Consider the following 222,592-nt stretch of genomic DNA (forward strand, 5'->3'; position numbering starts at 1 on the left):
GCGATATCGAGCTCTTCGCTGCCGCGCGCGCGAGCCTGCCGCCGCACAAGGTGGTCGGCATCACCGGCACCAACGGCAAGTCGACCACCACCGCGCTGGTCCACCATATCCTGCAAACGGCGGGCGTGCCGAGCGTGATGGGCGGCAACATCGGCGACCCGATCCTCGGGCAGGCGCCGCTGCCCGAAGGCGGGGTCTATGTGCTCGAGCTGTCGAGCTTCCAGATCGACCTCACCTTCACGCTCGATTGCGATGTCGCGGCGCTGACCAACATCACCCCCGATCACCTCGATCGCTACGCCGGGTTCGACGCCTATGCCGCCTCCAAGGAACGCCTGTTCCAGATGCAGGCGAGCGGCACCGCGATCATCTGCGACGAGGACGCGCCCACCACCGCCATCGCCGACCGGCTGGCGGCAGCGGGCCGCGCGCCGGTGCGGGTCAAGACCGCCGATCTCGACGCGGCGGGGCTGGCCGAGGGGCGCTCGCCTTCGCTCGCCGGGCCGCACAATGCCCAGAACGCTGCCGTGGCGGTGGCGATCTGCCGCCAGCTGGGGCTGAGCGATGCGCAGATTGCGCAAGGCCTCGCCTCCTATCGCGGCCTCCCGCACCGGATGGAGCGCGTCTGCGAGGTCGAGGGGGTCGTCTACATCAACGACAGCAAGGCGACCAACGCCGCCTCGGCCGCTCCCGCGCTCGCCGCCTTCCCGCCCGATCCGGCGACCAATGGCGCCCCCCGCATCCACTGGATCGTCGGCGGGTTGCCCAAGGAGGACGGCCTCGGCGCCTGCGCCGACCATCTCGCCAACATCGCCGCCGCCTATACCGTGGGCGAGGCAGGGCCGATGTTTGCCGACCTACTCGAAGGGCAGGTCAGGGTCGAACGCTGCGAGCTCATCAGCGAGGCCGTGCGCCGCGCCGCCGAAGCCGCGCAGCCCGGCGAGGTGGTGCTGCTGAGCCCGGCCTGCGCCTCCTACGACCAGTTCCGCGACTACGAGAAGCGGGGGCTTCACTTCCGCCAGATGGTCGGCGCGATCACCGGCTGCGACACCTGCATCGAAACCGCTGACCGGAGCATCCTGCCATGAGCGCGCCGGTCTTCTCCGCCACCTCCGCACGCGGGCCAGGTGCCTATCTGCCCCCCGTGCCCGTGCAGCGCCGCTGGCGCGATTCCGTGCGCATCTGGTGGCGCGAGATCGACAAGCTGATGCTGCTGCTGATCGGCCTGCTGATGGCCATCGGCCTCGTCGCGGTCGCCGCAGCCTCGCCCGCGAGCGCCGACATGCTCTCGACTGCCAGCACCCGGCTCGACCCGCTGATGTTCTTCAAGCGGCACATCGTCTTCCAGCTGATCGGCCTGGCCGTGCTGATCGGCCTCAGCTTCCTCGACCGCGATCAGGCGCGGCGGCTGGGCATTCTGGTCGGCGCGGTGATGCTGGCGCTGCTGTTCGTGGTGCCCTTCATCGGCGAGGAGAAGAACGGCGCGCGGCGCTGGATCAATGTCGGCATGAGCTTGCAGCCCTCGGAGTTCCTCAAGCCGGGTTTCGCGATCATCTGCGCGTGGATCCTTAGCTGGCGGCTGCGCGATCCGGGCCTGCCGGTGATCGCCTTCGTCACCGGCTTCTTTGCACTGATCGCGGGGCTGCTGATGCTCCAGCCCAACCTTGGTGACGCAATCCTGTTCGGCGGGATCTGGCTGGTGATGGTGCTTCTGGCGGGCCTGCCGTGGCAGCGGATCGCCGGGGTGGGTGCTGCGGGCATCACCGCGCTGACGCTCGCCTACCTGTTCTACGACAACGCCCGCCACCGCATCGACGGCTTCCTCGGCGGCGGCACCGCCTTCGATCAGGTCGACCTCGCCCAGCGCACCATTACCGCGGGCGGGTGGACGGGGGCAGGCCTGTGGCTCGGCACCCGCAAGATGAACCTGCCCGAGGCGCACACCGACTACATCTTCTCGGTCATCGGCGAGGAGTTCGGGCTGATCGTCTGCGGCGTTATCGTGGTGCTCTATTGCGGGCTGGTGATGCGCGCGCTGCTGCGGCTGACGGGCGAGGACAACCTCTTCGCGCTGCTCGCCGCGGCGGGCCTCGTCACCCAGTTCGGGGGGCAGGCCTTCATCAACATCCTCGTCAACCTCAAGCTGTTCCCCTCCAAGGGCATGACCCTGCCGCTGATTTCCTACGGCGGTTCATCGACACTGGCGGTGTGCTTCACGCTTGGGCTATTGCTGGCGATCACCCGGCGCAATCCCTTCCTCGCGCGCGAGGGAGGGAGCTTGCGCGAGCTGATCGAACGCAAGGAAGAACGCCCATGACGAGCGAAACCCGCACCGGTGCCTCGCGCCACTATGTGCTCGCCGCAGGCGGCACCGGCGGGCACCTGATCCCCGCCTTCGCGCTCGCCACCGAGCTGCACCAGCGCGGCCACCACGTCGCACTGATCACCGACGAGCGCGGGGCGAATATCCCGGGCAAGCCCGATTTTCTCACCGCCCACGTGCTGCCCGCAGGCCGCTTCGGCAAGAACCCGCTGGGCTGGCCCGCGGGAGTGCGCGCGGTGCTCGAGGGGCGGGCGATGGCGCTCCGCCTGTTCGACCACTTCCAGCCCTCGGCGATCGTCGGCTTCGGCGGCTATCCCGCGCTGCCCGCGCTGCTCGCCTCGACCGCTGCCAAGCTGCCGAGCATCGTCCACGAACAGAACGCCGTGCTCGGCCGGGTCAACCGCCTGCTGGCGGGGCGGGTGGACGCGATCGCGACCTCCTACGAGAAGGTCGACCGCCTCAGCCCCAAGCACGCGCACAAGGTGCATCTGGTGGGCAACCCGGTGCGCGCCGAAGTGCTGGCTTTGCGCGAGCAGGATTTCCCCGCCTTCACCGAGGAGAGCCTGCTGCGCATCCTCGTTACCGGCGGCTCGCAGGGCGCGAGCATTCTGTCGCAGGTCGTGCCCGATGGCCTCGCCATGCTCCCGCCCGCCTTGCGCCAGCGCTTGCAGGTCACCCAGCAATGCCGCGCGGAAGACCTCGAGGCGGTGCGCAAGCGCTATGCCGAGCATGACATCCCCGCCGAACTCGGCACCTATTTCGAGGATATGCACACGCGGCTGGCCGACGCGCATCTGTTCATCGGCCGCGCGGGCGCCTCGACCATCGCGGAGCTTACCGCGGTGGGCCGCCCGGCGATCCTCGTGCCGCTCCCCATCGCGACCGACGATCATCAGGCGGCGAACACCCGCGAGATGGTGAAGGCGGGCGGCGCGCGCATGATCCGGCAGGACGCCTTCCAGCCCAAGGAGCTCGCCAAGCAGATCCAGGCGATGGCGATGCACCCGCAGAGCCTCGCCAACGCGGCGCATTGCGCTTTCAACTGCGGGCGGCCCGATGCGGCGAAGGACCTCGCGGACCTCGTCGAGACCATGAGCGGGATCGATCTGATGGACGTGATCCGCGTGGGCGAGAGCGCGCCTGCGGCAGCGGCCGCAGTGCGGCCCGCCGCCGGCACGGCGCGCAAGGCTGCCAAGGACAAGGTTGATCAATGAAGGGCGTCGGCACCGATATCGGCATCATCCACTTCGTCGGGATCGGCGGGATCGGCATGTCGGGCATCGCCGAGGTGATGCACAATCTGGGCTATCAGGTACAGGGCAGCGACATCGCCGAAAGCGCGAGCGTCGAGCGGCTGCGCGCGCGCGGGATCACCGTGCATGTCGGCCACCGGGCCGAGAATGTCGAAGGCGTCGCGGTGGTCGTCACCTCCACCGCCGTGCGCCGCACCAACCCCGAAGTCGCCGCTGCATTGGAAGCCCGCGTCCCCGTGGTGCGCCGCGCCGAGATGCTGGCCGAACTGATGCGGCTCAAATCCACCGTCGCGGTGGCGGGCACCCACGGCAAGACCACCACCACGAGCATGATCGCGACCCTGCTCGATGCGGGCGGGATCGACCCCACGGTCATCAACGGCGGGATCATCGAGCAATATGGCTCCAACGCCCGCCTCGGCGATTCCGACTGGATGGTGGTGGAGGCCGACGAGAGCGACGGCAGCTTCCTGCGCCTCGACGGGACCATCGCGGTCGTCACCAATATCGACCCTGAGCACTTGGACCACTACGGCGACTTCGACGGGGTCAAGAAGGCCTTCGTCGAGTTCATCCACAACGTCCCCTTCTACGGCGCGGCGGTGCTGTGCGTCGATCATCCCGTCGTGCAGGCAGTGATCGGCGCGGTGCGAGACCGCAAGGTCGTGACCTACGGCTTCTCGCTTCAGGCCGACATCTGCGGGGTCAACATCGCTTCCGAAGACGGGGGCAACCGCTTCGATGTGATCGTGCGCCAGCGCGGTCTGGAGGATCGCCGGATCGAGGGCGTGCACCTGCCCATGCCGGGCCGCCACAACGTCCAGAACGCCCTCGCCGCCATCGCCGTCGCCATCGAGATGGGCTGTTCGGACGAGGTGATCCGCACCGGCTTTGCCCGCTTCGGCGGGGTGCGGCGGCGGTTCACCAAGGTTGGAACGGTCGCGCTTGGCGATGGTTCGGTCACGGTGATCGACGATTATGCCCACCACCCGGTCGAAATCCGCGCCGTGCTCTCCGCCGCGCGCGAGGCTGTGGCCGCCGGGGGCCGCGTGATCGCGGTCGCCCAGCCGCACCGCTACACCCGCCTCAAAGACCTGATGGACGACTTCCAGTCGTGCTTCGACGACGCCGACATCGCCTATGTTGCCCCGGTGTACCCCGCGGGCGAGGAGCCGATCGAGGGGGTCGATCACGCCGCGCTGGTCGCGGGGATGAAGGCGCGCGGGCACCGCGCCGCGCGCGAGATCGCGGGCGCCGACGCTCTGGCCGAGACGCTCGCGGGCGAAGTCCAGCCGGGCGACCTCGTCGTGTGCCTCGGCGCGGGCGACATCACCAAGTGGGCCGCAGGGCTGGCTCCGGCGATCACGGCGAAGCGGGGTGTTCCTGCATGAACCAGCCGGGCGACACCTATCATTCCGACGATGGCTCCGCGCCCACCTGCGCGGTCGAGGGCGCCGTCGCCGCGCCCGTGCCGCTGGACGGCATCCGCGGCAAGCTCACCTGCAAGGCCCCGCTCGCGCCCTACACATGGTTCAAGACCGGCGGCCCGGCCGACTGGCTGTTCGAGCCCGCCGACATGGACGACCTCAAGGCTTTCCTCGAGCGATTGGACGGCGAGATCCCGGTGATGGCGCTGGGCCTCGGCTCGAACATGATCGTGCGTGACGGCGGCGTGCCCGGCGTGGTGGTGCGGCTCGGCAAGGCCTTCGCGGGCGTCCAGCACACCGGCGAGATGGAACTCACCTGCGGCGGCGGGGCGAGCGGCATTCTGGTCGCCTCGACCGCGCGCGACCTCGGCATTGCGGGGCTCGAATTCCTGCGCGGCATCCCCGGCACGGTCGGCGGCTTCGTGCGGATGAACGGCGGCGCCTACGGGCGCGAGGTCGCCGACGTGCTGCTCGACTGCGCGGTGATCCTGCATGACGGCAGCTTCATCACGCTGAACGCCGAAGAGCTCGACTACTCCTACCGCCACTCGGCCCTGCCCGAGGGCGCGATCGTGGTCTCGGCCCGCTTCCGCGGCCACCCGGGCGAGCCTGGCGCGATCGGCGCGGAAATGGACCGCATCGCCGCCGCGCGCGAGGCTTCGCAGCCGCTGCGCACCAAGACCGGCGGATCGACCTTCAAGAACCCCGAGGGCCACAAGGCCTGGGAACTGGTCGACCGCGCCGGCTGCCGCGGCCTCACCTTGGGCGGTGCACAGGTTTCCGAAAAACACACCAACTTCCTCATCAACACCGGTACCGCCACCAGCGCAGACATCGAAGGGCTGGGGGAACTGGTGCGCGACAGGGTCTATGCGCAGACGGGCGTGAGCCTCGAGTGGGAAATTCAGAGAGTGGGACGCCCGTGACTTTCGCCAAGCCTCTTCATGTCGCGGTCCTGATGGGCGGCTGGGCGAACGAGCGGCAGGTCTCGCTCACCAGCGGCGCGGGCGTGGCCGATGCGCTCGAGAGCAAGGGCCACCGCGTCACCCGCATCGACATGGGGCGCGATGTCGCGCTCAAGCTGCATGAGGCGAAGCCCGATGTTGTCTTCAATGCGCTCCACGGCGTGCCGGGGGAGGACGGGACAGTGCAGGGGATGCTCGACCTTATGGGCCTTCCATATACGCACTCCGGCCTCGCCACCTCTGTGATCGCGATCGACAAGCAGCTGACCAAGCAGGCGCTGGTGCCGCATGGCATCCCCATGCCGGGCGGGCGGATCGTGACGCGCGAGGAGCTGCATCAGCGCGACCCGCTGCCGCGCCCCTATGTGCTGAAGCCGGTCAACGAGGGTTCCTCGGTCGGCGTCGCCATCGTCACCGAAAACAGCAATGTCGGCAACCCGATCAGCCCCGACGCGACCGGCCCGTGGCAGGAATTCGCTGAACTTCTCGCCGAACCCTTCATCAAGGGCCGCGAACTGACCGCCGCCGTGCTCGACGGCCCCGACGGACCGCGTCCGCTGGGCGTCACCGAATTGATCGTGGCGAACGGCTTCTACGATTACGAGAACAAGTACACCGCCGGGCGCACCGAGCACATCTTCCCGGCGAAACTCCCGCCCGAGATCACCGCCCTGTGCGAGGCCTATGCCGTCAAGGCGCATCAGGTATTGGGCTGCCACGGCACCAGCCGCACCGATTTCCGCTGGGACGAGGAGGCGGGCGAGGACGGGCTCTTCGTGCTCGAGACCAACACCCAGCCGGGCATGACGCCCTTGAGCCTCGTCCCCGAACAGGCAGCGGGCTGCGGGATCAGCTATGCCGACCTCGTCGAGATGCTCTGCGCCGAGGCGCTTCGGGTTCACGCTCTCAAACAGGGAGGCACGCATGGCGCAGCAGATCAGGCGTAACGGCACCTCGGGCGTCCGCCGCGCCGCCAAGGCGCAGAGCCGCGCGGTCGCGGCGCGCAAGGCGCGCGGGTCGGCGAGCGGCGTCCTTGACCGGATCATGGGCTTCCTTCCCTTCACCGAGGAGCAGTGGAGCCGCATCTGGCTCGCGATGATCATCGGCGCGGGCGTCGGGATCGCTGCGGTGATCGCCAGCCTTGCGGGCGTCCCCGCGCTGGCGCAGGCCCAGGTCGCCGCAATCGCCGCCGATGCCGGGTTCGAGGTGCGCCACGTGCGCGTTACCGGCACCAACCGGATGGACGAGCAGCAGGTCTATGCCCGCGTCCTTAAGCAGCGCAACCGCGCCATGCCCGACGTCGATGTCGCCGCGCTGCGCGCCGAGCTGCTCGCGCTGCCTTGGGTCAAGGACGCGCGGGTCTCGATCCAGTTGCCGCACACCCTCGCCATCGACATCGTCGAGCGCACGCCGCACGCCGTGCTCGAGCGGCCCGACCGGCTGATGCTGATCGATGCGGGCGGGGTCGAGCTCGAGCCGGTCGCGGCGGAGAAGACCAAGGGGATGCTGCGGCTTGCCGGGCCGGGAGCGGGCAAGCAGGCGCAGGCGCTCGAGATGCTGCTCGCCGCCGCGCCGGCATTGGCGCCCAAGGTGGAAGCCGCCGAATGGGTCGGCAACCGGCGCTGGAACCTGACCTTCACCACCGGCCAGCTGCTGGCGCTCCCCGAGGGCGAGGTCGAGGCGGCGACGGCGCTCGTCAAGTTCGCGCGGCTCGACGGCAAGAACCGGCTGCTGGGCGGCAAGGTGCTGGCCTTCGACATGCGCACGCCGCCGCGGCTCTACATGCGCCTGCCGCAAGCGGTCGGCCAGCCCAAGGTCGTCGCCGCGCCCGAGGAAGAGGGGGAGACCACCTGATGGCCTCCAAAGCCGCCCCCAAGCCAACCGCGGCCCAGCGCCGCTTGGCGCGCACCTATGCCGCGGTCAATATCGGCTCGTTCCGCATCAGCGCGATGATCATGGGCGAGACCGAGAGCGGCGACCTCCAAGTGCTCGGCAGCGGCCACCGCGCCAGCGCCGGCGTCAAGCGCGGCTATGTCACCGACATGGCCGCCGCCGCCCACGCGATCCGCGACGCGGTCGAGCGCGCGGAGAAAGCCGCCAACACCCCCGTCCGGAGCGTCTGGATCGCCTGCGCCGGGGCGGGGCTTGCGAGCCACGTGGTCGCGGTCGATATCGAGATCGGCGGGCGGCGGATCGAGGACGAGGATGTCGAGGCGCTGCTGGTCGAAGCGCAGGACATGATCCAGCCCGACGGGCGCAAGGTGCTCCACGCGCAGCCTGCGCACTACACCCTCGACGGCGCGCACGGCGTCGCCAACCCGCGCGGGCTTCATGCCGAGCGGCTCGGGGTCGATATCCACGTGATGCTGGCCGACGGCGCGCCGGTCAGGAACCTCACCGAGGCGGTGCAGAACGCGCATCTCGAGGTCGAGGGCGTGGTCGCCGCCCCGCTCGCCGCCGGGCACGCCTGCCTGACGCCGGAAGAGCGCGAGCTGGGCGTCGCGCTGGTCGAGATCGGGGCGGACATCACCAATGTCGCGGTCTTCGCAGGCGGGATGCTGCTCGGGCTCCACGCGGTGCCGATGGGTTCGGGCTCGATCACCGATGCGATCGCATCGAGCTTTGGCATCCGCCGCTCGCAGGCCGAGCGCCTCAAATGCGTTGCGGGCTCGGCTATCGCGAGCCCTGCCGATCACCGCGAGCTGATCCCCGTTAATGGCCCGGGCGAGGGCGGGGAGGGCGGCGCGCCGGTCGGCCCGCTCGCGCGCGGGGCAGACGACAAGAACCGCATCGTGCGCGCCGAGCTGATCGCAGTCGTCACCCAGCAGTTGGGCGTGCTCACCGGCGAGATCGGCAAGGCGCTCAAGACCATGGGCTTTGCCGGCGCGCGTGCGGGTCAGGTGGTGCTCACCGGCGGGGGAGCCGAGCTTGCCGGGATGGCCGATTTCATGCAGGGTGCACTGGGTCAGCCTGTGCGGCTCGGCCGCCCGCCGCAGCTCACCGGCATGCCCGAAGCGCATCACGCGCCGGGCTTCGCGACGCTGGCAGGCCTGTGCCTCTACGCCGCCGACGACCCGGTCGATATCCGCGCGGTGGGCGCGGGGCGCGCCGGGGTCTACCGCGCCTTCTCGCGCGAGAGCGGCTTGTGGGCGCTGGTGATGCGCCTGTTCCGGGCGCTGAAGGAGTATTTCTGAGCCGCCCGGCGCCCGCTTTACGCCGCGGCATCGTGCGGTTTCCGAGGCCCGATGCTGTGGATAAGGGTTTTGCCGCTATAAAATGTGCACGACGATTATGTCACAGACGATAAATGCGCGGGGGAAGGTGGGAAAAATCCGTCCCTGCGCCTGGAGGACCAGCTCATGAGCATCAATATCGGACCCGCAGCGAGCGACGACCTGCGTCCCCGCATCACCGTCATCGGCATCGGCGGGGCCGGGGGCAACGCGATCGCCAACATGATCGCGGCCGAGATCGAGGGCGTCGAGTTCATCGTCGCCAATACCGACGCGCAGGCCCTGAGCACCTCGCCGGCCGAAAAGCGCATCCAGCTCGGGCCTGACATCACCGGCGGCCTTGGCGCGGGCGCGCGGCCCGAAGTGGGCAAGGCCGCGGCGGAAGAGACCGTCGCCGAGATCGAGAAGGCGCTCGAGGGCGTCAACATGTGCTTCATCGCGGCCGGCATGGGCGGGGGCACCGGCACCGGCGCTGCGCCCGTCATCGCGGAAGCCGCGCGCCGCATGGGCGTGCTGACCGTCGGCGTCGTCACCAAGCCGTTCCTGTTCGAAGGCACCCGCCGGATGCGCGCCGCCGAAGCGGGCATCGAGGAGTTGCAGAACCACGTCGACACGCTGATCGTCATTCCCAACCAGAACCTGTTCCTGGTCGCCAAGGCGGAGACCACCTTCAAGGAAGCCTTCCAACTCGCCGACGAAGTGCTCCAGCAGGGCGTGCGCTCGATCACCGACCTGATGGTCATGCCCGGCCTCATCAACCTCGACTTTGCCGACGTGCGTTCGGTGATGAGCGAGATGGGCAAGGCGATGATGGGCACCGGCGAGGGCGAGGGCGAGAACCGCGCGCTCGACGCGGCCGAGCAGGCGATCGCCAACCCGCTGCTCGACGGTGTCAGCATGGCGGGCGCCAAGGGCGTCATCATCTCGATCATCGGCGGTGAGGACATGCGCCTGCTCGAAGTCGACGAAGCCGCGAACCACATCCGCGAACTGGTCGACGAAGACGCGAACATCATCTGGGGTTCGGCATTCAACCCCGATCTCAAGGGCAAGATCCGCGTCTCGGTGGTCGCCACCGGGATCGAGCAGAGCGCCATCGGCCAGTCCGAGCGCAGCCAGTCGATCTCGCTCGGCGCCGCGCGTGCGCCCAAGCGGCCGGTGCTCGAACTGTCGGACGATGACGGCTTCGGCGCCGCAGCCCCCATCGCGGCGCCCGAACCGGCCCCCGCGCCGACCTTCGATCTGGGCGGTGCCTCGGGCGGCTATGACGAGGACGACACGCTCGATCTGGGCGAGGCCGAAGTCGAGGAAGCCGAGAGTGAATCTGCCGCGCCGTTCGAACTCACCGGCATGCAGGCCGGTGACGGCTATGGCGACGAATACGAGGACGACGTCGACGATATCGTCGATCCGCTGGCAGGCCTGCGCGGCGCGGAAGAGGCCGGGGGCTACGGCGCTGGCACTCCAGCTGCGGCCGAAGACGACGGCGAGGCGCTCGAACTCGATGACGGCTACGCCGCTTACGAAGACGCCGAGGACGAAGGCCCGGCGCAGGACGATCTTCTCGCCAGCGCCGACCGGCTCGCCGCCGAAGACCGCCCGGTCGAGGCGCGCCTCGGCGGCGGACGGCGTCGTGGGCTGCTTGGCGGTGACGGCGGCGATGGTTCCGGCAACGCCGGCAGCACGCTGTTCGAGCGCATGGCCAACCTCTCGCGCTCCACGGCTCGCGAGGATGACGAGGACGAGGAGGGCGAGGACAGCCCGGCGCTCAGCATCCCGCGTTTCCTCGGCCGCCAGAACAACCAGTAACCGCGCGCCCGCCGCGCTGCGTCGCAACCCCGCTGGCAGGCGGCGGAGCGTCTGATAGAGCACGCATGATGGTGTCGCGCATTCCTGTTCTTGCTGCTCTGGCGCTCGGCGTCGTGTGGCTGCCTGTGGGCGGCGCGGCGGCGCAGGAGGTGGTCTCGCAGCCGGTGGTGCAGGCGCTCCCCTCGCCCGAGGTCCAGCGATTGAACCGCGCCCTCGTCGCGCTCGCCAAGGCCCCGCGCGATCGCGCCGCGCTGGTAGAGGCGGGGCAGGCCGCGCTCGGGGTCGACGATCTCGAGGCGGCGATCGGCTTTTTCGGACGCGCTGCCGATGTCGATCCGGGCCATCCCGAAGTCGCGCTCGGGCTCGGGTCGGTCTACCTGCGCGCAGGCCGCGCGGGCGAGGCGCTGCTGCAGTTCGACCGTGCGCTCGCCGCCGGGGCGGACGAGCGCGCCGTGCTGACCGACCGTGCGCTGAGCCTCGACCTCGTCGGCGAACAGCCCGCCGCGCAGGCCGCTTACACCCGCGCGCTCGAACTCGATCCCGCCAATGACGAGGCGCGGCGGCGGTTGGCGGTGAGCTATGCCATCAGTGGCAACAATGCGCGCTTCGAGGATACGCTGCGCCCGCTGCTCGACCGCCGCGATCTCGCCGCGCAGCGCGCCCGCGCCTTTGGCCTTGCGATCATGGGCCAGAACGATCGTGCCTCCGCGATCGTCGAGCAGGTCATGCCGCGCGATATCGCGACCCGACTGGTGCCCTATCTCGGCTACATGCCGCGCCTGACGAAGCAGCAGCAGGCGGCGGCGGCCAATCTCGGGATCTTCCCGCGCTCGGCGGATATCGGCCGCGACGATCCGCGCCTTGCGCGCTTTGCCGCCGAAGAGCGTGCCGACAGCCGGCTCGCGCCCGCCGGCCCGCCGCTCGGCGCGCGGCCCGCGCAGGTCGCCACCGCGCCCACCCCGCCGCCTTCGACCACGGTCTATACCACGCCGGTTCCGGCCTCCGCGATCGGCAGCGCGCCCGCGCCTGCCGCAGACCCCGCGCGGGTGGCGACCGTCACCCCCGTCGCCGTCAGCACCGCGCCGCCGCCGCCTGCTCCGGCACCCGCGCCGCGTCCGGTGGAGCGGGTGGCCGATGTCTTCGCCGATCTCGGCGCGCCCACCGCCGATGCGCGCGTCTCGGGCGATGCGGTCGACCTGTCGCGAATCGAGGTCCGGCGCGAGGCCCCGCCTGCGCCCAAGCCGGAAGCCAAGCCCGCCGAGAAGCCCAAGCCCAAGCCCAAGGAGCCGCCCAAGCCCGTCCATCCCAGCCGCGTCTGGGTGCAGGTCGCTACCGGCAAGAAGATCGACGCGCTCGCCTTCGACTGGAAGCGCATCAGCAAGGAAGGTGGCAAATCGCTCGCCCCCTACAAGCCCCACACCGCCCGCTGGGGCGCGACCAACCGCCTCGTCATCGGCCCTGTCGCCAACCGCGACAAGGCCGAGGCCCTGGTGCGCGAATTGAAGAAGAAGGGCATGGACGTGTTCCTGTGGCTGAGTGAAGAAGGCGAGGCGGTTCAACCGCTTAAGTAGCTTCCACGGGTTTCTTTGCACAGGCTTTGCACAAGCTTGTCCGGTTCTCCCCAACCGCCGGGATTCGCGCGATTGCCAATCGCCCCCACAAGCGTCCATCCCTCGCAGCGATGGTGACCCGACCCCTTCCGCTTGCGCCCCTGAACCTCCAAGGCGCCCGCCCGTGAGAGCCGCTGACATGGACTATTCCGCCGAGGACGATGCCGCCCCCGTCGACATGCTTGCCAGCCTCTTCGCCGCGCGCGGGTGGCCGTTCGAGATGGTCTCGGAAGACGAGATGACCGGCGAGGTGCAGGGCAGCTGGGCCACCTACCAGCTGCGCGCGATCTGGCGGGCCGAGGACAGTGTGCTGCAGTTCCTGTGCCTCCCCGACATCCGCGTCACCGACGACAAGCGCGCCGCCGCCTATGAATTGCTCTGCCTCGTCAACGAGCAGATGTGGCTCGGGCATTTCGACATCTGGTCGAACGGCGACGTGCTGCTTTACCGCCACGGTGCGCTGCTGGGCGATCACGGGCGCCTCAGCCTCGACATGGCGCAGGCGCTGGTCGAGAGCGCGATCGACGAGTGCGACCGCTTCTACCCTGCCTTCCAGTTCGTGCTGTGGGGCGGCAAATCCCCGCGCGCCGCACTCGAAGCGGCGATGGTCGACGCGGCGGGCGAGGCCTGATACGCCGCCCGGCATGAACTACCACCTGATCATCGGCTGCGGCAACATGGGCGGAGCGATGCTCGCCGGCTGGCTGGCGGCGGGCGAGGCCCCGGCGCGTTTCAGCGTGCTCGACCCGGCGCTGGCCGATGTGCCCGAGGGCGTTGCGCTCTACCGCGATGCGGCCGAGGTGCCGGGGGCGCATGATGCGGTGCTGCTCGGGTTCAAGCCGCAGCAGTTGGCGGCGCTAGGGCCGGGGCTGCAATGCGTGACGGAGGGCCGGACGGTCTGTTCGCTCCTTGCCGGAATCACGCTGGACCAGCTTGCGGCGGCTTTTCCGGCTGGGAGCGCGCACATCCGCGTGATGCCGAACCTTGCCGCGCGCATCAACAAGTCGCCGGTCATCCTCGCCGAGCGCGGCCTCGACGCCGAACGCCGCGCCGCCACCTTAGACCTGTTCGGCCGCCTTGGCAGTGCCGTCTGGCTGGAGGACGAGGCGCAGTTCGATCTCGTCACCGCGCTCGCCGGATCGGGGCCGGGCTTCGTCTACCGTTTCATCGACGCGCTCGCGGGCGCGGCCGTCGATCTCGGGCTCGACGAACCCACCGCCGCCGCGCTGGCGCTGGCCACGGTCGAGGGCGCATCGGCGCTCGCCGCGGCTTCCGACGCCTCCCCCGCGACCCTCGCTGACCGCGTCGCCAGCCCGGGCGGCATGACCCGTGAGGGCCTCAACGTGCTCGACGCGGACGCTGCGCTGCGCCGCCTGCTGGCGCAGACACTGGCCGCCACGCGCGACAAGGGTGCGGCGCTCTCGCGCGGCGGTTAAGATTAACAAGCGTTCAGCTGAACAAATTGCACGCTTTGCAAGCCGGTTTCGCTTGAAAAGCCGGAAAGAACCCACGATATTCGCCTGACTGGAGAGCGCGGGCTTTTCCGCGCTCCATGATGAAAGGCTAAGGGTTTCACAATGGCTGACTGGAATGACCCCTCGCGCAACGCGCAGCGCTTCGGCTCCGTGCCGCGCGCCGGAGGCGATGTCGCCGGCCGCGTAACCTTCGACGAGGGCCTGCGCAAGCACATGCTCTCGATCTACAACTACATGACCTCGGGCATCCTCCTGACCGGGATCGTCGCGCTGCTGGCCTTCACCAGCGGCATGGCGGAAACGATCCACTTCAGCGCCCTGCGTTGGGTGGTCGGCCTGTCGCCGCTCGTCATCGTCTTCGCGATGAGCTTCGGCGCCAACCGCTTCAGCACCGGCACGCTCCAGCTGATGTTCTGGGGCTTCAGCATCCTGATGGGCCTGTCGCTGTCCTCGGTGTTCCTGGTCTATACCGGCGGCTCGATCGCCACGACCTTCTTCGCCACCGCGGCGGCCTTCGCCGGCCTTTCGCTTTTCGGCTACACCACCAAGAAGAACCTGTCGGGCATCGGCAGCTTCCTGATCATGGGTCTGGTCGGCCTGATCGTGGCGATGGTCATCAACCTGTTCCTGCAGAGCCCCGCGTTCCACTACGCGATCAGCATCATCGGCGTGCTGATCTTTGCAGGCCTCACCGCCTATGACACGCAGCGCCTGAAGGACGAATACCAGTACCTGCGCGGCACCGAATTCGCCGGCAAGGCGGTGGTGCTGGGTGCGCTGACGCTCTACCTGGACTTCATCAACATGTTCCAGTTCCTGCTCAGCTTCCTTGGGAACCGCGAATAACCGCGTTGCCCGGTCGGGCTGCAGCCCGCCGCAAGAGTGTTGAAATGTCGAATGCCCGGGGGCCTAAGCAGCCTTCCGGGCATTTGCTTTGTTAGCCGCTGCGGTTATCGCGGACGCCTTCAGGCTGGAGCAAGCCGCGCCGCGCCATTCCGGTGACTGCGCGGCACCTTCAGACCGCATTACGAGAGAGACACCTGATGAGCGCCGCTCCGCACTCGCCTTCCGACAAGCCGCGAACGGTCACGACACGCACCTCCTTCGGCCTTGCGATCACCACGCTGGCGGTCGGCGCCGCGATCCTCGGCGCCTGCGCCACCCCGCCGCCGCCGCCTCCGCCGCCGCCGCCACCCCCGCCGCCCCCGCCGCCGCAGGTGGTCGAGGCCGTGCCCTATCGCCCGCTCCCCCCGGGCGGTGCGCATTACGTCATGAACATGCCCGCCAAGGGCCCCGACGGGCGGCGCATTACGGTCAACTCCAACCTCTCGAACGACCAGCTGGTCTGGAACCTGCGCTCGGCCTGGAACGTCGCGGCGCTGAACTGCCTCGCGCCCGAGTATCAGCCGATCCTCGACGGCTACCGCGCCTTCCTCACCAAGAACGTGCGCGCGCTGAAGGCGGTCAACGACCGGATCGAGAAGACCTACACCAGCCGCTTCAAGGTCAAGCGCGACGCGATCATCGCGCGCGACGGCTACACCACGCAGGTCTACAACTTCTTCGCCGAGCCCGCCGCGCGCGCCGGCTTCTGCCGCGCCGCGCTCGACATGGCGAACCGCGCGGCTGTTACCCCGCCGACCGATCCGCTCGCCTTTGCGCAGGCCAATTTCGACGGGCTGCTGGTGCCCTTCGAGCAGTTCTTCGACGATTACGAGGCCTACCAGCGCGCCTCGGCGGAATGGGACGCGAAGTGGGGCGAGATGTTTGGCGCCTCGCAGCCCGGCTGGGTGGCGGTGCAGCAGCACCGCGCCGGCCTCGCGCCGCCGCCCGGCCCGGGCGCGGGGCAGACCGTGATCGATCCCGAAACCGGCCTGCCGGTGCCGGTCATCCCGGTCACTGAAGGCGTCACCTCGCAGCCCGTGGTCCAGCCGATCGCGCCGGGCACCGGAGGCGCGGGCGGCAAGTAGGCTTGCGCGGGGCGTGGCGGCTGAAAATGCCGTTGCAAGCCTTGACGCTTCTCGCTAATGCGCGCGCTCGCCCGCTCCCCTGACGGGGGCAGCGGGGCTCGCGAAAACTGGAACGGGGCCGTAGCTCAGCTGGGAGAGCGCGTCGTTCGCAATGACGAGGTCAGGGGTTCGATCCCCCTCGGCTCCACCAGTTAAACGCAAAGGGCCCTCCCCATGCGGGAGGGCCCTTTGCGTTTAACTGGTGGGTTTTTTGTTTTCGCCCTCAGACGCCGGGCGGCGGACGTCCGTCCGCCTTGGCTTTCCTCGCAAAGGCTCGGGCGCGCGTTCGCGCTTGCGGCCCTTCGGGCCGTTACAGCCCCCCAATCTTGCTACCCCTTACACCGCTTGCCGTCAGCCTTGCCTGACGCTATCCCGCTCCCGCGTTTCGGTAACGGGAATGCGGTTCGAATCCGCAGCTGTCCCTGCAACTGTAAGCGGTGAGTGTGGGGTGCGTTCCCTCCTTCGGGAGGGCAGCCACTGGGGGTCTTCGGACCATCCGGGAAGGCGAGCATCCCATGCGGCGATCCGTGAGCCAGGAGACCGACCGGGGCGTGTCGCTCTATGCCGGGTTCAGGGGTTGGCCAGGCGCGGAAAACACTTTCGTTGTGAGCGACATCGCTGGGCTGTGGGGGGGGTGGGATCAAACCCCTCGCAGCCACCATGTTGCTGATGACGGGAGGAATCCGTGAAGAATTTTGCATATTTGGGAAGCGTCGCTGCGGCGGCGCTGGTTTGGGCTGTGCCGGTTCTGGCGCAAGAGGCCGACCGCGATTCCGGCGAGGGCGATCCGGATCACGAGTATGAAGACTACAAACGGATCGAGGACGATTTCGGGCCGAACCGAACCGTGATCCTCGTTTCTGCCGCGCGTGACGCGGCCATCCCGCGCGAGGACTACACCGGTTCCGCTACGGCACTGACCGCCGACGATCTCGACAGGCGCCAGACCCGCGACATCGCCGACGTCCTGCGCGATGTTCCCGGCGTCGCGGTCGCGGGCGTTGCCGGCCAGACCCAGATCCGCCTGCGCGGCTCGGAAGCCAACCACGTCCTCGTGCTCGTCGACGGCATCGAGGTCTCCGATCCCTTCGCGGGCGAGTTCGACATTGGCACCTTGCAGGCCGAACCCGGCGCGCGCCTCGAAGTGCTGCGGGGTGCGCAATCGGCGCTCTACGGCCCGGACGCGATCGGCGGCGTGGTGGCCTATCAGAGCGCTTCGGGCGACTCCCTCCCCGGCTTTGCCGCAAGGCTCGAGGGGGGCACGCAAGGGACCGTCAACGGTGCGGCACGCTACGGCGCCAGCGGCATCGGCTGGGACGCGGCGCTCTCCGCCGTGGTCGTCAGCACCGACGGCCAGCCCAATGCGCGCGGCGGCACCCGCGACATCGGCCGCGACAGCTACACGCTGGCGGGCAAGGGCAGCGTCGAACTGACCGACACGCTCACCCTGCGCGCCGCCGCCCGCTTCATCCGAACCGAGGGCCAGACCAACGACAGCGACTTCGACCGCACCAGCCCCACCTTCGGCTTCATCATCGACAGCCCCGGCACCGGCTTCACCAACGAGGCGATCTACGCCCTCGTCGGGGCAAGGCTCGATACGCTGGAGGGCCGCTGGACACATGACCTTTCGGCCCAGATCGCCGATGTCGAGCGCGAGACTTTCGGCCCCTTCGGCCAGTCGAGCGGCAGCGAGGGCGACCGCGTCAAGGCCTCCTATGTCAGCGCTTTCGAGATCACGCCCGCGCACCGCGTGACCTTCGCCGCCGATTACGAGGTCGAGGGCTTCCGCAACGCCTTCGCCGGCAGCGGCGGGTTCACCACCCGGCGCGAGATCGAGCAGGTCGGCCTTGTCGGCGAATATCGCTACAGCGGCGAGGCCTTCGACCTTACCGCAGCGCTGCGCCACGACATCAACGACCTGTTCCAGGACGCGACCACCTTCCGCGTCGGCGCGGGCTACAGCCTGACCGGGACCACCCGCCTGCGCGCCGCGGCGGGCTCGGGCGTCAAGAACCCCGGCTTCTTCGAGCTCTACGGCTTTGTCGACGGGCGCTTCATCGGCAACGCGGCGCTGCGCCCCGAGAAGTCCACGGGGTGGGAAGTCGGGATCGATCAGGGCCTCGGCGACAATGCCACCCTCGCGGTGACCTACTTCGACAGCGAGCTGGAGGGCGAGATCTTCACCACCTTCCCGCCGCCGAACTTCATCGCCACCCCGGCCAACCGCACCACGGTGAGCAAGCAGCGCGGGATCGAAGTGTCGCTGAACGCGCGCCTCGGCGAGCAATTCAGCCTCGATGCGGCCTATTCCTACCTCGATGCCGAGGAAAATGGGGTCGAGGAAGTGCGCCGCCCCAACCACATCGCCAGCGCCGCGCTGACCTGGGAAGCGCCGGCCGAAGCCGCCTCGGCGACTCTGGTGGTGCGCTACAACGGCGAGACCCCCGATGTCGCCTTCACCGATCCGAGCTTCGTGCCGGTGCGCGTCACGCTGGACGACTACACCCTCGTGAACTTCAACGCCCGCGTGAAGCTGACCGACAGCCTCGCCGCCTTCGCCCGCGTCGAGAACCTGCTCGGCGAGGAATACGAGCAGGTCTTCAGCTTCGTCTCGCCGGGGCGCAGCGCGGTCGTCGGGGTCGAGGCGAGGTTCTGACCTCGATCCCCCCTCCTCTTCAGAGGAGGGGCTGGGGGTGGTGGCGAGCCGAAGGCTCGCGCATGACAATCCCACCCCCAACCCCTCCCGCAGGCGGGAGGGGAGATAGTAGCCCTCGCATTCGCAGCAAAAAATGCGTAGGGGGCCGCCATGCATTTCCTCGACCAGGCCAAGATCTATGTGAAGTCCGGCGGAGGCGGCCCCGGGGCCGTCTCGTTCCGGCGCGAGAAATACGTCGAGTACGGCGGCCCCGATGGCGGCAACGGCGGGCGCGGGGGCGACATCGTGTTCGAGGCCGTCGCAGGGCTGAACACGCTGATCGACTTCCGCTATTCGCAGCACTTCAAGGCCCCGCGCGGCGGCCACGGGATGGGCAAGGACCGCACCGGCGCTTCTGCCGAGCCGCTGGTGATCAAGGTGCCGGTGGGCACGCAGATCCTGTCCGAGGACAAGGAGGATATCCTTGTCGACTTCACCGAGGTCGGCCAGCGCGTCGTCTTCCTCGAAGGCGGGATGGGCGGGCGCGGGAACGCGTCTTACAAGACCTCGACCAACCGCGCGCCGCGCCAGCACCAGCCGGGCATTCCGGGCGAGGAGGCCTGGGTGTGGCTGCGGCTGAAGCTGCTCGCCGACGTGGGCCTTGTCGGCCTGCCCAACGCGGGCAAATCGACCTTCATCAACGCGGTTTCCAACGCGCAGGCCAAGGTCGGCGATTATGCCTTCACCACGCTGGTGCCCAAGCTCGGCGTCGTGCGCCACAAGGGCCGCGAATTCGTGCTCGCCGACATTCCGGGACTGATCGAGGGCGCGGCGGATGGCGTGGGGATCGGCGACCGTTTCTTGGGGCACATCGAGCGCTGCCGGGTGCTGATCCACCTCATCGACATCACCGGCACCGAGGACGCCGACCCCGCCGAAGCCATGCGCATCGTCGAGGAGGAGCTGGCGGCTTACGGCGACAAGGAGCACACGCGGCTTGACGAAAAGCCCCGACTGGTGGTGCTGAACAAGCTCGACCTCGCCGACGCCGAACTGGTCGAGGGCTTCCGCAAGGAGCTGCTGGAGGCGGGCGCGGAGCAGGTCTTCGCGGTCTCGGGCGCGACCGGCGCGGGGATCCCCGAATTGCTCGACGCGGTGCTCGGCTACCTGCCTGCCTCCACCTCGACTGAGACCAAGGCCGAGGAAATCGAGGACGACGGCGACGCGCCCGAGTGGTCGCCGCTGTAATTCGCCTATGCTGACGCGCCTCGCCGACATCACCGCCGCGCGGCGGATCGTGGTCAAGATCGGCTCTGCACTGCTGGTCGGCGGCGGGCATGCGCGCGAGGCGTGGCTGACGCGGATGGCGGGCGATCTGGCGATGCTGCGGCAGGCAGGTGCGCAGGTGATCGTGGTGAGCTCGGGCGCGATTGCGCTGGGCGCGGCGCGGCTGGGGCTGGCGAAGGGCGGGCGCGGGAGCCTCGCCGATGCACAGGCCGCCGCTGCCGTGGGCCAGATCGCGCTCGCCGATCTGTGGAGCCGTGCGCTGTGCGCCGAGGGCATCACCGCCGCGCAGATGCTGCTGACACTAGGCGACCTCGAGGACCGCCGCCGCTACCTCAACGCCTCGGCGACTTTGGATCGGCTGCTCGAAGCGGGCGTCATCCCCGTGATCAACGAGAACGACTCTGTCGCGACCGAGGAAATCCGCTTCGGCGACAATGATCGCCTTGCCGCCCGCGTGGCGCAGGCGGCCAATGCCGATGTGGTGCTGCTGCTCTCGGACGTCGACGGGCTCTACGACCGCGACCCGCGCGAGGACGGCGCGGCGCTGATCCCGGTGGTTGACGCCGTGACGCCGGAAGTGATGGCGATGGCGAGCGGGGCCTCGTCCTCGGGCCTCGGCTCGGGCGGCATGATCTCCAAGCTGCAAGCTGCGCAGATCGCGACGCGGGCGGGGATCGCGCTCGGCATCCTCAACGGGACGCATGATGCTCCGATCACCCATGCGCTGAGCGCGGGCACGGGGACGCTTTTCCTGCCTGTCAGCGCGGCGTCGGCGCGGAAGGCTTGGCTCGGCGGGCGGCTTGCGCCGGCTGGCGAATTGCGGGTCGACAAGGGCTGCGCCGAGGCGCTGAAGGGCGGGGCGAGCCTACTCGCGGCGGGGGTCGTGGGCGTCTCGGGTCAGTTCCGGCGCGGCGATCTGGTCAGCGTGCTCTCGCTGAAAGGCGAGCGGCTGGCGCAGGGCCTGGCCGAATATGACGCCGCCGAGATGCAGCTGATCGCCGGCAAGCGCGCCGAGGATCAGGCCGAGCGGCTGGGCTATGCCCCGCGCTCCTGCGTGATCCACCGCGACCATATGGTGCTGCTGTGAGCGTGCTGGCGATCACCGGCGCGACCGGCTTTGTCGGCTCGGCGGTGCTGGACGAGGCGCTGCGGCAGGGCCACACGGTGCGCGCGCTCGCCCGCCGCGAGCAGGCCCCGCGCGCCGGGGTCGAATGGGTGCGCGGCGATCTGAACGACACCGAGGCGCTCGCCGTGCTGGTGCAGGGCGCGGACGCGGTGGTGCATGTCGCGGGGCTCACCAACACGCCCGACCCGCGTGAGTTCGAGACCGCCAATGTCACCGGCACCGCCAATGTGCTGGCCGCCATGACCGGGGCGGGGGTGAAGCGGCTGGTGTTCGTCTCCTCTCTTTCGGCGAGGAAGCCCGAGCTGTCGGCCTATGGCGCGTCAAAGGCCAAGGCCGAGGCGGTGGTGGAGGCAAGCAAGCTCGACTGGACCACGGTGCGCCCCCCCGGCGTCTATGGCCCGCGCGATGTCGACTATCTCGAGATGTTCCGCACGGCGAAGCTGGGCTTCGTCCCCCTGCCGCCCGGCGGGGCGAGCTCGATCATCCATGCCGACGACCTCGCGCGGCTGCTGGTGGTGCTGGCCACCGGCAATGCCGCCGCCACAAAGAAGCAGATCTACGAGCCCGACGACGGGCGCGAGGGCGGGTGGAGCCACAAGGAACTCGCGGCCGCGATCGGCCGGGCGATGGGGCGGCGGGTGGTCTTCGCCCCGCATCTGCCGAGGAAGGTGCTCGACGCCGCCGCCGCTGCCGACCGGCGCATCCGGGGCGACAAGGCCAAGCTCACCGCCGACCGCGTCGGCTACATGGCGCATCCCAACTGGGTCGCCCGCTTCGACCGCAAGCCCCCGCCGGGCCTGTGGCAACCGCAGATCGCGGGCGAGGAGGGGCTGAAGGCCACCGCCGAGTGGTATCGGCGCGAGGGTTGGCTGTAGCCTAGAGGAACGGTTCCTCGCCCGGCTTGTGGATGCCGCATTCGGTCTTGTCCCAGCCCTTCCACCGGCCCGAACGCGGGTCTTCGCCCTCGGCCACCTGCGAGGTGCAGGGCGAGCAGCCGATCGAGGGGTAGCCTTGCGCGATCAGCGGGTGGCGGGGGAGGTCGTGCGCCTCGAAATAGGCCGCGATGTCCTCGGCCGACCAGTCGATCAGCGGGTTGATCTTGAGCCGCCCCTGCCCGTCCGAGGTGTCGAGCTCGAAGCGCGGCAGGTTGGCGCGGGTCTTGGCCTGGAAGGCCTTGCGCCCGGTGAAGCTCGCATCATAGCCCGCGAGCGCCTTCTCCAGCGGCTTCACCTTGCGGATCTCGCAGCAGCCATCGGGGTCGTAGGACCACCTGAGGCCGGTCTCGTCCTTCTTGGCGAGGTCCTCGGGATCGGGGCTCAGCACCACCAGATTGAGGCCGAGGCGCTCCACCAAGAGGTCGCGATAGGCGAGCGTTTCGGGGAAATGCTTGCCGGTATCGAGGAACAGCACCGGCACCTTCGGGTCTACGCTGGCGACCAGATGCAGCAGCACCGCGCTCTCCGCGCCGAAGCTGGAAACCACGGCAAGATCGCCCGCGAGGTTGTCGCGGATCACCGCTTCCAGCATTTCCTGCGTCGAGCTGCCGCGGAACATGCGGTTGAGGCGCACCGCATCGTGCTCGGTGAAGCGCGGGGCGAGGTCGAGGATGTCGGGCGTGCGCGCAATCATGCCGATCTTCCCGATGGATACGTCAGGCTTCATGGCGCTTGTCCGCGATGGTGGCGCGGCCATCGGCCGCGCGCTGGTAGACATTCTCCCACGTGGCGAAGGCGCGCGCGGCGTCCTCCTCGTCGAGGCGCTTGTCGGGGGCGAAGCTGTCGAAACCGCAGCGGCGCATGTGCGAAAGCTGGTCGATCAACACCTGCCCGACCGCGCGAAGCTCGCCGGTGTATCCCGCCTCGCGCAGGATGCGGGCAGAGGAATAGCCGCGCCCGTCGCCGAAGCTGGGGAAGTTGACCTCGACCAGCGCGAGGCGATCAAGGAAGGGCAGCAGCACCCGCGCATCGTCACCCGGCTCGATGCGGACCGCGGTGGCGTTGGTCTGGTCGCAGCAGGAATCGACCGTGACGGTGGCATGATCGACCGGCTCGTCGTCGCGGAAGCGGAACTGCACCTCGTCGGGCGAGGTGCCGATATCCTTAGCCATAAAGCGCCTCCTTGAACGGCTCCATGCCGATGCGGCGGTAGGTATCGAGGAAGCGTTCCCCGTCCGAACGCTGGGCGAGATAGACGTCGGTGACCTTCTCGACCGCCGCGACCACGCCGTCCTCGTCGAAGCCGGGGCCGGTGATCTTGGCGAGGCTGACGTCCTCGGCCTCCGAGCCGCCGAGCGAGAGCTGGAAGTTCTCCTTGCCCTTCTTGTCGACGCCGAGGATGCCGATGTGGCCCGCGTGGTGATGCCCGCAGGCATTGATGCAGCCGGAGATTTTCAGCTTCAGCTCGCCTACCACTTCGGTGCGCCCGGTCTCGGCAAACCGCTCCGAAATGCGCTGGGCGAGCGGGATCGATCGCGCGTTGGCGAGCGAGCAATAATCGAGGCCCGGGCAGGCGATGATGTCCTCGATCGTGTCCATGTTGGGGCTGCCGAGCCCCGCTTCATCGAGCGCCTGCCATACCGCCGGAAGGTCGCGGATAGCGACATGGGGCAGCAGCAGGTTCTGGGTGTGCATCACCCGCAGCTCGTCGAAGGAATATTCGCGCGCGAGCCGGGCGACGACACGCATCTGCTCCGAGGTCGCATCGCCCGGAATGCCGCCTGCGGGCTTCAGGCTGATGACTGCCGAGACATAGGCGTCATGCTTGTGGCGGTGCGTGTTGCGGTCGACCCACAAGGCGAAATCGGGGTCCGAGCGGTCCACCGCCTTGGGCCCGTCGACGAAGGCGGGCGGGGCGAAGTATTCGGTGATCCGCGCCAGCTCCTCGCGCGGCGGCTCGACTCCGACGCTGAGCAGGTGGGCGAATTCCTCCTCGACCTGCCGGATATATTCCGCCGCGCCCAGTTCATGGACGAGGATCTTGATCCGTGCCTTGTACTTGTTGTCGCGCCGGCCGTAGCGGTTGTAGACCCGAAGGCACGCCTCGGCATAGGTGATGAACTGGTCGATCGGCACGAAGTCGCGGATCAGCGGCGCGATCATCGGGGTGCGGCCCATGCCGCCGCCTGCGTAGAATTCCGCGCCGATCTCGCCATCCCGCTTGACGATGCGCACGCCGATATCGTGGAGCCGCATCGCCGCGCGGTCCTTCTCGGAGGCGATCACCGCGATCTTGAACTTGCGCGGCAGGTAGGTGAACTCCGGGTGGAAGCTCGACCACTGGCGCATCAGCTCGGCATAGGGGCGGGGGTCGACCACCTCGTCGGCGGCAGCGCCCGCGAAGTGGTCGGACGAGATGTTGCGGATGCAATTGCCGCTGGTCTGGATCGCATGCATCTCGACCGTCGCAAGGTCTGCAAGCGCATCGGCGCAGTCTTCCAGCTTGATCCAGTTGTACTGGATGTTCTGCCGCGTGGTGAAGTGCCCGTATCCGCGATCATACTTGTCGGCGATGTCGGCCAGCATCTCCATCTGGCGGGCATCGAGCGTGCCATAGGGGATGGCGACGCGCAGCATGTAGGCGTGGAGCTGGAGGTAGAGCCCGTTCATCAGCCGCAGCGGCTTGAACTGGTCCTCGGTCAGCTTGCCTTCGAGACGGCGGCGGGCCTGATCGCGGAATTCCTCCACGCGGGCATCGACCATCGCCTGGTCGTATTGGTCATAGCGATACATCAGCGGGTTCCAGAGAGAACGACGACACGCTCGGTGCCGACGATGGTGCCGAGCTCGGCAAGGGTCTTGCCCTTGATCGGCACGGTGGTGTGCGCGGCGCGGATCGCTTCGAAAGCTTCGCGCGTGGCGGGGTGATCAAAGCCGGCGAGCGTCGGATAGCCCACCTCGACCATCAGGTCCCATGTGCCGCCGGGATCGGTGTTGGCGAGCAGGCGGTATGAGGTGAACAGGCCCTGTTCCGTCGCCTTCCTGTCCATCGCGAACCAGTTGGCAATAATGAAGTTGGCGAGATTGGCGCGCTCGCCGGGCCTCGCTTTGAGGCGGGTCAACTCGACTGAAGCTGTGGTCCGGTCGACGGCTGGGGCGGGCGCAGGCGCAGGCGGAGCTTCGGCGGCGAGGGGCGCGCCGGCAAAGGAAACGGCAAGTGCGGCGAGGGCGGCGGCGCGCATCAGATCACCCAGTCCCAGCCGGTCTTCTGCGCGGTCGGCACGGCGAGGTCGCGCCGCACCGTGGGGCCCAATGCGCGCACGCGGTCCTTGATGTGGGCGGGGCGGACGTGGCCGGCGGCGTCGATGCTCGCCTCGATGGCGTAAGGCACATTGACCCGGCGCGCGGCTTCCTCGCGCGCGAGGATTTCCTCGGCGTCCTCGCCGACGTCGACCGCATCGTCGACGAACAGCGACCAGCCGCTGCCGTTCCACCAGGTGACAGCGCCGCTGCGCAGGTCGTTGCCGGTGAGGATTTTCATTGGGCGGCGTGCTCCTTGGCGATGGCGGCGAGCGCGGCGTTATCGCGCGCGGTGACGTCGCCGATGACGATGAGGGCGGGGCTCTTGACCGCGTTGGCTTCCACCAGTTCCGGCAGCCCGGCGAGCAGCCCGCGCAGCACCCGCATCTCGGGGCGCGCGGCGTTCTCGATCACGGCGACGGGGACGTCGGGGGTCAGGCCATCGGACATGAGCTTGTCGGCGATCTGGGGGGCGGTGGAGACGCCCATGTAGATCACCAACGTGCGACCCTTGCCCGCAAGGCCCGACCAGTTCTGCTCGGCGAGGCCCTTGCACTGGCCCGCGACGAAAGAGACGATGCTCGAGGCGTCGCGGTGGGTGAGCGCGATTTGCGCCGCCGCCCCCGCGCCCTGCGCCGCGCTGATGCCGGGGACGACCTCGACGGGGACGCCGGCCGCGCTCGCGGCCTCGGCCTCCTCGCCGCCGCGCCCGAAGATGAAGGGATCGCCGCCCTTGAGGCGCACGACGTCGCGCCCCGCCAATGCCTCGCGGATGAGGAGTGCGTTGATCTCCTCCTGCGGCATGGTGTGGCGCGCGCGCTGTTTCGCCACGGAAATCAGCCGTGCGTCACGGCGGGCAAGGCTCAGGATGTCCGGCCCGATCAGCCCGTCATGGACGATCACCTGCGCGCCCTCGATCAAGCGCGCGGCGCGCAGCGTCAGGAGGTTCACCGGACCCGGCCCCGCGCCGACGAGATAAATGGTGCCAATCTGCATGAAGGGCAAATGGGCGAAGCGGCCCAGACGTTCCAGCGAGAATGGGTTGGCCTGTGCCAAGCGCAGCTATTGCGGGGGCGGGACGGCCCTCTCGCCCAGCGCCGCTATCACGCGGTCCAGCGCCTCGCTCTGCTTCAGATTGAGGTCGCGCTGGGGGAAGGGCAGCTCCACCTTGTGCTCCCTGAACAGCGCCCACAGGTGCTTCAATACGTCGCTCTTGACGTTGCCGACGCCGTCCTCGGGGTCGTTGATCCAGCAGTGGATGGTGAAGTTCACCGCATTGTCGCCGAAGCCGTTCCACCACACGCTGGGCGCAGGCGTGGCGAGCACCCGCCGCGCCTTGCCCGCTGCCTCGAGCATCAGCCTTTCGGCGAGCGCCATGTCGGCGTTGTAGCTCACCCCCACCGGCACCTGGACCCTCACGTTCTTCGAGGAATAGGACCAGTTCTCGACCTGATTGACCATCAGGTTCTCGTTCGGGATCAGATATTCGCGCTCGTCACGCGTCGTCACCGAGACCGCGCGGATACCGATGCGGCGGATCTGGCCGAAGGTCTGCTGCCCGCTCTGGTCGGCGACCGCGATGACGTCGCCGGGCTTGATCGACTTGTCGAGCAGCAGGATAATCCCGGCGATGAGGTTGCCGAAGGTCTTCTGGAGGCCGAACCCGATCGCAAGCCCGAAGGCGCCCGAGAACACGGTCAGCGCGGTAAGGTCGATGCCGATGAGGTCGACCCCGATCAGGAAGGTGACGACCCAGATGACGATGGTGGCGAGCTTCTCGGCGAGCACCGCCTGCGTACCGTCGAGTGCCTTGACGCGCCTGAGGCCGCTGCGGGTGAGTCGGGTGGCGATCATCGCGGCGGCCAGCACCAGCAGGATCGCGCTGACGGAAAACAGCACGTCGAAGGCCGACACCCGCCAGTCGCCGAGCTCGACCGCGAAGGTATCGAGCCGGTCGACGATCCCGCCGGCGGTCTGCGAGCGCTCGGCAATATCCTCGCGCAGGCCGTCGGCGCCGCTGACGGTTTCAGGGGGCGCGGCCATCAAACCAGCGCCAAGGCGGCGGCGAGGTCGGCGATCAGGTCGTCGGGGTCCTCGAGCCCGATAGAGAGCCGCAGCGCCGGCGCGCCGCCGGTGGGGCAAGGCATGACCGAGCGGTAGGAGCGCGGGGTGATCGGCAGGGCAAGGCTCTCGTAGCCACCCCAGGAATAGCCGATCCCGAACAATTGCAGCGCGTCCGCCACCCGCGCCGAGGCCGCCGGGTCGTCGCTCGCCAGCACGAAGGCGAAGAGCCCGCAGCCGCCGGTGAAGTCGCGGCTCCACAGGGCATGGCCGGGGTCGGAGGGGAGCAGCGGGCACAGCACGCGCGCGACCTGCGGCTGGGCCGCCAGCCATTCGGCCACCTTGAGCGCGGCGCGGGTCTGGGCTTCGAGCCTCACCCCCATCGTCCGCAGCCCCCGCGCCGCCAGCGCGGCATCGTCGGGGGAAACCACCTGCCCGAGTTCATGGCTGACCCGCCGCAGCGCCGCATACCAGCGCTTGCCCGCGCTCGCCGAGCCCATCATCAGGTCGGAATGGCCCCCGACATGCTTGGAAAGGCTCATCATCACGATGTCGCAGCCATGCTCCAGCGCCGCGAAGCCGAGCGGGCTCGCCCAGGTGTTGTCGATCATGGTGACAGCGCCAGCCTCGCGGGCAATGGCGGCGAGGGCGGGGACGTCGCACATCTCGAAGGTAAGGCTGCCGGGGGCCTCGAGCCACACGCCCTTCGCGCCTGCCACGGCTGCGCGGAACCCTTCGACATCGCGCGGGTCGAAAAAGGTCGTCTTTACCCCCAGCCGCGCGAGCAGCCCGGTCGCCATCGAGCGCGTCGGGTCATAGGCATTGTCGGTCATCAGCAGCCGGTCGCCGGGCTTGAGCACCGCCAGCATCACCCCGGCAATCGCCGCCACGCCGCTGGGGTAGAGCACCGTGCCATGCGCTTGCGGTTCGATCTGCGTCAGCGCCTCGGCCAGCGCCCACTGGGTCGGCGCGCCGCGCCTGCCGTAGAAGAACTGCCCGTCGGCATTGTTGCCGCCTGCCGCCTGCCGCTCGGCGTCGGTGGCGTAGAGATGGGTCGAGCCGCGCCAGACGGGCGGATTGACCACCGGCCCGGTCCACTCCTTGCGCCGCCCGCCGCGCACCAGCCGGGTCGCGGGCTTGCGATGGCTGTCGTCCCCGCCGCCGCTCATGCCACAGGCTCCCCGGTCTCCGGCCCCTGCGCTTTGGGGGTCTCGGGATCGGCGCTCCATTCGCTCCAGCTGCCGTCATAGAGCGCGGTGTCGTCCTTGCCGACGAGGTGCATGGCGAAGAGCAACACGCTCGCGGTGACGCCACTGCCGCAGGAGGTGGTGACGGGGGCGGCAAGGTCTATTCCGGCGCCGATCAGGGCCTCGCGCAGGGCCTTGGGCGATTTCCATGTGCCATCGGGGTTGAAGGCCTGGGTGAAGGGCAGGTTCAACGCGCCCGGAATGCGCCCATTGGGCCCGCCGTGGACGGGATCGATCCCAGAGCCATAGACCCGGTCGGCGCTGCGGGCGTCGAGCACCTGTTCGCCGCCGCTGCCGAGATTGGCGAGCATGTCGGCCTTGCTCCGCACGCGGGCGGGGGTCTTGAGGGTGCTGAAGGAGGCGCGCGCGCTGGTGACCGTTCCGGTCGCCAGCGCGCGCGCCTCCTCGCGCCATTTGCCGAGGCCCCCGTCGAGGATCGCGACATTGCCGCGTCCGCTCGCCGTGAGCACGAACCACGCCCGCGCCGCGGTGCGGATCGCGCTGTCGTCATAGATGACGATGGCGTCCTCCGGCCCGACGCCGAGGCTGGCGAGGCGTTCGGCGAGCTGTTCGGGGGTGGGGAAGGCATAGGGCACGCTTGAGGCCGCATCGAACAGGCTCGCCAGCCCGAGGAACCGCGCGCCCGGGATATGCGCGGCGGCAAACTCGGCGGCCGCATCGCGCGCGGCGGCGGGCAGGTGGTAGGAGGCGTCGAGCACGGCGAGGCCGGGAGCGGCGATGTTCTCGGCAAGCCATTGGGTGGAGACGAGCGAGGCGGGCAGCGTGGTCATGATCGCGACCCTAGCGCGCGGGGGGCGGCGGTGCAAAGGCCGCGCGGCCTGCGGGGCGAGCGGGGCGGTGTGCAGGACGGGACGAGCAAGTCCCTCCCCGTTCGCCCCGCGAATGGGGAGGTGGCACCGCGCAGCGGTGACGGAGGGGTAAGGCGGCACGCAAAAACCCCTCCGTCAGCCGCCTGCGGCGTCTGCCACCTCCCCATCCTTGAAAGGACGGGGAGGGACGGGAGGCGTCATTTCCGCGCCAGCTTGCATCCCGGGCGCGAAGCCGTCGCCCGGGGCCGTCTTGGCTCCGGGCCGTGCCTTCCGGCAGTCACCAATCCACCCCTGAGGGACGGGGAGGACTGTTGGATAATCAACGCTTTCCTACACGCGGGCGCGCTGACATCATCCCCGCCATGACCGCTCGCGCGCGCCTTTCCCGTCCTTGCGAAAGCGCTGCGATGGAGGCGGACTTTTCCGGCCCTGGACAGTGTCTCATGTGTCTCCAACAGCCGCGAGCTCGCGCTGCGCTGCGCCTCAGGCCGCAGCCGAGGCGGGCGGGATCGCGACCGCCTGCGCCACCAGCCCGGCGATGCCGCCCGGCGGCAAGTCGAGCGCGATCGGGTGGACGCGGCCGCTGGCGCTCGGGGTGCCGATGACGAAGCTGCGCACCTGCGCGGGCAGGCCCTCGCCTTCGAGCGTCACGTGGACCAGCGGCACGAAGAGCGGGGTCTGCCCCTGCCGCAGCGGCGCGATGGCCGAGAGCGGGAGCTGGAGCGTGCCGGTGAGGCTCCTCGCCTGATGCGGGCCGATGCGGTCGATGCTCGCAAGCCCCTGCGCCGCGCCGCTCGAGGGCGCCGCACCCGCCCGCGCGCAGGCGAGCTGCATGGCGGTGTTGAGATCGCCCACCGCCCGCGCCGAGCGGTTCGCGATGGTGAGGCGGTACTCGAGGGTGAACATCATGAGGCTGCGGGACGCCGCAGTGATCTCGAGCGCGAGGTCGAGCCGTGGCGGCTCCTGCACTGCCGGGGCTCCGGCTGCGGTCGCTCCGGCAGCGGGCGCGGCGAGCCGCAGCGGGCGTGCCTTGCGGCGGCGTACGACGAGGGCGATTCCGCCCAGCAGCACCAGCGCGCCGAGGCCACCAGCGGCGAAGGGCCACCATGCGGGGAGGGACCAGCCGGACAGCGATGCAGCCGCGCCCGTCTCGCCCGCCTCAGCGGGCGCGCTCGCCAGCGGCGGCGCTGCGCCCGAAGCCGTAGGCGAGGGCGCCTCTGCACTCTCGGCGCCTCCCGCCGGTGCGGGGGTGAGCGCCGGATCGGCAGAGGCGGTCGCGGTGGCTGAGGGGGCGCTCGCGCGCGCCGGGGGCGCGCCCTCGCGCGGAGCGGGGGTGCGTTGCGGGGTGGTGGTCGCGCTCGGGATCGCGAGCGGCTCGACCTGCGGGCTCGGTGCAGGCGTCGGGGTGCCCGTGGCAACAGGTCGCGGCGGGATGGCGACGCCGGCGCGCTCGTCGGCGGGGCCGGCCGGTGCTGGCGTCGGCGAGGGGCTTGCGGGCGGCAGGTTGAAGGTCTGCTGCGCGGCCACCGGCACGGCGGCAAGCACCAGCGCCAGTGCAAGCGCGCGCGTCACCGGAAAGCGGCGGGCAGGGAAGCGGACGGGTCGGCGGGCAGGCGGGCGGAGCATGGCGCGTGTGGCTTTGGCGGAGCGGTTGAACGGGTGGGGCGGGGCAGGCTGCGAGCCTTGCGCGAGGCTCTATGGCCCCGAGCGTGAACCCTCGCTGTCTCTCCTTAGGCAAGACGCCCCCCTCGCGTCCAGTTCCGGCCTTGCATGGCCGGACGGATCGGGGCAACAGCGCGGCATGGAAAGCACACCCCCCTCCGCTCCGAAGCCCCAGCCCCAGTTCCTCGGCCGCGACACCCCGCTGCCCGCCTCGCCCGAGGAAGCGGTGCTCGACTACGTGCCCAACCCGCGTGCCGGCCTTACCTATCTGGTGCGCTTCGTCTCGCCGGAGTTCACCTCGCTGTGCCCGGTGACCAACCAGCCCGACTTCGCGCATCTGGTGATCGACTACGTGCCGGGCGAGACCATCGTCGAGAGCAAGAGCCTCAAGCTGTTCCTCGGGTCCTTCCGCAACCACAACGGCTTCCACGAGGACGTGACCGTGGGGATCGGGGTGCGCCTGTTCGAGGAGATGCGCCCGCAATGGCTGCGCATCGGGGGCTACTGGTATCCGCGCGGGGGGATCCCGATCGACGTGTTCTGGCAGTCGGGCGCGCCGCCCGCAGACCTGTGGCTGCCCGACCAGGGCGTGCCCTCCTATCGCGGGCGGGGATAGGGCCTCAGCTGCCCGGCGCGCTCAGTTCGAGCTGGACGAACTTGGGCACCGACTTGTTGGCCTCGCGCCACTTGGCGAGCGGGAAGGCGCCCGGGCCCAGCGCCGCGAGCGGGATGCCCGCCTCGGCGAGCGAGTAGGGCGAGATGCGGTGACGGGTCATGAACCCGCCGCTGCCGTCGGCGATCAGCGGGGTCTCGAACTTGAGGCCCTGGCTGTTCTCGGTGGCGTTGGCGACCCTGCTCACGACCAGCTGGCCGTGGCCGAGATCGAGCACCACGTCGGTCCCCACCGGCACCCCGGCGAGGCCAGTGATGCGCGCCCCGGTCTTGGAGAGGTTCCTGAGGATCACATCGTAGTAGTGGTCCTCGTGGATCAGGCCGACCTTGCGGAAGATGGTGATGCGCTCGGCGCGGTGGCGCGGCGGGCCGCTCGGGCGGAACAGTCCCGCGCCCTCGGCGAACTGGGCGAGCACCTGCTCCTGGGTGATGGGCTTGGAGAAGATGTAGCCCTGCACGAGGTCGGCGCCGCGCTCCTTGACCAGCGCGAGCTCGTCCATCGCCTCGACGCCCTCGGCGACGGTCTCCATGCCGAGCGCCTTGGCGAGCGCGACGATGGCGGCGATGATCGCGGGGTTGATGTCGCCGTTCTCGGTGCAGCCGCGCACGAAGCTCTGGTCGATCTTGATCTTGTTGAAGTGGCCGTGCTTGAGATAGCCCAATGAGGAATAGCCGGTGCCGAAGTCGTCGAGCGCCAGGCGCACGCCCAGCTTCTTCAAGTCGCGGAAGATCGCGTCGACCGTTTCCAGATCGCCGACGAACACGCTCTCGGTGATCTCGAGCTCGAGCCGCTGCGGCGGCAGGCCCGAGGCCTGGAGCGCGGCCGCCACCGCCTTGCGGTAGCCCGGGCGGACGAACTGCTTGGCCGAAACATTGACCGCAACCCGGATCGTCTCGGGCCAGGCGAGCGCATCGATGCAGGCCTGCCGCAGGGCGGCCTCGCCGATGCGGATGATGAGGTCGTCGTTCTCGGCGACGGGAATGAACTGGGCCGGGCTGATGTCGCCCTCTTCCTCGTCGTGCCAGCGCAGCAGCGCCTCGAAGCACTTGACCTCGTTAGTGACCGGATCGACCAGCGGCTGGTAGGCGAGCTTCAGCTCTCCCTTGTCGACCGCATCGCGCAGCCGCTCGCCCAGCAGCGCCGTCTTGGAGGCCGCGTCGCGCAGCTCGCTGGTGAAGAAGCAGAAGGTGCCGCCGCGGGTCTCCTTGGCGGAATAGAGCGCCATGTCGGCCGCGCGGGTCAGCTCGTCGGCCTCGAGCCCGTCATAGGGGGCGATCGCGATGCCGACCGAGGTGCCGATGATCGCGCGCCGGCCGTTGATCTGGTAGGGCTGGGAGATCGACTGGACGATGCGGTTGGCAAGCTCGCCCAATGTGCCGCGGTCGTCCATGTCGGGCAGCAGCACCTGGAACTCGTCGCCGCCGAGCCGTCCGACCTCGCCCGCATCCTTGACGATCGATTGCAGGCGGGTGGCGACCTGCTTGAGCAGCTCGTCGCCCGCAGGGTGGCCCATGGTGTCGTTGACCTGCTTGAAGCGGTCGAGATCGAGCATCATCAGCGCGCAGGAGCGCTGGCTGACCCGGAACGCCGCCAGCATCGCCGATAGGCGCTCGTTGAGCTTGCGGCGGTTGGCGAGCCCGGTCAGCTCGTCGACCTGCGATTGCCGCGCGACCTGGGTCTCGTAGGCATATTGCGCCGAGATATCGACCGCGCTGCCGCGATAGCCGCGGAAATTGCCTTCCGCATCGAGCAGCGGGCGGCCGTTGAGGCGCCACCAGCGGGTGCTGCCGCGCGCGTCGGTCAGGGCGACGATCTGCTCGTCGAGCTTGGAGCGCGCCTTGAGCTTGAAGGCGAGGCTGCGCTGGGTCGGGCCGCCGGCCTCCGCATCGATGTCGTTGAACACGCGGATCAGCGGCTTGCCGATCAGGTCCTCGGCCCCGGCCCCGAGATCGGCGAGCGCGCGGCTCGATAGGAAGCTGAGATTGCCTTCCGCATCGGTCGCCCAGAACATGCCGATGCCGAGTTCCTCGACCTCGCCGAGCACCACCGACCGATCGGGCGCGCCGCCGGTCTCCGCAGCCCGGCGGTCGGACGCGGCGCTTCTGGAATCGCGCAGGTTCTTGCGAAAGCCTAGCGGCATACCTCGTCCTTGCTCAGTCACGCATGATGATATGGCGACCCTCATGCGGCTTACACCGAACGTGATTGATAAAGCGTTACCCGTGCCCTGCCGCCCCTCCGGCGAGGCAGGCGGAGGCTGATGCGCGGCGAAGGGCTCGGAACTCTTTGCGGGCAAGGCCGTTGTCGGCTTGTGGGGCCCGTGTGGCATATTCTTTCCCGCGCGCCCCGCGTCGTGTAATTTTGCTGCAACACCGCCAGCGTTCGGGATCACGCTCCAGCGAGTTTTGCATCTGACCCGGATGGACCGGGCTTTGCGAACGGGGGATGGCGTCATTTCTGTCGATACTTTGCTGGCGAGCCCGCCCGAGGCGCTGACCAACCCCGTGCGCACCCGCGCCGACTGGGAGGCGATGCGCGCCGCCGCGCTGGCCGATCCGGGTGCCTTTCATGGCGAGATAGCGGCTCGCAACATGCACTGGTTCGTGGCCGAGGCGGGCCCCTCGGGCGCGTGGCTCGCGCGCGGGAGCGATGGCGGCTGGCACGGCTGGGACGCCGCGACCGGCGCGCCGGTCAGCCCTGTGCTGCCCGCAGGCTTCACCCCGTGGCACACCGGTTTCGACGGCAGCAATCCGCCCCACTGGCGCTGGTTCGTGGGCGGGCGCACCAATGCCGCCTTCTCGGAACTCGATCGCCACGTCCTGGCCGGACACGGCGGCGAGGCCGCGCTGATCTTCGAGGGTGACCGCTGGGACATGAGCGCGAACGGCGGCAAGGGCGCGCCGATCGACTGCTTCACCGTCAGCCGCAAGCAGTTGCTGCTGGAGGTCGCCAAGTGCGCGGTGGCTTTGGAAACGCTGGGCCTGAAGCCCGGCGACCGCATGGCATTGAACATGCCGAGCATCGTGCCACAGATCTACTGGACCGAGGCCGCCAAGCGGATGGGCGTGGTCTATACGGCGGTGTTCGGCGGGTTCTCCGACAAGACCCTGTCCGACCGCATCGCCGATACCGGCGCGCGGGTGATCGTCACCTCGGACGGCTCCTATCGCAACGCGCAGGTCGCGGCTTTCAAGAACGCCTACACCGACCCGGCGCTCGACAATTTCGTGCCGGTGTCGACGGCGCTGTCGATCCTCGGCGGGCTCGATCTGGAACTGCCCGAGGGCGGGCATGAGACGATCCTCGACACCGTGCGCGAGGCGCTGGCAGGCGAGATCACGGTCGACCGTTCGGACGTGATGCGCGGCGTGGGCCGGGCGCTGATCAACCTCGGCAGCGAGGGTCGCATCACCAGCGCCGATGCCGCGCGGGTGCGGATCGCGATCGCCTCGAGCCTCGTCACCCTTCCCCCGCGGGTCGAGGCGGTGATCGTGTGCCGCCACACGCACCAGCCCGACATGATCTGGCGCGAGGAACGCGACCGCTGGAGCCACGAACTGACCGATGCCGCGCTGGTGCGCGTGCTCGAGGGGGCTCGCGGTGCCGGCTTCGCCGTCACCAGCGAGGCCGATCTGCTGGCGCTTTCCGACACGGATTTCGTCCGCGCGATCTGGGCATCCTCGAAGCCGCTGCCGGTCGATGCCGACTATCCGATGTTCTTCATCTACACCTCGGGTTCGACGGGCAAGCCCAAGGGGATCGTCCATTCGCACGGCTATGCGGCGGGCGTCGCCGAGACGATGGCGGCAAGCTTCGATGCGCGGCCCGGCGATACCTTGTTCGTGGTCGCCGATCCGGGCTGGATCACCGGGCAGAGCTACTTGATCTGCGCGCCGCTGATGACGCGGGTGACCTCGCTGGTCAGCGAAGGCTCGCCGGTCTTCCCCCACGCGGGCCGCTTCGCCTCGATGATCGAAAGGCACAAGGTTCGCATCTTCAAGGCGGGGGTGACGTTCCTCAAGTCGATCATGTCCGACCCTGCGAACCTCGCCGAGGTCGAACGCTACGACATGAGCGGCTTGCGGGTGGCGACCTTCTGTGCCGAGCCCGTTTCGCCGTCGGTGCAGGCCTTCGGGATGGAGCACGTCACGCCGCGCTACATCAATAGCTACTGGGCGACCGAGCACGGCGGGATCGCGTGGACGCACATGTTCGCGAACGACGATTTCCCGCTTCGGGCGGACGCCCACGCCTATCCGCTGCCGTGGATCGTGGGCGATGTGTGGGTCGAGGATGAAGCCGGTGCGGGCGCGCGCTCGGGGGCTGTCGCCCCCTTCGCGCGCGCTGACGATGGCGGCGTGCCCTGGCGCAAGGCTGATATCGGCGAGAAGGGCGAGATCGTCATCGCCGCGCCCTACCCCTACCTCGCCCGAACCATCTGGGGCGATATCGAAGGCTTCAAGGTCGCCGATGGCAGCGTTGCGCCGGAATGGCGCGGTGATGCCAAGCGCTGGGAAGAGGGCTACTGGCGGCGCTGGAAGGGCGCATGGGCCTATACCCAGGGCGATTTCGCGATCCAGCACGCCGACGGATCGTTCTCTCTGCATGGCCGGAGCGACGACGTCATCAACGTCTCGGGCCACCGCATGGGCACGGAGGAGATCGAGGGCGCGGTGCTGCGCGACAAGGCGCTCGCGCCGGACTCGCCGGTCGGCAATGTGCTGGTCGTCGGCGCGCCGCACCGCGAGAAGGGGCTGACCCCGCTCGCCTTCGTGGTGCCCGTCGCCGGGCGCAAGCTGACCCATGAGGACAAGCGCCGCCTGTTCGATCTGGTGCGCACCGAGAAGGGCGCGGTCGCGGTGCCGGCGGACTTTATCGAGGTCTCGCAGTTCCCCGAGACCCGCTCGGGCAAATACATGCGCCGCATGGTCCGCGCGCTGGTGGTGGGCGAGGATGTCGGCGACGTCACGACGCTGCGCAACCCCGAGGCATTGGACGAGCTCCAGCGCGTCATCGCCGACTGGCAGCGCAAGCAGCGCATGAGCGACGAACAGGCGCTGTTCGACCGGCACCGCTACTTCCTGGTGCAATACAACACCGTCGCGCCGGGCAAGCAGGTCGCGACCGTCACGGTCACCAACCCGCCGGTCAACGCGCTCAACGAACGCGCGATCGACGAGCTGGTGCTGGTGACCTCCACCCTCGCGCGCGATGACTCTGTGGTCGCTGTTGTGTTCACCGGCGAGGGCACCAGCTCATTCGTCGCCGGAGCGGACATCCGGCAGATGCTCGAGGAGATTCACACGGTCGACGAGGCCATGGTGCTCCCCAACAACGCCCACCTCGCTTTCCGCACCATCGAGAGCATGAACAAGCCCTGCGTCGCGGCGGTGCAGGGCGTGGCGCTCGGCGGGGGCATGGAGTTCGCGCTCGCGTGCCATTACCGCATTGCCGAGCCGGTGGCGCGTTTCGGCCAGCCCGAGATCCGGCTGCGGTTGCTCCCCGGCTATGGCGGCACCCAGCGCCTGCCGCGCCTGCTCGCCGACCGGCGCGGGGCGGAGGGGGTGCGCGATGCGCTCGATCTGATCCTTGGCGGGCGGAGCATTACGGCGGAACAAGCGCACGCGATCGGCGTGGTCGACAGCCTCGTCGAAGGCGCAGAGGATGCGCTCTCCGCCGCCCATGCCGCGGTGCGCGATTTCGTGAAGCACGGGCCGGGCAGCGCGCTCGGCTGCGCCTTCGCGGAGCGGCAGGCGGCCACCGTGCGCTGGGAAACGGCATCCGATGTCAGCCTCGACGCGGTTCTGGAAGACGACTTCCTCCAGCGCATCCTCAGGCAGCTCGAGTGGGCGGGCCGCGATGTCGCGGGGGCACGGGCATTGGACGCCGTGCGCACCGGGCTCGAGCATGGCATAACGCAAGGCACGGCGCGCGAGGCGCGGCTGTTCTCGGAAGCCATCGTCGATCCCGAGGGCGGCAAGACCGGCATCAGGCAGTTCATGGACAAGGTTGCGCCCCCGCTCCCGGTGCGGCGCGATGGCGTGTGGATCGACGCCGAGCACGAGATGCGTGCGCAGGCGTTGGAAGCGGCAGGCGAGCTGCTTCCCGTAGGAGCGCCGTTCTATCCCGGCGTGACCCCGATCCCGCGTCACCAATACGCCTTCGGCATCGCCCGCGATCCCGACACCGGCCAGCCCCGCTTCGGCCCGCCCGCGAGCCACGAGAAGGAGCTGATCGTCACCGTGCCCGAGCCCGCGCCCAACGAGGCGCTGCTCTACATGCTGACGAGCGAGGTCAACTTCAACGACATCTGGGCGCTGACCGGCATACCGGTCTCCCCCTTCGACAGCCACGAAGAAGACGTCCAGATCACCGGATCGGGGGGGATCGCGCTGGTCGCGGCGCTTGGCTCCGAAACGCGCGCGCAGGGGCGGATCAAGGTCGGCGATCTTGTCACCGTGTATTCCGGCACCAATGACCTGCTCTCGCCGCTGGTCGGCAATGACCCGATGTATGCGGACTTCTCGATCCAGGGCTACGAGACCGAGACCGGCAGCCATGCGCAGTTCCTGACAGTCCAAGCGCCCCAGATGCACAAGGTGCCGCCCGACCTCACGCTGGAGCAGGCGGGAAGCTATGTGCTGAACCTCGGCACCATCGCGCGCTGCCTGTTCACGACCTTGCAGATCGCGCCGGGGCGGACGCTGTTCATCGAGGGCGCGGCGACGGGGACTGGGCTCGATGCCCTGCGCTCGTCGGTGCGCACCGGCTTGCAGGTGACGGGGCTGGTGTCCTCCGAGGAACGCGCCGCCTTCATCACGCAGGTGCAGGGCGCGGTCGGGGCGATCAACCGCAAGGATGCGGCGCTCGCCGACCTCTACACCGTGGTGCCCGAGGACAAGGCCGAAGCTCAGAAGTGGGAGGCTGCCGGCGCGCCGCTGGTCGAGGAATACAAGGCGCTGAACGGCGGCAAGCTCGCCGATTATGTGGTGAGCCATGCGGGCGAGACGGCCTTCCCGCGCTCGTTCCAGTTGCTGGCTGAGGGCGGCACGCTCGCCTTCTACGGCGCCTCGTCAGGTTACCACTTCAGCTTCATGGGCAAGCCGGGGACGGCCAGCCCCGAAGAAATGCTCCGCCGCGCGGCCCTGCGTGGGGGCGAGGCGGTGCTGATCTTCTACGGGCCGGGATCGAGCGAATTGCTCGACGAGACCGGCCTCGAAATGATCGAAGCCGCTCGCCGCTTCAACGCGAAGAGCGTGATCGCCACCACCACCGACGGCCAGCGCGAATTCCTGCAATCGCTGGGGCTCGAGGACGCGATCGAGGGGATCGTCTCGCTCGAGAGCATCCGCCGCCGCGAGGGCGCGAACTTCCACTGGCCCGACACCATGCCGCGCCTGCCCGACGCCAAGGCCGATATCGAGGTCTTCAAGGCGGCGGTGCGCGACTATCAGGACCGGGTGATGAAGCCCTTCGGCTCGGCGGTCGGCAAGATCCTGCGCTCGCCCGACAACCCGCGCGGCAGCCCCGATCTGGTGTTCGAGCGGGCCGGGCAGGACACGCTCGGCATCTCGACCTCGCTGGTGAAGCCCTTCACAGGCCGCGTCATCTTCGCCGAGGATCTGACCGGGTGCCGCTTCACCTTCTACGCGCCGCAGGTCTGGACCCGCCAGCGCCGCATCTACATGCCGACCGCGCAGATCTTCGGCACGCACCTGTGCAACGCCTACGAGGTCGCGCGGATGAACGACATGATCGCGGCAGGGCTGCTCGAAGTGACCGAGCCCGAGGTGGTGCCGTGGGAGGGCCTTCCGGAAGCGCACCAGGCGATGTGGGACAACCGGCACACGGGATCGACCTATGTGGTCAACCACGCGCTGCCTGAACTCGGCCTCAGAAGCCGCGACGCGCTGCTCGAAGCATGGGCTGCCGCGCAATCGGCCGGGGAACCGGACGGCTAGCTCATGCATTGCACTTTTTGAAACGTTCTTCCCTCTCCTCCCCAGAGAATGAACGAAACGCAAAGCGAAGCCCGCCTTCGCGGTAATTCTGTGAGGAGAGAGTCATGGCCAAACCGAAAGCCGTTGCCGCTGCGCCTGCTCTGCAAGGCGATATTCCGGGCCGCCTCGCCGGCAAGATCGCCGTCGTCACGGGGGCCGCGGGCAATCTCGGCGGGCATATCGTCACGCATTACCTTGCAGAAGGCGCAACCGTGGTGATGACGGGCCGCACGCCCGATCGCACCAAGGCGGCGGCCGAGGCTCTGCTGAAGGCCACGGGCGCGGATCCCGCGCGGCTCGCCACCGTGGCGCTCGACGGGGGCGACATCGCCTCGGTGCGCGCGGCGATTGCCGAGGTGGTGAAGCAGTTCGGGCGGATCGACATTCTGGTGAACAACGCCGGAAGCGCGGGGCCCAAGCAGCCGATCGAGAACCTGCCGCTCTCGGCAGAAGAGCTCGCCGCGCTCCAGAAGACCGGCTCGACCGACAGCGAGACCGTCGGCCAGGCGCTGCGCAACATCTTCGGCGTCGCGTGGAACGTCGCGCGGGTCGCGGCCGAGCACATCCCCGAGGGCGGGTCGATCATCAACGTCTCGACCATCTTCAGCCGCACGCCCTATTACGCGCGCGCGGCCTATGTCGTCCCCAAGGCGGCGATGAACGCGTGGAGCCGCGAATTGAGCCTCGAGCTCGGGCCCAAGGGCATCCGCGTCAACCTCGTCTACCCCGGCCCGATCGAGAGCGAGCGCATCCGCAACGTCTTCGCCGCGATGGACGCCGCGCGCGGGGACGCGGCGGGGACCACCGCGACGCAGTTCTTCGACATGATGAGCCTCGAGCGCGCGACCGGCGGCAACGAGAAGGCCAAGACCTTCCCGACGCCGACCGACATCGCGACGACCTGCGTCTTCCTCGGCTCGGACGAGAGCGCGGCTTATAATGGCCACGATTTCGAAGTCACCCACGGGATGAGCGTGCGCAAGGAGCAGCGCTCGACCTATCTCGCGCGGCCCACGATGCGCTCGATGGACGGCACGGGTCTGGCGGTGCTGATCGCGGCGGGGGACGACTGGGAGGAGGCGCTCGAAATCGCGCAGGTGCAGCTCGCCTGCGGGGCCGAGGTCGTGCTCGGCCTGCCGCGCGCTGCCGACGTCGCGATTGCCGAGAAGCGTTGCGCGGCGCTCGGGCTGGGGGACAAGCTCAGCATCATCCGCTTCAGCCGCAAGGACCCGGCGGCGATGGAAGCCGCGCTCGAGGATTATACCAAGGGCGGCACCCCGGTCAGCGGTGCGCTGTTCCTTCCGGCGCTCGGCGCGGGCGAACTCAGCGGCGCGATCACGGCGGCGGATGACGGCGTGGTCGAAGCGCTGATGGACGCCGAACTCGCGGGCAACATGGCGCTCGCGCGGACCATGAGCCGCTACTGGAAGCGGCACGACAACCTGCTCCAGCCGCCCCGCTTCGTCTTCGTCAGCCATGCGAGCGACGGGAAGGGCGACATCTACGGCCACATCCTGCGCGCCGCCACGGAACAGCTGATCCGCATCTGGCGCGACGAGAGCGAGATCGACACCGCCCATGGCCGCCGCCGTCAGGCGGAGTGGGGCAACCAGATCGTGCGCTTCACCAACACCGAGGCCGAGAACATCCGCTTCACCGCGGGCCACGCCGCGCGCATCCTCTTGAAGGAGAGCAAGCTCGGCGAGATCACGCTCTATGTCCCCGCCAATATCGGCGAGGCGACGGGCGCTCGGAAGGCCATGCCGGGCTTCAGCGAGAACATCACCGGGCTGCATCTGGGCAAGGTGGCGCTGATCACGGGCGGTTCGGCCGGGATCGGCGGACAGGTCGCGCGCCTGCTCGCGCTGGCAGGCGGCAAGGTGATGATGGTCGCGCGGCGCGAGAGCGAGCTGGCGGTGGCGCGGGCGAAGATCGTCTCCGAGCTGGAAGACATCGGCTTCGCGGGCGTCGAGCGGCGGGTGCAGACCCTCGCCAATGTCGATGTCAGCAACTTTGAAAGCCTCAAGGGCGCAGTTGACGCGACCCTGAAAGCCTTCGGGCGGATCGACTACCTGATCAACAACGCAGGCGTCGCGGGCGCTGAGGACATGGTCGTCGACATGACGGTCGATGCCTGGAACTACACGCTCGATGCGAACCTCGTGTCGAACTATTTCCTGATGCACCACGTCGCGCCGCTGATGAAGGCGCAAGGCTCGGGCTATATCCTCAATGTTTCGAGCTACTTCGGGGGCGAAAAATATCTTGCGGTCGCCTACCCTAACCGCGCCGACTACGCCGTGTCCAAGGCGGGTCAGCGCGCGATGGTCGAGAGCATGGCGCGCTATCTCGGCCCCGAGGTGCAGTTCAACGCGATCGCGCCGGGCCCCGTGGATGGTGACCGCCTGTCGGGCACCGGCGGCAAGCCCGGCCTGTTCGAGCGGCGCGGCAAGCTGATCCTCGAGAACAAGCGACTGAACGCCGTCCACGCCGCCGCGATCAAGGCGATCCGGCGCGGGGTGCGAGTCGAGGCGGTGCTGGCGCGGCTCGCGCGCAACGACACCACCAAGATGAGCCACGACACCAACAACCCGCGCGAACTGCGCGAGCTGGCGCTAGCCTGCGCGCGCGAGGGGGATGGCACCTGCACCTGGGACCAGTATCTCCTCACCCCGCAAATCGCCGCCGCGCTGATCGGGCGCCTCAGGCAGGCGGGTCTGTTCCTCGACGCGCCCGAGTGGAACGACCGCCCGGCGTCGGAAGACGGCGACTGGCTGATGCGCGTGCCGCCAGAGGATGCGCCCTACCTCCCCGCCGACAAGATCGCGGTCGAGGCCAAGAAGGTCGGCAGCGGAGTCCTGTCAAAGCTCTACCTCGGCAAGATGCCGACCGAGCATGACGTGGCCCAGGCGACGGTGTTCTTCCTCGCCGACCGCGCGGTCTCGGGCGAGACATTCATGCCCTCGGGCGGCCTCTCGGTGGAACGCTCCACCACCGAGCGCGAACTGTTCGGCTCGCCCAAGCAGGAGCGCCTCGACCAGATGCGCGGCAAGACCGTGTGGATCATCGGCGAACACCTCGCCGATTACCTCGCCGAGACCGCGCGCGCCTTCATCGAGGATTGCCATGCGGCCAACGTGGTCGTCATCACCCGCACCGCCGAAGCCTTCGAGGCGATCAAGGCGCAGCTCGAGCCCGAGACTGCCGAGGCGCTGACCTCGCTGGTCAAGACCACCGACATCGAAGCCGCGATGGACGAGGCGCTGCTCGCCTGGGGCAAGCCGACCACCATCCTCTCGACGCCGATGTCGGCGCTGCCCGGCAAGCTGTTCGCGACCGACGATCCGCTCACGCCGGAGGAGTTCCGCGCCGTGGTGGCCGACAACCTCACCCACCACTTCCGCGTCTCGCGCCGCGCCTCGCTCTACGACGATTGCCAGCTGGTGCTGACCAGCCCCGACGTGCCGATGGGCGACAAGTCCCCGGCCTTTGCGCTGGCGAACTTCATCAAGACCACGCTCCATGCCTTTACGGCCACCCTTGCAGTCGAGAACGAGCGGCTGGTCCACGATGTGCCCGTCAACCAGATCAACCTCACCCGCCGCGTGCAGTCGGAGGAACCGCGTGATCTCGACGAGCATCTCGAAGAGGTGCGGCGTTTCGCCCGCGCGGTGCTGCTGGTCGGCGCGCCGCTGCCCGATGCCGAGGATTCGCGGTATCGTGCGCGGATTTATCGCGGCATGTCGATGACCGTCTGAGGCCGGGGGAGGGGGCCTCGTGATCCAGTACCTGCCCTTCGAAAAGCCGATCGAGGCGCTCGACAGGCATGTGGCGGAGCTCTCCGCCCATGCCGAGGGCACCGAGGAGGCGCGGATGCTGCGCGAGCGGGCGGACAAGCTGCTCGCCGACACCTATGCGCGCCTCTCCCCGTGGGAGCGCACGCTGGTCGCGCGGCACCCGCAGCGCCCCCGCTTCGAGAAGCTGGTCGCGGGGCTGTTCAGCGAATTCTTCCCCATCGCGGGCGACCGCACCTTCGGCGACGATCAGGCGATCATCGGCGGCTTTGCGCGCTTCGAGGGGCGCAAGGTGGTGGTGATCGGCCATGTGAAGGGCGAGGACACGCCGGGGCGCCTCCGCCACAATTTCGGCATGGCGCGGCCCGAGGGCTATCGCAAGGCGATCCGCCTGATGGAGCTCGCCGACCGTTTCGGCCTCCCCGTGGTGACGCTCGTCGACACCCCCGGCGCCTTCCCCGGCGTCGATGCCGAGGCGCGCGGGCAGGCCGAGGCCATCGCCCGCTCGACCGAGGCCTGCCTCGCGCTCGGGGTGCCGCTTGTGGCGGTGATCATCGGTGAGGGCGGATCGGGCGGGGCGGTGGCGCTGGCGGCGGCGAACCGGGTCCTGATGATGGAGCACGCGGTCTATTCGGTGATCTCGCCCGAAGGTTGCGCGTCGATCCTGTGGCGCAGCGCCGCGCAGGCGGCGACCGCGGCCGAGGCAATGCGGGTGACGGCGGGCGACCTGCTCAAACTGGGCGTGATCCACCGCATCGTCTACGAACCGCGCGGCGGCGCGCACCGCGACCATGGCGAGACAGTGAAGCGTCTGGCGCTGGCCCTGCGTGCGGAACTCGATGTGCTTGCCGCGCTGACACCTGCCGAACTGTGCCGCGAGCGCGAGGAGTTCTTCCTCAGGCTGGGCTAGAAGAGGACGTTCTCGTATTCGGTCGCGGTCCCGCCCGCGGGCAGGCTGATCCGGTCGCCATCGCGGCTGATGCGGATCGGGCCGTCGTAGGCCGCGTCGGTGCCATCGAGGAACAGCCGCTCGACCATCGCGAAGGGCATCGGCGGGATAGTGTGGTAGAACACCAGCATCCGCGCGCCCGCCATCTGCGCGACCTTCGCCGCCTCGATCGGGGAGGCGTGATAGCCCGGAATATCGGCCATCACCTTGGCGATCGCGGCCGAGCCGTTGCGCTGCGCCGCCGCGCGCATCTTGCCGACTAGTTCGCGGTCGAGCGCCTCGTGGAACAGCACGTCCACGCCCTTGGCCGCGCGGGCGAAACGCGGGTCATAGGCGGTGTCGCCGCTGATCGCGATCGAGCGGCCCTTGTAGTCCACCCGGTAGCCATAGGCGTCCTTGACCGGCTCGTGGCTGACGCGGATCGCGGTGACGGTGAGATCGCCCTGCTTCAGCACCACCACGCTCTCGGCGCCGGGAGGGATGACGATCTCTTCAGGCGCCAGCCCCGCGCCCGCCGGATTGGCGATGGCCGCGCCGTGATGCGCGGTGCGATAGGTCGCGTCGAGCGCGTAGGCGGCGTTGAAGCCCTCCGCGACCGCGATCGTGCCCGGCGGGCCCGAGACAGGGAGGGGCGTCGCCCGCGCTCCCTGCACCCAGCTCTGCACCATAAGCTCGCCGAGGCCGTCGAAGTGGTCGGAGTGGAGGTGGGTGAGGAACAGCCGCTCGGTCTTGCCCACCGGAAAGCCCATCCGCCCCAGCACCCGCATGCTGCCCGAACCGACATCGAAGATCATCCGCGTGTCGCCCGCGATCACCGCGATGCAGGCGCCTGCCCGCTCGGTGTCGGCCATCGGCGAGCCTGTGCCGCAGACATAGGCGTGGAGGCCATCGGGCAGCGCGGCGCTGGGATCGGTGCCGACATTGGCGTCGATCACCCGCCCGACGAGATACTCCGCCAGCGGCCGCTCGAAGAGTTTGAACGCGCCTGCGCCGATCACGGCAAGGCCGAGAATGGCGAGCACGATGCGGCCTTTGCGGCTCATGACGGCATTTCCCCCCGGTTGCCCTGCCGCGGCGGCGCGGGCGATCCCATGCTCCGGGGTTAGATCAGCGCGGCCCTTCCATCAAGGCAATGGCGCGCCGCACCAGCGGGCGCCCCGCCAGCAAGGCGATGACCGCGAGCGCGTAGAGTCCCGCCATCATGGCAAAGCCCGCCGCCAGCCCGGTGTGGACCGCGATGGCCGGCAACGCGACGGTCGAGATCCCTGCGCCGAGGAACCCCATCATCGTCATCAGCCCTGCTGCGGTGGCGCGGGCGGAATCTGGCATGACATCGTGCATGGCGGCATAGATGCAGCCGTCGAACAGCCCCTTACCGAAGCTGGTCGCGAACAGCAGCGCGCCGACCGTGAGCACCGACCGCGCCCAGGGAAAGGGCAGCAGGGACAGTCCGGCGATCCCGAGCCCCAGCGCGAGCACGGTCATCCGGCCCGTCACGCTCTTGGCGGCGAGCTTGTCGGACAGCCATCCCCCCACCAGCACCGAGACGAACCCGGCGCTGGTGATCATCACCGGGCCGACCAGCGCGCTGTCGGCAAGGTTGAGGCCGAGGACGTCATGGGCATAGGTGTTGCACCAGTTGAGCACCGCCGAGGACGCCGCCGTGGCAAGGCAGAAGGCCGCGCACAGCGTCAGGGCGGCGGGATTGGCGAGGATGATCCTGAGCGGTTCCTCCTTCGGAGCGTCGCTCGCCTGCGCCGCCGCAGCCGCAGGGGCATCGTCGCGCAAGGTGAATATCAGCAGGCCGAACACCACGCCCCCGAGCAGGGCAAAGACGATGAAGGGCATCGACCAGCCATAGGCATCGGCGAGGCCGCCCGCCGCCCAGGCGCCGATCCCGCCGCCTGCGAAGACCGCCGTCTGGTGGATCGCCAGCGCGCGGCTGCGCATCGCGGGGCGGTGCCAGGACGAGATCAGCGCGGTCGCGGTGGGGTAGTAGGTGCTCTCTCCGATGGCCACCAGCGTGCGCATCCCGAGCAGCATCGCAAAGCCCGTCGCCACCGGCATGAAGCCCGTCGCCATGCTCCAGAACAGCAGGCCGAACAGCACCATGTTGCGGCGGCGCACCGAATCCCCGATCCGCCCGAACAGGAAGGCGCACACGGCATAGGTCCAGAAGAACACCGTATCGACGACGCCGAGCTGGATGTCGGTAATCGCGAAGGCATCGCGCAGCAGCGGCTTGACCGCATTGAGGATCGCGCGGTCGGCCGAGTTGAGGAAGGAGACCATCCACAAGAGGCCGATCAGGATCCACGGATAGTGGGCCGGAGCGGGCTTGCGCAGCCAGCGGGTCATCGCCCGCACCACGCCAGCCACATCGCCGCGGTCCACGAGAAGTCAGGCCCGCCCGATCCCTCGCCGGTTTCGGGGCTGAAGCTCTCGTAGAAACCCGCGGTCTCGATCAGCCGGGCGGAGTCTTCGCGGATGCGCTCGGCCCAGTCGGCGTGGCCCTGCTGCGCGAGGCCCTCGGCGACCATGTAGCTCACCACCAGCCACACCGGCCCGCGCCAGTAGCGGCGGTGGTCATAGGCGCGGCTGCCGGCTTCGAGGCTGGGGAGGAGATAGCGCGCGCTGCCCGCGATGCGCTCCAGCGCCGCGATCAGCCGCGCGCGCTGCGCCTCGCTGCCGACCCCGGCGTAGAAGGCAAGGAAGCTCGCATTGGTGACCAAGCCCGAGCTTTCCCCTGTGATCACGTCGCGCGAGCAATAGGCCCCCGCCTCCTCGTTCCACAGCCAGTCCATGCCGCGTTCCGACAGGGCTATGCGGGCGCGCAGCTCGCCGGCCGCTTCGTAGTCCCCCTGCGCCTCGGCCAGCGCGAGCAGATCGCGGTTGGCGCGCAGCAGCATCATCGACATGCCGACGTCGATCATCCGGAACGGGCCGCGATCGGCGATGGCGGCGTGGTCCCAGCCGCACTCGCGCCCGAACTGGAGGATCGCGACATAGCGGTCATATTCCTCCTGCCTCGGGCGCATCGCGGCATCGACATGGCCGGTGTCGCGCCGCTGGTAGGGGCCGACGGCGGCGGTATCGACGCGGGCGAGGGCATCGTCCCACTCGGAGGAATTGTCGCGCCCCGTCTCCCAGTTGTGGGTGACCATGACGAGGCCGTTGCCGAGCGGATCGCGGAAGGTGTGGAACCAGCGGTGGCTGGCAAGGCAGGCGCGGTAGAGCGCGCGCATCCGCGGGCAGGCGGGATCGGCGCCCTCGGCCTCCCACAGCTGGCGCAGGATCGTCGCCAGCACCGGCGGCTGGGTGATGCCCGAGGTCGGCGGGGTGCGGCCCGTGGCCCATACCTCGGGGCCGGGGAAATAGCCCTCGTCCTGTTGGTGGAAGATGATGTGGGGGATCATGCCGTCTGCCCACTGGGCGCTGACGAGGGTCTCGATCTCGCGCCACGCGCGGTCGCGGTCGAAGGTGGCAAAGCCCAAGGCGACGAAGGCCGAATCCCAGTTCCACTGGAAGGGGTAGAGCCCGTGGGTGGGCACGGTGTAGCCGCCGCGGTCGTTGCGGATCAGGATCTCGCGCGCTTGGCGCTCGAGGTCGGGATTGCGGCTCATCAAGGGGCTCCTGCGGCAATCAGCCGGATATCGTTGACATTGGTGCGGGTCGGGCCGGTCTTCACGAGGCCCCCGATCCGCTCGAACAGGTCGTAGGTGCAATTGGCCGCGAGCGCGGCGTTGCAGTCGAGCGCGGGCGCGCGGGTGGCGGCGTCGAACCAGCCGCCGGCATTGTCCTCGCTGCCGTCGATCCCGTCGCTGTCGCAGGCGAGCGCGGCGACGGGGGCGCGTTCGGGGAGCGCAGCCATCAGGGCGGCGAGATATTCGAGGTTGGGCCCGCCCCGCCCGCCGGGGGTGCGGACCTCGACCGTCAGCTCCCCGCCCGAAACCAGCAGGCAGCGCGCGCCCGCCGCGGCATGGTGCAGCGCGAGCGCGGCGTGGGCGCGGCCGGTGGCGGAAGCATCGCCCTCGAGATCATCGCCGATGCGGATGACGGTCCACCCCCGCGCGACGGCCTCTGCGCTCGCGGCGTCCAGTGCGGTGCGCGCGTCGGCGATCACGTGGACGGGATGCGGTGGCACCGGGGGCGGTGCGGCGGCGCGGATCATCGCGGCGAGGCCTGCCTCGACCTTCCAGCCGCTCGCGGCAAGGATGGCGATGGCGCGTTCGGGCTCGAAGGGGCTGGCGATGGTGGGGCCCGAGGCGACCACCGCCGGATCATCGCCCACCACGTCAGAGATGATGAAGCTGTGCATGTCCCCCGCCGCCGAAGCCGCGGCAGCGGCGAGGCGCCCGCCCTTCACCCGGCTGAGGTGACGGCGCACGCAGTTGATGTCGGCAATGGCCACGCCCGACCTGACCAGATGGCGGTTGATCGCGGCCTTCTGATCCAGCGACAGGCCCGGAATCGGGTCGACCAGCAGCGCCGAGCCTCCGCCCGAGATCAGGAACACCACCCGGTCGCCCTTGCGCGCGGTGGCGGCGAGGTCGCGGATGCGGCGGCCTGCGGCAAGGCTCGCCGCGTCGGGAACGGGGTGGCTCGCCTCGATCACCTCGATCCCGCCTGTGGGCAGCCGCGCCCCGTGGCCGTGGCGGGTGACGAGGCACCCTGTCACCTCGCCCTTGAGGTGCGCCGCGGCCACCTCGGCCATCGCGCCCGCCGCCTTGCCGCAGCCGAGCACCAGCGTGCGCCCCTGCGGCTCCCCGTCCGGCAAGAGCTGCGGGAGCCTCGCATGGGCGCTCGCGGCACCGACCCCGGCGCGGAAGATCGCAATCAGTTCGTCGCGCAGCATCCCGTCCTCTTGCCCCACTTGCGCCCGCAAGTCGCGCGCTTGCGCCGGGGCTGCGGCCTTATGCCACAGCCCCGGCGCTCACGTCAGAAGGTGAAGGTCGCGCGCGCGGTGAGGCGGCGCGGCAGCACCGGGCGGCCGACGAAGAACGCCCCGTTCGCCACCTGGTTCGCGTCCTGCCGCGGCGAGCCCTCGGTCACCGCATCGGTATCGAACAGGTTGAACACATTGAGGCTCAACCGCAGCGAATTGCTGCCGATATCCATCGTGTAACCGGCATCGAGGTTGGCGATGTTCCAGCCTTCGAGCTCGATCGCGTTGGTGGCGGCGGTGAAGTTCGGGCCGGTGTAGTTGGTGAACACCGACAGGTCGAACATCCCGTCATCGTAGTAGAGCCCGGCGTTGTAGAGCCACTCCGGCTGGCGCTCGACCGCATTGCCGATGTTGAGCACGCGGGTGTCGAACGCGGTGTATTCGGCCTTCTGCCAGGTCACGTTGCCGGCAAAGCTGAGGTCGCCGATGATGCGCACGTCGACCGTCGCCTCCGCGCCGTAGCTTTCGGTGCCGACGAGGTTGACCTGTTCGGTGAGGCCGCCCTGGCCGTCGTTGACGAACAGCACCTGGCGGCGGTTGTCGAGGCTGGTGTAGAAGCCCGAGAGCGTCAGCGACAGGCCCGGCTGGCTGATCTTGATGCCGGCCTCGGCCTGCTTGATGATCTCGGCGGTGAAGCTCTGCATTCCCGGCGAGGCGCTGGCATTGGCGGCGGTGCCCGCAGGCAGCGGGCGGAACGCGGCCGAGCGCAGTTCGGGGAAGAAGAACCCGCGCGAGGCGTTGGCGTAGAGGCTGATATTGTCCGACACCTTGTAGAGCGCGCCTGCCGCCAGCGCCCATTCGGTGGTCGACACCTCGCCCGTCAGGAAGCCGCCATTGCCCCAGACCACGTCGCGCAGTGCGGTGGAGAGGTTTGCCGTGGTGGCATCGGTGACGGTGGTCGAGGTGCGCTCGCGGCGGATGTCGCCGTTCAGTTTCTCGATGCGGAAGCCGATGTCGAGGTTGAAGCGGTCGCCGATCTTCATCTGGTCGGCGATGTAGCCCGCGAAACGCTCGGCCGAATGCTCGTTGTTGACGTAGCCGGCACCGGCATTGAGCAGGCCCCCGCGCGAGATCACGGTTTGCGCCCCGCCGACCGGGTTGGTGATGGTCAGGCTCACCAGACGCGGGCGGTTGTTGAGTTCGGCGAGATAGGTGGTGGTGACGTTGAAGTCGCCCGCAGTCGCATTGCCGTAGAAGCCGCCGAGGGTGAAGGCATGGTCGATGCTGCCGGTCTGGAGCGTCTTGGTGATGTTCAGCTCGGCGGTGAAGTCGTCGACCGGGCGGTCGCGGTCGGTGAAGCGGTTGGCGAACAGCAGCGCATTGGCCGGAACCGCGCCGCCACCTGCGAAGGTGAACTGGGCGTTGGCGGGAAGGCCAAGATTGCGGTTGGCGAGGAAGCTGGTGAGCGTCTCGGGCACGTTGATCACGCCGTCCCCGTCCGACCACAGGCCGAACTTGTGGCTGTAGTCGGAGTACTTGAAGCGCCCGTTGATCCCCCAGCCGCTGTCGCCGAAGTCTTTCTCGAAGCTGAGGCCGATCATCCCGCCGCGGGTGGCGACGCCGTCGGCGATCTCGGAGGTGAATCGCCCGCCGCCCGGGATATTGAAGCCGAGGCTGGCGAAATCGAACTGGTTCTGGACCGAATTGACCAGCTCCCCGTCATTGCCGCGCAGGCGGTTGCGGCTCGGCCCGTCGAGCGGGATCGGCAGGTAGAAGGTGGTCTGGTCGTCGATATACTGGCCGATCAGCTTGATATTGCCGCTGCCGTCGTCGAAGCGATACTCGATATTGCCGCGGATCTGGCCGCCTTCGGTGTCGAGCCCGGTGCGGATCGGGCCGTCATCGATGCGGTAGAAGCCCGAAAGCGCGAAGTAGAAATTGCCGCCCAGGGGGCCGTTCAGCGCCAGATCGCCGCGATAGCGCCCGCGCTCGGCCACTTCGAGCTGGGCCGTGCCGGACAGCTCGTCGCCGCCGTCCTTGCTGATGTAGTTGATGAGGCCCGCCACCGAGCCCGGGCCGAACAGGTTCGACACCCCGCCGCGCACGAATTCCAGCCGGTCGATGCCGAGGTCGTTGCGGGCATAGACGTCATAGGCCGAGGAATTGAGGCCGAAGGACGAAAGCACCGTGATCCCGTCATACATCAGCGGGGTGAACTGGAACTGCCCGCCCGAGGGAAGGCCGCGGATGAAGACGTTGGACGCGACTTCCCCGCCGCCGCCGTCGGCCTTGATCGAGGGGATGGTGTTCAGAATGTCGGCCTGGCTGGTCACGCCTGCGCGGGCCAGCGCGGTATCGTCGAGCTGCGAGATGGCGAGCGGCGTGTCGAGCGCGGCGCGCGAGCGGCTGGTGCCGGTGACGATGATCTCTTGTCCCGCGATCGGCTCTTCATCCTCGGCAGGGGCGGGTGCATCGGCCTGCTGGGCCAGCGCGGCGGCCGGCATCAGCGCCGCGAGCGAGACGCCGGCCGCAGCCAGCGCGAGAAACTGCTTCATCGATCATCTCCCCATGTGTGCCCGTTCTCCGGGCTTCTGCGCAGGAGCGTAACAGGCGGCCTGGCTTATTACAACCCATGATAAGTTGTATTCGGGTGCTATTGTTGCCCGTTTGCATCGACTCTGGCATCAGGCCGCCATGAACACCGCGATGCCCCACGATTTTCTGCCCCGGCCTTCCGAGAGCGAGGCGGCTATCCTCGGCCATGTCCTGCGCAATCCGGGCACGGTCCAGCCGGCGATCGCGCGCGATTGCGGATTGTCGCAGCAGACCGTCTCGCGGCTGGTGGGCGAGCTGGTCGATCGCGGCGCGCTGGTGCTCGGGACCCGCAAGGCCAGCGGGCGGCGCGGCCAGCCGAGCGTCTCGATCATGGTCGAGGCCGATTACGCCTATTCGCTGGGGATCGCGCTGATGACCGACGCGCTGTCGGTGGCGCTGATGGACTTTGCCGGCAATGTCGTCGGCCACGAGCAGATCACCATGCCGGTGATGAGCCGCAAGGCGGTGTTCGCGCGGCTCGAGGAGATCCGCGCCCGCCTGCTCGCGCGCGCCCCGGCCGCGCGGGAGCGGCTGGTGGGGGCGGGGATCGGCATTCTCGGGCCCTGCCTCGACGGCAAGTCGCGCTTCAACCCGCCGCGCGCGCTCGACGAATTCGCGATGGTGCCGATCGACGAGCTGTTCGCCGAGCGTCTCGGCCTGCCGTGCTGGGCCGAGAGCGACGGCAATGCCGCCGCGGTGGGCGAGAGCTTCCTCGGGGTCGGCCGCCAATATGCCAATTTCGTCTACATCTATGTCGCGGCCGGCCTCGGGGGCGGGGTGATCCTGGGCAACCGCCTTTTGCGCGGATCGCACGGCAACAGCGGCGAGATCGGGCGGATGCTGCCCTGGCGCAATTTCCAGATCCCGACGCTCGAGACGCTGCTCCATTCGCTGCGCTCTTCGGGGGTCGAGCTCGACGGGCTGTCGACCATGCTCGCGCGGTTCGATCCCGACTGGCCGGGGGTCGACGAATGGATCACCCGCAGCCGCGACCAGTTCTCGCTGATCGCCTCGGCCATCGCGGCGCTGCTCGACCCCGAGGCGATCGTGCTGGGCGGTCGGATCCCGCGGGTGCTGGCCGAAAAACTGATCCCCGCGATCGAGCTGTTCGACGACGCCCGCCGCCAGGAACGCCGCCCCCTGCCGCGGGTGATGCTCTCGCAGACCCAGTTCGAAGCCTGCGCGGTCGGCGCGGCGATGCTGCCGCTGGAGCAGCGGTTCTATTCGAGCATGCTCTAGCGGCGGGACGAGCGAACCGGGGCAGCCTCAATTATGTGACAATAATGACACGTTTCGGGCGTTGAGCGGCTTTTTCCCGCCTTCTGCGTATCTCTAAGGCTTGGCAGACACGCCATCATTTTACATCAATGGACCCATCAGCCCGAGGGACGGGCAAACTGCAACAGGTGGGCACAATGAATATTTCGCTTTTTTCGCGCGGAAAGCGCGCCACTTTGATGCTGGGCGTCGCGCTCGGTGCGGTGGTCTCGTCGCAGCCGGTGTTCGCGCAGGATGCAGCCGAGGACGAGCAGGCTGTCGAAGAAGAAGCCGCGCCTGCGTCCGACGCAATCGTCGTCACGGGCTCGCGCATCCGCTCGGTCACCCCGTTCAACAGCCCGGACCCGATCGCGGTTCTCGACCCGGAAGTCGCCAAGAAGGAAGGCCGCACCGATCTTGCGAGCACGCTGCAGGGCTCCTCGATTGCCGCCGGCTCGACCCAGGTGACCGCGGCGCTTTCGTCCAACTTCGTCACCAACGGCGGCCCCGGCGCGCAGACGATCGATCTTCGCGGTCTCGGTGCCAACCGCACCCTGGTGCTGCTCAACGGCCGCCGCGCTGGCCCTGCAGGGACCCGCGGGGGCGTGTCGTCTTTCGACCTCAACGTGCTGCCGCTGTCGATCGTCAGCGACATCCAGATCCTCAAGACCGGCGCCTCGTCGGTCTATGGTTCGGACGCGGTTGCGGGCGTGGTGAACATCTTCACCAAGAACAAGCTCGACGGCTTCACGCTCGATCTCAACGCCTCGGTGCCGTTCGATAGCGGGGGCGAGAACTTCCGCGTCAGCGGCGCGTGGGGCACGACCTTCGACCGCGGCCACATCATGATCGCAGGGGACTACACCAAGACCCGCGAGCTCGCCCGTGGCGACCGCTCCTATCTCGCCTGTCCGGAAGCCAACATCTTCGATACGAACGGCAATCGTTCCGACCTGATCGACCCGCGCACCGGCCAGCCGCATTGCGAAGACCTGCGCTGGGGCCACATCTGGACCTATAACCTGATCGACAACCTGCGGCTCGACGGCCCGGGCGGCCCTGACACCGGGATCCAGACCACGCCCGGCGCGGTCAACCTGCTGCAGTACCAGTATGCCAGCGGCCCGGGTGCGGGCACGCTCGGCATCCCCGCCTTTGGCGCACCCGCATACCCGGGCGACTTCGGCGCTCCGGCGGGCTGGTTCCCGACCGGCTACAACGCCGCTTCGATGGCGGTGCAGAACGCCTACCACCCCTTCGTCGAGCAATCGACCATCATCCCCGAAACCGACCTCTACACGGCCTATGCCGAAGGCGCATTCGAGATTTCGAGCGCGGTCGAGGTGTTCGGCGAGTTCCTGTTCAATCGCCGCGAAACCTACCAGAACGGCTGGCGCCAGTTCTGGAACTTCGGCTACACCGGTGACCTCTACGGCACGGGCACGCCCGCCACGCTGTGGGCCCCGGGCTTCACCGGCGTCAACCTGCTGAGCCCGACCGGCATCACCGACCTGTCCGACAACAGCCAGCGCGTCGACTACTATCGCGGTGTCGCCGGTGTGCGCGGCGAAATCAGCAGCAAGGGCAACTGGACCTACGACGTCCACGCCCAGTACAGCCGCAGCATCGGCCGCTATCGCAGCCAGCAGATCCTGCAAGACGTCTACGACACCGGCTACTTCCAGACCTCGTCCTGCGTCGGCACCGTGACCCCGATTTCGGGCAAGCAGTGCATCGACCTGCCCTGGACCAACCCGTTCTTCCTGCGCGGGGAACTCACGCCGCAGCAGGCCGACTTCCTCACCGACTGGGAAGAGGGCCGGACGCTCTACACCCAGAAGACCGCCGAAGCGATCTTATCGGGCGAGCTCGTGACCCTGCCCGGCGGCCCGCTGGCCGTCGCGCTCGGGGCCTCGATCCGCGAGGACAAGATCAACGACACGCCCGGCGAAATCACGCTGGCGGCCAACGCCTGGGGCGCCTCGGCGAGCGGCATCACGGCGGGCAAGAGCCTGACCACGGAAGCCTTTGCCGAAGTCAACCTGCCGATCCTGTCGGACATGAAGTTCATCGAGGAGCTGACCCTGTCGGGCGCGGGCCGCGTCACCAACGTCAAGGCCACGCGCGCGTCCGACGGACGCGAGGACGAGGACAACGGCAACTGGACCTACAAGATCGGCCTCAACTGGACGGTGACCGACTGGCTGCGCTTCCGCGGCAGCTTCGGCACCTCCTACCGTGCGCCGGCACTGTTCGAGCAGTTCCTTGCCGACGAGACCAGCTTCGTTCCGCAGAACCGCATCGATCCCTGCGTCGCCTGGGGCGCAAACCTGGCGGCGGGCGCGATCTCGCAGCGCCGTGCGGATAACTGCGCGGCTGACGGCATCCCGGCCACCTATGCCGGCGGTGGCATCAGCGCGACGATCATCTCGTCGGGCGGTCTGGGCATCCTCGAGTCCGAAACCTCCGAGGCGCTCGTGGTCGGCACGATCCTGACGCCGAGCTTCGGCTTCCTGCCCGATACCGACATCAGCATCGCGGTCGACTATTTCGAAATCGACGTCGAAGGCGAGATTTCGCAGCTGGGTGCGGGCACGATCCTGGCGGGTTGCTACGACTCGCTCACCTTCGCGACCGAGCCCCTGTGCAACCTCTTCACGCGCGGTCAGAACGTGTCTGCCCCGTTCCAGATCGCCACGGTACGCGACTCGTTCATCAACGTATCGAGCCAGAAGAACACCGGCATCGACCTGTCGGTCCGCATCGGGCACGATCTGGGTTCGCTCGGCAAGTTCTCGCTCACGGCGGACATGACCTGGCAGATCACGGACGAGTCCCAGCTGCTGCCGACCTCGCCCGTGCTGAACGAAAACGCGCTGGTGGGTTCGCCCCGGTGGGTTGGCGATTTCCGCGCCAACTGGGAGCACCCCTCGGGCTTCAGCCTGTTCTACGGGGTGAACGTGGTCGGTTCGGCCAGCTCGCGCGAGCTGTTCGACCGCGGCCGGCCGACGGCCAATGGCTGCCTGCGCTCGTTCAACAACCAGGGGACGGCCGACCCGGCGGACGATCTGCCGATCTACGGGACCTACTGCCCCGATCTCGACGTCCCGGCGACCTTCTACCACAACATCTCGATCACGCAGGAGATCGCCGATGGTCGCTTCACGATCACCGCGGGCGTGTCGAACCTGTTCGACACCCGTCCGCCGCGGGTCTCGGTGTTGAACGGCAACACGATCGGCATGCTGGGCCCGGTGGTCGCGGCATCGCAATACGACTTCGTGGGGCGCCGCGGCTTCATCAACGTCTCGACGAAGTTCTGATCGCTTCCACCCACGGCACAACGGAGAGGCGGCATGGCAACATGCCGCCTCTTCTGTCATAGACGGGCCGAGGAGACCGCTTTCCCAATGCCCGAGATTTTCGTCAAGGCCGACACGCTCGACGCCGAGAACGCCCGCTTCGCTCAAGGACGCCTGCAGCAGCCGGTGTTCCTCAATTCGGTGCCCAAGAGCGGCAGCCACCTCTTGCGCAACATCCTGCGCATGTTCGTGCCGGTGGACCAGCAATATGCCGCCGACTTTATCCAGTGGCCCACGCTCCAGCAGCACCGCCGCGCCTTCGATCCCGCCCGCCCGGCGCTGAGCTGGGGGCACCTGTTCTTCGCCGATGCCTCGGTCGTCGAGACAGCCGCTTGCCGCCGGATCGTGCTGTTCCGCGACCCCTATGACTGGGTGATCGCGCGGGCACGGTTCCTGCTGTCGGACCAGTTCTCGGGCAACACCGACCATCTCAAGAACGGCGAGATGAGCACCGACGAGCTGTTGACGATGATGATCTTCGGCCTGCCGGGCAAGCTGCCCTCGCTCAATGCGATCTACGAGCTCAATGCGGTCGCATGGCTGGGTGCGCGGGCGCATATGCTGAAGCTGGAAGACCTGACCGAGGCGCTCCGCAGCATTGACACGCCCGCGGCGGAGAGCTTCTTCGCCGGACTGCTCGAAGCCTGCGGCATCGCCATGCCGGAAGACTGGCGCGAGCGGGTCAGGATCGGCGCCGACCCGGCGCAAAGCGGCACGGCGCGCGACAACCTCACCGGCATTGCGATCACCTTGCCGGGCCATCTGGAGGAGCGCCACAAGGCGCTGGTCGATTACCACGCGCCCCGGCTTCGCGCCGTGCTCGGATATGCCTGAAGCGGGCGCGCGAATGACTGCCAGCACCGTCTCCACCGCGATCTACCCGCGCCTGTCCGAGGCGATCCGGCTGCGCGAGCAGGGGGACACCCACCGGGCCGCGCAACTGGTAATGGCGCACCTCAGGGAACGGCCCGACGAGCCGCGCGGGCTTGCCCAGCTGGGCCTCATTGCAGCCCAGACCGGCGCGCTCGGCCAGGCTGAGCACTTCCTGCGCCGGGCGCTGACGCTGGGAGAAAAGACCCCCGAACTGCTGCGCACCCTCGCTTCGGTTTACAGCCAGCAGGAACGGCTGCAGGTGGCGGAAAGCTTCACCCGGCGGCTGATCGAGGAAGAGGGCGATCTCCAGCTCCGCTCGCTCCGCGCGAATGTGCTCGACCGCATGGGGCGGCACGACGAAGCGATGGCGATCCAGAAGCAGCTGGTCGAGGAAGACCCCCGCAGCATCCCGCACCTGCTCGCCTACGGATACAGCCTGCGCGCCGCCGGCGATGTCGAGGGTGCAATTGCCGCCTATCGCAAGGCCGTCGCCATCGACGACGAATATGGCGAGGCGTGGTGGGGCCTCGCCGGCATCAAGCGCAAGGTGCTGACCGACGCCGATATCGCCGCGATGCAGCAGGCGCTGACGATCGCCATCGACGAGCGCAACATCGCCCCGCTCAATTTCGCGCTGGGGCGGGCGTTCCATGACCGCGGCGACTTTGCGAGGGCCTTCCATCACTACAGCGAGGGCAACCGCATCCGCGCCGAGGCGATCGGTTACGATGCGCGCGCGCTGACCGACGAGGTCGCCGAGGTCGAGCGCATGGCCGATGCCGATTTCCTGCGGCGCATGCCATCGGCGCCGCTCGGCACCGACCAGCCCGTCTTCATCATCTGCCTGCCGCGCTCGGGCTCGACCTTGCTCGAGCAGATGCTCGGCAGCCACCCCGCGATCGAGCCGGTGGGCGAATTGCCCTATATCCCCGCGATCCTGCGCTCGTTCATGGAGATCAGCACCCGCCGCCAGAAGGTATCGGTGCCGCAGGCGATTGCGGCCATGACCGACCAGCAGGCCGCGCTGCTGGGGCAGGACTACCTTGCCCGCGCGCGGCTGCACCGCAAGACCGACCGTCCCTATTTCATCGACAAGCTCCCGCAGAACTGGAGCAACATCCTTTTCATCCGCCGAATTCTGCCCCAGGCCCGCTTTATCGACATCCGCCGGCCAGCGATGGACTGCTGCTTTTCGAACTTCTCGCAGTCCTTCACCGCCGCGCACGCCTCCTCCTTCGCGCTCGAGGACATCGGGCAGTGCTATGCCGACTATGTGCGGCTGATGCGGCACTTCGACACCGTGGCCCCCGGCATGATCCACCATGTCAGCTACACCGGGCTGGTCGACGATCCGCAGGCGACCTTGCGCCCTGCGCTCGATTACCTCGGGCTCGGCTGGGACGATGCCATCGCGGCGTTCCACAAGCTCGACCGGGTGGTGCGCACGCCGAGCAGCGAACAGGTGCGCCGCCCCCTCAACCGCGACGGCATGGAGGTCTGGCGCCCCTATGCCGAGTGGCTGGGCCCGCTGGAACGAGTGCTCGGCGAACTTGCAGCCGGCTGATAGCGATTTCGGCGGAATGGCGCGGCGACAACGGCTCAAGGTCTATTTCGACGGCGGCTGCCGGCCCAATCCGGGCAGGATCGAGGTGGCGGTGGTCGCGCGCGGGGTGACCCGTTTCTTCGACGACCTCGGTTGCGGCACGAGCAGCGATGCGGAATGGCTGGCCCTGCGTCTGGCGCTGGAGGTTGCGCAATCGCTGGACGAGCCCGACTTCGATCTGATCGGCGATTCTCTGGAGGTCATCCGCCAGGCCAGCGGCGCGTCCCGTCCCGGCTCGGATGCCGCCACGGGGCACCTCGCCCGATATGAGGAATGTGCGGCAAACGGGCGGCCCCGACGCGTGAAGTGGACGGCGCGCGGGCAAAACCTCGCCGGCATCGCCCTCGCACGGCGTAATGCCTCACACTGACAAAAGGGTGGTGCCGGCTGCAGGGATCGAACCCGCGGCCCCCTGATTACAAATCAGGTGCTCTACCATCTGAGCTAAGCCGGCTTACCGTTCCCGGCCCATAATCCTAGACCGCGCCGAAAGTCCACCCTTCGGTGCGGGCGACCTCGGGGGTGAGGGCGGGGGGGTGCCACAGCTCGCGCGTCGTGTGCACGCGACGCAGCCACGCGGCGGTCAGGAGGGCGTCGGCGGAATGGTCGTCGATCACGCCCGTGCCGCTCACCGGGGGCGAGCCCAATACGTCCAGCGTATCGTTCAGCGCCTCGATGCTGCGCAGCTTGGTCGCCGTGCCCGTCATCCCGCCGAGGCGGGCGGCCATCGAGGTGTAGATCTCGGTCACGACCGAGCCCTCGCCCGGCAACGGGTCGATCGGCCATACCGGCAGGCGGCCCTCGAGGCGGTGGAGCATCCGCATCCCCGTGAGGCTCGACTTGCCGACCTGCGCCGCGCCGACGAGGTTGAAGTTGCTCACCGGTCGCACACCCTGTGCACGCTGCGCCGCCTCGGCGAGGCGGAAGCGGCCCTCGCGGGTGGCGGCACCGGGGAGGAGGAAGCGGTCGCCGGTCGCACCTGCGCCGTGGCGGAAATAGCGCGCGGCCTCGGGGTGGGCGAGGAAGCCGCCCGCCTCGAGATGCGGGTCGGCGGCGCACAGGCTGTCGATCAGCGCCCACAGCGCCCGCGCATCGGGCGGCGAGGCGTCCCAGCCGGGGAAGAACGCGCCCGCGTCCGCGTGGGGCAGCGAGATGCCGAGATCGAGCCCGACCAGCGTCGGCCGCTCCAGCCCCGCGAGCAGCGCCAGCACCTCGGCTCTCGCCCACCCGCGCGGATCGGGCGGGGCGAGCAGCGCCGGGGGGCCTCCCTCGGCCTTGGCGAGCGCGACGGCGATGCCCTTCTGGCGAGGCCCTTTCGCCCCCGACCAGTCGACCGCGAGGAATTGCGTGAAGCGGGATGTCACGGGCAGGGGCCAGTCGCGATTCTCCAGCCTGCGCTTTCGGCGGCGTGGAAGGTGGTGCGGTTACCGTCCTGATCGCGCATCGCGATGCCGACGCAGGTTTCGCCCTTCCAGCCGGAGATCGACCACTCGCCGTAGGTGCCTGCGAAAATCTCCGGCTCAGTGAACCGTGCCGTCTCCCCCTCGTCTTCGAAGGCCGACGCATCCCCGCCCAGCAGTGCTAGGCCATCTGGGTGCACTTCCCATACGCCGTAACCATTGAGCGCGCCGAAGCCGCTTTCGGAATACTCTACGCTGGCTAACCGCGTCCCGCCGGGCGAGAAGACCGGGCGCGCGCCGGTCTCGATCACGACGCCATTGCCGGCGCGGTCGAAGACCCGGTAGCCATAGGCTTCGAAGCCCTGCCACTCCCAACCGAGCAGTCGATCTTCGCGCAGCCATGCCATGTCGGCGATGGCGCTGACCCAGACATTGTTGTCGCAGATGGTTTTGCCCCACTGCGTAAGCAGTGCCAGTTCGGTCGGGCTGGACTTGGCGACGCGGTCGAAAGCCTTGGGTATCGAGACGGGATCGCCGGGGAGCGGATCGTCCTCGCTCGCAACATGCTGCGCATTGCAGAAGGCGATGTCGGGCAAGGCGGCAGGCGGAGCTGCGTCCTGTGCGTTCCCTGCCGATGCCAGAGCCGCAACGGCCAGCCAGAGAGCGAGCCGCGCCATCACCGCTTCCGTTTCACGACTGGCTTCATCGCTGCAGCCTGCTCGTGCGCGAGGCGGATCGTGTCGCGCACCCGCTCGGGATCGGGAGTGTCATAGCGCACAAGCACGGCGGCGTAGCCCTCGTAATGCGGGGTCTGCCAGAAGGTCTCGGGGCCGGTCGCCATCAGCATTTCGGCGGTGGCGATGTCGATGTGGAGCACGAAGGAGGTATCGCCCTCGCGCCCCGTGCCGAGGAAGGCGCGGCCGTTCGCCGCCACCTTCACCGCGGGCTTGCCGTAGTGTTTCGACAGCTCGGTGCCCGGCAGGGTGAGCGCGAAGTCGCGCGCGGCCTCCCAGCTGTCCAGCGCGCCGCTCATCCGCGTTCCCTCCGCAGCTTGTCCCAATAGTCGAGGCGCTTTCTCACCTCGCGCTCGAACCCGCGTTCGACGGGGGTGTAGAACTCTTCGGGCGTCATCCCCTCGGGCCAGTAATTGTCGCCCGAAAAGCCGTCCGCCGCGTCGTGATCATAGGTGTAGCCCGCGCCGTAGCCGATGTCCTTCATCAGCTTGGTCGGCGCGTTGAGGATGTTGGCGGGCGGGGCGAGGCTGCCGGTCGCCTTCGCCGCCTTCCACGCCGCCTTCTGCGCCATGTAGGCCGCGTTCGATTTGGGCGCGGTCGCAAGGTAGATGCAGGCCTGCACCAGCGCCAGCTCGCCCTCGGGGCTGCCGAGGAAGCGGTAGGCCTCCATCGCCGCCATGCATTGCGGGAGCGCCTGCGGGTCGGCCATGCCGATGTCCTCCACCGCCATGCGCACCAGCCGCCGCGCGAGGAAAAGCGGCTCCTCCCCCGCCGTCAGCATCCGCGCCAGCCAGTAGAGCGCGGCCTGCGGATCGCTCCCGCGCACCGATTTGTGGAGCGCCGAGATAAGGTTGTAATGCCCGTCGCGGTCCTTGTCGTAGACCGCGACCCGGCGCTGCAGGAAGTTCCCGAGACCCGCAGGGTCGAGGGCCTCCTTCAGCTCTGCGGCATAAAGCGTCTCCGCCTGCCCGAGCAGAAAGCGCCCGTCGCCGTCGGCCTGCGCGATCAGCGCGGCGCGCGCTTCGGGGGTGAGGGGTAGGGGGCCTTCCAAACCTTCCGCCTTCGCCAGCAGCGCTGCCAGCGCCGCCTCGTCCAGGCGGTTCAGCACCAGCACCTGCGCGCGGCTCAGCAGTGCGGCGTTCAATGCAAAGCTCGGGTTCTCGGTGGTCGCGCCCACCAGCGTCACCACCCCGCGCTCGACAAAGGGCAGGAAGCCGTCCTGCTGCGCGCGGTTGAAGCGGTGGATCTCGTCGACGAAGAGCAGCGTCTTGCGGCCCGCCTTGGCCATTGTCTCGGCCTCGGCGAAGGCCTGCTTGAGGTCGGAGACGCCCGAGAACACCGCGCTGATCGCGGCGTAGCGCATCCCTACGGCATCGGCGAGCAGGCGGGCGATGCTGGTCTTGCCGGTGCCGGGCGGGCCCCACAGGATCATGCTGGAGAGCCGCCCGGCCGCGACCATCCGCCCGATCGCGCCCTCGGGGCCGGTCAGGTGCTCCTGCCCCACCACTTCGGCGAGGAGCCGCGGGCGCAGCCGGTCGGCCAGCGGTGCGTCGGCGGAGGGCGCGGAATCGTCGCGGGCAGCCTCGGGGGCGTCTTGTCCGAACAGATCAGTCATTCGTCGGTCGAGATAGGCCATCGGTCAGAAAAGGAAACTCCCGCCCGGCACTCCACTTGAAACGATAGCTCTAAGATATATCTTGGGTGTATCGCTGATATAGGCGAGGAGGAACGAATATGACCTGGAACCGGTATGGCCGCGGTGGCGGCTGGGAAAAGCTCGCCGAGGCAATGGCGACGATGGCTATGAACGGGAACGTCAACTTCGGCGGCCCCGGCTTCAAGATGCGCGCGCGCTTCGACGAAGAATTTCCGCGCGGCCGCGAGGCCGATGGCGAAGAAGGCGGGCCCGAGGGCTATCGCGGCCGCCGTGGCCGCCGCGGGCGGATGTTCGGCCAGGGCGAGCTGCGCCTCGCGCTGCTGGCGCTAATCGCCGAGAACCCCTCGCATGGCTACGAACTCATCAAGGCGATCGAGGAAATGACCGGCGGCGACTATGCTCCGAGCCCGGGCGCGGTCTACCCGACGCTCCAGCTGCTCGAGGACGAAGGCGCGATCGAGGAAGCCGAGGCCGAGGGCGCGAAGAAGCCCTTCGCCGCCACCGCCCAGGGGCTCGAGGAGCTCGAGGATCGCCAGGACGAGGTCAAGGCTCTGCTGCGCCGCCTCGGCCGGCACGGCGAGCGCACCACCACCGTCCGCTCGCACGACGTGTTCCGGGCGATGGGCAACCTCGGCTCGGTGCTCAAGAACCGCGCCAAGGCGGGCAAGCTCGACGAGGAGACGATCAACCAGATCGTCGACATGATCGACGAGATGGCCAAGCGCATCGAGCGGCTCTGACGTTACGGCAAGCGCTGTTGCAGCGCGTGCAATAAAGGCATATCCTCTCCCCCGTCCGGGTCGCAGCGGATGGGGGAGGGGAAGCCCATGACCGAAGTCAGTGCACATCGCAGCCCGACGCCGTGGCACCTGTGGGTGGTCGGCATTGTCACCCTGCTGTTCAACAGCATGGGGATCATCAGCTACACCATGACCAAGCTCGGCATGCTCGACCAGACCGGCATGACCCCGGAGCAGATCGCCTTCATGGACACCTATCCGGCGAGCGCGAGCGCGCTGTGGGCGCTGGGGGTGTGGGGTGCCTTTGCCGGGTCCGTGCTGCTGCTGCTGCGCTCGAAATGGGCGGTTGCGGCGATGGTGGTCGCGCTGGCCGGGCTGGCCGGGCTGACGGTGGTGGAGACGCAGGTGATGGACATCGCTGCCGGGCTAGAGACGCCGCTGCCGCTCAAGATCACCATCTGGGTGGTGACGCTGTTCCTGCTGTTCTACGCCCGGGCGATGGCGGCGAAGGGCGTGCTGAAGTAACGCCCTCAAGTAGCGAAGCGGTAGGGCGACAAACTACGCCTTCCCGCGCCGCTCCTCGACCAGCTGGACATAGGTGTCCGCGACCACGGCGTTGATCGCCTCCCACGAATATTCGCAGGCGCGCGTCTCGCCCGCCGAGCCGTGTGCCGCCCGCAGCGCCGGGTCGGTGCAATAGGGCGCGAGCGCGGCGGCGAAGCCTTCCGCGTCGGTCTTCATGCTGCCCGAGGGCGCGACCAGCCGCCCGGTGACCCCGTCCGCGACAAGGCTCGCGCTGCCCGTCGCCCCCGCGGCGACCACCGGAAGCCCGCTCGCCATTGCTTCCAATGTGACGTTGCCGAAGGTCTCGGTGACTGACGGGTTGAAGAACACGTCCCCGCTTGCGAGCGCCTGACCCAGTGCCTCGCCGGTCTTGAACCCGGCGAAAATCCCGCCCGGCAGGTTCGACTCGAACCAGCCGCGCGCGGGGCCGTCGCCGATCACCAGCACCTTGTGGAGGGCACCCATCGCGCGCAGCCGCGCGGCAGTTTCGGCGAAGACGTCGAGGCCCTTCTCCATCACCAGCCGCCCGAGGAAGACGATCGCGACGTCCTCGTCCGCAAGGCCGAGCGAGCGCCGCCATTCCGGATCGCGCCGCGCGCTGGAGAAGATCGTGCGGTCCACCCCCCGGCTCCACAGCCCGATGCGGGTGTGCATCCCCATCGCCAGCAGCTCGTCGATCATCGACTGCGAAGGCGCCACCAGCGCGTCACAGCGGTTGTAGAAGCGCTTCAGGCCCTTGACGATCAGCGGCTCGAGGAAGGCCATGTTGTAGTAGCGCGGATAGGTCTCGAAGCGGGTGTGGACGCTGGCGAGCACCGGCAGCCCGCGCGCGCGCGCCCAGCGCAGCGCGGCGTGGGCGGACAGGTCGGGCGAGGAGAGGTGGACGATGTCCGGCGCGAAGGCCTCGAGATCGCGCTTCACCGCGCGGCTGAGGTGCGTGGGAAAACGGTATTCCCCGCGCCCCTTCACCGGCATCGGCACATTGGGCACGCCGACGAGGTCGCCGGTCGGAGCGAAATCGGGATTGGCGACCTTGGGCGAATAGACGCGCACCTTCGCGCCCTTCGCAAGCAGCGAACCGACGAGGCGATTGAGGGCCTGGTTGGCCCCGTCGCGGGTGTAGTTGTAGTTGCCGCTGAACAGGGCAATGCGGAGATCGGATACGTCCATGGAGCCGCCCCCTTAAGCGAGCGGGCCGGATTTTGCGAGAGGCAGGTTCAGTCCCGACCCTTTCTTCATTGACTTGTCACCAGCCCCCACTAAAGCCGCCCACGGGCCACGCGGTCCCAACGCCGCGCGTGCTCTCTGCAAGGAGAGAATACATGACTGAGTACACTCGCGGGCTCGCGCACGAGCCTACGCTGAAGCCTGAGCGCCCCTTCTTTTCCTCGGGCCCCACGGCGAAATTCCCCGGCTGGTCGCTGGACAAGCTCAAGACCGAATCGCTTGGCCGCTCGCACCGTTCGAGCCTTGGCAAGGCGCGGCTGAAATATGCGCTCGACCTGTCGCGCGAACTGCTCGGCATTCCTGACGATTACCTGATCGGCATCATGCCCGCGTCCGACACCGGCGCGATCGAAGCCGCCATGTGGTCGATGCTCGATCCCGCGCGCCCCGTCACGGTCGCGGCGTGGGAAAGCTTCGGCAATGTCTGGATTCAGGATGCGGTCAAGCAATTGAAGCTGCCCAACCTTCAAGTGCTGACCGCCGATTATGGCCAGATCCCCGATCTCACCACCATCCCCCAGCGCAATGACGTGGTGTTCACCTGGAACGGCACCACCTCGGGCGCGAAGATCCCCAACACCGACTGGCTCGAAGCCGGGCGCGAGGGTGTGACCATCAACGATGCCACCAGCGCGATCTTCGCGATGGAGATGGATTGGGCCAAGCTCGATGCCACCACCTATTCGTGGCAGAAGGTGCTGGGTTCGGAAGCCCAGCACGGCATGCTGATCCTTAGCCCCAAGGCGATCGAGCGGATCGAAAGCTACGATCCGGCATGGCCGCTGCCCAAGCTGTTCCGCATGAAGAAGGGTGCCAAGCTCAACCGCGGCATCTTCGAAGGTGAGACGATCAACACCCCCTCGATGCTGGCGACCGAGGATTACATCGCCTCGCTCGAATGGGCCAAGTCCATCGGCGGCCGCAAGGCGCTGATCGCGCGCGCCGATGCCAATGCGCAGATCGTCAAGGACTGGATCGAGGCCACCCCGTGGCTGCGCAACATGGCGACCGACCCCGCGCTCCAGACCAACACCGGCGTGTGCATGGTCTTCCAGGGCGACTGGTACGAGAGCCTCTCGGCCGACGAACAGGCTGCGGTGCCCAAGAAGATCGTCAAGCTGCTCGAAGAGCGCAATGTCGGCTTCGACTTCAACGGCTACCGCGACGCGCCGCCGTCCTTGCGCATCTGGTGCGGCTCGACTGTCGAGCAGGAGGACATCAAGCGCCTGCTGCCGTGGATCGAGTGGGCCTACGAGAAGGTCAAGAACGGCTGAGGCCGTCCTTATTCGCGTCTCCCCGGACCTGATCCGGGGCCGCTTTCCCCAATGCACCAGCGCGTGATGCGCGCGATCCCGGGTCAGGCCCGGGATGACGATGGAAGGTATTTCCCATGACCAAGCCCAAAGTTCTCATTTCCGACAAGATGGACCCCAACGCCGCGCGCATTTTCGAAGAGCGCGGCTGCGATGTCGATGTCATCACCGGCGAAACGCCCGAACAGCTGATCGCGCGCATCGGCGAATATGATGGCCTCGCGATCCGCTCCTCGACCAAGGTGACCAAGGCGATCCTCGATGCGGCGACCAACCTCAAGGTCATCGGCCGCGCCGGGATCGGCGTCGACAATGTCGACATCCCCTATGCCAGCGGCAAGGGCGTCGTGGTGATGAACACCCCCTTCGGCAATTCGATCACCACCGCCGAACACGCCATCGCGCTGATGTTCGCGCTCGCGCGCCAGCTGCCCGAAGCCAATGCCCAAACCCAGGCCGGCAAGTGGCCCAAGAGCGGGTTCATGGGCGTCGAAGTCACCGGCAAGACCCTCGGCCTGATCGGTGCCGGGAACATCGGATCGATCGTCGCGAGCCGCGCGCTCGGCCTGCGGATGAAGGTGATCGCCTATGATCCCTTCCTGACCGAGGACCGCGCCATCGAACTCGGGATCGAGAAGGTCGATCTCGACACGCTCCTCTCGCGCGCCGACTTCGTCACGCTGCACACCCCGCTCACGGACGAGACCCGCAACATCCTCAGCCGCGAGCGGCTCGAGAATGCCAAGAAGGGCATCCGCATCATCAACTGCGCCCGCGGCGGGCTGATCGACGAGGCGGCGCTGAAGGAGTGCCTCGAGAGCGGGCAGGTGGCAGGCGCCGCGCTCGACGTGTTCGAGACCGAACCTCCCGCCGCCGACCACCCGCTGTTCGGCACCCCCAACTTCATCTGCACCCCGCACTTGGGCGCATCGACCACCGAAGCGCAGGTCAACGTCGCGCTCCAGGTCGCCGAGCAGATGGCCGACTATCTCGTCAACGGCGGCGTCACCAACGCGCTCAACGTCCCCTCGCTGAGCGCCGAGGAAGCCCCCAAGCTCAAGCCCTACATGGCGCTCGCCGAGAAGCTGGGCTCGCTGGTGGGCCAGCTCGCCCACGGCAACCTCACCCAGATCGGCATCGAGCGCGAGGGTGCGGCGGCGCAGCTCAACGGCAAGCCGATCACCGCGGCGGTTCTGGCGGGCTTCATGCGCCGCTATTCGGACACGGTGAACATGGTCAACGCGCCGTTCCTCGCCAAGGAGCGCGGGTTGGCGGTGAGCGAAGTGCGCCACGACCGCGACGGCGCGTTCAACACGCTGGTGCGCGTCACCGTGGAGACGGCGCAAGGCCCGCGCTCGGTCGCCGGCACGCTGTTCGGCACCGAAGCCCCGCGTTTGGTCGAGATCTTCGGCATCGGGATCGAGGCCGAGCTGTCGGGCCACATGCTCTACATCGTCAACGACGACAAGCCGGGCTTCATCGGCCGCATCGGGACACTGCTGGGCAGCCACGGCATCAACATCGGCACCTTCAACCTCGGCCGCCGCGAAGCGGGCGGGGAAGCGGTGCTGCTGCTGAGCCTCGACGAGGCCCTCACCCCCGCCGTCATCGCCGAGGCCGAGAAGGTCGAGGGCGTGAAGATGGTCAAGGCGCTGGCGTTCTGATCTCTCGCCCATCATCGTCATCCCGGACTTGATCCGGGATCGCTCGACGCTCGGCTCCCAGCCCATCGTCAGCGATCCCGGCTTTCGCCGGGATGACGATTTGGGTAGGGGCATTGCAACATGACCAAGCCCAACGACCTCCTTCCCGAAGGCCTCGAGGACCGCCTGCCTTTGGAAGCCGCGCGGATCACCGCGATGATGCGCGCCTGCCTCGATGTGCTGGACGCCCACGGCTATGACCGGGTGCGCCCGCCGCTGCTCGAGTTCGAGGCCTCGCTCGCGGGCCGCATGGCGGGCGTCACCGTCGGCGAGACGAGCGCGATGTTCCGCTTCGTCGACCCCGCTTCCTTACGCACCCTCGCTCTGCGCTCGGACATCACCCCGCAGGTCGGCCGCATCGCCGCGACCAGCCTCGCCGCCGCCCCGCGCCCGCTGCGGCTCGCCTATTGCGGCGACACCGTGCTGATCAAGGCCAGCCAGCTCGATCCCGCTCGTGAACGTCTCCAGCTCGGGGCCGAGCTGATCGGCGCGGACAGCGTGTCGGCCGCGGCCGAGGTGGTGATGCTCGCGGTCGAGGCGCTGAAGGCCGCGGGGCTCACCGGCATCGCGGTCGACTTCACCCTGCCCGACCTCGTCGACACCCTTGCGGCCAACACCTTCCCCCTCACCCCCGACCAGATCGAGGCCGTCCGCCGCGAGCTCGACACGAAGGACGCGGGCGGGCTCAAGGCCGCAGGCGGCGCGGCCTACCTGCCGCTGCTCTACGCCACCGGCCCGCTCGAGAGCGCGCTCGCTGCGCTTCGCGCGGTCGATGCGGGCGGCGCCCTCAAGTCGCGGCTCGACGGGCTCGAGGCCATCGCGGCCGCCGTCGGCGACGCCGCCACCATCACCCTCGACCCGACTGAGCGCCACGGCTTCGAGTACCAGTCGTGGTTCGGCTTCACCCTCTATGCGGAAGGCCTGCGCCGCGCGGCGGGGCGGGGCGGCACCTACCGTATCGCCGGGAGTGAGGAGCCCGCGACCGGCTTCACCCTCTACCTCGACCGCCTCGCCGACATCGCCCCGCAGCCCGAGGCGGTGCGCTGCTGCTACCTCCCCGCCGGCCACGACCGCGCGGCGGCGGCGGCGCTGCGGTTCGAGGGTTGGCGCACCATCGCGCAGCTGAGTGCGGACGAGGACCCGGAGGCCTTGGGCTGCGACTACATCCTGCAAGGCACCTCGCCCGTGGCGCTGGAGAACGTCCGGTGACCAGCAAGCCCACCCCGATCACCCTCGCCAACGACCCGCTCGCGCCGTACCTGATCGCGCCGGGCTGGCGCGTCGGCGACCTGCTGTTCCTCTCCGGCCAGGCGAGCATCGGGCGGGACGGCAGCATCGTCGGTGTCGGCGACTTCGACGCGCAGCTCGCCCAGACCTTCGCCAATATCGAGACCGTGCTGGCGGCGGGCGGGAGCGACCTTTCCAAGGTGGTGAAAGTCACCATCTACCTCACCGACATGGCGAACTTCCCCGCCATCCTCGAGGCCCGCAAGCGCTGGTTCACCCCGCCATACCCCGCCGACACGACGGTCGAGGTCAAGGGCCTCGCGCTCCCCGAACTGATGGTCGAGATCGACGTCATCGCCAGCGTGTGAGGGCCGCTCGCCCTCACCCCAGCACTTTCCGCAGCCATGCGTCCATCACCGGGGTCGCGGGGTAGTCGGGCTCGCCGAGCTTGCGGTTGATCTCCATGTGGCCGCGCAGGCCCTCGCCCGGGAAGCCTGCGACCTCGGCCTGCGATCCGCCAGCCTTGAGCGCCGCGGCGAGCCGCTTCGACTGGTCGACCGCATCGGGGCGCTGGACGTGGAGCAGCAGGAAGGCCGGGGCATTGGGCGCAGCCGCTTGCCAGATCGGCGAAAGCGCCTTCTGCCGCGCGGGGTCCGTCCCGAAAGCCTGCTGGTAGGTGTCGAGCATCATCGGCCCGGCCATCGTGAACTGGGTGGCGACATCATAGGCCGCGCCGTCATTGGGTATCACCCCGTCGATGTCGGCGAAGCTGAGGCCGACCGCCTTCAGATAGCGCTCGTCGGTCCCCACCAGCGCCACCAGATGCGCGCCCGCCGAGTGGCCGGTCAGCACCACGCGGGCCCGGTCGATCCCGTATTCGTCGGCGCGCGCCAGCAGGTGGGCGAGCGCGGCGGCCACGTCTGCCGCCTGCTGCTCGACCGTGGCGGCGGGCACCAGCCGGTAGTCGATCGAGGCGAAGGCATAGCCCTGTTCGAGCATGTGGCCGGGCAGGGCGCGGCTCATGGCGTTGTCCTTGCTTCCGCGCTTCCACCCGCCGCCGTGGACGAACAGGACGAGCGGCGCGGGGCCCGTGCCCTCGGGCAACCAGAGGTCGAGCGCCTGCAAGCTGTCGGAGCCGTAGGCGAGCGTGCGGGTGGGCGGGGTCTTCGCCCCTTGGTCTGCCCCGCCGCCGCCGCCGCGGCGCTGCTCCATCCGCTCGCGCAAGGCGGTGCGGCACCCTTCGGAGAGCTGGCTCGCCTTCTCCGCAAGGCAGGTGCGCATCTGCGCGCGGTCGGTGCCGCACAGCTTGACGATCTCGGCGCGGCACTCGCGCGGCAGGCGTTCGCCGCCGCCCATTCCCCCCCCGGGGCGTTGCTGGGCGAGGATCGGGCTGGCGAGTGCGGCGAGCGCTCCGGCGGCGAGGAGGAGTTTGGCGGAGGTGTTCATCGGAAGGTGTCCTCGAGTGTGGCGATTCTCACCTCCCAACGCGCCACCTGCCCAAACCCTTCGCGTAAGAGCCCCGCGGTTCAGGCTGCGCCGTGCAAGGCTGAACCATGAGACACATGAGACACTGTCCAGAGGCAGAAATCTCTCCCCCGCGCGGGCCCACCACCAGAGCGCCGCCGGACGCGCGGGAGACAGGGGCAGGGGGGCAATCGGCGGGCATGTCAGGCAGCCTGCCGCGCAGGGAGCGTGTAGGAAAGCGAAATAGGAAAGCGCCCCGCTTGCCTCTCCCGCCTCAACCGCCTAGGCCGCGCGCGCAAGTCTCCCGCCACTCGCCAGAAGGATAGCAATGGCCAACGTCACCGTGATCGGCGCCCAGTGGGGCGATGAGGGCAAGGGCAAGATCGTCGACTGGCTCGCCAGCCGGGCTGACGCCGTGGTGCGCTTTCAGGGCGGGCACAATGCCGGCCACACGCTGGTGATCGACGGCAAGACCTACAAGCTCTCGCTGCTCCCTTCGGGGATCGTCTCGGGCACGCTGTCGGTGATCGGCAATGGCGTGGTGCTCGACCCATGGGCGCTGCGGGACGAGGTGGCGAAGGTCGAGGGGCAGGGGGTCTCGATCACCGACGACAACCTTGCCATCGCCGACAATTGCCCGCTGATCCTGCCGCTCCACCGCGATCTCGACGGCTTGCGCGAAACGGCGGCGGGCAAGGGCAAGATCGGCACCACCGGGCGCGGGATCGGCCCGGCCTACGAGGACAAGGTCGGCCGCCGCGCGATCCGGGTGTGCGACCTCGCGCATCTCGACACATTGGAGCCACAGCTCGATCGCCTCTGCGCGCATCACGACGCGCTGCGCGCCGGCTTCGGCCAGCCGCCGGTGGACCGCGCCGCGCTGCTGGAAGAGCTGCGCGAGATCGCGCCCTTCGTGCTGCGCTTCGCCCAGCCGGTGTGGAAGCGCCTCAAGAAGGTGCGCCGCGCGGGCGCCAAGATCCTGTTCGAGGGCGCGCAGGGCGTGCTGCTTGACGTCGATCACGGCACCTATCCCTTCGTCACCAGCTCGAACACGGTGAGCGGCACGGCGGCGAGCGGCAGCGGCCTCGGCCCCAATTCGACCGGCTTCGTGCTCGGGATCGTCAAGGCCTACACCACCCGCGTCGGCTCGGGGCCGTTCCCCACGGAACTGGAGGACGACATCGGCCAGCGCCTCGGCGAGCGCGGCCATGAATTCGGCACGGTGACGGGCCGCAAGCGCCGCGTCGGCTGGTTCGACGCGGTGCTGGTGCGCCAGTCCTGCGCGATCAGCGGCGTCACCGGCATCGCGCTCACCAAGATCGATGTGCTCGACGGGCTCGAGAAGGTCGCGATCTGCACCGGCTACCGGCTGCGCGGCAAGGTCTACGACTATCTCCCCAGCCACGCCGCCGATCAGGCCGAATGCGAGCCGATCTACGAGGAAATGCCCGGCTGGAGCGAGAGCACCGCGGGCGCGCGGTCCTATGCCGACCTCCCGGCCAACGCGATCAAGTATATCCAGCGCATCCAGGAGCTGATCGAATGCCCCGTCGCGCTGGTCTCGACCAGCCCCGAGCGTGACGACACGATCCTGATGCGCGATCCCTTCGTCGACTAGGAGGTCCGTCCTCATGCAGATCGCCTTCCTCCCTTTCCCCGGCATGACCCAGCTCGACATGACCGGCCCCGCGCAGTTCCTCGCGCGCCTGCCGGGGGCGAGCGTGCACTATGTCTCGGGCAATCTCGATCCGGTGCCGACCGATGCGGGCTTTTCGATCGTGCCGACTGCGACCTATGCCGACATCCCCGCGCCCGACATCGTCTGCGTGCCCGGCGGGATCGGGGTTGCGAGCGTGATGAACGACGAAGCGGCGATGGCCTGGCTGCGGCAGGCCGGCAGCACCGCCACCTGGGTCACGAGCGTTTGCACCGGGGCGCTGATCCTCGGCGCGGCGGGGCTCCTGAAGGGCTACAGGGCGACCACCCACTGGGCCTGGCACCACCACCTCGCGCTGTTCGGGGCCGAGCCCGTCCACGCCCGCACCGTGATCGACCGCAACCGGGTAACCGGCGGCGGAGTGACCGCAGGGATCGACTTCGCGCTGACGCTGATCGCCGAGATCGCCGGGGAGGAGGTCGCCAAGGCGCTCCAGCTCGGCTTCGAATACGACCCCGCGCCGCCCTTCGATGCGGGCTCGCCCGAGAAGGCCGGGCCCGAGTTCGTCGCGCGCTATACCGAGGCGGCTGCTGCCCGCTCGCGTGGCCGCGAGGAGGAACTGGTCAAGGCCGCCGAACGGCTGGGCTTTGGCGTCTGACGCCGTTCCTATGGCGAGGGGCGATGCGGATTGATTGCGGGGGCCCTGCCGGAGTAGTCTCGCCCGCGTGACCCGCTTCGCGCTCCTCCTTCCCCTGCTCGCCCTTGCCGCCTGCTCCGCGCCGCCCGCGGACGCGCCCTCTTCGCAGACGCCTCTGGGTCGCGACGCCGCACGGGTCGTGCCGCAGCGGGCCGTCACTGAGGTCGATTACCTCATCGTCGACAAGTCCGAGCGGCTGATGGTCGCCTATGCCGGCGGTCAGCCGGTCAAGGCCTGGCGCGGGCTCCAGTTCGGCGATCAACCCGCGGGCCACAAGCGCTTCGAGGGCGACGAGCGCACGCCCGAGGGGCGCTACACCATCGAAGGGCGCAATCCGGGGAGCAAATATCACCTCAGCCTCAAGGTCTCCTACCCCAACGCCGAGGACCGCGCCTATGCCGCAGCGCGAGGGCGATCGCCGGGGGGTGACATCTTCCTCCACGGCCAGCCCAACAGCCTGCCGTTCGGCCGCGTGCCGGGCGACTGGACCGACGGCTGCATCGCCTTCTCCAACGAGGAGATCGCGGAGCTGTGGCGCATCGTCCCCGACGGCACCACGATCGAGATCAGGCCATAATCCTCCCCGAGCTTGCTCGGGGAGGGGGGCCACCCGCAGGGTGGTGGAGGGGCGGGCGAGGCTTGACCAAATGCTCCGAAATGGAGCCAATCTAGGCACATTTACTTGACCTGATCGCGTTTTGTTCCATAATCGTTCCAACATTGTTGGAGTCGAGTCGATGCTGACCAACGCCACTACCCAAGAAGATTTCACCTACGATCTCGCCGATGACGGCGCCGGCCTGCCCGCACGCGTCGCGATCTTCGGGGCGGAGGAGGGCTTGCGCCGCCAGATCGCCGCCGACCTCGGCGGTGCGGGGTTCCGCACGATCGACGGCGGCTCGCTGCGAGCGCTGCTCGAAGGGCCGATCGCGCTCCTGGGCGATGTGGTGGTGGTCGATTGCGCGGTCACCGGCTCGCGCGGGATCGACGCGATGATGCTCGCAGGCCTTGCGCGGCTCGACATGCGGGTGGCGCGTTCCGGAGCCAAGCTGATCGTCGCGACCAATCTCGAAGGGCTCGACGATGTCTTCGCGGTGCTCGACCAGTCCAATCCGCAGATCCTCGTCAGCCCCAGCCGCGCCGAACGCGTGATCGCGGTCGGACGGGTGATGGGCGAGGCGGGGGCGGCGCGCCTTCGCGAAATGGGCGAGGAAGACCGCGTCGCGCTGCTGCGCCTCTCGCAGCAGGTCGAGGCGATTGCCCATTCGCTCGACCGGCTGGGCCACGCGCCTGCCGCTCCCGGGCCGAGCGTGCTGGGCGAGTTCAAGCGGGACTATGCCGCGGCCGAACCCTCGGCTTTCGGCAGCTTCGGCGCCGCACCTGCCGTCGCCGCAGCGCCGCCGCTGCCCGAGCCGGGCGTGGTGCGGCAGATCATCGCCAACCGGCAGGCACGCGCACGCTTCTTCGATCCTGAGCTGTTCGGCGATCCGGCGTGGGACATGCTGCTCGACCTCACCGCCGCGCATGGCGAAGGCGCGCGGGTCTCGGTCACCTCGCTGTGCATCGCGGCGGGCGTCCCGGCGACCACCGCGCTGCGCTGGCTGACCCAGATGGTCGAGAGCGGGATCTTCGAGCGCGTGCCTGACCCCGCCGACAAGCGCCGCGCCTTCATCGCGCTGAGCGACAAGGCGCTCGCCGCGATGTCGGGCTATTTCGCGAGCCTCAGGACGCCGCTGCTGCAGGCAGCCTAGGCGGCGCCGGAGTCTTCGGGCTGCCAGTGCAGCACCACGGTCAGGCCTGAGCGCGCGGTTCCGCTTTCGGGTGATCCGGTCTCGGGCGGGGCGGGGAGTTGCGGTTCGAACCCGTCCCCTGTGATGCGGAACACGCGCCGCTCGGCATCGGCGCGGGCGCGGGCGAGGATCGCCGGGGGCACATCGCCCGCAATCAGCAGCACATCGGCCTCGCCCAGCAGGCGGGCCTGCCTGATGGTCAAATCCTCGGGATCGGGGCTGGTGATGGTGATCAGCTGCGTGATCGCGGCAGGACTGCCAGCCGAGCCCTGCGCCCACGCCGCCACCCGCTCATGCGAACCCGGATCGAGCGGGTCGAGCGGGCCGCCTTCGCGCAGGGCCGCATCCACCGCCCGCCGCCGGTCCGCCCCGTCCGGGAACCGCGCCCGCAGCACCGGCCGCGCCGCCTCGAGCGCGCGGGCCAGTGCGCCCAGCGTCGCTGGCAGCACCCGCTCGAGCCGCAGCCGCACGTGTTTGGCGAGCCCCGCCGAGGCCCCGCCGGTGCCGATCGCCACTAGCAGCGGATCGCGGTCGAGGATGCTCGGCGTGGTGAAGTCGCAGAGCTCGGGCCGGTCGACCACATTGACCAGCATCCCCGCACACCGCGCATTGATCGCCGCGACCTCGCAGGCGCGCGCGTCCTCGTAGGCGATGAAGGCGAGCCGCACGCCCTCGTCGATCGCGCGGGGCAGGTCCTCGACGATGACGCCGCCCGCGCGCTCGACCAGCCGCCGCTTGGGCTCGGCCGCAGGGCCATCGCCCAGCACCAGCACCTGTTGCCCGGCTATCTGGTGGAACAGCGGCAGGCTGGCGATGCGGCTCATGGGAGCTTCAGAGCAGCCATTCCGGCACGCGCTCGGCATCCATGATCGCGCCCGCCTCGATCCGGTCGGCGACCACGGCGAACTTGTCGCCATCGACCAGCACCTCGGCGACAAAGCCGCGCGAATTGTAGGACGAAGCCATGGTCGCGCCGTAGGCCCCCGCGGTGCGGAACACGGCGAGGTCGCCCGCTTCCAGCGCATCGCATTCGCGGCCCATCGCGAAGGTGTCCCCCGTCTCGCAGATCGGGCCGACGATATTGGCGGTCATCTGTGCGCCCTTCGGCTGCACCGCCTCGAAGTGGTGATAGGCCCCGTAAAGCGCGGGCCGCGCCAGATCGTTCATCGCCGCATCGACGATCACGAAGGGATCCTTGATCCCGCGCTTCACCCGCACCACGCGGGTCAGCAGCACGCCCGCATTGCCCGCGATCACGCGGCCGGGCTCGAAGATCAGCTTGACGCCCCAGTCCTTCGTGACGCGCGCGACCATCGCGCCATATTCGGCAGGCGCAGGCAGCACCTCGCCGACGCGATAGGGCACGCCCAATCCGCCGCCGAGGTCGACATGCGTCACCTCATGCCCCGCACCGCGCAGCGCCTGCACCAGCGCGCCGAGCTTGAGGAACGCCGCCTCCAGGGGCGCAAGATCGGCAAGCTGGCTGCCGATATGCACCGCCACCCCGCGCAGGTTCACCCCCGGCAGCCCGGCGAGCTTGCCGAAAATCTGCCCCGCCTCGCTGATCGGCACGCCGAACTTGTTGTCGGCCTTGCCGGTCGAGATCTTGTCGTGCGTGCCCGCGTCGACATCGGGGTTGATGCGCAAGGTGCACTGCGCGGTCATCCCCCGCGCGGCGGCGATTTCGGCGAGCTCGACCCCCTCCTCCTCGCTTTCGATGTTGAACTGGCCGATGCCTGCGTCGAGCGCGGCGACCATCTCGGCGGCGGTCTTGCCCACGCCCGAGAAGACGATCATCTCGGGCGCGATCCCCGCCGCCAGCGCGCGGCGCATCTCGCCGACCGAGACGACATCCGCGCCCATGCCCTGCGCCCCCAGCACCTTCAGAACCGCAAGATTGGGGTTCGACTTGACGGCGAAGGCGATCAGCTTGTCGGGCACGCCGTCCAGCGCCTCGCGGAACACCCGCGCGTGGCGTTCGAGGGTCGCGCGCGAATAGACATAGACGGGGGTGCCGACCGCATCGGCGATCAGGGGCAGCGGCACGTCCTCGGCGTGCATGACGCCGTCCTTCAGGGCAAAATGGTCCATCGTGTCTCTATTCGGGGGGCAGGTCGAAGGGGTCGTCCTGGCGCTCTTCCGAGCGGCGGCGCAGTTCGACCGAGCGTTCGGGCGCGGCCAGCGCCTCGCGGCGCAGCAGTTCCTCGGCGGACGGCGTGGCGGCGGCGCCATAGGGCGCCTCGGGCATGGCGGAGCCCTCGGGCGGGGTCAGCGGGGAGACCGTGCCGCATCCGGCAAGCGCCAGCGCGAGGGCCGAGATGGCGACAATCCGCATCATTCCTCCATTCCCAGCGCCTTGCGCGCGGCGGCGACCTGTAGACGCACTTGCTCCGGCGCGGTTCCCCCGTAGGACGCGCGCGCCGCGACCGAGGCGTCGACCGAGAGCGCAGCATAGACGCTTTCGTCGATCCGCGCATCGATTGCCTTGAGGTCATCGAGCGGCAGCTGGTCGAGCGCGATCCCGCGCGATTCCGCGAGCTTCACCGCAGCGCCGGTGATGTGATGCGCCTCACGGAACGGGATGCCCGCCTGGCGGACGAGCCAGTCGGCAAGGTCGGTGGCGGTGGCATAGCCGAGCTCGGCCGCAGCGCGCATCCGGGCGGTGTTGAACGTCGCGCCCGCGATCATCCCGGTCATCGCGGCGATGCTGAGCGCCATCAGGCTGGCGGCCTCGAACACCGGCGGCTTGTCGTCCTGCATGTCCTTGGAATAGGCGAGCGGCAGGCCTTTCATGGTGATCATCAGGCTGGTCAGGCTGCCGATCACCCGGCCCGAATGCCCGCGCACCAGTTCGGCGGCATCGGGGTTCTTCTTCTGCGGCATGATCGAGCTGCCGGTCGAAAGGCTGTCGGGCAGGCGGATGAAGCCGAAGGGCTGGCTTGCCCAGAGGATCAGCTCTTCCGCGAGCCGCGACAAGTGCAGCGCGGTGGCCGAGCAGGACCACAGGAAATCGAGCGCGAAGTCGCGGTCGGAGACGGCGTCGAGGGAGTTGGCAGTGGGGCGGTCGAAGCCGAGCGCGCTCGCTGTCGCTTCGCGGTCGATAGGGAAGCCCGTGCCTGCCAGCGCAGCGCTGCCGAGCGGGCACTCGTTCATCCGCGTGGCCGCGTCGCTGATGCGGACGCGGTCACGCCGGAACATCTCGTAATAGGCCATCAGGTGATGGCCGAGCGTGACGGGCTGCGCGGTCTGCAAGTGGGTGAAGCCGGGCATGATGCTCGCGGCGTGCTCTCCCGCGCAGGTCACCAGCGCGCGCTGGAGCGCGGCCAGCCCTTCGTCCATTTGCGCAAAGGCATCGCGCACCCACAGGCGGAAATCGGTCGCGACCTGATCGTTGCGGCTCCTCGCGGTGTGGAGCCTTCCGGCGACCGGCCCGATCAGCTCGGCAAGCCGGGCCTCGGTGGTCATGTGGATGTCTTCGCGGTCCCAGTCCTCGGGGACGCCGTTCGCCTCATATTCGGCGGCGACGGCATCGAGGCCCGCAGCGATGGCGGCGGCATCCTCGGTCGCGACGATCCCGGCCGCGCCGAGCATCGCCACGTGCGCCTTGCTCGCGGCGATGTCCTGTCGCCACAGCGCCTTGTCGAAGGGGATCGAGGCGTTGATTTCGCGCATGATCGCGCTAGGGCCGTCAGCGAAGCGGCCGCCCCACATGGCGTTGGTCGCGCTGTTGCCGGAGCCTGTCATGTCCCGCTGGTCGCTCATTCTCGGATTGCCGCTCCTGCTGCTGGCGGGATGCGATAGGGCGGCAGACGCGCCAGCGCAACCGGTTGAAGCGGGCGCCGCGTCGGGGACGACGATCGGCCTGATGACCCGCCAGTTTGCCGGGACGCCGCTCCCCGATCTGCAATTCAGGGACCCGGCGGGCAAGGTGCTCGACCTGGGCGCGACGGACGGCCCGGTGCTGCTCAACCTGTGGGCGACCTGGTGCGGGCCCTGCGTCAGGGAAATGCCGCAACTTGATGCGCTGGCCGGAGAGCTCGAGGGCGAGGTCAGGGTCATCACCGTCAGCCAGGACATTCGCGGGGCAGAGCTCGTGACGCCGTTCTTCGCGCGAGGAGGCTATCAGCGGCTGGAGCCGTGGCTCGATCCCGACACCGCGCTCTCGGCCCAGCTCACGCCCGAGGGCGCGCTGCCGCTCACCATCCTGTTCGACGCCAGCGGCAAGGAGGTGCTGCGGGTGATGGGCGTCTATGACTGGGGCTCACCGGACGCGGCCAAGCTGGTGAAGGACGCGCTCAAGCCCGCGTAATCTGGGAGGGCAAGCCCGAGCGGGGCGAGCGGAAAGCCGAACAGCCCGCTCATCAGCTGCGCCTGGATGCCCTTGGCGGGCCAGCGCCGCGAGAGCGGGGCGAGCACGCGGTCGCGCATCCCCGGCAGCACGCGCGAATCCGACTGGTAGAGCGGGGTGAAGAGCTTGGTCACCCACTGATAGAGCCACACATGATCGCTGCGCCACCCGGCGGCGAGGCGCAGCTTTTCGGCGAGCGTGCGCCCTTCTGCGAGGCCGCGCGCAAGGCTCCACGCATCGAGCAGCGCCATGTTCGCGCCTTGCCCCAGCTGGGGGCTCGCCGAGTGCCATGCGTCGCCGATGGCGATCATGCGCTCGCCCACGGGGGCGGGGTGGGTGCGGTGGGCGTAGCGGGCGAAGGTGAGCTGTTCGCGGGTCTCGATGCGGGCGAGCAGGCCTTCGAGGGCGGGCCAGAGGCGCAGCACCTCGGCCTTCCAGTCGCCAAGCGGGGTGGCGAGCCATGCCGGGTGATCCTCGGCCTTGAGCGACCAGAAGAACGCTACCTCCGGCCCCGCGCCGCCGCTGCGCGTCCCGATGGGCAGCACCCCCGCCATCTGCCCCGCGCGGCGGTAGCGTTGTTCGAGGAGGTTGCCCGCGAAGGGATCGCCCGCGCGCAGGGGAAGGCTCGCCCACAAGGCGCCGAAGGGGAGGATGTTCTTGGGCGCGGGGTCGAAGCCGGTGCGCCAGCCGCTCGCGTCGACTACGAGGTCGAAGGGGGCGGAAGGGTCGCGGCCCTCGAACAAGAGGCGGCGGCCTGCCGCATCGCACGCGCTCCCCGTGACCGCGTGGCCCGCATGGATCGTCACCCCCGGCTGGCGCTCCGCCGCTTCGAACAGCACATCGAACAGGCTCGCGCGGTGGATGCCGAGGCCGAAGGCGTGCGGCACGCCCAAGGCGGCATAGGGCGCGTCGAGCACGCAGCGGCCATGCTCCTCGATGCCCTGCAATGCATCGACCCGCGCCCCGCGCCGGACCACCTCCTCGGCCAAGCCCAGCGCCGCCAGCACCGCCATCCCGCTCGGCTGGATCATCAGCCCCGATCCGACCGGGCCGGGCGAGACGAAGCGGTCGAAGACCTGCGCCTCATGCCCCTGCCGCGCCAGCAGCCGTGCAGCGGCGAGCCCCGCAGGCCCGCAGCCGATGATGGCGATCGTAAGCGGCTCCATAAAGTGCCCCATACCGCGCGTGATGCGCGCAAATCCCTGATATCGGCGGGTTAGCGCGCGACCAGTGAATTTAGTGCAAAGGGTGTGCGCTCAGTCGGAGAGGCGCGCGGCGATGGCCTCGCCCATGCGCAGCGGGTCGCCCGGGTTAAGATCCGACCGCCATTCCACGCGGCCCGGCTCGAACAGCAGCACCACCGTGGAGCCGAGGTAGAACCGCCCCATTTCGTCCCCGGCGGCAAAGCTGCGGCCCTGCAGCACGAAGTCCTCGTGGACGGGCGCGCTTGCATGGGTGCGGAACTGGTTGGGCCACACCGTGTCGATCCCCGCGACGATCATCGCGCCGACCATGATGCTGGCGAAGTGGCCGTCCGGGCCATCGAAGCGGCAGGACAGCCGCTCGTTGCGCGCGAACAGCCGGTCGACCCCCGCGGCGGTGGCGGTGTTGACCGAGTAGAGGTCGCCCGGGATGTAGGTCGTCTGCGCCAGCGTGCCGGCGGCGGGCATGTGGACGCGGTGGTAGTCCTTGGGGCTGAGGTAGATGGTGATGAAGCGCCCGCCCTCGAACCGCGCGGCTTCCTCGGGCCCGCAGCCGAGGATTTCGGCCACGGAATAGTCGCGCCCCTTGGCCTGGATGATCCGCCCGCCGCTCACCGGGCCGAGCTGGCTCACCGCGCCATCGGCGGGAGATAGGATGAACTTCGTCGCATCCGCCAGCGGCCTTGCGCCGGGCTTCAACTCGCGAGTGAAGAAGTCGTTGAAGCTCGCGAACTCCCCGATCCCGCGCGCGGCCTCGGCAAGGTTGACGCCGTAAGCCGCGACGAAGCGCCGGATCAGCGTGTCCCGCAGCCACGGCGTCTCGCTCGCCGCGATGCTCCCGGCAAAGCGCGAGAGGGCGTGCTGCGGGACGAGGTGCTGGAGGGCGATGAAGAGGTCGGACATTGGGCCGCGCTAAAGGGACGCAGGCCGCGGCGCAAGCAACTCGGGTTAGAGCGTGGGTGTCTGGCCGCCGTCGACCTTGATCGCGCTGCCCGTGATGAAGCCCGCTCTCGGCGAGGCGAGGAAGGCGGCGATGTCGCCGAACTCCTCCGGCCGCCCGAGCCGCCCTGCGGGAATCGCCGCGACCGAGCGGGCGGTGACCTGCTCGGCCTCGAGCCCTTGCGCCGCCGCCATTCCGGCGTGGAGGCTGGAGAGCCGGTCGGTCGCGATCTGTCCGGGGAGCAGCAGGTTGACCGTCACCCCGTCCGCCGCGACCTCGTTCGCCAGCGTCTTGCACCACGAGGCGAGCATCGCGCGCACCGCGTTCGACAGCACCAGCCCTGCGATAGGCGTGACGAGGCTGGTCGAGGCGACCGCGAGAATCCGCCCGAAGCCGCGCGACCGCATACCGGGCAGGAACTCCTGCGCCAGCGCCAGTTGCGCGTTGAACATCCGCGGCAGCACGGCGGCGAAATCCGCGGGGCTGGTCGATGCCGCACCCCCCATCGGTGGCCCGCCCGCATTGAGCACCAGAATATCGGGCGAGGCACCCCCGGCGCGCACCCGGTCGATGATCGCTTGCGGCGCGGCCGGATCGTCGAGGTCGGCGTGGATGTGGAGTCGCCCCGGCAGCCCCGCGCCCGAACGCGCCACGGTCATCACCCCCGCACCCTCGGCCGCCAGCGCCTCGGCGATCGCGCGCCCCAGCCCCTTGCTCGCGCCCAATACCAGCGCGGTCTTGCCTTCGAGCCCAAGATCCATCGCATCGTCTCCCGCAAAGGCCAGAACTGGTGGGCGGTGACGGGCTCGAACCGCCGACCCTCTCGGTGTAAACGAGATGCTCTACCAACTGAGCTAACCGCCCCACGGCGTCGTGGGCCGGGGGCGGTTTAGCTGTGTCGGCGGCGCGGTCAAGCTGGTAGAGTGGCGGGGCCATGACCATTCACACGGCCCTCAATGACGGCACCCCGGTGTGCATCCGCCGCGTGCGTCCCGAGGACGAGGCGCGGCTGAAGGAGGGCATCGCGCAACTCTCGCCGCAATCGCGCTACCTCAGGTTCTTCTCGGGAATGCGCGAGGCCCCGCCGCAGGTGCTGCGCGCGCTGGCGAGTGCGGGCGGGCACGATCACCTCGCCTGGGGCGCGCTCAGGAGCGACCTGCCGGAAACGCCCGCCCTAGGCGTGGTCCACGCCTTCCGTGACCCTGACGATCCGGATGCCGCCGAATTCTCGGTCGCGGTGGTCGACGCCTATCACGGGCGCGGCCTCGCGCGGCTCTTGACCGCGGTGCTGCTGCTCGATTGCGCGCGCGAGGGGTATGAGCATTTCACCGTCCATGTGCTCCCCGAAAACCGCCCGGCGCTGGCGCTGGCGCGCTCGCTGGGAGCGAAGGGGGTGGGGCACGAGGGCGGGGTGACCGAGATGGCGATCGACATCGAGGACGCGCTCGCCTCGCTGCGCGCCGAGGCCGACGTGCCGGGGCTGGCCGCGGTGTTCGAGCAGTTCGGCAACGAGCCGCAGGAGTGATTTCGAGTGAAATGGAACATTTCACGGCTCGGAAATCACGGCTCAACTAAGCGAGGGCGCATGTCGCGGCTAGGGGCGGCGGCATGAGCACCCGCACGCCCCGCATCCTCGTCCTCGGCACCGGCGGCACGATTGCAGGCGCGGGGAGCGGCGGGACGGGGGCGGGGTATCGTCCGGGCGGGTTGTCGCTCGAGGTGCTGGTGGGGCACCTTGCAGCGCTGGGGCTCAGCGCGGACCTGGTGCCGCAGGAGATCGCGCGGATCGGCTCGCAGGACATCGGTTTTGCCGAGTGGCAGGCGCTCCATGTGGCCTCCATGGGGGCGATGGACGATCCTTCGGTGGATGCCGTCATCATCACCCACGGCACCGACACGGCCGAGGAGACCGGCTTCCTGCTCGACCTGACGCTGCCCACGACCAAGCCCGTGATCCTTGTCGGCGCGATGCGCCCGGCGGACGCCGTGGGCGCGGACGGGATGCGCAACTTCGCCAATGCGGTGAAGGTGGCGGGCGACCCTGCGGCGGCAGGGCGCGGCGTGATGCTGGTGATGGGCGACGCAGTGCTCGCCGTGCGCGACGCCCGCAAATCCGCGACCAGCGCTATCGACGCCTTCCGCACCTTCCCGAGGGGGCCTTTGGCGCGCGTCACCCCCTCGAGCCTCGACTGGTTCGGCCCTGCGCACCGCGTGGGAGAGGCCGCGCGCTATCCCTTTCCGGCTGAGCTGCCCCGCGTGGCGATCCTCACCGCGGGGGCGGGGATGGACGCAAAGCCGGTCGAAGCGCTGCTCGGCATCGGCGCGCGCGGGATCGTGCTCGCGGGCATGGGGCAGGGCAATGCGCCCCGCGTGGTTCTGGAGGCCCTCGCCGCTTGCGCGGCTTCTGGGGTGCCGGTGGTGCGTGCCTCGCGGGTCGACGAAGGGCTGGTCGACCGCAATGTCGAGGTGGAGGACGATGCCCTCGGGCTGGTCGCGGCAAGAGCGCTCGGCCCGGCCAAGGCGCGGGTGCTGCTGATAGTGCTGGTGGCGAACGGGGTGACCGACGCGGGGAGGGTGCAGGCGGCGTTTGATGGGTGAGGGCTCTCAGCGCGCCTCAGCCCCACCCGCCTTCAACTCCGATAGCACTGCGTTCAGTTTCTCCAGCACCGCCTGCGCCTGTTCCCGTTCGTCGGCGCTGATCGCTTCGGCGACACGCGCGGCGATGGTGGCCTCGCGCGCCACGATGCCCGCGACCGCCGCGCGTCCCTGCGGTGTCAGAACAAGCTTGGGTGACCGGCGGCTCGTCGTCTTGGGATCGGTTGCGATGAATCCAGCCGTGATCAGCGGGGCCGCCAGGCGCTGGATCAGTTGTCGTGAGACCGCCCGGTCGCGCGCGATCTCGGACAGGGTCAGCGCTCCATGCCGGTCGAGCAGCAGCAGGATCGAGCGCGCCCCAGCTGACAGACCGTGCCCGGCGTGCAGCTTGTCCGAGATGCGGTCGAGCAGATGGTAGGCGCGGGTCAGCGCCATCAGGAAGCGGATGTTGTCGGGGTCGGTCACCCGTGCAGGATGACAACCAAATTGACAATCCTCAAGCGCGGATTATGTCAACATTGTTGTCAATTTGAGCGAGGCTGACGATGGCGATGTTTGACGGCGTTGCGGGCCGGATCGCGGTGCGGGTTATGGAGCGCACCAACGCCGAGGCGGAGCGCGAGGCGGTGCGCAGGCTCGCTGCGGGCCCGGGTGCGAAGGTGCTCGTGATGGGATTTGGTCCAGGCATCGGCTTGCAACACCTGCTCGAAGGCCCGGTCGCAGAGGTCGTCGGCGTCGACCCCTCGCAGGTGATGCATGATGCGGCCGCCCGCCGTAACGCGCTGGCGCTCGCGGAGGGGCGGCTGCGGCTGGTCAAGGCGCAGGCTGCCGATCTGCCCCGTGACGCCGGCCCTTTCGACGGGGCGATCGCGGTGCACACGCTCCAGATCTGCCGTCCTTTCGCCCCGACCGCCGCGATGCTCGCCGACGTCCTGCGTCCGGGAGCGCAGCTGATCGGGATCACCCACGGCTGGGCCGCGCGCAAGGACTATGGCGAGGAGAGCCTGTTCACCGACGCCGTCGCGCAAGGGCTGGCGGGCGCAGGCTTCGCGCAGGCCCGCCATGGCCGCGCCGATGCCGAGGGCGGCACGGCGGTGCTGCTCGAAGCGGTCCGCTGACCTGCCTGATCCTAACCCGGTGCGGCCAACGCCGGGGCCGGGTGCCCCCTCACCCCCAGGGGGTGACCAGATACTTCTCGCCGGTCTTCATCTGGCGGTAGTCGAGGATCGCGTCCTTCTCCAGCATCCCCTCCAGCGTCACCTTGGCCTTGTAATGCGAAGCGAAGGTGGTGGTGAGGCCGGCCTGAACCCGCTGGCGCATCCGCACCACGGTTTCCATCCCCGCCCGCGCAAGGAAGGGCGTCAGCAGCCAGCCGGCGATGCTCCACTGGAGGCCGTAGGACGGCGTCAGGATCGTCGGCGACAGGTCGAGGCGGCCGTAGATGTACATCTTCTTCTGCTGGTTCGAGCCGTAGCGCGAGAACTCGCTCATCTGGCTGACCGCGACCTGCTCCATCGCCTTGAGCACGCCATCACTGGCCTGCCCGCCGCCGATCGGGTCGAAGCCGAGGAAGGCGCCGGTCTCGGCAATCGCGGCGCGCAGGTCGGCCATGTAGGTGGGGGCGGAGCTATCGACGACATATTGCGCGCCCTGTTCCTTGAGCATGGCGACATGCTCGGGCTTGCGGACGATGTTGACCAGCTTCATCCCGTCCTCGATGCAGATGCGGTTGAGCATCTGGCCGAGGTTCGAGGCGGCGGCGAGGTGGACGATGGCCGAGTGGCCCTCCATCTTTGCGGTCTCGACGAAGCCCAGCGCGGTCATCGGGTTAACGAAGCTGGAGGCACCGACCTCGGAGGAATGCTCGCCCAAGGGCAGGCACATCATCGCATCGGCGATGGCGTATTGCGAGAAGGCGTTGCCCGGGACGCAGGCGACGCGCTGGCCCATGAGGGCCCTGGCCATGTCGCTGTCACCGGTGGCGATCACCGTGCCCGCGCCCTCGTTGCCCGCCGGAAGCCGCTGGCCGTGGCGCGCCTTGTTGCCGGTGAGGAAGGGCTCGGGCATGGTCGCGACTACCTTGCCGGGGGCATATTCGGCGGTCTCGAAATCGGCGGCAGAGGTGAGGATCGCGAGATCGCTCGGGTTGATCGGCGCGGCCTCCATCTTCACCAGCACCTGATTGCCCTTGGGCTCGGGGAACTGACTCTCGGCGACTTCCAGCGTCAGCTTGCCGTCGGCGGTGAGGGTGGTGAAGAGCTGCTTTCCGGTAGTCATGGCGATCGTCTCCCTTTGTTGCTGGCGGGCCTAGGGTTTCTGGTTGCGCTTCGCAACCGTTGGCGAAGGCCCACCCGTGATCGGAGTCACGCGCCTCCGATCACCCCCTCCCGCAGGCGGGAGGGGCGCTCAATGCCAGCAAGTCCCCCTCCCGCATGCGGGGAGCCGCAGGCGTGGCGAAGCCACAGCGGTTAGGGGTGGGCACGAATCAGGGATAGGTCGCTTCGACGAAATAGAGCCCGTGGGGCGGAGCGTTGAGGCCCAGTGCATTGCGGTCGCGCGCCGCCAGCGCCTCGGCGATGCGGCTTTCCGGCCAGGTGCCAGCGCCCACCAGCTTGAGGCAGCCGACCATGCTCCTCACCTGATGGTGGAGGAAAGAGCGCGCGGCGGCGTGGATGTGGATTTCCTCGCCGACCTTCTCGACCCGCAGCTCGTCGAGCGACTTCACCGGATCGGCGGCCTGACAGTGCACGCTGCGGAAGGTGGTGAAGTCATGCCGCCCCACCAGCGCCTGCGCGGCGCGGTGCATCGCCTCGGCGTCGAGCGGCTGGGGCACGTGCCACGCCTTGTCGCGCAGCAGGGTGAGCGGCGCGCGGCGGTTGGCGATCCTGTAGAGATAGCGCCGCCCGGTGCAGGAAAAGCGCGCGTGCCAATCGTCGGGCACCACCTCGCAATGGGTCACCGCGACGGGATCGGGCCGCAGCTGGGCGTTCACCGCCGCCATCAGCCGGAACGGATCGAAGGGCTTTGCGATGTCGACGTGGCTACGCATTGCCAGCGCATGCACCCCCGCATCGGTGCGCCCGGCCGAGTGCATGACCACCTGCTCGCCCGTGATCCGTGCGAGTGCATCCTCGACCGCTTGCTGCACGCTCGGGCCGTGGCTCTGGCGTTGCAGGCCGAAGAAGGGCGTGCCGTCAAATTCCAAGGTGAGGGCGAAGCGGGTCACCCCAGTACCGTCCCGGCCGCGACCGCCCGCCCGCGCAGGAACTCCGCGCGTTCGAGCACCGGCTTGCCCGCGCGCTGGAGCTTCAGGGGCCGGATCGCGCCCGAGCCGCAGGCGATGGTGAAGTCATCGTCCAGCACCGTTCCGGGATTGCCCGCGCCCTCGACCACCTCGGCGAGCAGCAGTTTCACCCGCTCTTCGCCGAGTTCGAACCAAGCGCCGGGGAAGGGGGCGAGGCCGCGCACCAGCCGCTCGATTGCCTCGGCGTCCTGCGACCAATCGATCTTCGCTTCGGCCTTGTCGATCTTGGGGGCATAGATTGCCGCGGCATCGTCCTGTGGCTCGGGCGGGAAGGCGGCGAGATCGGCCAGCACCTCGACCATCGCCGCCGCGCCCACGGCGCCCAGCTCCACGAACAGCTCGCCGGTCGTCTTGCGCTCCACTGGAACGGCAATCTTGTGCAGCATCGGCCCGGTATCGAGCCCCGCTTCCATCTGCATGATCGTGACGCCCGTCTCGGCATCCCCCGCCATCACCGCACGGTGGATCGGCGCCGCGCCGCGCCACCGGGGCAGCAGCGAGGCGTGGATGTTGAGGCAGCCATGCTTCGGCGCGTCGAGCACCGGCTGCGGCAGGATCAGGCCATAGGCTGCGACCACCGCCACATCGGCCCCGAGCGCGGCAAATTCCGCCTGCGCCTCGGCCCCCCGCAGCGACACAGGCGAGCGGACCGGCACCCCCAAACGCTCGGCCTCCACCTGCACCGGAGAGGGCATCAGCTTCTTCCCCCGCCCCGCCGGACGCGGCGGCTGGGTGTAGGCGCACACCACCTCATGCCCCGCCTCATGCAGCGCGCGCAGGGCCGGAACCGCGAATTCCGGCGTTCCCATGAAGATGATGCGCATAAGGATGCTCGGCGGCCTTTGTGAAGCGAAGCGCAGCCCCTATCTCTCCCCCCATGGCATCGCAAGAGATCGAGGCATTGAGCGCCGCGCTCGCCCGCCTGCCGGGCCTCGGCCCCCGCAGCGCGCGGCGGGCGGTGCTGTGGCTGGTCAAGCACCGCGAATCTGCGCTCCCCGCATTGCTCGAAGCGCTGGCAGGCGTCGCCGAGACCTTGGTCGAGTGCCACATCTGCGGCAATGTCGACACCCGCGCCCCCTGCGGCATCTGCGCCGACCCGCGCCGCGATGCGCGGTCCTTGTGCGTGGTGGAGGAGGTCTCCGACGTCTGGGCGCTGGACCGCGCACGCCTCTTCCCCGGACGCTACCATGTGCTGGGCGGCAGGCTCTCGGCCCTTGACGGCATCGGTCCCGAAGACCTCGGCATCGCCAGCCTGCTCGCCCGGGTCGAGGCGGGAGGGATCGACGAGGTGGTGCTCGCCATGAACGCCACATTGGAAGGCCAGACCACCGCGCACTATCTCGCCGAGCGGCTGGAGGCCTTCCCCCTGCGCGTCACCCAGCTCGCCCACGGCCTGCCGGTCGGCGGCGAGCTCGACTATCTCGACGAGGGCACGCTGGCGCAGGCCTTGCGGGCGAGAAGGCCGGTGGGATGAACGTGCTCCAGCGCATCTTCACATGGCTGCTTGGCCCCGGCGTCGAACGCGAATCGCGCGAGTGGAAATACGAATGCAGCCAGTGCGGCCACCGCGAGAGCGTGTGGGAGCGGGGCGGCATCCGCTACAAGGCGAGCGGCGAGAAGTCCTATCGCGGCCGCTGCCCCGCCTGCGGCCATGTCGGCAAGCGCTGGCTGCGTCGATCACCCTGATCGGAGCATCCTGCTTGCCGGAAAGCGGCGTGGCCCCTATCTTGCGCGCATTATGGCTATCCGCGAAATCCTCGAAGTGCCGGACCCCCGGCTCAAGACCGTCTCGACCCCGGTCGAACCCCACGAGTTCGGTCCCGAGCTGAACACCCTCGTCGAAGACATGTTCGAGACGATGTATGACGCCCCCGGTATCGGTCTGGCCGCGATCCAGGTCGGCGTGCCCAAGCGGGTGCTGGTGATCGACTTGCAGCCCGACGATCCCGATGCCGAGCCGGTCGAATGCACCAGCCATGGCGGGCACAAGCACACGCACCCCGCCACCAAGAAGGAACCGCGGGTGTTCATCAACCCCGTGATCCTCGATCCGGCGGCCGAGCTTTCGACCTATCAGGAAGGCTGCCTCTCGGTCCCCGAGATCTACGCCGACGTCGATCGCCCCGCGACCTGCACGGTGCGCTATCAGGATCTGGACGGCAACACCCACGAGGAACACCTCGAAGGCCTGCTCGCGACCTGCCTGCAGCACGAGATGGACCACCTAGAGGGCATTCTCTTCATCGACCACCTCTCGCGCCTGAAGCGCGCGATGGTGCTGAAGAAGCTCGAGAAGATCAGGCGCGCGGCGTAATTTTTGCGTGCCCGCCTCCGCGGGCACGTCCTCGGGGCTGTTCTTTCGCTCCGCTGCGCTACGCTACAGGCCCCTGCGGGCGGCCGTTCGGCCTTGCGGCGCGTGCCGCGCCGATACTTGTGCCAACCGATCCCTTATCGTCACCCCGGACTTGATCCGGGGCTTGGCTTTCTTTCTTGTTGGAAAGCGCGACGCAGGCCTAGCGTTCCCCATTCGTTCCGTGTAGGCATGCCGCATGGACCCCGCGATTCTCTCGATCATTGCCCTGCTTGCCGGCGCCGCGCTCGGCTGGTTTCTCGCCTCGCGCCCGCTGGCGGATCTGCGCGCGCGGCTGGACGAGGCCGAGCGCGCGGGCAGCGAGCGCGAAGGCGAATTCAAGCGCGCCATTGCCGAACTGGGCGCAGCGCGGGTCGAGGTTGCGGCGCTGGGTGAACGCGCCGCCCGCGCCGACGCGCTGGCGCAGCAACTCGACGCCGCGCGCGAGGAGAACGCCCGCTTCCGTGCCGAGCGCGCAGCTTTCGAGGAACAGAAGCGCCTGCTCGAAGAATCGCGCACAAATCTGCTCAAGGAGTTCGAGAATACCGGCGCGGCGGTGCTGAACCGCGCGCAGGAAGCCTTCCTGAAACGCGCCGAGGAACGCCTCGGCCACTCCGAAAAGGCGAGCGAGGAGAAGCTGAAGGCCCTGCTCTCGCCGGTGGGCGAGAAGCTGGCGAATTACGAGCGGCAGGTCGCCGATCTCGAGGCCAAGCGGACCGATGCCTTCGGGCAGCTGGCGGGCCTGATCCAGTCGATGAAGGAAGGCCAGGAACAGGTGCGGCGCGAGGCGCAGCGGCTCGGCAATTCGCTCACCAACGCCCCCAAGGCGCGCGGGCGCTGGGGGGAGCGGGCCTTGCAGAACCTGCTCGAACAATGCGGCCTCGCCCAGCACACCGATTTCGTGATGGAGCACTCGATCGACACCGAGGACGGCCGCCTGCGCCCCGATGCGATCGTGCGCATTCCGGGCGGCAAGGTGCTGGTGATCGATTCGAAGGTGTCGCTCAACGCCTATCAGGAAGCCTTCGAGGCCACCGATGACGAGGCCCGCGCGCGGGCGCTGGCCGATCACGTCCGCTCGATGCGCAACCACGTGCAGACGCTCGGCGCGAAGAGCTACCAGTCGCAGTTCGAGGACGCGCCCGATTACGTGGTGATGTTCGTGCCGGGCGAGCATTTCGTCGCCGCCGCGCTCGAGGCCGATCCGGACCTCTGGAACTTCGCCTTCGACAAGCGCGTGCTGCTGGCCACACCGACCAACCTCGTCGCCATTGCGCGCACCGTTGCGCAGGTCTGGCGGCAGGATGGGCTGGCGAAAGAGGCGCAGGAAATCGGCCGGATGGGTGCCGAGTTGTATGACCGCCTCGCCACTGCTGCCGAGCATCTGAAGCGCGTCGGCGGCGGGCTGGAGAGCGCGGTCAACAATTACAACAAGTTCGTCGGCTCTTTCGAGCGCAACGTCCTGTCCTCGGGGCGGCGGCTGGCAGAAAAGGGCGTCGAGATCGGCAAGCGCGAGATCGACGAGGTGCCGCTGGTCGCGAGCGCGCCGCGCTACAATGCCGAGGATGTTGCAGCGCTCCAAGCGCCTGATATGGATGGCGAAAGCGAGAAGCGCGACGCAGCGGAGTAGGGCGAATGGATAGCGGGGCACAGGGCTGGCAGCTGGCGCAGATCAACATCGGCAAGCTGCTCGCACCCGAGGGTGATCCCCGCGTTCAGCCCTTCTTCGACGCGCTCGAGAAGATCAACGCCATCGCCGATGCCTCGCCCGGCTTCGTCTGGCGGCTGCAAACCGAAAGCGGCAATGCCACCGATCTCGAGGTTGCCCCGGACCCGTTGCTGATCGTCAACATGTCGGTGTGGCAAGACGCCGAGAGCCTGTTCGATTTCGTCTACCGCTCGGGCCACACGCCGGAAATGGCGCGGCGGCGCGAATATTTCCACCGCTTCGAGGGGGCCTATCAGGCCCTGTGGTGGGTTCCCGAAGGCCACCGGCCGAGCATCGACGAGGGCCTCTCGCGCCTGTGGATGCTCGACCGCTACGGCCCGACCCCGCAGAGCTTCACCTTCAAGGCACGCTTCCCGCGCCCGGGCGAGGAGACGCCGCCGGTCGACATGAAGCCCGATCCCTGGTGCATCGGCAACGCGTGAAGCCTGCGTCGCCGCAGCCGGTCCCAACACGGGTTAGGGGAATTGGCGCGAAGTTCCTCTCTGGTCGGCGCGACACGGGCGAAACGGTGAGGCAGACAATGAAGCGGGAACTCGCGATAGCGGCGCTGATGGCGACGGGCTTTCTGGCAGGCTGTGAGCCGCCGTCGGCGCCGGACGCGGCGTCCTCCGCCACGCCGGGCTCGAGCGAAACGGTTGCCCCTGCCACACCGGCCAACGGCGCGCCGATGCTCGACGCGGCAAGCTATCCCCCGCGCGACGATTGCGGCGCCCTGCCGGGCTGGCCCGCGTTCCGGACGCAGCTCGACAAGGCCGTCGCCGCGCGCGACGCCGATGCGCTTGCGGCGATCACCGATCCTGACGTCCGGCTCGATTTCGGCGGCGGGGCGGGCACCAAGGAATTGCGCCAGCGGCTGGTCGACCCTGACTACCGGCTGTGGGACGAACTCGCCGCCATCCTGCCGCTCGGCTGCGGCCCGCAGGACGGCGGCGGCGCGGCGATGCCGTGGATCTTCGCGAACAGCCCGGCGGACGCCGACCCGTTCAACGCCATGCTGGTCCTCGGCCCGGCGGTTGCGGTCCGGGCCGAGCCCGACGCCGCGGCACCCGCCACGGCGCGGCTGAACTGGGCCATCGTCGATCTGGCGCAAGGTTACGAGGGGCCGGACAAGCCGTTCGCGGCGGTCATCCTGCCCGGCGGCGGCAAGGGCTATGTCGAGACCGCCAGGCTGCGCAGCCTCGTCGATTACCGCCTGCTCGCCACGCGCACGCCACAGGGCTGGCGGATCACTGCGCTGATCGCGGGTGACTAGTCGCCGAGCGCCGCGAGCACCTCATAGGCCAGAACCGCTCCGGCGACGGCGGCGTTCAGGGAATCCGCGCGGCCCTTCATCGGCATGGTGACGCGCAGGTCGCAGGCCAGCTCGTAATCCTCGGGCAGGCCCTGCGATTCGTTGCCGACGAGGATGAAGCATGGCGCCGCATAGGCCGCGCCGCGATACGGCACGGCGTCGCGCAGCGAGGCGGCGACCAGCTGGCCGTCTCCCGCCCGCAGCCATCCCAGAAAATCCTCCCACCGCGCCTGCGCCAGGCCGACGGTGAACACCGCGCCCATGCTCGCGCGGACGGCTTCGGCGCTGAAGGGGTCGGCGCAGTCGTCGATCAGGATCAGCCCGCCCGCGCCAACCGCGTCGCAGGTGCGCAGCATAGTGCCGAGGTTGCCGGGATCGCGCAAAGCCTGCGCGGCGAGCCAGATCGGCGCGGCGCTGCGGTCGAGTGCGGCCAGCCTCGTGTCCCACTCGTCGAACACCCCGGCGACCGCTTGCGCGTTCTCCTTGCCGGTGATCTTCGAGAGGATGTCGGGCGTGGTCGCGATCACGTCGCCGCCGGCCGCCACGACCTCGGCCTCGAGCCGTTCGAGCAAGGGATGCTCGCGGCCCTCGGCCATCACCAGTGTCTGCGGCAGTCGGCCCGAGGCGCGCGCGTCCTCGAGCAGGCGCAGGCCCTCGACCAGAAACTGCCCCGCGCGCTTGCGGTGCTTCTTGTCGCGCAGGGAGCGCAGGTATTTGACCGTCGGATTGGAAAAGCCGGTGATGTGCTTGCGCATGGGCGTCAGGGCCGCCGCCCCTAGTCCTCGCCGAAGCCGTCGGCGATCAGCGCGATGAGATCGGCGAGCACGGCGTCCGCGCCGTCCCCCTCGACCGCCACCTCGACCGTGTCACCCTTCGCCGCGCCGAGCATCATCAGCCCGAGGATCGAGCCGCCCGCCGCGCTGTGCGGGGGCTTGCTCACGGTCACCTTGACCCCCTCGGGCAGCGCGCTGACCGCGCCGACGAACTTCGCGCTCGCCCGCGCGTGCAGCCCGCGGCGGTTGACGATGGTGACGCTCTGCCTTGCTTCCCCCACGCGCCTTGCCCCCTAGGCCTTGGCCCGCGCCGGGGGAGCGGCGTCCGCGCCCAGCAATTCGCTGGCGATGGTGATGTAGTTGCGCCCGGCGGTCTGCGCGGCGTGGACCGCGGCGGTGACGTCCATCGCCTTCCTCGCCCCGGCGAGGCGGATCAGCATGGGGAGGTTGATCCCGGCGATCACCTCGACATGCCCCGCATCCAGCAGCGAGATCGCGAGGTTCGAGGGGGTGCCGCCGAACAGGTCGGTGAGGATGATCACGCCCTTGCCGGTGTTGACGCGCGCAATCGCATCGGCGATGTCGGCGCGGCGCTGCTCCATGTCGTCATTGGGGCCGATGCAGACCGTCACGATCGCGTCCTGCGGGCCGACGACGTGCTCCATCGCCTCGACGAATTGGTCCGCGAGGCGGCCGTGGGTTACCAGGATCAAGCCGATCATGTGCGAAAATGGGTCCGTTAACTGCCCGCCCGTCGGAGGGCCTTACGCGTTTCTACCTTAACCGACAATGTGTGTTGCACTGCGGCGTAAAATTCATGGGCGACCTCTAGCGGCGATCGCCTTCGATGGCGTCGGCCGCGCGCGACCCGAGGTTGCGGTGGCGGACAGTGGGCGAAAATCCCTCGCCGCGCAAGGCCTCGGCCATGGACTCGGCGGTGTAGACCGAGCGGTGTCTCCCGCCGGTACAGCCGAAGGCGATGTGGACATAGGGTTTGCCTTGCGCGGCGTAGCGCGGGAGCAGCAACAGGAGGAGGTCGCGAATCCGGGCGAAGGCCTCGGCGAAGGCGGGGTCTTTCTCGATGTGCTCGCCCACCGCCGCGTCCTGCCCGGTCTGCTCCTTCAGTCCCGGCACCCAGTGCGGATTGTCGAGGAAGCGCATGTCGAACACGAGGTCGGCGAGCGGCGGCATCCCGCGCGCGAAGCCGAAGCTCGAGATGGTGAGGGTGAGCGCGGCCCCGGCCTCGGGGGGCGCGAAGAGCTCGCGGATCTTGCCCTGCAGATCGTTGCTGGTCATCGCCGTGGTGTCGATCAGCACCTCGGCCCAGCGGCGCAGCGGCTCGAGCAGCTCGCGCTCGGCGGCAATGCCATCCTGGACTGGGCGGCCATCGGCCATCGGGTGGCGGCGGCGGGTTTCGTTGAAGCGGCGTTCCAGCTCGCCGCCGGCGCAGTCGAGGAACAGCGAGGTGAGCGCGAGGTCGGGGCGTGCGCTGAGGTCCTTCACCAGCGCGATGATGTCGGCCGGGACGAAGCCGCGGGTGCGCGAATCGAAGCCGATCGCGAGCGGCGCGGAGGTCTCGTCGGCCATGGTGACCAGCCGCTTGAGCATGCGGACGGGGAAGTTGTCGATGGTCTCCCAGCCGAGGTCTTCGAGCACGGCGAGCGCTGTCGACTTGCCCGCGCCTGCCAGGCCGGTGACCAGCAGCAGCTGGCGCGTGGCGGGGGGCGGCGGAGGGGCGTCGGCGGCGGTCATGGCGCTCTATCTGGCGTTTGCGCCGCGCAAAGGGAAGATGCCGCGAATACGAGGCCGTGCATCCTGAGCGCCCATTCGGCGCGCGCGGCGGGGGCGTTGGGGCCGGGATCGAAGGCGAGCACCGGCACCGGGACCCCGGCGATGTTCCTTGTGAGCACGGGCGCTTCGGGCAGGCGCGCAGGCGGCGGGCCGCCGAGCGTGAGGATAAGCGCGACCGGGGCGGGCGGGGCGACGTCGAGGCGCGCAAGGCCCACGCCGCGCACTTCGATCAGCCCGGCGATATTGGGCGGCGGGGAGGCGATCAGCAGTCCCTCTGAGGGCGTCAATGTCACCGCATCATCGCCGATCAGCCCCGCGCCGCGATCGATCAGCGCGAGGGCGAGGCTTGACTTGCCGCTCCCGGGCGGGCCCTCGATCAGCAGCGCGCGTCCGCCGATCGCCACGGCGCTCGCCTGCATCACCAGACCGCTCACGGCGCCCCGGGCAGCGTCAGGCGCAGGCACGCGCCGCTCGCCCCGTCGACCCGCGCGTCGGCGATCAGCGAGCCGTCATGCGCCTCGGCAATCGCGCGGCCGATGGCAAGGCCGAGGCCGGAATGGTTGCCGAAGCTCTCGCTCTCGGGCCGGTCGGAATGGAAGCGGCGGAACACTGCCTCGCGCGCTTCGGCGGGGATGCCGGGGCCCTCGTCGGTGACTTCGGTGACGACCATGCGGCCCGCAGGGCGCAGGGTGACGCGCACCGTGCCGCCCTCGGGCGAGAAGGACACGGCGTTGTCGATCAGGTTTTCCGCGACGCGTTCGAGCTGGGTCGGCACGCCCATCACCCGCAGCTTGCCGCCCGGCGGCACCCGCGCGTCGAGTTCGAGCTTGCGTCCGCCGTTCATGCCCCGGTTCTCGCGGCTGGCGATGAGGTTGGCGAAGAGTTCGGTGAGGTCGACGCGCTCGAGGGTCGCGCGGCTGATCTCGGCATCGACGCGGCTGGCGGCGGAGATTTCGGTGACGAGGCGGTCGATCCGGCGCACATCATGCGCGGCGATCTGGGTGAGCTCGGCGCGCAGGGCGGGGTCGTCGACGCGGGGGAGCGTGTCGATGGCATTGCGCAGGGAAGCGAGCGGGTTCTTGATCTCGTGGGCGACATCCGCCGCGAAGCTGTCGACCGCGTCGATCCGGCCGCGTAGGGCGGTCGTCATGTCCGAGACCGCGCGGGCGAGCAGGCCGATCTCGTCGCTCCGCTGGGGCAGGCGCGGCACTTCAACCTCGCGGTCGCGGCCCTGCTTCACGCGCACGGCGGCGCGCGCCAGCAGGCGCAGGGGCGTGACGATGGTGCGCGCGAGGAACAGCGAGAGCGTCGCCGAGGCCGCCATCACCAGCAGCATCGCGAGGAACAGCGTGGTGCGCGCCGCGCGCACGCTTTCGGTGATGTCGACCGCGTTGCGCACGGTCAGCAGCGTCGCGCCCTGAAGGCCCACCGGCACCGCGGCGGTGATGACGGGGGTGCCGTCCTGCCAGTCGTAGAGCCTGACCTGTGACAGCCCCAGCTCGCGCGCGCGGGCGAGTTCGGGCCAGGCGTTGGCCTCCTGCGCATCGGGTTCGACATAGTCCTGCACGGGCTCTGCCGAGACGATGGTGTCGATGGTGCGATCGAGCCAGACCGAGAAGCGCTGTTCCCAGTCGTCGTCGGAGGTGTCGTTGAAGCGGAAGGCGGGTTCGGCCAGCGCAAAGCTGTCGGCGGTGAGCTTGCCCTTGGCATCGAAGGTGCGCAGCCGCATGCGCTGTTCCTTGCCGATCTGCACCAGGAGCGCCTCCTGCCGCTCGCGCGTCGCGCCGGCCAGCGCCTCGGCGGTGATCTGGGCCTCGATCCGGGCGAGCTTGAAGCGCTCGTTGATCAGCTGGGTGCGGTAGCTGTCGAGATAGAAGAGCCCGCCGCCGAGGATCAGCAGGGGGAGGATGTTGACCGCGAGGATGCGCCCCGTCAGCGCGAAGCGGCCGGTGGCGCTCATCTGCTCGGCCCCGTTCCCGCCGCGCTTTTCGTCAGCCATCGGTGAAGCTGTAGCCCGCGCCGTAGAGCGTATCGATCGCATCGAAGCTCTGGTCGACCGCCTTGAACTTGCGGCGCATCCGCTTGATGTGGCTGTCGACCGTGCGGTCGTCGACGAAGACGTCGTCGGGGTAGGCGGCGTCCATCAGTTGGTTGCGGCTCTTGATCACGCCGGGGCGGATGGCGAGCGCTTCGAGGATCAAGAATTCGGTGACGGTGAGGCTGACCGCCTGCCCGTCCCACATCACCTGATGGCGCGCCGGGTCCATGAACAGCCGGCCGCGGGTGAGGGTGGCAGGCGCGGGCTCGGGCGAGGCGGCCGGCGCAGTGTCGGTGCCAAGCGGCTCGGCGCGGCGCAGGATCGCGCGGATGCGGGCGATGAGGAGGCGCAAGCTGAAGGGCTTGGCGATGTAATCGTCCGCGCCCAGTTCGAGGCCCGCTTCCTCGTCGCTCTCGTCGTCCTTGCTGGTGAGGAAGATGACGGGGATGGCGGAATTCTCGCGCAGCCGACGCAGCAGCTCCATCCCGTCCATCTTGGGCATCTTGATGTCGAACACCGCAAGATCGGGCGGATTGTCGAGCAGCGCCTTCAGCGCGGTCTCGCCATCGGAATAGAGGCGGGTGGCAAAGCCCTCGGCCTGCAATGCGATCGAGACCGTGGTGAGGATGTTGCGATCATCGTCGACCAGCGCGATCTGGAGCTTGCGCGCCTCGCCGCCGCCCTCGGGAGGCGGGGCGTCGGTGGGGGCGGTGGTGCCCTCGCTCGCCATCAGGAGTGCTCCGCGCGCGTCTGCATGGCGCATGGGTAGCGCCATCGCGGCCCGCCTGCAACGCCCCAGCGGGCGCGGGAAAGTGGCGCTTTGCCGCTTGTCACATTTGCTATGCCGCTGCCGGTTTGACGTTGGGGCAAGCGCGATTTAAGGCGCAGAACAGGGATCGGACAGGTTTGCACGACGGCTTTGCGCCCGGTGTTGCATACGTATGCGCAAGTGCTACGGGGTGTGATGCAAGCGCGAGGGGATTCGTTGGCGCGGATTGTCCAGTCCCGCTCGTGACCCATTCGCTGCTTCCCGATGCCTCTACGCCAGGAGACGTAAGTTGACCCCGCTCGCAACCCCGCTGGCCGCCCAGAACCTCGCCACCCGTGCGGTGATCCACCCCAATCTCGGCACTTCGGCGCTGGTCGAGCATGCGCTGAAAAAGGGCGAGGGCCAGCTGACCAAGCATGGCGCGCTGCTGGTCGATACCGGGCGTTTCACCGGGCGCAGCGTCAAGGACAAGTATATCGTCCGCGATGCAGAGACCGAGAACACGATCAACTGGGGCACGATCAACCAGCCGATGAGCGAGGCGCATTTCGCCGCGCTCAAGGCCGATTTCCTCAAGGAGCTCGAGGGGCAGGAAGAACTCTATGTCGCCGATCTGTTCGGCGGATCGCAGCCGGAATACCGCGTCAACGTGCGCGTCATCAACCAGATGGCCTGGCACAACCTCTTCATCCGCACCCTGCTGGTGCGCCCCACGGCGGAGGAACTGGCGAGCTTCGTCCCCGAATACACCATCATCAACCTGCCGAGCTTCAAGGCCGACCCGGAACGCCACGGCTGCCGCAGCGACACGGTGATCGCGGTGAGCTTCACCGAAAAGCTGATCCTGATCGGCAACACCGAATATTCGGGCGAGATGAAGAAGGGCGTGTTCGGCCTCTTGAACTACCTCCTCCCCGCGCAGGGTGTGATGCCGATGCACTGCTCGGCCAACATCGGCGCGGACGGCAAGAGCGCGATCTTCTTCGGCCTGTCGGGCACCGGCAAGACGACGCTTTCAGCTGACGCCAGCCGCACCCTCATCGGTGATGACGAGCATGGCTGGTCGGACACCGCGGTCTTCAACTTCGAAGGCGGCTGCTACGCCAAGATGATCAACCTCTCGGCCGAGGGCGAGCCCGAGATCTACGCCACCACGCAGATGTTCGGCACGATCCTCGAGAACGTGACGATGGATCCGGCCACGCGCGAATTGGACTTCACCGACGGCAGCAAGACCGAGAACACCCGCGGCGCCTATCCGATCGAGTTCATCCCGAACACGAGCGAGAAGAACCTCGGCCCCGCGCCCTCGAACGTCATCATGCTCACCGCCGATGCCTTCGGCGTTCTGCCCCCGATCGCGCGACTGACCGCCGATCAGGCGATGTATTACTTCCTCAGCGGCTACACCGCCAAGGTCGCGGGCACCGAAATCGGCGTGACCGAGCCCGAGGCGACCTTCAGCACCTGCTTCGGCGCCGCCTTCATGCCGCGCCACCCGAGCGTCTACGGCAACCTCCTCAAGGAGCGCATCGCCAAGGGCGGCGCGGAGTGCTGGCTGGTCAACACCGGCTGGACCGGCGGCAAGTACGGCACCGGCCACCGCATGCCGATCAAGGCGACCCGCGCGCTGCTGAACGCGGTGCTCGACGGCAAGATGGACGCGGTGGAGTTCCGCAAGGACGCGAATTTCGGCTTCGAAGTCCCCGTCTTCGTCTCCGTGCTGGCCGAAGCCGGGATCGACCAGACGATCCTCGATCCGCGCAGCACCTGGGCCGACGGCGCCGAGTATGACGCCACCGCCAAGAAGCTGGTGCAGCTTTTCATCGACAATTTCGCGCAGTTCGAAGCCCACGTGGACGAAGGCGTCAAGAACGCCGCGCCCGCGCCGGCGAGCGTCGCTGCCTGACGCCATCACGAGTTGGAGAGGGGGGCCCCGCCCGGCGCTAAGACCGGAGCGGGGCCTTTTACCTTGAAATGCCGCACACCTGCGCCACACTCGCCCCGACTCGCTTAGAAGGAGGGACGTGATGAGCATTCTCGACGGCATTCTGAAGAATATCGGCGGCGCGCCGGATGATGTGGTGAACCTCGCGGCCAAGATCGGGATCGACCCGGCGATGGCCGAAAAGGCGATCGCCGCGCTCGGCAAGACCCATCAGCTCGACGGCGACACCGTGACGCTGGCGGCCGAGAAGACCGGCCTCAGCCCCGACATCCTCAATCAGGTGGTGAGCGCGATCGGGGGCGAGGGCTCGCTCACCCACTTCGCCTCGATGCTCGACAAGGATGGCGACGGCAATCCGCTCGACGACATCATGGGCATGGCCTCGGGCCTGCTGGGCGGCGGCAAGAGCTGAGCTGACAGGCGCGCGCCCCGGCGCGCGCCTGCACCCGTTCCCGGCTACTCCACCTCGGGAACCTCGACCGGATCGGGGAGATTGCCCAGCTGGAGCGGGGTGCCCTCGCTGGCATCGGCGATCGCGGCGATCAGCTGCTTGGCCTTGGCCGCCGCCCACCCGCCGTGGGGATTGGCCGCCACGGGGGCAAGCATCGCGCGGGCAAAGGCGATCTTGCCCTCGCCCACCAGCATAATCCCGGCATTGATCTGCAAGCCGTGATCGAAGGGCGCTAGCACCGCCGCCCGTTCCAGCGCCGCGCGCGCATTCTCGTTGGGCTCCTTGCCCTGCTGGACCTGCGCCCGGTAGAAGAAGATCAGCGGCAGCGGATGATCGTTCTCGAGCGCGTTGAGCGCGACGAAGGGCTTGATCGCCGCGGAATAGGCGGCCTTGCGCTTGTCGGCCTCGGCGGCTTCGGCCTGGCGGAACAGCGCGTAGCCTTTCTGGACATAGGCATTGGCGCGCGCGGGATCGCGGGCGATCGCGGCGTCGGCAGCGGCGATCGCCTGCGCATCGTTGCCTGCATCATACTCGGCTTCGGCCAGCGCGGTGAGCACGCCCGGGTCTTCGGGAAATTTCGCCGCCACCAGCCGCGCCTCGGCCAGCAGCACCGCGGCTTCCTCGGAGTCGACGCCGCGCTGCGAGCGGATCTGGAGCGGCATCATCGCCGCCTCGCCCGCGGTCAGCTGGCGCAGGGTGACGGGGCCGATCGCCAGCTTGTCGGGCGGCAGCTTCAGGGCGGCCATGCGCGGCTGGCGCAGATAGGCTTTCAACTCCTTCTCCAACTGGTCGAGATCGCCGAAAGCCGCCTCGCCCGCCGCCTTCTGCTCCATGCCCTGGGCAAGGTTCACCAGATAGGTGTTGAGCTGGCCCCGGCGGCCTTCCGTGAAGAACAGGTAGTGATACAGCGCCCAGCTCTTGGCGTAGAAGGTGTCGTAGCCCTTGACCTTCTTCTGCTCGTACAGCGCGGGGTCGATCAATTCGCGCACATGGACCGGATCGGCAAAGGCGAGGTCGCCCGCGCGGTGCTCTGCCGGACGGCCGATCCACAGGCTGCCGTCGCGCTCGAAACTGGCCGAGGCGAAGAATTCGGCCGCGCCCTCGTCATACCAGCGCGGCTTGGCGAAGCGCGAGGAGGACAGCAGGAAGTGGTGGGCATTTTCGTGCAGCAGCACGATGGTGGTGAAATCGGGATAGCCGTTCTGCTGGTTGCGGATGTCCTGCACGAAGGCGCGGCTGCCCCCGGCGCGCGGGATGTAGAAACCGGCGATCTTGCGGTCGCCCGAGAGCGAGCGCATCGCCCGCTCGCCGCCCACGACATAGATGACGACGCGGTTGGAGGGGCTGGGCTTGTCGGCCTTGCGCCCGGTCACGAACACCATCGCGCTGTGATAGCGCTCGAGGTTCTGGGCAAAGGTGCGGATGTCGGCCTCGCGGTCGTCGGCGTAGATGACGAAGTGTTCGGAGGAGGCTTCGTACCATTCGGCTGCGGCGGGGGTGGCGACGGCGGCCAGCGCCAGCGCGGCGAGGGCAAGACGGAACAGCGCGGAAATCATCGGTCGGGCCTCCCCCCGGCAACGGCCCTGCGATGGCCGCGTCGGGGTGCAGCATATCGAGCTTTTGCCGCGATGCCAGAGGGTTGTTGGAGGGGTGGGCCGAAAAGTCAGCCGGATTGTGGCCGCGTGTTCTCGAGATATTGCCAGATGCGGCTCACCACCACCGATCCCTCGCCCACCGCGCTTGCGACGCGCTTGACCGAATTGGCGCGCACATCGCCCACCGCGAAGATGCCGGGCGCGGTGGTGGCGTAGTCGTCACCCTGGCCCGCCGCCGCGCCGGTGAGGACGAAGCCCTTGGCGTCGGTCTCGGCGAGGCCCGAGAGCCAGCCGGTGTTGGGCGCGGCGCCGATCATGATGAACAGCGCGCGGGCATCGATCCGGCGCTCGCTGTCGCCGGTTTTCAGTGTGAGGCCTTCAAGCCACGTCTCGCCGTGCAGCGCCGTGACTTCGGAGTGGTAGTGGATGGTGACGCGCGGATCGGCCTCCAGCCGCTGCGAGAGATAACTCGACATCGAGGCCGCAAGGCTGCCCGAGCGCACCACCAGATGCACATGGGCCGCCGCGCGGCTGAGGAACATCGCCGCCTGGCCCGCCGAATTGCCGCCGCCGATCACCACCGCCTCGGTCTTCGAACAGAAGCGCGCTTCCATCTCGGTCGCCGAGTAGAAGATGCCTGCGCCCTCCAGCTCCTCGAGATGCTCCAGCGGCAGGCGGCGGTATTGCACGCCGGTCGCCACAAGCACCGCGCGGGCGCAGAGCTCGTCGCCGTCATCCAGCGTCAGGCAGTAGGCCCCGTCCTCGCGGCGGCTCATCGCCTCGACCCGGCGCGGCATCACGAAGCGCGTGCCGAACTTCATCGCCTGCACCTGTCCGCGCCAGGTGAGGTCGGTGCCGCTGATGCCGGTGGGGAACCCCATGTAGTTCTCGATCCGGCTCGACGTGCCCGCCTGCCCGCCAACGGCCGTGTCCTCGACCACCAGCGCCTCGATCCCCTCGCTCCCCGCATAGACCGCTGCGGCGACCCCCGCGGGGCCCCCGCCGACGATCACGAGGTCATAGGTCCGGCGCGAACAGATATCGAGGTCCATGCCGAGATATTGCGCGACCTTGCGCGGCGTGGGGTCTTCGAGCCGCGTCCCGTTGCCCAGCACCACCGCCGGCTCGTGACCGATGAGGGTGCACACCGCGACGCTCTGCTCGTCCTTGGCGTCGAGATCGAAGCTCTTGAAGGGAATGCGGTTCCTCGACAGGAAGCGCTCGACCGCCTGCACCGCCGGATCGCGGTCTGCCCCCACCACCTTGACCGCCGCCGAGCCGAGTTCGAACTGCTTGCGGCGGCGTGCGGCGAAGACGGTGATGATGTGGTCGGAGAGCTCGGGCACGCGGCTCATCAGCTCGAGCATCGCGGCGCGCGGGGCCTCGATCACGCGGGTGTCCTGACAGGCGCGCATCTTCAGGTAATTGGTGCCGCGGTTCAAAAAGGCGATCTCGCCCATGAACTGCGTCGGCCCGAGCGAGGAGGGCAGCAGCCGTTCGCCGGTATAGGGATTCACCACCTCGATCTCGCCTTCGAGGATGTAGACGAAGCGGTCCATCGGCTCGCCGATATCCATGACGATCGCGCCGGCGGGGTAGACCTTCTCGCCCCCGATCGCGCAGATCGCATCGACATGCTCGGGCGCGAGCGGCACCCGGCGCATGGTCTCAAGGTCTTGTCCCAGTGTTTCCATGCGGCCCTCCTGTCATGCGCGGGTTGCAAGATGGGGACAGGATAGCGGTTTGGGAAGCGGGGGATGTGCGGGGATTGCTATGTTGTGTTCGGGAAGGCGGTGCATGCCCACCCCTAACCCCTCCCGCAAGCGGGAGGGGGACTGTTGGCACTGATCCTCCCCTCCCGCTTGCGGGAGGGGCCGGGGGTGGGCCTGCTCGACGCCCGTCTTACCCCTTCGCCCCCGCGATGTAGCGGCTCACCGTGTTCGCCATCACCGAAAGCGGCGCATTGCCGCCCAGCACCACGGCGGTGTTGAAGCCCTTGAGGTCGTATTTCGCCCCCAGCTCGGCCTGCGCGCGGGCGCGGTTCTTGACGATCTCGGAATGGCCGATCTTGTAGCCGCAGGCCTGCCCCGGCCAGGAGCAATAGCGGTCGACCTCGGAGGCGACCTCCTCGACCTTCGAGCCGTTCTCCTCGACGAAGAACTGCCGCCCCTGTTCGCGCGTCCAGCGCTTGTGGTGCATGCCGGTGTCGACCACCAGCCGGCAGGCGCGGAAGGCGAGCGATTGCAGGTATCCCAGCCGCCCGACCTTGAATTCGTCATAGGCGCCCAGCTCGTCCGCCAGCTGTTCGGCATAAAGCGCCCAACCTTCGGAAAAGGCGTTGAAGGCGAGGATCGAGCGGATCAGCGGCAGGCGGTTGCTGAATTCGCCCTCCCACACATGGCCCGGGATCGCCTCGTGGAAGGTGAGATCGCCGAGGTCGTATTTGCGGTGGAGGTCGGTGGTGCGCAAGTTGATCCACATCCGCCCCGGAATGCTGCCGTCCTTGCTGCCAGCGCCCCCGTAGGCCCCCGGCGCGCCGGGCTCTTCGGCGAGCGGCAGGCGGCGCACTTCCATCTTGGGATCGACCAGCGTGTTGAAGGCGCGCGGCATCTGCGACTTGATCCAGCCGAGCCGCTCGTTGATGAAGGCGAAGATCTCCTCGCGGCCCTTGTCGCCCTCGGCAAAGTGGTAGCGCGGATCGGCCGAGAGCGCGCGCATCCGGGCGCCGACCGAGCCTTCGGTGTAGCCGATTTCGCGCAGGATCGGGTCCATGCGGGCGTGGAGCGCCTTCAACTCGTCGAGGCCCTGCTGGTGAATCTCGTCGGGGGTGAGCTTCGTGGTGGTCGAGGCGCGCAGGGCCCAGGCGTAGTAGTCCTCGCCGCCCGGCTGCGCCCACATGCCCGCCGCGTCCTTGGCGGCGGCACGCTGGATTTTCAGCTCGGCCAGCTGGCGTTCGAGCGCGGGGGCGATGCCGGTGGCGGCAATGCGTTCGGCCTGCGCGGCGGCCTTGTCGGCTCCCGCGATGCCGCTCGCGGTGAGCGGCCCGGCATAGCTCTCGCCCGTCGCGGCGATGCTCGCCTCCATCTGCGCGATCGCCTTGTCGAGCAGGAAGGCGGGCGGCACCACGCCCTGCCCGCGCGCGTCGCGGATGCGGTCGAGCTCGCCGTCGAGCAGCGCGGGAACCTCGGCCAGGCGGTCCATGTAGGGGCCGATGTCCTCGGGGGTCTTCAGCGGCTGGCCCGAGCCGAAGAAACGCGGCAGATCGATATAGCCGCCGACGTTCTGGATCACGACATAGGGCGCATTGCGCCAGCTGCCGACGGCGACGTCGCCATAGGGCTTGGCCATGCCCTCGAGCGCGCTGGTGAAGGCGGTCTCGACCACCTCGAAGCCGATCTGCTGGTCGCTGGTGAGGCCATCCTTGGGATAGGCCTTCACCTCGGCGACCAGTTCCTTGAGCGTCGCCGCATATTCCGCGCGGCCCTCGGCCCCGCCGGTGCCGAAGGTCGATCGCCACGCGGCATATTCGCCGGTGTCGACGCCGAGGCCGGTCGCGCGGCCCGGCTCGTGGGCGAGCATGGCATAGGCCACCCGCTCCAGCGCCGCGTCGGGCGCGAGGCCCTTTAGCGAGGTGCTCGTGGCAGCACTGGCGGTGGCCGGCGCGGGGCTCGCGGCGCAGGCCGGCAGCAGGGCAAGGGTGGAGGTGCCCGCCAGACCGGCAAGGGTCTGGCGGCGGGTGATGCGGGTGGTGCTCTCTCTCATGGAGGCAAGGTTAGGCGGCGCGCTTGGCCCAAGTCAATTGCACCTGACGTGAGGCTTGGTCTAAGGCGCGGGCATGACTGACATCGTGCTCGCCATCGTCATGCTGGCCGCCTTCGCGCTGGTCGCGGGGGCCTTCGTGCTGTGGCGGCGCACGGGCGAGGCGAAGAACCCCGCGCTGATGGTGCTGCTGGCGGTGATCGCGGTGATCAATGTGCTGATTTGGACTGTGCCCGCGCCCGGCGGAACCGCGCCGATCGAACAGGTGAAAAAGGCCGCCGGAGGGGGCTAAGGGAAAGCCTCCCCCGGCCAAGGAAGGTAATCATCGACGCCGCAGGCGTCGCAAGCCCGAACGGGCGCCCGCAGCGATGCGACCTGTAGGTCGCGTGAGCGAGGAACGGCGCGCCCGGAGGGGCGCGCCGTCGCAACAAAAACTTATTCCGGGATTCTCCAGGTGACCCCATTCGAATAGGTCCCCGCGACCGGCTTGCCGTTGCCGTCACGCGCCGCATCGAAGCGGGCGCGCTTGGTCACGAGGTCGCAGGTCGCGCTGTCGAGCGCGGGGTGGCCGGTCGAGCGGGTGATCGTGCACCCCGTCACCTTCCCGCGCGCGTCGATCTGGAGCGTGAAGCGCGCGGTGCCCGAGAGCTCCTCCTGGATCCAGCGCGGGCGGTAGTCGTCATTGGTCACCCACTTGCCGGGGTTGCCCTTGGGCTTGGCGCCGACCGGATCGTAGAGCGAGGCGGCGCTGGGCGAGGGGCCGGTTCCGAAGGTGATCGGCCCGGTGGTCACCGTCTCGCCGCCGGTGGGAAAGGTGGGCACCGGATCGCCCCGGCCAAGATCGACTGGCAGGGGCGTGGGCGGCAGCGGGGTCGGAAGGGGCGTGGTCGTGGTGGTTGTCGGGGCGTCGCTCTGCTTGGTCTCGGGCGTCGGGGTCGGCGGCGGGGGCGGGGGCAGGGGGATGTCGGTGACGTCGCGCGCCTCGGGGTTGGGCGCCTTGGGCGTGGTGGTCACCGTCACCGCGAGGCCGACGATCAGCAGGGCGCCGAAGGCCCCCGGAATGCCGAGCGCTCCGGCAAGCGCGGCGGCGTTGGGACGGCGATTGGCAGACACGTAAGTCATGCAAGGGCTCCTCTCTCCATCAGTGTGGGAGCGGTGGCCGGAGCACCTTGTCGCAAGCAGAACACTCCGGCTCCGCTCGCGTGCGAGAGTACTATGAGTTTTGCTAGGCGCGAAGCGATTTCGCGTTGTTTTTCAGGACTGTATTTTTTCCAATCATTTCAGTAGAGAAAAGAGTGGAGTCCTTGTGTTCCGCATCGCATCCGCGATGCGAAATCCTCGCTCACACGCCCTGCGGGCGCGTCGCTGCGGGCGGGCGTTCGCCCTTGCGGCCCGTCCTGCGGCGGGCCGGTGAGTCGTTTGTGCGCGTGCCCGCCTCCGCGGGCACGTCCTCGGTGCTGTTCCCTACGCTTCGCTGCGGGGCACCTGCGGGCGGGCATTCGCCCTTGCGGCCCGTCCTTTGGCGGGCCGAACCAGCGCGAGTCGATTGGGAAGCGGTGATCTCGGTCGCGCAGCGACCGCGAGCGCACGCGCGCGAGCCGCAGGCGCCCCGAAGCGAAGCGTAGGGAACAGCGCCGAGGACGCAGCCGCGGAGGCGGCTGCGCAAACCAAAACACCCTATTTAATCGGACAATCCGGCGAGAGGCGGAAATCCAGATAATTGTCCACCGAGCGCATCAGGTCGTCGAGTTCGTTCTCGAAGAAGTGGTTGGCGCGCGGGATTTCCTCGTGGTGGATGGTGATGTGCTTCTGGGTGCGCAGCTTGTCGACCAGCTTCTGCACCGCGCCCGGCTGCACGACCGTATCGGCCGCGCCCTGCACGAAGATGCCGCTTGCGGGGCAGGGGGCGAGGAAGCTGAAGTCGTACATGTTGGCCGGCGGCGCGACCGAGATGAAGCCGCGCACTTCGGGGCGGCGCATCAGCAGCTGCATGCCGATGAGCGCGCCGAAGGAGTAGCCCGCGATCCAGGTGCTCTGCGCCTCGGGGTGGATCGACTGTACCCAGTCGAGCGCGCTTGCCGCGTCGCTAAGCTCGCCGATGCCGCTGTCGAAGGACCCCTGCGAGCGCCCCACGCCGCGGAAATTGAAGCGCAGCGTCGCAAAGCCGCGGTCGGCGAAGGTCTTGTAGAGCCGCTGGACGATCCGGTCGTTCATCGTCCCCCCGCCTTCGGGGTGCGGATGGAGGATCATCGCCACCGGCGCGCGCGGGCGCGGGGGCGGGGAGAAACGGCCTTCGAGACGGCCCTCGGGGCCGGGAAAGATGACGGACGGCATCGGTGAACCCTAGATCTTTGTGCGCCAGCGCCGGGTGGCGCCGAAAATTGTGCGGCCTATATAGGGTCACTCGCGAAAACCGCAATTTCTTACGGGGACAAGAGCCATTCCGGAACGGGTCTATCTCGACCACGCCGCCACCTCGCCGCTGCGCCCCGAGGCGAAGGCGGCGATGGAGGAGGGGTTTCGCCTGTGGGCGAACCCCTCCAGCCCCCACGCCGAAGGCCGCCGCGCCCGCGCCGCGCTCGAGGATGCGCGCGAGCGGATCAAGCGCGCGCTGGGGTGGAGCGGGGAGCTGATTTTCACGAGCGGCGCGAGCGAGGCCCTTTGGATTGCGCTCAATCGCGCGAAGGCGGAGCGCCGTATCGTCAGCGCGGTCGAGCATGACGCGGTGTTCCGTGCGGCACCGGATGCCGAGGTCGTGCCGCTTACCGAAGGCGAGGTCGATCCCGACACGCTGCCCGACTGCACAGGCGCGCTGGTCGCCGTGCAGCAGGTCAATTCCGAAACCGGAACAGTGCTTCTGCCCTACGCCCGCACGACCCTTGCCGACATCGTCAGGGACAAGGGCGGCACGCTGCTCGTCGATTGCTCGCAGGGTGCGGGCAAACTTGTGCTGCCACAGGCAGAGATGCTGGTGATCTCGGCGCACAAGTTCGGCGGCCCGATCGGCATTGGCGCGCTGCTGGTGCGCGATTTTGCGCTGCTTGAGCCAGTTGGCGGCCATGAGCGGGGCTATCGGCAGGGCACCGAGAACCTGCCGGCCGCAATGGGCATGGCTGCTGCCCTCGAAGCGGGCGGCTATGAATCATGGGGCGTGGATGTCGAGCGGCAGTTCGCCTTCAAGAAGGCGTTGGCCCGCCACGCGCAGATCATCGCCCCCAGCTCCCAGTGCCCGCACATCATCGCGCTGACCCACCCCACCATGAGCGCGCAGGCCCTCCTCATCCGCCTCGACGCCATGGGCTTCGCGGTCTCGGCGGGGAGCGCGTGTTCCTCGGGCACGCTCAAGAAAAGCCGGGTGCTCGATGCGTTCGGGGTGCCCGACGATGTGGCGGCGCGCACGATCCGGGTGAGCCTCGGGTGGTCGACCACGCCCGAGGAACTGGAGCGCTTCGCCGAGGTCTGGGCGTCGCTCGCATGATCTACCTCGACTACCAGGCCACCACGCCCCTCGCCCCCGAAGCGCGCGAGGCGATGCTGCGCTGGCTTGGCGGGCCGGAGAGCGACACTTTCGGCAACCCCCATTCCCCCCACCGCATGGGCCGCATGGCCGCGGCCGCGGTCGAGACCGCGCGCGAGCGGGTTGCGGCACTCTTGCCCGAGAGCGGTCGGCTGGTGTTCACCAGCGGCGCGACCGAGGCGATCGACACGGTGATCCTCGGCACAACCGGCGATGTCCTCACCTTCGCAACCGAACACGCCGCGGTGCTCGATTGCGCGCGCGCGGTCGAGGCGCAGGGGCGGCGCTTCACCATCCTCCCGGTCACCCCCGACGGCCGCGCCGACCTCGCCGCGCTCGAGGCCGCGATCACCCCGCACACTGGGCTCGTCGCGGTGATGGCGATCAACAACGAGATCGGCGTCAGGAACCCGCTCGCCCCGGTGGTCGAGATCGCCCGCCGCTCCGGCGCGCGGGTGCTGGTCGATGCGGTGCAGGCCTATGGCAAGGTGCCGGTCGAGGTCGCGGCGGACTATATCGCTGTCTCCGCGCACAAGGTCCACGGGCCCAAGGGGATCGGCGCCTTGTGGCTCGGCCCCGATGCCCCCGCGCCCGCGCCGCTGCTGCATGGCGGCGGGCAGGAGGGCGGCCTCAGGTCAGGCACGCTCTCGCCCGCCCTGTGCGCCGGGTTCGGGGCGGCGGCGCAGGTGGCGCAGGAGGGGCTAGAAGCGCAAATGTTTCACGTGGAACTTTTGTGGAACATCGCGCGCGAGGCCTTCGCGGGCTGGGAGCTGAACGGCAGCGCGGTGGATCGCTGGCACGGCAATCTCAACATCCGGCGCGATGGCCTCGATGTCGCCCGGCTGATGAGCGACTGCCGCAATGTCATGTTCTCCGCAGGGAGCGCCTGCGCCTCCGGATCGGGCCGGCCGAGCCATGTGCTGCGCGCCATCGGCCTCTCCGACGTCGAGGCAAAGTCCTCTATCCGATTGGGTTTCGGGCGCTATACGACGGCACAAGAGATCGAAACCGCCGCCGCCGCGATTCTCGCCGCCGCCAAGGAGCAAGGCCTGTGAGCATCACCATCACCTTCCTCGACCAGCGCGGCAAGCCGGTCGCCGCCACCGCTGAGCCGGGCGACAACCTGCTGCGCGTCGGCCAGGCGGCGGGGCTCCCGCTCGAGGGCACCTGCGAGGGACAGATGGCGTGTTCGACCTGCCACGTGATCGTCGCCGCCGAATGGTTCGACCGCCTGCCGCCCGCGACCGAGGAGGAGGAGGACATGCTCGATTTCGCGGCCGGAGCGCGGCGCACCTCGCGCCTTTCCTGCCAGATCGAGCTGACCGCGGAGATGGACGGCCTCACCGTCACCATCCCCGCCGCCAGCGCCGACGCGCGGCGGATGTAGCCGCGCCCCGCCTCAGGCCTCGGCCTGCTCCATATTGAGCGCGGCCATCAGCGCCTCGGTGAAGGCGGGGATGTCACCCGGCTTGCGGCTGGTGATAAGGTTGCCGTCGACCACCACCTCCTCGTCGACCACCGCCGCACCGGCATTGGCGAGGTCGGTGCGGATCGAGGGCCAGCCGGTGACCGAGCGGCCTTCGATGATGTCGGCCTCGGCCAGCAGCCAGGGGGCGTGGCAGATCGCCGCGATCGGCAGGCCCGCGGCGTCGAATTCGCGCACCACCTCGATCACCTTGTGCTCCATGCGCAGGACATCGGGGTTCATCTGCCCGCCGGGGAGCAGCAGCGCGTCGTAATCCCCGGTGACGATGTCCCCGATGGTGAGGTCGACCGCGACGCTGTCGCCCCAGTCCTTCTGGTCCCACCCCTTGATCTCCCCCGGCTTCAGGCTTGCGACGGTAACCTGCGCGCCGGCTTCTTCGAGCAGGCGCTTGGGCTCGGTCAGTTCGGACTGTTCGTAACCGTCGGTGGCGATGATGAGGATGCGTTGCATGGGGGTCTCCTGTGGTGGGGTTCCCCGGGACTAGCCCGCCGCGCGCCCCCGTGTTCCGCCCGGCACGGCGGAGCGCAGGGCGCGCGCGGCGGGACGAGGGTCAGGAGGCCTTGGGCGCCTCGGGCACTGGCGCAGGGTTGGCGGCGGCGAAGCGGCGGCGCACCGCGTTCTGCGCCCACCAGCCTGCGCCCAGCGGCAGCGCCAGCGCGCCCGCGAGGATCAGCAGCGCCGCGATCACGCCGAAGATCGAGCCCAATGATCCGAGCGCGCCCTTGACCGGCCGCAGGAAATTGCCGCCCGCACCCCCGCCGGTCTCATAGCGCACGGTAACGCGGCTATAGGCGACACGGCCGCTCATTTCCCTGAGCCAGCTCTTCGCCTGATCGATCTCCTCGTTGACCTCCGCGAGGCTGCGTTCGGCCTCGACCAGTTCGCTGACCTTGCCCTTGCGGTTGCGCAGCACCTCGGTCAGCCGGTCGCGCAATTCGGCGCGGGCGCGCACGCGGGCCTCGGTGTCGACGATCTGCTTGGAGAGCTCCTCCGAGGCGATTTCGGCCGAGACCTGCTCTGCCCCGGCATCGAGCGCCTCGTCCTCGAGCAGCGCGCCAAACGCGCGGGCCTGCCGCGTGGCGACCGCCATTTCGAGCACGCCCTCGACCTCGCCCGCTTCCGCCCCCGTCTTGGTCATGCCGATGATCTGGCACGAGGCTGGGCCCTGCTGCTCGCACAGCGAAGCGTGGCGGCGCTGTAGGCCGCCAATGGCGTCCGCCTCGAGCTTCCAGCGATAGTCATATTCGTAGGCGAGCTGGGGGAGGCTGGTGGGGATCTTCTCGAGTTCGGGCATCGCCTTGCTCGCCGCATCGGAGCGCTGCTGCGGGGCGGGAGGGGCGGCTTCGCTGGAGCTCATCGCCTCGGCAGCGACGGCGGTCTCGCTGCTGTCGGCATAGCTGGCGTCGGTGTCATCGCGCGGCTTACTGCAGGCGGTGAGGGTGAGGGCAGTGACGGAAACGGCGCAAATCAGGATCTTACGCATGGGTTCTCTCCTCGGTGAAGCTGGCCGGCGGGGTGCGACTCAGCACCTCTGCCTCAGTTTCGCCGCAATCATGCCTTATTTTCGCCATAATCCAACCGCAATTTTGCCACATTCTTGCCGCGATCTCCGCGGCCATGAAATTTGCAACCCTGTGGAAACCCCTCTCCCTCGGGCGCGCGGCGGTTGTTATGGGGGAGCATGGCCGCGCCCCCCACCACCGACACCCCCGACGACGGCTTCGACGCGATCGTCGATGCGCCCTTCGATGCCGCCCTGTCCGAGCGCTATCTGGTCTATGCGCTCTCGACGATCACCGCGCGCTCGCTGCCCGACCTGCGGGACGGGCTGAAGCCGGTCCACCGCCGCCTGTTGTGGGCGATGCGCCAGCTGAAGCTCAATCCGAGCGATGCCTTCAAGAAATCCGCCCGCGTGGTGGGGGACGTGATCGGCAAGTATCACCCGCATGGCGATGCCAGCGTCTATGACGCGATGGTGCGCCTCGCGCAGGACTTCTCGCTGCGTTACCCGCTGGTCGAGGGGCAGGGGAATTTCGGCAATGTCGATGGGGATAACGCCGCCGCCTACCGCTACACCGAAGCCCGCCTGACCCGCACCGCATTGGAGCTGATGGCGGGGCTGGATGAGGGCACGGTCGATTTCCTCCCGACCTACAACGGCGAGGAGATCGAGCCAGAGATCTTCCCCGGCCTGTTCCCCAACCTCCTCGCCAACGGCGCGAGCGGGATCGCGGTCGGGATGGCGACCTCCATCCCCAGCCACAATGTCGCCGAGATCATCGACGCGACGCTCGAACTGATCGACAATCCCTCGGTCACGCACGAACGCCTGATGGAGCTGTTCAAAGGCCCCGATTTCGCCACCGGCGGCCAGGTGATCGACAGCGCGGCCGCGATCAGCGAGGCCTACCGCACCGGCCGCGGCGCCTTCCGCCTGCGCGGCCGCTTCCTTGCGCCCGAGGCCAAGGACGAGGCCGACATCGCGCAGGGGATCGAGCGCCTCGGCGGGGGCCAGTGGCAGCTGGTCATCTCGGAAATCCCCTATCAGGTGCCCAAGTCCAAGCTGATCGAGCAGATCGCTCAGGCGATTGCCGATCGCAAGCTCCCGATCCTCGAGGACGTGCGCGACGAGAGCGACACCGCGATCCGTATCGTGCTCGTCCCCAAGAGCCGCAATGTCGATCCCGAGCTGCTCAAGGAGAGCCTGTTCAAGCTCACCGATCTGGAGACCCGCTTCGGTCTCAACTTGAACGTCCTCGACGCGCGGCCCGGGTTCGGGCGAACGCCGATGGTGATGGGGCTGAAGGAGCTGCTTGAAAGCTGGACCTTCGCCCAGATCGACATCCTGCAGCGCCGCGCGAAGCACCGGCTCGAGAAGATCGCCGACCGGCTCGAGCTGGTGCGCGGCTACATCATCGCCTTCCTCAATCTCGACCGGGTGATCGAAATCATCCGCACCGAGGACGAGCCCAAGCCGGTAATGATGGCCGAGTTCGAGCTCACCGACCGGCAGGCCGAGGCGATCCTCAACATGCGGTTGCGCTCCCTGCGCAAGCTCGAAGAGATGCAGCTGCGCAAGGAGCAGGACGAGCTGCTGGCCGAGGAGGCTGAGCTCACTGCGCTGCTCGAAAGTCCGGCGAAGCAGCGCACGCGGCTGAAGCGCGATCTGCGCAATCTGCGCAAGGCCTATGCCGAGGATACGCCGCTTGGGCGTCGCCGCACGCTGATCGCGGAAGCTGCCGCGACGGTCGAATTCAGCATGGACGCCATGATCGAGAAGGCGCCAGTGACGGTGATCCTCAGCCAAAAGGGCTGGATCCGCGCGGCGAGCGGGCATGTGCCGCTCGATCAGGAGTTCAAATACAAGGAGGGCGACGGCCTCGCCTTCATCCTCCACGCCCAGACGACCGACAAGCTGCTCCTCGCCGCCTCCGACGGGCGGTTCTTCACGCTGGGCTGCGACAAGCTCCCCGGCGCGCGCGGGTTCGGCGAGCCGGTGCGCACCATGATCGACCTCGAGAGCGAGGCCAATGTCAGCGCGCTGATGGTCCACCGCGCGGGCGGCCGCCTGCTGCTCGCCTCGAGCCACGGCAAGGGCTTCGTCGCCGAGATGAACGAGCTGCTCGCCGAGACCCGCAAGGGCCGGCAGGTGGTGAACCTGAAGGACGGGGCGAAGCTGTCAGTGATCCGCCCGATCGGCGAGGGCCACGACCATGTCGCGGTGGTCGGCGACAACCGCAAGCTGGTGGTGTTCCATCTCGACGAACTGCCGGTGATGGCGCGCGGGCAGGGGGTGCAGCTGCAACGCTACCGCGACGGGGGGATGGCCGATGCGACGACCTTCGTGCTGGCCGATGGCCTCAGCTGGCAGATGGGCGGCTCGGGCGAGCGCACCCGCACCGAGACCGAGATCCGCATGTGGAAGGTCGCGCGGGGCGCGGCCGGACGGATGCCGCCGCAGGGCTTCCCCAAGAACAACCGCTTCTCGTGAAGCGATGCGGCCGGGCAGCATAGGCCGCCCGGCCGCGCTTACGGCTTATTTGCCGCCCGAGGGCCTCGCGGAACCCGCCTTGGCGGCCGCCGCGGCGATCTGGTCCTTGCTGAACAGCACCATCAGCTGGCCTTGCGCGTTCACCGCGAAGTGCTCCTTCTTCAACGGGAAGGTGCCTTCCGGGGCGAGCAGTTCGACGCTGTCGGCGGCAAGGTCGACCTTGCCGAGCTTGCCCGCATCGCGTCCGCCGGCCGAGATCACCGCCGCGCCCTGAACCAGCGCGGCGTCGCGCTTGGCATTGGCCTCGGCGATGCGCTCGTCCATCATGGTGTCGACCTGGTCCTTGGTCGCGCCCACGGTCTTGCCCTTCTCGCCATCGGCGATCATGTTCACCGGCACCGGGGCCTTGTGCTTGCCGGTGTCGATCACGACCACCTGATCATTGACCTCGGCGACGGTGCCGACTTCATTGCCGTCGGAGCCGTAGATCGTGGCGCCGACCTCCTGCGCGAAAGCGGCGGCGGGGGTGACGGCGAGGGCGCCCGCAAGCAGCGCCAGCTTGAGATTCTTCATCGTTCTGCTCCCTACATCATCGGCCGGGGGTGGACCTGCCAGGGGATGGCAGGACCGGCCATGGGGTGTGCGGGCCATTGCGCCTGTCGGGCGCTTCGGGGGGTGACCCGCAGGAACAAAACTAGCCCCCGTTTCATGAACGGCGCCATTCATCTTGGGCCCTTGCGAGCTGCGCTCGTCGCGCTTTTGGTGCGGGTTTCGGCGGGCCGTGCCGGTCAGGGGGCGGCGCGCGCGAGCTCTTCGGCGAGGATTTCGTCGATGCGGGCGGGTTCGGGGAAGCCCTCGGCGAGCCAGCGCGCTTCGACTTGCTGGAGGATTCGCGCCACCGCAGGCCCCGCCGTCACCCCGCGCGCGACGATTGCGCCGCCCTTGAGCGGGAAGGCGGGGACGCTCCAGCCCTCCAGCACCCGCGCATCGCCGCCGCTCAGCAGCAGCCGGTCGATGGCGAGGGGCGGGGTGAGGCGATAGGCGAGCGCCTTGGGGTTCGCGCTGTCCTCGGGCTTGCGCTCGGCGGCGGCAACAAGGCGGGTGCGCTGCGCCTTGGAGAGCCGGAGGCGCGCGGCGACGGTCTCGGCGGTCTCGGGGCTGGGGGGGAGCAGCGCCGCCAGCCGCCGGACGGGATCGGGGGCGATGCCCTGCGCGCTTTCGGCTTCGATCAATCGGCGAAGCCCCGCGATCTGCGGCGGGCAGGCCTCGGGCAGGATCACCGGCAGCACGCCGCGCGCGCGCATCCTCGCCACCGTGGCATGGGGATCGGGCAGGCCGAGCAGGGCGAGCAGCTCGCTCGCAATTCGCTCGCGGCTGAGGCCCTTCAGGGTATGGGCGAGTTCGGCGCAAGCATCCTCGGCCTCGTCGTCGAGATCCGCGCCGAAGCGGGTCTGGAAGCGGTAGTAGCGCAGGATGCGCAGGTGGTCCTCGGCGATCCGCTGGCGCGCGTCGCCGATGAAGCGCACGCGGCGCGCTTCGAGATCGGCGAGCCCGCCGAACCAGTCGGCGATCTCCAAAGTCTCGGGGTGGGCATAGAGCGCGTTGATGGTGAAATCGCGCCGCGCGGCGTCCTCGGGCCAGTCGGAGGCGAAGGCGATGGTCGCGCGGCGGCCGTCGGTGGCGACATCGCGGCGCAAGGTGGTGACCTCGACGGGCCCGTCCTTGAGGATCGCGGTGACGGTGCCGTGGTCGATCCCGGTCGGCACGGTGCGGATGCTGGCACGGCCGCAGGCGGCGATCACCTCGGCGGGCATGAGCTTCGTCGCGCAGTCCACATCCGCGACCGCCACCCCCAGCAAGCCGTCGCGCACCGCCCCGCCGACCCAGCGGATGTTGTCTGCGCCGAGCGCGCGCGACAGGGCCACAAGCCCTTCGCGCTTCGTCCAGCCCGCCTCGCCGAGATCACGCAGCATCGCGCAGTGCCTCCAGCGACACGCGGCGCGACAGGTTGGCGATGATCGCCGCGGTCACGCCCCAGATGCGGAAACCCTGCCAGTCGAGTTCGAGATAACGCCGGTTCGCCCCGCGCCAGAACACCTCGTTGGTGCTCCAGCTGGCCGGATCGAGCAGCAGGGCGAGGGGGGCCTCGAACCACGCCTCGACCTCCTGCGGGTTGGGGACGAGCGGCAGGCCGGGGGGCACGACGCCCACCACCGGGGTCACCAGAAAGCCCGTGCCGGTGTGATAGTCATCGCTGGTGCCGATCACGCGGACGGCCTCGCGCGGCAGGGCCAGCTCCTCCTCGGCCTCGCGCAGGGCGGCGGTGACAGCGTCCTCGCCCGGATCGAGCTTGCCGCCGGGAAAAGCGACCTGCCCCGGATGATCGCGCATCGCGGTGGGGCGCTGGGTGAGGATCACCTGCGGATCACGCGGCACATCGGTGATCGCGATCAGCACCGCGGCGGGCGTCGCGCGGCCTTCAGCTGCAAAGTGCGCGTCGCTCAGGAGGTCGGGAATGTCGCGCGCATGGCCCTCGGCAAAGGCGCGGACGAGGGGATCGTAGAGGCTCATGGCAGCAGCCGGAACGCCTCGCCCCGGCTGGTGACCTGCCAGCCGTTCGCTTCCGCGCCCTCGGCCAGCGCGATCTCGGCGAGCTGCGCCCAGGTCGATCGGTTCAATCGCGCCTCGCACCCGCGCCGCACGTGGAGGTAGAGCGCGGGCTCCTCGGCCGTGCCCGCCGCGCGCAAGGCATGGCCCGGGCCGGCGATCACAAGCTCGTCGGTGTTGGTGCGCAGCACCAGCGCATCGTCCTTGCGCACGCAATCGGTGGCGATGAAGGCGGCGTCCTCGACCTCGATCGCGAGCTTCTCGACCGGGGTGACCAGCCAGTGATGGCCCGCATCGTCGCGGGTGAGCAGGCTCGCAAAGGCGCGCACCATCGCCTCGCGCCGGATCACGCCGCCCTCGTGGAACCACGTCCCGTCGGCGGCGATCACCATGTTGCTCTCGCCGAGCTTGGCGGGCGACCACTGTTCGACCGGCGGCAGCTGGCGCTGCTCGACCAGCGCGGCGATCTCGGCGAGGGTCAGGCCGGCAAGGTGCGGGGGCGGATCATAGGGCATGGCGGGAACGGGGATGGCAGATGGGGCGGGGAAGGTGAAGGGGTTACCTTCCCTTATCTAACCTTCCCACGGCCCGAGCATGCCTTCGGACGGCATTGCGGCAAGCCCGTGGCCGCGGGCGAGGAGGCGGTCCTGTTCGTAGGGGCCCGGGCAGCGCCAGCCGCCGGTCATGGCGGCGGAGAAGCCCCAGCGGCCGTAATAGGAGGCATCGCCGATCAGCACTTGCGGCAGAGCGCCGCGACCTGCGGCAGAAAGCCGTGCATCCTCGGCCAACATCGCGCTCATCAGCCCGACGCCAAAGCCTTCGCCCTGCCGTTCAGGCACCACGGCGACGGGGCCGACCATCACCAGCGGCACCTGCCCCTGCTTTGTCTGCAAGCCCACTGGCCAGCACTGGATCGTCGCCACCAGCAGATCGTCCTCGTCGAGCGCGGCAAGGCTCAGGCCCGGCAGCCAGCCCATGCCCTCGCGGATGCGATAGGCGGTGCGCGCATGGCGATCCGGCCCGAAGGCGCGGTCGAGCACTTCCTCGATCATGGCGGGTTCGACCGCCTCGAGCGGGATGATCGTTGCAGCGCCGGCAGCGGCGCGGGGGCTTGCGCTCATTTCGCGGTGAGCTTCAAGAGCCGCGCGCCCTTGCCGTCCTGCGCCACCCAGATCGCTCCGTCGGGCCCTTGCGCGATGGCGCGCAGGCGGTTGTCGAATTCGTGGCGGGCGACTTCGCGCGCGCTCTCGCCCTCGATCGCGACATCGACGATCGCCTGCGTGGCGAGACCGGCGATCAGCGCATGGCCCTTCCACGCCGGGAACTGGTCGCCGGTGTAGAAGATCATCCCGCCCGGCGCGATCACCGGGTTCCAGCTGAGCGCGGGTTGGGCAAAGCCGTCCGTCGGCTCGTGATCGGGAATGTTGTCGCCATTGTAATGATCGCCGTTGGAGCGCACCGGCCAGCCGTAATTGGCACCGGGTTTGACGAGGTTAAGCTCGTCACCGCCCGCCGGGCCGTGCTCGACTTCCCACAAGCGGCCCTCGGCGTCCCACGCGATGCCGAGCAGGTTGCGGTGGCCGTAGGACCAGATTTCGGCGCTCACCCCGCCCTTGCTTTCCAGCGGATTGCCGGCAGCCGGTGTGCCATCGAGATTGAGGCGCACGATCTTGCCGAGCGTTGTGCCGGTATCCTGCGAAGGCGCGCCCTTCTGCCGCTCGCCGCTGGTGACGAACATGTACTTGCCGTCGGGCGAGAAGGTGATGCGGTGCGAATAATGCCCGCGCCCGGTGACCTTGGGGGTCTGGCGCCAGATGACATTGAGGCCTTCGATCGCGCAGGTGGTGGGCGCCGAGCACACCAGCTTGCCCTTGCCGACCACCGCACCGCGGGTGTCGCCTTCGCCCGCCTCGGCCCAGCTGAGGTAGATCGTGCGGGTGCCGAGCGTGCTAGCGGCCTCGGCCGGGAGGAAGGCGATATCGCCGAGCCCGCCCTGGCCGCCGTAATCGACCTTGGGCGCGCCCGCGACGGTGGCGGTCTCGCCGGTCTTGGTGTCGATCAGCTTCACCGTGCCCGCCTTCTCGGTGACGAACAGGGTCGCTGTGCCGGGGGCGAAGGCGATCGCCCAGGGCTCCTCGAAGCCGGCGACATCGGTGGTCTCGAACGCGGCTGCGGCCGGCGCGGCATCGCTTTCCCCGGTTTGCGCATTGGCGCAGCTTGCCAGCATCAGCGCGGGGGTCGAAAGAGCGGCGAGCAAACGGGCAGAACGGATCATGCTTGGGGTCACTCCGGAATTGATCGCCTCGGGCGCGCCGCTGGTGATCGGCGTCGACGAGGCAGGGCGCGGGCCGCTCGCGGGGCCGGTGGTGGCCGCGGCGGTGGTTCTGGGCGCGGCGATACCTGCGGGGCTCGACGATTCCAAGCGCCTTTCCGCAAAGCGCCGCGCGCGGCTCGACGAAGCGATCCGGCAGGGCTGCGGATGGGCGGTCGCGGTGGTGGAGCCCGAGGAGATCGACCGGCTCAACATCTTCATGGCGACGATGCACGCGATGACCCGCGCGGTCGCGGCGCTGACCGCGGCGCTCGGGCGCGGGCCGCAGGAGGTGCTGATCGACGGCAACCTCACGCCCCACGGCCGCTGCCCCGACTGGTGCTGGCCCGCGCGCGCTATCGTGGGCGGGGACGGGATCGAGCCCGCCATCTCGGCCGCCTCGATCATCGCCAAGGAATGGCGCGACCGCATGATGCTGGAAGCGGCGGCCGCGCACCCGCATTACGGCTGGGAGCGCAACAAGGGCTACGGCACCACCGAACACATGGAAGCGCTTCGTCTCCACGGCCCGAGCCCGCTCCACCGCCGCAGCTTTGCGCCGGTCTCGCAACTGGTGCTGATCTAGATCGCCTTCGGGCGAGGGTGAGTCCTCCCCGCCACACCCCCATATCCGGAGTCCCCGGCTGCCTGCCGGACTCAACATCTTGTGCCGGACTCGTTTCGTTCCGCCCGCGCGCTGGTCGCTGCCGCAATCCCCGCGCAAAATTAGAGGCTTGACGCGGACTCTTCAAAGACTCATGCCTGTGGATAAGTTCCCATACATGACAGGCGAGGGCCCCGTGGCAGGCGTGATAGAAAAGGTGAAGTCGCGTGCGAAAAGCGCTGTAAAGGCGCAAGAAATCGTTCGCGCCGATCTCCCGCTGGGCCGCATCCTGCCAGGTGACTGCATCGCCGCGATGCGCTCGCTGCCCAAGGCCAGCGTCGACCTCGTCTTCGCCGATCCGCCCTACAACCTGCAACTGGGCGGCGATCTCGCGCGGCCCGATGGCAGCCATGTCGATGCCGTGACCGACCACTGGGACCGGTTCGACAGCATGGCCGCCTATGACAAGTTCACCCGCGAATGGCTGGCAGAGGCGCGCCGCGTGCTGAAGCCCGATGGCGCGCTGTGGGTGATCGGCTCCTACCACAACATCTTCCGCGTGGGGTCGATCCTGCAAGACCTCGGGTTCTGGATCCTCAACGACATCGTCTGGCGCAAGACCAACCCCATGCCCAACTTCAAGGGCACCCGCTTCACCAACGCGCATGAAACGCTGATCTGGGCGAGCATGGGCGAGAAGTCGCGCTACCACTTCAACTATCGCGCGATGAAGACCTTGAATGACGAGCTCCAGATGCGCTCGGACTGGGTGCTGCCGATCTGCTCGGGCGGCGAGCGGCTGAAGGAAAACGGCAAGAAGGCGCACCCCACCCAGAAGCCCGAGGCGCTGCTCTACCGCGTGCTGCTGGCGACCACCGAGAAGGGCGACGTCGTGCTCGATCCCTTCTTCGGCACCGGCACGACCGGGGCGGTCGCCAAGCGGCTGGGCCGCGAATGGATCGGCTGCGAGCGCGAGGATTTCTACCGGGAAGTGGCGACCAAGCGCATCGCCCGCGAATTGCCGCTCGATGAAAGCGCGCTCACCACGATGCAGAGCCCGCGCACCGCGCCCAAGGTGGCGTTCGGCGCGGTGGTGGAGGCGGGGCTGATCCCGCCCGGCAGCCAGGTGTTCGACCGCAAGCGCCGCTTCATCGCCACCGTGCGCACCGACGGCAGCCTTGAATGCGATGGCAAGACCGGCTCGATCCACGGCCTCGGCAAGGAGCTGCAAGGCGCGCCGAGCTGCAACGGCTGGGCCTTCTGGCACTACGAGCAGGGCGGAGAAGTGCAGCCGATCAACGCCGCGCGGCAGCTCTACCTGCTCGCAGCCGAGGACTGATCAGAACAGCTTGAACACCGCCAGCACGATCAGGACGACCGCGATCAGCAGGCCGTAGGTCACTCGCATTCTGCCCCCGCGCCGCCTGCGGTTTTCCTCGCGGTCCCGGCGGATGTCCTGCCCGATCGACTGGGCGTCGAGAAACAATTCCATGATTGCCAGCATGTTGCGCGGCCTCCTTGACGCCCGGCATAATGCTGCGGGGGTTAGAAAAGCGTGAAACTTGAAGGGGCTGACGATAATTGGCGCGCCCGCGTTGTCCGCCAGCCCACGCGCCTGCTAGACACCGCGCATGGCTGACTCCGTCTATATCTACCCCCTCACCCTCGTTGCCGGCCCGCAGGCGGTGGAGGGCGACGCGGTGCGGCTGGGGGGCAGCATGACTTATGCCCGCGAATTCGCGCTGGTGCTGCGCGATGGCCGCGAGGTCGCCGAGCGGATCACCGGCACGCGGGAGGTGATCGAGGGGGCGCTCGCGCGCCTTTCAGGCGCTCTCGCGGACGAGGGCGCGGCGCAGTGGGCCAATCTTGCCAAGAGCCACCCGCCGCTCCAGCTGGGCGCGCGCACCGTGCGGCTCGACCAACCGCAGGTGATGGGGATCCTCAACACCACCCCCGACAGCTTCTCCGATGGCGGCCAGCATGACAATGTCGAGTCAGGCCGCGCCCATGCCGCCGCCATGCTCGAGGCGGGGGCGGCGATCATCGACATCGGCGGCGAGAGCACGCGTCCCGGCGCGATGGCGACCTTCGAGGACGAGGAGATCCGCCGCGTCGTCCCGGCGATCGAATATTGCGCGGGCATGGGCGCCGCGATCAGCCTCGACAGCCGCCGCGCGGGCGTGCTGGCGGCGGGGTTCGCGGCGGGCGCGCACATGGCCAACGACGTCTCGGCGCTGCGTTACGACCCGCGCTCGAAGGAGGTGGTCGCCACCGAGGGCTGCCCGGTGGTGCTGATGCACGCGCCCGGCGCAGGCGAGGATCTGCACAAGGGGCCGGGCTATGTCGATGTGGTGAGCGAGGTGTTCGATTTCCTCCACCACGCCCGCGCCAGCGCCATTGCGGCGGGGATCGGCGAGGACCGCATCATCCTCGACCCCGGCATCGGCTTCGGCAAGTCGCTGGCCGAGAACCTCGCCCTGATGAACGCCCTGCCGCTGTTCCACGGCCTCGGCAGCCCGCTGATGCTTGGGGCGAGCCGCAAGCGGATGATCGGGGCGCTCTCCCGCGAGGAGGAGGCGGGCCAGCGCCTTGCCGGATCGGTCGCATTGGCATTGAAGGGGATGGAGGCGGGCGTTCACATCCTGCGCGTCCACGACGTCTTCGAGACGGTGCAGGCAAGGAACGTGTGGCGCGGGCTCAAGGACGCCGCGCTCACCGATTACAGCACCCTGCCGCCGCTGTAAGTGCGGCTTTCCTACTCCGGATTTGGTGATTATGCCGGACCAGGTCGCGTGAGGCGGCGGGCTCCTGCCCTGACCCATGCAACGCGCGAAAATGTGTGAACTTCGGTTTTGGCCAGCAAGTAACGGAAACACAGCGCAAATACCTGTAGGATTGCACGTTTTGCAATGTGAACTTTGTGAACTTCGGGCGAGCCGCTCCTTGCCCCTGCCGCTGATCGCAGCGACCCGATTGTAGGAGTCTTTTGATGCGTCCCTTCCTGCTCGCCGCCGCCGCCCTGCTCGCAGTTGCCGCGCCGGGCGTCGCCCAGACCCCGCAGGCGGTCGAGGTCACGCCCGACCAGTTGCTCTCGCCCTATTACGAGGGGCTGAAAGCCAAGGTCGCCATGCCGGTCGCCGGCCCCAATCCCGCGCTCTCGCCCGCCGCGACGCTCACCCGCATTGCGGTCGGCAGCTGCAACCATCAGAGCGCGGCGCAGCACATGTGGGCGCAGATCGCGGCGGCCAATCCGCAGCTGTTCCTGATGATCGGCGACAATGTCTATGGCGATGCCGGGTGGGATGGCGATGCGGGGCTCGATTCGCTGCGCCGCGCCTATGCCTTGCAGGCCTCGCACCCCGAATTCGCCGGCTTCCGCTCGAAGGTGCCGATGATGGCGACCTGGGACGATCATGATTTCGGGCTCAACGATGCCGGCGGCAGCTTCCCCTTCCGCCTCTGGTCCGAGACGCTGTTCGAGACTTTCTGGGGCTCCTCCGATGCGGTGAAGGCGCGGCCCGGGGTCTATGACAGCACCATCACCGGGCCCGAGGGCAAGCGCGTGCAGGTGATCCTGCTCGACACGCGCTTCTTCCGCTCGGACCTGAAGCGCGGGCCCTGGACCAAGGACCGCCAGCCGCTCGGCAGCTATCTGCCCGATGACAGCGCGGGCAAGACCGTGCTGGGCGAGGCGCAGTGGGCGTGGCTGGCGGCCGAGCTGGCCAAGCCCGCCGATCTCAGGATCGTGGTCTCCTCGACCCAGGTGCTGACCACCGCGCACCAGTTCGAGGGCTGGACCAACTTCCCGGCCGAGCGCACCCGGCTGCTCGACCTCTTGGCGGCGCGCGAGGCGAGCGGGCTGGTGCTGCTTTCGGGCGATCGCCACCAGGGCGCGATCTACAAGACCGAACATGGCGGCCAGACGATCTGGGAGCTGACCAGCTCCTCGCTGAACCTCTCGTTCGAGAACGATGCCGAGCGCAGCTCCCAGCGCGAGCCCGATCCGCTGCGGGTGGGCAAGATCTATCCGGTCGAGAATTTCGGTCTCGTCGATATCGACTGGAAGGCGAAGGCGCTGACCCTCACGCTCAAGGACAAGGCGAGCGCGACGCTGGCGAGCGAGACGTTCCGCTGGTGATGCCGCTTGCGGGCTCGCGCGCTGTGTGCAAGTCTCTGGGAAATAACGCGGAGAGAGGGCTTATGATGATGCGGGGCAGGGTGCTTGCAGGGATTGCGGCGGCGGTGATGCTGGCAGGCGGCGCGGCGTTGCCCGCGGCCGCGAAGGACGATGTCTACATCTTCGGCTTCAAGGTGCCGGGCGGCAAGAAGCTCGCCAAGCTGATCGAGAAGGCGCAGGCCTATCCGCTCGGCAGCAAGGAGAACCCGGTGCGCGCCGACATGCCCGGCGGGCAGCGCGCCTACCTCGCCCGGCTGCGCTGCGCCGACGGTCAGGCTCCGGCCTTCTTCCGAGTCGGCAATTTCGGGATGGGGCCCTACGAGCGGATCATCGACGGCTACGAGGTGACCTGCAAGGACAGCACGCCCGAAAAGGTGATGATCTTCATCGACATGTACCACCCCGATTATGAGGAACCGGCGGCGGTCGAGGGCTTCACGATCGAGCCTGCGTAACTACAGCGTGAAGCCGCCGTCCGACACCAGCACGTGGCCGGTGATGTTGGCGGCAGCGTCGGAGAGCAGGAAGAGGATCGTGTCGGCCATCTCCTCGGAGGTGGCGAAGCGGCCCGAGGGGGTCGTCTTGGCCATGCGCGCGATGGTTGCCTCGCGGCCGATGGCGGCGACCGAGGCCTTGAAGTCCTCCCCGCTCTCCCAGATCGCGGTGTCGACCCCGCCGGGGGCGATGGCGTTGACGCGGATGCCGGCCTTGGCGTTCTCGGCCGCAGCGATGCGGGCCATGTGCGCGACCGCAGCCTTGGAGACGCCGTAGGGGCCGATGCCGGGGACGGGCTTGAGGCCCGTGGTCGAGGCGGTGATGACCACGCTCCCGCTCTTGCCTGCCATCGCCCGCAAGGAGGTGGCGAGGGTCAGGAAGGCGCCGTCGAGATTGACCGCCATGACCCGCCGCCAATCGGCAAGGGTGAGGCTGGCGAGCGGGCCTCCGGCGCCGATCCCGGCGTTGACGATTGCATGGTCGAGCCCGGCAAGGCGCGGCTCGAGCTCCTGCCACAGCGCCTCGTCGGCGACGCTGCCGGTGATGCGGTGGACCTCGCAGCCCGGAAGGTCGAGCGCGTCCATCCCGGCCGCGTCGACATCGACCAGCCAGAGGCGCGAGGCCCCGCGTGCCGCAAGTGCTCTGGCGCAGGCCGCCCCGATCCCCGAAGCCGCCCCGGTGACGAGCGCGGTGCGCCCGGTGAAGTCTTGAAGGTTTGTCATGCCGCGCCGCTAGGCTGGCACGGCGCGCCGATCAAGCAGCGTTGTCGATCCCGAGGTCGGAGAGCTTGCGGTAGAGCGTCGAGCGCCCGATCCCGAGCCGCCGTGCTACTTCCGTCATCCGCCCGCGGTAGTGGCCGATGGCAAGGCGGATCACGTCGGCCTCGATCTCTTCCAGCGGGCGCAGGTTGCCGTCGGGGGTGTAGAGCATGATGCCCACGCCCTCGTGGCTGTGACCCGCGCCGCCGCCGGTCTGCTCGCCGAGCATCTCGGAGAGCTGGGGGAAGCTGTCGGCGGTGAGCGAGTTGCCCTCGCAATAGACCGCCGCACGGAACAGCACCGATTGCAGCTGGCGGACATTGCCCGGCCAGTCGTAGGCGGCCAGCAATGCGAGGGCGCCGTCGCTCACCGAAAGGTGGTTGAGGCCCGGCTGCTCGCCGATGCGGGCGAGGAAGTGGCGGGCGAGCGCGGGGATGTCGCCGGTGCGCTCGCGCAGGGGGGGCAGGACGATGCGGGTCGCGCCGAGGCGGGCGGCGAGGCCAGCGTCGAACTGCCCGGCTTCGACCATCCGGTCGAGCCCGACATTGCTGGTGACCAGAAGGCGCACGTCGACGCGGAAGCCGTAGCTCGCGCCCACGGGGCGGATGATGCCGGTTTCGAGCGCTTCGGCGAGGCGCTGCTGGAGCGCGGGGGTGAGGCGATCGATCTCGTCGAGGATCAGCGTGCCGCCGTCGCAATGCTGGAAGGCGCCGATCTGGCGGTCGAAGGCGCCGGGGAAGCTGCCGGGCTCGTGACCGAACAGCACCGAATCGATCGAGCCGGGGGGGACGCTGGCGAGGTTGATGATCCGCAAGCTTTCCTTGGCGCGTGGGCTGGCGCCGTGCATCGCGCGCATCAGCATTTCCTTGCCGGTGCCGCTCTCGCCCTCGATGAGGACATGGCCATGCCCGCGCGCGGCCTTGGCGGCCTGGGCGAGCGCGGCGCGGAAGGAGGGCGCGGTGCCGATCATCGCGTCGAAATCGAGATGGGCGGCCATCTTCTCGGTCAGCGGGGCGAGCTCGTCGCGCGGGGCTTCGCGCTGGGTGACCGAGCGCAGCGCTTCCATCAGGCGGTCGGGGCTGACGGGCTTGACCAGATAGTCCGAAGCGCCCGCGCGCATCGCCTCGACAGCGAGCAGCGGCGAGGCGCTGGTGGTGAGCATCAGGATCGGGAGCGCGGGGCGGCGCGACTTCAGCTCGGCGATCAGCGCGCAGGCATCGTCGCCCGGCACCCATTGATCGAGCAGGATCGCGGAAAGCTGCATCCCCTCGCGCGTGCCGAGCATCGCGATGGCGGTCTCGGCATCGGGGGCGACGATCGTGCGCCACCCGTCGCGCGCGGCGATCGCGGTGATGAGACGGCCCTGCGCGGGCTCGTCGTCGATGAGCATGACGATCCGCGCGTCATCCTGCGCCTGGGGAAGGCAATCCATCTCTGCCATCGCGTGTGCCGTTCGGCTCCCTTGCTGGGCCGGAAACGCGTTCCGGCTCCGACATCAGCGACCGGTGATAACCATGAGGAGTAAAAACCCGATTAAGACTGTGCCGCTGCGGGACAGGTTCGCGGGGCGCGGCGCGGCGGAGGAGGGCGGCGGGACTCTCATTAAAGGTGGCTTGAGAAGCACGCGCGGCTCCGATACGGGAGCGGCAGGGGCCACGCGGCCCGCTTTTTTCGACAACCATGCGGCAACCAATCGCTCGCCCGAGCGTTAGGCCGCCCAAGGGGAAGAGACATCATGAGTGTTCACGACATGGATAAGGCCACGGCCACCTACGCAGGCTTCATGGCCACGCTGAAATGGGCCGTGCCGGTGATCGCGGTCATCGCTTTCGCTGTCGTCGCCGCGATCGCCAGCTAAGCGCGCTCACGTGAAAATCGCCATCCTGACAGAGCGCGCCTCGGGCGAGACGCGCGTTGCCGCCACGCCGGAAACGGCAAAGAAGTTTGCCGCCCTGGGCTGCACGGTCGCGGTCGAGGCAGGGGCGGGGGTGATCTCCTCGATCACCGATGCGGCCTATGCCGAAGTCGGCGCGAGCGTCGGTGATGCGGCGGCAACGGTCAAGGATGCGGATATCGTGCTCGGCATTCAGGCGCCCGATGTGGCGCTGCTGAAGGGCGCGAAGCCCGGCGCGATGGTGGCGGCGCTGTTCGATCCTTTTACCAAGCGTGATGTGGTCGAGGCCTATGCCGCGGCGGGCTTCGAGGCGCTCTCGATGGAGTTCATGCCGCGCATCACCCGCGCGCAGTCGATGGACGTGCTGTCCTCGCAATCGAACCTTGCCGGCTACAAGGCGGTGCTGGCAGCAGCCGACGCCTATGGCCGCGCCTTCCCGATGATGATGACCGCGGCCGGCACGGTGCAGGCCGCGCGCGTCTTCATCATGGGCGTGGGCGTTGCGGGCCTTCAGGCGATCGCCACCGCGCGGCGTCTGGGCGCGCAGGTTTCCGCCACGGACGTGCGCAGCGCCACCAAGGAGCAGATCCAGTCGCTGGGCGCCAAGGCGATCTTCGTCGAGAATGTCGCGGGGATCGAAGGCGAAGGCTCGGGCGGCTATGCGACCGAGATGAGCGAGGAATACCAGAAGGCGCAGGCCGAACTGGTCTCCGGCCACATCGCCAAGCAGGACATCGTCATCACCACCGCACTCATCCCGGGCCGCGCCGCCCCGCGGCTCATCACCGACGCGCAGATCGCGACGATGAAGCCCGGCAGCGTGATCTATGACCTCGCGGTCGCCCAAGGGGGCAATGTCGAAGGCTCGGTCGCCGATCAGGTCGTCGAAAAGCACGGCGTCAAGATCATCGGTTACGCCAACACCCCCGCGGCGCTTCCCGCCGACGCCTCGGCGCTGTTTGCGCGCAACCACTACAACTTCCTCAGCGCCTTCTGGGACAAGGAAGCGGGCAAGCCCGTGCTCGACGAGGAGATCGGGAACGCGATCCGCCTGACGCAGGGCGGCAAGGTCGTCAACGAGCGGCTGCTCGGCTGAGCCGATGGGCCTGATCAACGCCACCGTCTGGGATACCGCAGACGCCGCCGAGGATCTCGCCTATGCGCTGGGCAAGGGCGAGGTCGTGCGCATGGCGTTCAAGCTGGTGCGCGATTCGATCATCTTCACCGACCGCCGCATCCTGATGATCGACATCCAGGGGCTGACGGGATCGAAGAAGCGCTTCCTGACCATCCCTTACCGCGCGATCACCACCTTCACGCTGGAGAGCGCGGGGCACTTCGATCTTGATACCGAGGTGACGCTGACCGTTTCGGGCTCCGCGCCGATCGCCTTCAACGTCAGCCGCGGGGCCGACGTGCCGGGGCTGGTTACGCTGCTGACCGAATATCTCGCGCCTGGGAAGTAAACAGGCACATAGGGGCAACTCATGGACTTCATCTCAATTCTCAGCATCTTCGTGCTGGCCTGCTTCGTGGGCTATTACGTTGTCTGGTCGGTGACCCCGGCGCTGCACACCCCGCTGATGGCGGTGACCAATGCGATCTCCTCGGTGATCATCGTCGGCGCGCTGATTGCCGCGGCCGAGGCGGAGAACCCGGTGGCGAAGTATCTCGCGCTGGCGGGCGTGGTGATGGCGAGCATCAACATCTTCGGCGGCTTTGCCGTGACCGAGCGCATGCTCGCGATGTACAAGAAGAAGGAGAAGTAAGAGATGAGCTTCTCCCTCCTTTCCGCAGCCGCCCACGGGGGCGGGACCCCGGCCTGGGCGATGCTCGCCTATCTGGTCGCGGGCGTGTTCTTCATCCTCGCGCTGCGCGGCCTTTCCAGCCCCGCCTCGAGCCGCGCGGGCAACCGCAACGGCATGATCGGCATGGCGATTGCCGTGGGCACCACGCTGGTGATGCACGGCACCAACCTCGTCGAAATCGGGATCGCCATTGCCATCGGCGCGATCCTTGGCGTCACCATCGCGCGGCGCATCGCCATGACGGCGATGCCGGAACTGGTGGCGGGCTTCCACTCGCTGGTGGGCCTTGCTGCGGTGGTGGTGGGCCTTGCAGCATGGCTCAACCCGGCCGCTTTCGGGATCACGGATGAGGCGGGGCAGATCATGGCGGTCAGCCGCATCGAACTCGGCCTCGGCATCGCGATCGGGGCGATCACCTTCTCGGGGAGCGTGATCGCCTTCCTCAAGCTCTCGGGCCGGATGAGCGGTTCGCCGATCATGCTGCCGGGGCGGCATGTCATCAACCTCGGCACTCTGGGCGCGATCCTCGTGCTGATCGGGCTCTACACCGTCTCGCCGGTCGGCGGGGCGGGCGAGGGGTGGATGGTGATCGCGGTCACCGTGCTCGCCTTTGCCATCGGCTTCCTGCTGATCATCCCCATCGGCGGGGCGGACATGCCGGTGGTGGTGTCGATGCTCAACTCCTATTCGGGCTGGGCCGCGGCGGCGATGGGCTTCACGCTGGGCAACAGCGCGATGATCATCACCGGCGCGCTGGTGGGTTCGTCGGGCGCGATCCTCAGCTACATCATGTGCCGCGCGATGAACCGCAGCTTCATTTCCGTGATCGCGGGCGGCTTCGGTGCCGACGCGGGCGCGGCCGGCGGTGCCGGCGGCGCGCGTGAGCAGCGGCCCTATAAGCAGGGCTCGGCCGAAGACGCCGCCTACATGCTCGAGCAGGCCGAGAAGGTCATCATCATCCCCGGCTACGGGATGGCGGTCGCCCAGGCCCAGCACGCGCTGCGCGAGATGGGCGACAAGCTCAAGGAAAAGGGCGTGGAGGTGAAGTATGCCATCCACCCCGTCGCGGGCCGGATGCCGGGGCACATGAACGTGCTCCTCGCCGAAGCCAGCGTGCCTTATGACGAGGTGTTCGAGCTCGAGGACATCAACTCCGAATTCGCCCAGTGCGACGTCGCCTTCATCATCGGCGCGAACGACGTGGTGAACCCGGCGGCCAAGACCGACAAGTCCTCGCCGATCTACGGGATGCCGGTGTTCGACGTCGACAAGGCCAAGCAGGTGTTCTTCATCAAGCGCTCGATGGGGGGCGTCGGCTATGCCGGGGTCGACAATGACGTGTTCTACATGAACCAGACCGTCATGCTGCTCGCCGACGCGAAGAAGATGGTCGAGGAAATCGTCAAGTCGCTGGATTGATCCGGGCAGCCCCGGATCAGTCGCCCAGATCGGCGAGGATCAGCCCCAGCAGGCTGTGATCGGGGGGCGGGGCCCGCCGGTCATGGCCTGCCAGCCGCAGCGTCTCGTGCCACAGATGGACGGCGAGGGTAGCGTCGGGCCATGCCACCCGCTCGGCCTCGGGGTAGGGCGTCAGCAGGGTCGAGGCGGCGAGCCGGTAGCTCAACGGGTAGAAGGTGTCCTGCGGCAGCACGTGGCGCGCGAGCCCCATGTCGTGCACCAGCGCGGTGAGCAGATGCGGGCCGGTATAGGCCCAGGGCCCGATCGTCCCGACCCGCGTGGCGATGGCCACCGCGCGCTCGAGCAGCGGGACAGCCGCGCTGCCGCCCAGCACCGCGTTGTTGACCATCACCTCGTCCTGAAAGGCAGCGACCAGCGGCAGTTCGGGCCAGTCGGGCTTGAGGCACACCACGTCGGTATCGACCCAGATCAGCCCGGTCTGGAGGATCATCGCATAGCGGAACAGGTTGGCAAAGCCCGCCGCAGACCCCTTGTGCGGACCGCCTCCCGCCCGGAAGAACGCCTCGCGCGGCAGCACGCTTGCCGCATCGCGCAGCTCGACCCCGTCGGGCACAGCGCCGACCGGATCGTAGGCATAGAGCGCGATTGCATGCCCGTGATGCACGAAAGAGCGCAGGCAGCAGCGTTCGAGCCTGCTGAGCTCGCCAGCGAAGAAAGTCCCGAATTCCCCCATTTCCGGCAAAAGCCTAGGCAGGGGCCGGCGCGAAGTAAAGCGCGGGCATCGGTGGAGCGCGGGCTTGCCTTGGCTGGCCCCGTGCCTATGTCCCGATCACTGATCTTTCCGAAAGGACAAGCCTTGCGCAAACTGTTCATCGGCGTTCTGCTGGTCATTCTGCTGGGGGCGGGCGCGCTGTTCAGCGGCCTCGCCAACCCGCTCGTGGAGTGGCAGGTCAAGGGCGCGCTGGTTCAATCCGGCATCGGCGAGAAACGCGCCGCCTGCATGGCCGAGCGGATGGTCGACCGGCTCACCATCGGCCAGCTGTGGAAACTGCGTCAGGGCATGGCCCCGCAGGCAGGGGAGCCCGAGGAGGGCTATGGCCTCGGCGAGCTGATCAAGCGCCTGCGCCGCGTGGGTGACGGCGAGGCGGTGGCGGTGCTTACCACCTCGGCCGGGCTGTGCGCGGTGGGGCTCGGTTAGCGCCTGACGCTTGCCATCCCTCCCTCCGATGCGCCACAAGGCGAGCCGGAGGGAGAACATCATGAACCGACTGGCACTTGTCGCCGCGCTGCTGGCATCCGCTGCCGCCGCGCCGCTCGCGGCCGAGACGCACCGCATCGAAGCCGGCGAAGGCGCGGCGCAGCGCTTGCAGGAGGCGCTGATCCTCGCCCAGCCGGGTGACGTGATCGAGCTGGGCGAGGGGCGCATCACCCTCACCGACGGACTCAGCCTCGATGTCGACGGCGTGACCCTGCGCGGGCAGGGGATGGACAAGTCGATCCTCGATTTCACCAGCCAGGAAGGCAGCGGCGAGGGCCTGCTGGTCACCTCCGACGAGGTCACCTTGCGCGATTTCGCGGTCGAGAACCCCAAGGGCGACGGGATCAAGTCCAAGGGCGCGGACGGAATCGTCTACTCGGGCATCCGGGTCGAATGGACCGGCGGTCCCAAGGCGACCAACGGCGCCTACGGCATCTACCCGGTCGAGAGCACCGGCGTGCTGGTCACCAACTCCAAGGTCTCGGGCGCGTCCGACGCGGGCATCTATGTCGGCCAGAGCCGCGACATCACCGTGAGCGAGAACATCGTCTCCTTCAACGTCGCCGGGATCGAGATCGAGAACAGCCGCAATGCGCTGGTCTTCAGCAATATCGCCAGCCGCAACACCGGCGGCCTGCTGGTGTTCGACCTCCCCGGCCTGCCCGTCATGGGCGGGGGCAATGTGATCTTGCGCGGCAATCTGGTCGCCGACAACGACACCCCCAACTTCGCCCCCCCGGGCAATATCGTCGCGAGTGTCCGGCGCGGCACGGGCGTGCTGGTGATGGCCAATGACGGCGTGCTGATCGAGGACAACGCATTCGACAACAACCCGACAGCCCACATCATGGTGATCGCCTATCTCCAGCCCTTCGACGACCCGCGCTACAACCCCCATGCGCGCAATGTGATCGTCGGCGATAACGCCTTCGGGCGCGGCGGGGACGATCCGCAGCTCGACGGCAAGGAGGCGCTGCTCGAAGCCTTCGGCGGCGCGCTGCCGCCGGTGCTGTGGGACGGGATCAAGCAGGATGACGATACGGGCCTGAGGATCGCCGAGGGGGTGGAGGGCTGGACGCTCAACCTCTCGAAGCCCGGCCAGAGCATGGCCGAGGCCCGGCCCGGTCCGCTGATGCTCACCCCGCTCGAGTCCTGGGAATTCCCCGAGGTCGGCGCGCCGGCGGAGCTGGAGGCGCGGCTGAAGTGAAGCGTGGCCTCGGCCTCCTTGCGCTTGCCAGCGCGACCTTAGGCGCGGCGCTCGCCCATGGGGCGGTGCCCGAAGCGCAGCCGGTCAACGATGCGGCGGTGACCGGCGCGGCCTTTCCCGCCAAGCTCTCGGACTTCGGCTTCTTCCGTGACGGCGCGCGGCAGGTACCCGGGGCGCGGGTCTATCCTTATGCACTCAACACTCCGCTGTGGTCGGACGGGGCGGAGAAGCTGCGCTTCATCTACCTGCCCGAGGGCATGCAGCTCACCGCCGACGGCGAGGGCCTGCTGAAATTCCCCGTGGGCGCCGCGATCCTCAAGACCTTCGCTTTCGGCGAGGGCGACGCGCGCCGCTTGATCGAGACCCGCGTGCTGCTCCACCGCGCGGATGGCTGGGTCGCGCTCCCCTATCGCTGGAACGCCGAGCAGACCGAGGCTACCCTCGCGCTCACCGGCGGCCGGATCGATCTCGTGACGCCTGCGGGCGAGGCGATCTCCTATGCCATCCCCAACAAGAACCAGTGCAAGACCTGCCATTCGAGCAGCAACAAGGTCGTGCCCATTGGGCCCAAGGCGCGCAATCTTTCGGTCAGGTGGCTGGGCGACATGCTCAAGGCGGGCAAGCTCGACCGCCTGCCGCCGGGCGCGGCGACGATGCCGGTCTGGGCGGGTTACACCGCCAAGAGCCCGGCCGAGCCCTTCGCGCGCGCCTATCTCGACGTCAATTGCGCCCATTGCCACCAGCCGGGCGGGGGTGCGTCGAATTCCGGGCTCGACCTGCGCTGGGAGCAGAGCGATCCTCACGCCTTCGGCATCGGCAAGCGCCCGGTCGCAGCGGGGCGCGGGGCAGGGGAATATGAGTTCTCCATCCTTGCCGGGCACCCCGACCAGTCGATCCTGCTCTACCGCATGAACAGCGCCGAGCCCGGCATCGCCATGCCCGAGCTCGGCAAGGCGAGTGTCGATAGGCAGGGTGTCGCGGTGGTGCGGCGCTGGATTGCGGAGATGAAATGAGAAAGTGGTTCTTGCGCGGGCTGCTCGCGCTCCTCGGCGTGCTGGGACTTGCCTTCCTGATCTTCCGCACGCCTGACACCGATCCTGCCGAAATGCGCGCGAAGTATGGCGGCCCGCCCTCGCAATTCGTCGAAATCGGCGACGGGGTGAAAGTCCACCTGCGCGACGAAGGCCCGCGCGATGCACCCGCGATCATCCTGCTCCACGGCTCCAACGCCGATCTGCACACCTGGGAGCCGTGGGTGCAGGTCTTGAAGGGCAAGTATCGCGTGATCCGCTTCGACCAGATCGGCCACGGCCTCACGGGCCCCGACCCGCGCGAGGACTACTCCACCGCCAGTTTCGTCGCTGATATCGGCGAGGTGGCGGACAGGCTGGGCCTGAAGACCTTCATCCTCGGTGGCAATTCGATGGGCGGCAAGCACGCGCTCGCCTATGCCATAGCCCATCCCGAGCGGCTCACCGGCCTCGTGCTGGTCGACGGCAGCGGGGGGCCGATGCTCAAGATCGCGCGCCTCGAGAAGGACAAGAAGGACTCCGGCAATATCGGCTTCACCATCGCCCGGATGCCCGGGGTGAACCTCATTGCCGAACAGATCACGCCGCGCTCGCTGATCCAGCAGAGCCTCGAGCAATCGGTCTCGGTCAAATCGGTCGCGAGCCCGGCTGCGGTCGATCGCTACTGGGAGCTGCTGCGCTACCCCGGCAACCGCCGCGCCACTCTCGCGCGCTTCAGCCAGCCCTATGATCCGCTGAAGGCCGAGGACATCGCCAAGGTGCAGACCCCCACGCTGATCCTGTGGGGCGAGGAGGACCGCATCATCCCGGTCGAGGCGGGGCAATGGCTCGCCAAGACCTTGCCGGCCAACGAGCTCCACATCTATCCCGGGATCGGCCACCTGCCGCACGAGGAGGCCCCCGCCAAGACCCTTGCCGATCTCGAAACGTGGCTCGCACAGCACGCTCCGCCGCCAAAACAGGGATAGGTTGCCAACCTGCCATGTGACCACTGGACGCGGGGGCGCCCCGCGCCCTACACCTCTTCGCACCTGCACAGCGACTACAAGAAGGGGCACCCGTTTGCGCAAACTCGGGATCATCGGCGGCATGAGCTGGGTGTCGACCGCGACCTATTACGACCGCATCAATCGCATCGTCCAGAAACGCGCCGCCCCGATGGCGAGCGCCCCGTTGCTGATCGAGAGCCTCGACTTCTGCCAGCTCTACGCGCTCACCGCCGAGCGTGACTGGCAGCGCGCGGCGAGCGTGCTGGTCGAAAGCGCGCGGCGGCTCGAAGGGGCGGGGGCCGAGGGGCTGATCATCGGCGCCAATTCGATGCACCGGCTCTATGACGACGTCGCGGCCTCCGTGAACATCCCGATCCTGCATATCGCCGAATATGTCGGCCTTGCGATGAAGCGCGCCGGGAAGACCAGCGCCGCGCTGCTCGGCACCCGCAACGTCATGACCGAGAGCTTCTACAGGAAGCGCCTCGTCGCGCACGGGATCGACCTGCTGCCGCCCAACCTCGCCTATGTTGAACAGCTCGACAAGATCATCTATGACGAGCTGATGACCGGCAAGGTCACCCGCGAGGCGGAGCGGACCTTGAAGACGATCATCACCAACACCGCCCAGGAAGGCGCGGCCGCGGTGGTGCTGGCCTGCACCGAGCTCGATCTGGTGGTGGATGTCGACGCCAATGTCTTGCCGATCTTCGACTCCACCCGCATCCACTGCGAGGCGGCGGCGAACTGGATCCTCGAGCAGGAAGTGGTGGGCTAAACCTCGGCTCGTCCTCTCGCGCGGGCGGCTTGCCGCATCGCGGGGTTGCACGGGGTGCAACGCGTTAACGTTCTCACTATGTGCGCCACCGGATTTTTGTCACGGAAACGTAAGGCATGATCCGGGTCTTCGGGTCGCACCGCAGGCCCTTGGGGCCGCTCCTCCTCCCCCCCAATCACCGGAGGGCGGCCCCATAATTCTCCCCAATTTCGCGGGCGCCAAGCGGTTGTTTTCCTTCCTATCTCGCGGTGTTCCCGCCCCGTTCCGGTTGAGCCGTCGCGGCCTTGGTCCTAAGCGCTGAGCCCGTGAACCCTCGCGCCCCCTACGCTGCCGATCCCGCCGCTGGCCCTGCCTGCGAATTCCCGCGCGCCGATGCCGGCGAGCAGCGCGGGCCCCGCAGCCCGTTCCAGCGCGACCGCGACCGGATCATCCATTCGATGAGCTTCCGGCGCCTCAAGTCCAAGACCCAGGTGTTCATCGCCCCCGACGGGGACCACTACCGCACCCGCCTCACCCACAGCCTCGAAGTCGCGCAGATCGGGCGGGTGATCGCACGCGCCCTGGGGCTCGACGAGGACCTGACCGAGGCGCTGTGCCTTGCGCATGATCTCGGCCACCCGCCCTTCGGCCATGCGGGCGAAGCGGCGCTCAGCGACGCGATGGAGCGCCACGGCGGCTTCTGCCACAACGCGCAGGCGCTGCGCACGGTGATGCGGATCGAGTGTCCCTATCCCGAGCATGACGGCCTCAACCTCACCTGGGACCTGCTCGAGGGGCTGGCCAAGCACAACGGCCCGGTCGCCGCGCCGGGCTGGGCGCTGGCCGAGCTCGATGCCGCCTTCCCGCTCGAACTCGGCAGCTGGCCCTCGCTGGAGGCGCAGGTCGCAGCGGTCGCCGACGACATCGCCTACGACAATCACGACATCGACGATGGCCTGCGCGCAGGCTTCCTCCAGCTCGATGACCTGCTGACACTGGATTTCCTCGCAGACCAGTGGCGGGCGGTCGAAAAGCGCTTTCCCCGCAGCTCCCGCGAGCGTCTGCTGCGCGAGATGATACGCGACCAGATCGGGATGATGGTGAACGACGTTATTGCGCACACGCAGGAACAGGCGAAGGGCCTGTCCTCGGTCGCCGAAGTGCGCGCGGCGGGACGCCAGCTTGCGGGCTTCTCCCCCGCGATGGCCGCGCAGGAGCGGCGCCTCAAGACCTTCATGTACGAGCGCCTCTACTACCACCCCGAACAGATCGCCGCGGCCGAGAAGGCGCGCGATGTCGTGGCGCGGCTGTTTGCGGCCTATGCGCAGGATGCGACGCTGATGCCGGAGGACTGGCTGGCGCGGCTCCCCGCGCAGGAACCGCAGCGCAGCCGCGTGATCGCCGATTTCATCGCGGGGATGAGCGACCGCTTTGCCATCAAGGCGGTCGGCGAAATCTACGGCACCCGGCCCGAGGGACTGATCAATGTATGAGCCGCGCGTGACCGGCCCGGTGCGGGTCGCTCTGGTAGGAGCCACCGGCCTCATCGGCCGCCGCGTGATCGAGATCGCCAGTGCGGGCGAACAGGTGCGCATCCTCGGCATCGCCCGGCGCGAGGCCCCGCTGCCGCCCGGCGCGCGGATGGAGATGTTCGTGGCCGAGCCCGCCAAGTGGGGCGACGTGCTCGACGCGGCGCGCCCGCGCGCGCTGATCTGCGCGCTCGGCACCACCTGGAAGAAGGCGGGGCGCGACGAGGCGGCCTTCCGCGCGGTCGATCAGGACCTCGTGCTCGCCACCGCCGAGGCCGCCAAGCGCGCGGGCGTGCCCAACATGGTGCTGGTGAGCGCCGCGGGCGCCGACAAGCACTCCAAGGCGCTCTACATGCGGGTGAAGGCCGAGACCGAGGAGGCGGTGAGCCGCATCGGCTTCAAGCGGCTCGACATCCTCCACCCCGGCCTGCTGCGAGGGACGCGCGAGGGCGACCTGCGCTTCGCCGAGCGCGCCGCGATCATCGCCGCGCCGCTGATCGACCCGCTGCTCTCGGGCAAGTGGGAGCAATACCGCTCGATCGACGCAGGGCTCGTCGCCGAGGCCGCATTGGGCCTCGCGCTGCGCCGGGCGGGCGGGCGCTTCACCCACGACAACGAGGCGATGCGCCGCGCCGCGCGCGAATGGCGCAATGCGGCGGCGCAAGCCGAGGACGCGCGCTGATGGACTGGGCGCTGGTATTCAAGGCGGTGAACCTGCTCGCGCTGATTGCGTGGGCCGCGCTGATCCTGCTCCCGCGCTGGCCCGCGCTGCTCTCGGCGATCCTCTATCTCGGCGTGGGGCTGCTATGCGCCGTCTATGCCTGCGGCCTCATCGGCGTGGTGAGCGGCCTCATCCCCAACGCTGGCGGGGGCGGGGCGGACTTTACCACCATCCCCGGCATCCGCGCGATCTTCGCGACCGACGGCGGGGTGACCATCGGCTGGACCCACTACCTCGCTTTCGACCTGTTCGTCGGCCTGTGGATCGCGCGCGATGCCGACGCGAAGAACATCTCGCGCCTCATTCAGGCCCCGATCCTGTTCGCGACGCTGATGGCGGGCCCCATCGGCCTCGGCATCTGGCTGCTCGTCCGCGAGCCCGCCGCGCGGCGGCAGGGGCGGTTCCGCTAGAAAAACGCCGCTGGACGGCGCGCGCGGCTCGGTTAATCTCTCCGGCAAAACAAGGCACCGGGAGAGAGACACCAGCATGACCGAGATCGCGCAGCACAACCTCCTCACCCTCGACGAAATCCTCGTCCATTGGACGGCGATCCAGCCCGATGCGCCCGCGATCGAGGGCGGGACCCACGCCTTCACCTATGGCGAGGTCGACTGGCTCTCGCGCCAGATCATCGCGATGCTTGCCGCACGCGGGATCGGGGCGGGGGACCGGGTGGCGTTCCTCGGCAAGAATGCGGCGAGTTACGGCCTGCTCTACTGCGCCTGCGCCCGCGCCGGGATCGTGATCGCGCCGATCGGCTGGCGGCTCGCCGCGCGCGAGGTCGCCTATATCCTCGGCGATACCGGGGCGAAGCTGCTGGTGGCCGCCCCTGACTTCATGGGGCTTGCCGCCGCCGCCATGGCCGAGCTGTCGAGCCCGCCCGAATTGATGGACGATGCCGCCATGCTGGCCGAGGCGCGCGGCTGCGATCCGGCGGACTTCACTCGCTGCGGCGCGGATGATCCGGTGCTCCAGCTCTACACCTCGGGCACCACCGGCCATCCCAAGGGCGTGCTCCTCTCCAACGCCAATCTCACGAAGCTGCGGGTCGAGGGGATTGCAGCGGGGCTGACCTATTACACCGATTACCGCAGCGGCGATTGCATGATGGTGGCGATGCCGATCGCGCATATCGGCGGCACGGGCACCTTCAGCCTCGCGCTGCTGGCGGGGATCCGCTGCCGCTTCGAGGCCGAGTTCACCCCCGCCGGCGTCCTCGCGGCGATCGAGGCTGGGACGACGCACATGTTCCTCGTGCCCGCCGCGCTCCAGATGGTGATCCAGCACCCGCAGGCGGCCACCACCGACTTCTCCAACCTGCGCTACCTCATCTACGGCGCTGCGCCGATGCCGCTCGAGCTGCTCAAGCAGGCGGTGCAGACCATGCCCAACACCCAGTTCCTCCAGGCCTATGGCATGACCGAGACGACCGGCACGGTCTCGATCCTCCCGCCCGAGGACCACTCGCTCGAGGGCAACCAGCGGATGCGCTCGGCCGGGAAGGCGCTGCCCGGAGTGCAGATCGAAGTGCGCGGGCCGGACAATGTCGAGGTGCCGCGCGGCGAGATCGGCGAGGTTTGCATCCGTTCGCCTTCCAATACAGCCGGTTACTGGAAGCTGCCCGAGGCGACCGCCAAGACCATCGATGCCGACGGCTGGCTCCACACCGGCGATGCGGGGGTGATGGACGCGGACGGCTATGTCTACATTCAGGACCGCATCAAGGACATGATCATCTCTGGCGGCGAGAACGTCTATCCGGCCGAGGTAGAGAGCGCGATCTACGGCCATCCCGCCATCGCCGAAGTCGCGGTGATCGGTGTCCCGAGCGAGAAATGGGGCGAGGAGGTCAAGGCCTGCGTCGTCGCCAAGCCGGGCATGGCTGTCGACGCGGCCGACGTCATCGCCTGGACGCGCGAGCGGATTGCCGCCTTCAAGGCGCCCAAGAGCGTCGATGTCATCCCGCTCATGCCGAGGAACGCCAGCGGCAAGATCCTGCGCCGCGAATTGCGCGCGCCCTACTGGGAAGGGCAGGAGCGCAAGGTCTAGTGAGCGCGAAACAGCACGCCCCGGCGACGCTCAGAAACCGCGAAGCCATCGCCGAGGTGCTCGCGCGCGAATTGCCGGCGTCCGGCACGGTGCTCGAAATCGCGGCAGGGACGGGCGAGCACGCGGTCTATTTTGCCGCGCTTTTCGGTTCGCTCGCGTGGCTGCCCACCGATCCATCAGCAGAAGCGCTGGCTTCGATCGCGGAATACCGCGCGGACTATCCGGGCACGAACTTGTCCGCGCCGGTGATGCTCGATGCGGCAGACCCGGACAGCTGGCCGGTCGCCGAGGCTGCCGCAATAGTGTGCATCAACATGGTCCACATCAGCCCCTGGGCCGCGACCCTAGGGCTTTTCCGGGGTGCTGCCCGATTATTGGGCAGCGGGGGCGGGCCGCTGGTCCTCTACGGGCCCTATCTCGAGGACGGGGTGGAGACGGCTGCCTCGAATCTGGCCTTCGACGAGAGCCTGAAGGCGCGCAACCCGGAGTGGGGCCTCAGGCGTGCCGAAGATCTGGACAGCCTCGCGGCCGCGCACGGGTTCGCCCGCACGGCGCGCCATGCGATGCCTGCCAATAATTTAACGCTGGTTTTTCGCCGGGTTTAAGCCCCGCGATCAGTCGATCGCGCGTTTTCCGGCGCGGCCCACGGACTGGATGTCCTCGCCCACGCCCTCGACGGTGTTGCACGCCGCGCTGGTGAGCGCGAGGGCGGCGAGAGTGGCGGCGGCAAACAGGTTGCGGATCATCGAGCGGCTCCAATCGGTGGTTTCCCTCCGATCAAAGCCGCTCAATCCTGAAAATTTCCTGACTTTGCGGCGAAATGCCGTCCGCACGAGGCGGAAAGGGTCAGATTTCTTCCTTCACCTCGCGCGAGGCCGACTGGAGATCCTCGCCCGCACCCTCGACGGTGTTGCAGGCAGCGGTGGCAAGCGTGAGCGCGGCGAGCGCGATGGCGGCGATGCGGTTGGTCATGGGATGCTCCTTGGGGTTGTCTGTTCGCAGCCAACCGGACGCAGCGCCCCAAAGGTCCATGCTATTCGCCGGAATGCACCCGGGATCGGGCAAGCTGCCGTTCGCGCCAGGCGATCAGCAGGCCCGCCCCGATGATGAGCGGCGCGCCGAGCCACAGGCTGGCGGGCGGGGCGCGGTCGAAAATGGTGTAGCCGTAGAAGCTCGCCCACAGCAGCGCGGTGTAATCCATCAGCAGGATCACGGCGGCCGAGCCGAAGCGCAGCGAGGTCGTCAGCAGCATCTGCGCCGCCGCGCCCACCAGCCCCATGCCGAGGATCAGGCCCCAGGTGACGAGGTCATGCGGCGCCCAGACGAAGGGCAGAGCGAGCGCCGCAACGGGTGCTGTCAGCGCGGAAAACCAGAAGACGATGCTCCACGGGTTCTCGGTGGTGTTGAGGTCCTGGATCTGGAAGCTGATGAACGCGACCATGAAGGGCGCGACAAGGCCGACGGCGATCCCGGCGAGCGTCACGCCCTCGTGCAGACCGCCGAAGGGCTGCATCACCACGATCACTCCGGCAAAGCCGATCGCGACCGCGCTCCAGCGATAGGGGCCGATGCGCTCGCGCAGTAGCACGATCGCGAGCAGCGTCGCGAAGACCGGCGCGGTGAAGCCGAGCGTCGTCGCCTCGGCGAGCGGCAGGAGCAGCACCGCGCCATAGGTGAAGATCATCCCGAACAGCCCGGCGGCGGCGCGGCGGGCGTGGGCGGGGAGGCGCTCAGTCCGCAGCAGCGCGAGCCGGCCGGTCAGCGCCAGCCCCGCGCCGAGCAGGATCGTTGTGGTGAGCTGTCGCCAGAAGATCAGCTCGACCAGATGGGCGCCGCGCTCGCCCGCGAGCTTCACCAGCATTCCCATCGTCGCCAGCGCGGCAGCGGCAAGCAGCCGCACGAACAGCGCGAGCAGCGGGCGGGGGCGGGCGATCGAGCCATCCATCGCCCACGGGCTTGGCCGAGCGCCGGGGATTGCGCAAGCGGGCCGCGCGCCTAAATGGCGCCGGATGGAATTCGTGGCGCAATTCGAACTGCTGAGCGATGCCGCGCAGCTCGCGTGGGCGGGCGGGGCGTGCCTGGTGTTCGCGGTGTTCGCGAGCGTGATGGAATGGCGCCGCCAGCGGGCGCGCGATCTGGCGCGGCTCGAGCGGGTCGGGTGGGTGCCGTGGACCGGGCTGTTCCTGCTCAGCGCGATGCTCGGCGCGGGGCTGCTCGCGCTGGCGCTGCCCGCGGTGATGAAGGGTTAGCAAGGCTGACGGAGGGGTTTGTGCCTCGTACCCCTCCGTCAGCCCTGCGGGCTGCCACCTCCCCATCGCTGCGCGACGGGGAGGGACTCTTTGAATTGTTCGATGACAAACGACGCCGAAGGCGTCGCAAGGCCAACCGGCCGCCGGCCGGTTAGGCCGAAGCTATCGGCCCGGCGGGGCCGATAGCGCCTGCCTCGTCAGAGGCAGGCTTCAAGATACGCCTGATCGAAGCCGAACTGGCGCGCCTTTTCGAGCGTGTAGGGACGCAGGCCCGAGGCGCGGAATTCGCCGAGGATCTTCCCGTCCTCGCTCTCGTCGAGGTATTCGAACTTGAACAGCTCCTGCGTCACGATCACGTCGCCTTCCATCCCGATCACCTCGGTGATGTTGGTGGTGCGGCGCGAACCGTCGCGCAGACGCTTCACCTGCACGATCAGGTCGACCGATTCGGCGATCTGGCGGCTGATGGCTTCCTTGGGGATCTTGATGTCGCCCATCAGGATCATGTTTTCCATACGGCCAAGGCATTCGCGCGGGGAGTTCGCGTGGAGCGTACACATCGAGCCGTCGTGACCGGTGTTCATCGCCGCGAGGAGGTCGAAACACTCCGCGCCGCGAATTTCGCCCAGGATGATGCGGTCAGGACGCATACGCAGGGCGTTCTTCACAAGGTCGCCGATGGTGATCGCGCCCTGGCCTTCGAGGTTCGGCGGGCGGGTTTCGAGCGGCAGCCAGTGCGGCTGCTGCAGGCGGAGTTCCGCCGCGTCTTCGATGGTCAGCACGCGCTCGCCGGGGTCGATCATTTTCGACAGGGCGTTGAGCATGGTGGTTTTACCGGAACCGGTACCGCCCGAGATGACAATGTTCATCCGGCAAGCGCCCGCGATCTTCAGCGCGGTACACATCTTGTCCGACATCGAGCCGAAGTCGCGCAGCATGTCGAGCGTGATCGGCTTCTCGGAAAACTTACGAATCGAGATCGCGGTGCCGCGAAGGGAGAGCGGCGGGACGATCACGTTCACACGCGAGCCGTCCTTCAAGCGGGCGTCCGCCAGCGGCGTCGTCTGGTCGACGCGGCGGCCGACCTGGTTCACGATGCGCTGCGCGATCTGGAACAGGTGCTGCTCGTCGCGGAAGCGGATCGGGGCGAGCTGGAGCTTGCCCTTCTTTTCGATGTAGGTCTGGTCCGGGCCGTTGACCATGATATCGGACACGTCCGGATCGTTCAGCAGTTCTTCGAGCGGACCGAAGCCGAGCAGCTCGTCGATCAGCACCTTTTCCAGCGCGAATTGCTCGCGCCGGTTGAGGGTGACCTTGAGCTCGGCCAGCACTTCCATGATGATCGGGCGGAATTCCTCGGAGAGCTCCTCCTTGGAGAGCGTTGCCGCCGCTTCGGGATCGACACGCTCGAGCAGGCGCGGGAGCACCTGTTCCTTGATCTTGTGGACGCTGGCTTCAAAGCCGCCGACTTCGGAGTTGGTCTCGTTGATCGCGGCCATGCGCTCGTTGAGACGGTCGATCGCTTCCGAGGTCGATTGCGGTTTCGCCAGCGAAGGCGAGGGTGCCGGCGCGGGGCGCGGCGCGGGGGCCTCGCCCGGGATCGGGGGGAACTGTTCGCCGCCGCGCGGGCCAGCGCCCGCGCCCTTCATCGGACGTGCGACGCCGAAAGCGGGCCGTGAGCCCGGCTTCATACCGCCTGCGTTGCCCTTTTTGCCGAATGCGCTCATTCCAAGCCCCCGAGGGTCCCTACCAAACTGCATCCACCTCGCTCTGGACAGGCGAAGGGGACGTCACGAGAGATGGTGAATAGGAGGGAATGGTTGTTTTTTTCCTAAACATCCGGAACGCCCCTGATCCTTGGGCTTGCCGTTAAGGATCGTGCGGCTAGAGCAAGGCGAAATCGAACAGGGAAGAGCTGAAGCAGATGTGCGGCATCATCGGGATCGTCGGCCAGAGCAGCGTTGCCGACCGCTTGGTCGACGGGCTGCGGCGCATGGAATATCGCGGCTATGACAGCGCCGGGATCTGCACGCTCCACGATGGCGCGCTGGTGCGGCGGCGGGCGGAGGGGCGGCTCGCCAATCTGGTGACGGTGCTCGCCGGCAACCCTGCGCCGGGCCATGTCGGCATCGCGCACACCCGCTGGGCGACGCACGGCGCGCCGACCGCCGCCAACGCCCATCCCCACGCTACGGGCGAGGTGGCGATCGTCCACAACGGGATCATCGAGAATTTCAAGGAACTGCGTGCCGAACTCGCCGCTGCCGGCCGCGTCTTCGAGAGCGAGACCGACAGCGAGGTGGTCGCTCACCTGATCTCGGCCGAGGTCGAGGCCGGGGCCGATCCGGTGGCGGCGGTGCGCGCCGTGCTGCCGCGTCTGCGCGGGGCCTTCGCGCTCGCCATCGCTTTTCGTGCGCATCCCGAGCTGCTGATCGGCGCGCGGCTCGGCTCGCCGCTGGTGGTGGGCTACGGGCCGGAAGGGGAGGGGGCGGAGATGTATCTCGGTTCCGACGCGCTCGCGCTCGCCCCGCTGACCCAGCGCATCGCCTATCTCGAAGAGGGCGACTGGGTGGTGACCCGCCGCGACAGCGCCGAGGTGTTCGATGCCGCGAACAACCCTGTCACCCGCGAGATCCGCTTCTCCGGCGCCTCGGCCGCCGCGGTCGAGAAGGGCAACTACCGCCACTTCATGCAGAAGGAGATCTACGAGCAGCCCACCGTGGTGGCGCAGACGCTCTCCTCCTACCTGCGCCGTTCGGACAACTCGGTCGCGCTCCCGCAGATCGATTTCGACCTCTCGGCCATCCGCCGCCTGACGATCGTCGCCTGCGGCACCAGCTTCTATGCCGGGATGGTGGCGAAATACTGGTTCGAGCAGTTCGCCCGCGTGCCGGTCGACATCGATGTCGCCTCCGAGTTCCGCTATCGCAACCCGGTGCTGGAAGAGGGCGGCCTCGCGCTGTTCATCTCGCAGAGCGGGGAGACCGCTGACACGCTGGCGGCGCTGCGGCATTGCAAGGCCAACGGCCAGACCATCGGCGTGGTCGTCAACGTCCCCACCAGCACGATGGCGCGCGAGGCCGACCTGTTGCTGCCGACCCATGCGGGCCCGGAAATCGGCGTCGCCTCGACCAAGGCCTTCACCTGCCAGCTCGCCGTGCTCGCCGCGCTCGCCGCGCACATGGCGGTGAAGAAAGGGTGCCTGAACCGCGAGGAGGAGGCCGAGATCGTGCGCCACCTGCTCGAGGCTCCGGCCGCATTGAACGCAGCGCTGGCGCATGACGACGACATCGCCGCGATGGCGCACCTCATCGCCCCGGCGCGCGACGTGCTCTACCTGGGGCGCGGTCAGGACTATCCGCTGGCGCTCGAGGGGGCGCTGAAGCTCAAGGAAATCAGCTACATCCACGCCGAAGGCTATGCCGCGGGCGAGATGAAGCACGGCCCCATTGCCCTCATCGACGATGCCGTGCCGGTGGTGGTCATCGCACCCTCCGGCCCGCTGTTCGAGAAGACCGTCTCCAACATGGAAGAGGTCCGCGCCCGGGGCGGGCAGGTGGTGCTGATCTCCGACGCGGAGGGCATCGCGGAGGCGGGCGAAGGCTGCATCGCCACGATCGAGATGCCGGTGGTCCACCCGCTGATCGTGCCGCTGGTCTATGCCGTGCCGGTGCAGCTGCTCGCCTACCACGTGGCGGTGGTGAAGGGCACCGACGTCGACCAGCCGAGGAACCTCGCCAAGTCGGTGACGGTCGAATAGGGCGCCCTGCCGCGGCCGCAAACCGCGCCGTTGCATTAACCATCCCTTCCCGTTGATCCGGCGGCAAACTTTACGGGGCAATAACCATTCGCGGCTAATCCTACGCGCGTGGGCAAGCAAGTCACCTCACCGCAGCCGGCGATCCCTGCCGAGCTGCCCCTCTCCGATGTGCTCGGACTGACGCGCAATCCCGCGTTCGATGCCACGCGCCTGCGCGCCGAGGATGTGGCCGGGCTGACCCGCGCGAGCCGCAACCGGATGATCGCCAACGCGATGCTCGCCGCCTTCATCGTCAGCATCTTCGCGCCGCTGATCGGAGGCGTGGTCGTGCTGCCCTGGGCCGCGGTGCTCGCCATCATTCTCTGGCGCACCCGCCAGACCGACATGCAGCTGGTCGACACCGCGGCGCGGATCAATCCGGGGAGCCTCGAGCGGACGCAGAACCTCAACGCGCTGGCGGGCGCGCTGTGCTGGGTGGGGGCGCTGCTCTTGTTCCCGTGGCTTTCGGGCGGCGTGCAGGAGACTGCGCTGCTGCTGATCGTCCTCGCCCTGATCAGCGCCTCGACCTTCGTCTATTCGACCTCGCCGCTCAGCGTGCTGATCTACATCGCGGTGCTCGGCGCGGGCACGGTCGTCAGCCAGGCGCTGGCGGGTGCGTGGCATGCGCTGGGCGGCGCGATCCTGTTCACCATCGCCAACATCGTCGCCACGATCGAGATCCGCACCACCTTCGTCAAGGCACGCCTCGCCGAGGCGGCAGTGACGGAGAAGGAGGCGGTGGTCTCGCTGCTGCTGCGCGAGTTCGAGGAGAACGAGGCCGACTGGCTGTGGGAAGTCGATCCCGGCCGGCGCCTGCGCGCGGTGTCCCCACGCTTCGCCTTCGCACTCGGCCGCCCGCAGTCCGATGTCGAGGGCAAGCCGCTGCTGGAGATGATCGCGGGCACGCGCTGGTCCTCCGGGCAATTCCCCGCGAGCCTTCACGATCTCGCCGAAAGGCTCAAGAACCGCGAGAACTTCTCGAACATGCTGGTCCAGGTCTCAATCCTGGGCGAGGAGCGCTGGTGGGAGCTTTCGGGCACCCCGATGCGCGACGAACAGGGCCGCTTCACGGGCTTCCGCGGCGTGGGCTCCGACGTCACCGAACAGCGCAAATCCTCAGAGAAGATCGCCTATCTTGCACGGTACGACACGCTTACGCAGCTGCCCAACCGCCTGCAACTGACCGAAGCTCTGGGCGAGGCGCTGCGCTATGCGAGCCAGTGGCGCACCCGCTGCGCGCTGCTGATGGTCGACCTCGACCGGTTCAAGGCGGTCAATGATTCGCTCGGCCACATGACCGGCGACAAGCTGCTCGCGCAGGTTTCGGCGCGGCTGCAATCGCTGATGGGCGAGAGCCAGCTGTGCGGGCGCCTCGGCGGCGACGAATTCGCGATCGTGATCCGCGATGCGAGCGCGCCCCATGTCATTTCCGACCTCGCGCGGCGGGTGATCGCGCGCTTGTCCGAGCCCTATCAGGTCGATCATCACACGCTCTATGTCGGCGCCAGCGTCGGTTCGGCCGAGGGCCCGCGCGATGGCGCGACGGTCGAAGAGATGATGCGCAACGCCGACCTCGCGCTCTACCGTGCCAAGGACATGGGCGGGGGCGAGCATTGCCGGTTCGAGCCCGTCCTCCACGCTTCGGCCGAGGAGCGCCGCCAGCTCGAAGTCGCGCTGAGGAAGGCGCTGGGCCGCGACGAGATGGTGCTGCATTACCAGCCGGTGGTCGATGCCCACACTGAGCAAGTCGTCAGCTTCGAGGCGCTGGTGCGCTGGAATTCCGCCGAGCACGGCTTCGTCAGCCCCGGCAAGTTCATCCCGCTCGCCGAGGATACCCGCCTGATCGTGCCGATCGGCCGCTGGGTGATGCGCCGCGCCTGCGAGGAAGCGCGCAACTGGCCCGAACACGTCAAGGTCAACGTCAACGTCTCGCCCGAACAGCTGCTCGAACCGGACTTCACGACCGAGGTTTTGCAGGCGCTCGCCGCGACCGGTCTCAGCCCTGACCGGCTGGAGGTGGAAGTGACCGAAAGCATCTTCCTGCGCGATGCGAGCATTGCCCGCAACGCGCTCGAGAAGGTGATGGCATTGGGCTGCTCGGTCGCGCTCGACGACTTCGGGACGGGCTATTCCTCGCTGGGCTACCTGAGGAAATTGAAGTTCTCGACCATCAAGGTCGACCGCACCTTCGTCCAGGGCGCGGCGCAGGGCAGCAAGGAGAGCCTCGCGATCATCAACGCGGTGGTGGCGATGGCCAAGAGCCTCGACATGTCGACCACCGCCGAGGGCGTGGAGACCGGCGAGGAAGCGGCGCTGATCCGCAGCCTCGGATGCGACAAGATCCAGGGGTTCTATTTCGGCCGGCCGATGACCGGCGAGGATGCGCACAACCTGTTCAGGCTGGCGCGCGAACGCCGCGCCTGATCTAGGCCGTCGCGAAGCTCGCCAGCGCGCTTTCGAACAGCCGCCGCCCGTCTGCACCACCCAGCGACGGCACCGCCGCCTGTTCGATCGCGCGTTCGGGGTGCGGCATCATGCCGAGCACCCGGCCATTGGCCGAAAGCACCCCGGCAATGTCGCGCGCCGAACCGTTGCAGCCTTCGGCATAGCGGAAGGCGACGCGGCCCTCGCCTTCGAGCCTGTCGAGCGTTTCTGCATCGGCGTAGTAATTGCCATCATGGTGCGCGACCGGAATGCGGATCGTCTCTCCCGCGGCATAGCCCGCGGTGAAGGGCGAGGCGGCGTTCTCAACGGTCAAGGCCACGGTGCGGCACACGAAGCGCTGCCCGGCATTGCGCAGCAGCGCGCCGGGGAGCAGCCGGGCTTCGGTCAGCACCTGAAAGCCGTTGCACACGCCCAGCACGGGCACGCCGCGCTCCGCCGCCGCGACGACCGCGCGCATGATCGGACTGGTCGCCGCCATCGCACCCGAGCGCAGGTAGTCGCCATAGGAAAAGCCGCCGGGCAGGGCGATGAGGTCGAGTCGGTCGGGCAGCTCGGCATCGCCGTGCCACACGCGGATCGCAGGGCTACCCGCGACCGCCTCGATCGCGCTTGCCATGTCCCGGTCGCAGTTGGAGCCGGGGAAGGTGATGACCGCCGCCCGGAACGCCATCACTGCGCGCCTTCGATCGTGAAGCTCTCGATCACCGTATTGGCGAGCAGCTTCTCGCACATCTGGCGGATCGTCGCCTCGTCGGTGCCCTCGGCCAGATCGAGTTCGATCAGGCGGCCGATGCGGACATCCTCGACGCCGGCAAAGCCGAGCCCCTCGAGCGCATGGTGCACCGCGCGGCCCTGCGGATCGAGCACACCGGGCTTCAACCTGACGAGGACGCGCACTTGCATGGCCTGATGCTCCATTCCTGCCCGCAGGCGGCCCCATGTGCCGCCGCTTCGCGGGGCCGCTATAGCGTCCCGCGGCGCGGGTGCAATCGCTCGCAACGCAGTTCTCGACATGCGCGGCCAGCAGCTCGCTGTGACGCTGAATTGTCATAGAACGGTCATGGAAGCGCGACGAATGTCACCCGCTTGCAACAACCGCCGCAAGAACGCCCGCAAAGCGTCGCTTTCGCGCAACATTTACCCTGTGGCCATCTCGCGCGAATCGGGAAGAAATGCGACGGGCGGGCCCGCACCTACGCACCATCCGACCATACCATAGGCCATAGCCAAGGGGGTTTTCCGATGTCTCTCCGCTTTTCCGCCATTCGTGCTGCCCTGACGGGCTCCACCGTCCTTGCCGCTGCCGCCGCTTTCGGCCTCGCCGCCCCCGCCGCCGCGCAGGATGGCGCTTCGGCCGAGGATGACGGCCAGCTCGCCACGATTATCGTCACCGCCAACCGGCGCGAGGAGAACCTTCAGGACGTGCCGGTCTCGGCCGACATCCTCGATCAGGAGCGCATCGGCGCAATCTTCAGCGGCGCCGGTGACATCACCGCGCTCGCCGGCACCGCGCCCGGCCTCAACGTCGAAAGCTCGAACGGCCGCGTCGCCCCGCGCTTCTACATCCGCGGCCTCGGCAACACCGACTTCGACCTTGCCGCCTCGCAGCCGGTCTCGGTGCTGCTCGATGACGTCGTGCTCGAGAACGTCACCCTCAAGAGCTTCCCTGTCTTCGATGTCGAGCGCGTCGAAGTGCTGCGCGGGCCGCAGGGCACGCTTTTCGGCCGCAACACCCCCGCGGGCGCGGTGAAGATCACCAGCATCAAGCCGAGCCAGGAATTCACCGCCTCGGGTTCGCTGTCCTACGGCAGCTACGACACCATCTCGCTGAACGGCGCGGTCGGCGGGGCGCTGGTCGAGGACAAGATCGCGGTCCGCATCGCCGCGCAGCTCCAGCACCGTGCCGACTGGATCGACAACGGCTTCACCGGCGACGAGAATGCGCTCGGCGGTTACAACGACCTCGCGCTGCGCGGCCAGGTGCTGTTCACCCCGACCGAGCGTTCGAGCATCCTTGCCGCGGTCAACTACCGCAACCTCGACGGTTCCTCGACCTTCTTCCGCGCCAACGTGCTCGGCGCCACCACTACGCAACTGAACAACACCAACAAGCTCAACAACAACTATGACCGCAACACGGTGTTCTACGACGCCGGCGGCGGCAACCTTGCCGATTACGAGCAGGTCGGCCTGACGCTGACCGGCGCCTATGAATTCGACGGCATGACCCTGACCTCGATCACCAGCTACTGGACGAGCGAAGGTTCGAGCCGCGGCGACATCGACGGCGGCTTCGGCGCGGTGTTCCTGCCGGGCGGCGGCGGGCCGGGCCTGATCCCGTTCCCCTCCGACACGCAGGACTCGATCGATCTCGAGCAGTTCACGCAGGAAATCCGCCTTGCCTCGACCACAGACGGGCCCTTGAGCTGGCAGATCGGCGGCTTCTACTTCTCGAGCGATTTCGACGTCACCACGGTGGGCTTCGACTTCCCGCCGCCGGTCACCGTCAACCACACCAACGACGCCTGGGCGCTGTTCGGGCAGGTCACCTATCAGCTGACCGATACCCTGCGCGCCACCGGCGGCATCCGCTACACCGACGACCAGAAGGACTTCGTCGTGGTCTCGGGCGCCGCGCCGCAGCCGCGCAGCGTGGGCGACAAGAATGTCGACTGGGACATCAGCCTGTTCGCCGACGTGGGCGATGACGCGAGCGTCTATGCCAAGGTCGCCAACTCGTTCCGCGCGCCGACCATCCAGGGCCGTGACGTCGCCTTCTTCAGCGCGCCCTCGGTCGCGCAGTCGGAGAACATCACCTCCTGGGAAGCCGGCTTCAAGAGCGAGATCGCCGATCGCCGCGTGCGTCTGAACGGTGCGGTCTACTACTACACCGTCTCCGACCCGCAGTTCACTGCCGTGGGCGGTGCGGGCAACCTCGTGCAGCTGATCAACGCCAACAAGGGCGAGGGCTACGGCTTCGAGCTCGATTCGGCGTTCCAGATCACCCCGCGCTTCCTCGTCACGCTCGGCGTTGCCTACAACAACACCGAGATCCAGGACGCGAACCTCGCGGTCGGCATCTGCGCGCAGTGCAATGTCACCGATCCGACCCGCGTGATCAGCGGCACCCGCCGCGCCTTCATCGACGGCAACCCCTTCCCCAACGCGCCCGAGTGGAGCGGCGATCTGACCGCGCGCTACGGCATCCCGGTGGGCAATTCGGGCGAGTTCTACATCTTCACCGACTGGGTCTACCTCGGCGAGACCAACTTCCTGCTCTACGAAAGCCGCGAGTTCAACGCCAAGAGCCGCTTCGAGGGCGGTCTCAAGGTCGGCTATGCGGGCAATGACGGCCAGTGGGAAGTCGCCGCCTTCGCGCGCAACATCACCGACGAGGACAATGTCCTTGGCGTGGTCGACTTCAACAACAACACCGCCTTCGTGAACGAGCCGCGCGTCATCGGCGCGATGGTGAGCTTCAAGTACTGAGCTGAGGGTTAGCTCCCCTTCACCCGGGGAGCGCCGCAAAGGGGAAGGCCGGCAGGGGGCGACCTGCCGGCCTTTTCTTTTGCCTGCTACTGCGCCTGCTTGAGGGGGCCCTCGCCTGCGGCTTCGGGCACCACCACGAAGGTGACCGCCGCCTCGGGCGCGAGATATTTGAGCGCCGTCTGGTGGATGTCCTCGGGGGTGATCGCGCGGATCACGTCGGGCGCGGCGAGGAACCGGCTAACCTGTTCAGGCTCGCTTTGCGCGCGCGCGGCAACGCCGAGCCAGCCGCCGAGGTCCTTGAGGTAGTTGTTGTATTCCTCGAGATAAGGTTTTCTCGCCCGCTCGATCACGTCGGCATCTAGCGGCGCGGCGCGCAGGTCGGCGATCAGCGCGTCCACCGCCTCGCGGGTCGCGTCGATTGTGTCGGCGGCGACCGAGGCGCTCACCGCGAAGGTGCCGTAGCCCGGGTAGTGGTGGCTGGTGCTCGAACCGGCCGAGGGCGAATAGGCCTGCCCCAGCTTCTCGCGCAGCCGGTCGGTCAGCTCCAGCCGCACGATCCGCCCGAGCAGTTCGAGCCGCTGGTCCTCGGCCGCATCGCTGTCGTCGGTGGTCGGCCAGACCCATTGCACCAGCGCCTGATCGGGCTCGCCCTTATGGGTTAGACGGCGCTCACCGCGCGCCTGGGTGAAGCTGCGGCTGCGGTTTTCGGCGCGCGGGTTGAAGGCGGCCTCGCGCGGGGGGAGCGCGCCGAGCGTGGCGGCGACCGCGGCGATGGCGGCGTCCTCGTCAAGATCTCCGACCAGCGCGATCTCGATCGCGCCCTTCGCGAGCCGGTCGGCCATCGCGGATTTGAGCTGCGCGAAGTCGAGCGCGAAGAAGGCCTCCTTGGGTTGCAGGCTGAAGCGCGGATCATTGTCCGACAGGATCCCGCCGCTCGCCGCCCCCAGCGCGCGCGAGGGCGTGGAATCGAGCGTGTTGAAGAAGTTGTCGATGTTCTTGCGGAACCGCTCGACTCCCTCGGGCCGGTAGCCGGGATCGGTGAGCGTGGCGGCGAGCACCTGCAATTGCAGCGCCAGATCGCGCGGGGTTGTGGTCGACGAGGCGGTGAAGGCGTCGGTATCGGTGCCAAGCCCGAAGCTGACGCTGCGCCCGGCGAGCACGCTCGCCAGCTCGTCCTGACTGTGCTTGCCGAGCCCGCCTGCGGGCAGGGCGTTGGCGAGATAGACCGCGAGCGGGCTCTCGCGGGTGTTCATCAGATCGCCACCGTCGACCGCGAGGGCAAAGGCGATGCGGTCCTTGCGCACGTCGGTTGTCTTGAGCGTCAGGCGCACGCCGTTGGCGAAGCGGATTTCCCTGAGGCCAAGGCGCGGCTCGGTGGTGTCTGAAACGACCTTCCCCGCCGGGCCGAAATCGCTGTAAGCGAAGGCGAGCGGGCCATTGTCGACCGGCGCGGCGATGGCGAGTGCCAGCCCCTTGTCGAAGGCGGCGCGCAGGCCAGCCTCGCCGCCTTCGGGCGCGGTGCGACCCTCGAAACGGATCAGCGGTTCGGCAAAGGGCGCAGCGTCGGCGCGCATCGCCTGCCACACGGCCTCCGGCGTGATCGCGGGCGCCATCTCCTCGAACATCGCGAGCGCCCATTCGGGGGTGGTGGGGACGCGCTCCTCGGTCACCAGCGCCAGCGCCGCGCCCGCGAAGACCGCATTGCTGCGGGTGTCCGCCGCCTTGACCCCGTTCTCGAGGCTCGTGCGGATATTGGCGAGCTGCTCGTCCAGTTCGGCGCGGGTGAAGCCGAAGGCGAGCGCCTGATTGACCTCACGCGTGGCGGCGAGCACGCCCTTCTTCCACTCGCCATCGGCGCTGCTGACGGTGAGGCTGGTGATCCGCGCGGCCTTGAAGATGTCGCCCGTGCCGTAGCTCGCTCCGCGGAACGGCGCGTCGGCCCCGCGCGCCAGGCGGGCGAGGCGGCGGTTGACGATGCCATAGCCGATGCTTTGCAGCAGATCGGTGCGGCGGCCCGCGAGGGTATCGGGCTCGTCGCGCCACTTGGCGAGGCGGCTGATGGTCACGCTTTCGGGGAGCGCGGGATCGAGGTGGATGTCGGTCTTGCCCTTGAGCTCCACGTCGACCGGCCCGGCATCGGGTTCGGCGGGGGCGGGGCCGGCGGGCTTCCAGTCGGCAAAGCGCGCCTTGATCGCGGCCTCGACCACGCTGGCGGGGTAGTCGCCGACCACCACCAGCACGGTGTTGGCGGGCCGGTAGGTGCGCTCGTAAAGCGCGCGGATCTGCGCGGCGGTGGCGTTCTCGAGCACCTCGGCGGTGCCGATGGGGATGCGCTGGCCATAGCGCGCCTGCGGGGCGATGAAGGCGACATTGTCCTCGAAGCTGCGCAGCTGGAAGCCGGCCCGGTCGCGGCGCTCGGCGAGGACCACGCCGCGTTCGCGCACCACCGCGTCCTCCGAGATGGTCAGCTCGCTCGCAGTCTCGCGCATCAGCATCAGCGCGGTGCCCAGCAGCGCCTCGTCATTGCGCGGCAGGTTGAGCATGTAGGTGATGTTCTCGAAGCCGGTCGAGGCATTGGTGTCCGCCCCGAAGGCGAGCCCCTCGCGTTCGAGCAGCTTGATCATCTCGCCCTCGGGAATGCCCTTGGAGCCGTTGAAGGCCATGTGTTCGAGATAGTGCGAAAGGCCGCGTTCGCTGTCGGTCTCCTCGAGCGCGCCGGAGCTGATCCGCATCCGCACCAGCGCGGTGCCCGCCGGGGTCGCGTTCTGGCGGATGACGTAGCGCATCCCGTTGGGAAGCCGGCCGAAGACATAGCCGGGATCGACCGGCAGGTCGCTCGCCTCGAACGGCCAGACCGGGGCGGGCGCCTCGGCCGTGGCAGGCGCCTCGATGGCGGCGGGAGGCGGGGCTGCATCCTTCGCGGCGAGCGCAGTGGTGAAGGCGAGCGGCGATAGGGCCAGCAGCAGGCTGGCAGCAAAGGGAAAATTCCGCATGGATTTCAGTCGTCTCTCGCGTTGGTTATGACCATTGCGAGACTAGCGGCTGAAACCGTCCTGTCAGCCTATTTCTTCAACGGCGGCGGCCCGCGCAGGCGCGAGCGGGCGTGGGAGAGGTCGAATACCTCGCCCGGGCCATTGTCTTCCTCGTTGAGCAGGCCAAGGCGGCGCGCGACTTCGCGATAGGCCTCTTCCTCGCCGCCGAGGTCGCGGCGGAAGCGGTCCTTGTCAAGCTTTTCGCCCGTCGCCATGTCCCACAGGCGGCAGCCGTCGGGGCTGATCTCGTCGGCGAGGATCACGCGGCTGTAGTCGCCATCGTAGAGCCGCCCGAACTCGAGCTTGAAGTCGATGAGGCGGATGTCGATCGCGGCGAACATCCCGCACAGGAAGTCGTTGATCCGGATCGCCATCGAGGAGATGTCGTGCATCTCGTCGTTCGAGGCCCAGTTGAAGCAGGCGATGTGCTCCTCGGCGACCAACGGATCGCCCAGCGCATCGTCCTTGTAGTAGTATTCGATCAGCGTGTGCGGCAGCGGCTCGCCTTCCTCGATTCCGAGGCGCTTGGAGATCGAGCCCGCCGCGACGTTGCGCACAACCACTTCCAGGGGAATGATGTCGACCTGCCGGATCAGCTGCTCGCGCATGTTGAGGCGGCGAATGAAGTGGGTGGGGATGCCGATATGGCCGAGCCGGGTGAAGACGTGCTCGCTGATGCGGTTGTTGATCACGCCCTTGCCGTTGATCGTGCCCTTCTTCTCGGCGTTGAAGGCGGTGGCATCGTCCTTGAAATACTGGATCAGCGTGCCGGGTTCGGGACCCTCGTAGAGGATCTTGGCCTTGCCTTCATAGAGCTTGGTGCGGCGGGACATCGGCAGTTTCCCCTTGGGCGCGTGGCCCCTTTCAGCGAATGGTGCCCGAGGGCGGATTTGAACCACCGACACGCGGATTTTCAATCCGCTGCTCTACCCCTGAGCTACTCGGGCATTCGCTGCGAGCGACGGGCCAGATGGCCCGGCGAGCAAATGAGAGCGGCCCTATGGCGAAGGCGGCAGGGGTTGGCAAGGGGCTTTCGTGCATCAAACGCAGGATTGTTGCAGCGCCCTCAATCCTGCTCGCGCCAGCTTTCCTGCGCCAGTTCCTCGGGATCGGCGGGCTGGCCGGGGACGGCGTAGGAATCGGAGAACCACCGCGCCAGATCGCGGTCGCGGCAGCGCGTCGAGCAGAAGGGGTGGTGGTCCGGATGCCGCGGTTTGCGGCAGATCGGGCAGGGCTTGGAGGCGAGGGTCATGCGTCCAGAAGCTGGGCATTGGCGGCTTCGATGGCAAGGGCCGGATCGGTCGCAATCCGCACCTCGCGCCCGGTGCGGCGCGCCAGTTCATCGAGCCACTGCTGCTTCAGCTTGGCCTTGAGCGCGGGGTGAACGCGCAGTTCGAGCACCCGGCCCGTGCCGTCATCGGCTGCCAGTTCGCCGCACCGCAATGCCATGCGCGCGGCCATGCCGAGCCTTGCGGTGGCGAATCGGTGGAGCAGCGAGGGGCCGGAGAGCCGCGCGACCAGCTGGACGAAGCCGAAGCCGTTCATGGCGGTGCGTTCATGCGGCCAATGGCCAAGCGCGGCGTCCAGCGCCGCATCGACCGCGCGGCGATCTTCCTTGGTCTGGAGCGTGGGGAAGTCGATCCCGATATTGCCGCCGAGGTCGAACCAAGCCAGCGCCTGCGTGATGGCGGGCACTGCGGCGAGCGCGACATCGCGCGGCGCGCCGGTGCCGTCGATGTCGATCACGGTCATCGCCGGGGTGACGCTGACGAGGATCTCGCCGCCAGGAAAGGCGATGCTGGCCGAGGAGGCGGCGTGCCACACCTCTTCCCACATCCCCGAGGGGAACCGTCGCACGACGCGTCCCTCGGGCCGGCCGGCGCCGGAGGGGGGCGACTCTGCTCCCGCCACCCGCGCCTGCGCCCGCTTGAGCCGTCCGCGCTCGGCGATCGGGGCGCGGGTGATGAGGAGATCGAGACTCTGTCCCTCGGTGATCTGCGGCGGCAGGTGATCGACCAGCGCCTCGGTGCCATTGGCAAGCAGGGCGACGCCGCGGCGGGTGCCCTTGAGCTTGGCAGTGAGCTTGCCGGTGGCGCGGGTGCCCGCCGCGAGTTCACCGGGCCAGAAGAGCTTAGCAGCAAGAACGCGTTCGCCCTCGACCAGCAGGGCGCGGGTCTCGCCGATGCCTTCCTCGATCAGCCAGTTCATGCTGGAGCCTCGCCGGTGGCGCAGGCCCACCCCGCTGCGACTAGGCGGCAGAGCCGCCAAGTCTCGCTCCCCTCCCGCTTGCGGGAGGGGCTGGGGGTGGGCAAGTCACCCAATCGCAAACCCCGCCGCCTTGAGCAGCGCCCGCGTGTGATAGAGCGGCAGGCCCATCACGCCCGAATGGCTGCCCCTGATCCACGCGATCAGGCCTTCGGCGGCGCCCTGAATGGCATAGCCGCCGGCCTTGCCCTGCCATTCGCCGCCCGCGAGATAGGCGGCGATCTCCTCGGCGGAGAGACGCTTGAAGCACACCACGGTCTCGTCGAGCCGCTCGCGCAAACTGCCGTCGGGCGCGCGCAGCACGACGCTCGAGAGCACCTGATGCCGCCGCCCGTTCATCAGTTCGAGGCAGGCGCGGGCCTCGGCTTCGGTTTCGGTCTTGGGGAGGATGCGGCGGCCGACCGCGACCACGGTATCGCCCGCAAGCACATAACCCGCCGCGTCCACCGCCAATGCCTTCTCGCGCCCCATGCGCAGGGCATAGGCGCGCGGGAGCTCGGCCTTGAGCGGCGTCTCGTCGATGTCGGCAGGGGTCACGGCCTCGGGGGCAATACCCAGCCGCGCGAGCAATTCGCGCCGCCGGGGCGAGGCCGAGGCCAGTGTCAGATGGAGAGAGCCCATATCCCGGGCCCGTGGCCCTTATTGCGGGCCGGGGCCGCCGCGACCCGGCATGAAGCGGTAGGTGATGCGCGCCTTGGTCAGGTCATAGGGCGTGAGTTCGCACAGCACCTCGTCCCCCACCAGCACGCGGATGCGGTTCTTGCGCATCTTGCCCGCGGTGTGGCCGAGCACCTCATGGCCGTTTTCAAGCTCCACCCGGAACATCGCATTGGGCAGCAACTCAACCACGCGCCCGCGCATTTCGAGGAGTTCTTCCTTGGCCATGTATTCCCTTTGGTTTTCGTTGCGGCGCACAATGCGTCCGTCGATTGCTGGCCGCGCTTTAGCGATGCGGGAACCAAAAGGGAAGGCTCGTGCGTTAGGGCCCCGTGAGCGGACCTTACGCGCTGGTCCTGCCCGGGGAAAGACGCGCATCCCCGGGCAGGAGCAGCGCGTATCCGCATCGTTGCGCGGGAGCGGTAACAACCGCCCCGCGACCCAGTGCTGCTATCGAAGGGACTCCATGAACCTCTCCCCGCTGACCCGCGCGTCCCTGCGCGCCGGAACCTGTGCCCTTGCGCTGGCGCTCGCCCTGCCGCTGGCGGCCGCCGACGCCGAACTCGGCGCCGCTGCTGCCGCCGCGCAGCCCCAGCCCGAGCCCGCCGCACAGCCCGAGCCCGAGGAGCCCGAGAGCGCGAGCGACACCGGTGCGGTGAACGAGATCGTGGTGCGTTCCGGCCGGGTGCGCGGGCAGCTGTTCGTCGATCAGGCCCCGCTGCTCCAGCTCGACGAGACCGCGATCGCCGCCGAGGGCGTGACCTCGATCACCGATCTCATCGCCCAGATCAGCGCGCGCACCGGCTCGGCACGCGGGCGCGGGGGCGGCGGGCAGCCGGTCATTCTGGTGAACGGGATCCGCATCGGGAGCTTCCGCGAGTTCGCCAACTACCCGCCCGAAGCGCTCGCCAAGGTCGAGGTGTTCCCCGAGGAAGTCGCCCAGCGCTTCGGCTTTCCGCCTGACCGGCGCGTGATCAACCTGATCCTCAAGGACAATTACTCGAACCGCCAGCTGGATCTGGAATTCGAGGCTCCCTCGCGCGGGGGCTACACCCGCAACGAGCAGCAAATCGGCATCCTCAAGATCGCCAATGGCGGCCGGATCAATGCCAGCGTCAGGGTCGAGGACACGACGCTGCTGACCGAGGCCGAGCGCGATGTGCCGCAGACCCCGGGCTCGCAGTCGACGGTCGCGGGCGATCCCGACCAGGCCGATTTCCGCAGCCTGCTGGCCGACACCTTCGGACTCGAAGGCAACATCTCCTGGGCAAAGGCGATCATCGACAGCGGCACCTCGCTGTCGGCCAACCTCAACTACGCCCGCAATGAGAGCCGCAGCCTCGACGGGCTCAACACCGTCACGCTGACCTCGCCCGCCAATGCGAGCGCGGTGCGGACTTTCGGGGCCGACACGCCGCTCGCCCGTCGCACATCGAGCGACACCGTTTCGGCGGCCGGTTCGATCAACCAGCCGATCAATGCCTTCCGCCTGACCACCACCTTCGACGGCTCCTTCAGCGAGACCGAGACCGAGATCGACCGGCGGCTGCGCCCCGATCAGCTTGAGGTGTTCCGCGCCGCCGCGCGCGCGGGCACGCTGGCGATCACCGGCCCGCTGCCGAGCGACACCGCCAACGGCTTCGACCTTGCGCTGCGCCGGACGATCACCACCGAGACCCAGGCGACGCTCGAAGGCCCGCTCGCCACGCTTCCGGCGGGCGAGGTGCTGGCGACCTTCGACCTCGGCTTCGACTGGCGCCGGATCGAGAGCAGCGACACGCGCTCGGCCACCGCTGCCCAGCTGACCCGCCGCCGCCTGTCCACGGGCGCGAACCTGGTGGTGCCGCTGACCAGCACGCGCGACGAGTTCCTCGATGCCCTCGGCGACTTCACGCTCAACCTGCAGGCGGGGGTCGAGGACCTCAGCGACGCGGGCACGCTGGGGGACTGGAACGCAGGGATCACGTGGAAGCCGGTCGACGGCCTCGACCTGTCCGCGACCTATATCTGGCGTGAGGTCGCGCCCTCGCTCTCGGCGCTGGGCGATCCGCAAGTCACCAATTTCAACGTCCCCGTGTTCGACTTCGTGCGCGGCGAGACGGTGCTGGCCGAAGTGCTGACCGGCGGCAACCCCGCCCTGCCGCCCGAAACCCAGCGCGACTGGAAGTTCTCGGCCAACTGGGAGCTGCCCTTCTGGGAGAACTCGCGCCTGACGGTCGACTATATCATGAACCGCTCGGATGACGTTGTCAGCGCCTTCCCGCAGATCACCGCCGAGACCGAGGCGGCCTTCCCGGGCCGGATCACCCGCGACGCGAACGGAAGGGTGGTGCGGGTCGACCGGCGCTCGGTGAGCTTTGCCGAGACGCGGGCGGACCGCATCCAGTTCACCTTCTCGACCAATGGCAGCATCGGCGCGGGCGAAGGCGGCGGCGGCTTCGGCGGCCCGGGTGGCGGGCGTCCCGGGGGCGGCGGTGGTGGCGGCGCGCCTTCGGCTCCGGCAGCGGCCCAGCCTGCACCGCCCACCACCGGCGCTCCGGCTCCTGCTCCGGCTGGCCCCGGCGGGCCGCCCGCAGGCGGCTTCGCGCCGAGCGCCGAGCAGCGCGCGCAGTTCATGGCCTTCCGCGCGCGGCTGTGTGCCGATGACGGGCAGGCCTTCCTCGAACAGCTCGTCGCCGCGATCGACAGCGGGGCGGACATCTCGGCGCAATATCCCGGGGTCGATCCCCAGCGCCTCGCGCCGATGCTGGCGCGGCTGCGCGGCGCGGACGGCAAGGTCGATCCGGCCCGCCTGACCCAGTTCCGGTCGCGGATCTGTTCGATCGACCCGGCGATGATGGGCGGCGGCGGCGCGCCCGGCGGCGCTCCGGGTGCGCCGGGCGCTCCGGGCGAGGCAGGGATGCCGCCCCAGTTCGCCGCCTTCCGCGAACGCGCCTGCGGGCCGGACGGCACGGCCGCGATCCGCGAGCTGATCGCCAAGATCGACCGGGGCGAGGACATCTCGGCCGAGCTTCCCGGCGTCGATCCCGCCTTCATCAAGATGGCGCTCGACCGTTCGCGCCTGCCCGACGGCACGATCCCGCCCGAGGCGATCGCGCAGTTCCAGCAGCGCTTCTGCGCCGCCGCGCCGCCGGCTGGCGGAGCACCGGGCGCCCCCGGCGCACCGGCGGGTAGCCCTCCGGCGGGCGGCCCCGCCTTCAACCCGCTGGCGGGACGCAACTTCCAGGGCTGGCGCTACTTCTTCAACCTGACCCACACGATCGAGCTCGCCAACGAGATCCTCGTCGCCCCCGGCCTCGATCCGCTCGACCAGCTCGACGGCGAGGCGACCGGCGCCTTCGGCCAGCCGCGCCATTCGAGCCGCCTCGAGGCCGGCCTGTTCGGCAAGGGCGTGGGCTTCCGCCTCTCGGGCATCTATACCGGTGAGACCCGGATCGACGGCACCGTGGCGGCCAACGACCTGTTCTTCGACGACATCGTCACCTTCAACCTGCGCGTCTTCGCCAACATGGGCGAGGTGACGGGGAAGAACGAGGGGCTGTGGAAGGACTTCCGCGTCAGCCTCGTCGCCGACAACGTCTTCGACGCGCAGCGCCGCGTGCGCGACGGGACGGGGGAGACGCCGGTCAATTACAACGCCTTCGTGATCGACCCGCTGGGGCTTTATCTCGGGGTGGACCTGCGCAAGCTGTTCTGAGCGGGGCGGCGAAGTTCACGAAGTTCACATTGCAAAACGTGCAATCCTACAGGAATTGCCTTTTAATCTCAGTTGGTCGAAGGGCAAAAACGAAGTTCACACATATTTTGCGTTCACCGCCGGCATTCGGGGCGGTGATGTCGCGCCGTCTCGCGGGTGCGGGGGGTGTGCGGACGATGGCAAAGAGCGGGCACAAGCATAGCGCGTCGCCCCGCTGTAGGAAAATGGTCGCTGCGCGTCAGCCGTGCGCGCCGGCCCCCGCCGCGGCGAGCGCCTCCGCGCAGGCATGGCCGCTGGCCCAGGCCCATTGGAAGTTGTAGCCGCCGAGCCAGCCGGTGACGTCGACCGCCTCGCCGATGGCATAGAGGCCGGGCACCTTGCTTGCCTCCATCGTCCGGCTGGAGAGCTCCGCCGTGGCGATCCCCCCGGCGGTGACTTCGGCCTTGGCATAGCCCTCGGTGCCATTGGGGGCGAAGCGCCAGTCGGCGAGTTTGGCCTGCGCCGCGCGCAGGTCCTTGTCGCCGCAATTGCCGAGTTCACGCTCCAGCCCGAGCCGGTCCGCCAGCGCATCGGCGAGGCGATCGGGCAGGCGCTCGCGCAGCAATGTGCGCAGATGCGCGCGCGGGCGGTCGCGCTTGGCTTCGATCAGCCAGTCGGTCGCGGCGTCAGGGAGGAAGGTGATGCCGACCGGCTCGCCATGCCGCCAGTAGGAGGAGACTTGCAGGATCGCCGGGCCGGACAGCCCCTTGTGCGTGAACAGCGCGGCCTCGGCGAACTCGGCCTTGCCGGCGCGGGCGAGAACCGGCGCGGCGACGCCCGAAAGCTCGCGGAACAGCGCATCCTCGCCGCCGAGCGTCAACGGAACGAGGGCGGGGCGGGGCTCGACCACCTTGAGGCCGAACTGGCGGGCGAGGCGATAGGCAAAGTCGCTCGCGCCCATCTTGGGAATGGAGGGCCCGCCCGTAGCAATCACCAGCGCGGGGGCTTGCCACGCCCGCCCATCGGCGGCGGTGACGGTGAAAATGCCGTCGGCGTCGCGCGCAACGCTGGCGATGTCGACCCCGCAGGTCAGCGTCACGCGATCAGGCGGGCATTCGTCCAGCAGCATCGCCACGATCTGCTTGGCCGAACCATCGCAGAACAGCTGGCCCAGCGTCTTTTCGTGCCACGCGATCCCGTAGCGCTCGACCAGCGCGATAAAATCGGCGGCGGTGTAACGGGCCAGCGCGCTCTTGGCGAAATGGGGGTTGGCCGAGAGATAGTTCGCCGGCCCCGCGCCGAGATTGGTGAAGTTACAGCGTCCCCCGCCCGAGATGAGGATCTTCTTGCCGGGGGCATCGGCCTTCTCCAGCAGCGCCACGCGCACTCCGCGCTGCCCCGCCTGCCCTGCCGTAAACAGCCCGGCCGCGCCTGCGCCGAGGATGATGACGTCGCTCTGTTCCACGAACCTGCCGATAGGGGGCCGCGCGGGAATTGCCAATCGCCCCCCATCGTCCCTATCTGACCCCCATGGCCCGAACCCCCGCAGGCACCCCTCACGATCCGCGCGGTGCGGAGCGCTTCAACGAGGAGCGCGCCGCCTATACCGTATCGAGCGCCCAGCCCGATCTGGAAGGCGGGGTGCAGGCGATCCGCGAGACGGTGCAGGTGCTGAAGCCCGTCCCAGGCGTCTACCGCATGCTCGATGCGCGGGGCGAGGTGCTCTATGTGGGCAAGGCGCGCTCGCTGAAGGCCCGCGTGGCCAACTACACCCAGATCGCGCAGCTCTCGGGACGCCTCCAGCGCATGGTCAGCCAGACCCGCAGCATGGAGATCATTACCACCAATTCCGAGGCCGAGGCGCTGCTGCTCGAAGCGCAGCTCATCAAGCGTTTCCGCCCGCCCTTCAACGTGCTGCTGCGCGACGACAAGAGCTTCCCCTTCATCCTGCTGCGCGCCGATCACGCCTTCCCCCGCATCCAGAAGCACCGCGGCGCGCGGCGGGCCAAAGGCAATTACTACGGGCCTTTCGCCAGTGCGGGGAGCGTCAACACCACGCTGAACGCGCTGCAAAAGCTGTTCCTGCTGCGGAGCTGCACCGACAGCTTCTTCAACAACCGCGACCGGCCGTGCCTGCTCTACCAGATCAAGCGCTGCTCGGCGCCCTGCGTGGGGCGGATCGACGAGCCGGGCTATGACGCGCTGGTGCGGCAGGCGAAGGACTTCCTCTCGGGCAAATCGGGCGCGGTGCAGGCCGATCTGGAGCGGCAGATGGCCGAGGCCGCCGCGAACCTCGATTTCGAGACGGCGGCGATGCTGCGCGACCGGCTGCGGGCGGCGACCTTCATTCAGGGCTCGCAGGCGATCAATGCGCAAGGGCTGGGCGATGCCGACGTCTTCGCGCTTGCCGCCAAGAGCGGGCAGATGAGCGTCCAGTCCTTCTTCATCCGCGGCGGCCAGAACTGGGGCCACCGCGCGCTCTTCCCGCGCCACACGGCAGATGTCGACGAGGCGCAGGTGCTCGCCGACGTGATGCTGCAATTCTACGAGGAAGTGCCGCCGCCGCCGACCATTCTCGTCGATCGAGAACTGCCCGAAAGCGAGCTGATCGAGGCGGCGCTTTCGGAAGTCGCGGGGCGCAAGGTGCGCCTATCCGTCCCCGAGCGTGGCGACCGGCGCAAGCTGATGGCGCAGGCGCAGAGGAACGCGGTCGAGGCGCTCGAACGGCGGCTGGCCGAAACCGGCACCAAGGCCAAACTCAACCGCGAGCTGGCCGAATTCCTCGAACTCGACGCGCCCCCGCAGCGGATCGAGGTCTACGATAACAGCCATATCCAGGGCACCAAGGCCGTGGGCGCGATGGTGGTCGCGGGGCCCGAGGGCTTCGAGAAGGGCCAGTATCGCAAGTTCAACATCCGCGAGGCGCAGACCAATGATGACTTCGCGATGATGCGCGAGGTGATGCAGCGGCGGTTCCGGGCCTGGGCGGAGGCTGAGGAAGAGGAAGCAGGCCCACCCCCGACCCCTCCCGCAAGCGGGAGGGGAGGGCCATCGCACGAGACGACGCTCCCCGACCTCATCCTGATCGACGGGGGCAAGGGGCAGCTCTCCAGCGTCATGCGGGTGCTGGAGGAGATCGGCATCGACGATGATGTCGCGGTGATCGGCATTGCCAAGGGCCCGCATCATGGGCGCGAGGGGCGCGAGGTGTTCCACTTCCCCGACGGGCGCGAGAAGATGTTGCCGGTCAATTCGCCGTTGCTGTTCCACTTGCAGAACCTGCGCGACGAGGTGCACCGCTATGTCATCGGCGCGCACCGGGCCAAGCGCTCCAAGGCGATCACCGCGAGCCCGCTCGACGAGATCCCCGGCATCGGCCCGGCCCGCAAGCGCGCGCTGCTGCTGCATTTCGGCACCGCCAGCAAGGTGCGCGCAGCGGCGCTCGAAGACCTGCAACGCGCCCCCGGCGTCAGCGCGACGGTGGCGCGCAAGGTTTACGATTTCTACCACGCTGGCGGGTAAAAGGCGCTGCATGACGCAGTTCGCCTTTGCCATGCTTGCGATGTTCGGCGTGCCGGCGATGATTGTCGCGCTGCTCATGCTTGCGCACCGGGTGACTCCGGCGGCGGTGTGGAAGACCTGGCCCGTGCAGACAGCAGCGACGTTGGCGTTTCTGGGGTGCATCGCAGTACCGGTCGCGATCATGCAGATCGACAGCCAAGGGGATTATTTTGACGACGAGACGGCGCTGGTCAGCGAGGCTTTCGGCCTGCCCGTCGGCGTGAGCGTAGATCGCCAGGGCGACAAGTCGGTGCGGCTCGGCGATTGCTGGCGCAATGCGGTCAACTGGAACTCCGCGGTGACCTTTTCCGACGCCGACACGTTCTACCGGTGGCTCTATGGCAAGGGATACAGGCAGGGGATCGTCGCGCAGGTCGCCGACTATTACGGACAACCGCCCGCTCGGGTGAGCGTTGCTCCCGGCGCGCTCGACCTGCTCCCGCGCGATCCGCAATATGTGCTGTCGCGCGGCCGCGATTCCTTCGAGCTCAACAGCCGGATCGTGAAATATTACAAACCGTTCGTCTGCACCGCGATCGAGCGGGGCGCTGATGGCAGCATTGCCTTGCGTCGCTGCGATCCGATTGCCGAGGGCGGGGATGTGGGCAATGCCGGGCAGATAATTCTGCGGCCCGATGCAAGCAAGCAGATGCTCGAAGGGCGCATCTATTATGCGCACGGGGCCTCGACCTGCACCAATCCGGTGCGCCGCGCGCTCAATAATGCGCTTGGCCTGCCCCATCCTGAAGGCGGCGAGCCCAATACCCAGATGGCTTCAAACCTGCCGATCTGGTGAGGCGGGACAGGCTGCGGCGACCGATGGGGCCGCCGCAGCCGATCCGTCGCTTACTGCCCGTCCAATGCCTTGCTCACCAGCACGTTGACCGAAACGCGGCGGTTCTGCGCGCGGCCGGCGGCGGTGGTGTTGTCGGCGGCCGGGTCGGCGGTCGCCATGCCGGTGGGCGTCAGCATCCGGTAGGGCTTCCACTTGCAGACCTGCTGGAGGTGGTTGACCACCGCGGCGGCGCGCTTTTCCGACAGGGTCTGGTTGAGGTCCTGCGAGCCGGTCGAATCGGTGTAGCCGAGCACCAGCATCAGCGAGTTCTCGTTCTGCGCGGCGGTCTGCGCGGCGGCGCACAGCTCGGCCTTGGCGGCGGGGGTCAGCACCCACTTGCCGGTGTCGAAATAGACGTTGGTGGTGCCCTTCAGGTTGTACTTGTCGATATCGCCGAGGCGGCCGCGCAGGGCCTCGGTGGCGGCGGCGTTGGCCTGGATCGCCGCGCCCTGCTCGCCGAACTGCTGCTGGGTGCCGCCGCGGATCATGCGCGCGATCTGCGCGTCGTCGGCGGTGAAGCGCACTTCGCTCGCCACCAGACCCTCGCCGTAGCGGGTGGTCTTCACGACCACGGTGAGGCCGTTGATCAGCGCGTTCTGGTCGAGCGTCTTGTTGCCGATCCCGAGGAACCCGCCGCGGGTGCGGATTTCGGTGTCGGGATGCAGCGTGACCAGCTCGACCGACCCGTCATCGCGGGTGACCTGCAGGCGCGAGCCCTTGCGGGCGGTGATGATGCCGGTGACGCGCGGGCCTTCCTCCATCTCGGAGAGCGCCGGCAGCGCGCCGTAGACGGTGGTGGTGGTCACCCCGTCCTGCTCGCTGATCGTCGGAGCGGGCAGGGGGCGCGGCTGGGTCTGCGGCTGGCTCTGGGCGGCAAGGCCCGAGGCGCTCGCGGCGCCCAGAAGGGCGATCATTGCGAGGCTGCGGTTTTTGAGAATGGTCGTCACAGTGGTTATGCTCCTGTGTTTCGGGCCCGCGATCCCGTGTGGGCCCGTTGTTGGCGTTCTGCGCGAGGGGCTGGGTGTTGCGCAATACCTTGCTCGCAGGTGAACGCCACCCGCCCGAAGGCCGCAGGAGCAGGCAATCGGGGCAGCGGATGCGACGAGTCGAGCCGCGCGCGGCCCGTCAGCGCCGGTTTATTTGGCCGCCTGGGCCGCGATCCAGCGGTCGATCTTGGCTTCCAGCACGGCGAGCGGCAGGCCGCCGGTGTTGAGGACTTCCTCGTGGAAAGCCTTGATGTCGAACTTCGCGCCCAGCCTGTCGGAGGCGCGCTTGCGCAGCTCCTGGATCTTGAGCGCACCGATCTTGTAGGCGAGCGCCTGCGAAGGAATGGCGATGTAGCGATCGACCTCGGCCACCACTTCGGTGCGGGTCATGCCGGAATTCTCGAGCATGTAGTCGATCGCCTGGTCGCGGCTCCAGCCCTTGGAATGGATGCCGGTATCGACCACCAGCCGCATCGCGCGCAGCATCTCGTCCTGCAAGGTGCCGTAGCGGTTCCACGGGTCCTTGTAGAAGCCCATCTCGTAGCCCAGCGTCTCGGCATAGAGTGCCCAGCCTTCGACATAGGCGGTCGTCCCGCCATAGCGCATGAAGGCCGGCAGCGCCTCGTTCTCCTGCGCGAGGCTGATCTGGAAGTGGTGCCCGGGCGCGCCTTCGTGGAGGTAGAGCGTGACATTGCCCGGCGTCAGGCGGCTCGGCAGGTCATAGGCGTTGAAGTAGAACACCCCAGGCCGCTCGCCATCGGGCGAACCCGACTGGTAGGAGCCGCCGGCCTCGAACTTCTCGGTCGAGGGATCGTAGGGGCGGATCTCCAGCTTCGACTTGGGCAGCTTGGAGAACAGCGTGCCGATCTTCGCATCGACCGCCTTGCCGATGTCGTAGAAGTTCTGCGTCAGCCCCTCGCGGGTCTTGGGCTGGAACTTGGGATCGGTGCGGACATAGTCGAAGAACTGGGTCAGCGTGCCCTTGAACTTGACCTCGCGCTGGAGCTTGACGAGCTCGGCCTTGATCCGCGCGACCTCGCTGAGGCCGAGCTGGTGGATCGCATCTGGGGTGAGGGGGAGAGTGGTCGAATCCTCGACGAGGCGGGCGTAGAGCTTGTCGCCGCCCTTCATCTGCGAAAGCCCGATGCTCTCGCGCGCGGCGGGGAGGTATTCATCGCGCAGGAAATCGCGAAGCCGCGTGTTGGCGGCGTAGAGCGCGGCGGTCTTGGCTTCGTAGGCCTTGGTCAGCCGCGCCTTGTCGGCATCCGAGATCCCCTCGGGGAAGGCCTTGGTCGGCGCCATGAACTGCGAATCCGCGATGGGCGTCGCGAGCTGCGTGTCGAGCTGGGTGACCATGATCCCGACCGTCAGCTTCGTTTCGAGCACGCCGCTCTTCATCCCCTCGCGGAACTTGGCGATCGCGCGGTCGACGAAGGCGATGTAGTCATCGTGGCGGGTGAGGTTGTCCTCGTAATTGGCGAGGGTCTTGAACGTCGCCACCCCGGTGCCGCTGGCGAATTGCGGGTAGAAGGTGTGCAGCCCGAAGAAGTGGTTGAGCGGGCGCACTTCGGTGAGTGCGCGCATCTCGTCGGTCACGCCCGCCAGCGCGCGCTCCTGCGTGTACTTGAAGACGTCGTAGGCAAGCGCGTCGGTCTCGTCGAGCTTGCTGCGGTCGATCTGCGCGAGCAGCGCGAGGTTCAGCTTGATGTCGGTGCGCCCGGCGAGGAAACTCGAATCGGTGAGGAGATCGCCGAGGCGTCCGGCGTTCTCGTCATCGCCGCGGAACAGGCGGCTCAGGGGATTGAGCGCAAGCTCGCGCGCGTCGGCATCCTCGAACAGGGCGAAGAGCTTGTCGTGCTCGGACTGGGGCGCCTGGGTGGTGGCGGCTTCGGGCGCGGCGGCCGTCTCGGCAAGGGCGGGCGCGGCGAGCGAGAGCAGCAGCGCGCTCGAGGCGGCAAGAGCAAGGCGCATGGTCATATTCGGAAAGTCCCCAAGGCAAGTACAATCGCGGGGCGCTAGGCGCGCGCGGGCGGGCGCGCAAGGACGCGCGCGACGAGCGGGCGAGGCGCATCGACCGGCGGCGTGACGCCGTGACGTCAGATGTGCCGGTTCAGGCGGAGACGAGACGCTCGCGGTGGAAGGCGGCATCCTTGCGCAGTTGCTCTTGCTCGACCCACACCGAGTGCGTGCCCGAGCAGATCTTGTGCGGCAGCGCGAGGCGGCAGATCGGACCCTTGGTGATGTCGCTCGCATCGAGGATCGCGCATTCGGATGTGCCGGTGTTCTCGTCGATCAGGAACGTCACAAGATACCCGTCATCCTCGGCGGTCGATCCCTTCCTCGGGATCATCGGGCTCTCGCTCGCATAGACCCCCTCGGGCAGGCGGTAGACCTGTTCCTCGCCCGTCCGGGTGTCGTGACGGACATAGCCGTTGAACAGGAACCAGCCGGGCCGCGTGGTGGTCGACCAGACGTAGCGGCTCTTGTGCATGGCGTAGGCCGGGTTGATCATCCCGAATTCGACGATTTTTTCGGAAAGGCGCTCCTCGCGGGTCTCGCCGGTCTTCAGGTTGAAGCGCCAGCGATGGAGGCGGCTCTGGAAGGAGTGCTCGTCCACGTAAGCCATCATGTGGCTGTAGCGGCCCATCTCCTCGAGCGGATCGGGCATGGGCTTGGCCTGATGGTAGCCTTCGAGGATCACCTCGTCGCCTTCCTCCCAGGCATTGGTCCAGTGGAGCACATAGGTCGGCGCGGCTTCGAACCAGCGGATGTCCTCGGGCTGGCCATGGCGCGGGATCAGGGCAAAGCGGGTCGGCACCCCCTCGTGCAGCCGCGCGGCGTGGATGTTCCGCCCCAGCAGTTCCTCGTCCCAGAACAGCGGCATGTCGTTGAGGATCGACCAGTTCGGGGTGATCGCCATGTCGTGCGGCAGGCGCGGGCCGGGCAGGGGAACGGGGACGTAGTGCACCAGCGCGCCCGTCCGGTCGACCACGCCATAGTGCATGAAAGGCGCGTGCTTGGAGTAGTTGAAGAACATCATCTCCCCCGTCGCCTCGTCAACCTTGGGGTGGGCGGAGATGCCATCGAGCGGCACCCACGGCGCCTTGCCGCGGCTGCCGAGCGTGACGGGATCGAGCATCCACGCCTCGCCGCACTGGTAGAGCGTCGCATAGGCCGTGCCCGCGTGGACGATGATGTCGGTGCTGCCGGTGTCCTTCAGCCCCCCGTGCGCGCCGAAGCCGGGGCGCACCGAAGTGCCCCAAGGGTCCATCAGCCCGCCCCACAGCGAGCGGCCCGCGATCTGCTCGGCCTCGAAGCAATGGGTGCGCACGAAGCGGTTGCGGTAGCTCGCCTTGCCGCCGGAGATGTTGACCTGGTGGATCATCGCATCGCCATCGAAGGGGTGATGGCGACCCAAGGGCTGATGCACCTGGTTCTCGGTATTGCGCAGGTAGATGCCGTCGATATCGGCGGGGATCGCGCCCTCGATCACCCGCAGCTCGGGCACGTCGACCTCCTCGTGCAGCGGCGTCCACGGGCCCGTCAGATAGGGGTGGTTCGACGGCTCGAGGCTGGTTTTCACCGGCGGGTGGCGCATGATCTGCATTGGTCTCTCCCTCGGCGTGCAGAATGAGGCCGCGCTTTATCTCTGGCAAGGTGCTATGGTGCGCCCACGTGGACCCGATAGAAAATTGATCCGGGTCAAAGCCAGACACGACGTCCGGGGCGATCATCCTCATCATGAATGGGAGATCCGCTATGAAATCGATCCTGCTGCACGTCGACCACGACAAGGCCATGAATGCGCGCCTGCAAGTTGCGCTCGACATGGCGCGCAGCACCAACGGCCACATCACCTGCCTTCAGGCGGTGAGCTATGACGTGTTCATGCCGGGCGACTTCTACGGCTCGGCCGTCGCCGCCGCCCTGCCGGTAATCCGCGAGAACGCCGACAAGCTGCGCACCAAGATCGAGGCCGAGATGGAGCACGAGGGCGTGCCCTTCGACTGGCGCTTCGAATATGGCGTCGCCGGCCAGCGCCTGATCGAGGCCTCGCCGCTCGCCGATATCGTGATCATGGGCCCGTGCGAGCCGGCAATGGACGGCAAGGGCCCCTCGGCAGTGGTGGGCGACGTGGTGACGCGCGCCCCGGTGCCGGTGCTAGTGGTGCCCGAGGGGATGAAGAGCTTCGATGTCGGCGCGCCGATGATGGTCGCGTGGAACGGCTCGGCCGAGAGCGCGCACGCTTTGCGCGCGGCGGTGCCGCTGCTGGCGTGCTCGGTGAAGGTGACGCTCGCCTGCGTGGTCGAGGAGACGGGGGATGGCCCAAGTGGCAAGGCGCGCTTCGACCTGCCCTCGACCGAAGGCGCGAAATACCTCGCCCGCCACGGCATCCCCTGCGAGATCGTCGAAATCCCGCGCGGGGAGGCGAAGATCGCCGACACGCTGTTCTCGGCAGCACAGCTGCGCGAATGCTCGCTGCTGGTGATGGGCGCATATGGCCATTCGCGCCTGACCGAACTGGTGCTGGGCGGGGTGACGCGCCACATGCTGAGCGAGCCGCAGATGCCCGTGCTACTGGCGCATTAGGCGCGCGGGGTCTCCTCCGGCGCGGTCTCATAGGCCTGCGACAGCAGCCGGTAGGAACGCGAGGCGAAGGCGAAGAGCGTCAGCACTACGCCCAACAGCCCAGTGATGCAGAACACCAGCGCCATCCCGCGCGCCGGCCCGGTGCCGAACCAGCCGCCGATCAGCGCCGCCCCCGCGCCGGTGGTCATATAGGGGATCGCGATAAACTGCGTCACCGGCCCGATCAGGAAGGCGGTCAGCGGCGAGGCGGCCTGCTCGACCGACTGGGCGAAGCCGAACACCCGCCCCTGCCGCTCGTAGGGGACGACGCGTTGCAGCGTGGTCTGCTCGGCGGCCTCGGCGAAGGGGCCGAAGAACATCCACACCGCGCAGCCCACCGCCAGCAGGGGGATCGAGGCCTGGACGGTGAACAGGCTCGCCGCGGTCCATGTGATCAGGTTCACCAGCAGCAGCGTACGCAGCGGCTTGCTGCCGAGGCCGACGCGGGCGATCACGAGGCCGCTGGCGATGAAGGCGCAGGAGGTGATCGCCCAGAGCAGGCCCCAGTCCTCGACGCTCATCAGCGACAGGCCGTAGCCGTCCATCAGCGCCATGAACACGCCGCCCAAGAGGTTGTTGAAGGTCGCAAACAGGATCAGCGCGAACAGCCCCGGCACCGCCGCCACGACGCGGATCGTGCCGCGCAGGTCGATCTCCCGGCGCCCGTCCTGCGAGGTCGCCTCGGGCACGGGATCGTCAAAGCGCACCAGCGGCAGATGCGCGATGGCGAGCGCGCTGAAGCCGATCGCCAGCACCAGCGGCCCGCGGATGCCGTCCCACGCGACCAGAAAGCCGCTGATCGCCGAGGTCACGAGGAACCCGAGGCCGCCGACCATCCCCACCAGCCCGTTGGCCTTGTCGCGCCGCTCGGGCGGGATCAGCAGGGTGACCAGCGTGGAGAGCGCGATCATGCGGATATTGCCCGCGATCACCCCGAGCATCACCAGCACGATGAAGCCCCACAGCGGCCAGCTTGCGCTCTGCGCCATCGCTTCGTCGGGCGTGGCGACGTAGACCGCCAATGCCGCCGCATAGAGCGCCAGCGAGGCCGCGCTCGATCCGAGCATGATCGGCTTCTTGCGGTGGTGATCGACCAGAGAGCCGAACCATATGGCGAAGCCGCCGGTAAACAGCAGATGGATGCCGCCGATCATGCCCGTCACGAACACCGACTGCGTTTCGAGATAGGCCCAGAACACGAGCGCGAACCAGACCGTGAAATTGACCACGTTCTGCAGCAGGTTGTTGGCAAGAATCGCGTGGAACGGGTCGATCCGGGGCATCACGCGCTTATCGTGCAGTGCCCGCACCGGGGCAAGGCGCGCCCGGCTCGCTTCGCCGCAAGCGGTTGCTAGGCCTTCACCCTCTTGCGCATCATCCCCTCCTGCGCGACGCTCGCCACAAGCTCGCCTGCGAGGTTGAAGATGCGCCCGCGGTTGAAGCCACGCCCGCCGCCGCTCCACGGCGCGTCGGTGGCATAGAGCAGCCATTCGTCGGCGCGGGCCTCCCTGTGGAACCACAGGGCATGGTCGAGGCTTGCGCCGACCAGCTCGTTCCGCATCCACGAAAGGCCATGCGGCAGCGCGCTGGTGCCGAGCAGGGTGTAGTCGCTGGCATAGGTGATGATCGCGCGGTGCAGTTCGGGCGTGTCGGCCGCGCCGGTGATCGGGGCGCAGACCTTGAACCACGTATGCGCGCGCGGCTCCCTCGGCTCGCGGCTCATCCAGTGCAGGCGGTCGATGGTGCGCATCTCGATCGGGCGCGGGCGCAGCATCATGCGGCGCTGCTGGTCGGAGAGCTTGTCGCCCCACTGCGCGGCGATCTCGCGGCGCAGTTCCATGTCGGGGCGCAAGTCCTCGGGGAGGGCAACGTCGGGCATCGGCGAATCGATGTGCTCGAGGCCCTCTTCGGGCAGCTGGAAGCTGGCGGTGAGGTTGAGGATGGGCACCGGCATCCCGTCCTCGCCCTCCTGCGAGGCGACCACCCGGCGGTTGGCGAAGCTGCGCCCGTCGAAATCGCGCGCGATGCGGTATTCGATCGGAGCGCCCTCGCGCCCGCCGCGCAGGAAATAGGCGTGGAGCGAATGCGCGCTCTTGCCGTCGGTGACGGTCGCTTGCGCCGCAGCCAGCGCCTGCGCCAGCACCTGCCCGCCGAACACCCGCCCGATCCCGTCCTTCTGCGGCGGCCCGGCATAAACGTCGGCAGCGCGCTTTTCGACGGTCAACAGCCGGACGAGGCCGGCGACCAGTTCTTCGTTCGTGGGATCGTCATTCATGGCACGCGGCCATGCGTGCGGTTTACGCGCCCGTCAATCCCAGCTTCCGCAGCACGCGGTAGGCAAAGGACTTCACGTAGTTCTGGTGCGGGAAGCGCCCCGGCGCCTTGGGCTTGAAGCCCTTCGCGCGCAGGATTGCGTTGAGGGTGCGCGCCTCGCTCTCGCGATAGGACCATTCGCTGCGCCAGGTGATCGAAAGCGAGACCGAGGGCGCCGAGCCGTTCTTCACGAAATGGGGGGCCATCACCGGCACGAACAGTGCCTCGCCGGGGCCGATCGGGAACTCGGAGCCGTGGGGGAGCATCGCATCGTCCCACTTCAATTCGCGCGGGCCGCCCGAATGGTAGGTCTCGTGGAACTCGTCGGGCACGAAGCGGGTGTCGCCTGCCGGGAACTGGGTCATCACCTTGCTGCCCCGGATCTGGAGCAGGATGTTGTGCTCGGGATCGAAGTGGTAGGGTGTGACCGCCCCGGGGCTCGAGATGAAGATGAAGCCCTGCGGGTTGAGCATCGCGCCGGTCGCCGCCTCGATCTCGGGGCGGATTTCCTCGAGCAGGCCCATCAGCAGCGCCTCGTAGGCGGGCACCTGCTCGATATTCTTGAGCACTGCCCAGCTCTCCGCCTCGGCCACCTTGCGGATGGTCTCGGCGATGGTCAGGCCATTGGGGCCGGGCTTCCCGTCGACCCCGATGGGGAGATCGCCGCGGTTGTATTCGACGCTGGTGAGCGGGAGCTGTTCGGCGAGCGCCGCCAGCGCCTCGATCTCGAGCAAGGGGTGGCTGGTGAGGCCGTGCCGGAGGATATGCGGCTGTTCGGGATAGTGCCGCGCGAATTTCGCGCGCGCGGGGGCGTCGAACACGGTCTGGGGCAGGGCATCGGTGAAGTGGGCGGGGGCGTTCATTGCTGGCACCTCGGGCGGGTCTCGTAGGCCTTGAGCAGGCGGAAGGCGGTGCGGCGGGCGGGGCCGCCGATGGCGATGTTGAGGCTGACCATCCGCCGCGCGTCGCGCCACAGGCGCTCGATCATCGGGTGGCCCTCGACCGCGCAGCTATCGGCCCATGCGATGCCTTCGCGTTCCAGCAGGGCGAGGTTCTCCAGTTGCAGCAGCATCCCCGGAGAGAAGCGCGCATAGGCCTCGTCGAAGGCGGTCTTGTAGCTGTAGGCGCCGGGCGCGGTGATGAAGTTGGCGAGCATGGCGATGGCGCGCCCGTCGAGCCGCAAGGCCAGTCGTTCGAGCCGCCCCGCTGCCGCCGCGCCCGCCAGCGCGGCCTCGAACAGCGCGCGGGTGTCAGGGGCTGAGGCGAGGGCGGAGCCTGCCTCGCCCTTCCATCCGGCGGCCTCCAGCGCGAGGAATTCGGCGGTCCATTCGGCCACGCCGTCGCGGCCCTCCAGCCGCTCGAAGGTCAGTGAGCCTTCCTCGGCCAAGCGGGTGTGCTGGCGGCGCAGTTCCTTGCGTTTCTTGGCGCTCATCGAGGCTTCGAGATAGGCGGCGGCCGAGGTCTCGCCGGTCAGCATCGCGCGGGCCTCCTGCGCGGCGACGTAGTGCATCCGCCCCGAGCGGGCGAGGACGCGGGTCAGCGCGGCGACAACCGGGCCCTCGGCGGGCATCTGCGGCAGGTGCAGAAACAGCGCGCGGGCGGCACGGCGGTCGAAATGGGCGAGGAGGGCTTCCCAGAATGTCTCCTCCAGCCCCGCTGCCACCAGCGGCACGCCGCAGAAGGCATTGGCGTGGAGCCAGACGCTCGCATGGGTGAGCGGGTGGCCGTAATAGCGCGCAGGCCTTGCCACCGGCATCAACCCGGCGAGCCTGCCGTCGTGTAACCACGCCTTCACCCTGACACCCTCGCCCCACTGTCGCAGGCTCGGGAGGAGATACCAGGGCTCGAAAAAGGGATTGGGCTCGGCCGCGCGGGCGACGAGGCGCTCCCATGCGGCGAGGACGGAAGGCTCTTCCAGTTCGACGAGGGTCAGCAGGCGCAACTCGCCCCCGGCGGCCGGCTGCCGCGCGCGGGTGCGAAAGCTCTTCGCCGACCCCATGTCCATGCCCGTTAACCCCGACTTGCCGCGCATATCTGCGCATTCATGCAGGTTGATGGCACAGGGCGATTAAGAAAGCCTCAGCGCGGGCGGCGGCTGTCCGATGGGGGGACAGGGCTTCGGGCAAAGATAAACCCCGCCGGGATCGCGCCCGGCGGGGTTAAGGATTTCACCGACTGGGGCGGATTACACCGCCGCGTGCGCCAGCGCCGCCAGCAGCAGCAGCGCGACGATGTTGGTGATCTTGATCATCGGGTTCACGGCAGGCCCGGCGGTGTCCTTGTAGGGATCGCCGACCGTGTCGCCCGTCACCGCGGCCTTGTGGGCTTCACTGCCCTTGCCGCCGTGGTTGCCGTCCTCGATGTACTTCTTGGCGTTGTCCCACGCCCCGCCGCCTGCGGTCATCGAGAGCGCGACGAACAGCCCGCCCACGATCACGCCCAGCAGCAGTGCGCCCAATGCCGCAAAGCCGTTGGCTTGGCCCGCGATGGCGGTAATCACGAAGTACACCACCACCGGCGCCAGCACCGGCAGCAGCGAGGGGATGATCATCTCCTTGATCGCGGCCTTCGTCACGAGGTCGACGGTGCGGGCATAGTCGGGCTTGGAGGTGCCCGCCATGATCCCCGGATTGGTGCGGAACTGCTCGCGCACGTCCACCACCACGTCGCCCGCCGCACGGCCCACCGCGGTCATGCCCATCGCTCCAAACAGGTAGGGGAGCAATGCGCCCAGCAAGAGGCCGACGATCACGAAGGGGTTCTCGAGGCTGAAGTCCACCTCGACATTCGGGAAGAAGGTCCGAAGGTCGGTGGTGTAGGCCGCGAACAGCACCAGCGCGCCGAGGCCCGCCGAACCGATCGCATAGCCCTTGGTCACGGCCTTGGTGGTGTTGCCCACCGCGTCGAGCAGGTCGGTCTTTTCGCGAACGCTGTCGTCCAGACCCGACATCTCGGCGATCCCGCCCGCGTTGTCGGTGACCGGCCCGTAGGCGTCGAGCGCCACGACCATCCCCGCCAGCGCCAGCATCGCGGTCGCCGCATAGGCGATCCCCATCAGCCCGGCGAGGCCATAGGCGATGATGATGCCCGCCACGATCACCAGCGTCGGCAGCGCGGTCGCCTCGAGGCTGATCGCGAGGCCCTGGATCACGTTGGTGCCGTGGCCGGTTTCCGAGGCCTTGGCGATCGAGCGCACCGGACGATACTTTGTGCCGGTGTAATACTCGGTGATCCAGATGATGAGGCCGGTGATGGCAAGGCCGAGCAGGGCGCACAGGAACAGATCCATGCCAGTGAAGCCGAGCGTGGTCGCGCTTGTCGCATCGCCGTTGAGCGGTGTGTTCATGTCGCCCAGCGCGTAGGTCATCACCGCGTAGATCGCCGGGATCGAGGTCACCGCGGTGACGATGAAGCCCTTGTACATGGCCCCCATCACGTTGGCCCCGCCGCCCAAGCGCACGAAATAGGTACCGAGGATCGAGGTGACGATGCACACGCCCCCGATCAGCAGCGGCAGCGCCATCATCGGCAGCAGCAGATCGCCGAGGCCGGTGAGCAGCAGTGCGGTCAGCACCATGGTGGCGCCGACGGTGACGACGTAGGTTTCGAACAGGTCGGCGGCCATGCCCGCGCAGTCGCCGACATTGTCGCCGACGTTGTCCGCGATCACGGCGGGGTTGCGCGGATCATCCTCGGGGATGCCCGCCTCGACCTTGCCGACAAGGTCCGCGCCGACGTCCGCCGCCTTGGTGAAGATGCCCCCGCCCAGACGCGCGAAGATCGAGATAAGCGAGGCGCCGAAGGCAAGGCCGACGAGCCCGTCGATCACCATACGGCTCGAGGGGCTGAGGCCCATCGGCCCGATCATCACCGCGAAGAACACCGCAATCGCGAGCAGGGCAAGCCCCGCCACCAGCATCCCGGTGATCGCGCCCGCGCGGAAGGCGAGGGTGAGACCGGCCTGAAGTCCCTCGGAGGCGGCCTGCGCCGTGCGCACGTTCGAGCGCACCGAGATATTCATGCCGATATAGCCCGCCACGCCCGAAAGCACCGCGCCGGTGACGAAGCCGATCACCGCCGTCGTCCCGAGCGCGAAGGCGACGATCGCCGCCACGACCACGCCGACGATGGCGATCGTCGAATACTGGCGGTTGAGGTAGGCCTGAGCGCCTTCCTGAATGGCGGCGGCAATCTCCTGCATCCGCGCATTGCCGGGGCTCGCACTGAGCACCTGCGAGCTGGTGACGATGCCATAGACAATGGCAAGCACCCCCAGCCCAATCGAAATGAGCAATAGATTCACGAGCAATCCCCTCTCGTCTTATGTTGCTTCCCCCTTGCGGGGGCGCACGCGCCTCTTTCGTGATCCCTCGGGCGCGAGGCGCACAGTCATAGGGGCTTGCCGGGGGCTGGCAAGTCCGCCCGCGAGTGCCAAGACCGGTTTTGCGCCGCTTTGCGCAAATTAGTGAGGGGGCGTGGGGCGCAGAGGGGGCGCGGGCGCGCGTTCAGCCGTGGCGGTAGCCGAGGCTCGCGGGATCGCCGAGCGCGGTCTCGCCGAGCAGCAGCGGCGCGGGGCCGCGGGGGGCGACGGTGCCGATGCGGTGCGCGGGGACGGGCAGCGCGGCGGCGGGCCGCGCGGTGAACAGCAACTCGTAATCATCGCCCCAGCGGATGCATTTTTGGAGCTGCGCCGGGTCGGCGACGGGTATCGCCTGCGGCTCAAGCGCGAGGGTCACTCCGCTCGCCTCGGCCAAGCGGAAGGCGTCGAGCAGCAGCCCGTCCGAGACGTCCATCATCGCGGTGACGTGAGGAGCGAGCGCGCGGCCCTGGGCTAGGCGGGGGCAGGGGCGGTCGAAAGCGGCAAGGTGTTCGGGTGCGCCTTCGAAACCGAGCATCGCGCGGCCCACGGGTCCGGTGATCCAGACCCCGTCACCCGCCCGCGCGCCGCTCCGCGCCGGAACCGGAGTGAACGTCGCCCGCCCGATGGCCGTCAGGCCGAGGGCGCGCGGGCCTGCGGCAGCAATCGTGTCGCCGCCCAGCAGCGGGGTATCGAAGGCTTCCAGCGACTCGCGCAGCCCCTCGAGAAACCGCGCATCATCGTGTCCCAGCGTATGCCCGAGCAGCACCCCCACCGGCTCCGCGCCCTTCGCTGCAAGGTCCGACAGATTGGTCGCGACCAGCTTCCACGCCACATCGGCCATGTCTGCATCGGCGCGGAAGTGGGTGCCCTCGGCCATCATGTCGTGGGTGACGACGAGGGTTTCGCTGCCGAGGTCGATCACCGCGCAATCGTCCATCAGCCCACGCGCGCCCGGGTGGAGCGGCAGGGCGCGCAGGGCGGCGATGAAGTCGGGCTCGTTCATCTTTGAGTCCCTCCCCGTTGCGCAGCAATGGGGAGGTGGCAGCCCGCAGGGCTGACGGAGGGGTAAGGTGAAGGGGCTAAACCCCTCCGACCGCGCTGACGCGCGGCCACCTCCCCATTCCTGCGGAACGGGGAGGGACTTGAGGGCTTACCGCGCGTCCTTGGCCACCGCATCGAGGATGCCGTTGACGAACTTGGCCTGCCCGTCGTCGAAGAAGGCCTTGGCGACCTCGACATATTCGTTGATCGCCACCGGAGCGGGCACGTCGGCGCGGGCGAGCAGCTCGTAGGTTCCGGCGCGCAGGATCTGGAGCATAGTCTTGTCGAGCCGCGCGAGGCTCCAGCCGCTGGCGAGCTTGCTGGCGACAGCCGCGTCGATCTCGTCGCGGCGGGCATCGACCCCGCGCACGACATCGTCGAAGAACGGCACTTCGGCCTCGGCATATTCGGCCGCGTCGAAGGCGTCCTCGTCGATCGTGCGGCCCAGCCGGTGCTGGTGGAACTCGTCGAGCAGCCGGGCGATCGCGGTGCCCTCCATCTGCTGCTGATACAGCGCCTGCACGGCGGCAAGACGCGCGGCCGAGCGGGCCTTGGAGCGGGCGGGGTGGTTCATCTGATCCTCAGTTCCACGGACTTGGCGTGGGCGGGCAGCCCCTCGGCATGGGCGAGGGTGGCAGCGGCGGGGCCGATCGCAGCGAAGGACGCCGCATCGAGCCCCAGAAAGCTGGTGCGCTTCATGAAATCGAGCACCGAGAGCCCGCTCGAAAAGCGCGCGCGGCGACCCGTGGGCAGCACGTGGTTCGGCCCCGCGACATAATCGCCCACCGCCTCGGGCGTCATCCGGCCGAGGAAGATGCTTCCGGCATGGCGGATCGCGCCGAGGTAGGGCTCGGGATCGTCCACCGCGATCTCGACGTGTTCGGCGGCGAGGCGGTTGGCGAGCGCAGGGGCCTCGGCGAGCAGATCGTTGACCACGATCATCACCCCGTGCGCGTCCCAGCTGGCACGCGCCGTCTTGGCGGTCGAAAGCAGGCCGATCTGCAAGTCGATGCAATCCTCCACCTGCCGCGCGAAGCCCGCATCGTCGGTGATGAGGATCGACTGCGAGGTCGGGTCATGTTCGGCTTGCGAGAGGAGGTCGGCGGCGATCCAGTCGGGATCGTTCCTGCCATCGGCGATCACGAGGATTTCCGAAGGCCCGGCGACCATGTCGATGCCCACGACGCCGTAGAGCTGACGCTTGGCCTCGGCCACCCAGGCATTGCCGGGGCCGGTGATCACGTCGACGGGCTTGATCCGCTGCGTGCCATAGGCAAGCGCGCCCACCGCCTGCGCGCCGCCGACGCGCCAGATCTCGTCCACGCCAGCGATATGCGCGGCGGCGAGGACCATCGGGTTCGACTGGCCCTTGGGCGTCGGGGTGACGACCACCAGCCGCTCCACGCCCGCCACGCGCGCCGGAATGGCGTTCATCAGCAGCGAGGAGGGATAGGCCGCCCGCCCGCCCGGCACATAGAGCCCCGCCGCATCCACCGCTCGCCAGATCGCGCCGAGCCTGACGCCCACCGCGTCCACGTAGTCGCGGTTGGCCGGCAGCTGCGCCTCGTGATAGGCGCGGATTCGCGCGGCGGCGAGTTCGAGCGCCTCGCGCAGATCGGGCGCAAGCTCGTCATAGGCCTGCGCGCACCGCTCGCGGGTAATCACCCAGTCGCTGTCATCGACCAGCGCATAGCCGTCGAAGCGCTGGGTGTATTCCACAAGCGCCGCATCCCCGCGGCCCTTGACCGCCTGAAGGATGCCCGCAACCTGCCCCGCGACTTCACTGTCGGCCTCGCGCCGCGCGTTGACGATGCCGGCGAAGCGCTTCTCGAAATCGGGATCGAGCGTGGAGAGCAGTTTCACGGTCATGCGGCGGCGGCTTTCATCGCGCGTTCCTCGGCCTCGCGGCGGAAGGCATCGACCAACGCGGCGACCCGGCGATCGGTCTTCAAGGCGGTGCGGTTGACGATCAGGCGCGCGGAAATCTCGAGGATCGTGGCCGTTTCGACCAGCCCGTTTTCGCGCAAGGTGGTGCCGGTGGAGACAAGGTCGACGATCTGGCGGGCGAGACCCAGCGAAGGCGCAAGCTCCATCGCGCCGTTCAGCTTGACGCATTCGGCCTGCACGCCTGCCGCCTCGAAATGGCGGCGGGTGAGGCTGGGATACTTCGTCGCGACCCGCAGGTGGCTGACGCTGGCGGCGTCTTCGGTGTCCGACGCCATCCGCGCCACGGACAAGCGGCACAGCCCGATGCCGAGATCGACCGGCGCGTAGAGGTCGGCGTAGTCGAATTCCTCGATCACGTCCGAGCCGACGATCCCCACCTGCGCCGCGCCGTGGGCGACGAAGGTCGCGACATCGAAGGCGCGCACGCGGATAAGGCGCATGTCGGGCCGGGTGGTGGCAAAGGCGAGCGCGCGGCTCTTGGGATTGTGGAAGTCGGCATCGGGCTCCAGCCCGGCGCGCGCCATGACGGGCAGCGCCTCGTCGAGGATGCGCCCCTTGGGGACAGCGAAGGTGAGCTGTCCGATATTGTCGGGAAGGCCGAAGGTGTTCATGATCGGGGGCGCACTTAAGGGTCGGACGGGAAAAGGGCAATGGGAATGGCGGCGAGCGAGGCGGGAATCATGGGTCTGGAAGACTTTACCGCCGCGCTCGAATGGCAGGCCCGCCATGCCGAGGAGAACGGCGCGCCCGCCACGGCCCGCGTGATCCGCGCGCTGGCAGGCGTGCGGGCGAGTGATACCGCGACCGGGCGGCGGATCGCGGGTTGGCAGGGCCTGACGCTCAAGGACGCGATGCCGCTCAGGATCGCGGGCGGCTTTCACCATCTGGTGCTGACCGGCGCGGACGAGCGGCTGGGCGCGGTCTATTCTGGGGCGGTCACCGATCAGGCCGAGGTGGACGCGCTGGTGCTTGACCTTGCGCACCGCTTCGACGCGCGGCTGGCACCGTGGCTCGACGGTCCGCCGCAGACCAACGAGGCGGGGCGCTCTGCCAGCATCATGGCGGGGCTGTTGTGGCTGGCGCAGCGGGTGCGAGTCCCCCGGTTCGACCTGTTCGAGCTGGGCGCAAGTGCAGGGGTCAACACCATGATCGACCGCTATTTCTTCCGCCTTGGGGCGACCGAAGTCGGGCCAGAGGCGTCGCCGATGCGGATTGTGCCCGATTGGCGTGGGTCGCCGCCGCCCGCGCCGCCTGCGGGCTTCGCGATCACCGGCGTCAAGGGCTGCGACATCGCTCCGATCAACCTTGCCGATCCCGATGCGGCGCTGCGCCTCAAGGCCTATGTCTGGCCTGACGCTGCCGAGCGCATGGCGCGGATCGATGCGGCAATTGCGCTGGCGGGTCAGCAGCCGCCCGATCTGGTCGCGGCCGATGCGGGCGATTTCGCCGCCGCCATGCTGGCGCGCCCCCGCGAGCCGGGGACAGCGCGAGTGATGTTCCATTCGATCATGTGGCAATACATGCCCGCCGCCACACAGGCCCGCATCACCGCCGCCTTCGAGGCCGAGGGCGCTGCTGCGACTCCCGAAATTCCGCTCGGCTGGATCGCGCTGGAGACCGATCCAGCCACCTTCCGCCACGAATTGCGCGTGCGCCTGTGGGACGGGGAGGCGCATCGGGGCGAGGAGCATCTGCTGTCTCACGCCCACCCGCACGGGGCTTGGGTGGAGTGGCTCGCCGGCTAGCCCTCCAGAAAGGCCTCCATCGCCGCGTTCACCGCCTCCGGCGCTTCCCACGGGACGAAGTGCCCGCAGTCCGGCACCCGCACGATGGTGAGCGGGGCGATGATCTCCTCCAGCCCGTCGAGGTTCTCGGGCGGCAGGGCGAGGTCGTCGAGCGCCCAGATCACCAGCGTCGGGATGGTCAGCTTGGGCAGGGCAGGCGGGGTCCATCCGGCGGGGATTTCGAACGGTGCATCCATCTCCGGCACGTCGATCGGGCTCGCGCGGTAGTAGTTGAGCATCCCGAAGGCGGCATCGCGGTTCTGCCAGTCGAGGAGGAGCTGGTCGCGCTCCTCGGGCTCCATTGCGCTGGGGCGATCCCACTTCACTTCCTTCAGCAGCAGTCCGGTGAGGCCGTGCTCCTTCACCAGCGCGTCGTTGGCGGGGTCGCGGAAGCCGCGGATATACTGGCTCGCCGCGCGCTGGCCGGGGTGGGTGTAGAGCAGCTTCTGGAAGGTCACCGGGTGCGGCGCATTGGCGATGATCGCCTTGTTCACCCGCGCGTGCTGGCCGCCCAGCGCCACCCCCCAGGCAATCGCGCCGCCCCAGTCGTGGCCGACAATGGTGAAATGCGTGATCCCCAGCGTGTCGGCGAGGAGGAAAATGTCGCCGATCAGGTTGGCCGGGGCATAGGCCTCGACCGCTTGCGGCTTCGACGACCCGCGATAGCCGCGCTGGTCGGGCGCAATGCAGCGGTAGCGGTCGGAGAAATGGCGGATCTGGTGGCGCCACGTCCGGTGGCTCTCCGGGAAGCCATGCAGGAAAATCAGCACCGGGGCATCGACCGGGCCTTCGTCGACGATGTCGAGGTGAATGCCATTGGGCAGATGCACGCGCTTCAGGTCAAACATCACTGCTGCTCCAGCTTGTCCATGTAGCCCTTGGCGACCATGCCCGCGACCTGATCGAACAGGGCATCGGGGGTGCGGCGCATCTCGCCCATGGCCAATTCCATGCCCTCGGCAACGATGATCTCGCGCGTCCCTGCCGCGATGGCGTCGAGCATCTGGCGCGCGGCGACGTCGGCGGGGATGCCCTCGTCGATCGCCTTGTCGGAGCGGCCGCGCTGGGTGCCGTCGGCGTTGAGCGCATTCCGCGACACATTGGTCGCGACCGAGCCGGGGTAGATGGTGTGGACCGACACGCCGTTGATCGACAGCTCGGCCCGCAGCGCGTCGGCATAGCCCGCCAGCCCGAACTTGGCGGCCGAGTAAGCCGTGCGCATCGGCACCCCGACCTTGCCCGCGACCGAGGAAATGAACCCGAGCGCACCCGATCCGCGTGTCGCCATGTGGCCGATCAGCCCTTGCGTGAAGGCGATCTGGGCGAGCAGGTCGACCTCGATGATGTCGCGGTAGACCTGCATCGAGGTCTTCAAGGCGCGGCTGCGCTGCGAGATGCCGGCATTGGCAACGGCAATGTCGACGCCGCCCTTCCACGCGATGGCCTTGGCGGTTGCGTCAGCCAGAGCGGCCTCGTCGCGCACTTCGAAGGCAAGGATTAGGCTTTCGCCGCAATCCGCCGCAACCTCCTCAAGCCGCGCCGCATCGCGGCCCGAGAGCACCACATGCGCCCCCCGCTCCGCCAACCCGCGCGCGAGCGCCGCGCCGATGCCCGAAGATGCGCCGGTGATCCAAGCCACCTTGCCTGCAAAATCCATGTCTCTCTCCCTTTTGGCGAGAAGTAGCGGGCAGGCAGGCGGGGCGCAATCAGGTTGCGATTGTAGACCGGATCATGGCGGCAAGCTCTACCGGGAACACGGCTTCGTGCCAGTTTTCCAGCTCGTCGAGCGTGAACCAGCGGTGCTGCGTCATCACCTTGCGTTCGAGTTCGGTATGCCCTGCCGTGTCGACCTTCGCTTGCGACACGCGAACAAGAAAGAAGCGCTCGTCGGCCTGCACCGGCTCGCCTTCGACCGTGACGAATTCGGGGGTCATCCGCGCGATCTCGGGGCCAGGGTCGGCGGTGATGCCGGTCTCCTCGAAGAGCTCGCGCCGCGCCGCGTCCTCGAAGCTCTCGCCGGGATCGCACTCGCCCCCCGCCGTCACCCAGAAGGGCGGGCGGCCCGGCACGTCGAAGCGGAACATCAGCGCGCGGGTCTCGGCATCAAGCACGATGATCCGCGCCGCACGCCGCAGGCGCAGGTCGGGATTGAGCGCCACCTTACGCCTCCGGCACGCTCGCCTTGATCGCCACCGCATGGACCCGCTGCCCGACGATATCGCCCAGCGCCGCGATCACCGCGCGTTGGCGGGCGAGGCGGTTCATCGGGGCGAACGCGGCCGCCTCGATCTCGATCGTGAAGTGCGATTCGCCCGAGCCGTCGTCGCCCATGTGGCCCGAGTGCTTGGCGGAGTCGTTGATGATCGCGAGCCGTGTGGGCGCGAAGGCCTGGGTCAGGAGCGCATGCATTTCCTCGGCGACGGACATCGGATCTTTCCTTCTTTGCAAGCTTGCCGGGCCGGTTGGGTCTTGGAACTTGGGGTCGCAATCGCCATTCAGCACCCTTATGCCTTCACCACGATTCCACGGCCGCGTCGAGAGCCCCGGGCGGACTTGCGAAGCCCCCGGCTGCCGCGAGGCGGGCGAATTCCGCGCGCCCGGGCGGCGGCCGCACGGATTCGACGGGCCGGGCGAGTGGCGCTGGTTCTGCCTCGATCACGTGCGCGAATTCAACGCCGGATATGACTGGTTCGAAGGCATGAGCGCCGAGGAGATTTTACGCGCGCAGTCGCCGATTGCGGGCTGGCAGACCGAAAGCAGGGTGTTCCGCCCCACGGCCGGCATTTCGGACGGCCCGCGCTGGGCCGACTATGCCGATCCCTTGGACGCGATCAGCGCCCGCGCGCGCGGCATAAAGTCGCGCGCCGAGCGCGAGGCGAAGGCGGCGATGTCGGGGCGGTTCTCCAAGGAAGAAGCAGCCGCGCTCGAAGTCATGGGGTTGGGCTCCGATACCGACCGCACACGCCTGCGCCGCCGCTATTCCGAACTCGTCCGCCGCTACCACCCCGACCGCAACGGCGGCGACCGCGCGCACGAGGCGCAGCTCACGGCTGTGGTCGATGCCTATCAGGTGCTGAAGAAAAGCGCCGCCTTCGCCTGAGGTGTCACAGCATCCGGCGGAAGAACACGACCCGCTCGGTCTCTTCGAATCCCACGGCCTCGTGGAAGGCATGGCTGGCGGTGTTTTCAAGGAGGGCGTTGGAGGCCAGCTCTGTGCAGCCCTTGGCGCGGCCCCATTCGGCCACCGCCTCCACCAGCGCACGGCCCACGCCGGTGCCGCGCATTTCGGGGACGATGAAGGCGCCCTCGCCAAAGGCCACGGGCGAGGTGTCGCACCCGTCGACATAGTCGCGCCGGATGCTCGCTTCGACGAAGCCCAGCAGCGCGCCGCCATCGCCCTCGGCGACGAAGGCGATCTGGTCGGGGTCGCCGGAGAGGAAGGTGTCGGCAATCTCCCCGGCATGGGCGGCGGCGTCGTCATCGGGCCACAGGTCCGCGCGCATTGCGGACCACTCCGGCACGTCGGCAGCGGTGGCGGGACGGACGGTCACGGCGGGCATGGGATGCGGGTCTCCGGCAGAATGTCAGTCGCGCTCGGGCGCGGGCCCGAGTGGCCAGAAATGGCGATAGGGCCGCGCCCCGTCGACCGCGCGGGCGACCGAGGGGCGCGCCAGCAGCCGTGCGCGATAGGCGCGAAGGCGCGCGTGCGTCTCGGCGATGGGGTGCGTCCAGTCGGCGTAGAACAGCGCTGGCGCGGCGGCGCAATCGGCCATGGTGAAGTCCTCGCCGCAGGCCCATTGCGCTTCGGGCAGGTTCGCTTCGAGCCACGCATAGACCGTATCGAGCGCCGCCTTGGCGCGGTCGACCCGCGACGGGTCGGGCGTCGGCGTGACGAAGGGCAGATGCTCGCTCACGATCGCCTGCATGCCCGCCATCACGTGATTGTCGAACACCCGGTCCATGAAGCGCACCGCGAGCGCAGCGACGGGATCGGCCGGGATCAGGCGCGGGCCGGGGTGATGGAGATCGAGGTGCTCGATGATGATCGAGCTTTCGGCCACCGCCTTGCCGCCGTCGTCGATCACCGGGAACTTGCCCAGCGGCCAGAGCGCGGCAAGCTCGGACGCGTGCTCGGGATAATTCGGGCCGACCTGACGGAAGTCGTAAGCCAGCCCCTTCTCATCGAGCGCGATGGCGGCCTTCCAGGTGTAGGACGAGAAGGGGTGGCCGTAGAGGATCATCCCGCCTGCTCCTGCGCCGCCTTGATGATCGCGGCGTCGATCCCGTTCGCTTGCGAATAGGCGGGGCGCTGGGTGATGCGCTCGACATAGGCGCGGAAAGCGGGTCGCTCGGGGATCGAGCCGAAGCGCAGGCCCCAGACGAACTGGCTGCCGACATATGTGTCGGCCATAGTGAAGCGGCTCCCCGCGATGAAGTCGTTGGCTGCGAGCCACTGGTCGAGCGCATCGAGCGTCAGCTCGAAGCTGCCGAAGCCTGCCATGCCGCTCTTGCCCTCGGGCACCTGCCAGCCCATCGCCTGCGCCACCACCGCCTGCTCCAGCGGCCCGGCGGCGAAGAACAGCCAGCGGAAATAGGCGGCCTTCTCGTGTGCGTCGGGCAGAAGGCCTTTGTCGGGGTGGGTTTCGGCGAGGTAGTGGTTGATCGCCGCGCATTCGGTGACGACGTGGTCGTGGCCGCCCCCATCCTTACCGGAATGGTGATGCACCAGGGCAGGAACCTTGTTCATCGGGTTGATCTGCTTGTAGGTTTCGGGGCGCGTGGCCCAGTCGAACACCACGTGCTCGTAATCCGCGCCCGCCTCGTGCAGCGCCCAGCGTGAGATCTGCCCGCGACTCATGGCGACGGTGTAGAAGGTGAATTCGGCCATTATGTCCTCTCCCTGACGCTCTTCAAGACTGCCGGAACGCCCAGCGCAAGGTGCGGCCCATGCCCCAGGTGGCGGCGCGTGCGGGAAGTGCGGCGAGCACCGGGCGCTGGAGGTTCAGCATCGCCGCGGCCCATGGGGGCAGCATCGCGACGGCGTCCGCGGTGATCATCGTCTGCACGGCAAGCGGCGTGCCCGGCGGGCGCTGGCTGAGCACCAGCTGCGCGACTTCGCGGGCTTCCTTAGAGGTGGCAAGATCGCGGCGCAACTCGCGGAAGATCCTGTCGGCCTCCGCCCGCGTCTCGGGCACCGGATCGGCGCCGAGGGCGCGCGCGATGACGGCGAACTGGCGGTAATATTCGTCCTGCTCTGCGACCGGCATCGCGGGGCGGACATGGCGGATGTAGCCCGCAAGGAAGCTCTGCGCCTCGGTGACGTGAACCCAGGCGAGGGTGCGCGGATTGGTCGCCTCGTAGGCCGTTCCGTCGGGGAGGGTGCCGCCAAACTTGGCATGGATGCGGTTCACCCGCTCGATCGCCTGCATCGCCGCGTCGCGGTGGCCAAAGGTCGTCACCGCGATGAACCGCGCCGTGCGCCGCAGGCGACCGTGCATGTCCTCGCGGAAGTTCGAATGGTCGAGCACGCCCTGCAGCGCATGGGGGTGGAGCATCTGCAACAGCAGCGCGCGCACCCCGCCGGTCATCATGCCGACGATGTCGGCGTGCACCTGCCGGATCGGCGTATCGCGCGGGAAGAGCGCCTCGTCCGAGGGCGGGGTGGGCTGCTGGCCGTTCGCGGTGTCGTGAAACACCCCGCGCACCTGCGAGACCAGCTTCAGGCGCAGCGATTCTACCGGATCGGGCATGGGAGGAATATAGGCGTGAACCGCGGGGACGGAAGGCGCGCTCGTCAAATTGCGAGGCAGGCTGGTCAATCCACCGCTTGCAGCCTCGCGCCATGCCGTTTAACCGTCCGCCCGCAATGACCACGATCCCCTCCGGCGCCAGCGCCATGCCCACCCAGCCCGACACCACCATCGATGTCCGCGAGACCTTCGGCATCGATGTCGACTGGCAGGTTCCCGCCTTCTCGCAACGCGACGAGCACGTGCCCGAGACCGACGGCGCTTACGTCTTCGATCCGGACACCACGCTGGCGATCCTCGCAGGCTTCGCGCACAACCGCCGGGTGATGGTGCAGGGCTATCACGGCACGGGCAAGTCGACCCACATCGAACAGGTCGCCGCGCGCCTCAACTGGCCGAGCATCCGCGTGAACCTCGACGCGCATATCAGCCGCATCGACCTCGTCGGGCGCGATGCGATCGTGCTGAAGGACGGGCTTCAGGTGACCGAGTTCAAGGAAGGCATCCTGCCCTGGGCGCTCCAGCACCCCGTGGCGCTGACCTTCGACGAATATGACGCGGGCCGCCCCGACGTGATGTTCGTGATCCAGCGCGTGCTCGAATTCGATGGCCGCCTCACGCTGCTCGACCAGAACCGCGTCATCACGCCCAACCCGTTCTTCCGCCTTTTCGCCACCACCAACACCGTGGGCCTTGGCGACACCTCGGGCCTCTATCATGGCACGCAGGCGATCAATCAGGCGCAGATGGACCGCTGGAACATTGTCGTCGCGCTCAACTATCTGAAGCCCGATGTGGAGCAGCAGATCGTCAAGTCGAAGACCCCGCAGGCCGACGACAAGCTGATCGCCGACATGGTCAAGGTTGCCGAACTGACCCGCCAGGGCTTCATGAACGGCGACATCTCGACCGTGATGAGCCCGCGCACCGTGATCACCTGGGCGCAGAACGCGGCGATCTTCGGCTCGACCGGCTTCGCCTTCCGCCTCAGCTTCCTCAACAAGTGCGACGAGGCCGAGCGCACGCTGGTGGCCGAATACTATCAGCGCGTGTTCGGCGAGGATCTGCCGGAAGGCGCGGGGAAGAAGCGCTAGGCGATGCGGCGGGCGCTGCTGCTGCTGGGTCTTGCGGCAAGTCCGCTGGCCGCGCAGCTGGCCGTGCCCCCACCGCCGCCGCGCACGGTGCCGATGGCGCCCGAGCGCAACCCGCGCCCGGCCTCGGCGCAGCGGATCGCAGCGGTCGACATTCCGCAGGCCGCCAAGGACGAAGGCCACAACGGCACCGCCACCTACACCGCGCGCGTGGGTGCCGATGGCAAGCTGATCGCGCTCGCGCTCAAGGAAAGCAGCATGTCGCCCGCGATCGACGCCGCGGTGAAGGCGCGCGCCGAGACGCTTCGGTACTTCGCCGCGACCGACAAGGACGGCAACAAGGTCGAAGGCAGCGTTGACGTGCGAGGCAGCTATGCCCGCCACGATGCCGACAGCCCGGGTGGCGGGATCGCGACCTATACCTGCGGCGATCTGGTGCGCGAGTGGGACTGGTTCACCGCCGCCAATGCCGGACCGCGCAAGCTGTTCTGGCCCCATAACGCCTATACCTCGCTGACCTCGATCGAGGCGATGCGGCAGGGCACGACACCGAGCCGCGAGGACCGGCTTCTGGCGCGGGCGCAGCGCGAGGCCTTGTGGCTGAAGCTCGTCAAGCGCTGCCGCAAGAAGCCCGCCCGGCTGATGCTCGAAGAGGTCGATCAGCCCGAAGCCTATGCCAATCTCGTCAATTCGTTCTGACCGCTTGCAGGCAAGTGTCCTAGGCTGGTAACACAGCCTCCACCATGGCGTTCTTCGACCGATTCTGGAAAGGCTCGCGCGCCGGTGCTCCCGATGGGACGGGCGCCACCAACGGCTTCTTCCCGACCTACGAGAGCACGCGCCCCCTCGATGACGAGGACGACGATCTCCCGCGCCCGCGCGTGTCGGCCGACCCGGCCTATGACGACTGGGACGCCAAGCTCGCGGGCGTCGACGAGGCGCTCGCCGCGACCGAGAAGAAGCGCCTGCGCTGGTGGCAGCGCGATTACTGGCGGCAGCGGAGCAAGCTGTGGTGGACGGGGCGGGGGATCATGGCCTCCTTCGCGCTGCTGGCCCTGCTGATCGGCTGGCTGACCGTCACCGCGCCGCTCTCCAAGAGCCTCGAGCCCATCGCCCCGCCGCAGGTGACGCTGCTGGCGAGCGACGGCACGCCGATCGCGCGGCAGGGGGCGATCGTCGAGGCCCCCGTCAAGGTCAAGGACCTGCCGCCGCACGTGGTCCAGGCCTTCATCGCGATCGAAGACCGGCGGTTCTACAGCCACTGGGGCATCGACCCGCGCGGCATCGCCCGGGCGGTGTGGACCGGCTATGGCGGCGGCTCGACCATCACCCAGCAGCTCGCCAAGTTCACCTTCCTCACCCCCGAGCAATCCATCACCCGCAAGGCGCGCGAGGCGCTGATCGCGCTGTGGCTGGAGGGCTGGCTGACCAAGGACGAGATCCTCGAACGCTACCTCTCCAACGCCTATTTCGGCGACAACCAGTACGGCCTGCGCGCCGCCTCGCTTCACTACTTCTACCGCCAGCCGGAGAAGCTCAGGCCCGAGCAGGCGGCGATGCTCGCGGGGCTACTTCAGGCGCCCTCGCGCTATGCCCCCACCAAGCATTACGACAAGGCCAAGGCCCGCATGGACCTCGTCGTCAAGTCGATGGTGGACGAGGGCTACCTCACCCCCGCCGAGGCCAAGGCGCTGCCCGATCCGCGCATCGACGTGCGCACGCGGGACGACAACCTGCCGACCGGCACCTACTTCGCCGACTGGGCCCTGCCGCTCGCCCGCGAAGGGATGGACGCGAGCTATTCGACCCAGACCCTCACCACCACGCTCGATTCGCGGCTCCAGGCGCTCGCCAGCCGGATCGTCGCGCGTGCGCCGCTGGGCGGTGCGCAGGTCGCGCTGGTCGCGATGCGCAAGAACGGCGAGGTCGTGGCGATGGTCGGCGGGCGCGACTACAAGGCCTCGCCCTTCAACCGCGTCACCCAGGCCCGCCGCCTGCCGGGCTCGACCTTCAAGACCTTCGTCTACCTCACCGCCCTCGAGGAAGGCTGGGAGCCCGACGACACAATCCCCAACACCCCCATCACGCAAGGGTCTTACCGCCCGAAGAACGCGCGCGAGCAGTACTCCGCCCAGATCACGCTGGAGGACGCCTTCGCTTCCTCCTCCAATGTCGCCGCCTTCCGGCTGTTTCAGGCGGTGGGGAGCGACAAGGTGATACGCACCGCGCGCCGCCTCGGCATCACCGCGCCGATGACCGAGGGCGACCCCAGCCTCGCGCTCGGCACCTCCTCGATGACCCTGATGGAGCTCACCGCGGCCTATGCCGGCATTGCCGCCAATGCCTACCCGGTCGAGCCCCACGCCTTCCCGCGCGGCGAGCGCAGCTGGTGGGAGTGGATCACCTCCGGCTCCAGGTCGATGTCCTCGGGCGTCCACGAGGACCTCGAGGGGATGCTGCGCGCCGCGATCAACCGCGGGACGGGGCGGGGGGCCTCGCTCCCCATCGCCAATTTCGGCAAGACCGGCACCACCCAGGACTACCGCGACGCGCTGTTCGTCGGATATGCGGGCGACCTGGTGGTCGGGGTGTGGATCGGCAAGGACGACAACACGCCCCTCAATGGCGTCACCGGCGGCAGCCTGCCGGCGCGCATCTGGCGCGACTTCATGCTCTCGGCGCTCAAGATCGAGGCCGCGCCCGCGCCGCAGGCCGAGGACACCCCCGATCCCGAAGGCCCGGTCCAGCCGCTCGACGTGATCGAGGGCGAGATCCCGCTCGGGCAGGACGGCACCAGCATCAAGGTCGACGAGAACGGCGTCTCGCTGCGGCAGGACGGCGTCCCGGTCGAGGTGCGGGTCGAGGAGGGCGGAGTGGTCGTCAGGCCTGCCCCCGCGCCCACGCCGCCGCCGTAGCGCCGTTCATCCAGCGGCGTGTTGGAGACAATGAGACACTGTCCAGAGGCGGAAAAAGCTGCCCGGCGCAGGCCGTCTTCGAAGCAGTCAAATTGGCGATGCGACCCTTCATACCCGCGACCCTGACAGGCGCGGGCCGTGTAGGAAAATGCTTTCAGACCATCAGGATGTTCATCACGGCCGTCGCGATCGGGCGGCTGCGGTCGGACTGCCACGCCTCCACGGTCACATTGGCATTGCGCCGCCCCAGCCGGGTGATGCGCCCCACCGCGAAGCTCGCCTGCGATTTGCCCGCGGCCAGATATTGCACGGTGATGTTGATCGGCTTCAGCACCGGGTCGCGTCCCGCCGCGTTCAGCGCGGTGCGCAGCGCGGCGTAGCCCGCGTTCTCGAGCAGGCCTGCCGTGGCCCCGCCGTGGAAGTGCTGCGGGCGGCCTTCGACCATCGGGCCGAAATCGACCGTCAGCACCGGCATCCCGCCCTCGTCCCCGCCGGTGAGGGCGAGACCGAGCGAGCGGGCATAGGCGGGGAGCTCCAGCCGGTCAGCCATTGCCGCCTCCCCTCAGTGCCGGGTTGGCCTCGCGCGGATCGGCGCCGATGGTCATGAAGCAGCCTGCCACGTGCGCGACCGGATCATCCGGGCTCTCGTCATAGGCGATCCCGCGCACGAAGGCGGCCGAGCGCGTTATGCGGTAGCATTCGACGCGCCCCCGCACGCTCGCCCGCTCGCGCGCGGGGCGCTGGTAATCGACCCTGAGATCGAGCGTCGCGACCGGCTGGAAGGTGCCGCGCGTCTGCCAGATCGCCATTCCGCTCGCCATGTCCATCAGGCTGATGATCGGGCCCGAGGCGAGCACGTGCTGGCTCGAATCCCCGATCAGATCCTCGCGCCAGGGCAGTTCCAATTCGACCCAGTTGTCGCCCTGCTCGGTGAACCTGAGGCCCAGCCAGCCGGTATGGCCGTGGCGGAAGAACCACTTCGAGGCCTCGCGCGCGTCGAACCGGGGGGTGGGGGGTGTGGTCATGGGGGAGCGCATAGGGCGAGGGGCGGGCGGCGCGCAATGGCGGAATTGCGAGGGCACTCTTGTCTCCCCCTCCCTCAAGGGAGGGGGACAGCAGGTCAGCCGACAAGCATTGCCACGCCCCACACGATCAGCGCCACCACCAGCGCGATCAGGAACAGCCGCCAGCAGCCCCGCCGCCGTCGTCGCCCGCTGTTTGCCGAATAGCTGAAATCGCCGAGCGCCTCGATCGCACCCTCGGCGACATCGCCGATCACCTCGCCGATGCCGTCTTCGACCACCTAGAGCACGCCCCCCGCCAGCCGGTCGATCGCGCCCTGCAGGATCACCGCAGCGGCATGGCTGTCGATCGCGGCGGCGCGTTTGGCGCGGCTCATGTCCTGGCCGATCATTGCGGCCTCGGCGGCCTGGGTCGACCAGCGCTCGTCCCACAGCAGGACGGGGAGCGCGAAGGCCTCGGCCATGTTGCGGGCATAGGCGCGGGAGGCCTGCGCGCGCGGGCCCTCGGTGCCGTCCATGTTGCGGGGGAGGCCGAGGACGATGCCCTTGACGGAGCGGCTGCGGATCAGCTGGCCGAGGGTCTCTCGGTCACGGCCCCACTTGCCTCGGCTAATGGTGGTGCCGTTGGTGGCGAAGCGCCAGCCCGCATCGCAGGTCGCGGTGCCGAGCGTCTTGGTGCCGAGGTCGAGGCCGAGAAGGACGCCGCCCGTCTCGCCCACCGCCTCGGCAAAGCCGCGGGCGTCCTCGAAGATCAACGGGCGGGTTTCCACGCGCCCACCCGCCGCGCCACGTCCGCCTTGGTGTTCGCCCAGAACAGCGGCAGATCGTAGACGTGGTAGTTGTTGCCCGGCAGCACGTAGCTGCCCATCTCGGGGGCCGGGCCGATCAGCAGCAACCCGCGCTTGTCGCAGGTCGCGGGGACGAGGCCGGGCTGGAGCGTGCCCTTCTCCAGCGTCTCCTCGGGCACCAGCGTCCCAAGGTTGGCGCTCGCGGGCGCCGTGCCGCCGGTAAGGCCGGTGAGCGGGTTGGTGCAGAGCATCGGCTCGGCGCCCGGCAGCTTGCCGTCGAGCGCGGGGGCGCTTTCATAGGCCTCGAGCACCAGTGAAGGGTCCGCAGGTTCGCCGAAGCTCGACCAGCCGAGCACGCACCCGGTCTGGTCGGCGGCGGTGCAGGCGGGGGTGCCCATGACGGGGAGGTCGTGGAGCGGCGAGACCGGCCAGCCTACCACATAGGCAGCGACCAGCCGCTGGGCGAGGGGGGTGCCCTTTACTTCCTCCGCTAGCAGCCGCTTCAGATGCAGCGCCCCTTGCGAATGGCCCGCGAGGACGATCGGCGTCTTGGGGTCGACGCTAGAAACGAAGAAGCGGAACGCCTCGCGCACGTCGGCATAGGCGGCATCGATGGCTTGTCTGCCCTCGGGCGCGTCGGTGAGGAAGGCGCCGAAGGTCGCCTGACGGTAGCGCGGGGCCCAGATCTCGGTGGCGGCGTTGAAGGGGCTCGCCATGCCGCGCAGATAGATGCGGGCGATGCGCTCGGCCTCGGGATCGCCGCCGTTTTCGAGCGGGGCGTTCCAGCTCGCACGGTTCACGTAGCTGGTGGGGTGGACGAAGAAGACCGCGAATTGCTGCTTCGGCTCTGCGGGGGTGGGGAGCAGGCCCCGGTCGCCCGCATAGGCGGGCTGCCAGCGCGCCGGGTCACTCGTGCCGATGCCGGGGCGCGAATACCACAGCTTGGGGTCTTCATAGGCGTTGGCGGGCAGCGGCGTGACCGGCGTGAAGGCCGCCGTGGGCACCATCGCGAGCCGGGTCAGCTCGGCCGGGAAGCGCGCCAGCAGGAAGGCGCCCGCGATCACGAGGATAATGCAGAAGGCGAAGAAATAGAGGAACTTGCGGGCCATGGTTCGCGCGGCGCCTTCGGTCTACTTGGCCGCCTTGCCTTCCGCGAGGGCGGGCCTGAGGGTAGTCCACGCCCGGTCGCCGCGCAGGCTGGTGTACCAGCTCGCCGGGTTCCAGGTTGTCGAGCCGTCGAGGCTGAAGGTGATGAACTCGGCGCGCCCGCCGATATTGGCGAGCGGCACCGCGCCGCCGAGCCCGCGCGGCAAGGGCGCACGGCTGTCGGCGCTGAGGTCGCGGTTGTCGCCCATCACGAAGACGGAGTCGGCCGGCACCTTGTAGGGCCCGAAATTGTCGAGCTCCTGGTTGATGAAGTCGATGGTGAGGAAGGTCGCGCCGTTGGGGAAGGTCTCGCGGTAGGCGGGCACGTCGAAGTAGTCCTTGCCGTCGGGGCCGGTCTTGCGGAACTGCTCGAAATTGTCGAGGCAGGGGCGCTGGCCGCCCTCGTCGGCGCACATCAGCTCGGGCTCGAACGGCAGGCGGACGGAGGGAAGCTGCTCGCGCTTGATGGGCGTGCCGTTCAGGTAGATCAGCCCGTCGCGCACCTCGATCGTGTCGCCCGGACGGCCGACCACGCGCTTGATGTAGTCCTCGTCGCGCTCGGGGTGGACGGGGATGACGATGTCGCCATATTCGGGGGTGGCGGGCCAGATGCGGGTGCTCGAGCGCGGAAGCAGGTGGAAGCTCGCCGAGGCCCAGGACCAGCCGTAGGGATACTTGCTCACCACCAGCCGGTCGCCCACCCACAGGTTCGGCATCATCGAGGTCGAGGGGATGTAGAACGGCTTGGCGACGAGGCTGTGGAACGCCAGCACCGCGAGCAGCATCAGCGCAAGACCGCGGATCTCGGCGAACCAGTTGATCTTTTCCGGGGTTTCGCTGTCGGTCACTTGCGGGCTTTCGATGGTCGCCATGGGGAGGGCCTAGAGGAGGGGGATGGCTTCGATGATCACGAAGGCCTGTGCCCATGGGTGATCGTCAGTGAGGGTAAGGTGAATGCGCGCCTCATGGCCTTTTGGGCAGATTTCTTCAAGCCGCAAAGCCGCCCCGCCGGTGAGCATCAAGGTCGGCGCGCCCGATGGAGCGTTGACGACGCCGATGTCCTTCATGAAGACGCCGCGCTTGAACCCGGTGCCGACGGCCTTGGAGAAGGCCTCCTTGGCGGCGAAGCGCTTGGCGTAGGTGCCCGCGATGGTGAAGGGGCGGCGGCGCGCCTTGGCGATCTCGGTCGCGGTGAACACGCGGTTCTCGAACCGCTCGCCATAGCGCGCGAGGGAGTTGGCGATCCGCTCGATATTGCAGAGGTCGGAGCCCATGCCGATGATCATTTGAACGCCCTTATCACCACCGCGACCAGCAACCCCACCGCAACCACGTGCAGCATCACCTGCGCCTTGAACAGCGGGTGCGCGAAGTCGCCCTTGGCGATGCGGATCGCGCCGACGAAGCCGAAGATCATCAGCGCGAGCCAGCCGACCGCGAAGACCATCATCACGCCGGTATTGAGCGCAAAGCCGAGGAAGCCCACCGCCAGCAGGAACAGCGCCGCTGCGCCGAAGGCCCAGCGCTTCTGTTCGCCGGTCAGGGCGGGGAGGTCGGGCTCGGCCAAGTTAGCGCGCCTCGTCCATCAGCTCGCGCATCCGGCGGATCGCGTTTTCGAGGCCGACGAACACCGCCTCGCCGATCAGATAGTGGCCGATATTCAATTCCGCGATCTGCGGGATGGCGGCGATGGGCTGGACGTTGTCGAAGGTAAGGCCGTGGCCCGCGTGGGGCTCGATCCCGTTCTTGGCGGCCAGCGCTGCCATGTCGGTGATGCGGCGCAGCTCGCGCGTCACGCGCTCGCCGTCGCCATCGAGGAAGGCGTGGGCATATTCGCCGGTGTGGAATTCCACCACCGGCGCGCCCAAGCGCAGCGCTGCGTCCAACTGCCGCTCGTCCGCCTCGATGAACAGCGAGACACGGATGCCCGCCGCGCGCAGTTCCTCGCAGATTGGAACGAGGGTGTTGTGCATCCCCGCCGCGTCGAGCCCGCCTTCGGTGGTGCGCTCCTCGCGCTTTTCGGGGACGATGCAGGCAGCGTGGGGCTTGTGGCGCAGGGCGATGGCGAGCATCTCGGGCGTCGCCGCCATTTCGAGGTTCAGCGGCAGGTCGGTCGCCGCCTGGATGCGCGCCAAGTCCTCGTCGCGGATATGGCGGCGATCTTCGCGCAGGTGCGCGGTGATCCCGTCGCCGCCGACGCTCGCTACGATCTCGGCCGCGCGAACGGGATCGGGATGATCCCCGCCGCGCGCGTTCCTGATGGTGGCGACGTGGTCGATGTTGACGCCGAGGCGCAGGTGGGAGGGGGTCATGAGGCTCCTTGCGGGCAGGCGGCGGCGGCGAGCAGATCGTGGGCAAAGCCGCTGCCCTGCCACACCTCGCCGAAATCGAAAGGCTTGGCTTGCGAGAAGGCGACGACTGCGATCTTGCGGTCGGGCAGGATGAAGTTGCGCACTTGCACCGCGCCGATATCGCCGCGGCGCTCGACGATTTTCACAGGTTCTGCGCAGCCCTTCAGCGGCACCTCGAACACCCACTGGCCGAGCGCCATGTAGCCGAGCGCAGGATCGCCGCGCCACATTTCGGCAAGCGCCGCAGGGCCCAGCAGTTCCCCGCGCATCAGGGCGTTGTCGATGGCGATAATGTCGCGCAAGCCCCCATAGAGGCCCGCCGACGCGCCATAGGTCGAAAGGTCGATCTGCGGCTCGCGCTCGCCGTCGATGAAGCCCCAGCGTGTCCACGCCTCGCCCGGATAGGCGCCGGGGGTGTCGAGGTCGAGCGGTGCGGCGATGTCGCGCAGGAACAGCTTGTCCCACGTGACGCCGGTCACCGCTCGCAGGACTGCGCCCAGCACCATGTAATCGCAATTGTTGTAGGCCCAGTTGCCGCCCGCAGGGCCGGTGACGGGGCCGGCGCAGAATCCGGTGATGGGGTCGCGGCTGCCGGTGAAGCCGGGCTCGTGGAAAGCGGGCGTGTCAGCCGGGTTGGGCAGGCCTGCGCGGTGCTGGAGCAGGTTGCGGATCGTCGCGGTGCCCGCATTGGCCGAGCCGAAGGCGGGGAGATAGGCCGCGACCGGCTTGTCGAGATCGATCGTGCCGCGCTCCACCTGTTGCATCACCAGGATCGCGATCATCTGCTTGGTGACCGAGGCCCAGCGCCAGGTCAGACCGTCCGCGTCGGACCGTGCGGGCTCGGGCAGCAGACCGGTATGGCCGTAGCGGTAGAAGTCCCTGTCCTCGACGCGGGTCGAGATGGCGACGTCGCCGTCGAACTTCGCCTGTTCGATCACCGCATTGACGCGTTCGGCATCGAAATCGTCGGCCATCGCCCCCTGAGGAAGCGCAAGTGCCGCGAGGGCGAGGGCGAGAGGGCGGATCATGGGGGGGCGCTATTCCTTGCGGCTGCCGGGTTTGGTTACCTCTACGGCCGCCAGCGCTGCGGGGATGTCGGATTCGTCATAGGTGGGAAAATCGATGGCGAGCAGCGGATAGAAGGGCACGCCCAGATCGACCGACCCGCAGGAACGGTCGATGATTGCGCATTCGGCGATCACCTCAGCCCCTTCGCGCGCGACGGCGGCGATGGCCTCGCGGCTGGAGAGGCCGGTGGTGACCACGTCCTCGACCATCAGCACCTTTGCTCCCGGCGTCAGGGCAAAGCCGCGGCGCAGGTGGAAGACGCCCTCGGGGCGCTCGAGGAACAGCGCGTCCTTGCCCAGCGCCCGGCCAACCTCGTGGCCGATGATGATCCCGCCCATCGCCGGGGAGACGACGACGTCCACCTTTTCAATGACTTCGGCGGGGATGGCGGCGACCACCGCCTCGGCGATCCGCGCGGCGCGCGCCGGATTCATCAGCACCCGCGCGCATTGCAGGTAATGGCCGCTGTGCCGCCCCGAGGAGAGCTTGAAATGGCCCTCCAGCAGCGCCCCCGAGGCGCGGAACTCGGCCAGAACTTGCTCTTGATTCACGGACGAACTCCTTGGAAGGCCTAGGGATTGGCACCAGCTTGCGTGCGCGGCACGGCCCGATGCATAATTTTCTCCCTAGAAGCGCTTGAGGCCCTCGGCAAGCATCGCTAAGGGCGGGGATTGAAGCTGGCCTCAGGGCCGGCCAAACGCTGTCCGACGTGGGTCTTTAGGGGGCCGGCCGCCGGGCGGTATGGGATCAGATTCGAACCACTTGGACACAGTCTCATGGGTCAGAGGGACACCCGTATGAAAAATGCTATCCTGGCAGTGGTCGCTGCCGGGCTCGCGGCGCTGACGCCGCTGAGCGTTGCAGCGCAGGACGCTGCCGCACCCGCAGCTCCCGTGGCCGCCGAAGCGCCGGCCGCGACGACTGCGGCTCCCGCTGACCCCGTTGCGCCTGCGGCTCCCGAAGCCAGCGCCTACACCCCGATGAAGCCCACCCCGGGCAAGGGCATGCCGACCTCCTACGAGGACGATCCGGTCAAGAGCCTGCATTTCCAGGACCAGTATTCGGCCAATGGCGAATATGCGCTGTGGATGCATGACGTCATCCTGCTGCCGGTGATCACAGCGATCAGCCTGCTGGTGCTCGCCCTGCTGCTCTACGTGGTGGTGCGCTTCAACCGCAAGGCCAACCCGGTCGCCTCGAAGACCACGCACAACACCATGATCGAAGTGGTGTGGACGATCCTGCCGGTGATCATCCTGGTGGTGATCGCGGTGCCCTCGATCACCCTGCTGGCGCGCCAGTACGAGACCCCGCCCGCCAATGCTGTCACCATCAAGGCGACCGGCTACCAGTGGTACTGGGGCTACACCTATCCCGATCACGGCGAGATCGAAGTGATCTCGAACATGCTCGACGAGGCCGCTGCGGCGAAGTCGGGCGAGCCGCACCAGCTGGCGGTCGACAACCGCATGGTCGTGCCCGCGGGCGTGCCGCTGCGGATCCAGACCACCGCGTCGGACGTGATCCACGCCTTCGCGGTGCCCTCGCTGTGGTTCAAGATGGACGCGGTGCCGGGTCGCCTGAACGAGAAGCTGCTGACCATCAAGGAGCCGGGCGTCTATTACGGCCAGTGCTCCGAGCTTTGCGGCGCGCGTCACGGCTACATGCCGATTGTCGTCGAAGCGCTTCCGCCCGCTGAATTCGCCGCATGGGTGAAGGCGCAGGGCGGCACGATGCCCGGCGAGGCGGAAGCGGCTCCGGCTGCTGCCCCCGCCGCCGAACCCGCCGCGAACACCGCCGGCTGAACCGACTAGATTTGACCTGAGAAGAGTAGCTGATCATGGCAACCACCGCTGAAGGCTTCGACGCCCACCACGATCATGCCCACGGGCACGATCACGCGGACCACAAGCCGGGCTTCTTCGCCCGCTGGTTCATGTCGACCAACCACAAGGACATCGGCACGATGTACCTGATCTTCGCGATCATCGCGGGGATCGTCGGGGGTGCCATCTCGGGCATCATGCGTGTCGAGCTGCAGGAGCCGGGCATCCAGTACCTGCAGTGGTGGGCCCAGTTCATGGGCGGCGGCAATGATCTGAACACGGCGCTCCACATGTGGAACGTGTTCATCACCGCGCACGGGTTGATCATGGTGTTCTTCATGGTCATGCCGGCGATGATCGGCGGCTTCGGCAACTGGTTCGTGCCGCTGATGATCGGCGCGCCGGACATGGCCTTCCCGCGCATGAACAACGTCTCGTTCTGGCTGACGGTGGCGGGCTTCTTCTCGCTGCTTTTCTCGCTCTTCGTTCCCGGCGGCACCGGCCCAGGCGCGGGCACCGGCTGGACGGTCTATGCGCCGCTTTCGACCACCGGCTCGGTCGGGCCTGCCGTGGACTTCGCGATCTTCTCGCTGCACCTTGCGGGCGCTGGCTCGATCCTGGGTGCGACCAACTTCATCACCACCATCTTCAACATGCGCGCGCCGGGCATGACCCTGCACAAGATGCCGCTGTTCGTGTGGTCGGTGCTGGTCACCGCCTTCCTGCTGCTGCTGGCGCTGCCGGTGCTCGCGGCCGCGATCACCATGCTGCTGACCGACCGCAACTTCGGCACCACCTTCTTTAACCCGGCCGGCGGCGGTGACCCGGTGCTCTACCAGCACCTGTTCTGGTTCTTCGGCCACCCGGAAGTCTACATCATGATCCTGCCGGGCTTCGGCATGATCTCGCAGATCATCGCCACCTTCTCGAAGAAGCCGGTGTTCGGCTATCTCGGCATGGCCTACGCGATGGTCGCGATCGGTGTCGTCGGCTTCATCGTCTGGGCGCACCACATGTACACCGTGGGCCTCGACGTGAACACGAAGATGTACTTCACCGCCGCCACCATGGTCATCGCGGTGCCGACCGGCGTGAAGATCTTCAGCTGGATCGCGACGATGTGGGGCGGCAGCCTCAGCTTCAAGTCGCCGATGGTCTGGTCGATGGGCTTCATCTTCCTGTTCACCGTGGGCGGCGTGACCGGCGTGGTGCTCGCCAACGGCGGGATCGACGACAACCTGCACGACACCTACTACGTCGTGGCGCACTTCCACTACGTGCTGTCGATGGGCGCGGTGTTCTCGATGTTCGCCGGGTTCTACTACTGGTTCCCGAAGATGAGCGGGCGGATGCACTCCGAGCTCCTGTCGCACATCCACTTCTGGACCTTCTTCGTCGGCGTGAACGTGATCTTCTTCCCGCAGCACTTCCTCGGGATGCAGGGCATGCCGCGTCGTTACCCCGACTATGCCGAAGCCTACCACTTCTGGCACCAGATCAGCTCCTACGGTTATTACATCATGGCCGGCTCGATGCTGTTCTTCTTCGTGAACATCCTCTACTCGCTGCTGGCGGGCAAGAAGGCCGAAGCGAACCCGTGGGGCGAAGGCGCGACAACGCTCGAATGGACCCTTCCGAGCCCGCCGCCCTACCACCAGTTCGAAACGCTGCCGGTGATCACCGACGCGCACGATTACCACGATCACCGTCCCGCGACCGCCTGAGGCGCGAGGGCCTGATCGGCCCCTTACCGGGGGCACCACGAACGAGGGGGAGCGCGGTTCGAAGCCGCGCTCCTTCGCAATGGAACCGCTAGGATAAATGGCAAGCACCGCACCCCAGACTGCCGCCAGAATGCCCGCCGAGTGGCGCGATTTCCTCGCGCTCACCAAGCCGCGGGTGATGACGCTGGTCATCTTCACCGCGATCTGCGGCGTGCTGGCGGCACCCGGCAGCATCCACCCGATCATCGCCTTCACCGCGATCCTCGCGATTGCGATGGGTGCGGGCGGATCGGCGGTGCTCAACATGTGGTGGGAAGCCGATATCGACGCCGGCATGAAGCGCACCATGAACCGCCCTCTGCCCGGCGGGCGGATGCGGCGCGAGGACGCGCGCGATTTCGGCATTTTCCTGTCGGGCGTGTCGGTGGTGCTGATGGGTCTCGCGGTGGGCTGGCTGGCCGCGGCGCTGCTCTTCGGCGCGATCATCTATTACGCCGTGATCTACACCATGTGGCTCAAGCCGCGCACCCCGCAGAACATCGTCATCGGCGGCGGCGCGGGCGCTTTTCCGCCGCTGATCGGCTGGGTCGCGGTCACGGGTGACATCACCGCGATGCCGCTCCTCCTGTTCGCGATCATCTTCTTCTGGACGCCCCCGCATTTCTGGGCGCTCGCGCTGTTCGTGCAGACCGATTACGCCAAGGTCGGCATTCCGATGCTGCCCGTGGTCGCGGGCGAGCGGGCGACGCGCAACCAGATCATGGGCTATACCCTGCTGCTCGCGCCGATCGCGATTGCGCCGTGGTATATCGGGGGCACGAGCTGGATCTACGGCTCGGTCGCAGTGGTGCTTTCCGCGCTGTTCGTCATTCTCGCCATGCCGGTCTTCACCCGCACCCGCGCAGAGGTTGACGCGATGACGCCGGAAAAGACCCTGTTCAAGTTCTCGATCGTCTACCTCTTCGTGCTGTTCGCCGCGCTCGTGGCGGACCGTGTCGCCGCCTACCAGGGGTGGATCGCATGACCCCCGAAGAGGAAAAGGAATTCCTGCGCCGCCGCAAGGCGCGCAACCTCGTGGTTGCGGGCACGCTGCTGTTCTTCGTCGTCCTGTTCTACGCCATCACGATGGTGCGGATCGGGGGACAGGGCTGATGGCGAGCGCCGCGCCCCTTCCGGCAGATGCCAACCGCAGCAACCTGCGGGTGGGTGCGCTGGCGTTCCTGGGGGCGCTGGCGATGCTGGGACTGGGCTATGCCTCGGTGCCGCTCTACCGCCTGTTCTGCCAGGTCACCGGCTTCGGCGGCACGACCATGATCGCGTCCGAGAGCAAGGCCGCCGCCGCCGCCGCTGCCGCGACGGGCCAGAAAATCTCGATCCGCTTCGACGCGACGACCGCGATGGGGATGCCGTGGACCTTCCACCCCTCGCAGGCCACCGACACCGTCACCATCGGCGAGCGCGACATCGCCACTTACGTGGCGCGCAACAATTCCGAGCACACCATCACCGGGGTTGCCACCTTCAACGTCACCCCCGAACAGGCCGGCAAGTATTTCAACAAGGTCCAGTGCTTCTGCTTCACCGAGCAGACCCTCGCCCCCGGGCAGGAAGTGACCATGCCAGTGCTCTATTTCGTCGATCCGGCGATGCTGAACGACCCCAACATGAAGGGTGTCGAACAGATCACGCTGAGCTATACCTTCCACCGCTCCGAGACGCCCGCCGACGCGGCGCCGAAGAGCACGAATTGATCCGCTGAACCAAGGGACGGGAACCTTACACATGGCTGGCAAGGCAAACCACGATTACCACATCCTCGAACCCGATATCTGGCCGCTCGTCGGCTCGATCGCGGCGCTGACCTTCACCAGCGGCATGGTGCTGAGCTTCCACCCCGAGGTGTTCGGGTCGAGCGGCAAGATCGTGCTCGGCCTCGGCCTTGCAGGGCTGATCGCGACCTTCTTCATGTGGTTCAAGAACATCGTGGTCGAAGCCCAGCGCGGCGATCACACTCCGGTGGTGCAGCTCCACCTGCGCTACGGGATGATCCTGTTCATCGCGTCGGAAGTGATGTTCTTCGTCGGCTGGTTCTGGAGCTTCTTCGACTTCGCGCTGTTCCCGGCCGCGCTCGAATATGACCACACCACCGGCGCGACGACGAGCCTGTTCGGCACCGATGGCGCCGTGGCAGCCTTCATCCCCGAAGGCATGCACGTGCTCGATCCCTTCGCGCTGCCGCTGCTCAACACGCTGATCCTGCTGTGCTCGGGCACCACGGTGACTTGGGCGCACCACGCGCTGATCCACGGTGACCGCCAGGGCCTCAAGCAGGGCCTGTGGGCGACCGTCGCGCTCGGCGTGCTGTTCAGCGCGATCCAGGCCTACGAATATTCGGCCGCGCCCTTCGGCTTCGGCGGGAACACCTATTCGAGCGCCTTCTACATGGCGACCGGCTTCCACGGCTTCCACGTGCTGATCGGGACGATCTTCCTCTCGGTCTGCCTCTACCGCGCGTACCTCGGCCACTTCACCCCGCGCCAGCACTTCGGCTTCGAAGCGGCGGCGTGGTACTGGCACTTCGTCGACGTGGTGTGGCTGTTCCTGTTCGTCGCCATCTACGTCTGGGGCGGCTGGGGCGCCGAATACCACTGATGAATGCGGGGCCTTCCGGTCCTGAGCAAAACAAGGGGCAGCCGGGACTCGTCTCGGCTGCCCTTTCCGGTTTGTGCCCCCGCTGCGGCGCGCGGACGCTGTTCGAGGGGTCGGCGCAATTGGCGGACACGTGTTCGGCCTGCGGGCTCGATATCCTGAGCCTCGAGCGGGGCGGGCGCTTCGTCGGCGTGCTGACGATGCTGCTGGCTTTGGTGCTGATCATGGCCGCGCTCGCCACCGACGAATGGCTGCGCCCGCCGCTGTGGGCGACCTTCCTGTTCTGGGGGCCGGTGACCGTGGCGAGCGTCGTCTTCGCCCTGCGGTTCTGGAAGACCATGTGGGTCTATCATCAATACGAAGAGAGCCAGCCATGACCGCCCGTCGCGTGCCCATTTTCTCGACCATCGTGGTGATCGCTGCGTCGCTGACCATGGTGGGTCTCGGCGTCTGGCAGCTTGGCCGCAAGACCGAGAAGGAAGCGCTGATCGCCCGCTACGAGGCGGCGATCAGCAATCCCGATCCCGTCACCTATCCGGCCGCATCGCAGGCGGCGGTCGATGCCGCACTCTATCGCCGCAGCAGTATCGACTGCGCCTTTACCAGCGGCGACTGGCGGTCGATCTCGGGCCGCAACGCCAAGGGGCAGAGCGGATTCGTCCACATCGTGCTGTGCGGGATCGACAAGGGACCGCCCCGACAGGATCGCACCGCCTACGTTCAGGTCGGATGGTCGCGCGATCCTGCCGCGCCCAAGTGGGAGGGCGGGCCGGTCAGCGGGTGGATCGTGCCCAATTCGGAAGGCTTCGCAAGGCTGGTCGCCGACCCGCCCCTCGCGGGTCTTGAACCCAACGCCGCCCCCGATCCCGGCGACCTCCCCAACAACCACCTCGCCTACGCCGTCCAGTGGTTCTTCTTCGCCGCGACCGCGCTCGTCATCTACGTGCTGGCATTGCGGCGGCGAGGGCGCTAACCGGCGCTCCCATGCAATACGTCTCGACACGCGGCAGCGCACCGGCGCTCGATTTCGAAGGGGTCACCCTTGCAGGGCTCGCCAGCGACGGGGGGCTCTATGTGCCTGCCGAGTGGCCGCGTTTCAGCCCCGACGAGATCCGCGCGATGCGCGGCCTTGCCTATCCCGATCTCGCCGCGCGGATCATGGCGCCCTTCGTGGCGGGGAGCCTCACCGAGGACGAACTCCTGGCGCTCACCCACAAGGTCTATGGCGATTTCGGCCATGCCGCCGTCACCCCGCTGGTGCAGCTCGACGCGCAGCACTGGTTGCTCGAGCTGTTCCACGGGCCGACTCTCGCCTTCAAGGATGTGGCGCTGCAACTGCTCGGCCGCCTGTTCGAGACCTTCCTCGCCCGCCGCGACCAGCGCCTCACCATCGTCGGCGCGACCAGCGGCGATACCGGCTCGGCGGCGATCCAGGCGGTCGCGGGGCTCGAGCGGGTCGAGATCTTCATGCTCCACCCGAAGGGCCGGGTCAGCGACGTGCAGCGCCGCCAGATGACCACGGTGCGCGCGCCCAATGTCCACAACCTCGCGATCGAAGGCAGCTTCGACGACGCGCAGGCGCACGTGAAGCGGATGTTCACCGATAGCGACGTGATCCACACCCTGAACCTCGGCGCGGTCAATTCGATCAACTGGGCGCGGCTGATGGCGCAGGTGGTCTATTACTTCGCCTCCGCGCTGCAACTGGGCGCGCCCGAGCGGACGGTGGCCTATTCCGTGCCGACCGGCAATTTCGGCGATGTCTTTGCGGGCTATGTCGCGGCGAAGATGGGGCTGCCCATCGAGCGCCTGATCGTCGCCACCAACATCAACGACATCCTCCACCGCGCGCTTTCGGCGGGGGACTATTCGGCGGACGGCGTGACCCCCACCATCACCCCCTCGATGGACATTCAGGTCTCTTCCAATTTCGAGCGGCTGCTGTTCGACGCGGGCGGGCGTGACGGGGCAGCGATGGCCGAGCAGATGCGCGCCTTCGAGGCCTCCAAGGCGATGCAACTGACCAACGCGCAGGCGCAAGGCGCATCGGCCCTGTTCACCAGCGCGCGGGCCGATCAGGTCGAAACCGCGCGCGCTCTCCAATGGGCCTACCGCGCGGCGGGTCAGGTGATCGACCCGCACACCGGCGTCGGCCTCCATGCCGCGCGTGCGCTTGCCGATGCGGGCACCGTGCCCGCCGGCGTCCCGCTCGTCACCCTCGCCACCGCGCACCCCGCCAAGTTCCCCGATGCGGTCGAGCGCGCGGTCGGCATGCGCCCGGCGCTCCCCGCCCGTGTCGGCGACCTGTTCGGGCGCGAGGAAAGCTTCGTCGAGATCGCCGGCGATTACGCCGCCACCCGCGACTACGTGCTCGGCCACGCCGGGAACGCCTGATGGCGGCCCTCGTCCAGCAGCCGCTGGTGATTGCGTGCGAGGGGTGGGACGGGTATCGCCTCCTCGACAGCGGGGCAGGGCGCAAGTGGGAGAGCTTCGGCCCCCATTCCTTCATCCGCCCCGAACCGCAGGCCCTGTGGCAGCCGCGCGTGCCCGACTGGCAAGCCGACGGCGAGTTCATCCCCGGCTCGGACGAGGACGGCGGCGGGCGCTGGCAGTTCGCGCAGCGCCTGCCCGATGAAGGCTGGGAGCTCGCCTGGAACGAGGTCCGCTTCACCGCCCGCCCCACGCCCTTCCGCCACCTGCAATTCTTCCCCGACATGGCCCCGGTGTGGGAGTGGATGCGGGAGCAGCTCGGGGGGATGGACTCGGCCGAGACCATGAACCTGTTCGGCTACACCGGCCTCGGCACGCTGGCGCTGTCGCGGCACGGCAAGGTGACCCATGTCGATGCCTCGAAGAAGTCGGTCGCCCAGGCGCGCGAGAATGCCGCGCTCTCCGGCATGGCCGAACGCCCGATCCGCTGGCTGACCGACGACGCCGCCAAATTCACCGCGCGCGAGGTGCGGCGCGGACGGCGCTATGACGGGATCATCCTCGATCCCCCCAAATTCGGCCGAGGGCCCGAGGGCGAGGTGTGGCGGCTGGAGGAGCACTTGCCCGGCCTCGTCAAGGACTGCGCGCGGCTGCTCGATGGCCAGAGCCGCTTCCTGTTCCTCACCGTCTACGCCGTGCGCATGAGCAGCCTTGCGATCGCGGGGCTCTTGGAAGAGGCACTCGGCCACCTGCCGGGGGTGATCGAACACGGCGACCTCGCGGTTCAGGAAGAGGGTGAGGGCGGCAGGCTGCTGCCGACGGCGATCTTTGCGCGGTGGTCGAACCCCTGACGGGCCCACCCCCGGCCCCTCCCGCAAGCGGGAGGGGTGAAGGCGTCCCCCTCCCGCTTGCGGGAGGGGTTAGGGGTGGGCACGAGCCAACACTGGACTCGGCGCCCCCATCCTGCCAACGGGCGCGGCAATGACCGATAGCCTTACCCTCGAAGTCAACGATCTCGTCGTCGATGTCCTGACCGGCATCTATTCCGAGGAGACCGGCAAGCCCCAGCCGCTGCGCATCTCGATCGCGGCGCGCTACAAGGTGGCGGACCGCTACGATCCCGATACGCCTCTGGAAGCGTCCAAGAACTACATGGACCTGAAGTTCGCCGCCTCGGAAGGCCTGCCCAAGGGGGTGCACTTCAAGCTGATCGAGGCGGTCGCGGATCACATCTGCGAGACGCTGTTCGTGGGCGATGCCAAGGTCGAGGCGGTGACGGTCAAGATCGTCAAGCTCGCCATCGCCGAGGCGGACGAGCAGATCGGCATCACACTCCACCGCCAACGCCGCGCGGATCACGGCTGAGGCGATGCAGCGGCAGCTCGCGGTCACCCTGCTGCCTGAAGCCGCGCTCGATGCGCAGACCGCCTTCATGGCGCTGCACCTCGAGGCCGCGCGGGCGCTGCTGGCCGAACCGGATACCACCGCGCTCGCCATCGTCCTGCCGCCGGCGCCCCGCGACCACCGCGACTGGCGGCTCGCGCTCGCCCGCGATCTGGCGCGCGAGGCGGCACCCAGACGGGTCAATATTGTCTCTGCTCACCATGGCGAGGCGCTCGCGGCGACCTTGCGCTTTTTGGCAGATGCGCCCGGGGTGACAGGGCAGTATCTGGTATGCCATGAATGAGCCCGTGTCGCATCCCGAACCCCGCAAGCCCGATCTGATCCTCGTCGGCGATCGCCCGCGCCCGCTGGTCGACGGCTTCATGCGGCGCATCACCTATCTGCGCCTCTCGGTCACCGACCGCTGCGACCTCAGGTGTTCCTATTGCATGCCCGAGCGCATGACCTTCCTCCCCAAGAAGGAGGTCCTGAGCCTCGAGGAGCTCTATGATCTCGCCACCGGCTTCATTGCGCGGGGCGTCACCAAGATCCGCATCACCGGGGGCGAGCCGCTGGTGCGGCGGGACATTATCGACCTGTTCACCGCATTGGGACGCCGCATCGGCCATGATCTGGAAGAGCTGACCCTCACCACCAACGGCACCCAGCTTGGCGTTCACGCCGAGGCGCTGGCCAAGGCGGGGGTCAGGCGGGTCAACGTCTCGCTCGACACCCTCGACCGCGCGAAGTTCGCCGAGCTGACCCGGCGCGACAGCCTGCCGCAGGTGCTCGAAGGTATCGCTGCGGCCAAGGCGGCGGGGCTCAAGGTCAAATTGAACGCCGTGGCGCTGAAGGGCGTCAACGAGGAGGAACTGCCCGATCTCATCGCCTGGGGCCATGCCGAGGGCCACGATGTCACCCTGATCGAGGTCATGCCGCTGGGCGATGTCGAGGAGGAGCGGCTCGACCAGTATCTCCCGCTCGACACCGTCCGCGCGCAGCTTGAGCAGCGCTGGACGCTCACCGACTCCACGCACAAGACCGGCGGCCCCTCGACCTATGTCGACATTGCCGAGACCGGGGGCAGGCTCGGCTTCATCACCCCGCACACCGGAAACTTCTGCTCGGGCTGCAATCGCCTGCGCGTTACTGCCACCGGCCAGCTCTACCCGTGCCTTGGCGGCGGCGAGCGGGTTGACCTGCGCGCGGCGCTGCGCTCGGACGACCCCGAGACGCAGCTGGCCGCCGCGCTCGACGAGGCGCTGCGCATCAAGCCCGAGAAGCACCATTTCCGCATGGACCAGCGCGGCGCGGCCCCGGCGTTGGCGCGGCATATGTCGATGACGGGGGGCTGAGGCGTGGCGACCGTCGTCCTCCTCGGCAAGCTCGCCGATCTGGCCGGCGCACCCTCGCTCGCCTTGCCGCTGCCGCTGATGGCGGAGCTCGGTTGGGAGGGGCTCAAGGCCGCGCTTCCGCCCGCGCTGGCTGAAGCGATCGAGGACCCGCGGGTGCGCGTCGCGGTCAATGGTGCGCTGCTGGCCAACAAGGCGAAGCTCCAGGCCAATGCGGGCGACGAGATCGCGCTGCTGCCGCCGGTATCGGGTGGCTGATGCGCGACATCCGCCTGCTCGACCGGATGTTCATTCCGGGCACCCTGATCGGCCCCTTCACCAACGCCAACCCCGGCCTTGGCGGGGTCTGCACCTTCGTGGGCGAGGTGCGTTCGGACACCGGGGTCGAGGCGCTCGAACTCTCGCACTACGAACCGCTGACCCTGCCCGGGATGCACGAACTGGCGGACCGCGCTTTCGCGCGCTTCACCCTCATGGGCCTCCTGATGGTCCACCGCGTCGGGCTGATGCGTCCGGGCGAGCCGATCGTCTGCGTCTCGGCCGCCGCGCTCCACCGCCGCGATGCGATCGACGCGGTCGACTTCTGCATGGACCACTTGAAGAGCGCCGCGTGGTTCTGGAAGCGCGAGCTTAGGGACGGCCAATGGCACTGGATCGAGCCGCGCGCGCAGGACCACAGCGATCTTGCACGCTGGCAGGCGTGATTTGACCGCGATCAAAGCAGGGGCGCGGGCCGCAGGGTAAATCCTTCCCAACATCGGAAAGGATCACACCATGAGCCACATCGTCCACGACCTCCTCGCCAAGGGCGACGCGCGGATCGTCGAAGCCCCCGAAGCCGCACCGCGCCATCAGGTCGAGGCCGACCGCAATTTCGGCCTCCCCACCGCGCTCTACGGCGCGACCGTGGCGGGCTATCTCGGCTTTCTGCTGGTGGTCGGCAGCGCCTTTGCCAATCCGGTGCTGGCGATCCCGATGGCGATCTTCGTCGTCTTCATCATCGCCGGTTTCGGCATCCCCGCACTGTGGACGCGGCTTGCGGGCAACACTTCCGAGCCCCAGACCCTCGGCGAGTTCGAGGCGAAGGGCATCCAGACTGCCACCGGCCGCCTCGCGGCGAAGGATGCGAGCATTCAGGTGCTGATCCTGCCGGTGCTGCTGGTGTGCTGGGGCCTCGCGGTGGCGGTGATCGCCGCGGTGGTGCGCTGACCTGACAAGTCCCCCCTCGGGGCGGCCGCTCCTCTCCCCCGCAGCCGCCCCGACCCTTTGCCCCGGCTCGCGCAAGCGCCGGGGCATTTTCGCTTCCGGCAGAGGCGCGTGGAAGGTTGCCCGGCAAAGCTGCGTCGCCTTCTCGGCGACTCAGGGAAAATCCCTACCGCCCCGAAATATCCTGCAACATCCCCGCATCGAGCAGCGCGATGCCGCGCTTCCCCTCGCGGCGGATCGCGCCCATGTCCTCCAGTTCGCCGAGCTTGCGGCTGACGGTCTCGATCGTCAGGCCGAGCATGTTGGCGATCTCGCCGCGGGTCAGCGGTAGCTCGAAATGCGAGGCGAGGTGGCACGAGCTCTCGCTCGCCGCGCCCGCGAAATCGTGGAGCAGCGCCGCGAGCCGCGCCTCGGCGCTGGCGTGGCCGGTGAGTTCGAGGAGGTTGCGCGTCGCCAGCAGGTCCGCCTGGCTGCGGCGCAGCAGCGCGCGGGCAAGGGCGGGATAATCCTCGATCGCGCGTTCGATGTCGGCGCGGGCGAAGGTGCACAGGCGGCTCTCGGTCAGCGCCACCACGTCGTGATGCGCGAAAGGCGCGAACAGCTCGCCGATGAAGCCCGCCGGGTGGACGAGCGCGAGGATCTGCTCGTTGCCGTCTACATCGATCGCCGAGACCTTCAATGCGCCGGTCAGCAGTGTTGCGCAGGCCGCTTCCTCGTCGCCCGCGGCGAACAGCATCTCGCCGCGCTTCAGCGTGCGGGTGCGGCCCGCGGCGGCCATCGCGTCGCGTTCCTCGGGGGTGAGCACCGCGCAGGCCGCGGTCTCCTTCACCGGGCAGGTGGCGCAGGCGAGGTTCATGATTCCACCACTCCCCACAAACGCGCGATGGTCTCGTCCTCGCGGGCGAGGGTCGCGGCGACTTCGCTTTGCGCGGCGGCCAGCGCCGGATCGGGGCTGAGCGCATTCGCGGCCTCGGCGGCAAGGCTGTCGAGCGCCGCGAGCGCGGCGGCAGTCTTCCCGCGAAGGGTGTCGAGTTCGGCGAGCACGGTCAGCGCTGCTGCGTAGGAGCCGCTCTCGGCGGACTGGCCGGCGGCCGCACGGGCCAGCGCGTCCGCTTCGCGCGAGCGGGCGGCAAAGGCGCTGTCGGCGCTCGCGGCTGCCGCGCGCAGTTCGGCGAGGCGGGCCGGATCGGTCGCGGGGCGAATCGGGGCGGGCGGCGGTGCCGGGCTGGCGGGGGCCACGCCGCTCTCGAACGGGCGCATCGCGAGCGAGGGGTAGTCGCCCTTGCTCCCCGCGCAGGCTGGCAGACCCGCAGCCAGCAGAATGATAATGGCGGTTTTTGTCAGATGTGCGCGCATAAAGATCCCATGTCCTGTTACCATGACACTTCGCGCTGGCAAAGTGTCCTGACGCGTCGGTTCATCCGACTTTTTGGTGACGGGGGCGGCGCGAGGGGCGTTGACTTGGGCCCGCCTTTCCCCTAACGGCACGCCTTCTTTACGGGGCTGCATCTGCGCAGGCCCCGCATTGCCGTTCGGTTTTTGTGGCGTGAGTCGCTCGGCCGGACACCGCACAGACAAGAGAGTTTAGAGCCATGTTCGCTGTAGTGCGCACGGGCGGCAAGCAATATCGGGTTGCCGCCGGAGACAAGATTGCCGTTGAAAAGCTCGCGGGCGAAGCCGGCGACACGATCACGCTGGGCGATGTCCTGCTGGCCGGTGAAGGCGAGACCCTCGCCGATGCCAAGGCAGTGACTGTTTCGGCCGAGATCATCGCCCAGGCCAAGAGCGAGAAGGTGGTCGTCTTCAAGAAGCGCCGCCGCCACAACTATCGCCGCAAGAACGGCCACCGCCAGCAGATGACCCTGCTGCGCATCACCGCCGTGGGTGCGGGCGAAGCCGCCAAGCCGGCCAAGAAGGCCGCTGCCAAGAAGACCAAGACCGAAGCCGCCGAAGCGGCTCCCTCGGCCGAATAAGGAGCGACTGAACCATGGCACACAAGAAAGCAGGCGGTTCGTCGCGCAACGGTCGTGATTCGGCCGGTCGTCGCCTTGGCGTGAAGAAGTTCGGCGGTCAGGAAGTGATCGGCGGCAACATTATCATCCGTCAGCGCGGCACCAAGGTGTACCCGGGCGTGAACGTGGGCATGGGCAAGGACCACACCCTCTACTCGCTTACCGACGGCGTCGTCCGCTTCCACGCGGGCAAGCTCGGCCGAAAGTACGTCTCGGTCGACGCCATGGCCGAAGCGGCCGAATAAGCGGACGATTCGCTGAAGGGATCGTCCGCAAGGATGGTCCCGGAGGGTGCAAGACCCTCCAGATGAGGGAGACAGGACCGTCCTCGAAAGCGAGGGGGTCCGTCTCCCTTTTTCGTTCTCCCTCGAAAAACCGCGGAATTCAAAAGTTTCGCGGCCACGAAATTGTCATGCGTCAGCCCTAGGGGCGGACGCGGGGCGAGGTAGGGAGAACTCTCGTGTTCCATCGCAGCGAAAGACTGTTCCTGAGGCCCGCTTTCCCCGAGGATTGCGGCGCAATTCTCGCAGGCATCGGCGAGGAAAGCATCGTCAAGAACCTCGCCCGCGCGCCGTGGCCCTATACGCTGGATGATGCGAAGAGCTTTGCCGCGATGCCGCAGGACATGCGCCTTCCGCACTTCCTCGTGACGCTGCCCGGCGTGGGCGTGATCGGCTCGGCCGGGATGGGCGAGCATGAGGGCGAGCCCGAGATTGGCTACTGGATCGCGCGCGACCATTGGGGCCGCGGCTATGCCACCGAAGCGGCGGGCGCGGTGCTGAAGATCGCGCGCACGCTCGGGCACCGGCGGGTGGTCGCGGGGCACTTCGCCGACAATCCGGCATCGGGCAAGGTTCTGAGGAAGCTTGGTTTCGTTCCCACAGGGCGGCCGGGTCAGCGGTTCAGCGCCGGGCGCGGGTGCGCGGTCGAATCGGTCGAGTATGCCCTCGATCTGGAGGCCGACATGGACCCCGCGCCATTCGCCCGCGCTGCCTGAGCGGTACCGCGGGGGACGCGGCGGGCGCGCGGCTTGTTCGCACCTGCAAAATCCCCTAGGGCTGCGGGCATATGGTCGCCAGAAAGAGACTGACTCCCGAGGAATCGCGCAGCACCGCGCTCGAAGCCGCGCGCGCGCTGCTGATCGAGACGGGGCCGCAATCGGTTACGCTCAAGGCAGTCTCGGCGCGCATCGGGCGCACCCATGCGAACCTGCTGCACCACTTCGGCTCGGCTTCCGGGCTTCAGCGCGCGCTCGCCGAGCATCTCGCGCGCACGGTGTGCGAGACGATCCTTCAGGCGGTGCACGCCAGCCGCGCCGGGCTGGGCTCGGCGCGCGAGGTGGTCGACCTCGCTTTCGACGCCTTCGACCGCGAGGGCGCGGGCGCGCTCACCAGCTGGATGCTGCTGACGGGGAACGAGGACGCGCTCGACCCGATCATCTCGGTGATCCACGATCTGCTCGACGAACTCGCGCCGACCGAGACGCCCGAGCATATCGCCGAGCGGCGGCTCCACCGCGATACGCTGTCGCTGGTGCTGATGGCGCTGGGCGATGCACTGATCGGCGGGCCGCTGGCGAAGTCGCTCGAACTGCCGCGCGATGCGGCGCGCGAGCGGGCGACGGCGATGCTCGAAGCGAGCTTCGCCGAGCACCAGACGGCTTAGGCGTCGCTGCCGACCACCCCGGCGCGCTGCCATGCGGGCAGGGCGGCGGGATCGAGATTTTCCACCCGCAAGTGATCGACCGCGAGACCGAGATTGTCGTAGGCAGCCACCCGCCGCGCCTCGTCCGAGGTGGCCAGTGGCACCACCACCAGCCGGCGGTTGACCTTCTGCCGCCAATTCATCCGCGCGGTGTTCTCCTGCCCGACATAACAACCCTTGGTGAAGCTGACGCCATTGAGCTCCACCGCATTGGTTTCGAGCCACAGGATATCGCCCATCTCCGCGCGCCCCTCGGGCACGCCGAGCGCGAGGCGGTGGGCGAGCCACGCGGCGTCGGCACTCTCGCCCTCCGGGGCTGCGAGCCAGCGGTGGCCGAGTTCGGGGAGGCGGGGGTCGGAGGGGCCCCCTCGCTGCGCTTCGGGGGCCCAGTGGACGGCCAGCGCTTCATCGCGGGCGATCGCGATCTTGCGGCGCAGGCGGTACATCGACAGGCGCTTCGCCAGCTCGTCCGCATGCACGGCCTCGCAATCGAGCAGCAGGTCGGCCCCGTCGCCCCACACCAGAAAGTCGAACAGGTGCTTGCCTTGCGCGGAAAGCAGCGCGGCGTAGCAGGGGAGCGGGCCGGTCACGTCGTTGGTGACGAGGCCTTGCAGGAAGGCGGCGACATCCTCGGCCTCGTCGAGCGGCGAGAGGCGGATGATCGCGCGGGTGGTCAGCAGGGTTGCACTCATGGGTGACAGATAGGCATGGCCGCCGCTAAGGGGAAGCCATGAGCGACCGCCTGACCATCCGCCGCCCCGACGACTGGCACCTCCATTTCCGCGATGGCGACATCATGCGCGAGGTGGTGCCCTATACCGCGCGCCAGTTCGCCCGGGCGATCGTGATGCCCAATCTCACTCCGCCGGTGACGACCACAGCGCTCGCGGCGGCCTATCGCGACCGTATCCGCGCGGCGGTGCCCGAGGGTGTCAGCTTCGAGCCGCTGATGACCTGCTACCTCACCGACACCACCGACGCCGACGATCTGGCGCGGGGTGCTGCTGAGGGCGTCTTCACCGCAGCCAAGATGTATCCCGCCAACGCCACCACCAACTCGGCGGCGGGCGTGACCAATGTCGAGAACCTCTATCCCGTCCTCGCGCGGATGGAGGCCGAGGATATCGTGCTGTGCATCCACGGCGAGGTGACGGATCACAGCGTCGACGTGTTCGACCGCGAGAAAGAGTTTATCGAGCGGCACTTGCGCGCGATTGTTGCGAACTTCCCGAAGCTGCGGGTGGTGTTCGAGCACATCACCACCAGCGACGCGGTGGACTTCGTGATGGAGGCCGGGCCGCAGGTCGCCGCCACGATCACACCGCAGCATTTGCACATCAACCGCAACGCGATGCTGGTGGGCGGGATCCAGCCGCACAATTACTGCCTGCCGGTCGCCAAGCGCGAGAGCCACCGGCTGGCGCTGCGCAAGGCGGCGACGGGGGGGAGCCCGAAGTTCTTCCTCGGCACCGATTCGGCCCCGCATCTGAAGAAGGCCAAGGAGACCGCCTGCGGCTGCGCGGGGATTTTCGGCGCGCCCTATGCGCTCGAGAGCTACCTCACGGTGTTCGACGAGGAGGGCGCGCTCGATCACTTCGAGGGTTTTGCCTCGCTCCACGGCCCGGCTTTCTACAAGCTGCCGGTCAATCAGGAGGCGGTGACGCTGGAGCGTGCCGAGGTGGCGGTGCCTGCCTGTCTGCACGTGACGGGCGAGGAGATCGTGCCGTGGCACGGCGGGCAGTCCTTGGGCTGGAAGTTCCTAGGCTGAGGCCGCGCGCCGCTTGGCGAGCAGGTCCCACACGAACACCCCCACCGCCACCCAGATCAGCACGAAGCTCGCCAGCTTGGCGGGCGCGAGCGGCTGGTGGAACACGAACAGGCCGAGAAAGAACACGATCGTCGGCGAGAGATACTGGATGAAACCGAGCGTCGAATAGTCCATCCGCCGCGCGGCCAGCGCGAACAGCAGCAACGGCACAGCGGTGACCACGCCCGAGAAGATGATCAGCGCGCTCATCCACAGGTCCTGCCCGAAGGCCGAGCCTTGCGGGCTCAGCGCATACCACCCCGCGATCCCCGCCGCGATCGGCAGCAGGATCGCGCTCTCGATGGTGAGGCCGGGCAGCGAGCCCACGGCAACCTGTTTGCGAACAAGGCCATAGACGCCGAAGCTGAAACCGAGGCTGAGGCTGATCCACAGGCTCGTCAGCGTCTCGGCACCGGTCGCCAGCAGCGCCACGGCGAGCGCGGCGATGGCGACTGCGAGCCACTGGCGGCGGCTCAGCCTCTCGCCCAGCACCAGCGTGCCGAGCAGCACGTTGAGGAGCGGGTTGAGGTAATAGCCGATGCTGGTCGCATAGACCTCGCCGTTCATGATCGCCCAGATGTAGACGAACCAGTTGATCCCGATCAGCACGCTGCTCGCCAGCAGGGCAAGGAGGCTCTTCGGGCTCTTCAGCGCATCCAGCAATTCGGGGAACTGGCGGCGCCAGGCGATGATCAGCAGGCACAGTGGCAAGGTCCAGATGATCCGCCAGCCGACGAATTCGAAGGCGGGGACGCTCTTCACCAGCACCAGATAGAGCGGCAGGAAGCCCCAGATCAGATAGGCCCCGAGCGCGGGCGCGAGACCCGAAGCCATGGGGGCCGAGGCCGGGGAAGAGGGTTCGGTGGACATGCTCACGCGGCGTTAGGGGCGGGGCGGGGCTTAGGCAAGCGGGGCGCCTCGCTGAACGGCGGCTTTCACGCGCAGGGGCGATTCGTTCAGACTGACGTCGTTATAGATGAACGAAATCACCCTTGCGGACGCTCCCACCAAGCGGCCGCCGGCACGCGGGGCACCTTTGCCCTCCGCGTGGAAAGCGCCTCCGGGGCCTCGTGCTCCGGGGGCGTTTTCATGGGGCGGGTGAGGGCCAAATTAACCATCCGCATGGCATGGCCGGGTGATGCGCCGCGCTGTCATCCCTTTGGGGCTCCTGCCTCTTCTTGCTGCCTGCGGGCAGGGCGGGGACGCGGCTGCCGGGAGCGAGGGGCTGATCGCCACTGATCCGGTGATCGCCCGCGCGCTCCATGATCCGCTGATGAGCGACCCCGATCTTGCCAGCCGCAACGAGGCAGCCTCGGCGATCGGCTTTGCCGACAGCGCCGCGCTGCCGGTGTTCGCCGGATCGAGCGAGGCGGCTGCCGCCGCGCGCGAGGCGATGCGGATCGAGTTATTGGAAAGCGGCCCGCTGCCTGATCTGCCCGCCGCCAGCAAGGCTTCCGGGCCTGCGGTGCTTGGGCCGATGTCGGGCGCGCAAGAGCTGCTCGCCGCGGTCGGTGCGCCGGGAACCTGCGCTGCGGGACTGAAGGAGGACTTCGCGCTTGCCGCCAAGCTGCCGCCTGCCGCCGCGATCCCGCCGCGCGCGATGGTGGTGCAGGCAGGCGCGAGCGCGGCCAAGGGCTGCGGCCTTACGATCATCCGCTATCTCACCCCCGCCGCGAGCGAGGACGTGCTGCAATACCACCACGTGAGTGCCGCGCGGGCGGGGCTCGAACCCGTCCGGCACGCTGCGCCCGGCGACAGCATCGTGGGCCAAGGCAAGGGCACGGAGCGGCTGGTGGTCAGCCTCAGGAAAGCCGCCAATGGCCTCACCGGCGTGACGCTGGTCTACCGGAAGAATTAGGTTGTATCGACATTCAGATGATGGGGTGCCGAAAATGGTGCGTTTTCAGAACCCGGAGCGCAGCGGCCTGATGGGCCGTGAGCACCGGAAGTCTAGAAACGGGCCATTTGCAGGCCCTCAGCGCTGAATGTCGATACAACCTAGGGCCTGATCCCCACCATTATGCCCGCGCGCGGCTGGTCGACCTCGGTGCTGGCGACCGGGTAGGCGCTGTTGTCGGCGGCGTAATAGGCGGCGGGGCGGTGGTTGCCGGATAGGCCGATCCCGCCGAAGGGCGCCTTCGACGAGGCCCCGTTGGTCGGCGCGTTCCAGTTGATGATCCCGGCGCGGATATTGGCCCAGAAGCGCCCGTAATCCTCGGGGCTGCCACCGATCAGCGAGGCCGAGAGGCCGAAGCGGGTGTTGTTCGCCTCGGTGATCGCGGTGTCGAGATCGGGGACGCGGATCACTTGCAGGAGCGGGCCGAACAGCTCGATATCGGGGCGCTCGGGGACGTCGGTCACGTCGATGATGCCGGGGCTGAGGAACGGCAGGTCGGGCACCGAGCGGCGCATGTGCAGCAGCGCGCGGCCGCCGCCCGTCACCAGCGCGACGAAGCTTTCCATCAGCCGCTCGGCAGTGGTGTTGTCGATCACCGGGCCCATGAAGGGCTGCGGCTCGCCCAGCGGATCGCCGACCATCAGCCGGCGCGCGAGCGGCACGAGTTCGGCCATCAGCGCGTCGTAGACACTCTCGACCACGATCAGCCGCCGCGCTGCGGTGCAACGCTGGCCGGCGGTGGCAAAGGCGCTCTGGACGATGATCGCGGCGGCGTCTGAAAGCTTGGGAGTTTGGGTGACGACGATCGGATTGTTGCCGCCCAGCTCGAGCGCGACGAGCTTGCCGGGATTGGCGGCGAGCTTGCGGTTGATGGCGATCCCGGCATTGGCCGATCCGGTGAACAGCACGCCGTCGGTTCCCGGGTGGGCGACCAGCGCCTTGCCCTGCTCGGGCCCGCCGATGACGCACTGGATCACGTCCGCGGGCACGCCTGCGGCATGGAAGGCGGCGACCAGCGCTTCGCCGACGGCAGGGGTCTTTTCCGAAGGCTTGAACACCACTGCATTGCCCGCGATCAGGGCGGGGATGATGTGGCCGCAGGGCAGGTGCGCGGGGAAGTTGAAGGGCCCCAGCACCGCCATCACCCCGTGCGGCTTGTGGCGCACCGCGGCGCTCGAGTGGGCGCCGGAATCGAACTTCTTCTTGCCGGTGCGCTCGGCATAGGACTGGACCGAAATGTCGACCTTGGCGACCACCGCGTCGATTTCATTGCGCGCTTCCCACCGGGGCTTGCCCGCCTCGCGCGCGATCAGGTCGGCGAAGGTGTCGGCATCGCGGCGCATGGCGTTGGAGAAAGCCCGCAGCAGCGCAATCCGCTCGGTCAGCGCGCGCGCGGCCCACGGCGCCCAGGCGCGGCGCGCGGCCGAGACCGCCGCGTCGACGTCGGACACGGGGCCGCGCCACAATTCCTCGCCGCTGGCCGGCTCGTGCGAAATGAGGATATTGTCGGTCACGCTTGCGTTGCTTGCCTGCTCTGTCCTGCTCCCGCGGATGCGCGCCTGTATAGCGGGAGCGTCTGAAAAGATAGGGGTGAGCCCGCTAAGGATGTCCCGCAGGTTCGGGGGCGGGACCGTGCGCCTCGCCCATGCGGCGCAGAGCGGCCACCTTGGCGTGGAGCGGGGCCCAGTCGTCGCGCTGGTCGATCGCGGCCCAGATCGCCTCGACCTCCTCGATCAGCATCGATTGCGGCGCTGCGCCCGACCAGTAGGGGTGGTCGCCTTCGACGGGGCGATAGCCGCTGAAGGCCTCGGGCAAGGCGCGCCCGCCGCGATGGGCGAAGAAGAAGGCATCGGGCTGCACGGCCCCGGCACGCATCTGCGCCTCGCACCCGGCGACGAGCTGGGTGTCCTCCTCCACCCCCTGCGACTGCACCCCCAGCCGCCAGCACCAGCGCCGCGCGACCGCCGCCATGTAGAGCGGCCCGAAGCGATCCAGGGCGGCGACCAGCGGGGCGGTCTCGGCGTGGAGCCTCAGCGCGACCGCCAGCTGCCCGCAATTCCAGTGCAGCGCCTCGGGCTGGCGGCCGAAGGCGTAGAGCCCGCCGTGGTCGAAATAGGCTGCGGTGAAGCCCGGCTCCCACGCAGGCAGCCAGCGCCACGGGCCGTAGTCGAAGCTCTCGCCGGTGATGTTCATGTTGTCGGTGTTGAGCACCCCGTGGACGAAGCCTGCCACCATGTAGCTGGCGGCGAGATCGGCCATGCGTTCGGTGACGGCGTGCATCAGCCGGATCGCGGGGTTGTCGCGATCGGGCGCATCGGCGGGCGGGGGCGGGGCGGGGAAGTGCCGGAGGCAATAGGCGATGAGCTGCTCCATCGCGTCCGCGTCTTCCAGCGCCAGCAGCCGCTGGAAGGTGCCGATGCGGATGTGCGAGTGGCTGAGGCGGACGAGCACCGCCGAACGGGTGGGGCTGGGTTCATCGCCGCGATAGAGGCTCTCGCCGGTCTCGATCACGCTGAAGGTTTTGGAGGTGTTGACGCCCAGCGCTTCGAGCATCTCGG

Annotated in this window: 214 protein-coding genes, 4 tRNA genes, 1 pseudogene and 1 riboswitch (2 of these 220 running past the window's edge); of the genes and pseudogenes, 109 read left to right on the plus strand and 110 right to left on the minus strand. The window is 68.5% G+C overall.

The genetic code is table 11. The annotated features are described in order from the left end of the window. From murD to PFX90_RS07665, 19 genes are all read left to right on the plus strand, one after another. Window positions 1-1,088, plus strand: the 3' portion of a protein-coding gene (murD, locus tag PFX90_RS07575) for a UDP-N-acetylmuramoyl-L-alanine--D-glutamate ligase (RefSeq protein WP_285711785.1). It extends 280 nt beyond the left edge of the window; only the last 1,088 of its 1,368 coding nucleotides appear in the window; its start codon lies off the left edge, out of view; its stop codon occupies window positions 1,086-1,088. After that, window positions 1,085-2,317 (plus strand): FtsW/RodA/SpoVE family cell cycle protein, encoded by a 1,233-nt coding sequence (locus PFX90_RS07580; protein WP_285711786.1) that lies wholly within the window; start codon window positions 1,085-1,087, stop codon window positions 2,315-2,317. The genes murD and PFX90_RS07580 overlap by 4 nt, the downstream gene beginning before the upstream one ends. After that, window positions 2,314-3,537: an undecaprenyldiphospho-muramoylpentapeptide beta-N-acetylglucosaminyltransferase gene (murG, locus tag PFX90_RS07585; protein WP_285711787.1), complete on the plus strand. Its 1,224-nt coding sequence runs from the start codon at window positions 2,314-2,316 to the stop codon at window positions 3,535-3,537. Before PFX90_RS07580 ends, murG begins: the two co-directional genes overlap by 4 nt. Beyond that, window positions 3,534-4,967, plus strand: a complete 1,434-nt coding sequence (murC, locus tag PFX90_RS07590; RefSeq protein ID WP_285711788.1) for a UDP-N-acetylmuramate--L-alanine ligase — start codon at window positions 3,534-3,536, stop codon at window positions 4,965-4,967. The genes murG and murC overlap by 4 nt, the downstream gene beginning before the upstream one ends. Then, window positions 4,964-5,929 carry a UDP-N-acetylmuramate dehydrogenase gene (gene murB / locus PFX90_RS07595; RefSeq protein WP_285711789.1) on the plus strand — a complete coding sequence of 322 codons (966 nt, stop codon included), beginning with the start codon at window positions 4,964-4,966 and terminating at the stop codon, window positions 5,927-5,929. Before murC ends, murB begins: the two co-directional genes overlap by 4 nt. Continuing rightward, window positions 5,926-6,915, plus strand: a complete 990-nt coding sequence (locus PFX90_RS07600; protein ID WP_285711790.1) for a D-alanine--D-alanine ligase — start codon at window positions 5,926-5,928, stop codon at window positions 6,913-6,915. The genes murB and PFX90_RS07600 overlap by 4 nt, the downstream gene beginning before the upstream one ends. Then, window positions 6,893-7,822: a cell division protein FtsQ/DivIB gene (locus PFX90_RS07605; protein ID WP_285711791.1), complete on the plus strand. Its 930-nt coding sequence runs from the start codon at window positions 6,893-6,895 to the stop codon at window positions 7,820-7,822. Before PFX90_RS07600 ends, PFX90_RS07605 begins: the two co-directional genes overlap by 23 nt. Then, window positions 7,822-9,162 (plus strand): cell division protein FtsA, encoded by a 1,341-nt coding sequence (gene ftsA / locus PFX90_RS07610; RefSeq protein ID WP_285711793.1) that lies wholly within the window; start codon window positions 7,822-7,824, stop codon window positions 9,160-9,162. The genes PFX90_RS07605 and ftsA overlap by 1 nt, the downstream gene beginning before the upstream one ends. Before the next feature lie 165 nt (window positions 9,163-9,327). Then, window positions 9,328-11,010 carry a cell division protein FtsZ gene (ftsZ, locus tag PFX90_RS07615; RefSeq protein WP_285711794.1) on the plus strand — a complete coding sequence of 561 codons (1,683 nt, stop codon included), beginning with the start codon at window positions 9,328-9,330 and terminating at the stop codon, window positions 11,008-11,010. 65 nt (window positions 11,011-11,075) lie between these two features. Next, window positions 11,076-12,581, plus strand: coding sequence for an SPOR domain-containing protein (locus tag PFX90_RS07620; RefSeq protein WP_285711796.1), 1,506 nt, complete (start codon window positions 11,076-11,078; stop codon window positions 12,579-12,581). 178 nt (window positions 12,582-12,759) lie between these two features. Then, window positions 12,760-13,251: a type III secretion system chaperone family protein gene (locus tag PFX90_RS07625; RefSeq protein WP_285712051.1), complete on the plus strand. Its 492-nt coding sequence runs from the start codon at window positions 12,760-12,762 to the stop codon at window positions 13,249-13,251. A gap of 13 nt (window positions 13,252-13,264) precedes the next feature. Further along, window positions 13,265-14,056 (plus strand): pyrroline-5-carboxylate reductase family protein, encoded by a 792-nt coding sequence (locus tag PFX90_RS07630; protein ID WP_285711797.1) that lies wholly within the window; start codon window positions 13,265-13,267, stop codon window positions 14,054-14,056. A 141-nt stretch (window positions 14,057-14,197) separates the two neighbouring features. After that, the gene (locus PFX90_RS07635) at window positions 14,198-14,941 is read left to right on the plus strand and encodes a Bax inhibitor-1/YccA family protein (protein WP_285711798.1); all 744 of its coding nucleotides are present in this window, start codon (window positions 14,198-14,200) and stop codon (window positions 14,939-14,941) included. Between the two features lie 197 nt (window positions 14,942-15,138). Next, window positions 15,139-16,065, plus strand: coding sequence for a hypothetical protein (locus PFX90_RS07640; RefSeq protein ID WP_285711799.1), 927 nt, complete (start codon window positions 15,139-15,141; stop codon window positions 16,063-16,065). Window positions 16,066-16,179: 114 nt separating this feature from the next. Next, window positions 16,180-16,255: transfer RNA gene (locus PFX90_RS07645), tRNA-Ala, on the plus strand. Window positions 16,256-16,473: 218 nt separating this feature from the next. Beyond that, window positions 16,474-16,667: riboswitch (cobalamin riboswitch) on the plus strand. Between the two features lie 122 nt (window positions 16,668-16,789). Next, window positions 16,790-18,763, plus strand: a complete 1,974-nt coding sequence (locus PFX90_RS07650; protein WP_285711800.1) for a TonB-dependent receptor plug domain-containing protein — start codon at window positions 16,790-16,792, stop codon at window positions 18,761-18,763. Between the two features lie 150 nt (window positions 18,764-18,913). Continuing rightward, window positions 18,914-19,990 carry an Obg family GTPase CgtA gene (gene cgtA / locus PFX90_RS07655; RefSeq protein WP_285711801.1) on the plus strand — a complete coding sequence of 359 codons (1,077 nt, stop codon included), beginning with the start codon at window positions 18,914-18,916 and terminating at the stop codon, window positions 19,988-19,990. 7 nt (window positions 19,991-19,997) lie between these two features. Then, on the plus strand, window positions 19,998-21,116 hold the full coding sequence (gene proB / locus PFX90_RS07660; protein ID WP_285711802.1) for a glutamate 5-kinase: 1,119 nt from the start codon (window positions 19,998-20,000) through the stop codon (window positions 21,114-21,116). Next, on the plus strand, window positions 21,113-22,030 hold the full coding sequence (locus tag PFX90_RS07665) for an NAD-dependent epimerase/dehydratase family protein (RefSeq protein ID WP_285711803.1): 918 nt from the start codon (window positions 21,113-21,115) through the stop codon (window positions 22,028-22,030). Before proB ends, PFX90_RS07665 begins: the two co-directional genes overlap by 4 nt. A 1-nt stretch (window position 22,031) precedes the next feature. Here the strand turns inward: PFX90_RS07665 and PFX90_RS07670 are convergent, their stop codons facing one another. The 10 genes from PFX90_RS07670 to PFX90_RS07715 all read right to left on the minus strand — a co-directional run bounded on the left by PFX90_RS07670 (window position 22,032) and on the right by PFX90_RS07715 (window position 31,154). Beyond that, entirely contained in the window at window positions 22,032-22,817 is a 786-nt protein-coding gene (locus PFX90_RS07670) for a phosphoadenylyl-sulfate reductase (protein WP_285711804.1), read from the minus strand. Continuing rightward, a complete protein-coding gene (locus tag PFX90_RS07675; protein WP_285711805.1) occupies window positions 22,807-23,262 on the minus strand; it encodes a DUF934 domain-containing protein in 456 nt (151 codons plus the stop codon). Before PFX90_RS07675 ends, PFX90_RS07670 begins: the two co-directional genes overlap by 11 nt. Next, the gene (locus PFX90_RS07680; protein WP_285711806.1) at window positions 23,255-24,883 is read right to left on the minus strand and encodes a nitrite/sulfite reductase; all 1,629 of its coding nucleotides are present in this window, start codon (window positions 24,881-24,883) and stop codon (window positions 23,255-23,257) included. Before PFX90_RS07680 ends, PFX90_RS07675 begins: the two co-directional genes overlap by 8 nt. Beyond that, the gene (locus PFX90_RS07685; protein ID WP_285711807.1) at window positions 24,883-25,332 is read right to left on the minus strand and encodes a hypothetical protein; all 450 of its coding nucleotides are present in this window, start codon (window positions 25,330-25,332) and stop codon (window positions 24,883-24,885) included. The genes PFX90_RS07680 and PFX90_RS07685 overlap by 1 nt, the downstream gene beginning before the upstream one ends. Continuing rightward, complete coding sequence (locus tag PFX90_RS07690) at window positions 25,332-25,631, minus strand: DUF2849 domain-containing protein (RefSeq protein ID WP_066530780.1); 300 nt, start codon at window positions 25,629-25,631, stop codon at window positions 25,332-25,334. Before PFX90_RS07690 ends, PFX90_RS07685 begins: the two co-directional genes overlap by 1 nt. Next, window positions 25,628-26,386, minus strand: a complete 759-nt coding sequence (cobA, locus tag PFX90_RS07695) for a uroporphyrinogen-III C-methyltransferase (protein ID WP_285711808.1) — start codon at window positions 26,384-26,386, stop codon at window positions 25,628-25,630. The genes PFX90_RS07690 and cobA overlap by 4 nt, the downstream gene beginning before the upstream one ends. 66 nt (window positions 26,387-26,452) lie before the next feature. After that, window positions 26,453-27,433 (minus strand): mechanosensitive ion channel family protein, encoded by a 981-nt coding sequence (locus PFX90_RS07700; RefSeq protein ID WP_285711809.1) that lies wholly within the window; start codon window positions 27,431-27,433, stop codon window positions 26,453-26,455. Next, window positions 27,433-28,620 carry a cystathionine beta-lyase gene (gene metC / locus PFX90_RS07705; RefSeq protein WP_285711810.1) on the minus strand — a complete coding sequence of 396 codons (1,188 nt, stop codon included), beginning with the start codon at window positions 28,618-28,620 and terminating at the stop codon, window positions 27,433-27,435. The genes PFX90_RS07700 and metC overlap by 1 nt, the downstream gene beginning before the upstream one ends. Further along, the gene (locus tag PFX90_RS07710; RefSeq protein WP_285711811.1) at window positions 28,617-29,489 is read right to left on the minus strand and encodes a sulfurtransferase; all 873 of its coding nucleotides are present in this window, start codon (window positions 29,487-29,489) and stop codon (window positions 28,617-28,619) included. The genes metC and PFX90_RS07710 overlap by 4 nt, the downstream gene beginning before the upstream one ends. Window positions 29,490-30,011: 522 nt before the next feature. Then, window positions 30,012-31,154 (minus strand): hypothetical protein, encoded by a 1,143-nt coding sequence (locus tag PFX90_RS07715; RefSeq protein WP_285711812.1) that lies wholly within the window; start codon window positions 31,152-31,154, stop codon window positions 30,012-30,014. A gap of 175 nt (window positions 31,155-31,329) precedes the next feature. Between PFX90_RS07715 and queF the strand changes: the two genes are divergently transcribed. After that, window positions 31,330-31,806, plus strand: a complete 477-nt coding sequence (gene queF / locus PFX90_RS07720) for a preQ(1) synthase (RefSeq protein ID WP_285711813.1) — start codon at window positions 31,330-31,332, stop codon at window positions 31,804-31,806. 4 nt (window positions 31,807-31,810) lie between these two features. On the opposite strand, the gene PFX90_RS07725 is transcribed toward queF, so the two are convergent. Next, window positions 31,811-34,003 carry a putative bifunctional diguanylate cyclase/phosphodiesterase gene (locus PFX90_RS07725; RefSeq protein ID WP_285711814.1) on the minus strand — a complete coding sequence of 731 codons (2,193 nt, stop codon included), beginning with the start codon at window positions 34,001-34,003 and terminating at the stop codon, window positions 31,811-31,813. 280 nt (window positions 34,004-34,283) lie between these two features. Here PFX90_RS07725 and PFX90_RS07730 point away from each other — a divergent pair, with 280 nt between their 5' ends. The 3 genes from PFX90_RS07730 to PFX90_RS07740 all read left to right on the plus strand — a co-directional run bounded on the left by PFX90_RS07730 (window position 34,284) and on the right by PFX90_RS07740 (window position 44,567). After that, window positions 34,284-39,824, plus strand: coding sequence for an AMP-binding protein (locus tag PFX90_RS07730; RefSeq protein ID WP_285711815.1), 5,541 nt, complete (start codon window positions 34,284-34,286; stop codon window positions 39,822-39,824). 104 nt (window positions 39,825-39,928) lie between these two features. After that, on the plus strand, window positions 39,929-43,621 hold the full coding sequence (locus tag PFX90_RS07735) for an SDR family NAD(P)-dependent oxidoreductase (protein ID WP_285711816.1): 3,693 nt from the start codon (window positions 39,929-39,931) through the stop codon (window positions 43,619-43,621). A gap of 19 nt (window positions 43,622-43,640) precedes the next feature. Then, window positions 43,641-44,567: an acetyl-CoA carboxylase carboxyltransferase subunit alpha gene (locus PFX90_RS07740; RefSeq protein WP_285711817.1), complete on the plus strand. Its 927-nt coding sequence runs from the start codon at window positions 43,641-43,643 to the stop codon at window positions 44,565-44,567. Here the strand turns inward: PFX90_RS07740 and PFX90_RS07745 are convergent. The 5 genes from PFX90_RS07745 to PFX90_RS07765 all read right to left on the minus strand — a co-directional run bounded on the left by PFX90_RS07745 (window position 44,564) and on the right by PFX90_RS07765 (window position 52,046). After that, window positions 44,564-45,649: an MBL fold metallo-hydrolase gene (locus PFX90_RS07745; protein ID WP_285711818.1), complete on the minus strand. Its 1,086-nt coding sequence runs from the start codon at window positions 45,647-45,649 to the stop codon at window positions 44,564-44,566. The genes PFX90_RS07740 and PFX90_RS07745 overlap by 4 nt on opposite strands. 64 nt (window positions 45,650-45,713) lie before the next feature. Beyond that, window positions 45,714-47,000 carry an MFS transporter gene (locus tag PFX90_RS07750; protein ID WP_285711819.1) on the minus strand — a complete coding sequence of 429 codons (1,287 nt, stop codon included), beginning with the start codon at window positions 46,998-47,000 and terminating at the stop codon, window positions 45,714-45,716. Next, on the minus strand, window positions 46,961-48,229 hold the full coding sequence (locus tag PFX90_RS07755) for an MGH1-like glycoside hydrolase domain-containing protein (protein ID WP_285711820.1): 1,269 nt from the start codon (window positions 48,227-48,229) through the stop codon (window positions 46,961-46,963). The genes PFX90_RS07750 and PFX90_RS07755 overlap by 40 nt, the downstream gene beginning before the upstream one ends. Further along, window positions 48,229-49,461, minus strand: a complete 1,233-nt coding sequence (locus PFX90_RS07760) for a glycerate kinase type-2 family protein (RefSeq protein WP_285711821.1) — start codon at window positions 49,459-49,461, stop codon at window positions 48,229-48,231. The genes PFX90_RS07755 and PFX90_RS07760 overlap by 1 nt, the downstream gene beginning before the upstream one ends. An 83-nt stretch (window positions 49,462-49,544) precedes the next feature. Continuing rightward, a complete protein-coding gene (locus PFX90_RS07765) occupies window positions 49,545-52,046 on the minus strand; it encodes a TonB-dependent receptor (protein WP_285711822.1) in 2,502 nt (833 codons plus the stop codon). A gap of 139 nt (window positions 52,047-52,185) precedes the next feature. Here PFX90_RS07765 and PFX90_RS07770 point away from each other — a divergent pair, with 139 nt between their 5' ends. From PFX90_RS07770 to PFX90_RS07790, 5 genes are all read left to right on the plus strand, one after another. Further along, window positions 52,186-53,325 (plus strand): ROK family transcriptional regulator, encoded by a 1,140-nt coding sequence (locus PFX90_RS07770; RefSeq protein WP_285711823.1) that lies wholly within the window; start codon window positions 52,186-52,188, stop codon window positions 53,323-53,325. 176 nt (window positions 53,326-53,501) lie between these two features. Beyond that, window positions 53,502-56,666, plus strand: a complete 3,165-nt coding sequence (locus PFX90_RS07775; RefSeq protein ID WP_285711824.1) for a TonB-dependent receptor domain-containing protein — start codon at window positions 53,502-53,504, stop codon at window positions 56,664-56,666. 87 nt (window positions 56,667-56,753) lie between these two features. Then, complete coding sequence (locus tag PFX90_RS07780; RefSeq protein WP_285711825.1) at window positions 56,754-57,539, plus strand: hypothetical protein; 786 nt, start codon at window positions 56,754-56,756, stop codon at window positions 57,537-57,539. A gap of 13 nt (window positions 57,540-57,552) precedes the next feature. Next, the gene (locus PFX90_RS07785; RefSeq protein ID WP_285711826.1) at window positions 57,553-59,142 is read left to right on the plus strand and encodes a tetratricopeptide repeat-containing sulfotransferase family protein; all 1,590 of its coding nucleotides are present in this window, start codon (window positions 57,553-57,555) and stop codon (window positions 59,140-59,142) included. Between the two features lie 16 nt (window positions 59,143-59,158). Continuing rightward, window positions 59,159-59,551, plus strand: a complete 393-nt coding sequence (locus PFX90_RS07790) for a ribonuclease HI (RefSeq protein WP_285711827.1) — start codon at window positions 59,159-59,161, stop codon at window positions 59,549-59,551. An 8-nt stretch (window positions 59,552-59,559) separates the two neighbouring features. On the opposite strand, the gene PFX90_RS07795 is transcribed toward PFX90_RS07790, so the two are convergent. The 5 genes from PFX90_RS07795 to PFX90_RS07815 form a co-directional block, all read right to left on the minus strand. Continuing rightward, a tRNA-Thr gene (locus PFX90_RS07795) sits at window positions 59,560-59,635 on the minus strand. 22 nt (window positions 59,636-59,657) lie between these two features. Beyond that, a complete protein-coding gene (locus PFX90_RS07800; protein WP_285711828.1) occupies window positions 59,658-60,545 on the minus strand; it encodes a hypothetical protein in 888 nt (295 codons plus the stop codon). After that, on the minus strand, window positions 60,542-61,258 hold the full coding sequence (locus PFX90_RS07805; RefSeq protein ID WP_285711829.1) for a hypothetical protein: 717 nt from the start codon (window positions 61,256-61,258) through the stop codon (window positions 60,542-60,544). Before PFX90_RS07805 ends, PFX90_RS07800 begins: the two co-directional genes overlap by 4 nt. After that, window positions 61,258-61,614: a hypothetical protein gene (locus tag PFX90_RS07810; protein ID WP_285711830.1), complete on the minus strand. Its 357-nt coding sequence runs from the start codon at window positions 61,612-61,614 to the stop codon at window positions 61,258-61,260. Before PFX90_RS07810 ends, PFX90_RS07805 begins: the two co-directional genes overlap by 1 nt. Continuing rightward, window positions 61,611-62,930 (minus strand): replication-associated recombination protein A, encoded by a 1,320-nt coding sequence (locus PFX90_RS07815; protein WP_285711831.1) that lies wholly within the window; start codon window positions 62,928-62,930, stop codon window positions 61,611-61,613. Before PFX90_RS07815 ends, PFX90_RS07810 begins: the two co-directional genes overlap by 4 nt. A gap of 119 nt (window positions 62,931-63,049) precedes the next feature. Here PFX90_RS07815 and PFX90_RS07820 point away from each other — a divergent pair, with 119 nt between their 5' ends. Together PFX90_RS07820 and PFX90_RS07825 are read left to right on the plus strand one after the other, a co-directional pair. Further along, window positions 63,050-63,712: a PadR family transcriptional regulator gene (locus tag PFX90_RS07820; RefSeq protein ID WP_285711832.1), complete on the plus strand. Its 663-nt coding sequence runs from the start codon at window positions 63,050-63,052 to the stop codon at window positions 63,710-63,712. Window positions 63,713-63,799: 87 nt separating this feature from the next. Further along, window positions 63,800-64,237 (plus strand): hypothetical protein, encoded by a 438-nt coding sequence (locus PFX90_RS07825; RefSeq protein WP_285711833.1) that lies wholly within the window; start codon window positions 63,800-63,802, stop codon window positions 64,235-64,237. Between the two features lie 33 nt (window positions 64,238-64,270). On the opposite strand, the gene PFX90_RS07830 is transcribed toward PFX90_RS07825, so the two are convergent. Continuing rightward, entirely contained in the window at window positions 64,271-65,446 is a 1,176-nt protein-coding gene (locus tag PFX90_RS07830) for a glycosyltransferase family 4 protein (RefSeq protein WP_285711834.1), read from the minus strand. A gap of 152 nt (window positions 65,447-65,598) precedes the next feature. Here PFX90_RS07830 and PFX90_RS07835 point away from each other — a divergent pair, with 152 nt between their 5' ends. The 4 genes from PFX90_RS07835 (at window position 65,599) to PFX90_RS07850 (ending at window position 70,114) form a co-directional block, all read left to right on the plus strand. Beyond that, window positions 65,599-66,777, plus strand: coding sequence for a phosphoserine transaminase (locus tag PFX90_RS07835; RefSeq protein WP_285711835.1), 1,179 nt, complete (start codon window positions 65,599-65,601; stop codon window positions 66,775-66,777). Between the two features lie 116 nt (window positions 66,778-66,893). Then, entirely contained in the window at window positions 66,894-68,480 is a 1,587-nt protein-coding gene (gene serA, locus PFX90_RS07840) for a phosphoglycerate dehydrogenase (RefSeq protein ID WP_285711837.1), read from the plus strand. A gap of 120 nt (window positions 68,481-68,600) precedes the next feature. Further along, a complete protein-coding gene (locus PFX90_RS07845; protein WP_285711838.1) occupies window positions 68,601-69,728 on the plus strand; it encodes an ATP phosphoribosyltransferase regulatory subunit in 1,128 nt (375 codons plus the stop codon). Further along, window positions 69,725-70,114, plus strand: coding sequence for a RidA family protein (locus tag PFX90_RS07850; protein WP_285711839.1), 390 nt, complete (start codon window positions 69,725-69,727; stop codon window positions 70,112-70,114). Before PFX90_RS07845 ends, PFX90_RS07850 begins: the two co-directional genes overlap by 4 nt. 13 nt (window positions 70,115-70,127) lie before the next feature. Here the strand turns inward: PFX90_RS07850 and PFX90_RS07855 are convergent, their stop codons facing one another. Next, on the minus strand, window positions 70,128-71,192 hold the full coding sequence (locus PFX90_RS07855) for an alpha/beta hydrolase (protein WP_285711840.1): 1,065 nt from the start codon (window positions 71,190-71,192) through the stop codon (window positions 70,128-70,130). Window positions 71,193-71,538: 346 nt separating this feature from the next. Here PFX90_RS07855 and PFX90_RS07860 point away from each other — a divergent pair, with 346 nt between their 5' ends. The 4 genes from PFX90_RS07860 (at window position 71,539) to PFX90_RS07875 (ending at window position 75,315) form a co-directional block, all read left to right on the plus strand. Next, entirely contained in the window at window positions 71,539-72,828 is a 1,290-nt protein-coding gene (locus PFX90_RS07860) for an adenylosuccinate synthase (RefSeq protein ID WP_285711841.1), read from the plus strand. Window positions 72,829-72,841: 13 nt separating this feature from the next. Further along, window positions 72,842-73,525 (plus strand): DJ-1/PfpI family protein, encoded by a 684-nt coding sequence (locus PFX90_RS07865; RefSeq protein WP_285711843.1) that lies wholly within the window; start codon window positions 72,842-72,844, stop codon window positions 73,523-73,525. Between the two features lie 67 nt (window positions 73,526-73,592). After that, window positions 73,593-74,141 (plus strand): L,D-transpeptidase family protein, encoded by a 549-nt coding sequence (locus PFX90_RS07870; protein WP_285711844.1) that lies wholly within the window; start codon window positions 73,593-73,595, stop codon window positions 74,139-74,141. A gap of 160 nt (window positions 74,142-74,301) precedes the next feature. Further along, window positions 74,302-75,315: a helix-turn-helix domain-containing protein gene (locus PFX90_RS07875; RefSeq protein WP_285711845.1), complete on the plus strand. Its 1,014-nt coding sequence runs from the start codon at window positions 74,302-74,304 to the stop codon at window positions 75,313-75,315. Here PFX90_RS07875 and PFX90_RS07880 read toward each other — a convergent pair. Genes PFX90_RS07880 through argH form a run of 4 tightly spaced genes read right to left on the minus strand, consistent with a single transcriptional unit; the run spans window position 75,312 to window position 79,065 of the window. Then, window positions 75,312-76,178: a precorrin-2 dehydrogenase/sirohydrochlorin ferrochelatase family protein gene (locus PFX90_RS07880; protein WP_285711846.1), complete on the minus strand. Its 867-nt coding sequence runs from the start codon at window positions 76,176-76,178 to the stop codon at window positions 75,312-75,314. The genes PFX90_RS07875 and PFX90_RS07880 overlap by 4 nt on opposite strands. 7 nt (window positions 76,179-76,185) lie before the next feature. Beyond that, window positions 76,186-77,445 (minus strand): diaminopimelate decarboxylase, encoded by a 1,260-nt coding sequence (gene lysA / locus PFX90_RS07885; RefSeq protein WP_285711847.1) that lies wholly within the window; start codon window positions 77,443-77,445, stop codon window positions 76,186-76,188. A gap of 7 nt (window positions 77,446-77,452) precedes the next feature. Further along, on the minus strand, window positions 77,453-77,689 hold the full coding sequence (locus PFX90_RS07890) for a lipoprotein (protein ID WP_419180093.1): 237 nt from the start codon (window positions 77,687-77,689) through the stop codon (window positions 77,453-77,455). Further along, on the minus strand, window positions 77,689-79,065 hold the full coding sequence (argH, locus tag PFX90_RS07895; protein ID WP_285712052.1) for an argininosuccinate lyase: 1,377 nt from the start codon (window positions 79,063-79,065) through the stop codon (window positions 77,689-77,691). The genes PFX90_RS07890 and argH overlap by 1 nt, the downstream gene beginning before the upstream one ends. Window positions 79,066-79,219: 154 nt before the next feature. Here argH and PFX90_RS07900 point away from each other — a divergent pair, with 154 nt between their 5' ends. Continuing rightward, window positions 79,220-79,663, plus strand: coding sequence for a TlpA family protein disulfide reductase (locus PFX90_RS07900; RefSeq protein WP_285711849.1), 444 nt, complete (start codon window positions 79,220-79,222; stop codon window positions 79,661-79,663). On the opposite strand, the gene PFX90_RS07905 is transcribed toward PFX90_RS07900, so the two are convergent. From PFX90_RS07905 to PFX90_RS07920, 4 genes are all read right to left on the minus strand, one after another. Next, a complete protein-coding gene (locus PFX90_RS07905; RefSeq protein WP_285711850.1) occupies window positions 79,603-80,868 on the minus strand; it encodes an FAD-dependent oxidoreductase in 1,266 nt (421 codons plus the stop codon). The two genes, PFX90_RS07900 and PFX90_RS07905, sit on opposite strands and share 61 nt — an antisense overlap. A 90-nt stretch (window positions 80,869-80,958) precedes the next feature. Then, window positions 80,959-81,807 (minus strand): archaetidylserine decarboxylase, encoded by an 849-nt coding sequence (asd, locus tag PFX90_RS07910; RefSeq protein WP_285711851.1) that lies wholly within the window; start codon window positions 81,805-81,807, stop codon window positions 80,959-80,961. A gap of 45 nt (window positions 81,808-81,852) precedes the next feature. After that, the gene (locus PFX90_RS07915; protein ID WP_285711852.1) at window positions 81,853-82,605 is read right to left on the minus strand and encodes an SDR family oxidoreductase; all 753 of its coding nucleotides are present in this window, start codon (window positions 82,603-82,605) and stop codon (window positions 81,853-81,855) included. A gap of 27 nt (window positions 82,606-82,632) precedes the next feature. After that, window positions 82,633-82,708 (minus strand) — tRNA-Val (locus tag PFX90_RS07920). A gap of 70 nt (window positions 82,709-82,778) precedes the next feature. Here PFX90_RS07920 and PFX90_RS07925 point away from each other — a divergent pair. Next, a complete protein-coding gene (locus PFX90_RS07925) occupies window positions 82,779-83,369 on the plus strand; it encodes a GNAT family N-acetyltransferase (protein ID WP_285711853.1) in 591 nt (196 codons plus the stop codon). Window positions 83,370-83,452: 83 nt separating this feature from the next. Next, window positions 83,453-84,442 (plus strand): asparaginase, encoded by a 990-nt coding sequence (locus PFX90_RS07930; RefSeq protein WP_285711855.1) that lies wholly within the window; start codon window positions 83,453-83,455, stop codon window positions 84,440-84,442. 6 nt (window positions 84,443-84,448) lie between these two features. Here the strand turns inward: PFX90_RS07930 and PFX90_RS07935 are convergent, their stop codons facing one another. Further along, window positions 84,449-84,904 (minus strand): MarR family winged helix-turn-helix transcriptional regulator, encoded by a 456-nt coding sequence (locus tag PFX90_RS07935; RefSeq protein WP_285711856.1) that lies wholly within the window; start codon window positions 84,902-84,904, stop codon window positions 84,449-84,451. An 80-nt stretch (window positions 84,905-84,984) separates the two neighbouring features. Here PFX90_RS07935 and PFX90_RS07940 point away from each other — a divergent pair, with 80 nt between their 5' ends. After that, window positions 84,985-85,557 carry a class I SAM-dependent methyltransferase gene (locus PFX90_RS07940; protein WP_285711857.1) on the plus strand — a complete coding sequence of 191 codons (573 nt, stop codon included), beginning with the start codon at window positions 84,985-84,987 and terminating at the stop codon, window positions 85,555-85,557. A gap of 49 nt (window positions 85,558-85,606) precedes the next feature. Here PFX90_RS07940 and PFX90_RS07945 read toward each other — a convergent pair whose 3' ends face one another. The 3 genes from PFX90_RS07945 to fmt form a co-directional block, all read right to left on the minus strand. Continuing rightward, complete coding sequence (locus tag PFX90_RS07945; protein WP_285711858.1) at window positions 85,607-86,716, minus strand: zinc-binding dehydrogenase; 1,110 nt, start codon at window positions 86,714-86,716, stop codon at window positions 85,607-85,609. 208 nt (window positions 86,717-86,924) lie between these two features. Then, complete coding sequence (truA, locus tag PFX90_RS07950; RefSeq protein WP_285711859.1) at window positions 86,925-87,665, minus strand: tRNA pseudouridine(38-40) synthase TruA; 741 nt, start codon at window positions 87,663-87,665, stop codon at window positions 86,925-86,927. Continuing rightward, on the minus strand, window positions 87,662-88,567 hold the full coding sequence (gene fmt, locus PFX90_RS07955) for a methionyl-tRNA formyltransferase (protein ID WP_285711860.1): 906 nt from the start codon (window positions 88,565-88,567) through the stop codon (window positions 87,662-87,664). The genes truA and fmt overlap by 4 nt, the downstream gene beginning before the upstream one ends. Before the next feature lie 53 nt (window positions 88,568-88,620). On the opposite strand from fmt, the gene recR reads away from it, so the two are divergent. The 6 genes from recR to PFX90_RS07985 all read left to right on the plus strand — a co-directional run bounded on the left by recR (window position 88,621) and on the right by PFX90_RS07985 (window position 93,074). Continuing rightward, window positions 88,621-89,217 carry a recombination mediator RecR gene (gene recR, locus PFX90_RS07960; RefSeq protein WP_285711861.1) on the plus strand — a complete coding sequence of 199 codons (597 nt, stop codon included), beginning with the start codon at window positions 88,621-88,623 and terminating at the stop codon, window positions 89,215-89,217. After that, window positions 89,214-89,429 (plus strand): P-loop NTPase family protein, encoded by a 216-nt coding sequence (locus PFX90_RS07965; protein WP_285711862.1) that lies wholly within the window; start codon window positions 89,214-89,216, stop codon window positions 89,427-89,429. The genes recR and PFX90_RS07965 overlap by 4 nt, the downstream gene beginning before the upstream one ends. Before the next feature lie 52 nt (window positions 89,430-89,481). Further along, complete coding sequence (locus PFX90_RS07970; protein ID WP_285711863.1) at window positions 89,482-90,057, plus strand: peptide deformylase; 576 nt, start codon at window positions 89,482-89,484, stop codon at window positions 90,055-90,057. Between the two features lie 235 nt (window positions 90,058-90,292). Beyond that, a complete protein-coding gene (locus tag PFX90_RS07975; protein ID WP_285711864.1) occupies window positions 90,293-91,723 on the plus strand; it encodes a DNA recombination protein RmuC in 1,431 nt (476 codons plus the stop codon). A gap of 5 nt (window positions 91,724-91,728) precedes the next feature. Continuing rightward, window positions 91,729-92,244 carry a DUF3291 domain-containing protein gene (locus tag PFX90_RS07980; protein WP_285711865.1) on the plus strand — a complete coding sequence of 172 codons (516 nt, stop codon included), beginning with the start codon at window positions 91,729-91,731 and terminating at the stop codon, window positions 92,242-92,244. Between the two features lie 98 nt (window positions 92,245-92,342). Then, window positions 92,343-93,074 (plus strand): hypothetical protein, encoded by a 732-nt coding sequence (locus PFX90_RS07985; RefSeq protein ID WP_285711866.1) that lies wholly within the window; start codon window positions 92,343-92,345, stop codon window positions 93,072-93,074. Here the strand turns inward: PFX90_RS07985 and PFX90_RS07990 are convergent. From PFX90_RS07990 to PFX90_RS08020, 7 genes are all read right to left on the minus strand, one after another. Beyond that, window positions 93,071-93,868: a TrmH family RNA methyltransferase gene (locus tag PFX90_RS07990; RefSeq protein ID WP_285711867.1), complete on the minus strand. Its 798-nt coding sequence runs from the start codon at window positions 93,866-93,868 to the stop codon at window positions 93,071-93,073. The genes PFX90_RS07985 and PFX90_RS07990 overlap by 4 nt on opposite strands. Before the next feature lie 20 nt (window positions 93,869-93,888). After that, window positions 93,889-94,167 carry an HPr family phosphocarrier protein gene (locus tag PFX90_RS07995; RefSeq protein WP_285711868.1) on the minus strand — a complete coding sequence of 93 codons (279 nt, stop codon included), beginning with the start codon at window positions 94,165-94,167 and terminating at the stop codon, window positions 93,889-93,891. A 12-nt stretch (window positions 94,168-94,179) separates the two neighbouring features. Then, the gene (locus PFX90_RS08000; protein ID WP_285711870.1) at window positions 94,180-94,608 is read right to left on the minus strand and encodes a PTS sugar transporter subunit IIA; all 429 of its coding nucleotides are present in this window, start codon (window positions 94,606-94,608) and stop codon (window positions 94,180-94,182) included. A 106-nt stretch (window positions 94,609-94,714) separates the two neighbouring features. Then, window positions 94,715-95,638, minus strand: coding sequence for an RNase adapter RapZ (gene rapZ, locus PFX90_RS08005; RefSeq protein ID WP_285711872.1), 924 nt, complete (start codon window positions 95,636-95,638; stop codon window positions 94,715-94,717). Next, the gene (locus PFX90_RS08010; protein ID WP_336426489.1) at window positions 95,635-96,111 is read right to left on the minus strand and encodes an HPr kinase/phosphorylase; all 477 of its coding nucleotides are present in this window, start codon (window positions 96,109-96,111) and stop codon (window positions 95,635-95,637) included. Before PFX90_RS08010 ends, rapZ begins: the two co-directional genes overlap by 4 nt. Then, the gene (locus PFX90_RS08015; protein WP_285711873.1) at window positions 96,108-97,676 is read right to left on the minus strand and encodes a sensor histidine kinase; all 1,569 of its coding nucleotides are present in this window, start codon (window positions 97,674-97,676) and stop codon (window positions 96,108-96,110) included. The genes PFX90_RS08010 and PFX90_RS08015 overlap by 4 nt, the downstream gene beginning before the upstream one ends. Continuing rightward, on the minus strand, window positions 97,669-98,445 hold the full coding sequence (locus tag PFX90_RS08020) for a response regulator transcription factor (RefSeq protein WP_285712054.1): 777 nt from the start codon (window positions 98,443-98,445) through the stop codon (window positions 97,669-97,671). Before PFX90_RS08020 ends, PFX90_RS08015 begins: the two co-directional genes overlap by 8 nt. Before the next feature lie 328 nt (window positions 98,446-98,773). Between PFX90_RS08020 and PFX90_RS08025 the strand changes: the two genes are divergently transcribed. After that, a complete protein-coding gene (locus PFX90_RS08025) occupies window positions 98,774-100,393 on the plus strand; it encodes a phosphoenolpyruvate carboxykinase (RefSeq protein ID WP_285711874.1) in 1,620 nt (539 codons plus the stop codon). Window positions 100,394-100,514: 121 nt separating this feature from the next. Next, window positions 100,515-100,844, plus strand: coding sequence for a hypothetical protein (locus PFX90_RS08030; protein WP_285711875.1), 330 nt, complete (start codon window positions 100,515-100,517; stop codon window positions 100,842-100,844). A 44-nt stretch (window positions 100,845-100,888) separates the two neighbouring features. Here PFX90_RS08030 and PFX90_RS08035 read toward each other — a convergent pair whose 3' ends face one another. From PFX90_RS08035 to PFX90_RS08045, 3 genes are all read right to left on the minus strand, one after another. Continuing rightward, window positions 100,889-102,439 (minus strand): hypothetical protein, encoded by a 1,551-nt coding sequence (locus tag PFX90_RS08035; RefSeq protein WP_285711876.1) that lies wholly within the window; start codon window positions 102,437-102,439, stop codon window positions 100,889-100,891. A 107-nt stretch (window positions 102,440-102,546) separates the two neighbouring features. Next, the gene (locus PFX90_RS08040) at window positions 102,547-104,172 is read right to left on the minus strand and encodes an FAD-dependent oxidoreductase (protein WP_285711877.1); all 1,626 of its coding nucleotides are present in this window, start codon (window positions 104,170-104,172) and stop codon (window positions 102,547-102,549) included. A 208-nt stretch (window positions 104,173-104,380) separates the two neighbouring features. Further along, on the minus strand, window positions 104,381-106,240 hold the full coding sequence (locus tag PFX90_RS08045; RefSeq protein WP_285711879.1) for a DUF885 domain-containing protein: 1,860 nt from the start codon (window positions 106,238-106,240) through the stop codon (window positions 104,381-104,383). Between the two features lie 73 nt (window positions 106,241-106,313). Here PFX90_RS08045 and PFX90_RS08050 point away from each other — a divergent pair, with 73 nt between their 5' ends. Beyond that, the gene (locus PFX90_RS08050; protein WP_285711880.1) at window positions 106,314-106,529 is read left to right on the plus strand and encodes a hypothetical protein; all 216 of its coding nucleotides are present in this window, start codon (window positions 106,314-106,316) and stop codon (window positions 106,527-106,529) included. Between the two features lie 143 nt (window positions 106,530-106,672). Here the strand turns inward: PFX90_RS08050 and PFX90_RS08055 are convergent, their stop codons facing one another. Beyond that, window positions 106,673-107,359, minus strand: coding sequence for an energy transducer TonB (locus tag PFX90_RS08055; protein WP_285711881.1), 687 nt, complete (start codon window positions 107,357-107,359; stop codon window positions 106,673-106,675). Window positions 107,360-107,914: 555 nt separating this feature from the next. Next, window positions 107,915-108,571, minus strand: coding sequence for an alpha/beta hydrolase (locus PFX90_RS08060; RefSeq protein ID WP_285711882.1), 657 nt, complete (start codon window positions 108,569-108,571; stop codon window positions 107,915-107,917). A 172-nt stretch (window positions 108,572-108,743) separates the two neighbouring features. Between PFX90_RS08060 and PFX90_RS08065 the strand changes: the two genes are divergently transcribed. Genes PFX90_RS08065 through PFX90_RS08075 form a run of 3 tightly spaced genes read left to right on the plus strand, consistent with a single transcriptional unit; the run spans window position 108,744 to window position 111,141 of the window. Further along, a complete protein-coding gene (locus tag PFX90_RS08065) occupies window positions 108,744-109,715 on the plus strand; it encodes a cysteine desulfurase family protein (RefSeq protein ID WP_419180087.1) in 972 nt (323 codons plus the stop codon). Then, window positions 109,712-110,809 (plus strand): cysteine desulfurase family protein, encoded by a 1,098-nt coding sequence (locus PFX90_RS08070; protein WP_285711883.1) that lies wholly within the window; start codon window positions 109,712-109,714, stop codon window positions 110,807-110,809. The genes PFX90_RS08065 and PFX90_RS08070 overlap by 4 nt, the downstream gene beginning before the upstream one ends. Next, entirely contained in the window at window positions 110,806-111,141 is a 336-nt protein-coding gene (locus PFX90_RS08075) for a 2Fe-2S iron-sulfur cluster-binding protein (protein ID WP_285711884.1), read from the plus strand. The genes PFX90_RS08070 and PFX90_RS08075 overlap by 4 nt, the downstream gene beginning before the upstream one ends. Before the next feature lie 12 nt (window positions 111,142-111,153). On the opposite strand, the gene PFX90_RS08080 is transcribed toward PFX90_RS08075, so the two are convergent. Together PFX90_RS08080 and PFX90_RS08085 are read right to left on the minus strand one after the other, a co-directional pair. Next, entirely contained in the window at window positions 111,154-111,690 is a 537-nt protein-coding gene (locus PFX90_RS08080; RefSeq protein ID WP_285711885.1) for a type 1 glutamine amidotransferase domain-containing protein, read from the minus strand. Window positions 111,691-111,790: 100 nt separating this feature from the next. Beyond that, complete coding sequence (locus PFX90_RS08085; RefSeq protein ID WP_285711886.1) at window positions 111,791-112,723, minus strand: DUF4349 domain-containing protein; 933 nt, start codon at window positions 112,721-112,723, stop codon at window positions 111,791-111,793. A 198-nt stretch (window positions 112,724-112,921) separates the two neighbouring features. Between PFX90_RS08085 and parC the strand changes: the two genes are divergently transcribed. Then, the gene (gene parC, locus PFX90_RS08090; RefSeq protein ID WP_285711887.1) at window positions 112,922-115,231 is read left to right on the plus strand and encodes a DNA topoisomerase IV subunit A; all 2,310 of its coding nucleotides are present in this window, start codon (window positions 112,922-112,924) and stop codon (window positions 115,229-115,231) included. Between the two features lie 45 nt (window positions 115,232-115,276). On the opposite strand, the gene PFX90_RS08095 is transcribed toward parC, so the two are convergent. From PFX90_RS08095 to PFX90_RS08120, 6 genes are all read right to left on the minus strand, one after another. Continuing rightward, complete coding sequence (locus PFX90_RS08095) at window positions 115,277-115,804, minus strand: hypothetical protein (protein ID WP_285711888.1); 528 nt, start codon at window positions 115,802-115,804, stop codon at window positions 115,277-115,279. 215 nt (window positions 115,805-116,019) lie between these two features. Then, complete coding sequence (locus tag PFX90_RS08100) at window positions 116,020-117,204, minus strand: CCA tRNA nucleotidyltransferase (protein ID WP_285711889.1); 1,185 nt, start codon at window positions 117,202-117,204, stop codon at window positions 116,020-116,022. After that, entirely contained in the window at window positions 117,194-117,802 is a 609-nt protein-coding gene (locus PFX90_RS08105; RefSeq protein ID WP_285711890.1) for a CoA pyrophosphatase, read from the minus strand. The genes PFX90_RS08100 and PFX90_RS08105 overlap by 11 nt, the downstream gene beginning before the upstream one ends. Further along, window positions 117,799-118,353, minus strand: coding sequence for a DUF1285 domain-containing protein (locus tag PFX90_RS08110; protein ID WP_285711891.1), 555 nt, complete (start codon window positions 118,351-118,353; stop codon window positions 117,799-117,801). Before PFX90_RS08110 ends, PFX90_RS08105 begins: the two co-directional genes overlap by 4 nt. Window positions 118,354-118,410: 57 nt before the next feature. Further along, window positions 118,411-118,959, minus strand: a complete 549-nt coding sequence (locus tag PFX90_RS08115; RefSeq protein WP_285711892.1) for a GNAT family N-acetyltransferase — start codon at window positions 118,957-118,959, stop codon at window positions 118,411-118,413. Further along, the gene (locus PFX90_RS08120; RefSeq protein WP_285711893.1) at window positions 118,956-120,113 is read right to left on the minus strand and encodes a PQQ-dependent sugar dehydrogenase; all 1,158 of its coding nucleotides are present in this window, start codon (window positions 120,111-120,113) and stop codon (window positions 118,956-118,958) included. The genes PFX90_RS08115 and PFX90_RS08120 overlap by 4 nt, the downstream gene beginning before the upstream one ends. Here PFX90_RS08120 and PFX90_RS08125 point away from each other — a divergent pair. Both PFX90_RS08125 and PFX90_RS08130 read left to right on the plus strand, forming a co-directional pair. Further along, window positions 120,112-120,735 carry a ribonuclease HII gene (locus PFX90_RS08125; RefSeq protein ID WP_285711894.1) on the plus strand — a complete coding sequence of 208 codons (624 nt, stop codon included), beginning with the start codon at window positions 120,112-120,114 and terminating at the stop codon, window positions 120,733-120,735. The two genes, PFX90_RS08120 and PFX90_RS08125, sit on opposite strands and share 2 nt — an antisense overlap. A gap of 196 nt (window positions 120,736-120,931) precedes the next feature. After that, a complete protein-coding gene (locus PFX90_RS08130; protein ID WP_285711895.1) occupies window positions 120,932-122,092 on the plus strand; it encodes a site-specific DNA-methyltransferase in 1,161 nt (386 codons plus the stop codon). Here PFX90_RS08130 and PFX90_RS08135 read toward each other — a convergent pair whose 3' ends face one another. After that, window positions 122,093-122,257: a hypothetical protein gene (locus PFX90_RS08135; protein WP_285711897.1), complete on the minus strand. Its 165-nt coding sequence runs from the start codon at window positions 122,255-122,257 to the stop codon at window positions 122,093-122,095. It abuts the gene before it with no gap. Window positions 122,258-122,384: 127 nt separating this feature from the next. Here PFX90_RS08135 and folP point away from each other — a divergent pair, with 127 nt between their 5' ends. From folP to PFX90_RS08150, 3 genes are all read left to right on the plus strand, one after another. Continuing rightward, window positions 122,385-123,497 (plus strand): dihydropteroate synthase, encoded by a 1,113-nt coding sequence (gene folP / locus PFX90_RS08140; RefSeq protein WP_285711899.1) that lies wholly within the window; start codon window positions 122,385-122,387, stop codon window positions 123,495-123,497. 245 nt (window positions 123,498-123,742) lie between these two features. Continuing rightward, window positions 123,743-124,891 carry an alkaline phosphatase D family protein gene (locus PFX90_RS08145; RefSeq protein WP_285711901.1) on the plus strand — a complete coding sequence of 383 codons (1,149 nt, stop codon included), beginning with the start codon at window positions 123,743-123,745 and terminating at the stop codon, window positions 124,889-124,891. Between the two features lie 65 nt (window positions 124,892-124,956). Then, complete coding sequence (locus PFX90_RS08150; protein WP_285711902.1) at window positions 124,957-125,385, plus strand: hypothetical protein; 429 nt, start codon at window positions 124,957-124,959, stop codon at window positions 125,383-125,385. Here PFX90_RS08150 and PFX90_RS08155 read toward each other — a convergent pair whose 3' ends face one another. Further along, window positions 125,386-126,147: an SDR family NAD(P)-dependent oxidoreductase gene (locus PFX90_RS08155; RefSeq protein WP_285711904.1), complete on the minus strand. Its 762-nt coding sequence runs from the start codon at window positions 126,145-126,147 to the stop codon at window positions 125,386-125,388. A 31-nt stretch (window positions 126,148-126,178) separates the two neighbouring features. Further along, window positions 126,179-127,615 (minus strand): sigma-54-dependent transcriptional regulator, encoded by a 1,437-nt coding sequence (locus tag PFX90_RS08160; RefSeq protein ID WP_285712056.1) that lies wholly within the window; start codon window positions 127,613-127,615, stop codon window positions 126,179-126,181. A gap of 436 nt (window positions 127,616-128,051) precedes the next feature. Here PFX90_RS08160 and PFX90_RS08165 point away from each other — a divergent pair, with 436 nt between their 5' ends. From PFX90_RS08165 to PFX90_RS08180, 4 genes are read left to right on the plus strand one after another with little or no spacing between them, the layout of a single operon-like run. After that, the gene (locus PFX90_RS08165) at window positions 128,052-129,173 is read left to right on the plus strand and encodes an NAD(P) transhydrogenase subunit alpha (RefSeq protein ID WP_285711905.1); all 1,122 of its coding nucleotides are present in this window, start codon (window positions 128,052-128,054) and stop codon (window positions 129,171-129,173) included. A 4-nt stretch (window positions 129,174-129,177) separates the two neighbouring features. Continuing rightward, window positions 129,178-129,543, plus strand: a complete 366-nt coding sequence (locus PFX90_RS08170) for a PH domain-containing protein (protein WP_088913749.1) — start codon at window positions 129,178-129,180, stop codon at window positions 129,541-129,543. Between the two features lie 21 nt (window positions 129,544-129,564). Further along, window positions 129,565-129,846, plus strand: coding sequence for an NAD(P) transhydrogenase subunit alpha part 2 (locus tag PFX90_RS08175; protein ID WP_054117330.1), 282 nt, complete (start codon window positions 129,565-129,567; stop codon window positions 129,844-129,846). Window positions 129,847-129,849: 3 nt separating this feature from the next. After that, entirely contained in the window at window positions 129,850-131,304 is a 1,455-nt protein-coding gene (locus tag PFX90_RS08180; RefSeq protein ID WP_285711909.1) for an NAD(P)(+) transhydrogenase (Re/Si-specific) subunit beta, read from the plus strand. 16 nt (window positions 131,305-131,320) lie between these two features. Here PFX90_RS08180 and PFX90_RS08185 read toward each other — a convergent pair whose 3' ends face one another. Beyond that, window positions 131,321-132,037 (minus strand): glycosyltransferase family 32 protein, encoded by a 717-nt coding sequence (locus PFX90_RS08185; protein WP_285711910.1) that lies wholly within the window; start codon window positions 132,035-132,037, stop codon window positions 131,321-131,323. 123 nt (window positions 132,038-132,160) lie between these two features. Between PFX90_RS08185 and PFX90_RS08190 the strand changes: the two genes are divergently transcribed. The 10 genes from PFX90_RS08190 to PFX90_RS08235 all read left to right on the plus strand — a co-directional run bounded on the left by PFX90_RS08190 (window position 132,161) and on the right by PFX90_RS08235 (window position 141,450). After that, window positions 132,161-132,502 (plus strand): hypothetical protein, encoded by a 342-nt coding sequence (locus PFX90_RS08190; protein WP_285711912.1) that lies wholly within the window; start codon window positions 132,161-132,163, stop codon window positions 132,500-132,502. Window positions 132,503-132,563: 61 nt separating this feature from the next. Continuing rightward, complete coding sequence (locus PFX90_RS08195) at window positions 132,564-133,769, plus strand: parallel beta-helix domain-containing protein (RefSeq protein WP_285711914.1); 1,206 nt, start codon at window positions 132,564-132,566, stop codon at window positions 133,767-133,769. Continuing rightward, window positions 133,766-134,782, plus strand: a complete 1,017-nt coding sequence (locus PFX90_RS08200) for an SO2930 family diheme c-type cytochrome (protein ID WP_285711915.1) — start codon at window positions 133,766-133,768, stop codon at window positions 134,780-134,782. Before PFX90_RS08195 ends, PFX90_RS08200 begins: the two co-directional genes overlap by 4 nt. Continuing rightward, window positions 134,779-135,768 (plus strand): alpha/beta fold hydrolase, encoded by a 990-nt coding sequence (locus PFX90_RS08205; protein WP_285711916.1) that lies wholly within the window; start codon window positions 134,779-134,781, stop codon window positions 135,766-135,768. The genes PFX90_RS08200 and PFX90_RS08205 overlap by 4 nt, the downstream gene beginning before the upstream one ends. Before the next feature lie 94 nt (window positions 135,769-135,862). After that, window positions 135,863-136,567, plus strand: coding sequence for an aspartate/glutamate racemase family protein (locus tag PFX90_RS08210; RefSeq protein WP_285711917.1), 705 nt, complete (start codon window positions 135,863-135,865; stop codon window positions 136,565-136,567). 305 nt (window positions 136,568-136,872) lie between these two features. Next, window positions 136,873-138,039, plus strand: a complete 1,167-nt coding sequence (locus tag PFX90_RS08215; RefSeq protein WP_285711918.1) for a deoxyguanosinetriphosphate triphosphohydrolase — start codon at window positions 136,873-136,875, stop codon at window positions 138,037-138,039. Next, window positions 138,032-138,757, plus strand: a complete 726-nt coding sequence (locus tag PFX90_RS08220; protein WP_285711920.1) for an NAD(P)H-binding protein — start codon at window positions 138,032-138,034, stop codon at window positions 138,755-138,757. Before PFX90_RS08215 ends, PFX90_RS08220 begins: the two co-directional genes overlap by 8 nt. Beyond that, the gene (locus PFX90_RS08225; protein ID WP_285711922.1) at window positions 138,757-139,206 is read left to right on the plus strand and encodes an ABA4-like family protein; all 450 of its coding nucleotides are present in this window, start codon (window positions 138,757-138,759) and stop codon (window positions 139,204-139,206) included. Before PFX90_RS08220 ends, PFX90_RS08225 begins: the two co-directional genes overlap by 1 nt. Before the next feature lie 76 nt (window positions 139,207-139,282). Next, window positions 139,283-140,845 carry a long-chain-fatty-acid--CoA ligase gene (locus tag PFX90_RS08230; RefSeq protein WP_285711923.1) on the plus strand — a complete coding sequence of 521 codons (1,563 nt, stop codon included), beginning with the start codon at window positions 139,283-139,285 and terminating at the stop codon, window positions 140,843-140,845. Further along, window positions 140,845-141,450, plus strand: a complete 606-nt coding sequence (locus tag PFX90_RS08235; protein ID WP_285711925.1) for a DUF938 domain-containing protein — start codon at window positions 140,845-140,847, stop codon at window positions 141,448-141,450. Before PFX90_RS08230 ends, PFX90_RS08235 begins: the two co-directional genes overlap by 1 nt. 9 nt (window positions 141,451-141,459) lie before the next feature. Here PFX90_RS08235 and PFX90_RS08240 read toward each other — a convergent pair whose 3' ends face one another. The 3 genes from PFX90_RS08240 to PFX90_RS08250 all read right to left on the minus strand — a co-directional run bounded on the left by PFX90_RS08240 (window position 141,460) and on the right by PFX90_RS08250 (window position 142,790). Next, window positions 141,460-141,591 (minus strand): entericidin A/B family lipoprotein, encoded by a 132-nt coding sequence (locus PFX90_RS08240; RefSeq protein ID WP_285711927.1) that lies wholly within the window; start codon window positions 141,589-141,591, stop codon window positions 141,460-141,462. Between the two features lie 100 nt (window positions 141,592-141,691). Next, window positions 141,692-141,817 (minus strand): hypothetical protein, encoded by a 126-nt coding sequence (locus tag PFX90_RS08245; protein WP_285711928.1) that lies wholly within the window; start codon window positions 141,815-141,817, stop codon window positions 141,692-141,694. 61 nt (window positions 141,818-141,878) lie between these two features. Continuing rightward, complete coding sequence (locus PFX90_RS08250; protein WP_285711929.1) at window positions 141,879-142,790, minus strand: DMT family transporter; 912 nt, start codon at window positions 142,788-142,790, stop codon at window positions 141,879-141,881. Window positions 142,791-142,854: 64 nt separating this feature from the next. Between PFX90_RS08250 and PFX90_RS08255 the strand changes: the two genes are divergently transcribed. Continuing rightward, on the plus strand, window positions 142,855-143,094 hold the full coding sequence (locus tag PFX90_RS08255) for a hypothetical protein (protein ID WP_285711930.1): 240 nt from the start codon (window positions 142,855-142,857) through the stop codon (window positions 143,092-143,094). Window positions 143,095-143,291: 197 nt separating this feature from the next. On the opposite strand, the gene PFX90_RS08260 is transcribed toward PFX90_RS08255, so the two are convergent. Then, window positions 143,292-144,821: a TadA family conjugal transfer-associated ATPase gene (locus tag PFX90_RS08260; RefSeq protein ID WP_285711931.1), complete on the minus strand. Its 1,530-nt coding sequence runs from the start codon at window positions 144,819-144,821 to the stop codon at window positions 143,292-143,294. A gap of 197 nt (window positions 144,822-145,018) precedes the next feature. On the opposite strand from PFX90_RS08260, the gene glmS reads away from it, so the two are divergent. Together glmS and PFX90_RS08270 are read left to right on the plus strand one after the other, a co-directional pair. After that, complete coding sequence (gene glmS / locus PFX90_RS08265; RefSeq protein WP_285711932.1) at window positions 145,019-146,854, plus strand: glutamine--fructose-6-phosphate transaminase (isomerizing); 1,836 nt, start codon at window positions 145,019-145,021, stop codon at window positions 146,852-146,854. A gap of 108 nt (window positions 146,855-146,962) precedes the next feature. Then, window positions 146,963-149,317 carry a putative bifunctional diguanylate cyclase/phosphodiesterase gene (locus tag PFX90_RS08270; protein WP_285711933.1) on the plus strand — a complete coding sequence of 785 codons (2,355 nt, stop codon included), beginning with the start codon at window positions 146,963-146,965 and terminating at the stop codon, window positions 149,315-149,317. Between the two features lies 1 nt (window position 149,318). Here the strand turns inward: PFX90_RS08270 and purQ are convergent, their stop codons facing one another. Continuing rightward, entirely contained in the window at window positions 149,319-150,008 is a 690-nt protein-coding gene (gene purQ / locus PFX90_RS08275) for a phosphoribosylformylglycinamidine synthase subunit PurQ (RefSeq protein ID WP_285711934.1), read from the minus strand. Beyond that, window positions 150,008-150,241, minus strand: coding sequence for a phosphoribosylformylglycinamidine synthase subunit PurS (purS, locus tag PFX90_RS08280; RefSeq protein ID WP_285711935.1), 234 nt, complete (start codon window positions 150,239-150,241; stop codon window positions 150,008-150,010). The genes purQ and purS overlap by 1 nt, the downstream gene beginning before the upstream one ends. A gap of 339 nt (window positions 150,242-150,580) precedes the next feature. Between purS and PFX90_RS08285 the strand changes: the two genes are divergently transcribed. After that, window positions 150,581-152,827: a TonB-dependent receptor gene (locus PFX90_RS08285; protein WP_285711936.1), complete on the plus strand. Its 2,247-nt coding sequence runs from the start codon at window positions 150,581-150,583 to the stop codon at window positions 152,825-152,827. Between the two features lie 86 nt (window positions 152,828-152,913). On the opposite strand, the gene PFX90_RS08290 is transcribed toward PFX90_RS08285, so the two are convergent. The 7 genes from PFX90_RS08290 to infA form a co-directional block, all read right to left on the minus strand. Next, window positions 152,914-155,820 (minus strand): M16 family metallopeptidase, encoded by a 2,907-nt coding sequence (locus PFX90_RS08290; protein ID WP_285711937.1) that lies wholly within the window; start codon window positions 155,818-155,820, stop codon window positions 152,914-152,916. 68 nt (window positions 155,821-155,888) lie between these two features. Beyond that, window positions 155,889-156,692 carry a phosphoribosylaminoimidazolesuccinocarboxamide synthase gene (gene purC, locus PFX90_RS08295; RefSeq protein WP_285711938.1) on the minus strand — a complete coding sequence of 268 codons (804 nt, stop codon included), beginning with the start codon at window positions 156,690-156,692 and terminating at the stop codon, window positions 155,889-155,891. Window positions 156,693-156,731: 39 nt separating this feature from the next. Then, window positions 156,732-156,806: transfer RNA gene (locus PFX90_RS08300), tRNA-Phe, on the minus strand. Window positions 156,807-156,925: 119 nt separating this feature from the next. Next, a complete protein-coding gene (gene yacG, locus PFX90_RS08305; RefSeq protein WP_285711939.1) occupies window positions 156,926-157,111 on the minus strand; it encodes a DNA gyrase inhibitor YacG in 186 nt (61 codons plus the stop codon). Next, entirely contained in the window at window positions 157,108-158,067 is a 960-nt protein-coding gene (locus PFX90_RS08310) for a ribonuclease (RefSeq protein ID WP_285711940.1), read from the minus strand. Before PFX90_RS08310 ends, yacG begins: the two co-directional genes overlap by 4 nt. Before the next feature lie 105 nt (window positions 158,068-158,172). Next, entirely contained in the window at window positions 158,173-158,745 is a 573-nt protein-coding gene (locus tag PFX90_RS08315) for a Maf family protein (protein ID WP_285711941.1), read from the minus strand. Window positions 158,746-158,763: 18 nt separating this feature from the next. Further along, entirely contained in the window at window positions 158,764-159,009 is a 246-nt protein-coding gene (infA, locus tag PFX90_RS08320; protein ID WP_007163491.1) for a translation initiation factor IF-1, read from the minus strand. Window positions 159,010-159,247: 238 nt separating this feature from the next. Here infA and PFX90_RS08325 point away from each other — a divergent pair, with 238 nt between their 5' ends. Then, window positions 159,248-162,478 carry a porin family protein gene (locus PFX90_RS08325; protein ID WP_285711945.1) on the plus strand — a complete coding sequence of 1,077 codons (3,231 nt, stop codon included), beginning with the start codon at window positions 159,248-159,250 and terminating at the stop codon, window positions 162,476-162,478. A 238-nt stretch (window positions 162,479-162,716) separates the two neighbouring features. On the opposite strand, the gene PFX90_RS08330 is transcribed toward PFX90_RS08325, so the two are convergent. Continuing rightward, window positions 162,717-163,922, minus strand: coding sequence for a BaiN/RdsA family NAD(P)/FAD-dependent oxidoreductase (locus PFX90_RS08330; RefSeq protein WP_285711946.1), 1,206 nt, complete (start codon window positions 163,920-163,922; stop codon window positions 162,717-162,719). 65 nt (window positions 163,923-163,987) lie between these two features. Between PFX90_RS08330 and uvrC the strand changes: the two genes are divergently transcribed. Further along, on the plus strand, window positions 163,988-165,979 hold the full coding sequence (gene uvrC / locus PFX90_RS08335) for an excinuclease ABC subunit UvrC (RefSeq protein WP_285711947.1): 1,992 nt from the start codon (window positions 163,988-163,990) through the stop codon (window positions 165,977-165,979). A gap of 10 nt (window positions 165,980-165,989) precedes the next feature. Continuing rightward, window positions 165,990-166,814 carry a hypothetical protein gene (locus PFX90_RS08340; protein WP_285711948.1) on the plus strand — a complete coding sequence of 275 codons (825 nt, stop codon included), beginning with the start codon at window positions 165,990-165,992 and terminating at the stop codon, window positions 166,812-166,814. Between the two features lie 50 nt (window positions 166,815-166,864). Here PFX90_RS08340 and PFX90_RS08345 read toward each other — a convergent pair whose 3' ends face one another. The 3 genes from PFX90_RS08345 to PFX90_RS08355 all read right to left on the minus strand — a co-directional run bounded on the left by PFX90_RS08345 (window position 166,865) and on the right by PFX90_RS08355 (window position 171,446). Continuing rightward, window positions 166,865-167,800, minus strand: a complete 936-nt coding sequence (locus PFX90_RS08345) for an OmpA family protein (protein ID WP_285711949.1) — start codon at window positions 167,798-167,800, stop codon at window positions 166,865-166,867. 189 nt (window positions 167,801-167,989) lie between these two features. Beyond that, complete coding sequence (locus tag PFX90_RS08350; RefSeq protein ID WP_285711950.1) at window positions 167,990-169,816, minus strand: DUF885 domain-containing protein; 1,827 nt, start codon at window positions 169,814-169,816, stop codon at window positions 167,990-167,992. Window positions 169,817-169,949: 133 nt separating this feature from the next. After that, window positions 169,950-171,446: a carotenoid oxygenase family protein gene (locus PFX90_RS08355; protein ID WP_285711951.1), complete on the minus strand. Its 1,497-nt coding sequence runs from the start codon at window positions 171,444-171,446 to the stop codon at window positions 169,950-169,952. 152 nt (window positions 171,447-171,598) lie between these two features. Between PFX90_RS08355 and PFX90_RS08360 the strand changes: the two genes are divergently transcribed. After that, window positions 171,599-172,429, plus strand: coding sequence for a universal stress protein (locus PFX90_RS08360; RefSeq protein ID WP_285711952.1), 831 nt, complete (start codon window positions 171,599-171,601; stop codon window positions 172,427-172,429). Here the strand turns inward: PFX90_RS08360 and PFX90_RS08365 are convergent. The 9 genes from PFX90_RS08365 to hisG form a co-directional block, all read right to left on the minus strand. After that, the gene (locus PFX90_RS08365) at window positions 172,426-173,751 is read right to left on the minus strand and encodes an MFS transporter (protein ID WP_285711953.1); all 1,326 of its coding nucleotides are present in this window, start codon (window positions 173,749-173,751) and stop codon (window positions 172,426-172,428) included. The two genes, PFX90_RS08360 and PFX90_RS08365, sit on opposite strands and share 4 nt — an antisense overlap. Before the next feature lie 68 nt (window positions 173,752-173,819). Next, window positions 173,820-174,743, minus strand: a complete 924-nt coding sequence (locus PFX90_RS08370) for an acyl-CoA thioesterase (RefSeq protein WP_285711954.1) — start codon at window positions 174,741-174,743, stop codon at window positions 173,820-173,822. A gap of 22 nt (window positions 174,744-174,765) precedes the next feature. Beyond that, on the minus strand, window positions 174,766-175,644 hold the full coding sequence (locus tag PFX90_RS08375) for a cupin-like domain-containing protein (protein ID WP_285711955.1): 879 nt from the start codon (window positions 175,642-175,644) through the stop codon (window positions 174,766-174,768). Continuing rightward, window positions 175,641-176,786 carry a GNAT family N-acetyltransferase gene (locus PFX90_RS08380; protein WP_285711956.1) on the minus strand — a complete coding sequence of 382 codons (1,146 nt, stop codon included), beginning with the start codon at window positions 176,784-176,786 and terminating at the stop codon, window positions 175,641-175,643. Before PFX90_RS08380 ends, PFX90_RS08375 begins: the two co-directional genes overlap by 4 nt. A 180-nt stretch (window positions 176,787-176,966) precedes the next feature. Next, window positions 176,967-179,084: a sodium-translocating pyrophosphatase gene (locus tag PFX90_RS08385; protein ID WP_285711957.1), complete on the minus strand. Its 2,118-nt coding sequence runs from the start codon at window positions 179,082-179,084 to the stop codon at window positions 176,967-176,969. 202 nt (window positions 179,085-179,286) lie between these two features. Continuing rightward, window positions 179,287-180,144, minus strand: a complete 858-nt coding sequence (thiL, locus tag PFX90_RS08390) for a thiamine-phosphate kinase (RefSeq protein WP_285711958.1) — start codon at window positions 180,142-180,144, stop codon at window positions 179,287-179,289. A 147-nt stretch (window positions 180,145-180,291) separates the two neighbouring features. Continuing rightward, complete coding sequence (gene nusB / locus PFX90_RS08395; protein ID WP_285711959.1) at window positions 180,292-180,756, minus strand: transcription antitermination factor NusB; 465 nt, start codon at window positions 180,754-180,756, stop codon at window positions 180,292-180,294. After that, window positions 180,753-182,045 carry a histidinol dehydrogenase gene (gene hisD / locus PFX90_RS08400; RefSeq protein ID WP_285712057.1) on the minus strand — a complete coding sequence of 431 codons (1,293 nt, stop codon included), beginning with the start codon at window positions 182,043-182,045 and terminating at the stop codon, window positions 180,753-180,755. Before hisD ends, nusB begins: the two co-directional genes overlap by 4 nt. 2 nt (window positions 182,046-182,047) lie before the next feature. Continuing rightward, complete coding sequence (gene hisG, locus PFX90_RS08405; protein WP_285711960.1) at window positions 182,048-182,740, minus strand: ATP phosphoribosyltransferase; 693 nt, start codon at window positions 182,738-182,740, stop codon at window positions 182,048-182,050. Window positions 182,741-182,809: 69 nt separating this feature from the next. Between hisG and PFX90_RS08410 the strand changes: the two genes are divergently transcribed. Next, complete coding sequence (locus PFX90_RS08410; protein ID WP_285711961.1) at window positions 182,810-183,874, plus strand: DUF2332 domain-containing protein; 1,065 nt, start codon at window positions 182,810-182,812, stop codon at window positions 183,872-183,874. Here PFX90_RS08410 and PFX90_RS08415 read toward each other — a convergent pair. The 4 genes from PFX90_RS08415 to PFX90_RS08430 are packed head-to-tail and all read right to left on the minus strand — an operon-like array spanning window position 183,871 to window position 186,340. After that, on the minus strand, window positions 183,871-184,761 hold the full coding sequence (locus PFX90_RS08415; protein ID WP_285711962.1) for an alpha/beta fold hydrolase: 891 nt from the start codon (window positions 184,759-184,761) through the stop codon (window positions 183,871-183,873). The genes PFX90_RS08410 and PFX90_RS08415 overlap by 4 nt on opposite strands. Further along, a complete protein-coding gene (locus tag PFX90_RS08420; protein ID WP_285711963.1) occupies window positions 184,761-185,570 on the minus strand; it encodes an SDR family NAD(P)-dependent oxidoreductase in 810 nt (269 codons plus the stop codon). Before PFX90_RS08420 ends, PFX90_RS08415 begins: the two co-directional genes overlap by 1 nt. A gap of 49 nt (window positions 185,571-185,619) precedes the next feature. Then, window positions 185,620-186,072 (minus strand): NUDIX hydrolase, encoded by a 453-nt coding sequence (locus tag PFX90_RS08425; RefSeq protein ID WP_285711964.1) that lies wholly within the window; start codon window positions 186,070-186,072, stop codon window positions 185,620-185,622. A 1-nt stretch (window position 186,073) separates the two neighbouring features. Continuing rightward, window positions 186,074-186,340, minus strand: a complete 267-nt coding sequence (locus PFX90_RS08430; RefSeq protein WP_285711965.1) for a BolA family protein — start codon at window positions 186,338-186,340, stop codon at window positions 186,074-186,076. Between the two features lie 79 nt (window positions 186,341-186,419). Between PFX90_RS08430 and PFX90_RS08435 the strand changes: the two genes are divergently transcribed. Further along, window positions 186,420-187,013 (plus strand): J domain-containing protein, encoded by a 594-nt coding sequence (locus tag PFX90_RS08435; RefSeq protein WP_285711966.1) that lies wholly within the window; start codon window positions 186,420-186,422, stop codon window positions 187,011-187,013. A gap of 4 nt (window positions 187,014-187,017) precedes the next feature. On the opposite strand, the gene aac(6') is transcribed toward PFX90_RS08435, so the two are convergent. The 4 genes from aac(6') to PFX90_RS08455 are packed head-to-tail and all read right to left on the minus strand — an operon-like array spanning window position 187,018 to window position 189,663. Further along, on the minus strand, window positions 187,018-187,473 hold the full coding sequence (gene aac(6') / locus PFX90_RS08440) for an aminoglycoside 6'-N-acetyltransferase (protein WP_285711967.1): 456 nt from the start codon (window positions 187,471-187,473) through the stop codon (window positions 187,018-187,020). Between the two features lie 24 nt (window positions 187,474-187,497). Further along, entirely contained in the window at window positions 187,498-188,154 is a 657-nt protein-coding gene (locus PFX90_RS08445; protein ID WP_285711968.1) for a glutathione S-transferase family protein, read from the minus strand. Next, window positions 188,151-188,801: a glutathione S-transferase family protein gene (locus PFX90_RS08450; protein WP_285711969.1), complete on the minus strand. Its 651-nt coding sequence runs from the start codon at window positions 188,799-188,801 to the stop codon at window positions 188,151-188,153. The genes PFX90_RS08445 and PFX90_RS08450 overlap by 4 nt, the downstream gene beginning before the upstream one ends. A 22-nt stretch (window positions 188,802-188,823) precedes the next feature. Then, entirely contained in the window at window positions 188,824-189,663 is an 840-nt protein-coding gene (locus tag PFX90_RS08455; protein ID WP_285711970.1) for an oxygenase MpaB family protein, read from the minus strand. 116 nt (window positions 189,664-189,779) lie between these two features. On the opposite strand from PFX90_RS08455, the gene cobS reads away from it, so the two are divergent. Genes cobS through PFX90_RS08470 form a run of 3 tightly spaced genes read left to right on the plus strand, consistent with a single transcriptional unit; the run spans window position 189,780 to window position 193,669 of the window. Then, the gene (gene cobS, locus PFX90_RS08460) at window positions 189,780-190,757 is read left to right on the plus strand and encodes a cobaltochelatase subunit CobS (protein WP_285711971.1); all 978 of its coding nucleotides are present in this window, start codon (window positions 189,780-189,782) and stop codon (window positions 190,755-190,757) included. A 3-nt stretch (window positions 190,758-190,760) separates the two neighbouring features. After that, window positions 190,761-191,453, plus strand: coding sequence for a TonB family protein (locus tag PFX90_RS08465; protein WP_285711972.1), 693 nt, complete (start codon window positions 190,761-190,763; stop codon window positions 191,451-191,453). Between the two features lie 44 nt (window positions 191,454-191,497). Further along, window positions 191,498-193,669: a transglycosylase domain-containing protein gene (locus PFX90_RS08470; protein ID WP_285711973.1), complete on the plus strand. Its 2,172-nt coding sequence runs from the start codon at window positions 191,498-191,500 to the stop codon at window positions 193,667-193,669. Between the two features lie 154 nt (window positions 193,670-193,823). On the opposite strand, the gene PFX90_RS08475 is transcribed toward PFX90_RS08470, so the two are convergent. The 11 genes from PFX90_RS08475 to pyrE all read right to left on the minus strand — a co-directional run bounded on the left by PFX90_RS08475 (window position 193,824) and on the right by pyrE (window position 200,595). Further along, window positions 193,824-194,219 carry a PaaI family thioesterase gene (locus tag PFX90_RS08475; protein ID WP_285711974.1) on the minus strand — a complete coding sequence of 132 codons (396 nt, stop codon included), beginning with the start codon at window positions 194,217-194,219 and terminating at the stop codon, window positions 193,824-193,826. Further along, complete coding sequence (locus tag PFX90_RS08480) at window positions 194,212-194,694, minus strand: PaaI family thioesterase (protein ID WP_285711975.1); 483 nt, start codon at window positions 194,692-194,694, stop codon at window positions 194,212-194,214. Before PFX90_RS08480 ends, PFX90_RS08475 begins: the two co-directional genes overlap by 8 nt. 95 nt (window positions 194,695-194,789) lie before the next feature. Continuing rightward, complete coding sequence (locus PFX90_RS08485; protein ID WP_285711976.1) at window positions 194,790-194,972, minus strand: hypothetical protein; 183 nt, start codon at window positions 194,970-194,972, stop codon at window positions 194,790-194,792. Next, window positions 194,973-195,461: a Holliday junction resolvase RuvX gene (ruvX, locus tag PFX90_RS08490; protein ID WP_285711977.1), complete on the minus strand. Its 489-nt coding sequence runs from the start codon at window positions 195,459-195,461 to the stop codon at window positions 194,973-194,975. Then, complete coding sequence (locus tag PFX90_RS08495; protein ID WP_285711978.1) at window positions 195,443-196,588, minus strand: DUF3089 domain-containing protein; 1,146 nt, start codon at window positions 196,586-196,588, stop codon at window positions 195,443-195,445. Before PFX90_RS08495 ends, ruvX begins: the two co-directional genes overlap by 19 nt. Before the next feature lie 21 nt (window positions 196,589-196,609). After that, window positions 196,610-197,497: a signal peptidase I gene (lepB, locus tag PFX90_RS08500; protein WP_285711979.1), complete on the minus strand. Its 888-nt coding sequence runs from the start codon at window positions 197,495-197,497 to the stop codon at window positions 196,610-196,612. A gap of 9 nt (window positions 197,498-197,506) precedes the next feature. Continuing rightward, window positions 197,507-197,911 (minus strand): holo-ACP synthase, encoded by a 405-nt coding sequence (acpS, locus tag PFX90_RS08505; RefSeq protein ID WP_285711980.1) that lies wholly within the window; start codon window positions 197,909-197,911, stop codon window positions 197,507-197,509. Continuing rightward, on the minus strand, window positions 197,908-198,192 hold the full coding sequence (locus PFX90_RS08510; protein WP_285711981.1) for a pyridoxal phosphate biosynthetic protein: 285 nt from the start codon (window positions 198,190-198,192) through the stop codon (window positions 197,908-197,910). The genes acpS and PFX90_RS08510 overlap by 4 nt, the downstream gene beginning before the upstream one ends. A 1-nt stretch (window position 198,193) precedes the next feature. Then, window positions 198,194-198,937 (minus strand): pyridoxine 5'-phosphate synthase, encoded by a 744-nt coding sequence (locus PFX90_RS08515; RefSeq protein ID WP_285711982.1) that lies wholly within the window; start codon window positions 198,935-198,937, stop codon window positions 198,194-198,196. After that, entirely contained in the window at window positions 198,934-200,004 is a 1,071-nt protein-coding gene (locus PFX90_RS08520; protein WP_285711983.1) for a serine hydrolase domain-containing protein, read from the minus strand. Before PFX90_RS08520 ends, PFX90_RS08515 begins: the two co-directional genes overlap by 4 nt. 9 nt (window positions 200,005-200,013) lie before the next feature. Continuing rightward, window positions 200,014-200,595: an orotate phosphoribosyltransferase gene (gene pyrE / locus PFX90_RS08525; protein WP_285711984.1), complete on the minus strand. Its 582-nt coding sequence runs from the start codon at window positions 200,593-200,595 to the stop codon at window positions 200,014-200,016. A gap of 246 nt (window positions 200,596-200,841) precedes the next feature. Between pyrE and coxB the strand changes: the two genes are divergently transcribed. From coxB to PFX90_RS08605, 16 genes are all read left to right on the plus strand, one after another. Continuing rightward, window positions 200,842-201,849, plus strand: coding sequence for a cytochrome c oxidase subunit II (coxB, locus tag PFX90_RS08530; protein ID WP_285711985.1), 1,008 nt, complete (start codon window positions 200,842-200,844; stop codon window positions 201,847-201,849). A 35-nt stretch (window positions 201,850-201,884) separates the two neighbouring features. Continuing rightward, window positions 201,885-203,594, plus strand: a complete 1,710-nt coding sequence (ctaD, locus tag PFX90_RS08535; protein ID WP_285711986.1) for a cytochrome c oxidase subunit I — start codon at window positions 201,885-201,887, stop codon at window positions 203,592-203,594. A gap of 97 nt (window positions 203,595-203,691) precedes the next feature. Further along, window positions 203,692-204,618, plus strand: a complete 927-nt coding sequence (locus PFX90_RS08540) for a heme o synthase (RefSeq protein WP_285711987.1) — start codon at window positions 203,692-203,694, stop codon at window positions 204,616-204,618. Next, the gene (locus tag PFX90_RS08545; RefSeq protein ID WP_269135577.1) at window positions 204,615-204,746 is read left to right on the plus strand and encodes a hypothetical protein; all 132 of its coding nucleotides are present in this window, start codon (window positions 204,615-204,617) and stop codon (window positions 204,744-204,746) included. Before PFX90_RS08540 ends, PFX90_RS08545 begins: the two co-directional genes overlap by 4 nt. Continuing rightward, window positions 204,746-205,345: a cytochrome c oxidase assembly protein gene (locus PFX90_RS08550; protein ID WP_285711988.1), complete on the plus strand. Its 600-nt coding sequence runs from the start codon at window positions 204,746-204,748 to the stop codon at window positions 205,343-205,345. The genes PFX90_RS08545 and PFX90_RS08550 overlap by 1 nt, the downstream gene beginning before the upstream one ends. Before the next feature lie 31 nt (window positions 205,346-205,376). Next, on the plus strand, window positions 205,377-206,246 hold the full coding sequence (locus PFX90_RS08555; protein ID WP_285711989.1) for a cytochrome c oxidase subunit 3: 870 nt from the start codon (window positions 205,377-205,379) through the stop codon (window positions 206,244-206,246). 71 nt (window positions 206,247-206,317) lie between these two features. Next, the gene (locus PFX90_RS08560; protein WP_285711990.1) at window positions 206,318-206,620 is read left to right on the plus strand and encodes a DUF983 domain-containing protein; all 303 of its coding nucleotides are present in this window, start codon (window positions 206,318-206,320) and stop codon (window positions 206,618-206,620) included. Further along, window positions 206,617-207,216 (plus strand): SURF1 family protein, encoded by a 600-nt coding sequence (locus PFX90_RS08565; protein WP_285711991.1) that lies wholly within the window; start codon window positions 206,617-206,619, stop codon window positions 207,214-207,216. Before PFX90_RS08560 ends, PFX90_RS08565 begins: the two co-directional genes overlap by 4 nt. Window positions 207,217-207,227: 11 nt before the next feature. Next, entirely contained in the window at window positions 207,228-208,637 is a 1,410-nt protein-coding gene (thrC, locus tag PFX90_RS08570; RefSeq protein ID WP_285711992.1) for a threonine synthase, read from the plus strand. Further along, window positions 208,637-209,524, plus strand: coding sequence for an RsmD family RNA methyltransferase (locus PFX90_RS08575; RefSeq protein ID WP_285711993.1), 888 nt, complete (start codon window positions 208,637-208,639; stop codon window positions 209,522-209,524). Before thrC ends, PFX90_RS08575 begins: the two co-directional genes overlap by 1 nt. Before the next feature lie 130 nt (window positions 209,525-209,654). Further along, complete coding sequence (locus tag PFX90_RS08580; protein WP_066532321.1) at window positions 209,655-210,038, plus strand: dihydroneopterin aldolase; 384 nt, start codon at window positions 209,655-209,657, stop codon at window positions 210,036-210,038. A 4-nt stretch (window positions 210,039-210,042) separates the two neighbouring features. Next, complete coding sequence (locus tag PFX90_RS08585) at window positions 210,043-210,360, plus strand: Rossmann fold domain-containing protein (RefSeq protein WP_285711994.1); 318 nt, start codon at window positions 210,043-210,045, stop codon at window positions 210,358-210,360. Further along, on the plus strand, window positions 210,353-211,411 hold the full coding sequence (gene moaA, locus PFX90_RS08590; protein WP_285711995.1) for a GTP 3',8-cyclase MoaA: 1,059 nt from the start codon (window positions 210,353-210,355) through the stop codon (window positions 211,409-211,411). The genes PFX90_RS08585 and moaA overlap by 8 nt, the downstream gene beginning before the upstream one ends. A gap of 3 nt (window positions 211,412-211,414) precedes the next feature. Next, a complete protein-coding gene (locus PFX90_RS08595; RefSeq protein ID WP_285711996.1) occupies window positions 211,415-211,666 on the plus strand; it encodes a MoaD/ThiS family protein in 252 nt (83 codons plus the stop codon). Next, window positions 211,666-212,112, plus strand: coding sequence for a molybdenum cofactor biosynthesis protein MoaE (locus PFX90_RS08600; RefSeq protein WP_285711997.1), 447 nt, complete (start codon window positions 211,666-211,668; stop codon window positions 212,110-212,112). Before PFX90_RS08595 ends, PFX90_RS08600 begins: the two co-directional genes overlap by 1 nt. Before the next feature lie 70 nt (window positions 212,113-212,182). Further along, window positions 212,183-212,617, plus strand: a complete 435-nt coding sequence (locus PFX90_RS08605) for a hypothetical protein (protein WP_285711998.1) — start codon at window positions 212,183-212,185, stop codon at window positions 212,615-212,617. A 163-nt stretch (window positions 212,618-212,780) separates the two neighbouring features. On the opposite strand, the gene PFX90_RS08610 is transcribed toward PFX90_RS08605, so the two are convergent. Together PFX90_RS08610 and PFX90_RS08615 are read right to left on the minus strand one after the other, a co-directional pair. After that, complete coding sequence (locus PFX90_RS08610) at window positions 212,781-213,470, minus strand: Crp/Fnr family transcriptional regulator (protein ID WP_285711999.1); 690 nt, start codon at window positions 213,468-213,470, stop codon at window positions 212,781-212,783. After that, window positions 213,467-213,970 (minus strand): hypothetical protein, encoded by a 504-nt coding sequence (locus PFX90_RS08615; RefSeq protein WP_285712000.1) that lies wholly within the window; start codon window positions 213,968-213,970, stop codon window positions 213,467-213,469. The genes PFX90_RS08610 and PFX90_RS08615 overlap by 4 nt, the downstream gene beginning before the upstream one ends. A gap of 236 nt (window positions 213,971-214,206) precedes the next feature. On the opposite strand from PFX90_RS08615, the pseudogene rplU reads away from it, so the two are divergent. From rplU to PFX90_RS08635, 4 genes and pseudogenes are all read left to right on the plus strand, one after another. Next, window positions 214,207-214,584: pseudogene (gene rplU, locus PFX90_RS08620) on the plus strand (50S ribosomal protein L21); the annotation flags it as partial. A gap of 17 nt (window positions 214,585-214,601) precedes the next feature. Then, window positions 214,602-214,871, plus strand: a complete 270-nt coding sequence (gene rpmA, locus PFX90_RS08625) for a 50S ribosomal protein L27 (RefSeq protein ID WP_086734450.1) — start codon at window positions 214,602-214,604, stop codon at window positions 214,869-214,871. Window positions 214,872-215,086: 215 nt separating this feature from the next. Further along, window positions 215,087-215,623 carry a GNAT family N-acetyltransferase gene (locus PFX90_RS08630; protein WP_285712001.1) on the plus strand — a complete coding sequence of 179 codons (537 nt, stop codon included), beginning with the start codon at window positions 215,087-215,089 and terminating at the stop codon, window positions 215,621-215,623. 71 nt (window positions 215,624-215,694) lie between these two features. Continuing rightward, the gene (locus PFX90_RS08635) at window positions 215,695-216,291 is read left to right on the plus strand and encodes a TetR/AcrR family transcriptional regulator (RefSeq protein WP_285712002.1); all 597 of its coding nucleotides are present in this window, start codon (window positions 215,695-215,697) and stop codon (window positions 216,289-216,291) included. Here the strand turns inward: PFX90_RS08635 and ygfZ are convergent. Further along, a complete protein-coding gene (ygfZ, locus tag PFX90_RS08640) occupies window positions 216,288-217,022 on the minus strand; it encodes a CAF17-like 4Fe-4S cluster assembly/insertion protein YgfZ (protein ID WP_285712003.1) in 735 nt (244 codons plus the stop codon). The genes PFX90_RS08635 and ygfZ overlap by 4 nt on opposite strands. A 38-nt stretch (window positions 217,023-217,060) precedes the next feature. Between ygfZ and pyrC the strand changes: the two genes are divergently transcribed. Continuing rightward, a complete protein-coding gene (pyrC, locus tag PFX90_RS08645) occupies window positions 217,061-218,098 on the plus strand; it encodes a dihydroorotase (RefSeq protein WP_285712004.1) in 1,038 nt (345 codons plus the stop codon). Here pyrC and rarD read toward each other — a convergent pair. Further along, window positions 218,090-219,007, minus strand: a complete 918-nt coding sequence (gene rarD, locus PFX90_RS08650) for an EamA family transporter RarD (RefSeq protein ID WP_285712005.1) — start codon at window positions 219,005-219,007, stop codon at window positions 218,090-218,092. The genes pyrC and rarD overlap by 9 nt on opposite strands. Before the next feature lie 268 nt (window positions 219,008-219,275). Here rarD and PFX90_RS08655 point away from each other — a divergent pair, with 268 nt between their 5' ends. Continuing rightward, the gene (locus PFX90_RS08655; RefSeq protein WP_285712006.1) at window positions 219,276-219,995 is read left to right on the plus strand and encodes a hypothetical protein; all 720 of its coding nucleotides are present in this window, start codon (window positions 219,276-219,278) and stop codon (window positions 219,993-219,995) included. A gap of 140 nt (window positions 219,996-220,135) precedes the next feature. On the opposite strand, the gene astD is transcribed toward PFX90_RS08655, so the two are convergent. Together astD and PFX90_RS08665 are read right to left on the minus strand one after the other, a co-directional pair. After that, window positions 220,136-221,548: a succinylglutamate-semialdehyde dehydrogenase gene (gene astD, locus PFX90_RS08660; RefSeq protein WP_285712007.1), complete on the minus strand. Its 1,413-nt coding sequence runs from the start codon at window positions 221,546-221,548 to the stop codon at window positions 220,136-220,138. A gap of 85 nt (window positions 221,549-221,633) precedes the next feature. Next, window positions 221,634-222,592, minus strand: the 3' portion of a protein-coding gene (locus PFX90_RS08665) for a protein adenylyltransferase SelO family protein (RefSeq protein WP_285712008.1). It continues 439 nt past the right edge of the window; only the last 959 of its 1,398 coding nucleotides appear in the window; its start codon lies off the right edge, out of view — the gene reads right to left on this strand; it ends in the stop codon at window positions 221,634-221,636.

The sequence above is a fragment of the Erythrobacter oryzae genome, assembly GCF_030271515.1.
Taxonomy (GTDB): domain Bacteria; phylum Pseudomonadota; class Alphaproteobacteria; order Sphingomonadales; family Sphingomonadaceae; genus Erythrobacter; species Erythrobacter oryzae.

What these genes read in the sequence shown, in the direction of transcription:
- PFX90_RS08470 (WP_285711973.1), top strand. Translation starts at nt 191,498, where the DNA reads ATGGCGTTCTTCGACCGATTCTGGAAAGGCTCGCGCGCCGGTGCTCCC.
- yacG (WP_285711939.1), bottom strand. Translation starts at nt 157,111, where the DNA reads ATGACCCTCGCCTCCAAGCCCTGCCCGATCTGCCGCAAACCGCGGCAT.
- PFX90_RS07990 (WP_285711867.1), bottom strand. Translation starts at nt 93,868, where the DNA reads ATGCGCAAGCACATCACCGGCTTTTCCAATCCGACGGTCAAATACCTG.
- nusB (WP_285711959.1), bottom strand. Translation starts at nt 180,756, where the DNA reads ATGAACCACCCCGCCCGCTCCAAGGCCCGCTCGGCCGCGCGTCTTGCC.
- PFX90_RS07930 (WP_285711855.1), top strand. Translation starts at nt 83,453, where the DNA reads ATGAGCACCCGCACGCCCCGCATCCTCGTCCTCGGCACCGGCGGCACG.
- PFX90_RS08100 (WP_285711889.1), bottom strand. Translation starts at nt 117,204, where the DNA reads ATGCTGCGTGATCTCGGCGAGGCGGGCTGGACGAAGCGCGAAGGGCTT.
- ftsA (WP_285711793.1), top strand. Translation starts at nt 7,822, where the DNA reads ATGGCCTCCAAAGCCGCCCCCAAGCCAACCGCGGCCCAGCGCCGCTTG.
- PFX90_RS08170 (WP_088913749.1), top strand. Translation starts at nt 129,178, where the DNA reads ATGGGCCTGATCAACGCCACCGTCTGGGATACCGCAGACGCCGCCGAG.
- asd (WP_285711851.1), bottom strand. Translation starts at nt 81,807, where the DNA reads ATGTCCGACCTCTTCATCGCCCTCCAGCACCTCGTCCCGCAGCACGCC.
- PFX90_RS07745 (WP_285711818.1), bottom strand. Translation starts at nt 45,649, where the DNA reads ATGAGCCGCAAAGGCCGCATCGTGCTCGCCATTCTCGGCCTTGCCGTG.
- PFX90_RS08600 (WP_285711997.1), top strand. Translation starts at nt 211,666, where the DNA reads ATGCGCGACATCCGCCTGCTCGACCGGATGTTCATTCCGGGCACCCTG.
- PFX90_RS08520 (WP_285711983.1), bottom strand. Translation starts at nt 200,004, where the DNA reads ATGATCCGCCCTCTCGCCCTCGCCCTCGCGGCACTTGCGCTTCCTCAG.
- PFX90_RS08475 (WP_285711974.1), bottom strand. Translation starts at nt 194,219, where the DNA reads ATGGCTGACCGGCTGGAGCTCCCCGCCTATGCCCGCTCGCTCGGTCTC.
- PFX90_RS08220 (WP_285711920.1), top strand. Translation starts at nt 138,032, where the DNA reads ATGTATGAGCCGCGCGTGACCGGCCCGGTGCGGGTCGCTCTGGTAGGA.
- moaA (WP_285711995.1), top strand. Translation starts at nt 210,353, where the DNA reads ATGAATGAGCCCGTGTCGCATCCCGAACCCCGCAAGCCCGATCTGATC.
- PFX90_RS08375 (WP_285711955.1), bottom strand. Translation starts at nt 175,644, where the DNA reads ATGAACGCCCCCGCCCACTTCACCGATGCCCTGCCCCAGACCGTGTTC.
- PFX90_RS08030 (WP_285711875.1), top strand. Translation starts at nt 100,515, where the DNA reads ATGAGCATTCTCGACGGCATTCTGAAGAATATCGGCGGCGCGCCGGAT.
- PFX90_RS07875 (WP_285711845.1), top strand. Translation starts at nt 74,302, where the DNA reads ATGCTGACCAACGCCACTACCCAAGAAGATTTCACCTACGATCTCGCC.
- PFX90_RS08040 (WP_285711877.1), bottom strand. Translation starts at nt 104,172, where the DNA reads ATGGAAACACTGGGACAAGACCTTGAGACCATGCGCCGGGTGCCGCTC.
- infA (WP_007163491.1), bottom strand. Translation starts at nt 159,009, where the DNA reads ATGGCCAAGGAAGAACTCCTCGAAATGCGCGGGCGCGTGGTTGAGTTG.
- PFX90_RS08065 (WP_419180087.1), top strand. Translation starts at nt 108,744, where the DNA reads ATGGAGGAGGGGTTTCGCCTGTGGGCGAACCCCTCCAGCCCCCACGCC.
- PFX90_RS07915 (WP_285711852.1), bottom strand. Translation starts at nt 82,605, where the DNA reads ATGGATCTTGGGCTCGAAGGCAAGACCGCGCTGGTATTGGGCGCGAGC.
- PFX90_RS08085 (WP_285711886.1), bottom strand. Translation starts at nt 112,723, where the DNA reads ATGCGTAAGATCCTGATTTGCGCCGTTTCCGTCACTGCCCTCACCCTC.
- PFX90_RS07890 (WP_419180093.1), bottom strand. Translation starts at nt 77,689, where the DNA reads ATGCGGATTGTCGCCATCTCGGCCCTCGCGCTGGCGCTTGCCGGATGC.
- PFX90_RS08445 (WP_285711968.1), bottom strand. Translation starts at nt 188,154, where the DNA reads ATGATCCTCTACGGCCACCCCTTCTCGTCCTACACCTGGAAGGCCGCC.
- PFX90_RS08205 (WP_285711916.1), top strand. Translation starts at nt 134,779, where the DNA reads ATGAGAAAGTGGTTCTTGCGCGGGCTGCTCGCGCTCCTCGGCGTGCTG.
- PFX90_RS07900 (WP_285711849.1), top strand. Translation starts at nt 79,220, where the DNA reads ATGACCCGCCAGTTTGCCGGGACGCCGCTCCCCGATCTGCAATTCAGG.
- PFX90_RS07775 (WP_285711824.1), top strand. Translation starts at nt 53,502, where the DNA reads ATGAATATTTCGCTTTTTTCGCGCGGAAAGCGCGCCACTTTGATGCTG.
- PFX90_RS07925 (WP_285711853.1), top strand. Translation starts at nt 82,779, where the DNA reads ATGACCATTCACACGGCCCTCAATGACGGCACCCCGGTGTGCATCCGC.
- PFX90_RS07980 (WP_285711865.1), top strand. Translation starts at nt 91,729, where the DNA reads ATGGATAGCGGGGCACAGGGCTGGCAGCTGGCGCAGATCAACATCGGC.
- PFX90_RS08080 (WP_285711885.1), bottom strand. Translation starts at nt 111,690, where the DNA reads ATGCAACGCATCCTCATCATCGCCACCGACGGTTACGAACAGTCCGAA.
- rapZ (WP_285711872.1), bottom strand. Translation starts at nt 95,638, where the DNA reads ATGACCGCCGCCGACGCCCCTCCGCCGCCCCCCGCCACGCGCCAGCTG.
- PFX90_RS08605 (WP_285711998.1), top strand. Translation starts at nt 212,183, where the DNA reads ATGAGCCACATCGTCCACGACCTCCTCGCCAAGGGCGACGCGCGGATC.
- PFX90_RS08155 (WP_285711904.1), bottom strand. Translation starts at nt 126,147, where the DNA reads ATGACAAACCTTCAAGACTTCACCGGGCGCACCGCGCTCGTCACCGGG.
- cgtA (WP_285711801.1), top strand. Translation starts at nt 18,914, where the DNA reads ATGCATTTCCTCGACCAGGCCAAGATCTATGTGAAGTCCGGCGGAGGC.
- PFX90_RS08050 (WP_285711880.1), top strand. Translation starts at nt 106,314, where the DNA reads ATGACTGACATCGTGCTCGCCATCGTCATGCTGGCCGCCTTCGCGCTG.
- recR (WP_285711861.1), top strand. Translation starts at nt 88,621, where the DNA reads ATGGCATCGCAAGAGATCGAGGCATTGAGCGCCGCGCTCGCCCGCCTG.
- PFX90_RS08355 (WP_285711951.1), bottom strand. Translation starts at nt 171,446, where the DNA reads ATGCAGATCATGCGCCACCCGCCGGTGAAAACCAGCCTCGAGCCGTCG.
- PFX90_RS07825 (WP_285711833.1), top strand. Translation starts at nt 63,800, where the DNA reads ATGACCGAAGTCAGTGCACATCGCAGCCCGACGCCGTGGCACCTGTGG.
- PFX90_RS08180 (WP_285711909.1), top strand. Translation starts at nt 129,850, where the DNA reads ATGAGCTTCTCCCTCCTTTCCGCAGCCGCCCACGGGGGCGGGACCCCG.
- PFX90_RS08635 (WP_285712002.1), top strand. Translation starts at nt 215,695, where the DNA reads ATGGTCGCCAGAAAGAGACTGACTCCCGAGGAATCGCGCAGCACCGCG.
- PFX90_RS08120 (WP_285711893.1), bottom strand. Translation starts at nt 120,113, where the DNA reads ATGATCCGTTCTGCCCGTTTGCTCGCCGCTCTTTCGACCCCCGCGCTG.
- serA (WP_285711837.1), top strand. Translation starts at nt 66,894, where the DNA reads ATGACCAAGCCCAAAGTTCTCATTTCCGACAAGATGGACCCCAACGCC.
- PFX90_RS08615 (WP_285712000.1), bottom strand. Translation starts at nt 213,970, where the DNA reads ATGCGCGCACATCTGACAAAAACCGCCATTATCATTCTGCTGGCTGCG.
- PFX90_RS08550 (WP_285711988.1), top strand. Translation starts at nt 204,746, where the DNA reads ATGGCGAGCGCCGCGCCCCTTCCGGCAGATGCCAACCGCAGCAACCTG.
- PFX90_RS08360 (WP_285711952.1), top strand. Translation starts at nt 171,599, where the DNA reads ATGAAATCGATCCTGCTGCACGTCGACCACGACAAGGCCATGAATGCG.
- cobA (WP_285711808.1), bottom strand. Translation starts at nt 26,386, where the DNA reads ATGCAGATTGGCACCATTTATCTCGTCGGCGCGGGGCCGGGTCCGGTG.
- PFX90_RS08020 (WP_285712054.1), bottom strand. Translation starts at nt 98,445, where the DNA reads ATGGCGAGCGAGGGCACCACCGCCCCCACCGACGCCCCGCCTCCCGAG.
- PFX90_RS08565 (WP_285711991.1), top strand. Translation starts at nt 206,617, where the DNA reads ATGACCGCCCGTCGCGTGCCCATTTTCTCGACCATCGTGGTGATCGCT.
- murB (WP_285711789.1), top strand. Translation starts at nt 4,964, where the DNA reads ATGAACCAGCCGGGCGACACCTATCATTCCGACGATGGCTCCGCGCCC.
- PFX90_RS07965 (WP_285711862.1), top strand. Translation starts at nt 89,214, where the DNA reads ATGAACGTGCTCCAGCGCATCTTCACATGGCTGCTTGGCCCCGGCGTC.
- hisG (WP_285711960.1), bottom strand. Translation starts at nt 182,740, where the DNA reads ATGAACACCTTCGGCCTTCCCGACAATATCGGACAGCTCACCTTCGCT.
- PFX90_RS08125 (WP_285711894.1), top strand. Translation starts at nt 120,112, where the DNA reads ATGCTTGGGGTCACTCCGGAATTGATCGCCTCGGGCGCGCCGCTGGTG.
- pyrC (WP_285712004.1), top strand. Translation starts at nt 217,061, where the DNA reads ATGAGCGACCGCCTGACCATCCGCCGCCCCGACGACTGGCACCTCCAT.
- PFX90_RS07975 (WP_285711864.1), top strand. Translation starts at nt 90,293, where the DNA reads ATGGACCCCGCGATTCTCTCGATCATTGCCCTGCTTGCCGGCGCCGCG.
- metC (WP_285711810.1), bottom strand. Translation starts at nt 28,620, where the DNA reads ATGAGCGGCGGCGGGGACGACAGCCATCGCAAGCCCGCGACCCGGCTG.
- purS (WP_285711935.1), bottom strand. Translation starts at nt 150,241, where the DNA reads ATGCAAGTGCGCGTCCTCGTCAGGTTGAAGCCCGGTGTGCTCGATCCG.
- thiL (WP_285711958.1), bottom strand. Translation starts at nt 180,144, where the DNA reads ATGAACGAGCCCGACTTCATCGCCGCCCTGCGCGCCCTGCCGCTCCAC.
- PFX90_RS08135 (WP_285711897.1), bottom strand. Translation starts at nt 122,257, where the DNA reads ATGCTGGCAATCATGGAATTGTTTCTCGACGCCCAGTCGATCGGGCAG.
- PFX90_RS07905 (WP_285711850.1), bottom strand. Translation starts at nt 80,868, where the DNA reads ATGGAGCCGCTTACGATCGCCATCATCGGCTGCGGGCCTGCGGGGCTC.
- PFX90_RS07790 (WP_285711827.1), top strand. Translation starts at nt 59,159, where the DNA reads ATGGCGCGGCGACAACGGCTCAAGGTCTATTTCGACGGCGGCTGCCGG.
- PFX90_RS08480 (WP_285711975.1), bottom strand. Translation starts at nt 194,694, where the DNA reads ATGACCACACCCCCCACCCCCCGGTTCGACGCGCGCGAGGCCTCGAAG.
- PFX90_RS08230 (WP_285711923.1), top strand. Translation starts at nt 139,283, where the DNA reads ATGACCGAGATCGCGCAGCACAACCTCCTCACCCTCGACGAAATCCTC.
- PFX90_RS08095 (WP_285711888.1), bottom strand. Translation starts at nt 115,804, where the DNA reads ATGAAGAATCTCAAGCTGGCGCTGCTTGCGGGCGCCCTCGCCGTCACC.
- PFX90_RS08435 (WP_285711966.1), top strand. Translation starts at nt 186,420, where the DNA reads ATGCCTTCACCACGATTCCACGGCCGCGTCGAGAGCCCCGGGCGGACT.
- PFX90_RS07680 (WP_285711806.1), bottom strand. Translation starts at nt 24,883, where the DNA reads ATGTATCGCTATGACCAATACGACCAGGCGATGGTCGATGCCCGCGTG.
- PFX90_RS08430 (WP_285711965.1), bottom strand. Translation starts at nt 186,340, where the DNA reads ATGTCCGTCGCCGAGGAAATGCATGCGCTCCTGACCCAGGCCTTCGCG.
- PFX90_RS07700 (WP_285711809.1), bottom strand. Translation starts at nt 27,433, where the DNA reads ATGGCCGCGCCCCCTGAAACCGTCAGCGGCGCCGACGGCCTGCGCGAG.
- PFX90_RS07765 (WP_285711822.1), bottom strand. Translation starts at nt 52,046, where the DNA reads ATGAAGCAGTTTCTCGCGCTGGCTGCGGCCGGCGTCTCGCTCGCGGCG.
- PFX90_RS08540 (WP_285711987.1), top strand. Translation starts at nt 203,692, where the DNA reads ATGGCAAGCACCGCACCCCAGACTGCCGCCAGAATGCCCGCCGAGTGG.
- PFX90_RS08370 (WP_285711954.1), bottom strand. Translation starts at nt 174,743, where the DNA reads ATGAATGACGATCCCACGAACGAAGAACTGGTCGCCGGCCTCGTCCGG.
- PFX90_RS08495 (WP_285711978.1), bottom strand. Translation starts at nt 196,588, where the DNA reads ATGGCCCGCAAGTTCCTCTATTTCTTCGCCTTCTGCATTATCCTCGTG.
- PFX90_RS08465 (WP_285711972.1), top strand. Translation starts at nt 190,761, where the DNA reads ATGCGGCGGGCGCTGCTGCTGCTGGGTCTTGCGGCAAGTCCGCTGGCC.
- PFX90_RS07625 (WP_285712051.1), top strand. Translation starts at nt 12,760, where the DNA reads ATGGACTATTCCGCCGAGGACGATGCCGCCCCCGTCGACATGCTTGCC.
- PFX90_RS08580 (WP_066532321.1), top strand. Translation starts at nt 209,655, where the DNA reads ATGACCGATAGCCTTACCCTCGAAGTCAACGATCTCGTCGTCGATGTC.
- parC (WP_285711887.1), top strand. Translation starts at nt 112,922, where the DNA reads ATGGCCGCGCCCCCCACCACCGACACCCCCGACGACGGCTTCGACGCG.
- PFX90_RS08070 (WP_285711883.1), top strand. Translation starts at nt 109,712, where the DNA reads ATGATCTACCTCGACTACCAGGCCACCACGCCCCTCGCCCCCGAAGCG.
- PFX90_RS08175 (WP_054117330.1), top strand. Translation starts at nt 129,565, where the DNA reads ATGGACTTCATCTCAATTCTCAGCATCTTCGTGCTGGCCTGCTTCGTG.
- PFX90_RS08290 (WP_285711937.1), bottom strand. Translation starts at nt 155,820, where the DNA reads ATGCGGAATTTTCCCTTTGCTGCCAGCCTGCTGCTGGCCCTATCGCCG.
- PFX90_RS07710 (WP_285711811.1), bottom strand. Translation starts at nt 29,489, where the DNA reads ATGACCACGCTGCCCGCCTCGCTCGTCTCCACCCAATGGCTTGCCGAG.
- PFX90_RS08105 (WP_285711890.1), bottom strand. Translation starts at nt 117,802, where the DNA reads ATGAGCCTCTACGATCCCCTCGTCCGCGCCTTTGCCGAGGGCCATGCG.
- PFX90_RS08195 (WP_285711914.1), top strand. Translation starts at nt 132,564, where the DNA reads ATGAACCGACTGGCACTTGTCGCCGCGCTGCTGGCATCCGCTGCCGCC.
- PFX90_RS07785 (WP_285711826.1), top strand. Translation starts at nt 57,553, where the DNA reads ATGACTGCCAGCACCGTCTCCACCGCGATCTACCCGCGCCTGTCCGAG.
- PFX90_RS08455 (WP_285711970.1), bottom strand. Translation starts at nt 189,663, where the DNA reads ATGCCCGATCCGGTAGAATCGCTGCGCCTGAAGCTGGTCTCGCAGGTG.
- PFX90_RS08610 (WP_285711999.1), bottom strand. Translation starts at nt 213,470, where the DNA reads ATGAACCTCGCCTGCGCCACCTGCCCGGTGAAGGAGACCGCGGCCTGC.
- PFX90_RS07760 (WP_285711821.1), bottom strand. Translation starts at nt 49,461, where the DNA reads ATGCTGCGCGACGAACTGATTGCGATCTTCCGCGCCGGGGTCGGTGCC.
- PFX90_RS07810 (WP_285711830.1), bottom strand. Translation starts at nt 61,614, where the DNA reads ATGAGCGGCGCGCTGGACAGCTGGGAGGCCGCGCGCGACTTCGCGCTC.
- PFX90_RS08515 (WP_285711982.1), bottom strand. Translation starts at nt 198,937, where the DNA reads ATGACCCCCTCCCACCTGCGCCTCGGCGTCAACATCGACCACGTCGCC.
- PFX90_RS07780 (WP_285711825.1), top strand. Translation starts at nt 56,754, where the DNA reads ATGCCCGAGATTTTCGTCAAGGCCGACACGCTCGACGCCGAGAACGCC.
- PFX90_RS08410 (WP_285711961.1), top strand. Translation starts at nt 182,810, where the DNA reads ATGGGTCTGGAAGACTTTACCGCCGCGCTCGAATGGCAGGCCCGCCAT.
- PFX90_RS07805 (WP_285711829.1), bottom strand. Translation starts at nt 61,258, where the DNA reads ATGGCGCGGCTCGCTCTCTGGCTGGCCGTTGCGGCTCTGGCATCGGCA.
- rpmA (WP_086734450.1), top strand. Translation starts at nt 214,602, where the DNA reads ATGGCACACAAGAAAGCAGGCGGTTCGTCGCGCAACGGTCGTGATTCG.
- PFX90_RS07985 (WP_285711866.1), top strand. Translation starts at nt 92,343, where the DNA reads ATGAAGCGGGAACTCGCGATAGCGGCGCTGATGGCGACGGGCTTTCTG.
- PFX90_RS08250 (WP_285711929.1), bottom strand. Translation starts at nt 142,790, where the DNA reads ATGGATGGCTCGATCGCCCGCCCCCGCCCGCTGCTCGCGCTGTTCGTG.
- PFX90_RS08365 (WP_285711953.1), bottom strand. Translation starts at nt 173,751, where the DNA reads ATGCCCCGGATCGACCCGTTCCACGCGATTCTTGCCAACAACCTGCTG.
- PFX90_RS08350 (WP_285711950.1), bottom strand. Translation starts at nt 169,816, where the DNA reads ATGACCATGCGCCTTGCTCTTGCCGCCTCGAGCGCGCTGCTGCTCTCG.
- PFX90_RS08545 (WP_269135577.1), top strand. Translation starts at nt 204,615, where the DNA reads ATGACCCCCGAAGAGGAAAAGGAATTCCTGCGCCGCCGCAAGGCGCGC.
- PFX90_RS08285 (WP_285711936.1), top strand. Translation starts at nt 150,581, where the DNA reads ATGTCTCTCCGCTTTTCCGCCATTCGTGCTGCCCTGACGGGCTCCACC.
- PFX90_RS08575 (WP_285711993.1), top strand. Translation starts at nt 208,637, where the DNA reads ATGGCGGCCCTCGTCCAGCAGCCGCTGGTGATTGCGTGCGAGGGGTGG.
- PFX90_RS07880 (WP_285711846.1), bottom strand. Translation starts at nt 76,178, where the DNA reads ATGAGCCGCATCGCCAGCCTGCCGCTGTTCCACCAGATAGCCGGGCAA.
- purQ (WP_285711934.1), bottom strand. Translation starts at nt 150,008, where the DNA reads ATGGCGTTCCGGGCGGCGGTCATCACCTTCCCCGGCTCCAACTGCGAC.
- PFX90_RS08130 (WP_285711895.1), top strand. Translation starts at nt 120,932, where the DNA reads ATGACAGGCGAGGGCCCCGTGGCAGGCGTGATAGAAAAGGTGAAGTCG.
- PFX90_RS08245 (WP_285711928.1), bottom strand. Translation starts at nt 141,817, where the DNA reads ATGACCAACCGCATCGCCGCCATCGCGCTCGCCGCGCTCACGCTTGCC.
- proB (WP_285711802.1), top strand. Translation starts at nt 19,998, where the DNA reads ATGCTGACGCGCCTCGCCGACATCACCGCCGCGCGGCGGATCGTGGTC.
- PFX90_RS08185 (WP_285711910.1), bottom strand. Translation starts at nt 132,037, where the DNA reads ATGGGGGAATTCGGGACTTTCTTCGCTGGCGAGCTCAGCAGGCTCGAA.
- PFX90_RS07715 (WP_285711812.1), bottom strand. Translation starts at nt 31,154, where the DNA reads ATGCTCCGCCCGCCTGCCCGCCGACCCGTCCGCTTCCCTGCCCGCCGC.
- PFX90_RS07690 (WP_066530780.1), bottom strand. Translation starts at nt 25,631, where the DNA reads ATGAAAATCCTCACCGGCAACGACCTGCGCAGCGGCGCTGTCACCTGG.
- uvrC (WP_285711947.1), top strand. Translation starts at nt 163,988, where the DNA reads ATGGCCCGAACCCCCGCAGGCACCCCTCACGATCCGCGCGGTGCGGAG.
- PFX90_RS08420 (WP_285711963.1), bottom strand. Translation starts at nt 185,570, where the DNA reads ATGGATTTTGCAGGCAAGGTGGCTTGGATCACCGGCGCATCTTCGGGC.
- PFX90_RS07670 (WP_285711804.1), bottom strand. Translation starts at nt 22,817, where the DNA reads ATGAAGCCTGACGTATCCATCGGGAAGATCGGCATGATTGCGCGCACG.
- PFX90_RS07640 (WP_285711799.1), top strand. Translation starts at nt 15,139, where the DNA reads ATGAGCGCCGCTCCGCACTCGCCTTCCGACAAGCCGCGAACGGTCACG.
- lepB (WP_285711979.1), bottom strand. Translation starts at nt 197,497, where the DNA reads ATGGCGACCATCGAAAGCCCGCAAGTGACCGACAGCGAAACCCCGGAA.
- PFX90_RS08000 (WP_285711870.1), bottom strand. Translation starts at nt 94,608, where the DNA reads ATGATCGGCTTGATCCTGGTAACCCACGGCCGCCTCGCGGACCAATTC.
- murG (WP_285711787.1), top strand. Translation starts at nt 2,314, where the DNA reads ATGACGAGCGAAACCCGCACCGGTGCCTCGCGCCACTATGTGCTCGCC.
- PFX90_RS07860 (WP_285711841.1), top strand. Translation starts at nt 71,539, where the DNA reads ATGGCCAACGTCACCGTGATCGGCGCCCAGTGGGGCGATGAGGGCAAG.
- PFX90_RS07970 (WP_285711863.1), top strand. Translation starts at nt 89,482, where the DNA reads ATGGCTATCCGCGAAATCCTCGAAGTGCCGGACCCCCGGCTCAAGACC.
- PFX90_RS07620 (WP_285711796.1), top strand. Translation starts at nt 11,076, where the DNA reads ATGATGGTGTCGCGCATTCCTGTTCTTGCTGCTCTGGCGCTCGGCGTC.
- PFX90_RS08340 (WP_285711948.1), top strand. Translation starts at nt 165,990, where the DNA reads ATGACGCAGTTCGCCTTTGCCATGCTTGCGATGTTCGGCGTGCCGGCG.
- PFX90_RS07940 (WP_285711857.1), top strand. Translation starts at nt 84,985, where the DNA reads ATGGCGATGTTTGACGGCGTTGCGGGCCGGATCGCGGTGCGGGTTATG.
- PFX90_RS07845 (WP_285711838.1), top strand. Translation starts at nt 68,601, where the DNA reads ATGACCAAGCCCAACGACCTCCTTCCCGAAGGCCTCGAGGACCGCCTG.
- ygfZ (WP_285712003.1), bottom strand. Translation starts at nt 217,022, where the DNA reads ATGAGTGCAACCCTGCTGACCACCCGCGCGATCATCCGCCTCTCGCCG.
- lysA (WP_285711847.1), bottom strand. Translation starts at nt 77,445, where the DNA reads ATGGACCATTTTGCCCTGAAGGACGGCGTCATGCACGCCGAGGACGTG.
- thrC (WP_285711992.1), top strand. Translation starts at nt 207,228, where the DNA reads ATGCAATACGTCTCGACACGCGGCAGCGCACCGGCGCTCGATTTCGAA.
- PFX90_RS08035 (WP_285711876.1), bottom strand. Translation starts at nt 102,439, where the DNA reads ATGATTTCCGCGCTGTTCCGTCTTGCCCTCGCCGCGCTGGCGCTGGCC.
- PFX90_RS08255 (WP_285711930.1), top strand. Translation starts at nt 142,855, where the DNA reads ATGGAATTCGTGGCGCAATTCGAACTGCTGAGCGATGCCGCGCAGCTC.
- PFX90_RS07735 (WP_285711816.1), top strand. Translation starts at nt 39,929, where the DNA reads ATGGCCAAACCGAAAGCCGTTGCCGCTGCGCCTGCTCTGCAAGGCGAT.
- PFX90_RS08380 (WP_285711956.1), bottom strand. Translation starts at nt 176,786, where the DNA reads ATGGACATGGGGTCGGCGAAGAGCTTTCGCACCCGCGCGCGGCAGCCG.
- PFX90_RS08240 (WP_285711927.1), bottom strand. Translation starts at nt 141,591, where the DNA reads ATGATCCGCAACCTGTTTGCCGCCGCCACTCTCGCCGCCCTCGCGCTC.
- PFX90_RS07730 (WP_285711815.1), top strand. Translation starts at nt 34,284, where the DNA reads ATGGACCGGGCTTTGCGAACGGGGGATGGCGTCATTTCTGTCGATACT.
- PFX90_RS07865 (WP_285711843.1), top strand. Translation starts at nt 72,842, where the DNA reads ATGCAGATCGCCTTCCTCCCTTTCCCCGGCATGACCCAGCTCGACATG.
- PFX90_RS08450 (WP_285711969.1), bottom strand. Translation starts at nt 188,801, where the DNA reads ATGGCCGAATTCACCTTCTACACCGTCGCCATGAGTCGCGGGCAGATC.
- PFX90_RS07770 (WP_285711823.1), top strand. Translation starts at nt 52,186, where the DNA reads ATGAACACCGCGATGCCCCACGATTTTCTGCCCCGGCCTTCCGAGAGC.
- fmt (WP_285711860.1), bottom strand. Translation starts at nt 88,567, where the DNA reads ATGCGCATCATCTTCATGGGAACGCCGGAATTCGCGGTTCCGGCCCTG.
- murC (WP_285711788.1), top strand. Translation starts at nt 3,534, where the DNA reads ATGAAGGGCGTCGGCACCGATATCGGCATCATCCACTTCGTCGGGATC.
- ftsZ (WP_285711794.1), top strand. Translation starts at nt 9,328, where the DNA reads ATGAGCATCAATATCGGACCCGCAGCGAGCGACGACCTGCGTCCCCGC.
- coxB (WP_285711985.1), top strand. Translation starts at nt 200,842, where the DNA reads ATGAAAAATGCTATCCTGGCAGTGGTCGCTGCCGGGCTCGCGGCGCTG.
- PFX90_RS07605 (WP_285711791.1), top strand. Translation starts at nt 6,893, where the DNA reads ATGGCGCAGCAGATCAGGCGTAACGGCACCTCGGGCGTCCGCCGCGCC.
- PFX90_RS08315 (WP_285711941.1), bottom strand. Translation starts at nt 158,745, where the DNA reads ATGGGCTCTCTCCATCTGACACTGGCCTCGGCCTCGCCCCGGCGGCGC.
- PFX90_RS07630 (WP_285711797.1), top strand. Translation starts at nt 13,265, where the DNA reads ATGAACTACCACCTGATCATCGGCTGCGGCAACATGGGCGGAGCGATG.
- PFX90_RS07835 (WP_285711835.1), top strand. Translation starts at nt 65,599, where the DNA reads ATGACTGAGTACACTCGCGGGCTCGCGCACGAGCCTACGCTGAAGCCT.
- PFX90_RS07830 (WP_285711834.1), bottom strand. Translation starts at nt 65,446, where the DNA reads ATGGACGTATCCGATCTCCGCATTGCCCTGTTCAGCGGCAACTACAAC.
- PFX90_RS08225 (WP_285711922.1), top strand. Translation starts at nt 138,757, where the DNA reads ATGGACTGGGCGCTGGTATTCAAGGCGGTGAACCTGCTCGCGCTGATT.
- rarD (WP_285712005.1), bottom strand. Translation starts at nt 219,007, where the DNA reads ATGTCCACCGAACCCTCTTCCCCGGCCTCGGCCCCCATGGCTTCGGGT.
- purC (WP_285711938.1), bottom strand. Translation starts at nt 156,692, where the DNA reads ATGTCCCGCCGCACCAAGCTCTATGAAGGCAAGGCCAAGATCCTCTAC.
- PFX90_RS08060 (WP_285711882.1), bottom strand. Translation starts at nt 108,571, where the DNA reads ATGCCGTCCGTCATCTTTCCCGGCCCCGAGGGCCGTCTCGAAGGCCGT.
- PFX90_RS08655 (WP_285712006.1), top strand. Translation starts at nt 219,276, where the DNA reads ATGCGCCGCGCTGTCATCCCTTTGGGGCTCCTGCCTCTTCTTGCTGCC.
- PFX90_RS08260 (WP_285711931.1), bottom strand. Translation starts at nt 144,821, where the DNA reads ATGAGCGCATTCGGCAAAAAGGGCAACGCAGGCGGTATGAAGCCGGGC.
- acpS (WP_285711980.1), bottom strand. Translation starts at nt 197,911, where the DNA reads ATGATCATCGGCATGGGCTCCGACCTCTGCAATATCGAGCGGATCGCC.
- ctaD (WP_285711986.1), top strand. Translation starts at nt 201,885, where the DNA reads ATGGCAACCACCGCTGAAGGCTTCGACGCCCACCACGATCATGCCCAC.
- PFX90_RS07755 (WP_285711820.1), bottom strand. Translation starts at nt 48,229, where the DNA reads ATGAGCCGCAATCCCGACCTCGAGCGCCAAGCGCGCGAGATCCTGATC.
- PFX90_RS08555 (WP_285711989.1), top strand. Translation starts at nt 205,377, where the DNA reads ATGGCTGGCAAGGCAAACCACGATTACCACATCCTCGAACCCGATATC.
- PFX90_RS07815 (WP_285711831.1), bottom strand. Translation starts at nt 62,930, where the DNA reads ATGACTGATCTGTTCGGACAAGACGCCCCCGAGGCTGCCCGCGACGAT.
- PFX90_RS07855 (WP_285711840.1), bottom strand. Translation starts at nt 71,192, where the DNA reads ATGAACACCTCCGCCAAACTCCTCCTCGCCGCCGGAGCGCTCGCCGCA.
- PFX90_RS08110 (WP_285711891.1), bottom strand. Translation starts at nt 118,353, where the DNA reads ATGCCCTATGATCCGCCCCCGCACCTTGCCGGCCTGACCCTCGCCGAG.
- PFX90_RS07725 (WP_285711814.1), bottom strand. Translation starts at nt 34,003, where the DNA reads ATGCCGCTAGGCTTTCGCAAGAACCTGCGCGATTCCAGAAGCGCCGCG.
- PFX90_RS07685 (WP_285711807.1), bottom strand. Translation starts at nt 25,332, where the DNA reads ATGCGCGCCGCCGCCCTCGCCGCACTTGCCGTTTCCTTTGCCGGCGCG.
- PFX90_RS07635 (WP_285711798.1), top strand. Translation starts at nt 14,198, where the DNA reads ATGGCTGACTGGAATGACCCCTCGCGCAACGCGCAGCGCTTCGGCTCC.
- PFX90_RS08115 (WP_285711892.1), bottom strand. Translation starts at nt 118,959, where the DNA reads ATGAGCGCAAGCCCCCGCGCCGCTGCCGGCGCTGCAACGATCATCCCG.
- PFX90_RS08415 (WP_285711962.1), bottom strand. Translation starts at nt 184,761, where the DNA reads ATGTTTGACCTGAAGCGCGTGCATCTGCCCAATGGCATTCACCTCGAC.
- PFX90_RS08310 (WP_285711940.1), bottom strand. Translation starts at nt 158,067, where the DNA reads ATGAACTGGCTGATCGAGGAAGGCATCGGCGAGACCCGCGCCCTGCTG.
- glmS (WP_285711932.1), top strand. Translation starts at nt 145,019, where the DNA reads ATGTGCGGCATCATCGGGATCGTCGGCCAGAGCAGCGTTGCCGACCGC.
- PFX90_RS08325 (WP_285711945.1), top strand. Translation starts at nt 159,248, where the DNA reads ATGAACCTCTCCCCGCTGACCCGCGCGTCCCTGCGCGCCGGAACCTGT.
- PFX90_RS08015 (WP_285711873.1), bottom strand. Translation starts at nt 97,676, where the DNA reads ATGGCTGACGAAAAGCGCGGCGGGAACGGGGCCGAGCAGATGAGCGCC.
- PFX90_RS07945 (WP_285711858.1), bottom strand. Translation starts at nt 86,716, where the DNA reads ATGACTACCGGAAAGCAGCTCTTCACCACCCTCACCGCCGACGGCAAG.
- argH (WP_285712052.1), bottom strand. Translation starts at nt 79,065, where the DNA reads ATGTGGGGCGGCCGCTTCGCTGACGGCCCTAGCGCGATCATGCGCGAA.
- PFX90_RS08150 (WP_285711902.1), top strand. Translation starts at nt 124,957, where the DNA reads ATGATGCGGGGCAGGGTGCTTGCAGGGATTGCGGCGGCGGTGATGCTG.
- PFX90_RS08045 (WP_285711879.1), bottom strand. Translation starts at nt 106,240, where the DNA reads ATGAGAGAGAGCACCACCCGCATCACCCGCCGCCAGACCCTTGCCGGT.
- PFX90_RS07580 (WP_285711786.1), top strand. Translation starts at nt 1,085, where the DNA reads ATGAGCGCGCCGGTCTTCTCCGCCACCTCCGCACGCGGGCCAGGTGCC.
- queF (WP_285711813.1), top strand. Translation starts at nt 31,330, where the DNA reads ATGGAAAGCACACCCCCCTCCGCTCCGAAGCCCCAGCCCCAGTTCCTC.
- cobS (WP_285711971.1), top strand. Translation starts at nt 189,780, where the DNA reads ATGACCACGATCCCCTCCGGCGCCAGCGCCATGCCCACCCAGCCCGAC.
- folP (WP_285711899.1), top strand. Translation starts at nt 122,385, where the DNA reads ATGGCTGACTCCGTCTATATCTACCCCCTCACCCTCGTTGCCGGCCCG.
- PFX90_RS08585 (WP_285711994.1), top strand. Translation starts at nt 210,043, where the DNA reads ATGCAGCGGCAGCTCGCGGTCACCCTGCTGCCTGAAGCCGCGCTCGAT.
- PFX90_RS07675 (WP_285711805.1), bottom strand. Translation starts at nt 23,262, where the DNA reads ATGGCTAAGGATATCGGCACCTCGCCCGACGAGGTGCAGTTCCGCTTC.
- PFX90_RS08055 (WP_285711881.1), bottom strand. Translation starts at nt 107,359, where the DNA reads ATGACTTACGTGTCTGCCAATCGCCGTCCCAACGCCGCCGCGCTTGCC.
- PFX90_RS07820 (WP_285711832.1), top strand. Translation starts at nt 63,050, where the DNA reads ATGACCTGGAACCGGTATGGCCGCGGTGGCGGCTGGGAAAAGCTCGCC.
- PFX90_RS08160 (WP_285712056.1), bottom strand. Translation starts at nt 127,615, where the DNA reads ATGGATTGCCTTCCCCAGGCGCAGGATGACGCGCGGATCGTCATGCTC.
- PFX90_RS08145 (WP_285711901.1), top strand. Translation starts at nt 123,743, where the DNA reads ATGCGTCCCTTCCTGCTCGCCGCCGCCGCCCTGCTCGCAGTTGCCGCG.